Source organism: Bacteriovorax sp. Seq25_V, from assembly GCF_000447795.1.
Taxonomy (GTDB): Bacteria; Bdellovibrionota; Bacteriovoracia; order Bacteriovoracales; family Bacteriovoracaceae; genus Halobacteriovorax_A.
In genome coordinates this window covers 1-230686 of record NZ_AUNI01000015.1, presented here as the reverse complement: position 1 = coordinate 230686, position 230686 = coordinate 1, and the positions used below count along the sequence as shown (strand labels likewise).

The window sequence follows — 230686 nt, the reverse complement described above, 5'->3', positions numbered from 1 at the left end:
ATCTTGAAGTGCACCAGCAACGATCTCAGAAGCAGAAGCTGATGAGCCATTGATTAAAACAGCTATTGGTAATTCCAGTTCTTTATGACCAGATTTTTTTACATACCTAATTTCTTTATTTTTTGGATCTCTACCTTCAGTTGAAACAACAACACCATCTTTTAAAAAGATTGATGCCACGTTTACTGCTTCATCGAGAAGCCCACCTGGATTTGATCTAAGATCAAGAATGAATCCCTTTACTTTATTATCAAGTTTCTTTCTCTGTGAGATAATTGCTTCTTCGATGTATTTCCCAGAATCTTTCTGAAATTGATTTAAACGAATAATTACAAATCCATCTTTATTAAAGGACTTTACTGGGCGAGTTTTAATAATCTCTCTCTTTACATCAAAATAGCGAATTTCTTTTTCTCCATTTCTAAGAATTCCTAAGCTAATTTTCTGTCCAAGCTCACCTTTCATTTTATCAACAGATTCTTCTAAAGTAATCCCAAGAGTAGACTCATGATTGATTTCTACAATCTTGTCTCCCGCCTTAATCCCTGCTTTGTATGCTGGAGTATCTTCAATAGGAGTAACAACGATCAGAACACCATCTTTTTGAGTTACTTCGATTCCAAGTCCGCCGTACTCTCCCTTAGTATCTTCCTGCATTTTTTCAAAAACAGTTTTATCTAAGAAAGTCGAGTGTGGATCTAGAGTGTTCAGCATCCCTTTCAAAGCTCCATCAACAAGCTTTTCGGTATCAACATCACGATAGTATTGAGTCTCAATTAGGTGAAGAACCTTATTGAATAGTTCTAGTTTTTCAAAGCGAGATTTTTCACTACTTGCGTGCGAAAGAGCAGAAACAGTGATCACTGTTCCAACAAGTAGATTTCGACAGAAATTCATTATTACTCCGATTTTAAACTTGTGTCTTCTCGTTCATCACAAGTTTAATTGTATTTTGTACTTTGTTTTTGTTTCTTATTTCAAAATAAACTTTTCCGATTGCTTCCTTACGTATTGAACGTCTTGTTTTAGCAATCACTTGTGCAGATGACACCTTGTCACCCTTCTTTACCTGTGGAGACAAATCCCCGAGATAAATACTTCTTACATCATTTCCATGATCAATCATAACTACGTTTCCATAGTTTGCAAGAGCTCCTGTATAAACAATTTGTCCAGCTTTTGAAGCCTTAATATCACTCACTGTCTTAACAGCGAATGTTATTCCTTTTTTATCGTAATCCTTAGAAATAAATTCTTCGATTGGCATTAAAAAATCAGCATTGAGTTCAGCAACAGTTGTTGGCGTAGATTTCTTTACTTTTGCCTTCGCCACACTCTGTTGAATCTCGTGAATTTCTTCTTTCAACTTCTCAGCATTTTCTTTACTGGCCATATACTTTTGAACATAGTCACTTTTCTTTCTTTCAAGTTCACTAACTAGTGTATACAGCTCTCTTTCAAGATTTACTTTCTCAGTATATTTAACTTTCTGTTCAGTAAGTTTCTTTTGTGTTTCTCTTTCAACTTTTAACTGTAACTCAATTTCTTTCTTATCTTTTCTTACTCGTGCGAGAAGAATCTTTTTTTCGAGGAGAGATGACCCATCACCTTTTTCGATTGAATTTAAAAGAAGGCTTCTCATCTTAAGAGAGAGTTCATTTCTCTTTGCTTCTAGAACAAGTATATTATTCCTAATAATTTTTTCTAATTCATAGATTTCAATATCAATTTTCTGTCTTTGAGAAACAACCTTCAAATATTCAGCATTCTTAGTCGTCAAAGATGTTTCGATTTTTTGGATATTTGTTTTAAGGCCATTAACTTCTTTAATGACATTTTGATAATCCGTTCTTGTTGCAGCAAAAGCTGAACAGAAGAGAATTGATGTTAGTAATAATTTACTTTTCATTAAGCCTTTACCCACTGCGCTTTCTTTCCAAACGCAAAAGGAACAAACATTGAAATTGAACAAAATAATAATACTGAGTATAGATTTGGTTCAAACATTAAGTAAGACAAAACTAATCCAAGAATCAAATTTACAACAGTAAGAGAGAGAGTCATTTTCATCGCGACATTTGTTTTACGTTGAAAATTTTCAATAATAAAAGAAACTTTCTTTATTTCATTTCTAATACTTAGGAAACTCACCATCCAAAAAGCTAAGAGAACACTAAGAGCTATTTGAAGTGGCCATTTTTTTATAATACTGATGAGATTTTTAAAAACTACCTCATTATTGATTTTCTTTTTAACTCCTCCAAGCATGATGTTCTGGGAACCAGCTAAGCGGTTCATATACTCTCTAATCAAACTAATTGATGACTCGTTTAACTCAGGAGTCATTGAAACCTTAATAGTAATCATATTACTAAGCTCAACTAGTTCTTCTTCTGAAAGGTTTAAAGTTGTATTTAGATCTTCAAGGTACGATTTGGTTACCTCATCTCCTAGGACTTCAAACTTTGTCACACCTGGAAGTTCTTCAATTTTTCTTTTGATTGAGAAGACATTGATCTTGTGATCAACAAGAGCATTAAAGTAGTGCTGATTTTCGACACTTGGTAGTCTTTTAGAAATTTCACCTTGAAAATAAGTAAAGTTACAAAAGCCGAATAATAAAACTATTGAGAAAAAACTTAGAACTAAAGTTTTAGCAATATTCTTTCTTATAAAATTATACGTTTCGCTTATATAAAACATGCATGCCCCGAATGAATCAATCTACCTTTATCTAAATGAATAATTCTTCCACTAAATTTTTGAACTAGCTCTCTATTATGAGATGCCCATACCACAGTCATTTTTCTTTTCACGTTATAGATATTAAGAAGGTCAAAAAATCTCTTCGCATTTTCATAATCAAGAGAACTCGTTGGTTCATCAGCTAGAAACACGCTAGGTCTTGTTAATAATGCTCTTACAATCGAAATTTTCTGCTTCAAACCGCCATTTGCTTCAGATAATTTCGAATCAAGGCGATTACTTATACCCATGATTTTTGCTAATTCTTCAAGATCAGAATCAAATTCTTTTTTATTTTTATAAATAGATGGATCAAATGCAAATTGTAGGTTCTCTCTACATGTTAAGCGCTCAATCAATTTCAAGTCCTGAAAAACTTGGGCAACGAACTGATTATTAGAAGATTGAATCTTTCCAGAACTCGGTCTGATATTACCAGCAAGTACATTTAATAATGTTGTCTTACCTGCTCCAGAGGCACCTGTTAAAAAAATAATTTCGCCTGAACGAATTTGTAAATTTACATCTCTAAGAGCATCGAAATCACGATAACTAACTCTTACGTTGTCTAATCTAAAAAGTGTCTGGCTTTGGTGATGAGGCTCACTGAAGAGACTATCCGGAGTTTGGCGGTAACCTTCTGATATCATTTGCAGAATCCTTTCTAATTATTCAAATCATCCTAACTTGAATCTATGGTCCTTGGACCTTTAATTATTGTAGTACATTTTTGATTTTTTTTCAAAACTTTGTTTAAAAGACAAAAAAAGTCAGGAAATAATACACGATAAATCTCCCCCGAAATGATTTTCCTCATATTAATCCTGATAGATAGACATATACTTATATCAGTATCGAATTTTGGAGAAAAAATGGCTACAAGTAATGAAATTTACAAGTTCTTTGCTGATTATATTTATCAGCACACTGGAATCACCTACTTAGAGAAGGATTACTATCGCCTTGATTCACGATTTAAGGATCTCTTAGAGGTTTTTGAAGTGAACACTGTTGAAGAATTATATAAGATGTATAAGGCAAATATCACTCCTGATATGCACGCTGTTCTTATTAATTTTTCTACAAATAACGAGACCTATTTTTTTAGAGACAATAAACCTTTCAAGGCCCTAACCACTCTAATGCTTCCGGAATTGGCCCAAAAGTATACAATGGGACTTTTCAATATCTGGAGTTGTGCAGCGAGTACTGGTCAAGAGTCTTACTCAATTCTTATGTCTATTAATGATATGAAGGACAAGAGCTTCTTTCCTCGCGTCATGATTGAAGCCTCAGACATCTCTCAAACAGCTCTTGATAAGGCTAAAAAAGGAATATATAACGGTCTGGACGTTCAACGTGGTTTACCAATTACGACTCTAATGAAATACTTTGAACAACTTCCTGATGAGAACTGGGAAGTCAGTAAGGAATTAAGATCGAAGGTAAAATTCTTTGAATTTAATCTCCTAACAGGAAAATTCAAAGAGAACAATTACCACATTATTTTTTGTCGTAATGTTCTTATTTATCAAGACAAGGATAATAAGGAAGCAATTCTTAAGAATATCACGAAGTCTTTAAAGCCTGGAGGATTTCTTGTTCTTGGAAACGGCGAAAGCTTAATTGGACTTGATATTGATTTAAAAAGAGTTACCCACGATGGGTTAACAATATATCAGAAAGCTGAATAGAGGATAAAATGTTACAGAAAATTGGATCAGATTTTAAAAGACCTAGCCTACTCAAGTCACTTTTAACTCAGAATGAAGTTACGCTATCTTTTTACGATATCGTCTACTCTATTCAAGATGGAGAATGTTTTAAGAGGGCTGAACTAAAAGATCTGGGTCTTTCAGTTTTTCTAGCTTATACCGACCGTGCTCAAGCTGTAGCCGAATCAAATGGACAAACAGTATATCCAATTATGCTCGGCCAATTTATTAAAGAAGTTTCAAACTCAGAGAGAATCAATGTTATTGGTATCAACCATAATGGCAGCCACTTTGATAACTTTGTTTTTACTCCATTCTATGATGAATTAACTAAGCAGTACCTTATTTCTCCAAGTGATGAGAGTATTGCTCTCTTATCAATCGATAAGAAGACACATGCATATATGGGTGTTGAAGCAACATTCTTTAGTATAAATAATAAGTTTCTTCCTGATGATCAAGAACAGCGTGAAGAGCTTTTAGGTAATCTTGTTGATGATCTTAGTTTTATGATCCCACGCATGACTCAACCACAGGGTTCCGCAAATATTATTTGTCTTCTCCTCAATATAGACAATCCAGTTGAAGAGAAAGCATTCATTAGAAACTACCAAACATTGGATAGTTATATTGAAGTTTTATTTGTTACTTCTGATGTTAAATTATTAACTGGTGAGCTTGAAGAAATTAAATATAATGGCGATAGTCTTGAAGGCGTTTACACTCCACTTATTGAGCGAAGAAAAAATTTAAGAAAATAAAAATAAAAAGGAGCTCGAAGGCTCCTTTTTTTATGGAATCCTCGTCGCAATCCCCTCTTTCACAAGAAGTTCGAATGCACTATTTGAGCAAAAAACATTTGGTGTGTAGCTCATGCTTCTACTTAGCTTAGAAATAATAGAGTTTTCAACATCTGCTAATAGTTTAACGTCACCATTTTGATAACTGATCTTAACAGGATCTCTCTCAAGTAAAAGATTGGACATATTATTATCTTTTGCAATGGCCTTTGGAGACTTCACAAAGATAATCATCTTTGAAGGAATATCAGGAAGAACCCAGTCAGCACTTGATCCTTTCTCCTGAATAACAGCTTCGATTTGCTTCGCTTTATTATGGGCCTTCTTGAAAACCTTCTCATTACCACTAATATCATCTTGATTGAGAAGAACTTGCTTGAGTTCATCGGCCTTAATAGAAACCGCACCAGTTTTTAAAAGAAGTGTTTTCGCCATATCTTTAATATCTGGAACATTATCGAGACTGCCATCGATATACTTAGCATGAACAGTATTCATAAAGTAACTATCGTTGAATCCAAAGAACTTCATCGGCTCTTTAGAGATCATATCGAGAAGATCGCTATAACGGTACACATAACCTTTTTCTAAGAAATGGAAACATACTCTTTCTGCGATAGCATCATACCGTGCTCCACGAGGAGAGCGAATTACTTGCGAATACCAAGCAAATCTTGCATTTAGAAAATCTTCTACGCAGTGAAGAGCGTTGTGCTTAATTGTTAAAATATCATGATCACCTACTCTCATCGATTTAAAGTGATGAAGTAAATAATCACGGTCATAAGCTCCGTACTTTAAACCTGTATAGTGAGCATCTCTTAGAAGATAGTCCATTCTGTCACAATCAATTTCCGAATGTAGAATTTGATTTGCCATTACCGATGGATGCACTCCTTTTACTAGGTCAGAAACCTCTTGTGGATCAATACCATACTTTTCAAGGATATAAGTTAAACCACCTTCATAGTTTGTATTTTTGATTATAAAAGATCCAAGATTTTCATGATCATCTTTTAAACCTTTTCCACCACGCTTATTAGTTGTTTCACCGAATCTAATATATGCCATCTCTGTTGTATGAGAAAAACAGAATGTTCCAATATCATGAAGTAGAGCTGATACTCTAATGGCCTTATGATAAATCGCTTCTTTGGTTAGACACTTTGGATCATGTAATTCTTCGTCAGAAACAGCACGTCCACAAGACTTTAAAATATGATGAGCATTATGCATTACTCCAATAGAGTGTCCATAGCGTGAGTGTTCCGCGCCATGAAATACATAACAAGAAAAACCTAATTGCTTAATCCATCTGAGACGTTGAAAAAAAGGACTATGAATGATTTCTACTTCAAGTGGGGTGAGATTGATAAATCCGTATAACGGATCAAATACGATATTACTTTTTACAACATCCATGTTGGCCTCAAAAGAAATCCCCTCTTCCGGCTGAGGGGATTTTTTGTATTTTATTTATTGTACTTTTCTAGATTTTCTAGTTTTCTTTTTTGTTTTTTCGTTGATTGCTTGCATAATCAACTCGAATACTTTCTTTGCTTCAAATCTTAGGTCATTTTCATGAACAAAGCGGTAGAAGTTTTCAATATCTGCAGAATTTCTAAAATTCTTCGTATTCTTAATTGCTTCAGCTTGGATTAATTCAGTTGTCATATAATTTCCTCCACGGAATATTTTACTTTTTTAAAAACAATATTACAATTAATTCTCTTGATTACGCCTCTTTTGCGTCAATCATACCGTAGCTGTGAAGCTTATTATATAAAGTTTTTACTGTAATTCCTAAAACTTTAGCTGTTTTTGTCTTGTTACCACTTAAATGCTCTAAAGTTTGGCAAATGTGGTGCTTTTCAAGATCATTAAGAGTCATCTCTCTAAAGTTCATTTCTACTTTCTCAGTTTCAACAACTTCAACTACTTCAGCTTTTACGCAATCTGCCAAGTGATCTCTTTCGATGATTGAACTTGGAGAAAGAATATATGCTCTTTCCATAATTGATTGAAGCTCTCTTACGTTTCCAGGCCAGTTATAGTCTAAAAGTTGTTTAACAACACCAGGAGACATTGATTTTTGATTTTCTACATTCTTATCTTTATTTAAGAAGAAGTTAGCAAGTACTTCAATATCTTCTCTTCTCTCTTTTAAAGAAGGTACTCTTAGACCAACAGTTGCGATTACAAAGTATAGGTCTTCTCTAAATGTTCCTTCAGAAACCATATCTTTAAGGTCTTTGTTAGAAGCTGCAATAACTCTAACATCAGACTTAAGTGGAGATTGAGAACCAACTCTAAAGAAGATTCCATCTCTCATAAAGCTTACAAGTTTAGCTTGTAGTCTTACTGGTAATCTATGGATATTATTTACGAATAGTGTTCCACCATCACAAGCTTCTACCATTCCTTTAATTGTTCTTGATCCTCTTGCAAGGTCTAGTTCTTCTTTTCCAAAAATTTCTGCTTCTAGTTGCTCTTCAGTTCCCATTGAACAATCAACAGAGATAAATGCGTGATCTCTTCTTTCACTTCTACAGTGAATTCTTCTTGCGATCATTTCTTTACCAACACCTGATTCACCGTTAACTAGTACGTTTGCGTTAGTTACAGCAACTCTATCAACTCTTGAGATAAGTTCTTTCATAATAGCTGACTTACCAATAATTTCTCTTTCAGAGATTTTGTATGTATCAGCAATTTGGATTCCATTTCTTGATTTTAGAAGTTCCATTTCTTTTTCTTTAATCTTTCTTGCCAATGATTCATTTAAATACTTAGCCGAAAGGAACATCTTCATATTAAGAAGTGGTGCTTTAATTTCACTTAAAATTTCTAGTACTGTATTGATATCTTCTCTTTCAAATTTTACTTCTTCAGAATTTCTTCTTAAGTGGATTGTTCCAATGATTACACCATCAACTGATACTGGTACACAAAGTTCAGCAACAGCATTTGAACAAGAGTTCGCAAAGATTGGATCTCTACTAACGTTATTTGAAAAGTATGCTCTTCTAGACTTTACTACATGTCCACATGCACCAGTTGCTTTTTCAATTCTTTCAGAATCCTCAATCGCTTTACCGTTATGTGCTACTAGTCTTGAGCTATTATCTTCGTGAATAAGATTGATAAGAATATCGTCTGATTTAATGATCTCAGAAACATAATTTGTTAACTCACCAAAGAAAACAGACTCATTTAAAGTTGAAAGAAGTTTAGACGATAATTCTTCAATTCTTGTTGATTTTGTAGTCAGTGAGTTAGTCATTGTCATATCTCCCGTTAATTTTAATCTTGTTTCGCTGTGCGTTAATCTAAATTCATAATACACTGCGTCTGTATTTTTTACAAGACTAAAATACTCGGGTGTTTGAAAAAAATACACCATTTTGCGTATTTTCGATCACTTAGACCATCTAGGACTTATACACTTTCCAAAATTTTGCGTTAAAGCACCTAGAATTTTACCTTCGATGTCCATAATGTATAAATTTTGGACGGCCTCAGAGCGAGAGATAACCCTTTGATTTGTAAAAATAATGAACTGTCCATCTTTTGAATAGTCTGGGTCTTCATTTGACCCAAAATCTTTGGTAAGTCGTCCCAGAGCGCTTCCGTCACTGTTTACCTTGTAAAGATCGAATCTTTCATCCATCCATGAAGCAAAAACAATCTCCTTCCCATCAGGTGAGAATCTTGGGGTAGCATTGTATTTTCCAACATAGGAGATTCTTTTTACGCTATTTTCTTCGCTTGTAGGGATCATCGTATAAATCATAGGGTTTCCTGGACGACCAGAAAGAAACGTCATTAGCGATCCACTTGCATTAATTGACGGGTCAACGTCAGGAGCGAAGTTTCTTGTTAGTCTTTTTAATGATTTTGTAGCAAGTTCCATTTGATATATTTCAGCATTTCCATGAATGGATAAAGTCACATAAATAGACAGCCCATCCTCTGCGAAAACAGCGCCCGAATTTATCCCTGCTTTTTTTGAAATGATTTCACTCTTGCCTGTTGTTAGGTCAAGCATCATGAGATTATTATTTTTTGCTCTCCCCTTATTCTTTTCATCAATCAAACTATAAAGTACTTTTGTTCCGTCAGGAGAAACTGCAGGCGATATAACAAGTCCTTTATGAAAAGTAAGTTGTTTGATATTGGCCCCATCAAAGTCCATCACAAATAGTTCTTTAATTCCATTTGGCATTCTATAGTCAGATACAAAGAAGATTCGATCTGTAAAAATAGGGTCTTTTCCAACGATTGCTTTATAAGCAATCTTTGCTGCTTCGTGAGCAACTCGTCTCTGATCTAGTCTCAAATCAATATTAGAAGACGCAATCTCTGACTCTTTATCAATATTAAAAACTTTTACAGATAAAACAGGATTTTCAAGTTTAGAAATTCCAAGTTGGATTGAGTAATTCACCTTCTCCTTTCTATCACTATATGAAACCGTTCCAAATGCTTGCCTAGAGAAGCTCCCCTTCACTACTTCAAAATAGTTTTGATAGAATCGAAAATCATTTCTAATAATTTCCGCAATCTTCTGTCCCGTAGTCGTTAATGACGACAAGCTCGCATCATTTAAATAAGGTTCTTCTACGAAAACTTTTTCTTTAACAACTTGAGCATCCCCAACAGAAACAATAGTTAGTGAATTCTGTGCAAAAGAATTAAAATTAAAGCATAAAGCTAAAAGTATCAGTAATTTCATCATTACTCCTTATAGAGGGAATCCGAGCGCAATTTGTCCTGTTGATATTTGATTGGCAATGACTTCACTTGGAGCAGGAAAGTTTCCTACTTTTAAAATTGCGTTTAGCGCTCGTTGATCATAATCAGTATTGCCGCTTGATTTGATGATATTTGTTTTTATTAATTTTCCTGTTTTTGAAATAAAGACTTGAATCTGACAACTCAAATCTTTATTTGATAAAAATCCAGGCAGTGACCAATTTCTTCGAACTAAATCAGTTATTGAAAGAGCATACTTATCAAGCTCATCGCCAGAGTTTTCGCCTCCGTTCCCATATAAGGCCGAGCCTTCACTGATTCTATTTCCAAGAGACATAATCTTTTTAAGCTTGTCCCCACTTATTCCACCCGCTCCGGCCTGCTCTTCATTTTTTCTTGCGACAGGCTTCGCTTTTGATTTTGTTGTCTCACGACTACTTAAATCTTTTAACATATCTGCAAAAGAAGCTTTTTTTACTTCTTTTTTAAAAACAGTATTTTCATCACCACCTGTATTCTCTACTTTTTTCGGCTCTGGTGGCTTAATATTAATATCCCCTGGGGCCTCGTCATACTTCTTCAGTTCTTGAATCGTCATTTTAGGCATTGCAACCACATCAACTCGAATAGCCTTCCCGACAACTCGAATCTTTGACTTATCAACGTCATGACTACTAGAAAAAAATGAGTTCTTAGAAAATAAGAAAAAGAGTGCGAAAAGTAGCGCATGCACTCCAAAAGAAACTAGATGATAAGGAATTTTGCGATAATAAACCACTACTCTTTCTCTACCTCTGTTACTAATGCAATTTGATTAATCCCATTTGCTTTTAAATAAGACATCAATTTTGCAACTTTTCCATAATCAAGCTTGTAGTCAGCTCTTAAAAAAAGAGTCTGAGATTTCGTCTCTTGTAATTCTCTCTTTATAAAAGAAATGATCTCAGATTGAAGTACCTTCTCTTTTCCTAAGTAATACTCCTCTGAAGTTGTATAACTCAAAATTACCTGACTTGAATTTATACTGACGATATTTGATTCTTGAGTCTTTGGTAATACAAGCTCAATCCCGTTGAACATAAGTGGTGCCGTTATCATAAAGATAACAAGCAATACTAACATTACGTCAACTAACGGGGTTACGTTAATATCAGAGACCGGACCATTTCCATTTCCACCGCTTCCAAATGCCATAAATTACCCGTGAGTTTTCTTTGCAATTATTCTTTCTAACTCGTTTATAAATTCCTCGCCAAAATAAATCATTGATTCTGACGTTTTAGCTTTTCTACTTCCAAACTTATTGTAGAACCATACCGCAGGGATTGCGGCAACAAGACCAATCGCCGTTGCAACAAGAGCTTCTGCAATACCAGGAGCTACCGTCTCAAGAGTTGCTCCTCCCATAGATAAACTTGCAAATGAATCAATAATTCCCCAAACCGTCCCAAAAAGACCCACGAATGGTGTAATTGAACCAATACTAGCTAATGTCGTTAGAGAATCCCCTAGCTCTTCTTCAACTTTGATTTTTGTTGCATTCAAAGATCTTTCAATCCCCTGCATTCCAAAGTCAACAAAGTGAGCTCTAAGCTTCATCAGATCTCCATCATTAGCTTCTCTAAGTCTATTAAACTCTTTGAAGCCAGCGCAGAATAATCTCTTGTAAGGTGAATCGTCATAATTATCACAACGATCGTAAAGTTCTGTCATTGAACTTGCTTTTTGAAATGAATCGTAAAATTCCTCATTATTAGCAAATACTTTTTTAAATAGAAGTGATTTTCTAAGAATGATTCCCCACGATGCAATTGAAGCCATTACAAGTAGTAAAAGGTCGCCCTTCACCACAATACTTGCATTAAGCATAATTTGTAGAATATCTAAAGTTTGATGTTCATTCACAAGGTTCTCCTTCTTATAAAAGAAAAATATACATAAGTAACAATTGGTAACACAGCAAATACAACATCTCTTCTTATTGATGTTGCCGGCTCAAAATAAGCAAACTTACTTCCCCATACTGGATCTATTCCTAGAATAACAAACAGAGGGCAAAGTACAAGGAGGACATAAATTGAGGAGTTGACATAGGATTTTCCAAATTCAAAATAATAAATAAAAAACAGTACTATCAATGAATAAAATGAAATCCCTAGATTTTCGCCAAATGGAAAAACAGCAATATTGTAAAGGTATAAGAAAGAACTACAGATAACGACTTCCTTAATATTCAACTCACCTTTATTTCTTCTAAATATCTTTAGCACCATCAGATCAATAAAGAACACAAAGAATACAGATAAGTAATGCGTAATCGAAGGGCCAGCAGAAAATAAGACATTCTCTTGAACGATAGGTTTTACAAAGAATGACAATAAGGCGAAATTCATAATCGTAAAGATTAAAACTTCTGGATTGATACTTTTCTTTGCTGATGACTCAAAGGCCTCCGTAAAGTTCTTAATTCTATCCTCATAGAAATATCTCCAATAGAGAATAAATGCGATAACCTTCGACATTAAGCTTAGAGTCCAAGCATAATCAAATATCCAATTCTCAATAACTATCAAACGATGGTCTAATCTGAAATGGAAGAACGATATTATCGAAATAATGATAAGATGTACCACCCAGGCTAGAAAGTAGAAGCCAAATAATGGATAAAATGAAGATAGTCGATTATTGATTTTTGTAAGCATTATTTTTTACTTGGATCGATCCAGCTTTTTTGTAACTCTGGCGAAGGATAAATTTTTGCATAATTCTTGAAAAGAAGGTTTCCTTTCGTCAACTCATCTATCTTATTAATTAAAGTATAATAATTCTGCCAAAGCTTTTTATTATTAAGTAGTACTGTATTTACGTATTTAGTCACTTGATACTGCTGTTGAAAATTAAATCCCTTCGAATACACGATCTGATCAATTTCTTGTAAAAGATCAGAAATTTCTTTTTTCGGAACTAACTTTTGAAAAAAGTTTGTATTTCTTAATTTAGATAAAGTTGTCGCACTTATCATTGATTCGAAATGACCTTGCTTCACTCTTATAAGATCCTCATATAGAAGAGCAGATATCTGAGTTTTAGAAAGGTCCATCGTCTTAATAAACGGAACTGAAATAACAAAAAGATAACTATCCTTCCCCATCGGAAAAGCAAAGTGAGTAATATTACTACTATTGAAGAATAAAAGTTTAAACTTTACTCCATACTCTCCAACTTCTTTCAAGAATGCTTCAAAGGCTGGAATCATCCCATAATCAGGTCTATTAAAATCCCACTTTAAAATAGAAGCATTTTTCACAAGCCAGTACTGCATCATGATACTCCAGAAGTCTTCGTCATTTGGAGTATTGTACATAGACCTTAGTTTATCTTCTTTCTGCTTGTCTGCTTTTTGCTTTTCTACTTTCTTTTTTTCTACAATTTTTTCTAAACCATCTTTTTTTAAAATAGTTTTTATATTATTAAAATTTACGAAGTCATTTTGAATTGGCAACTCGTCAGCAAAACAAAATATAGTAAAGAGAGACAGTACTAACATCTTCATGGCATTGAACTCCCTTCGACGATAAGATCTTGAAGCTTAGCCCAGTAGTGCATGTCAGAAATCCCAAGATTTAACTCTTCGAAAAATTTTCTATACTTATCTTGATAGCAGTCTTTAGGTTTCTCAGATACTAAGTGCTTTGAGAAGATATATCCTTCATAGTTAGCATAGGTAACGAAGGAGAATTGTTCTTCTGTGCGAACTAGCTTTAATGGTTGACCGCATTCAAATGTAGTAATAATTCTTGATACCCGAGATGCATTCTGGTGAATTTGTCCATATGGAGTATTTAAGAACATCGTTTTAGACGATGCACTCACTGTACTGATGAGCGAAATGAATGTCATCATTGCCAGAACTTTTTTCATCTAAATCACACCTTCCATCTAAATTGGATAGTTTCCCACTCATGGCATTGTGGACAACGCCAAAAGATATCATCGGAGTTAAATCCACACTCTTTGCAATAGTGTTTTGTCAAAGTCTGATGCATATTATTTAGCATCTCTTTAACTTGAACTACAGCTTCATCATTCTTTTTAAGATCAATTAAAATTTTTATAAACTCTGATTTCAAAACTTCTGATTGGGCCTTATGGTTTTGAATCCAAGAATGAAGAACATTGTAAGCTTCCTCCACTCTATTCATTCTCTTATAAAGCCTTACTTTTGTTAAGATAACCGATTCTGAAGAAGTTAAATCAGCATCATTCAATCCTAAGAAATAATCAGTAAGAATATTGAGTCTTTGAAAGTACTTCTCTTTTACTGAATCTTCACCTTTAAACCCTTCCTCAAGTGATTCGAATGCGAATGAAGCATACATAGGCTGCTCTTTTAAAAGCTCCAAAAGATAGAACTTTGCTTCATCGATATTTCCTTCATGTAGAAGAACTCTAAGCTTTAAAATTTTTGCTGAAACACTCGGTGCAAATCTAAAAGCATCTTCTAGATCCTCTTCACACTTTGCAATCTCACCAAGTTCAAAATTCCATTTCGCCTTTTGAACAAGGATGTGAGAAATTGTTTCTGATTGATTCTCATGTCCAACTTTAGAAAGCATAATACGGTAGTTATATGCCTGATCCCAGTCTCCAGTATCTTCATAAATACGACAAAGTGCCTGAATAACTTGATACTGATCTCTATTGATTTTTAATACATCTTTATAAGTTTCGATGGCCTTATCGATAAACCCACCACGGTCAAAGTCTACAGCTAGCTCAGTTAATGCTCTAAGACGATGTGCTTCTGAAATACTTTCTCTAGCGATAAGACTTCGATGAATTGAGATCGCCTTATCAATTTCTCCATTCGATCTAAAAAGACCTCCAAGAGCAAAATAAGTATCAATAGTTTCACGATTAATATCAACAGCACTTAAGAATTCCTTAATAGCAAGGTCTCTATTCCCTGAGATTAAGTACTGAGTCGCATTTAAGAAAACTTTCGACTGAGCTTCGTAAATTGAATTACGATAGCGTTTCGATAGTTTTGCACCTGTGTCCTTCTCTATTAAATAGTGATAGACAAGTACGATTGTAAAACCAATCGCAACAACAGAAAGTAAATTATTTTGTAACCAGTTTAGATAAAATTCCATATTTATTTATACATCATTAATGGTGTATTCGAATTTTTCACCATCTCTTTCACGTAAGTTGATGCCTCTTCTAAATCCCCCACCATATCAAGGAAATTAAATTTCTTTTTCTTCTTAATATAATTTAGATTCAACTCACCTTTTAATTTAAGTTCCTTGTGAATGTTTCTAGCACATGACCAAAGGCCACTTAGCTCATCAACAAGTCCAAGATTAAATGCATCCTCACCTGAGAATACTTGCCCTTGTGCATGATCTTCAATATTTCCTTTAATTTTATCTTTTCTTGTTTTTTCGATATCTCTAATAAACTGCTTATGAACACCTGCAGTCATTGTCGTCATTAACTTATACTCTTCCTCAGTTAAAGCACGGTTAGGTTGCCCAACGTCTTTATACTTTCCAGCTTTAATTGTTTGAGGATTTAGTTTTGCAAATTCATAAAGCTTAGATAAGTCCATAAATTGCATGATTACACCGATTGATCCTGTAATAGTACCTGGAAGTGCACAAATTCTACGAGTAGCTGCACCTAGATAGTATCCACCACTTGCTGCTACCGATGAGAAACTTGCATAAATAGGTTTTCCTTCCTTACCTTCGGATTTTGTATAAGAATCATCTATTCTTCTAATTTCATCATAAACTTCTTGTGTTGGGGCAACAGCTCCACCAGGTGAGTTCACTCTCATCACAATTGCTTTTACTGTTTTGTCTTCTTCTGCTTTATGAATAAGCTCTACAAGGTCTTTAGAATCGAAGATAACACCATTAACTTCAATTACACCAATTGAGTCTGAGCCCTTAGAGGAAAGATTAAAGCCATCGCCATTTCCATCTACATTTTTGAATACTTTAACTGTGTATACTGAGAAGATAACGAGAACGACAAAAAATACTGCCACTAGACTCATTAAACCAATTACTGCTTTGCTTTTTTGCTTTTGTGCGGCCAAAACTCACTCCCTGAGTAATAAACGATAATTTATAAATATCAATAAGATACAACGACAATTTTCTCAAATTTAAAGCCATCCGTAAACTTTATGATAGATTCTACCGCATAAACTAAACTCTTTCTTTAATATTCCGATAAAATAGGAGTAGAACTTGGAGTATTTTATGAAAAAAGCCGCATTCTTGACTCTTTTAATCAGCTTAAGCGTTTGTGCAGAGACTTATGAAGCTCCTCAAATGGAAAAAGTTGAATGGAAAAAGCCTAAAGTAAAAGTATACAAAGATAACACTTGGGCCACGGAATATAATTTCAAAGAACAGAAGTCTCCAACAGATTCAGATGAATTTGATTCTAACTCACCTGAGCGTAAGCCATCATCTGGTGAAGAAGAAGCGAAACCAAAGTTTTGGGATTTTAAGTCGGTGAAGTAAAATTCTCTTCTTCCCAAAGATTTAATTTCTTATCCATTTCACTCTTTAACTGTCCACATGCCGCTAAAATATCAGCGCCTTTTGTCGTTCTAATTGTACAAGTGATTCCACCTTTCTCGAGTTGGTCTTTAAACCAATTAATACGAGTTACTGATGGACGCTTGAAACTTGATTCTGGATATTCATTAAATGGAATCAGGTTTACTTTTGAAACCTTCTTCGGAAGAAGATCAATTAGGGCCTCAATATCTTCAGCTCTATCATTATACTTCTCGATTAAAAGATATTCATAAGTAATATAGCGGTGTGCTTTGAGAGGAATTTTCTTAATTGCATCAAGAAGTCTCGTGAGATCATAAGCCTTATTAATAGGCATCAACTCACTTCTAATCTTGTTATGAGCAGCATGTAGAGAAATCGCGATATTAATCGGTGGAAAGTCATCAAGCTTTTCAATCTGAGGAACAAGTCCTGAAGTTGAAAGAGTCACCCTTCTCTGACCAAGTCCCAAACCTTTTGGTTCTAAGAATACTTTCGTCGCATTTTTAACGTGCTCAAAATTATGCAGAGGCTCACCTTGCCCCATATAAACGATATTAGAAAGTCTCTCTTCATCTGAGACGTTTTCTTTTAGCCATTTCGTTACAGCTAAGAATTGTCCTACAATTTCTCCAGCTTCAAGGTGTCTTGTTAATCCCATTGTACCTGTATGGCAAAAAGTACAACCGATGGCACAACCAACTTGAGAAGAAATACAAAGAGTCTTGCGATTATTTTTTGCGGGGATCATTACTGTTTCAACAGTTTTAGAATCTCTCATCCCGACGAGAAATTTCCTGGTTCCATCTTTTGAGTGACCATTCCATACAACTTTTGGAAGCTCAAAAGAAAACTTAGAAGTTAAAAAGCTCTTGAGATCTTTAGAAATATTTGTCCAACCATCAACATCAAAGACTAATTTTTCATAAACCCAGCTGTAGATTTGATCTGCATTAAATGGCTTATGCCCATTCTCCTTCAAGATCTCTTTAAGAGTATCGAGGGGAATCCCATAAAAAGATGGCTGGTCAAATATTGCTTTCAAATCAAGTGCTCCATAGGTAATTATACAGCCAATTAGTAGACCACAAAATCAACAAATGCAATTACTTAGGTAATAGTTATACGAAAAATCTAAGATTTTACTATTGAATTTCAGAGGCTTATCTGTCATCCTTTAAAATGTACATAAAAACAAAAGGACTTGTTTATGCTAAAAGGCTTAGTAGGAGCTCTAGCAACCGTGTGTTTATTCGCAAACCCGGTCGATGCAAAATTATTAAAACTCCATAAAATCCCATCAAAATCAAATGTTCTAAAAACTTATGTGACAGGGAACCCATCACAAGAGAAGCTGGCTTCACCATTTAATATTCTTGTTTGGAATATGTACAAAGGCAGTAACGATAGCTGGGAAAGTGATTTCAAAGCTCTAAGTACAAACGCTAATATTATCATTTCTCAAGAGATGTATCTCGATAATAAAATGTTCAACGTTTTCAAAACACATGGTGACTTCTATTACAACATGGCCACTTCTTTTTTTTACAAGGGAGAAACGAGAACTGGTGTAGCAACGATATCAGATCATCAACCGAGCTCAGTTGACTATCTTCGTTCACATTACCGCGAACCATTTATTAGAACCCCTAAAATTGTAATGATAACAACTCATCCATTAGAAAATGGAGAAGAGTTACTCGTTGCTAATATTCACGCTATTAATTTCGTGTCAGCAAAGAAACTTAAACACCAAATCAAAGAAGTTCTAGAGAGAATTAAAAATCACAGTGGCCCAGTAATTTTTGCAGGCGACTTCAATGTTTGGTCAAAGAAAAAAACAAAAATGCTAAGAGAACTAATGGCTGATGCGAAAATGACAGAAGTTAAATATAGTAAAGACGAAGATGATCGAATGAGAGTACTCGGAAAAGTTCTTGATTATATTTTCTACAAAAACCTGAATCTCGTAACATCTGAAGTTAAAGGTGAAATCGAAGGCGCCGACCACAAGCCACTCACAGCGACTTTTGAAGTTTTCACTCCTTAAAAAATGGAATAATAAAATCCAGATTTTTAACTATCTGGATTTTCTCCCATTAAAAAAACTTGGAAAAAATTCCCTTATTTCTTGGCTCAGGATTGAGATGCTTATCTCCATTATCAAAAAGAAATTGATTGAGCTTCGCTATATTAGAAACCTCTGAGTAAGCACGATTTAATAGCTCACTATCGACCAAGCAAACTCCTTCGTAGCGAAGTTTTGTACTTAAACCTAGAGAGAAGTTTTTAAGTTCTTCTTCAGTCTCAAAAGGTCCAAGACGTGTACCATCGAACATAGTTTTAAAATCAGAGTTGAGGTCAACAACTTCTTCTAATGGAACAAGACCTTTAATTGAATAGGTTACTTCAATGAAACGAGCCAATCCTTTGCGTTGATCTCGAGAGTAAATAAGTATAAGTGTTTTTTCTATATTCATCTTAAAATTACTCCAAAGTCTAGACTTACACTACCTTTTGGCATGAATGACAATTCAATCTCATGGGTTGTATTTGTAAGTTGTACATTTTCTTCATCAATAATTTTTTGAAAAACATATGTTGAAGGATACTTAATTTTAAGTTTCTTCTTATAACTCGAAGGATTGAAGATATTAATTCTCTTCACTCTTTCATACTTGAGGTCACTATGACTTACATTACGCTGATACCAAACATAACGAATTCCAGTTTCAGCATCAATTTGACAATATTCGACTTCAAGGCTTGAGAAAACCTTTGCCCAAAATTGATCTAGCTTTGTAGCGGAATTTTCTAAGGCGGTTAGCTCTGAGCTATCATAGATAAATAAACGCCCATCCCCCATTGAGATAGTTTCAATCTGCGTTAGATAACGAAGTCTTTCAATTTCGAGATCATTTTCGATGTAAAATGATTCCAAACGACGCTGTAAAGATTCATCAAGACCATTTTTATCAATGAAGATATTCATCCCATTCATAAACATCTTCAAAGCACTACTCATTTTTTTAAGATCGAGATCCTTACCAGAGAAATAAAAATACTCATGGCCAGAGTCAAGCTCATCTTCCCAGTTAAAATCAGAATACGAAGAATAAAATGTGTTTGAACTAAAATTCTCGTCACAGTATTTCGTAAAGCCAGAATCGCTGATTTGTTTTAAAGAGTTTATCACTTGATCATTATGAAAAACCTTGATCATATATGAAGGCTTGAAGCAGTAATCAAAAGAGCTCGAAAGAGTCTTGTCGTTATACAGTAATTCGATACTATCACGAGAAAGAACTTTATTTTTAAAAGAAGCAAAAATACCTTTCTTTCTTCTCGTAGGTAGGAGCATTGATGATGGGTAAACCCCATGACTGAGATAACTTATCGCCTCATCCATAATCGCAAGATCTGAGATATGATCTATAGATCTATAAATCAAGTCATTACTCTTACCAAGGAGAAAGCCATATTTTTTTACACCCTGCCAGTAGGTTGCAAGTTCTTTCTCTGCAGCTCCTAGGTAGAGATCATAAATAACTTTTTGATATTCTTTCTTTAAGTTACTTTCTAATTCTTGATCAATATTTTGTTTCGCAAAGTTTTCATCTTCTTTCTTTGCTTGAAGATAACGTGAGAATCCTTTATCAAATACTGGAGAATAGTCTTCGATAAAAGATTGAAAGCTTCCATCTTCGAAACTCCCACAATCAACTCCCCAAACGCCAGCATTGATTCCTGCGCGCGAGAAGTAAGTACCTAGCTCATGACAAAATCTTGTAAATGCCGTGAAAATTCTTGGATCAAAATAAGAATATATTTGATTAATATTCCCTTCACTATCAGCAAAGGCCTTATTCATACCATTTTGATTCTGTGAATTATTGCGGGCCAAGAGAAATGGAATTCCACCATTTGGAAGAAATGGCATCGGCGATAATGAAAGTAGAAAAATTACTTCCTTGTCATACTGCTGACAAATGTCGCTTAGTTTTTTTAAATCTGTTTCGGGCTTTTCATTCGCAAAATCGAATCTCTCACCTGTGTCCGAGTGAAAGCTCCAATTAATTGGTATAATTATTTTTGATGCTCCAGAGAGCTCTTCTATTTTAGTCTTCCAAAGTGAAGCTGAAGTCTTCCAGTAGAGAAACCATCCCTCTCCAGGAAAAACCAGATCATCATCCTTGATAACAGGTGTCGTCAACATTTCGTAATCTCCTACTCCAATGATAGCAAGAATCTTCGAACAAAGGCAATGATTTAGCTTGAATAAATGGCAACAATACTCTTTAGCTGACCCGTTCCAAATTTTGACATTTTCTCAAACTCTATCTTACTTACTGGAATATCCATATTGTCGTAAGGCGTTTGGTTATCGTCAATTTCAGGATCGTGGAAATAAATAAAATCCTCTTCTATTCCAGTGATCACAATCCAGTGGGGAGCTTTCGTTTCCGTGAGTCGATAAGCGCTAATAAGAACAAGTGGAATACCTCCACTATCAAGAATATCCTTTAAGGTTGTAAAACTATACTCATCATAATAGATTTTTACATTTGTCTGTTTTAACTCTTTTTCAAATTCTTTTTGAACAATTTCAATAATATCTTTCTTCTTCTTGTCTCTAACACCCTTAATAAAAAGTGGAGCCTTAGAATTTAAGTAAAGCTCAACTTCAAAATTTCTTCTCTTAGCCGCAAGAGCAAGACCATGGGGACCACAACCACCGTGACCAGATGTCATAAAAATAGTCGTCGCCTCTCTCCAAATTTGCATCTCTGTTGAAAGTTTAAGTTGAATATTTTTATCAAAGGCCTTCATCGCCATCATTAAAGAGGAAGGGCCACAAGTAAACTCAGTTTTTTGGTGATAGTAAGGCACCTTAATTTTAGGACGAGACTCGAACTTTCGAATCTTCTTCTCGTAACACTCTGCATCCTCGTGGTCCTCGTAATAGTTAACCTTATGGCCAAATTTTCGATATCCAAGCTCTTCGTAGAGATTAATTGCCCTTTCGTTTGTCGTTTTAACCTCGAGGCGAATATAGGTACTTCCATGCTCAAGGGCCTCATCTTCAATTTTCTTCATTAACTTAAGGCCAACCTTGAACTTTCTAAATTCAGGGGCTACGGCGATTGAGTAAAGCCTAGCTAAAGATGTTCCTCGATGAAATAGGATTAGGGCATAGCCAAGTATCCCTGAGTTATCTTTATCGTAAGCGATAATAAGCGAGCTGTTTGCTTTGTTAATAAAGTAGTTAAACTGACGTAGACTTAAGCAATCCGAAGAGAAAGACTTCTCTTCGATTTCCAAAAGTTTTGGAGCATCTTCTTTCTTGGCCAGGCGAAACTTAATATTCATACAACCCCTAAAATTCCTAATAATTTAAGTTACCTCAGATTTAGTTTTTGGTATATTGATTTCATAAAATTTTTAAGGAAATTTAAATGACAAATTTTTTCGTACTTGTAGATAAGATTGATGACTGGAAACCATATTTCCCTACTGATCAGCTTATTCTCGCCAATGATTATCTTTTTTCAAAATCTTACTCCGAAATGAAATCAACGAGGGTTTTAAACCTTTGCCAAGACACATCATATCTATCGATGGGTTATTACTGCAGCCTACTCGCAGAAGCAAGAAGCCACAAGATCATGCCAGCAGTAAAAGTAATTAATGACCTTTCAAAGAAAGGATTCTATCTGTATGACCTTGAAGAGTTTGATGAACAGATTAAGGAGATTGCTCCGAAAATTATTCAAAAAGATATTGATGTTAAATCTTTTAGTTTTAAAATATTTTTTGGAGAAGTTGAAAACAAGCTTTTAAAGTCCATAGGACGCCAAATTTTTGAGCAGTATCCATGCCCTATTCTCGAGGTTGTTGTCTCTTATAAGAATTTTTGGAAAGTAGATACTGTTCACCAAGTGGGTTTAAAAACTCTAAGTGAAAATGATCAAAACATATTCGCAAAAGCTCTTGAAAAATTTAGTACAAAAATCTGGAGGACACCAAAGAGTAGTAAAACATATCGTTATGATCTAGCTATCCTAGTTGACCCTGATGAAAATATGGCACCAAGTGATGAGCAAGCACTTAAGCTTTTTGCCAAGGCCTGCAAGGAGCAATCGGTATACTGTGAAATGATCACAAAGCGCGACCTCTCAAGACTAAGTGAATTTGACGCTCTATTTATTAGACAAACGACAAGTATCACAAATATTACATATAAATTTTCTAAGAAAGCGAAAGCCGAAGGACTTGTTGTCATCGACGATCCAGATTCAATACTAAAGTGTACGAACAAAATATTTTTAGCAAATTTATTTGAAAGAAATAATGTTCCAATTATCCCTGGACACTTTGTCTCTGACTCAAAAGAGAAAACTCTTAACATGCTAGAAGAGTCATTATCCTATCCAATGGTTTTAAAAGTTCCAGATGGTTCTTTTTCAATTGGAGTAAAAAAGGCAAAAGATAGAACTGAGCTACTTGCCCTATTAAAAGACTTCTTAAAAAAGTCTTCACTCGTGATGGTTCAAAAGTTTTTCTATACCGATTACGACTGGCGTATTGGAATTATTGGAAAGAAACCAATTTTTGCTTGTAAGTATTTTATGAGTAAAGGCCATTGGCAAATCTATAACCATAACCAAGAGAAATCCAACGATGATTTTTCTGGAAACTTTGAAACAATGAGAATTGAAGATGCTCCTCCTTATGTAGTTAAGACTGCTTTAAAGGCGGCAAACCTAATCGGAGATAGTCTTTATGGTGTTGACTTAAAAGATGATGGATCAAAGGCGTATGTAGTAGAAGTTAATGACAACCCAAATATTGACTTTAATGTAGAAGACAAGGTTTTAGGAGAAGAGCTTTATAATCTAGTCATTAAAGAATTTGTTAATCGAATTGAAAAACAAAAAAATGGGTCCATCTAGGACCCTTATTTCTTTCTCGTAAACTCACATTTGCGAGACTCTTTTGAATAAATCCCATCACGAGATCTCGCTGAGTATGTACGACTGTAGTACATCACCTGATCTACAATCTTAAGATGTCCAATTCCCTCTCCTGTTGAAACCTCATTTTTGCCCTTCATCCACTTCACTCTATCCACATTGAAGTTTAGTGATTGACCATCTTCTCCCCAAAAGAGATTAAAGATATTAACAGTTTTCTCATACTCATTCTCGTAACGTTCATCATATGGCATTCCTATCTTGTAATCGATGCCATAAAAATTAATGTCCTCACAGCTATTTTGTCGAACAATTAAAGATTCTTTTTTGATGACACCATCGCGATCACAAATTCCTTCCCACTTTCCAGTGAGATTGAGACAAGATGATGCATAAGAAAATTTTGAGATAAGTACTGTTACTACTAGGAATATATTTTTTTTCATCCTAGTAGCTTAACGAAAATTTAGTGAGGTAGCAAATACTCTAATATTACTTCACAAACTGCTTTGGTAGAAAGTTGAACTTATACTTTCCACCAATCGAACCAGTAAGATCGGAACCAATATCAATTTTACCTTGAAGCTCCTCACCAAGATTCATGAATGAGGAGGCAATACGATCATTAAAACTGTCTTCTTTGGTCCAACAATTTGACGCAAAAAACTCAGTACACTGTGATGAAAATTTATTTTCAACAGCTTCTTTCAGTGCTCCAAACTTCTCGTTTAATGATTCTTGCTCTTTACTAAGTAGTTCATTAATTCTTGCCTGTGATTGTTCTCTATCTCCCTTAACAAGATTTAGATGTCGATAAACAAGAACTGACATATCAAGAAGATTTGTACCGTTTGTCTTTGCTTTAAATGGACTATTTTCTCCAACCTTCCCCATTAACCATGCAGTTGCAGCATCTGCTTCATTAAACTTTGATTTTGTTGGATTGCCATAGATGTCAGCTAAGAGATAAGCTGAGATATTTTCATTTGTCATTCTCGATTTGTAATAACTCGGATTTTTATTTTTAATATTTTGATCTATAAACTCAGCATCTAGAATTTTTCCATGTTTTCTATACGTTGCGAGAAGTTCAGAAACCTTATCTGATTTATAGAGATTTTTATTTTGAGCGATATGATCTTCAAAAGTTAATGCGATGGCCCTCTTATTTTTATTTTCTTCAATTACTTTTTGAGCTATTTTTAAAGATGTAACATGAAACATTCTTCCAAGAATATTATCAGGATCATTTTCAAGCAGCGCTTTAATTTCTTTATTGACTGAATCACTACAGTTAAATTTCACTTCTTCGGTAGCCTCTGACGACTGCGTAACAGCAAGAACTTCTGGACTCGCTTCTAGAGGCGCGGGCTTTTCTTGACCGAGACTTGCGATAGTTCGATCTATACACTTATCATAGCTTCCAGAGAGAAAATTAAATGCACCTTTCTCACACTTTTGAGAAACTTCCGCTTGTTCAAGTTCACTCACCGTAAGTTCTGCTTTTTTCTCATTAAAAGCTAATGCATTTGCTTCTTTAAATTTCTTATTCGCTTTTCGTTTACACGTATTATATTGAATATTTGTGCTATCACCTTCTCTTCCAGAATGTGTAAAAGGTTTTTTCCCACATTCAGCTAAAAGATTTTCTTTTTTCTTGGCCTCGTATTCATCCTCAATTTTCTCTAACTTACTTTCATAGATTGCATACTTTACTTTATGAGGCTCCTCTAATTTCTTTCGCTCTTCTCTTAGCTTTGCCCTAACTTCTTCATAACAAGCATCACGCTCATAACCCATTCTATAATCTTTACGACATTGAGCTCTATACTGTTTACGATGGTCATCAAGAGTATTGTCGACAATTTTAAATTCGATATCTCTTTCCAATTTAAATGCTTCTGCAAAATCTTCATCCAGTTTGCTCACACATTTTTTTACATCTTTAACAACTTCATATCGATAAGCTTTATTACAAATAACTTCCTTATTTAAAACGTCTCTCTCTTCTTTAACTGGCAATACTTCCATTACAGGATTTTCGACGCTCACTATAAAAGGCTCCGCCTTCACGGCTTCTTCTATTTTTCTCTCTTGAGGTTTTTCATTGATTTTCTCCGGAGCTGGAGCTGCAACAGTTGCGATAGGAAGCGAGCTTCCTTCATTGGCCATTAGTTGAGAAGCTGGTGCTCTTGATTTTTTCTGAGCAGCAGACTTAGCAAGCTCTACCCTCTTTTCACTTTTTGCTATTCTTTGACATAAATTAAAATCACCAGTTCGCTTAGTGCAATCACTAATTTTCTTACGGTCCTCATCTGTTAAAACGACAGGTCCAACAATCGTAGCAGTCGTCAAAATACTTCCATCTTTTCCTGTTGTACTTTTCGCATCTAAAGCTACTGCCCTTTCAACCTTAGGAAGAACTTTTGACTGACTGTATGATCTCGCATCTAAAACAGCTAAGACCTCACGATCAACTTTTGATTTTGCCGCTTTTTCCTCTGCAAGTTTTCTTGCCTTTTTGTATCTCAAGGAACTCTCACAAATGACCGGCTCTGAGCTTAATTTACATTTTTCAATTTCTTGGTTTGTCAGGACGATATGTCTATTTGAAGATCTCTGTTTTTCTAATTCATTTATTTCAACGATATTCTGTCTGTTCATTTCGCGCAGACACGATTCCTGTAGTGTCTGAGGCTTCTTTCTACAAAAGACAATATCCTCAGGAGTTAGTTGCGATTCTCCAAATCCTTCATGAATACCGAGATTCACCGCAAAAACAGATGTATAGGATAGAAAAATTAAATACAGGAATAGCTTCATAAAATGCCTCAAATATTAAACTATATTAGTCAATTATCGACATAGAACGATTTTTCCATAAATAAAAAATAAATATCTCTATAATTTCAATCACATACACTTATGGGGTATATTTAAAATTTACCCCATTTTGTTGGCTATACAGGCATAATTGGGAGGATTTAATTATTTTTGCATTCTTTCAATACTTCTAGCGGCTCTGCTCTTTTTGTATAATCAGCATCGATAAACGCATAAGTAATCTTACCTTTTTTATTTGCCACATAAGTTCCAGGCATCGGTATCTCGTGCTTCGATGTTCCTTGATTTGAATCAAGATCAATTCCAAATTTTTTATAAACAGCATTCAGATCATCTTGAACTTTAAAAGCAATTCCAAATTTTTTAGCAATCATATTATCTTTGTCACTATAAAGCTTGAAAGGTAATCCTAACTTATTCTGTGTTTTCAAATTTTCTTTTTCTGTATCTGGTGAAAGAACAATCAACTTACAGTTTGCTTTTTCAAATTCAGCAGCTAAGTTTTTGTACTCCTTTAGTTCTATAATACAATATGGACACCAGCTCCCTCTAAAAAATTTAACTACAACTGGCCCATCCTTATAGACATCACTAATACTCTTTGGCCCGACCATGAATTTTGGTAAACTCATATTTTTAGAAACAGCCTTTTTTTCAATCCCGCTATCCTTTAGATCTCTAAGAGAGTCTTCCATAATCTTTTTTATCTCTTCAGGCCTTTTTCCTGAATTTTTACGAGCATCAAGCTTCTCCTGTAGGGGCCCGGCCCAAGAACTCGTCATGGGAATAACTAAGGCAATCAAAATCATTTTAATACTTTTCATCAACACTCCTAAAACTGTTCTATTACAGTGGGCCAATATTTTCGATAAAGGTAATTTTACTAAAGATACACCAGGCAATGACACGAAATATCTAAAACTGATCCCCATTATAAAGGATCAGTTGATAGTTAGTGTTAATTCTTTGTCAAAAGTTACATAAACTGCTCCAGTTAAATGGGGACAAAAAAATCTAAAACCAAACGATTATCCAGTGTTAAATCATAACTTTGTGCGCAGTTAGAATAATTTGGAGTTAAATATTTAATATAACGAGCAATAGTCTCAACGTTATCCCCATTTATCTGGAGCAGTTTACATTTTTCATATTGCATTTAATTCAAAGTTGGATTATTTATTCCTCGTTTTTCTCTCTCGTTTGGAAGGCCGTGGTATGAAGTGGTTGGAAGAGTTAAGTTTAGAAGTTGAACAAATCTATGAAAGGTCCAATGAGACCTTTTCGACATATCAAAAAGAACAAGGTCTTCACTGCCCAAGTGATTGTGGGAAGTGCTGTCTCTCAAAAGAAATAAGTGCCACTGTGCTTGAGATGCTTCCAACAGCGATCCGACTTTATAAAGAAGGGATTCACGAACAAATTTATGAAACCTTAGTTCAAGTTAATACTCCACAATGTATTTTCTATGCTCCGACTTCCGCTGATGGAACAAAAGGTCGCTGCCTTAACTATCACACAAGACCTTCTGTCTGTCGCTCCTTCGGGGCAGCCGCCGTTCGCGGAAAATTAGGTGATAAGAAACTTAGTATCTGTCGGGTACTTAAAGATACATACCCAGAGCTGCTCCCGGGCCTGAAGGTTGAAGAGGCTCCCGTGGTTGGGGAATATGCAAGGCAGATTGCGGGGATTAATATTAATTTAGGAACCCAGATTCTCCCGATAAACGAGGCCCTCAAACTCGCCCTAGATAAGGTCATTTTCTATTCCCAATTTAAGGATCATTCGAACTCTATTTAAGCCCATCGCGTCATGTCAGTTTGTGTAAGAAGTTATAGATTTTATCTGTAAGAAATTTTCAAAGGACAAAATCGATGTGGTACTTCAGTGAGGAAGAGAAACAAATCCAAAAAATGTGTCGTGACTTTTCAAGAAACGAATTAGCTCCAGTAGCAGAAAAGCATGACCATGAAGAAACTTTCAATATGGAAGCTTTCAAAAAAATGGGTGAAATTGGTGTCCTTGGTATCACTGCTGATCCTGAGTACGGTGGAGCTGGAATGGGTGCTCTTGCTGCAACAATCGTGATGGAAGAATTTGGAAAGTCATGTGCTTCTTCAACTCTTTCATATCTTGCACACTCTATCCTTTGTGTTAACAATATTCAAAATAATGCTTCTGACGCGCAAAAAGAATTATACCTTCCAAAACTTATTACTGGCGAGCACATCGGTTGTATGGGAATGAGTGAGCCTGAATACGGTTCGGACGCGGTAGGAATTCAAACGAAGGCCGAAGATAAAGGTGATCACTACCTATTAAATGGTACAAAAATGTGGATCACTAATGCACAGTACGCTGATATCGCTTATGTTTACACAAGAACAGGAAGCGACAGAAAAGATCTTTCGACATTCATTCTAGAAAAAGATAAAGGTCACTTCACTTTTGGTGGAGCGATTCACAAGATGGGAATGAGAGCATCTCCAACAGGTGAGTTAGTTTTTGATAATGCAAAAGTTGGCAAAGAGCACCTGGTAGGAAATCAAGGTGATTCAATTTATCACATGATGAAAAATCTTGAGATTGAAAGAATCACAATCGCAGGTATTTCTCTAGGTATTGCTCAGGCGTGTGTTGACCAATGTATTAAATACGCAAATGAAAGAAAGCAATTTGGTAAGACAATTGGAAATTATCAATTAATTCAGAAGATGATTGCAGAGATGGCAACTGAAACTGAGATGATGAGAAACTTCCTATACAATGCAGCTTACCGTTACGATCAAGGTGAGAAAGGGCCAGTTATTGCAGCTCAAGTGAAGCTTGCAATTCCAAAGATGGCAACAAAGATCGCTCTTGATGCAATTCAACTTCATGGTGGATACGGTTACTCAAGAGAATTCCCAGTTGAAAGAATGATGAGAGATAACAAACTTAATGAAATCGGAGCAGGAACTAACGAAGTAATGATTATGATTATTGCTAAGAATCTACTTGCTCAATAATTTTCCTCGGGCCATAAGCAAATTTGTTCTTATGGCCTTAAATCCCACTCTCTCATTATAATCAGAATATGGAAAAAAATATTACTGGTTATACAAAACAAGAAGATATCGCAAATACAGTAACTCACGGAATTGGACTATTTATTGGTTTTATCGCCGTCTCATACTTGATTTATAAATCAATAGCGATTGGAAGTTATCTCCACCTCTTTAGCTATACCGTTTACGGTGCTTCATTATTAGCAATTTATTTTGCAAGTACGGTTTACCATTACGTTCAATGTGATATCAAAAAACTCAAGTGGCAAAAGGTTGATCTTGTTTGTATCTATTTTTATATCGCTGGATCATACACTCCATTTATGCTTCTTAATCTTAAAGGAGAAGTTGGACTTAAAGTTTTAGCTTCGGTTTGGTGTATCGCCCTCTTTGGAAGTTTCTACAAACTCAAAGTTAAGAACCCTAATTCATTTGTTTCACTTGTCAGCTACTTTGCCATGGGTTGGTTTATTGTCACTGCATGGAATCCATTTGTTAAAAGCATTTCTAATGAAGTGTTAAACTTCATCAAAATTGGTGGCTTCTTCTACTGCCTTGGTGTTGTCTTCTACCTACTCGATCGTATGAAATACAATCATGCAATTTGGCATCTCTTTGTGATGGCCGGAAGTGCTTGTCATTTTTATGCTATTGCAATTGCGTCTTAGTTTTATATGGAAAGGCTTGAGAAGGTCACCCTAGATAAATTATCTAAGTGATGAAGAGTTGGAATTTTTGCGACAGTCTTTATTTACTTAGCAAACCAATGAGCAAAGGCCATTGCATTTGGCGTAATAAAAAGATGCATAATCGTCACAACAAAAAATAAACAAATTATTACCATCAGCGGGAAACTATCAGTGATATGTTCATCCTCAACGGCAATCGAAATGTCTTGAGTCAATTTTTTTTCTTTTTTCACATATGCCTCCTAAATAATATTATATGACATAAATCATGAAAAACCGAATAGATGAAAGAAGATAACACATTAAACGTATTTTCAAGCACTTACACACATTGTTTTTTATCCTCGATCTGTGAAAATTTTGATAACCTCTGGGAAACATATTGAAAGGACATGAAATGAACGAAATGCAGCAAGAAATTGTAGCAGGTCTACGTAAGTTTAGACTCGACAAAATTGAGCCCGTAATGGAGCACGACGATCAAAATTCGAACTTCAGGATGGAAATTTTCAACGAATTGGGAGAACTAGGCTTCACCGGAATGACAGTAAGTGATGAGTACGGAGGATCTGATCTTTCTTGCGAAGACTATACTTATGCATTAGAAGAAATCGCGAAGAGTTCTGTTCCTTATGCAGTAACCATTTCTGTTTCTTCAATGGTTCAATCGATATTAAATATTTATGGTAATCAATCACAAAAAGAAAAATACCTTCCAGAGCTAACAAGTGGACAAGCAATTGGAGCCTTTGCACTTTCAGAATCAGGTGCTGGTTCGGATGCCGCTTCTTTAAAGACAACTGCGAAAAAAGTTGATGGTGGTTATATCCTTAACGGATCAAAACTGTGGATCACTTCAGGTGGAATCGCCAAAACTTATATTGTGATGGCAAGAACGGGAGTTGAAGGAGCTAAAGGTATTTCTGCGTTCATCGTTGAAGATGGAACAGAAGGATTTAGCTTTGGAAAAAAAGAAAATAAAATGGGTTGGACAATTTCTCCGACACGCGAATTAATTTTTGAAAATTGTTTCGTACCAGAAGAAAATCTCCTTCTAGGAGAAGGACAAGGATTTACAGTTGCAATGGGCGGCCTTGAAAAAGGTAGAACAGCAATTGGAGCTATTTCTGTTGGTTGTGCACAACGAGCTCTTGATGAAGCGATCAGCTACTCATTAGAAAGACGTCAATTTAAAGACGAGATTTTTAATTTTCAGGGCCTTCAATTTATGATGGCAGATATGGCAACAGAGGTCGAAGCTTCTCGCCTACTCGTTCAAGCTGCAGCTCGCTCAGTTGACTCAGGGAAACCAGATGCAAAACTTGCATCGATGGCAAAGATGAAAGCATCTGATACAGCGATGAAAGTAACAACTGATGCCGTTCAAATCCTCGGTGGCGTTGGATATACAAAAGAATACCCTGTTGAAAGATTTATGAGAGATGCAAAAGTTCTACAAATAGTAGAAGGTACAAATCAAATTCAAAAAGTAGTAATTGCTAGAAACCTAAAGAAACAATACGAGAAATAAAATGAAAATTAACTTTCACACATTTGAAAAATCTAATGATATTCCAGCAGACCTTGTTATAGAGAAAATCACAAACTTTCAAAAATCTAAAAGATATGACTTTGTAGAGACACTTAATAACAAAGATTATATTACACAATGTACTGACGTATTTGCGAACTTTTCAAATATTAATACATTCGTTCAAATTGGAATTGGTGGAAGTTCTCTTGGACCAGAGATGTTAATTACCTCTCTTAAAAAGAGTGATGTAAAGTTTTACTTCTTCAATAATGTTGATACTGATAAAACAGTAAAAGACCTTGAAGAGATCGATGTTAAGAATGCGCTTTTCTATGTTGTTTCGAAATCAGGTGGAACAGCTGAAACACTTGCACAATTTGCAATTATCACGAACAAACTATTCGAACTGGGTTACACAGAGAAAGATCTTAAAAATCATTTTATCTTTGCAACAGACCCATCAAAGAACGAGCTTAGAAAACTAGCAAATGAATTTGAAATCACTTGTCTTGATGTTCCACCAAATGTTGGAGGAAGATTTAGTGTTCTAACTCCAGTTGGACTTCTTCCTGCAATTTTCGCAGGAATTAATATCAAAACTCTTTGTAGTCATGCGTACTCTTACGCACATGACTTACTTGCGAGTGATGAGTTTATTCAAACTGTTTCCAAAGTTATCGCTCTATACAAAGAAGGCGTAAACGAAACTGTTCTTATGCCATATAGTTCTCTACTTCGAGACTTTTCTTTTTGGTTCGTTCAACTTTGGGCAGAAAGTTTAGGAAAGAAGAGAAAAGGAGAAAGAGTTGGATTAACACCAATTCCAGGATACGGCGCTACTGATCAACACTCTCAAATGCAACTATTCATGGAGGGGCCACTTAATAAACTTATGTTTCTAGTTCATGTTGACAAGGTTAATAACCAACTAAAACTGTCAAATAAATTTACTCATCCAAAACTAAAGGCGCTAAATAAATACACATTAAAGAATTTAATGGATGCCGAGTTTTTTGGCACTTTGAAGGCTTTAAATGAACAGGGTGTAAGCCATATCCACCTAGAATTAGATAAACTTGATGAAAATAGCCTTTCTGAACTTATCATATTTTTTGAGCTCTTAACTGCGATTACTGGTCATATGCTAGAAATTGACCCTTTTGATCAGCCAGGAGTAGAAGCAGGAAAAGTGTATTCATTTGAATGGCTCGACTCTGTTAAAGGAATCTAATTACCCGGTTGAAAAAAATTGGTGAATTAGATAAAATTCAAAGAAGTTTATAAATCATTCCAAAAGGTTACGGGGATTATTATGGGTGATGATTCAACCATCGTTCTAACAGATATTAAAGCAGCTCTTTCAGCAGCAGAAAATGAAGCTTCACAAAAGCCGGCAGCACTTTTAGTTGTAGGTGGCGAGTTAAATGGAACTCTATTTGATTTAACAACACCAGCTATTAGCTGTGGTAGAAGTGCAAAAAATGATATTACTCTTGATTTCAATGGTATTTCGCGTGAACACTTCGTTCTTAAAGTTGAAGAAGATGGATACACAGTTGAAGATGCTGGTTCAAGAAATGGTACATTCTTAAACAATCAAAAGATTGAAGGTAAGAAGTCACTTAATAAAGGTGATACAATTAAAGTTGGTTCTATCGCTTTAAAGTATCTCCCAAAGGGTGATCCAGAAAGACTTACTTACGATAAACTAAACTTAGAAGCAAATACAGATAGACACACTGGATGTTTCAATAAGACTTACTTTAACAACAAGCTTGATCTTGAAGTTAAAAAGTCTAAAGTGACAGGAACTCCCCTATCACTAATCATCTTTGATCTAGACCATTTCAAAAAACTTAATGATAACTACGGGCACGATGCAGGAGACTTTGTTCTTAAAAGTATGGCCGAGCTAATCAGAAAAAATGGTGTTAGAGAAGACGATACATTTGCTCGTTACGGTGGAGAAGAGTTTGTAATCCTTCTTCCAAAAACAAACTTAAAGCAGTCTTATGAGATCGCTGAAAGACTAAGAAAACTAGTTGAGTCTCATGACTTTATATACGATACAAATAAACTTCCAGTAACAGCTTCAATTGGAGTGGCAGACTATCGCCAAGGTGTTGTAACAGGGACAGATCTTTTCAAGAGAGCTGACGAAGCAGTATATAAATCAAAAGAGGGCGGAAGAAACCAAGTTAGTTTCTATAAGGAATAATAAAACCTTCAATGGAAACAGTAGAAAACAAAAACCGCATCAATTTATTACCTGAACATCTCATAGATCAAATTAAGGCCGGTGAAGTTGTAGAACGCCCGGCCAATGTTTTAAAAGAATTACTCGAAAACTCAATTGATTCAAAACCTACTGAAATAAAGATAACAATCAAAGACAATGGTCTTGATCTAATTGCAATTGAAGATGACGGAAAAGGAATGTTCTTTGATGAGCTACCCTACGCATTCTGTCGTCACGCGACTTCCAAGATTATAAGTTTTGAAGATATCTACCGCCTAAATACTTTTGGATTTAGAGGAGAAGCACTTGCATCGATTTCAAGTGTTTCAAGAATTTCATGTCATTCCGCTCCAAAGGAAGACATTTTAAGTGGTGGTAAGATTATTATAAACGGTGCTCAAACAGTAGAGCACAGTGTTTATAGACCAAATAAGCAAGGTACTTCAATATATGTGAAAGACCTCTTCTATAATACTCCAGTTCGTCTGAAATTTATCAAAAGTAAAACGAGTGAAAAGAATGCATTAAGAAGAATTATCAACGCATTTCTAATCACCAACCCACATATTAAATTCTCTGTTGTTTTTGATGACGAAGATAGAGAAATTTATCCGGCGGTTGCAATTGAAGAACGCGGCAAGAGGATTGCTCAAATTATCTCGACGAAAACGAGAAAAGTTAGTCTGCTTGAGGAGACAAATTCGTATTTAAAAAACCAAGTTAAAATCTATGTTTCGAAAGAATCAACAAAGGGATATACAGGAAAGCATCACTATCTCTTTGTTAACGGAAGACTCTTCACTGATAAAAAACTTCAGCAGATTGTTATTCGTAATCTTGAAAAGCTATGGAACTTTGGTGAAACGGGCCATTTTGTCGTTGAACTTCACGTAGCCGAAAATGAAATTGATGTTAATGTTCATCCGAATAAAACTCTGATTAAATTTTTAAATGAAAATGAAGTATTCTCTCTGGTTTCTGCGTCCCTAAAAAATATCGTAAAGAATAACCAGGAACAATTAGCTCCTAATCAAGTGCAAGATGATCTTATCTCTGAAAATGCTTCGCCTTTTGAAACACTGATGAGTTCACCTCTTTGGGAGCGAGCATCAGCAACTGATCAAATTTCTACAAGTTGGGATACAAGTAACACTTCTCTAGAGATTGGACAAAAGAGCTTATTTTCAGGAGAAGTTGATAATAAGATTATTTCTGCGGGAAGTAATATTTTTATTCTCGATAGTATTGAAAGCGGACTTTACTTATTAAACAGCGAAGTTGCCGTTATCGATCGACTAAAGCAGATAGAAGAAAAAGAAGAAAAGGAGTTAACTCCCCTTCTTATTAGTGAGCCCTTTAATATTGCCGCGACAGATAATGAACAGGAAGCTCTTCAATCTTTAGAAAACTTTGGTATTGAGATTGATCGAATCGACTATACGACTTTAGTACTTAGAACTATTCCCTCATTTATTGAATCTTATAACTATATACAAATTGTCGAAGAAGTTTTAAATACCTTATTAAAAGGTAAAAATATCGAAGACTGCGACTTTTCAAAAGTTAATCTCGACAAAGGCCTAATGGGTGACATCTTTAAGAAGAATGGACTAATTCATTTATTAAAATGTGGAGCGGCCAAGAAATTAAGCGGTAAAGATTTAAGAACGAAATTTTATGGAAAGAAATAAAATACTTATACTCTCAGGGGCTACAGCAACAGGGAAAACGGATATTAGTATTGAACTTGCTCGCAAGTTTCCAGAAGCTCGCTTTGAAGTTATTAATTATGATAGTTTGCTCTTTTATAATGAATTAAATATAGGAACAGCAAAACCTTCAAAAGAAGAGCTCGCATCAATTCCTCACCATCTCATTAATATATCTTCTATTTCTCATGAAATAAATGCAAACGACTATGTAAAGCTTTGCACCGAAAAAGTAAATCAGCTCCACGCTCAAGGCAAAACCCCAGTCCTAACTGGCGGTTCTACTTTCTATTTAAGAAGTTTTGTTAAAGGGATGTACGAATCAGAGCCCGTAAGCGAAAGAGTGAGGAAAGAGACTGAAGAGCTGCTATCAAGAGAAGGCATCGAGTTTTTCTGGAATTTTCTTCAGGAGCATGATCCAGAGAGTATTCAAAATCTTCATATTAACGATCACTATCGCGTGACTCGTGCCTATGAGCATTTTAAAGCAACTGGAACAAAGCTTTCAGAGCAAAAAGAGATTCTCGACAAGAACGAACCTTATAATTTTGATAAAAATATTCATCCTAATATTGATTTTGAACATATCTCATTGCTAATTGATAAAGAAAAGCACTGGGAAATTATGAAGTCGAGAGCAAATAAAATGGTTAAGAGTGGATTAATTGAAGAAGTTCAAGAAATCCTTAAAACATTTAGTGGCGATGAGAAGCCACTTGCCTCTATTGGTTATAAAGAAACAATTGATTTCTTAAAGGGTCAACTGACTAATACTGGTGAACTTGCTGAACTAATTTATATAAATACGAGAAAGTTGGCCAAGGCCCAGAAGACATTTTTAAAAAAGGTCGAACCTAAAAAAGTTATCAATCCCCTATCTGAAAAAGATATGTTATATAAAATAGTAGAAGATTTTATAAAATAGGAAAAATTAATGAGCACATTAAAAAAGTTGAAAATTGTAATTATTTCTGACGGTACGGGGGAAACGGCCAAGGCAATTTCTCGCGCGGTAATGACTCAGTTTCCTGATAAAGATGTTTATTTTACTCGTTTTAAAAATGTACGTGATAAAGAACAAATAAAATCTATTTTCGATGAAGCGGCAATTCACCACGATCTTGTTATTTACACTATCGTAAGCTCTGAGCTTCGAGACTATATTTCAGAAATCTCAAGGCAGAAGCATGTTAGATCTCTAGACCTTATGGGGCCTGTTCTAACGACATTCTCAAATTATTTTGAACAAGAGCCTAAGGCAATCCCTGGACTACTTCACCAGGTTAATAATGAGTACTTCGACCGTGTAGCGGCAATGGAATTTACTCTCAATCATGACGACGGGAGAAACCTCAATACTCTCCATTTAGCAGACGTCATTCTTGTTGGAATTTCTAGAACTTCGAAAACGCCATTGTCAGTATACCTCTCTCAGCATGGGATCAAGGTTGTAAACGTTCCAATTATCCCCGGAACAGAACTACCAAAAGAGTTATTCGAAGTTGATCAGAGAAAAATCTTCGCTCTGACAATCGATCCTGAAGCCTTATCAAATATTAGAAGAAATCGTTTAACTAAACTTGGGGCCGAGCAACATACTGGTAACTATGCAGATGATTCAAAAGTTACTGCTGAAATCGAATGGGCATCTGAGATCTTTAGAAATAATAAGAGATGGCCAATTTTCAATGTGACAAATAAGGCGCTAGAGGAAACAGCATCAGACATTATGAAACTTCTCAGTATGAGAAAAAATAATATCTTTAAACAAACTCAAAGTAATTTAGAAGATGAATAAAAAAAACTCCCAACAGGGAGTTTTTTATAAGATCTTACAAAGGTCGACAACCTTAGATTCGGTAATAGTGAATTTCACACTCTTTTTGACGCCTCTTCCAAGTCTTTGAATGAAGACTTCGTGTTCACGTTCAACCGAAACTCCTTCCGAAGTAATCGTTGTAGGAAAAGGAATACCTGGTCTTTCTTTTATTGGAAGCTCTTCTTCTCTATCCTCTCCGAATAGTTCGAAATAAATCTTACCATCAATACATGCTCTACTCATTGTCAGATAACCATAAAGCGCTACTGGACGCTCCATCACATCAAGCTCTTTAAGTTCACCTTTAGTCATGACCATATTTGGTTCAACGTAATACTCTCTCCCAGGCTTCACCACTCTTAAAACAATATTCTTTTCAGCCGGAACTTCAATAGTGTTAAGAACATCTGTGTTAACCAAGGAACCGTTGATATATACTTTATCTTTTCTTCTGTTAAAATTTTTAAACTTTATTCTTGCTGTCTCACTAGAAGGAGCTCTCTCCGCTTTAACTTCAGGAGAATTTTGTGTCGGTACTTCTGTTGTCACAACGGCAGGCGATTCATTAGCTACCCCAGGCATTACAGATTCAGGCATGAATTTAAATGCAAGAGCTCCAACAATAAGAGCAACTCCAGCAACATATATCATTTTATTCGAAGAAGATTTCTTTTCTGACTTCTTCACCTTCTTGATTTTTGTACTTCTCGTCTTCTCTGAGAAATCTAACTTTTTGACACTCGTTCTCGAACGAGTACCACCCGATTTCCCACCAACTTTAGGCATTCCCCTTTTAACAGTTAATGTAGGTTCATTATGATTTTCACCTACACTTGCAGGCGATTCACTATCAAAGCCAAAATCTAACTCAGCCTCAAGAGCTTTTCTCTTTTGAGTTGCTTCACCAGCTGATGGAGTACTAGAAGAAGATGACGAAGAGTTAGCAGTTCCATTTTCACTTTCATGCTTTAGGTCATCAAGATAAGGTCTAAGTTCAATTTGACCAAACTCATATAATTTTTCTCTATCTTCTTTAATTTCTTCTTTGAATAATTCTTTTGCAAAGTATGATAGGTCTGAAGCATTAAACTCTGGATACGTCGAATAAAGAAACTTATTAAGCTCTCTAGCAAAGTCTTCCATATTTGCATAACGTTTAGTTCTATCTTTTTGAAGCGCCTTCATTAAGATGCGATCAAGCTCTTCCGGAACATTTGGATTGATTGAAGATGGCCTTGGAATTTTGCACTCTTGAATTTTCTTTAGTACTGCTAGATCATTTGAAGCCTTAAATAGCTTTCTAGAACATAGCATTTCCCAAAGTGTAATACCGACTGCAAATAAGTCATAACGTGGATCTAAATCAAGTCCATCAAGATATTCAGGAGCAAGGTAAGAAAGTTTTCCTTTAATTGTTCCTGCTTGAGTTGCTTCGGAGTTTGTTTCCGATTTCGCAATACCAAAGTCAATTACCTTGATAGCGCCATCAAAAGTTAACATGATATTATGTGGAGAAATATCACGGTGAACGATATTTGCAGGTTTCCCTGTTAGTTTATCAGTAAAAGTATGTGCATAATGAAGTCCAAGACATGCTTGGATTGCAATATAGGAAGAGATCTCAACAGGGAAAACAAAGTTTCTCTCTTTAAGTTTATCTAAGAATTGCTTTAAGTTTCGACCGTCACAATACTCCATTGCGACGAAGAGCTGTTCGTTATGAAGACCATAGTCATAAGTTTGAACAATATTTGGATGTAATAAACCGAAAGTTGTCTTAATCTCATCCATAAACATTGTCTTGAATGAATCATCTTTAGAAAACTGTGGTTGAACCATCTTAATCGCAACAATTTTATCTGCTTGTTCACCAAGAAAACGCGCACGACAAATCTTTGCCATTCCGCCGTCGACCAAATGATCAAGAATTAGGTAACGCCCGAAGCGATCAAATTTTTTATCCGAACTCATAGCTCTAAACTCCTTACTAACTCTTAACGGAGTAAATCAGTCAGAACTTAAACATTATTTCATGCCTTAAAGTTTTATTTTTTCAAAATTTGGGAAATCAATGTAAATTTCGGCATTTGCTTTAGACTTGTGACAATATAAATTAACTTTATAGAGTTGAAGCGATAGCTTTTCGAAATCTGGGTGAGTTTTTAAGGCCCTAGTGAAGTTTGGAACTGAATATTCCTCATAACCCTGGTCAAGTAGCTTATTTTTAACCATCGTATGAGAAATTCTCGAACTATCAAGATAGTAACTTAATGTAATTAACTTCTCATTACAGTTAGAAATCCTTCTCTTCTCATCATTATCAAACCAATTATAAAAGGCACTTTTCTCATCAATCTTAGTATAAACAAGATCATATAACATTGTTAATTCATGGAACCAAGAAACCCTATTAAACTTCAACGTTTCATCCCACTCTTTACTTCCCATTGCTCCACTGCGAATAGAGAAATCACCAGATTTAACCATATTCTTAGTCAGGTTCGAACAAGACGCAATAATAAGTAAAACTGAAAATGCAAGAGTGATTTTTTTCATAACTACCTTCTAAAGTTTTTTTCAATCCAATTATACATCGAATTAAAACATTCATGTCTATCTAATTCATTAAAAATCTCATGTCCGATACTTTTGAAAATTTCGTTTGTTAGATACTTCTTTTCAACTGACATGGTAAATAATGAAAGAGCTTCAATATCGAGTAAATGATTATCTTCACCTACTGCAATATAAGTTGGTTTATTAACATAATATATATTACTTTTTGATTTTTCAATTAACTCTTCGATCGCCTTAAAAGTGCTTAAACTAATTTTTCTATTAATCAGTGGATCATGCTTATGATTTCTTACAAGTTCTACATTATCACTTAGATCATCAAGATTCATAAGGTGATTAATTTTAATCTTATCAATTAATCCAATTCGACTAAAGACGCTATCTATTTTTAGTCTTACAGTCTCATTAAACTTTAAGGAAGGATTGAACAAAGCAAGGCCATCAAACTCATTATATGTAACAAAGAAGTCCAATGCGATCAATGCACCGACACCATGTCCGGCGATTATTTTTCTTTGCTCAGGAAAAACCGACTTAAGATATTCATGAATTATTTTGTTGTCATTGAAAATACTATCAACACTTGGAATTAAGCCTCGTGATCCATTGCTTAGACCATGGCCTCTCAAATCGATAATCGTCGTTGATATATTACGTTCGTAGAGATAGTCGATAAAGTCACTATAGCGCTCATGATACTCTCCAATATCATGAAAAAAAATAAGATGCTCTTTAAAATCCTCTTCTCCGCAAGTCTTCACATAGAGGCTATCCCCATCTAGAGAGACTTTAAGCTTTGTGATTTTCTCACCTTTTTTTAACATAATTAATTATCAGATTTCATATAACTATTAATTGCCCTTTCTGCTTCATCAGAAAGATCAACAAAGCGTAGTGCAAATCCTTGATCAGCTTCTAAACTTCTCACGACTAAACCAGTTGCGACGAAATTATAGGCATCGTTGTCAGGGTGAACATTAAGCTTGATCTCATCACCAATGTCAAAAGGTGAATTTGAAACTAAGATTTGCATACCGCCAACAGAAATATCACGACAAACACCTTCAAATACTTCTTTTGAGTCATGAAAAAACATTCTTGCGACAAATGGTTTTCTCAAATTTCGGCGGCGATCGATATCAGAAATTACCGGAGGAGCTTCACCAAATACTTTTTCAAAGATTGGCATATCTCCGAGGAATATCCATTCCTTCATTCCTGGAATATACATTAGAGTTTTTTCATTAACTCTATTTTCATTAAATGCTGCTTTAAGCTCTGAGAGTGTATATGGACCATATTCTGTCTCATCTGCTCCTCTATCAATACCAATTTTAATTGAAATAACTTTGTCATTAGGCCCAAGAGAATCAAAGCTAAAAGTTTTAACTTTTACATCTTCGTTATTAATAACAGGAGGAAACCCATCATTACTAATTGGTGGTAAATCATCGATCCCAGCTTCTTCATTGACTTCAAGCATGTACTGGACTTCGGAAACATCTTTTACTTTTTCCCAGTTATCAAAACCTTTTTTCCAGATATAGCTCTCTTCATTCAACATTCCAGATGAAATTAACTCAGCAAGCTTTTCTTCCGTTACAGGTCCAACTCTCTCACTGCCCTCAACATAGTACCAATTTGTCATATGTATTTAATCTCCCGATATTTCTATAACTATATAATAACCTGTTGAATTTCTATAAGAAACAGCATGTTAAAAATTACCCTATCCCGAGTACTAAAGTTTTTTGATCAGATTTCCGATTAGTCTAAGGTATGAAAAAACTAATTTTACTTGTCACCCTATTCATTATCCAATCATGCTCGAAAGAAGAGTTTCTACCGCCTATCGTAAGTAGTAATTCCAACCCGAGCTCTAGTAGTTCTGTTTCAGCATCTCAATGCTCGAAATTCACCTACGTGAGACCTCCGGTTGACCTACTCTTCTTATGGGATAATTCATCAAGTAGCATTTATTTAAATTCTCAAACCAAGGCAGCTTTAAATAATCTTATCAATACAATTAGTGATCGTTACGATTACAACGTTTTGATGGCACCATTAATTCCGGTGAATACAAGCTCTGTAAATGCCAACTCATATTTTTTCTCGAGACAGGGCACTGTTCCTGGAAATGGCATTACAACAATTAACTGGAGTCAGGCAGCTTCAGTACTTGACAGTTTTCCTACGTCTGGTTCGTCATATGAATCAGGAACAAAAAGAGCTATCGATTTAATCAGATATAATCAATCAAATGGAGTTTTTAGAAAGAATGCTTATACATTAATCATCACAATGTCTAATGAAGATGATGATGGATGTACTTCTGGTAACTACGCATGTAATGACAGTTCGAAAAGAAACTATGCCATTGCAAAAGCACACGACCTTCTTTGCATGAGAGGAAACTACAATAAGTCTAACTACGGTTCGCAATCAACTTTTAACTCAAGCTGTACTGGCGCTCCAGTACTAAACTCTTTGATGATGAGATACTTAACAGTAACAGCTCGCAGTTCTGTGTGTAGTGTATCCAGTAATTCTCAACAATCTGTAGTCTACGACAAAGTATCTGATGTTATTTACAACCAGTCTTATACTAATGGTTTTGACTTTACTCGTATTGGTGGGCAAAGCGATAAGTTTGATATTTGTTCAGGGGATTACACAAATATTTTCAGTGGTGTTAACGATGCTATTTCAGACGCTATTTTAAAACACCAGTATCGTTTCTGGCCACTTGCAGATTCTTCAAAAGAGGTTGATCTTAATTCAATTTCAATCACAAAGTCTAATGGCCAAGAATTCTACGAAATACCATCTTCTGTTACGATCACTCGTGATGTTGATGGAAGTAATGATGTTGACCAATCTGGTGATAAAGTTTCCGGATTCAGATATGTAGGCTCTGGAACATTCAACGCGAGATTTCTTCCAACTATTGGTGAATCTTTCTCAGGACAAGCAATTGAACTTTTTGGTGATGCGAAAGTTATTTATCCTGAATGTCTTCTTGTAAACTACACAACAGCGACTCAACACTTTGGTTACGTTAAACTAGCGGACAAGCCAAATGAAAGCACAATTAAAGTAACTAAGAACGGAACAAATATTCCTCAAAGTACAACGAATGGTTGGGAATTAATCAAATCAGGTTCATCTCCTACGCGTTTAACTAACTTTAATATTCGCATCGAAGGACCGGGAGATTATACACCTAAAACTCCAGGAACATATGAGACGGGTTACTTCCTAAAGCTTAACGGTTCATCAGTTTATCGAAGTGGTGACTCTGTGAAAGTTAATTATTCTTCAACGGGGAACTAATAAAAAAGGCATCCAATTGGATGCCTCTAATTTAATATGCCCAATTTTTTATTACATTATAATGTTCGCCCTCACAAAAGAATCCTAAGAACATGGCATCATCAGCACCAACATCACCAGACGTCATAATTCTTCCCCAACTATTATCTGACAAATCTTGAAGCTTCTTACATGATTGTTTCTGTGGAGAAGCATACCATTCGTCAGTATGTCCCATACAAATCATGCACTTCTCTTTCATATATGTATTCAAATCAGAATTACTACCATTTGGACAACGTAGACGATAATAGAATGAATCGTCCCCATTAACATCACCATCTGTATTAATCGTAACGCTCCCATTGAAAGTCGATGTTCTAATTTTAAATGGGCTTGCTACAATTGATGATCCCGTATCAGTAGAATCTCTCCAGCCAAATCCTAACTCACAACTTTTTATATAATCATCAATCTCTTCACCAGCTGAACAATTCCCTGTAATTTTGAAATCATCATCGCCGTTAACATCACCTCGAAGTCTCAAGCCGACATAGCCACCTGAGCTCATGTCCAGCTCTACATTTCTAAATGCCCCACCATTATCTCGATGAGAAAAAGTCATCTTACAACTTGTAGGATACTTAAATCCTTCTGAACTAAGACTCGTTCCAGAACAAGCTAAGATCGTCGACTCTCCCATTGAATTTGTTTTCATTCTCACTTTCACAGGAAAATCTTGAGTCATCTCACGATACTTTGTTGAACTGATTTTCTTCTCATAAGCGACACGAACAACTCCCATGTCGAGATGACTCGCAGACTCACTATACGTTGTACCGACAGAATTATTCATTAGTAACTTCAATGACTTTATTTTAAGATGACCGTATTTTGCTCGCGTAGGATCCGTCCCACTAAGCTTTTTTATTGTTCTTGCATTTCCATCTTGATTACTTAAAAAGAGCTCTATGTCTAAACCCTCTCCATCTTCATCAATATCTGTTTTTGAAAATGTAACAGGTGCTATTGGCACCCCTACTTCCCCATCTCCTGCAAGACTTACTCGACAATATCTTTCTTCTGACAAAATCAAATTAATTTCATTATTCATCATCATTTCATCACTCATGGAGTTTGCGAAACTTTGACCATCATTGATATTTTTCATGATCTGCATGAACCCAAGGGCAAGTCCCCCCATTAGGGCCGCAGCAATCATTACTTGAGCTAAAGTAAAGCCATGATTATCTTTTATTATTCTTTTAAAATTGCTCAATATTGTTTCCCAGCTTTTTTCTTATTATGAGCATCTATTGCATTTTGCAGCCTTAGTGCCGGAAATATTTTTATAAGTTTTTTATAATAAACATTAAATACCAGCTTATTAAAGTCACCAATCACAATATCATCACAAAGACCTGCAGTGATGGCGTCTTTAAGATCTTCATCACCTATGGCCACTTGCTTCTCTTTAAACTCATCAAGAATTACACTTAAATCAATTAAGACCTTATCCGTATCAGAAGTTGCACCTTTTGCTCTTGCTTGTTCAATTACTTTTCCAAGAAGCCTCTCTGTCTTTGGAGAGACTTTTATTTTCTTCTCTTCTTCTTTCAATTTCTCTTGGTTTAAGAATACAAGAATACTTCTAAGTCCTTCTAAGTCAGCAAACTGAGCGACCTTAGGAAGATTATCCTCATCGTTAACAATCTGAATATAGTGCTCTTGCTGAAGCAGATTAAATAATTCTTCGTACTTAATTTCTTTAACTGCAAATACATCATAGAGATAATATTTTAACTTATTAGTGTGAATCTGATATCTTCCATCTGCAAGAACATCTCCGTGAGTTTTAGTCACAAGGTAGAGACTTCCAAGAATTTTTAAAACGTCGGCCGTAACAAAGAATTTATAATCAGCAACTTTACCACCAACTCCAAAGCCAACGGAGTTAGATTCAAGTTCTTTTACTTTATCATTTGTCTTTCTTAAACGATCAGCAAGTGTATTAATAATAGTTTTAAACCATGGATTTAGACCCTGCATGGTTTTATCAAAGGCCTTAAAAGAAATTCGAATTACTTCAGTCGAAACAATTGCTTGCGCAGAACATGAGCGACGAGAGGCCTTATCATCAAAGTAGGCCATCTCCCCGATTACTTCACCTGATCTTAAAATTGCAAGATCGACGAAGCCTTTTCCTTTTGGAATAAATAATCTGATTTGACCTTTTTGAATAATATACAAACAGTCTGCGGGATCATTCTGATTGAAAATTGTGTCACCCGGTTTGTACTGAATAAGACCAGACTTTCCGCCTGATGCTTCCTTAGCTGTCGCCATTATTTCCTCTCTTCCATGAAAGAAATATGTCCCCCATCCCTGAGGGACAAGAACAATTATTTAATCTTTTCTAAGATTAATGATAACGCCTCACCGCCACCGATGCAAATAGAGGCCATTCCGTACTTACAGTTTCTCTTTTTCATTGCAGACATCAGAGTTACGATAATTCTAGTTCCAGAAGCCCCAATTGGGTGACCAAGGGAAACCCCACCACCAAAGATGTTCAGGTCCTTGTGATCAATACCCAGCTCATTCATTGCTGCCATTGGCACGGCCGCGAACGCTTCATTGATTTCAAAAACACCAATATCTGATACATTTAATCCAGTTTTTGCAAAGTTCTTTTTCATTGCTTCAATTGGAGCAGTTGTAAACCAAGTTGGATCTTGAGCATGTCCTGCATATCCAACGATTTTGAACTCGGCTTGGTCTTTATATTCTTCACCACCAAGTACAACTGCTGCTGCACCATCATTAATAGTTGAAGCATTTGCTGCAGTAATAGTTCCATCTTTTTCAAAAGCCGGTCTTAGAGTTGGAATCTTATCGAAGTTTGCCTTAAATGGTCCTTCATCTGTATCAACTGTAACTTCACCTTTACGGTCTTGAATTTTTACAGCAACGATTTCATCTTTAAAAATTCCATCATTGATTGCAGCTTGAGCACGCTTGAAAGACTCAATTGAGAATGCATCTTGAGCTTCACGAGTAAGGTCATACTTACGTGTGCACTCTTCAGCACAGTTACCCATTGGACGGTTTGAATAAACATCCCATAGTCCATCCCATTGCATAGCATCTTTCATTGCAGCTTCACCAAACTTTGCCACACCAGTTCTTGAGTTCATGATCAAGTGTGGAGCAAGTGACATATTCTCCATCCCACCAGCAACAACAAGTGAATTATCTCCGGCCTTAATAGATTGAGCCGCTGAAATAATTGCCTTAAGTCCTGAACCACAAACCTTATTAAGAGTTGTACACTGAACAGATTGATCAAGACCTGCGAAGATCGCCGCTTGTCTTGCTGGAGCTTGTCCAACACCTGCAGTAACAACGTTACCCATAAATACTTCTTCAACTTTTGACTTATCTACACCAGCTTTAGCGATCGCACCTTCGATTGCCGCTGCACCTAATTTTGGTGCTGGCACTGATGAAAGTGACCCAAGAAAACTACCACTAGCAGTTCTCGCTCCTGATAAAATATAAACGCTCATAATATCTCCTATGTCTAAAAATTCTTGGTCATTATAGTCTTCATTATACGATAATTTTAGGGGCAATGTTCCAAATAAACACGTAGCACCATTGACACAAACGTCCCTTCTTAGCTAAAGTGAGCAAAAATTAATGAGGTACATAAATGCTATCGAGAACAGACTCTCCCTTCCTACTAGACCTACCACTAGAGTGGTCGACAACAGTTAAAGAACTACTTGAAACTTCATACCAGGCGCAATTAGATAACAAAACTCGCGAGTTTGAGGTTTTTGGACGTCTTCATAAAGGTGAGCTTGTGGTTATTGCGAGTCTTATCAATACTAAGGATAAGTCCTCAATTCCGACAACATATTTTGTTTCTATCGATCTCACAGATGGTCAAGATTATACGAAGAATCTTGATTCACTAGTTGATTCTATCGGTGGATTTTTTGATACATATTTCTCAACACCAGAGTGGATGGATTACAAAGATTCTTGGGAAGAAGAGGAATTTAAAGGGCAGAAAATTTTCTACAAAATCAATCGCGAAAATGTTGGCCTAACAATAATGGCTGACCAACTTTTAAATCAATAAAACGAAGGCCAGACTAACTGGCCTTTTTTTATTATCTACGTCTTGGTGGACGAACTAGTCTTGCAACATTTGCACTACAACGAGCATCGTAAACCATTGGTGAGTTTACCGGACCAGAAAATCTTTTGAATCCATAGTCCTCAATTGTACAGTTAAACTGACAGATTAGATTTTCACGATAAAGCTGACCGTTTCTTAGTCTAATTGTATATTCGTAGTTCTTTACTTGAACAGGAACATGGTAATCATTATAGATTTCACAATTGAGGAATGGACCGTAGTTAACCATACCTTCAATTCTTAGGGCAAATACATTTGCGGTAATAAAAAGTAGAAATAAGAACTTTTTCATACGAACTCCATGTAAAAAAATATTATTACTCTAAAATGCTAGCCAAAAAATAATTGAAAGTAAAATTTAAGCCAGACTCACCCAGTAACGATTCACTTCGTCCCCTGTATCTGGGTCATGAACGACATTTTCAAGTACTCCACCGGCCTTTTCGATCATACGCACAGAAGGTGTATTCTTTGCAGAACAAGTGATTAATACCCTATCAAGTCCAAGCTGTTTGCGACAAAATTCAATGGCTCCTGCGAGGATTTCCTGGCCATAACCTTTCTTGCGATAGATTTCATTAACGGCGTAGCCGATATGCCCTCCTCGCTGAAGAAGGAAGTCATTTAGCTCATGACGAATTGATACTCTTCCTACGATTTCGCCATCAATAAAAGCGTAGAGCATAGTTGCAGGAACTCTCCCAGGAGCAATTTTATTTGGATCTCTTGCATCTGCTAGGGCCTGAAGATGCTCAGAGTGCGTCATTCCTTCCTTATATTCGAAGGTAAACCAAGTCCAATCCTCTCGATTCCAATGACTTAACCCTTTCTTAAAGGCACCCTCATCCAATGTTCCTAATTCTCTTAATATCATGGGAATATTTTCCACGAATTTTCGAACAATGTATATATTTTACATAACACAATCCTAACTTTACTTTTATTTAGCGAGATGAGAAATAAGGCCAAACAAAACTGGAGAGATATTTATGAAATCAATGATTATTGGTGCCTTAGCACTTCTATCGCTTTCAAGCTTTGGGGCAAGCTTTGAAGCACAAGGTGAGTTACAAATTAACTCTTACAACTCGACTTACGAGCTTTTAAAAGTTGTAGAAATCAATGTTATTTCTCTTGATAGAAATAAGAAAGAAGCAGTTGTTACTGTAAATGGTGAAACAAAAACAGTTAAACTTTTAGTAGTTGAAGAAGAATTTGATTATCATGATTACTCAGCAACATATGTTACGACATTTCAAAAAGATGTTGTTGTTAACGATGGTATTTGTGAAGAATATGAAGCAGTAAAATATATTGCAACAATTGAGCACGAAGAAGCTCTTTATTCAAATAAGTTCAATGTTTCAAATGTTGTAAAAGTAATTGCTCAACATGAAGCGACTTATGATACTTGTCATAGTCCAATGGAATATCAAACTATCGAATACAAATAAATTAGAATGCCTCCAATATAACTTGGGGGCATTCTTTTTGAGATTTATTTTTTTGGTTCAAACTGCTGAATAAACTCATCAATTTCCATGATGGGAGAAGTATCTTCTGAAATATGTAGTTGTAATTGCTCCTCCTCTCGAAAAACAAAACAACCATTTCTGTAATCGTTATAATAAAGTAAAAACTCGAAGTAATTATACCCCGACAGTTTTCTTTTAACTCCAAAGTATCTTCTTAAAGTATTTATCGGTGGCTTTTTTTGAAGATCAGACAAACGATAATATAATTTAAAATAATCATTCCCTTCAACAAAGACCTTCTCAAGAAATTCAAACAAAGACGAGCTAACATCGCTGACCTCATCTGCCATGATACTATAAAATTCTTTTACTTCTTCTAACTTTGTGGGTCCCAATCTTTCATAATGACCACATTTTTTAATGAGTTTAACTAACGCCTTAGAGTCTCTCTCCTTGATAATCTTTTTAAGATTTTTTATAAATTCTTCATATTCATATAACGAATAATTACTCTTATTATAAATTTCATCAAACGTAGGTAGTTTTTTAAACTTATATTTAAGAAGTTCTGATTTAGAAAAATAAACTTTTACATCTTCACTCTCTGTTGCGGATTTTTTAACCGTCAGGTAAAGGCTCAACCAATTTTCGCCTTCATCTTCTATAAATATTGCGGCTAGCCCACAAGACCTTGGATTACAATCTCCAAAATAAGGCACACGTATTAAAGTTCTTTCCTCCTGACTATATGTTTTGCCACCCCCAAAATTTATCGATTCCTCGACATAGTTCCCTTTTTCGTGCTTATAAAATTTGAGCATCGAATAATACATATCTTTGTATGGCCTAGGGTACTTTTCGGTTCTCATATAAACTTCCGCAATTAGATCCTTCTTTAATTCTTTATCCAAATAGAATTTCAAAAGCGGTGGGTTAAATGGAACAGACTTTGTTTCTCTATAGTAGTATACAATATCTCCTTCACTAACCAAGATTGTTGAACCTGCAACAGTCTTATGAACATACATATACTGACGATCGGTAATAAATTTTGCAAAAGTTGAGACGCACGAAATACATATTAACAGGATTAAAATTTTCATAAATTAATTGCGCCAAGTACAAGAACATTGAAGGAACATTTTTTTAGCTTAGCCCCAGTTAAGAAGATATACAAATCACTCTTCCTTTCTTTCAGTGTTTCGATAGATGAAATAACTAATTCAATCTTCAAAATCCGACTCATCATAATCTTCAGGGAAATCTAAATATTTATCCTGATCTTTCATTTGACTTACCCTAAAATTAAATTCTTCTTGCATGAGTTCATCTTCTATTATATCAAAACAACCTTTCCCTACCCCGTCATACAAAAGTAAGAACGTAAAATAGTTATATCCTCCCAACTTCGATTTATAAGAAAATTGCCTCAGGACAGTTGTTCCAGTAGAACGACTTTCATTCAAACTCAAAAGTGAATCGAGAGTGGAGCTATCATTTCGATTAGTTAGCATTTTTTCCAAAAATTTAAATAAACTTTCACTAACAACTTTCTTTTCATCTCTTCGACCTTGTATTTGGTCTAATTCTTTAAGAAATTTAATTTTTGAATTTGTTAAAGTACTATACTGAAAACATTTTCTCGCTAACTCAGTAAGCTTATTTGAGTCTCTAGCTTTAACTATTTTAATTAAATTATCCATATAATCATTATATTCTTTTAAGCTATACCCGATGTTCTTATAAAGATGATCAACCGAAGGGAGTTTTACGTATCCAGACTTGAGAAGCTCTGCTTTAGAAACATAGACTTTAATATCTTTATTTTCTTTCTCAGAGATTCTTACTGTTAAGTACATACTAAGCCAGTTTTCTCCCTCCTCCTCTATAAAGAATGCGCCAAGACGACACCCTTCAGGAGAGCAGCCTCCAAAATAAGGAGCTCTATTTAGGACATCATCGTTCTCAATTATTCCTCTTTCGGTCCCAAAGAAAATAGATTCTTCAATAAAATTTCCTAATGAATGTTTATAGAATTTTAGTTTTGTATAAAGTATTTCATATTTTGGTTTCTCTGAACTGAACTTGTAGATATATGATTCAGCAATAAGATCCTTCTTTAATTCTCTATCAAGATAAAATTTAAGAAGTGGTGGCTTATACGCAACCCCCTCCCCTCCTTGATAAAAGTAGACTTGATCGCTTTCCTCAACCAGAATATTAGTCCCAGCAGCAGTTTTAAAAACGTATTTGCCTTGTCTCTCGGTCCTTTCAGCAGCAAAAGTTGAAACACTCGAAATACATATTAATAGGATTAAAATTTTCATAATTTTATACTTCCAAGCAAATACTTTATTAAGGACCAGCCCTCTTTAGATACTCTCTTACTTCCTCAGATGACAAAGTCATACGATCAAAATGATATTGTAAAAAATCATCCTCAATTATATCAAAACACCCTTTGCTCTGCCCTTGAACACCAAGGCGAAAATCATAATAATTATAGTCATACAACTTTTTATCTAAAACAAAATGTCTTTTAAGGCTAGAAAATCCTTTTAAACATTTCTCATTACAATTCTCTATATATAAAAGATCTCCTAATTCACTATAGTGTTTTGATTTTGTAAGAAGAGTTTCAAGAAATATAAACAACTCAGAACTAACTTCGTCATTACTTCTGTGTAGTTTATCAAGTTCTCGCAAAACAGGTATTTTTGAATTTATATAGTAATTACTATCACTGCATCTCTTGAAAATTTCTTTAAGTTTAGATGTGTTTTTAGTTTTTACAATTTCTTTAAGCTTCTCAATATATCCATTATACTCCTCAACGGAATAATTCAGACGTCCATATAATTCATCAACTTTTCTTAACTTTTTAAACCCGTGCTTTAGTAACTCTTTTTTTTCGAAATAAACCTTTATATCCTCATTTTCTTTTTCAGATTTTTGTACTGTGATGTACATACTTAACCAGTCATCATCTTCATCTTCTAAATAAAAAGCAGACTGCGTACAAACCCCTGGAACACAACCACCAAAATATGGGACTCGATTAAACACTTTTGGACTTGTGTCATATTTTTCACCAGCACCAAAAGGTATTAGTTCATAGCTATGATTTTCATTTGACTTTGTCAGTAATTTAACCATCGCGTATTTATCATTTTTTGTGTATTGATTCACTCCATTTTGAATGACAACCTCTGCGAGAGAATTACCACTTAAACTTTTATCTTGATAAAATTTAAGCATAGGAACACTATAAGAATGAGGATCGTTACTAGAGTAAGAATAAATTAGATCATCATTTCCTATAAGAAGGCTACCATTGAGAACCGTTTTCAGAATATATCTTTCTTGCCTCTCGGTCATTTTTACAGCAAAAGTTGAAACGCACGAAATACATATTAACAGGATTAAAATTTTCATGAATTTATTGTACCAAACAAAATAAATTTTAGTGGTCAATTTTTCTTAACTTAAATGATTTTCAACTGACAAATTTTCGAGACAAAAAAGCCCCCATAAAATGGAGGCCTTTCTTATTTTATAAAATCCGATTTCTAATTAATCATCAAACTTAACTGTCGACTTAGTTTCGAATGCGATATCTTGATCATCTTCTTCATCAAGATCATCTAATTCATCAAAACTATCATCAGCATCAATATTAAGCTCTTTTAGAACATTGATAAATGTCTTCTCATCTTCAAGATCAGAAAGAATTCCTTCGATAAACTTCGCTGGATATTTAGCAACAAGTTCTTCGATAAATTGTTGAAGCTTTCCTTCTTCAAGAATTGATTGCTTTCTCTTAATTGCTTTCCAGTTTGTAATATAGTGATAACGACAGTATCCAAGAGTCGTTGCTGGGTTATCACACCCCTTCTCTCTACAATCGTCTGCATCAGAGACAAAGAAGCCTAATGTTTGAATAGCTTCGAAGATATCTTTTAAGTTGTGATCTTCAGCAAGAAGTTCAACCTCTTCAACTAGAGTATCTTTGAACTCAGCAAGAACTCTCTTCTCAGTTTTTGCACTGAAATCAAATTCTTGTTGATCATCATCATCAGTTTCATATTTTGACTTTTTTGGAGAATCATCAAAGTCTAGATCTCCACTGAATTTATCATCAGCAAAATCATCATCGTCTTCATCTTCTTCAACTTCAACAACTTCCTCAAACTCTTCCATTTCAAGCTCAGCAGCTTTCTTCTTTGGCTTCGCTGGTTCTTTCTTAGCTTTCTTTGGAGCAGCTGCTTTTTTCGGTTCAGCTTTCTTTGCAGTTTCCTTTTTTACCGGAGCTGCTTTTTCTTTTTTCGCGAGCCGCTTTTTTCGCAGGAGCCGCTTTCTTAGCTGTTGTTACTTTCTTTGTTGTTTTAGCTTCCGCTTTTTTTGCAGGAGCTGCTTTCTTTGCTGGGGCTGCTTTTTTCGCAGGAGCCGCTTTCTTTGCCGGAGCTGCTTTTTTCGCAGGAGTTGCTTTTTTAGCTACTTTCTTTTCAACTTTCTTCGTTACTTTTTTAGCTACTTTCTTCTCTGTCTTCTTTTCAACTTTCTTCGTAACTTTTTTAGAAGCTGCCTTCTTAGAAGCAGTTGCTTTTTTTGTAACTTTCTTCGTTGTTTTCGCAGCAGTTTTAGTTGCTGTTTTCTTAGTAGTTTTTGTCGCCGCTTTTTTAGCAGTTTTCTTTTTGGCCATACCAACTTTCTCCAAAATCTTTTTTAACAATTTGTACCCCAGATAAGCTAAGGGTAAGCCTAACTTACCCAAATCCTAGTCTATTTAAGTATCATTTACACGACAAGCAAGCAAGTATTAAGAGTTAAACTCCTTAAGCTCATTTGCTGCGATAACCACTCTTTGAATCTCAGAAGTCCCCTCGTAGATTTCAGTGATTTTAGCATCGCGAAAATATCTCTCAACTGGATATTCTTTCGTATAACCATTACCACCAAGTACCTGAATGGCCTTCGTCGTTACCCACATTGCTGTCTCAGCAGCAAATAGTTTTGCTTGAGCAGATTGAAGAGAATATTCAACTCCCTCATCTTTTCTTCTCGATGCTTCCCAAATAAGTAGACGCGAAGCAGCGATTTTCGTACTCATATCAGCAAGAATAAATTGAATTGCTTGAAGAGCGTGAAGTGGTTTCCCAAATTGCACTCTTTCATTTGAATAATACTTAGCATATCTAAATGCAGCTTCTGCAATCCCTAGGGCCTGAGAAGCGATCCCAATACGTCCACCATCAAGTGTTCCCATTGCGATTTTAAAACCTTTCTCATACTCACCAAGTAGGTTCTCTTTTGGTACCTTTACTTTGTCAAAAGCGATCTGAGCAGTTGAAGATCCTTTGATCCCTAACTTGTCTTCACACTTCATCACTTGGAAACCAGGAGTACTTGTATCAACGATAAAAGCCGAGATCCCTTTATAGTTTGGAGTCTTTGTTGTCTTAGCAAAAACAATTGCAATATTCGCTTCTTTACCATTTGTAATGAAGTTCTTTGTCCCACTAATTTCGTAGTAGTCACCCTTGTCTTCTGCATAAGTCGTTAATGAACCTGCATCTGTTCCTGCGTTTGGCTCACTTAAACAGAAACAACCAATATGCTCACCACTTGCAAGCTTTGGAAGGAACTTCTTCTTCTGCTCTTCATTTCCAAAAGCTAAGATTGGATAAATTCCTAAAGACGTGTGAGCAGAAATCAGAACACCTGTTGAAGCACAAGCACGTGAAATTTCCTCAACGATGATTGAGTAAGATGTGTAATCCATCCCAGCTCCACCGTATTCCTCAGGAACATAACTTCCTAGGAAACCGTTCTCACCAAGTTTTGCAACAAGGTCAGCTGGGATTTTTTCGTTCTTATCGATGCTTGCAGCTAGTGGAGCCACTTCCGTGTCTGCAAACTTCGCAACCATATCTCTGATTTCTTGATAGTCATTTAGTATCATATATTCTCCTTAAATTTTTTATTCGCCTTTAAACTCAGCAACTCTCTTCTCAACAAATGCCTTCGTCCCTTCTTTCATATCATATGAAGAGAAGATATCTCCAAAGTGCTTCGCCTCGATTGCAAGTCCCGCTGGAACATCAAGATCATTTCCTTCATTCATTACAAACTTTGAAAGCCCAACAGCAAGCGGAGAATTTTTAGAAATCTCCTCAAGTGTCGCTGTCGCCGCCGCAATTAACTCATCTTTAGTTGCAAATGTTTTTACAACAAGACCAATTTCTTTTGCCTCAGCTGCCTTCACGTTTCTACCAGTATAGATAAGCTCTTTTGCTTTATTTCTTCCAATAATTTTTGCAAGTCTTTGCGTTCCACCAAAACCTGGAATTAAACCAAGCTTCACTTCTGGTTGACCAAATACCGCGTTCTCTGTCGCATAGATAAAGTCACATGCCATGGCCATCTCACAACCACCACCAAGCGCGAAACCATTTACACAAGCAATCACTGGGTATGGAAGCGCTTCAAAAAGAAGTGTTACTTCTTGTCCAAGTTCAGCAAAGTCAAATGCCTCATCTGTTTCCATCGAGCTCATTTCAGCAATATCAGCCCCAGCAATAAAGGCCTTCTCACCTGCACCAGTTACGATCATCCCTTGAAGTTTTTCACGGTTGTCACTTAGGTCAGAAAGAAGTTCTTTAAGCTCCATAAGAACTTGCGAGTTAAGCGCATTAAATTTCGCTTCTCTATTAATTGTTAAAACACCAAACTTCGAGTTTAGTGTTTCGAAAGTAATTGTTTCAAATGTATTAGTACTCATAAACACCTTTTCCAGACTTACGTCCAAATCTCTTCGCTGTTACGTATTTCTTTAGAAGTGGGCATGGTCTATATTTAGTATCTCCCAATCCTTCGTGTAGAACTTCCATAATTGCTAGACAAGTATCAAGTCCGATGAAATCAGCAAGCTCCAGTGGACCCATTGGCTGATTACAACCCAACTTCATAGCATTATCAATACCCTTAGCATCTGCAATCCCTTCATACAGCGTGTAGAACGCTTCGTTGATCATTGGCATAAGGATTCTATTTACCGCAAAACCTGCTACATCATCTGCACGAACAACAGTTTTGCCCATCTTTTGAGCAGTTGCTTCAACAAGTTCAATTGTTTCAGTACTTGTCTCAAGTCCAGTAATTGTCTCAACCAGCTTCATCACCGGAACAGGGTTCATAAAGTGCATCCCCGCAACCTTCTCAGGTCTATTTGTATTCGCCGCAATTTCAGTGATCGAAATAGAAGATGTATTTGAAGCAAGGATCGCCTCAGGCTTTACGATCTCATCAAGATTTCTAAAAAGCTCAAATTTGATTTTCTTATTCTCAGTTGCGGCCTCAACTACAAGATCACAATCCTTAAGGTCTTTAAGATCTGTCGTCGCAGTTAGGTTTGCCAAAGTCGAGTCAACAAATCCTTGGTCCCACTTACCTTTTTCTAGCCCCTTCGCTAGTTGTTTTGCGATAAAATCATGTCCAAATTTCAGACCGTCCGCATTTATATCAAACATAATTACTTTAAATCCGTTCATCGCACCAACTTGTGCAATACCGCGCCCCATTTGACCTGCGCCAACAACGCCAATTAGCTTCACTTCAGACATGGAAACTCCTTTGAAAATTAGAACTATATAGATGATAAATCCTGAAGATAATACACAGGTGGCACCCTTTTGCCAACACAACTAAAGCTAGAATTATTCGGCATCTTGGTCTATAATCTCATAGATTTTAAGAAGTTAGACTGAATCTCTAAAAGATAAATAATGCGAGGCCTAAAAAATGGTCCCATCATCAAATTTTATCTTGCCAAATTCCGAAATTCTTCTTATAAATTGATTTCTGAAAAATAGTTAAAAGTTGAATTAATAGTTAACGTTAGGAGTTCATTGTGGCAAACCACAAGTCTGCAAAAAAAAGAGCAAAGCAATCGATTGTTAGAAACGAAAGAAACACTGCAAGAAAATCAGGTGTTAAATCAGCAATCAAGAAATTAAGAACTGCAATTACTGAAGGTAACAAGCAAACTGCTGGTGAGCTTCTTGTAAACGCACAAAGACTTCTTGCTAGATTAGCAAAAACTGGAGTTATCAAGCACAATGCAGCTGCTAGAAAAACTTCTCGTTTAGCTGACGCTGTAAATAAATTATAATCTAAAGATTGTAATTAGATCTTAAAAAGATAGAAGAGGGTTAGTACTCTCTTCTTTTTTTTATTTCTTTTTTTTAAATAGCCAGAAATTCTTTTCTTAGTTCGTCGCGAAACCACTCACTCTTTTGCTTACACATTAATTCGTATTTTCCAAACTTCACAAGATAATCCGCAATCTCATCCTTAGACCATTTCTTGGATGCTAAAGAAATCCCTTGATCGTATTTAGAAAGCTTCGCTTTTCCAGACATATAACTTGGATCGATTATTTTTACGAGATGCCCCTGAAGAAAACTAAAGAACCCTCGATAAAGGTCAAAATCATTTTCGATAATTAATAGAGAAAGATAGAACCTCTTAAGATTCTTACTATTAAAAAGATCTGCCAACTGAAAGTTATCAAGATGCTTTTGCTTAATGAGAGTTTTGACCAAATTCAAATTAAGCTCTTCCGGTCTATAAGAAGAAAGATTCATTAAAGCATTATAATACTCGTAAGCAGTTGGTTCCAAAGATGTAATCAAGTGATCCTTAATATCAAAACTTAGCTTCACATTGAAAAACTTTGCGAGGACATCAAAGTAATCGCTCATTTCCCAAAACTTTGGACCCTCGACAACAATATGTTCAAACTTCTTAACAAGTTCTTTGTCAGAAAATTTTTGATGAGTAGAGAAAATAATATTCACATCATCTGGTATTTCGACTTCCTTAAGTTTTTCACGAACCTTGGGATTTAGTTGTTCGCTTAAAAGACAAAGGTATGGGCCATCACTGCCAAAAAGTCCGATAGAGAGAAGTTCATTCTCAATCCAGTCACGATCAATATCCACCCCGAAAACCTTCTTGTAATCCTTCTCAACTTTATCAATAAAGATTCTTTCCAAGAAGCAGTCTGGAAACTCAATTAGTACCGCACCAGACTTAGGAATTGATTGTTTTATTTTATCAAGATTTTTAAATGATATTTTAGAAGGCATTGGTAATAACCTCATGAAAGTCTGTTGCCAAAGTCTTCCCACTATCAACAATCGACTTTCTAAGTTTTCCCTGGTTCTGTACTCCCCTTAGAGGAGCACCACTCGCTAAATCCCCAACAGGGTTTTCTATAGAATAGGAACCACTGATTGAGAATGTATGATGGAATACTGTACGAGGAAAATCAGAAGCATTGAAATTATAATAACCTGTGAAGAAATCAATCTCCTCACGGGTTGGGTTTTTTAATACAATAATTTCAACGTTTAACTCATAACCACCTGAAGTTGGAACCTCAAATGCATTACGCTTTCCAATAGCATCTTGTTGATCTTCAGTCATAAGCGAGCTTGTACGAATAAACTTTCCGCGCTTACTAAGTTCTTTTGGTGTAATAATCCCAAGCATTAACGCGTCTTCATTCTTAATGTCGCCAGCGGTAATCTTTAAGTTTTTGAATTTTGAAAGTGCTGAGATAATTTCACGAGTATAAACAGAGCTTACTTTTTCTAAAGTTGTTTTATTAATAAACACAGGGACCGCAATAGAGTGAACATCGGCCTTCGCTAAAGGATTCTGATTACTACGAAGTTTATACCCTGCACAACTTGTAAGAAGAAATAATAATACTAATGATTGAAAAATAGATCTCATAATCATACTATGGCCTAAAAATGAAGAATTCGTCCAATAATTAATGCTGGGTATATATGAAGTCTATTAAAGACCTACTAAATGATAATAACTTTGGAACATATACAAATTACTCAAAGAAGAGCGTTAACTCTAAAGGCGGAGATATCTTCGATTTTCTTGAATTAATCAATCGCTGGAGTGAAATTGTCGGGCCCAAACTTTGTGAGCACACAATCCCACTTAAGATGCAGCACAAGTCATTAACTGTTCTAACTTCACACCCTGTTTATGCTCAACAACTTTCTTTCATGGAAACGCCAATCATCATGAAAATTGAGCAAACATTTCCTCAGATGCAGGGACATATAAAGAAGATTTTCTTCAAGGCCGACAATGCATACTTTCAAAAACAAGTTAAGCAAGCGACACAGAAGCAAGTGGTAAAACAGGAATTCAAGCAAAAGTGGCACAAGCAATCACCTCAGTATAAGAAGCTTGAACAACAGGCACTTCAAAGTCTTGGGGATATCGAAGATCAGGAATTAAAGGAAAAACTAGTTTCGATCTACATTCAGTTAAACGATCCTGAATAAACCGGCACCATTAAGATCTTTAACAAGATTAAGCTCTCGCTTATTTTCAACAGCAATTTTTTCGATTATTGAAATTTCATCTTTTCTAAAAGAAAAATACATTCTTCCATTAGCATTTAACATTTTAAATAATTTTCTAAAAATATTTTCGAGATCAGTTTCTTCGAATATGCGGCAAGTATTTTTATTCACATCAGGGGATGGCCTAGAGTTTTTACTATTAAAATATGGTGGATTAATAGTAATCAGATCAAACTTTACTTCTCTGTTAAAGGATTGAATTTCATCGATTACAATATGAGATGTTCTACTTGGTATATATTTTTGAATATTCTTTTCTAGCGACTCTAGAAACTCTGCTTGTTTCTCAATGAAGTAGGTCTCATTAATACTTTTGTTTCTTAATATTTCAATACCAATAATTCCACAGCCACAAGCAGCATCCAAAAATGTTTCAATTTCACTCTCCCCTAGCTCTTTCAAGACTAGCTTAGAAAGTTCTAGCGAATCTTCGTTGAAGTGATAAAACTCTGGTTGGTAGAAATTATCATCAATCATTTTTCAAAGTATTTAAAATTTTTTTTATATCTTCGATATTCTCTCCCTCTCTAGCAATAGAATAGTCATTACCAGAGAAGAGAATTATAGTTGATGATTTTCCACTTAACTGAACATCAAACTGTGGTTCGTAGAATTTAGTATGAGAAGCATACTTCTTCCAAAAACCATGCGCTTCATCAGTGTCAACCATCGGTGGATTCTTTGTAATATTCAAGCTTGTTGTTGAAATTGGACCGTCATTTTCCTCAATAATTCCATCGATGATCTGAGAGCTTAGTACACGAATACATGCAAATTCAGTATCCTTAAATGGCTCACTTGGAAGAGTGCTTTTAAACTTACTCTTAGCAAAACCGAAAGTAGTCCCAAGATTTTTTAATTTTTCTAGGATTTCAAATTCATGTTCAGAAAGATTGATATGAGACTCCACCATCTCAAGAGTATTAAATAATAATGAAAGAGGTTTGTCGGCAGGAGTTTGTTTTATTTTTGCAATTTCAATATAAGTTTCAGGGTCATAAATATCTCCCCCTATTCCCCAGACAGTATCAGTTGGATAAATATAAATTTGGGCCATTTGGAATTCTCCCCTAGAAAAGTAACCAGCCTAGATTATCACTATTTTCATATCCTAATTCTAATAGCTTAATTATACCATAAATGCCATATCCATCTTTGTTCGTCAGCTTATCGTACTCATCTTTCTTAATATTGAAGGTTGGATTTTTAAACTGTGAAGACTTTTGAACAAGTGCTTTTTTGATAACTTGATTCTCAAGAGAAGTTAAGATTGATTCTCTCTCATATAGGGTAACATTATTCCAACTTGTAACGATCTTAGTTGTTAACCTGTCTCTATCCTTCTCATCTCGAGGGTAGTAGTATTTAAAAAGACCAAAATTCACTATCTCAATTTCTTTAGAAATTGGAAGTTTGAAATATGCTACAAGTAAATTTTCTTTTTGAGACTCATCAGTGAGTCTTTCAAACCAATACCCAGGATGAGACAGTGAGTACTTATAATCACTTAATGAGAAATCGACATTAGTCGAAAACAGTTCTCCTAGAAATGAATCTATTTGATCAGAAAGCTCTTTATCCTCTAAAGACTCAAAAGATTGAATGAACATAACTTTTAACTTCTCATCAACACCGGATTCCCAGACCCACTTAAATGACTTTAAGAGAAGTGTCTTTAGTTCCTCTCTTTCTTTCGGATCTATACTTTTCTCAATTTCGATGGCCATATAACGAGCAGGGATGCTCAGCATTTTTGAAATATAAAACTCTGCTCCACTAAAATTTCCAACTTGAATATTAACCATCATTGAAATAAATAAATCGGCATAAGTATTCTTCTTAAAATACTTCTTATAATCTCGATTAATAATTTCACTCTTTGTTCGTTCCTGACCCATTAGATATCTGAAATCTTCCAGATATGTAGAGTTTTCTTTGTAGACACGGGCCTTCTTTTTACTAATTTCAACAATGTTGAAATCTGGTTTTTGTAATTGAAGTAAACTAGGCACTAGTTGGGCCAGCGTAAGTCCCGTATCAGAAATTAGTTTTAGCGATGTTGAAAATTGAGAAGAACATTGTTTTGTGAAATTATCCCACTTCTCGAGATTTCCTGTTCTTCTCATCAAGATATAGAACATTTGCGTTTGAAAGTTTTCAGCTTCCGAACAATCTTTCGGTACTCCACGATACTCAATTATTTCGAGATCAATACCTTTTAATGTGTATTTAACATTGAGATCTCCCCATGAAGTGGAGACTTTTTTTTTTGATAAACGCGAACTTCTTGAGCGTTTGCTACGGGTACGAGCATATTTAAACCGCGATTTACAATGCTCTTTCCTAGAATTGATGTGTAGTAAAAATAAATTCCATAAAGAAGGATAAAAATAACAAGTACTGCGAGATACAGTAGAATCTTGTCGTTCTTTTTCTTTAACTGCTGAACTTCTTCAGTATTTTCTGCTTTCTTTTTCTTCTTCTTTTTTTTCTTCGTAGGTTTTGGCATTTCCTGAAGAACAGGCTTTGACTTAACCTTTTTAGTAATTTTTTCTTCAGTTGTTTCAACCTCAGGCGGGGTTTCGCCTTCGCTTAGAATAACTGGACTATCATCAGTGAGTTCCTCATCTTCAAGGTCCTCAACATTTTTAAGCGGCTCATTCTTTTCATCTTCAAGAACTGAATCGATATCGTTATCAGTTGCCTCAGGCGCATCAAAGTCTGGATACTCAAGATCATCCGCCTCCGGCATGATGATTTCCTCTTCCTCTGCACTTTCATTCTCAACAAGAGAAAGTTTATTCGAAGATGGCGTAAAGTCGACATCGATCTTTACTGCTTCAACTGTAATATTTTTATAATCTTCTGGGTCTGGATACTCGAGATCATCTTGATCAGGAACAAGTGTCTCCTCATCATCATCCGCCCCTACTTTTACCTGTACTGGAGCTGGATCAACTTTAACAACCGGAGGAGGTGCTGGAATATCATTGTATTCGGGCTCATCAGGAGCGAAGCCATTTATTGCAACGACAGTTGTTGCTTCACTAACAGGATTAAATGGTTGAGGAACATCGCCATAAACATATTGATCAACAAGCTCTTGCTCTTTAACCCAGAACCAAAAACCGTTTCCAGAGCATATCTCATCATCAGGAGTCAACGCTCCTTTTGCGAGAAGTTCCTGTATCTTATTTTTAGATACTGGACCTAGAATTTTATTTTGTTTGGTCCTTATTAACCAAATGCTCTGTTCAGACATAACTTATAAGAAAAATCCTAGAAGACCTTTTAAGTCTTCATCGTTAAATTTAAGCCCAGCACTGAAAATATATTGGGCCTTATTTGTAATGTCTTCAGCTTGGATTTTTCCAAAGAATACATTCCATAATTGTATTTCTGTTGATAGACGAAGATTTGCTCCGAGGTCTTCTCTATAGTCAAATACCTCTGCACTAACCATTGTTCCAATGTTATTGAAGCTATAATCGACTCCAAGACCACCAGTAGACTCTATTAAACCACCACGGAATGTCCAATCTTGAACTTTACGACCAACTTGAACATTAAATCGATACGAATCTTTTGATCTAACTTTTTTATTTTCTTCGGTAAGAACTCCACCAATAGTTGTTTTCGTGATTGTTTCTGTCTCAGGACCAAACTCTGAAGTTGAAATTCCAAGAAGATAAAATCTTTCAGGTGCTGGAAAAATTTTAAGTCCAGCTGTCGTTTCACTTCCACCAGCAGTTGAATTTACACCTGTGTAAACACTAAGCTCTGTTCTAATATTATCAACTCGAGCAACGATTTTCTTAACTCCGGCTAGAGTTTCTTTAACTTCATCAGCAATATCATCTTCAATTAAGAATTTTCCAACAGTCCCCTTACCGTTACGTACGTCACGCACAATACTTTCAAGGTCCTTCATCATATTATCAGTCTTAGCAAGAATTCCTTTAAGGTCTGCTATCGCACTTGCCGGCTCATCTTTATTCATCTGATAAGCTAATTGCTCTGAGAAAGAGTCAAAGTTTGCGATAATGCTATTCATTTTCTCTTCATTTCCAGAAACAACATTCTTTAAAGACTTAGTTACTTCTTTTGTATTCTTCATAATGTCTTGAACATCTGCGAGAATAGCTTTGATCGGAGGGGCTTCTCCTGGAGGAACAAGTGACTCTTTAATAGAGTTAACAATAACTTTTACATCTTTCATTACTTCACTTGCATCTTTTACAAGGGACTCAATTCCTCCCCCTTCAATAGATTCGATAAATGAATTTTCTGAAAGTCTCTTATCTGATGTTCCAACTGAAATTTCTAAAAATTTATCACCAAGAAAACCCACCGACTTAATCTTAAGTTCTGAATTCTCTGTGATTTTAACTTTTTCAAGTACCTCAAAATTAATGAGGGCCTTATTTCCTTGAAGTTCAATTGTTTTAATTCGACCCGCGTTTATACCGGCAACCTTAATAGGAGTTTTAGGAAAGATTCCTGAGGCATCACTAATGATCGTTCTATATGTTACGTAGGATCCGAACCCTGACTGATTTGAAGTTACCATTAAAGACATAACAACAATTGCAATCATTGATCCAATGGCCATTAGGCCTACTTTAAATTCATTCATTTATTTCCTCTCTCCTAGAGGTTTATAAACTCTTGCACTAATGGATTAGTAGAGTTTTTAAATTCCTTCGCTGGTAAGTACTCAACAATATTACCACGGTTAAGAAAAGCCACATAGTCGGAAATTTCTAGCGTTGCTTTTACATCATGTGAAATAATAATTGAGCTTAATTCTATGTCTTTGTGTATTTGTCCTGTTTCAACAATAAGGTCGTTGACCATTTTTGTCGTGATTGGATCGAGTCCAGTAGTTGGCTCATCATAGAGCATAATACGCGGACTAAGTGCAAGCGCTCTTGCAAGTCCTACCCTTTTTCTCATCCCTCCAGATAATTCACTTGGAAGCTTATCATCTGAAATTTCTTGTAACCCTACAGCTCGCAGAAGCTTATTTACTTTTGTCGCAATCTCTTCTTCCGTCATTTTCGTAAATTCTCGAAGTGGAAATGCAACATTTCCAAAACTCGTCATTGAATCAAACAGGGCTGCATATTGAAAGAGCATTCCAAAATTTTGGCGAAACTCTCGCAGCTCCATCTCATCAAGCTTAGTTAAGTCCTTACCAAGAACTTCAACACTTCCACTTGTTGGCTGATGGAGTCCCAAAATATGCTTTAAGAGTGTCGACTTCCCTGCTCCAGAAAAACCAAGAATTGTTGTGATTTTTCCCTTAGGGATATCAAAACTAAGATTATTTAAAACTGTATGTCGCCCAAATTCCTTGGTAACATTTTTTATTCTTACAGCTGGATTTTCAAAATGTAACAACTTTATATCCTTATAAAATTTGAATTAAAAAACTTGTGAGGAAATAATCAAGAACCAAGACTGAAATCATTCCCCATACAACAGCAAGGTTTGTTCCCTTACCAACTCCCTCCGCTCCTTTAGTAACAGAGAAGCCAAAGTAAGTTCCAATAACAGAAACAACAAAGCCAAAGAAGAAGGCCTTGATCACCCCTTGCATGATATCGCCGATAAACATAAAGTCAGAAACTTTTGAAAAGTACATAGCCTCATCAATAGACAGAGCTTTTGTTCCAACAATAAATGAGCCTATATTTCCAACAAACTGAAAAACGATTGTTAATAATGGAAGACTCAAAGTTCCTGCTATAATTCTTGGGACAGCAAGATACTGAATACTATTAACACCCATAACTTCTAGAGCATCAATTTGCTCAGTTACTTTCATTGTTCCAATTTGTGCGGCCATCGCTGCACCAGCTCGCCCAGCAACAATAAGACCAGCGAGAACAGGTGCAAGCTCTTTTGCAAGAGTCAGTGCTGTCACCGGACCAACAAGAGAATCAACGTTAATAAGCTTGAATCCAAAATACGTCTGATAGGCCATAACCATTCCAGTGAATGATCCGGCTAAAATAATAATGAATAAACTCTTATTACCAATGAAGTGCATTTGCTCAAAGAAAAGCTTACGACGAAATGGTGGCCTTATTGACCAATAGAAAAACTCATAAATAAAACGAAAGATTTTTCCCAAACCTTCAACATTTTTTATAACAATTGAACCTATATCTTCGACATAAGTAACGATTTTACTTTTCACAACTTCCATAAAACTATTATAAGCCTTATGGAAGATTTTGCTAGAAATTTTAACGTTTTAAATAGACCTTCGGGACACGAGGCGTTAAATGAATAAACACTTCATATGGAATTGTTTTTGACTGATCACAAATTCGCGAAAAGTTTTCGCTTGAATGATCCCAAACAACAAAACGATCACCAATATGGAAATCACCTTTTTCAAAAAAGATCTGTGCCATATCCATATTTACACGACCAACAACTTTACCAACATTACCTTCGTGTAAAATCTCTACTCCTTGATAACGAGTCGAAAAACCGTCTCCATAGCCTAGCGCGATGATTGCAATCTTTCCCTTACCTGGACATGGTGAAGCTCCATAACCAATTGGTGCTCCTTTTTCGATATCAAAAGTATTAATAATAACTGTTTCAAGGGATGAAATTAGTTTTCCCTTCCACTTACTGAGGTGACGATACTGCGGAAGTAATGACGTTGGTCCATACATCATCAGCCCTGGCCTAATATGAGTTTCCTCTAGACCATAACCTTGCTCGATTGTTCCAGAATTTGCCATTGAAGATTTTAATATACTGATGCCCGAATCTTTTAAAATATTTTTGATGTTCTTGAAATTCTCACGCTGTTCAATATTTCTTTTATTCGTTTCCATTGGTAACGATGCACTCGAGAAGTGTGATAACAAGTGATAAACTTCTTTTCTTCCATGTTGCTTAAGTTTTTTTACTACTTCCTCAGCATGAGAGTAATGAATACCAAGGCGATTCATTCCAGTATTAAACTTTAATGTCAGTGGAAAGTTCTTAAAGTCTTGATCCTCAAGGAAGTAATCCAAATCAGACTCATTTGATATCACAGGAATAATCCTATAATTCAGATAAATTTCTTTTGCTTGTTTCAAGACCAATTGAACATCAGAGAAAACATAGATCTCAAAATTTCCATCAGGAATTTCTTCTCGAAGTTTTAATGCTTCTCCTACAGACGCGCAACCAAACTCTTTAATACCTAATTCAAAGTGTGCAAATTTAACAATTGGTACCATTCCATGGCCATAGGCATCTGCTTTAACCATGAAAAGGACTTCGTTATTTGGTGCTATTTCTTTTAGACAAGAGTAATTATATGCCAATAAGGAGAGGTCTATCTCCATTTGACTTCTTATTCTCATAGATATGCTTCTCTTTTGTGAGCTTTGTCACCTTCAAGATTTCTCACTAATGCATACTCAGAAAAAGGAATTTCCGCTACGTCAATTTTCACAGCTTGAATTTCAAATAATTCAAGGCCAGCAAAATATTTTTTTAGAGACAATCTTTGACAGAATTCTTTAGCTGCAGCAAATGCTTCTTCAAAAATAAAATCATCAACAACAAGAATTACTTTTTCAAGACTTGTTGTATAGATCTCACCGTCAGAGATAATTGTAGCTAGATTTAACCTAAGATCTTTCCAAAATAATGACCAATTAAATTCAACATCTTTTCTTAATTCTTTAAAATCAAAAATATCTGAAAGATCAAAAGCTAAAAGATGTGAGTTAGAACTTCTATCTTTTAGCTTCTCTAATAATTCAAAAGTAGATTTTATATCGTTATTCTGAACACTCTTTTGCTCTAATCTTACCGACTGTGCATAGGCTCCAGAAATTGTACTTTCAACAATTTCCCAATCAAATGAGAAGAGTGTTGAATCATCGATTTCTAAAAGAAGAAGTGAATCTATTGTTTGGTTATCATTTGAAAGAGTAAGCGTGATAATCGGATTTTTTGTTAATGTCGCAGTAATATTTTGTGTGAGCTCAATTGCGTGCTCATCAATCGCAGTATTCTTTTTTCCTAGCCAAATCGCAGGAATATTTAAACGCTTTCTACCGTTAATTTCAGTTGCAACAAGACGGGCTCCCCCTTCTTGCAACTCAAGATGAGAATAACCTTTAACGTAATCTCTACCATCAAATACATTTGCAATCATCTCAGCAAAATCGAGTCTTGCTTTCATATTAGATGAGACATCTTTTAAAATAGAAAAGATTTCATCACGATAAAAAAGCTTTTCTTTCATCGACTCATTTGATTTTAAGAGAGCTTCTTGCTTAGGAGCAAAATCATGCTTAAAAGCTTGGTAATATTCAACTTCGTTAAGAAGCTTTTGAGTGCTATTAAATCTCACAAGAATATTTTTTACTTGTCCACTTAGATCACCACTCGCATTAACATAGCCTAAGTGATCAATTGAGTATGTTGGAGCAATTTTCGATACTGAAACTTCGTCATAGTAAAAAGCAAATTGAGTGGCATTCATCTCCTTACGGAAAACAATTGGCGCACCTTCATAGATACAAGAGTTGATATCGAAAATAACAAAATCAAATTTCGCTTGAATTTGAGCAATTAGAAAATCTTCAGTTGATTGAAAACAATCAGGAACAATATTCAGCTTTTTAAAAACTTTCCCAAGGTCGTTGGCCGTCTTTAAACTTGTTGAAAGAATTGCTACTTGAGGTACTAATTTGCTCTGTGTCATATTTCAGCTCCTGCACTATGGCTCACTGAACTATTTCATCATAAATTTCGCAAACCGTCTAACCTAAACTGCGCCAGTGTAATGGTGTTGGAAATCATGAGAACCTAATTAGGTTCTTTACCTTGGGAATAACGTTTACGACTGCTCCATATAGTTCGAGCTATCTCTCGAATATTCTGGAAATATCCTCAAATACTAACACCATTGCAAGGGGGCAGTTAATTGGAGACACTTGAAAGAAGATCGGTCAGGGTCACGCCGATCCCAAACCTTTCGGCCTTGTGATTGTAATCAATGAGAGACATTCCATAGCCATAATTAATTTTTGTAAAGAGCCTAACCCCTTCCGTCAGTGGATAACTATGGGAAAGTTCAACGCCCATAGAGTGTGTCCCAGGAATGACTCGAAGCCCCAATCTATTTCGCCCATAAACTCGATCAACCCTTATTTCACCGAAACCAATAAACTTTTCGGTATCAGGATTTTCGTCTTTCTTATCTGGATCCGGTAAGCGGTACCAAAGAGTGGGAGTGACGATAGTTTTTCCAAAAACAAAAGCACCTCTCACAAAGAGACGATCCCAGCTTCGGGACAATTCTTGTATTTGGCCATTAGATTGGTGCATATAGCCGAAGTCATACGCTACAATCTCTCCACCTAAGAACTTAGTAGGATTATCCATAACATTTCGAGCAAAAATTTCAGGATTATAATTTGTCTCTCTAAATTGTCTCGACCACGGTTTGTTATACACTTGCCACCAAGATTGCTGTGTATAACCAACAAAGAGATTGAAGTCTGAGTTGAATGTGTCCTTACTAATTAGAAAAAGAAAGCTTATTTGAAACTCAGCTTCGATTCGTCTGTTATAAGCGCCGCGATCTTGAAACTCACTTCTCTCAGTTAGAATCTTATATGACTCATTATTAGGAGTGTTGTTATAAGAAAATGGAATTAAAAAAGTTCCCTTGTGCGGTAAGAGAGCGTACTTCTTACTAAGTAGATCATTGTATTCATTTTTAATTTTACTTTCAAAACCGTCTGCCGCAGAAGTTAGGTGAAGAAGAGAAAAAAGAACAAGAAGAAATTTATTTTTCACGAATATTCTCTACTTATTCACAAAGGTAACAAGCTCTTCAACAGTTTTAATACCGCGGAGGTCATTTTCACTTAAATGAAGGTCTGCTGCTTGATACGTAGGGAGTCTTTTATTATAAAGATCCTGCATAAAGGCCTTACCTTTTTTCATTAAAGGTCTATCTTCCACCGACTGTAAACGTTTATAGCAAGTTTCAAAATCAGTATTAATAAATATCAGCTTCCCATCAACATTTTTAATATGCTCGAGAATCTCAGATGATTCGAGGGCACCCCCTCCAAGGACAATTAAATAATTATCTTTAAAATTTTGGTGAAGAACTTTGATCATATCAATTTCATCTTTTCTAAATTCGTCGATACCGATTTCCTCGATATAATCACCGAGATGATCATGTCCACTTCCCATGCGATTAAAAATCTCTTCATCAAGGTCAAAAACACCAAAACTATCACTCACGGAAAACTTTTCAGCAAATGTTGTTTTTCCAGCACCAGAAAATCCACAGATAAATAATTTCACAAGAACTCCAAAATAAAAAAGACCACTTTTTAGCGGCCAAGTAAAGATATCATAATGCTTTGGAGGTTCTTAATCAACACCTAGACGCTTTAAGACGAGATGACTCTGATAACGATGAGTAATTACTTTAAAAAGGTTAACATCCTTTTGCTTATTAATTTCATTCGTGTAGAAAATATTATAGTCGGAGTAGTCGACGCTATTCTTCGATGTCTCGAAATCTGAAGATGATCTCCCAGATATAGTTTGCCCTGATTCATCTAAGTTTGCGAAGAATGAATTCTCACCAATTATTTTCTCAAGAGAATCATTTTCTTTATCTTTTGATGGGCCATTCATTTTATTTAGATTTTTTGAACTGCCCGAGTATAAAAGAGAAGGTGAAGCCTGTTTCGTTTCATTTGTTGCTTCGATAATATCATTTTTAAATAACGACTTATTAGCAGCCAGAAGTCCAGGCGATGAAAACTCTTTTATAAAATCATCTCTTTCTTTGTCGGTGAACCCAGCTTTCGCTTTCTCAACATAATTTCTAGCTTTGCTATCCAATGTTTTCGAATCAAGTGCCTTATCAAGTAATTTACCAACAACTTTCTTTGTTAAACGATACTGACCGTCAGTTGCATAAGCCTGAAGCTTAGAATAATCCCCCTTAAATGCATCATCCATTGCACCTCTTGCTTTATCAAAGCCAACCTTATTGGAAACCTGAGTTCCTAGTTTACTTGATTTTGTTAAAGGCATTGTTTTAAAACCACTCGATGCCGAGAGAGTATTACATTTTACAAGTTTACTTTCTGAGGATAAGCAAAGCCCACTTGTCTTATAAGATAGATTTGAAGAGGAAGATTGAGAATTCGATTTATTTTTTGCCGTTGATCCAGTTGAAGCTTTTGAACTCGATCTTTTACCGCCATTCATTGCTGTTGACTCTACGGATGGTGAAGTTGTCGTTACTAATTTATTCTCTATCTCTTCACCTTGTGGAACAGCGATTTCACTATCAGCAACACTAAGTTCTCCTTCATCCCCTTCTTGATACTGAAGATGAAATTTAGCAGCAAGTGCACGTGTAATATCAAGTCCCTTTTTGGCGATATCAGCTTTTCCTTCTGTTCTCGCTTGTGCCTTCCCCTCTGCGGATGCTGAAATTGTTGCAGTAGCAAGAGTAATCGCTGGAGGTACTGGACTACACCCACTCATTGGGAACGAACAAATAACAACTTCGACTGCTGCAGCAGCTTGAACAAGTGTAAATATTGTTTTTAAATTTTTATGGGCACCTGCTTTTTCTTTTGCGGCCTTATAGATTAGTTCAAAAGCTTCGATTTCAGAAAGTAGTACTTGATATTGAATATCATTCTTATTCTCATGTGTTTTTTCATAAAGAACACGAAGTTTTTCTTTGGCATTTTTGAAGAGTCCATCGTACTTATCATGTCTATTCTTTTGATACAGAAACGCAAGCAAAGATACAGCTGTTCCAAACTTACAAGAATAACAAGATCCTTCAAAAGAAATACCAATACCGAGAGAACCAAGAATATCTAATTCAATGGCAGCTGTTGCTGCAACTGCAATTCCTCCACTCATTGTATTTGAATCTAAGGTTTCATTTCCAATCTTTTCAATATTATTAACTTGTTCTTTTTGATTTTGATAAGCAAGCTTATTACTCTCAAGCTCTGCTTCACATTTTGATTTCTCTTCCCCACTTAACTGCTGACATTCAGATAAAGCATAATCACCAACTACGGACTCAGTCCCAGCATTTGCAAGTTGGATATGGGTTATCAGAAATATGAACACAATAAGAGTTTTCATCTTTCTATATTATCTGATTTTTATTTACGAGAGGAACAAACAATAGCAGCTCTATAGATTTCAGTGACTTAGAAATAAAAAAGGGCCCTTTCGAGCCCTCATTTTATGTGCAGATTAGAGTTTTGGTACTTCAAACCCTGCTTCAGAAAGATCCTCCAAGGACTCCATCGCCTGAAGAAGCATTGTAAGTTTTGGCGTCACAAGATTTTTAACATCCGGCCCCGCATGAACTAGTTTATCAAGTTCTGCTTGCCATGCTGGCTCATTCCATGCGTCAACGAAATTAAAGATTTCTCTTTGTGCTTCATATCTCCTGACTTCGAAGCATCAACTTTCGCTTTTAACGAACCTGTAATTTTTAAAAGCTTAGTATATGTTGTAACAGAATCACCAAGTGACATTTTAATGGCACCAAGTTCTTGCAGTTCAAGTCTTACAACATCAAGAAGAGTTGAAGACGCTTTTGAAACTTTACCCGCAATACTTCTATTCCAACCGTAAAGCTCTCTAAGTTGTACGACAAGTTCTCTCATTGTCTTAATAGAGTGTTGAATTGAAGTAACATGGTCGTAATCTTCAAGCAGCTCGTCCATGATTGAACCGAAAGCTACGATGATACGAGAATTTTCCTGTACTCTCCAGTCGAGTACTGACGTTGTGAGTTTACCATTCTTATCTTTCTTTTTTAAAAGCTCGATCCCCTCTTTTAGCGCGGCTTCAAGTCTAAGCGTATGACCCATATCAGACTTACTGATATTCCCTTTAAAGATTTGTAATTGTCTAAATACATTTGAGTAAGCGCTTTCAAGAACAAAAGTAGCGCCGGACATACTTTGTACAAGATCGCCAACACCACCAAGAAGAGTAACTTCACTTATTTCAGGTGACCAACTTGTAATACGAGAAACTTCAACATTAGAAGCATGATCTACACTATACTTCGCAGCACTTGTCTGGCGACCTGAAGGTATTAAAATTCCTTTAGAAGGACTTGTTGATGAAATCTCGATAGAGTCAATTCCGTTACCCGTAATTGAAGTTATTGGAAGTAAGGAACTAAATGTCATCACTCCATTAGAACAGTACATTCCGCCAGTTCCCTTCTCAAGTTTACCTGAGCACCCCATATGAAATCCAATTCCTTTAATTTCGCATACCTTAGACTTGCCAGAACATAACGATACGATGTTAATCGCTTTCTCCCCAGTAACAGGGTTCTCAGATACGCTTCCAGCATAAGCTCCCGCACTTAGCAATAGAGCGAGTGCCATTTTTTTTGAATATTTATTTCTCATTTTCATTTCTACTCCATTATCCTTAGTCTAACTTTGGTACTTCAAATCCTGCTTCTGAAAGATCCTCTAAAGATTCCATCGCTTGAAGAAGCATTGTAAGTTTTGGGCGTGACAAGGTTCTTAACGTCTGGTCCAGCGTGAACTAATTTATCTAACTCTGCTTGCCATGCTGGCTCATTCCATGCATCTACAAAGTTAAAGATTTCTCTTTGTGCTCTCATATCACCCGACTTCGCGGCATCAACTTTTGCTTTAAGGGATCCAGTTATTTTTAAAAGCTTTGTGTATGAAGTAACAGAGTCTCCAAGTGACATTCTAATTGCCCCAAGCTCTTGCAGTTCAAGTCTTACAACATCGAGTAGAGTCGATGATGCTTTAGAAACTTTTCCACTTAAGCTTCTTCCCCATCCGTATGAGTCACGAAGCTCAGAAACGAGAGTTCTCATATTATCGATAGCTGTTTTTAATGTTGTTACATGATCGTACTCTGTAAGTAACTCATCTAGAATCGAACCAAAAGCAACAAGAAGTCTCGCATTTTCTTGAACTCTCCAATCAAGAATTGAATACTCATACTTTCCATCCTTAGTTCTCTTATTTAGAATATCCTGACCTTCCTTCAATGCTTTTTGAAATCTTTCAGTATGCCCAATGTGAGACTTAGCAATGTTATTCTTAAAGTTCTTTAACTCCTCTGATACAAAAAAGTAAGTCGATGAAAGTGCATCATTTAATGAAGAGGCCGTTTCCTTTAAATCACCATGAATTGTTTTCTTCAAAGTTATTTTTTTCACAAGTATCGAGGCAGAGTCTCTGCGAACTTTAATTTCCTTTATATATCCCTGAACATTGTGCGCAGCTAAAGCATAAAGACTTGAAGAAGTATTTTTCACTTGAACTACTCCAGGTGTTGAGTAATCAAAGGTAGCACTCCTCCACTCATAATCCATTCGAGTAATTGGATACTTTTGAGATTGAATAGAGAGAACTGTATTTGAATTTGCGCAATAAACTCCATCACTATCCGTTCTCATATTTCCACTAGAACAAGATAACATAACTCCACTATCAGCTAACTTACAACTTTCTGCATAATTACATCTATCAAGATCGTCTAACTTTACAATTAGATCAGCGGCATGCACAGAAGATAGAACTCCAAGTGCAACAATTCCTTTAGTTATAAGATTCATCTTTCTCTCCTTACTCAGCTAGTTCTTCTTCAAGGAACTTAATTGTTTCCCCAATTCGATTTTGCTTCACATCCGTGTGCTCTAGCACGTCCTCAAGAATAGAAAGAAGATCAGCAACTAAATACTCATGCTCGCTATTTTCAAGCTTATTAAACATATATGTTCTATTGTCACGAATAATTTCGGCCATCTTAAGAGCTCTTAAAGTCTTAATTAAACTTCTCGTATTTCTTTCATTTTCCGAAGCTCTTTCATACATTGCGATTTTCTTAAGCGGTCTTAATACATTTGTATAAAGTGGATCAACTGTTAAATCATCTCTTACAAGTGAATCATCAATCCCATCGATTAGATTAAGAACCTCAGCACCCCAAGAAGTCTCCATCGCTCTATCTCTACTATAACGTGGTCCTTTTGGAGCTTGTGCTGGAGTAAAGATTTTATAATCAAGAACTCTTGCACATGTTCCTTCAAACGTCAGTTTTAGTTCCTGAACATTTCTTCTAATTCTAAATGTGTAATCTGGATCATATCCTGGGATACCAATTCTTTGCACTTTTACACCGTCAGCATATACGTGAATAAAGCCATCATTTCTAATTCCTTCCGCTGCAATAAAAACTCTTTCGACATATGATCCGTCTAAGTTTTTTACAACCTGAGCACCTGGACAAAATTTTCCGGTATCACCTTTAATGGCCTCTGCCTGAGCTGCTAATGGTAATAATGTTGCTAATCCTACAAGTGATGTTAAAAATATTTTTTTCATATAATGATCTCCAATTAAAAGTTTCTTTAAAAATTATTCTAGGTTGATGTCGTACTTTTCGCTGATATCTTCTTTGATTGTTTTTAAATCAATAGAAAGCATATCTAGTCTTTGATCCATAACCATTAATGTCTTATCAAATAATGGGGCAGCATCTATGATTTTTTGCGCAAGCTTTTTTGCTTTCATGTACGTTTTTAAAGAGTCAGCATCCCTTGCATCATCAGATGCCTGTGTTTCAATGGCCATTCTTCTAATTGGTTGTACGTAATCTACAAATTCTTGCTCAGAAATTAATCCCTGATCTCTCATTAGGAAGTACATTTCATGAACTGAATCAAGAACATGTTTTCCCCAATCATCAAGGCTAAACTTTGATCTTTCTGCAAGTGAAACTTGAGAATAAGAATTATAGTTTTTTCTAGTCGTGAATACCTGGAAGTCTAAAATTGCAACTTTAGAGTTGGCACGAGCAACAACTTCAATCTTTTTAACTTTTCCTCTAACTACTACTGGATAGTCTGGATCAAAACCTGGAACTCCAAGAGTTGAAATTAGTTCGCCATCTGCATATACATCCGCAAATGAAAATTGTGATTGCTTACCTTCTGCGAAGATTAAAATTTCTTCTACATATTTCGGAGCCCCCAAATCAAGTTCAATTCTCTGCCCTGACTTAAGTGTTCTAATAAATTCTCTTTTTGATTTCCCTGCATATCCATCTTTTAAATCGATATCTGCGTAGGCGTTGAATACGTTTGCAAGTAGTAGCGTCGTTAAGAAAAGTTTTTTCATCGTGTTGTCTCCGTTATATTTGTAATTTTATGTAGGTTATTTTTTTACCGAACAAGCCTGATAGGCTTTTTCCATAGATTTTGTTTTCACTAATTCTTTTTTGATGCACTCAACAGATGAAGGAACCTTATCTGCTGCAAATGTAGAGAATGAGAACACTGCTAAAACTAGAAGTAATAATTTCATTGAAGCCTCCATAAGCTAAGAATAAACAAATTAATTAGAAAATAATTGTTGTTACTGGAGCAACAATCGTGCCAACAAACATGAACGCTAAACAATGACTTAAACTAGCTGACTATTAATTTAACAATAAATGATTGATCACACGTCTAAAATTTAGACAAAAAACTCAACCAGTACTTCACTCTTCATATATAATGTTGTAACAAGAAGCATAAAAATAGATATCCAATATAAGGACATTATAATGATGACTAAAAACGACAATCCAATTGCTGTCGAACCAATCTTAATCTCAAAGTTCAACGACGAGTATGATGAGCTCGATCTGACTACAGAGAATACTCCTTGGCTTGCTCCAATCATTGAAACTGTGGCAGAAGACCTAAACCAAGGAGACAAAACGATAGAAAATACTATCCAAGCGTCTATCAGACTTAAAAGGGACGCGGAGGGAGAATATGGTGAATACCTTTGGGTTGATGGAACAGTTTCTGGAACTTACCAGGCCAGCTGTATTCGTTGTCTCAAGGATATGCACGAAACTTTTGAAGCTGAATTTAAAGGTGCATTCATTAATCAGCGCTTCGAAAATGACCCAGACTACGAAGAACTCGATCAAATATATATTAATGGTGACCAAGCAGATATCTTCTACCACAACAGAGGGAAGGCAAAAGTATCTGAAATCATTAAGGAAGCGGTTTTCTTAGCAATTGACCACTACCCTGTACATGACGCAGCATGCAAGGGCCTTTGCCATACTTGTGGTGCAAACCTAAATGAAGAACATTGTGGGCACCAGAATTAAAGATTGTTAGCTAAAAAAGCTTGTTTTTGTCCGAAAACCAATGTACAAGAGTAAGCTCATAACTATAATTGTGATTTCAAGTTGAATATAACGGAGTGAAAAATGGCAGTACCTAAGAAGAAAACCAGTGTATCGAAAAAAGGAATGAGAAGAGCAGGACAACACCACAAGCTTTACGCACACAATGTTGTTGTTACTGATTCAACTACAGGTGAATTAACTAAGAAAGGATGTATCTCTCCTTCTGGTTACTGGAAAGGTAAAAAAGTTTTCGAAACTAAAGCAGAAACAGAAGAAGCTGCTGAGTAATTTCTAAAAAATTATTTTTACATATAAAAAAAGGACTTCATTTGAAGTCCTTTTTTATTTTATCTCTTCAAAACTACTCACCTTGAAGAGAAAAAAAAGAACTTCAAAAGAAGTCCTTTTCTTTATCATATGATTTTTAATTCTTATTTTTTAGACGTTGCTATCTTCTTCAAGACTTCTCTTGTTTCAGGTGATACATACTCAAGGTACTCCCCCCAAATCGCAGCAGAATCTTCAGCAGTCATTCCCTGAACCATTTGAGAATTTACATCTTCAATAATCATATTTAATTCAGAAATATCACTATTATAAATCTCTACAGTACTTTCATCCAAAGACAATTCCTCAATCTGGCCTTTACTTAATTCAGTAAAAACAAAAGTATCATTCTGTTCGTCAAGTAGAACTAATCCTGCCAAAATTCCAATTGACCCCACAATTGGAAGCTTCGTTCCTGTTACAATAACTTCAGTGCCTCCAGCGAAAACTCCCCCTAGAAAGACCCCCAACCCAGTCAACGCAAGTGAAGATCCACCAGTAAATAAAGACATTGCACCAAATGAATTTACTGTAGTTGCAAGAGTTAAAGTCAAAATCACGATACATTTTTTGATAGAATTCATATTTCCTCCATTTGTTTTTTTAATGAACCCTATCTACACAAGAAGAAGAATCATCTCAATAGTCCAGGCCAATATGTGTTGCTCCCCCTCCTGCAACATATAAGTTCTACTACTTTTAACACTGACAATTAGTTGTACAGCATTGTATTATTTTCAAAAGATAAGAAAGAAATCTAAAAAATTAATATAATTTCAATATGACTGACTTTGATCTAAGACATATTGCAATACTAAAAGATGAGCTCTTTGAAAGAAAAAAGCGTAATCATCTGTATTCACTGAGATCATTTGCAAAATCTCTCGACATTTCAGCTGATAGTTTTTCTCGTATTCTAAATAACAAACGTCCACTCACTTTAGATAGAGCTCTTTCATGGAAAGATAAGCTAAACTTAATGGATGACACCTATGTCGACTTTATAGAATCGGTTAAAAATTATCAGTATCAAAGACTAGATGAAACCCACAAAAAAGCTCGTCAACTAACAGAAAGATACGATTATCACCTTTTGCAACTTGATCAGTTCGAGTTAATATCAAATTGGTATCATATCGTGATACTTAATTTAACAGAGCTCTCAGAATTTGAAAGTTCACCTGAGTGGATTGCAAAAAAGCTAGGAATAGATGTTGATGATACCATCGACGCCATAAATCGCCTTAAAAGACTAGGACTTCTCGTTGAAGATAATGGGAAAATACTAAGAACCTTGCAAAGAATAGAAACCCCTACAGATACTCCATCCCAAGCGATAAGAAAATATCATCAAGACAATATTGAAAGAGCATTATATTCGCTAAATAATGACATCGTTGAGTTAAGAGATATCTCTTCGATTACAATGCCTCTAGACCCCGCAAATCTTGAAGAGGCTAAAAAACGCATCAAAATTTTTAGGAAAGAGATGAGTGAGTTTTTACAAACCGGCTCTGGTCAGCAAGTTTATAGTTTAAATGTTCAACTATTTCCTCAAACTCGAGATTTTCAATGAAAAAGATACTCATAATTTTACTATTCGTGAATGGCTCAATTCTCGCTGCTTCAAACGAGCTAAGAGAAGCAAAAGTAAGAAGATATTTTTTGAAGGAATCAAGAACGCTTCTTCAAGAGTTAAAAAACTCTACCTTTTTCCCCGAGCTAGAAAAAGCTTTAAATACCTTAGAAAATGGAAAACTATATTTTTCATGGGAAGATCTCTATGATAATCGCCAGTCACTAGTAGATGCAATTGGTGTCCCTGGTGAGCTTACCTTAGATATCAAACGAATTGAAAATTATATTAGAAATGATGTTAATTTATCACCATTATTTCTTCATGAACTCTTAAGAGTATCAGGGGTCAACGATGATTCGTTTCATAAGACATTTGAGCTTCTATCAATTCTTCCAGAAGTAAAGGGAAGTGAACTCTATTGTGATTTGAATATTGCAACAACAGCACGCAAAAAAATACTTAAATCCTATAGTTTCTCAGCTACAACATCTGAAGGCTTTCTCAACAATAATATTATAATTATAAATACTTCATCGAGTAGTGCTTACACCTATAAGGTGCTAGATCAATTATTGCTCGAAAATGCGAAAAGCAAATGTCTCTCAAAGGGTTATACTGACTTCGAGCAAATTCATGACATAGGTCCTCGAATTACGAGTAAAGAGTGCTCACCTTTAAAGTGCGAATACAAAACACAGATCAAGGCAAAAGTTCGATGCGTAAAAGAGAAAGTGATCAAGAAGAAAAAATCACAAGTAAAGAGTGAAACATGCGAAAAAATCAATACCTGTATTGAGACTATCAATCTGATCAAGGATAACTCAAATATAATTGAGCAAAATAAAAAACTCGGTCAGCAACTAAAGGATCTCAAATGCTAATTAATTTTTTATTTTTTTCATATATATCCTTTACGGTAATTGCCTCTGAAACGATTAAGAACGAATTAAAGCCTCAGATTGAGCCTAGCCTTATTACACTAATTGATGCACATGGAGCTCAGGTAATTAACGAAGATAAAGTAACGATTAAAATTACCATCGATAAACTAAATACAACCAAGACCCTTACTCCTTCTCAAATTAGAAAGAAGATTAGTCGCGGAGGTGATGATGTTGGTAACGGAGGCGATCATTTAAGACAGAAAGTCTATTTAAGTCTCGACAGAATTATTACGTCCCTAGAGGCGGACAATCTAGCTTCTAAAAGTACTATCGAAGAGTTAAGGAGTTTAAATAGCGAGAAAAAAATTATCATATGTGATGAAATCAATTTTTCCTCGATATATAAGTTAAACTATTATGCATCTAATAATATTATTTTCTTCACTAGAGATTACCTTGATAAGCAGCTCTCAGAGAATCACGATTTAAGACACATAATTATTCACCTTGCGCTCAAGGCAATAGGTATTAATGATAATGATTTCAACAAGAGTTTTGAACTCTACTCTCTTCTTGATAATGACGAACAAAGTAAAGCCCCTATCTGCGATTTTAACTTTCAAGATCTTTCATACCAAATCTCATATATAGAAGGCGAGGTAATTGAAGAAATTAATCATATTGAAGCAGCCCTTTCAAAATGTCAGTCACGGGATCTTCAAAACTGTAGAATAAAGTCAGTCAAAAAGAAATCTTCTATATTCCATAAAGAAAGATATTATGTGACTTATATTGGAGAGAGAATCAAAATTCTAATCAAAGAAAATCAATGTGCTAAAAATCAATTTTGTCAAAATCTATACGACATTTCACCTTTTAAACAAGTTTCTGCAGATGAATATATGAAGGCAGACCTTGCTATAAGACAGAGCTGCCAATAAGGGCATCTAAAAAGTTTCTTTTTCTTCATAAATATTCGTCATTTCAATCAGTTACTAAAGTTTTAGCGCTTCGAAGCTTGCCAAATGATAACTTTACTTAAAGAATACACCATAAAAAAAATCGAGGTGATTTATGAACTATAAGGTCAAAATTAAAGGGACAGGAATATATGCCCCTAAAAAAGTTGTGACGAATTTTGATTTAGAAAAGACGATCGAAACTTCGGACGCATGGATTTACGAAAGAACAGGAATTAAGCAAAGACATATTTGTTCAACTGAAGGTGGCGAGTTTCCAAGTGACATGGCCTACCACGCGACATTAGATGCATTAAAAGCTGCAAATCTCGAGCCTAATGATATTGATATGATTCTTTTTGCTTCGGTTACTCCAGACTATAGGCTACCAAACACAGCATGTATTCTTCAGCAAAAATTAGGGATTACAAATAAGTGTGCGGCCATTGATATTGCAGCGGCTTGCTCTGGATTTGTTTACGGACTTAATATGGCCACAGGTCTTATTAAGATGGGTGCGATTAAGAATGCTCTTATCGTAGGAAGTGAAATGCTATCTCGAGAGGTAAACTGGGAAGATAGAAACTCATGTATCCTTTTTGGTGATGGTTGCGGTGTAGCCGTCGTTGGTAGAAACGAAGATAATGACGACTCTGATATCCTCTCTCTTCACCTTGGAGCAGATGGAACAGGAAAAGAATTTTTTGACCAACCTATTGGTGGTTCAGTTGAGCCTTTAACTGCACAACATATCGAAGACAAAGTTCACTTCATGCAAATGAAGGGAAAAGAGATGTTCAAGGTTGCAACAAGAACACTAGCTGAAAATGCAACTATTGTTCTTGATCGTGCACAAATGACTCTTGACGATGTTAACTGGCTAATTCCTCACCAAGCCAACGTACGTATTATTGAAACGACAGGAAAGCTTTTAGGTATTAATCCTGAGAAAGTTATCGTGAATATTGATAAGTACGCCAATACTTCAGCTGCAACAATTCCAATAGCGATGCACGAAGCGATCACAGATGGAAGAATCAAGAGAGGACAAATCCTACTTCTTGATGCTTTTGGAGCTGGACTAACAACTGGTGCGACACTACTTCGTTACTAATAAATGGAGATAATAATGAAAAACGTTGTTCTACTTTTTCCGGGACAAGGGTCTCAGTACGTTGGAATGGGAAGTAATATCGATCAATCCCTTCTTGATAAAGCAAATGAAGTTCTAGGTTATGATCTTAAAAAGATGATGACTGATGGACCAGAGGAAGACTTAACTCTTACTCAAAATACACAACCAGCAATTCTAACTCACTCAGTGGGACTATTTAAAAAAGTTGAAGAGGTTCTTAAGGAACACAACATTCAAATTTCTGCGGTAATGGGTCACTCTGTTGGTGAGTATGCAGCTCTCGTGGCCGCAGGAGCTATCAGTTTTGAAGATGCACTCAAGGCCGTAAACAATCGCGGTAAATTCATGCAAGAAGCTGTTCCTGCGGGAATGGGAAAAATGTATGCAATCTTAAAAGTACCTGGCGAAATCGTTGAGAAAGCATGCCTTGAATCTTCAACAGAAGATAATAAAGTAATGCCAGCAAACTTCAATGATCCAGATCAAATTGTTATTTCAGGACACGCGGAAGCTTGTGATAGAGCTGTAAAATGGTTAAGTGAAAATCATACAGATCCACACCGTGCTGTTGAGCTAAAAGTCTCAGCTCCTTTCCATAGCTCTCTAATGAAACCAGCAAGAGAGAATATGACAACTTTCTTTGGTGGAATTAATTTCACTGAAACTAAAGTTCCATATATCGCAAATATCGATGCTAAAAAATACGAAGCTGGAACAAGTGGTGACGTTGTAAAAGAAAACCTTATTCAGCAAATTGATGGGGCGGTTCTTTGGACACAATCTTTTTCTTCTCTTCCTGATAATACTCTTTGTATTGAAGTTGGACCGGGCCGTGTTCTTATGGGTCTAGCTCGTAAAATAAACAGAACAAATAAAGTAATCAGCCTTGATAAAGAAGGTGCATTTGACGAACTTGTGGAGGCATTAAAATGATCGCAACTTATAATGATTTAAAAAATAAGAAAGTTTTAGTAACAGGTGCAAGCCGTGGGATTGGACTTGAAATTTCGAAAGGTCTTGCGAAGCAAGGAGCTCACGTTATCTTTAACTATAGAGAAGGAAAAGAGGATGTGGCGGCTGCTCTAACTGAAGAACTTAAAACACTAGGCGCTTCAAATGTTACAGGCCTTAAATTTGACGTTACAAATGAAGACGAGATGAAAGATGCGGTTGGTGAATTCGTAAAAGAATTTGGTCCAATTGAAGGCCTTGTAAACAACGCTGGTATCTCAAAAGACACACTACTTTTAAGACTGAAAGGGAGCGATATCGACTCAATCCTTTCGACAAACCTTAAGGGTGCAATGATGCTAACAAGCATCTGCTCAAGATATTTTTTAAAGGCCGAAAACGTAAGTATTGTTAATGTTAGTTCGATTGTCGGACTAATGGGTAACGTATCTCAGGCAGCTTACGCTGCGTCAAAAGCGGGACTTTTAGGCTTCACTAAGTCGGTTGCAAAGGAGCTAGGTAGCCGAAATATCAGGGCAAATGCAATTTGTCCGGGTTTTATTGCGACAGATATGACAGATGCTCTTGAAGATAAGGCAAAAGAAGCGTATCTTTCGTCAATTCCACTTGGAGATTTTGGGAAGTCAGAAGATATTGCAAATCTTACATGCTTCTTACTAAGCCAGGCGTCTTCGTATATAACTGGTGAAGTAATTAAAATTGATGGTGGACTTTATATATAAAATGATTAAAATCTTGGCTTTAAACATAGGAGAGACTTATGGAAGAAAAAGTAATTAAACTAGTTAGTGATGCAACGAAAATTGATATCGCAAAGATTAACCTTGAAACAAGCTTCGTTGACGATCTTAACCTTGATTCATTAGACATCGTAGAACTTATGATGAAAATGGAAGACGAATTTGGTGTTGAAATCCCAGAAGAAGACGCTGAAGGTCTAAAGTCTATCAAAGACGTTGTTACTTATCTTGAAAAGAAACAATAAGTTTTTTAAGTTCATGCTCCACGGGACACATTAACTAGTCCTCTGGAGCGTGACATTTTTTTATCTCTAATTTTTTTACATCTAACTCAATTCCCACTTCAACCTTTTTAACTACTGAATTAAATAAGCACTTACTTAACTGGAAGTCTGCGTGATAGTCTGCGGCCATTCCGAACATATTTACTTCAAGATTTTTTTCAAGTCTAACAACTTTTTGAATGCGGACATTTTTCTTCACAACCATGGCATGATTCACGAAAGAGAACATCATCAGCAGGACTAATTTTGATTTCATATAATAACCTTTAGCTTATTGATACATTAAGTATTCACTCATCGTTGCTTCAGCCATATCATCCTTTGTCTGCTTGTCATAATCATTGAACATTGGCCAGTATGGCTCGTCATTTGAAAAGCTCACGCTGACCTTACCAAAAGACTTAGCATTCATTGGAGAAGGGTAATCATTTATAGCTACATCTTTATTCGAAACTTTCATCGTCTTAAGCCATTCATCAACACTCGTAGGCTCATTAGAAATTGATGGATCAATTACCATTTTTTTCACTGAACCATCATCTTGAAGAACATGAAGAATTGGGGCTACGTGATACGACCAAGTTGCTCCGTAGCCATTTGGAATAGTAAGACGTCCCCTTGCCCAAACCTTATCAGCTTTTACTCCAGCGTCTTTAAACATCTCAGTCATTAAGTGAGCTCGAGCATAACATCCATCCTCAGTATATCCCCAAGCAATATCGTCGCGCTGTCTTGCTTTTTTAAACAACTCCTTAGCTTTTTCAAGAGTCACAACTGAAAGCTGTTGAGATTGTTTCGATGCAATTTGTTTAAAAGCATCAGGATTGTAGTAGGCTCCATTATGTGTACAGACGATGTCAGGTAGTGCTAATTCATTCACAAGAATTGAGTCAACACTCCCGTCGATAAAATCAACAAGTTCGATCATTTGAGAATTCTTATAATCTTCATCAATCTTTTCTTTTAAGTTTTTAAAAGGCTTAGCACTTAGACCGTCACAAAATCCCACTTCTCTTTCGATGAACTGACCACCACCTGATCTAATATTCTCAGCAAATTGTGCATGGCCAGCATACTTAGAAGGAACTGTATTTCTTATCGCATCTATTCTTGTGTCTGGGTAGACACCAATTGCGAGCTCTCCTGATTCAAAGAACACTTCGCTAATTTCCGGCTGACTAAAATCAATTTTTCCATTTTTTAGAGGAAGGTTTATAAAACCATCATTGCCTGTGTAAGGGCCAAAGATCATTAGCGACTCACCACACTTTGCGATATTACAGTTTGGTCCATTGAGCCTATTACAGCTTTGTTTTTTTCCATTTAAATTTACAAATAGTCCTTCTTCATTAATTTGTTTTTTTACACGCTCAATATTTCTCTTTGTAATTTTCTTTATTTTATCGAGAATAACCGGAAAGTCTTTTGACTCTTCTGGAAAGTAGAATCCAGCGACTTGTTGATTGTAGCGAACATCTGCAATCTTGCCCTTCACCCCATGGTCACTATTATCATAAAGATCCATACCATTTTGTGCATACAAAAATGTTCCATCGTCATCAATAATATGATCAATATAGTTTAGGATCATTCGCGAGTTACTATCTTTCTCATTAATTTCAAAAGATTTTGGCTCTTCATACCCTAGAGATGACGATATATAAAAAGTCTTCTCTCCTTCGACGCAGACAAGATCTTTTTGTTCTTTTCCAACTGTACAGTTTTTTAAACTTCTTCCATCTGTAAGCACAACCTGCGCTGCACATACATAAGTAGAAAGCATTGCCATCACAAAAATTTTTTTCATAATAAATCTTCTAACTTTTTAAGTTTATATTTTTTGATTACTTCAATATTGGCTATCTCAAGCTTCTTCTTTAGTTCTTCAGATAGGCCATTTCTTATGTGTAGGAAATTTTTCTTATGATTTACAAAAATAGAATGAGAGAAGTCTTCTTTTCGGTAATTATTAGTATGAATAAGATACCTCAATGCGACCCTTGGAATAATAAAACCATCTACTCGTCTAGCCAAAAAAAGGGTAGCTGACTGTGCGTAATTCACCGAATCAACTTTTCTAATCTCGTCATCATTATCAAATTCATCATAATATTTTCCGCCACGAATTCGAGCAATGATTTTTCCCTTTAAATCAGAAAGAGCCTTGGCTGAAATATCACTTCTCAGGACAATAATATTATCATTACCTAAAGTCTCAGAAAGCTTAATAAAGTCACCTGAGTTTTTAGAGGAAGGATAAAACATTCCCATATCAACATTTCCATCTTTAAGATTATCAACTAAACGAGCATATGGAAGAATAGTAAAATTAAACTTTAAACCTGATTCAGTCTCTAGCTTCTTTAGGAACTTGAAGGTTACACCGTCAAGCTCCCCCTTCCCATTAATATAGGAAAATGGGGCTACATCAAATAGCCCAACTTTCACCACATCAGTGAGTGCAAAAACATTAAATGTAAGTATCAAGATTAGAAAGTATCTCACGTCCACGTTTCGGTAATTCAGCATAAAAACATGACTGATTTCACAAGCTTAACAGATAGCGACATTTTATTGTAAGAAAGCTTTCAAAAATCTCTCAAATACCTGAAATTTCGACCTTTTGCGACTTGCCAAAACTTGCCTAAAAAGTTCAAATTATTGGCATTCATGGAGGTTTACATGAGAAGACGAGTTGTAATTACTGGAATGGGAACAATCTGTTCTCTAGGTCACAATTTAAATGATGTATGGAATGGACTAATCGAAGGAAAGTCTGGAATCTCAAAAGTTGAGAGTTATGACATTTCGACTCTTCCAATTCAAATTGCAGGAGAGGTAAAAAACTTTGAACTCTCTGAAGAAATTTTTGAAGCAAAAGAAGCAAAGAAATATGATCGCTTTATCCACTTTGGCCTGAAAGCGACGGATGAAGCAATGAAGGATTCTGGAATTGACTTAACAAAGTATGATCCATACAAAGTTGGTGCAATACTAGGAGTTGGTATGGGAGGTCTTACAATGACTGAAGATACTGCAAAAACTTTTGTTGAAAAAGGTGCAAGAAGAATCTCTCCATTCTTTATCCCAGGAATCATTCCAAACATGGCAACAGGCGTACTTAGCATTAAGTATGGTTTCATGGGTGTTAACTACACTGTAGCATCTGCATGTGCTTCTTCTTGTCACGCAATTTCGACAGCTGTTGAAGAAATCAGAAGTGGGCGTCACGATGTTATGATCACAGGAGGAGCAGAATCTACTGTTTGTAATCTTGGAATGGGTGGATTCATTAATATGAAAGCATTCTCAAAAAGAAATGATGAGCCAACAAGAGCTTCTCGTCCTTTCGATACTGGCCGTGATGGTTTTGTTATGGGCGAAGGTGCTGGTGTGATTATTCTTGAAGATCTTGAGAGCGCTAAAGCAAGAGGAGCTAAAATCTATGCAGAAATCGTAGGTCATGGAGCTTCTTCTGATGCTTACCATATCACAGCACCACATCCAGATGGATCAGGAGCATATGGTTGTATGAAAAAAGCTCTTGAAGATGCAGGTATTTCAGCAACAGATATTGGTTATGTAAATGCTCACGGAACTTCTACTCCTCTTGGAGATATTGCAGAGACGAAAGCAATTAAAAAAGTTCTAGGTGAAGATCATGCTAAATCAATTAATGTAAGTTCAACTAAATCAATGGTTGGTCACCTATTAGGTGCAGCCGGTGGGGTTGAGACAGTATTTACAGCGATGACTTTACACACAGGAATTATTCCTCCAACTATTAACCTTGAAGATCAAGATCCAGAATGTGATCTTAACTATACTCCAAACGTAGCTGTTAAAAAGCAAGTTGAATACGCACTTAATAACTCATTTGGTTTCGGTGCTACGAACTCATCACTTATTTTAAAAAGGTATACTAATGTTTGATCAAAATTCAAAAAGTCTTCAGACAATGGATGAAGAAATTTTTAACTTAACAAATAAAGAGCTTGAGAGACAAGAACTTGGTCTTGAGCTTATTGCTTCTGAAAATTATGCTTCAAAAGCAGTAATGGAGGCTCAAGGATCAATACTAACTAACAAGTATGCCGAAGGTCTTCCAAATAAAAGATACTACGGCGGATGTGAGAACGTTGACCAGATTGAGCAAATTGCAATTGATAGAGCTAAGAAGCTTTTTAACTGTGAGTATGCAAATGTTCAACCTCACTCTGGTTCGCAAGCGAATATGGGAGCATACTTCTCAATCATTAACCCAGGCGATAAAGTTATGGGAATGGACCTTGCTCAAGGTGGCCACTTAACACACGGCTCACCTGTTAACTTCTCTGGAAAACTTTTTAATATCGTTTCTTACGGACTTGATATTGAAAGAGAAGTTCTTGACTACGATATGGTAAGAGATATCGCAAAAAAAGAAATGCCTAAAGTTATCGTTGCAGGAGCAAGTGCTTATCCAAGATCAATTGATTTTAAAATCTTTAGAGAAATAGCAGATGAGATTGGTGCGTACCTCATGGTTGATATGGCCCACATTGCCGGTCTAGTCGCTGCGGGTGTTCATAACTCACCTATTCCTCATGCTCATATAGTGACTTCAACTACTCACAAAACTCTTCGTGGTCCACGTGGTGGAATTGTTTTAACTAACGATGAAGAACTTGCTAAGAAAATCAACTTCAATATCTTTCCAGGTATTCAAGGTGGTCCACTTGAGCACGTAATTGCAGCAAAGGCTGTTTCCTTCAAAGAAGCATTAAGTTCAAGTTATGTTGATTATCAAAAACAAGTTATCAAGAATGCTCAAGCACTATGTGAATCACTAATGGGACTTGGTGTTGAAATTGTTTCGGGTGGAACTGATAACCACCTTATCCTTGTTAAGTCTGATTCAGTAGGACTTACTGGAAAGCAAGCAGAGCACGCTCTTGAGGCGGCAGGAATCACTTGTAACAAGAATATGATTCCAGGAGATACGAGGTCACCATTTATTACAAGCGGTGTACGACTTGGAACTCCAGCAATTACAACAAGAGGTCTTAAAGAAGATCAAATGAAGCTAATTGCAAATTGGATTGTGATGGCACTTAAGGCCCACGATCAAGAAGCTGAGCTTTCTAATATCAGAAAAAATGTTGTAGAACTTTGTAAGCAGTTTCCTGTTTACTAAAAATATGCTGAGGTCTTTTACTAGGCCTCAGCTATTTCACTTCAAATCTATTAATCTTCAAATTAAATTTCGCCTTACTATCATCACCATCAGTTCGTAACCAAAAACCCAGAACTTTTTTATCTTTAAGCTTCGCAGTAATTTTAAACTTTCCATTTTCAAGATGGCTGACTGTTTGGAAATTTAGTTTTATGTCGCGAATATTATCAGACTTACTAAGCTCTCTTGAATTAGACACATCTAGAAAATCAATTTCTGATACTCCTGTCGTGTCACTTAGAGTTAAAACTTTTAAGATCCACTCAGGAAGAAATGCTTTAACAAATCCATTTGGGCGGTAATTTCCCTCGTAGATGACTCCTAGTTGAAAATAACTATCATTCTCGTTATTTCCAATCTCTTTTTCAATCTGCACTTCTCCTTCAACAGAGGCCTCTAAATATTTTTTAGGTTCGCCATCAATTTTTACAAAGAGTGGAGATGCTGATTCATTGACAGAAATTTCTATGACTTTATCGAGTTTAACAATATTAGGAGTTATCTTAGAATATTTAAGGTCCAAAAAATTAGATGTTGCAATAAATGGAATTATAATTAAAGAGTGTAATTTCATTTCTCAAGTAGTCTTTCAAGACGCTCTAGTCTTTCTTCTAGACTTTCAACTTTCTTCTTTAAATCCTCATTTTCTTCCTTGAGACTTGCAATCTCACGAGTATTTTTATCAACCTTTTCAGCCAATCCTTGATTCATCATCTTATACATTTCTAGATTACGATCTAATTCTTTTGTTGCTTCAATTAACGGCGATACTAATACTGCATAATCAACGCTTAAGTATCCGTCTGCATTTTCGATAACCGCTGTTGGAAATACCTTTTGAATTTCTTGTGCGATAACACCAATTGAATGTTTTCCTGGCGATAAGCTATCTTCATTCCAGTCGAACTCGACACCATTGATATTTCTAATTTTATCAAGTGCATAAGGAATATGAACAATATTGTCTTTTAATCTTCTATCAGAAGTACAATTTGTCGCACCAGCACCTCCACCAAGAGTACAGTCTGTTGAACCTTGCACTCTTAGGTTCCCTACGACGTGGAGTTTTTCTGAAGGTGATGTGGTTCCAATACCAATATACCCACCCATAAAAAACGAGTCTCCAGCGGAGGCAAGAACAACTGAATTTGATCCATCAACTTTATTGACATAAAGCTTACCATTACCTGATCCCCCCTCTGATAATGATATAATTGAATTTCCACCAGCACTCTCTAAAATCCTTAAAACTCCTGTATTTAAATTTGAAGACTGTATATCAAGTTTTGAAGATGGTACGGCTGTACCAATCCCAACATTTCCATCATTAAATATTGTCATTGCTCTTGTTCCAGAACCAGAAACATCATCAGTCGTGGCTTTTACGTAAAATCCCATACCTTCTGTAGGAGCAGCACCATCATACAAAATCCCTCCACGGTTTCCGTTACTTTTAAGAACAAGAGAAGGATGATTTCCATGGAGTGTTAATGTTCTATTATAACCTGCAGTCATATCCGGACCACCAGAAACATCTAACTTGGAGATTGGAGACGAAATTCCAAGCCCCATATCTCCCCCGGCTTTTAGGACAAGATTATTTGCTCCAGAGCTATCCTCAATTTCCAATATATTTTCAACACTAGAGCGTGTGCTTGCTGCAATTTGTAAAGCAGGTCCGGTACTATTTGGTCTAGCATCAATCTTAAGACCTGCAACTTGTCCAGTTGTTGGAAAGATATCAACTGTTGCAGTTGGCGAGGAATTTCCCACCCCAATTTTCCCAGTTGTGGTAATCGTTCCAAGATAGTCGTTTAAGATAACATTGTTAAAATTTGTTCCTAGAGCGGGAGTCGTTTCCCCAAGAACCCAAGAAAATCCGCTCGGATCCTTATCAACCCAACCAACATATTCCGCTGTGAAGTGTCCATAATACCACCTACTGGCAGGTGTCGTTGGTGTTCCAATACGGATAACGACCAAGTTTGTTCCTGATCTATTTTCAGAGGCAATCTCAACGGGAAGATCTGTTCCGTCCGCTTTACATTCATGGGAAACTAAACCACCACCGCTATAAGCATATCCACCGCAATGAATATCCATTACTCGATAGTTTACATTCCCGTAAGTGTAACCTCGAATTTTTATCGAAAACATATTTACTTCATCATGTACTATTGGCGTAACAAGCTTAACATAGCCTTCAACATTTCCACTGCCAATACTATACCAAGGTAGATTACTAATATAGTTAGTGTATCCACTTGAACGTCTTATAGGACCGTTTAGCACGAGACCATCAGCTTTTATATTTCCTGAAACTTCTAGCTTTTCAGTAGGAGTCGAGGTACCAACGCCAACATTTCCCCCGTTAAAGTAACTACTCCCACCTGTTTTTAGCTGAACTTTAACTTCGTCATCACCAGCGTCATACATATCAAATCGAGAATCATAACTGGCCGTACCACGCACAGAAACGACAGGAATTGCATCATTAGTAAGTCTTAGATCGAGATTGTTACCATTCCACTTTATTTCCGAACTCGAAGAGTCCAAATATAAGTTTCCTTTAACTTGAAGCTTTTCTGTCGCCGTCGTTGTACCAGTTCCAATAAATAAATTTCCAGCATCAGACAAATTCATTCCATAATTTAGGGTTCCACCTGTCGCCGAAGTCCAATCATCTCCACCACCAAAATACAAACTTCCATTTGCCGCTGTTATCGCTGATGGATTATTAGCACCCAAACTGTCACGATTCCCCATTAATAAATAACTTGGACCAGAAGAGCTTGTAATTCTCGCTGTCGTTGAAGATCCATCGACATGGAATTTTCCTATTGGTGCAGTCGTTCCAATTCCAACCTTTCCATCTCCCTGAACATAAAGACTAGATGTCCCTAAATTGTTACGAGCATTAAGAAGCGGTTCAGATGATCCTGCATTCGCTTCAATTAACAAACCTTGCCCACTTCCTCCACCATTCTTTATAAAGGCTGCATACTCAGAATTCACGTTTTTGACTACGTGAAGTGCATTACTTGGAGCACTTGTTCCAATCCCAACATTACCACTAGAATCTATAACGAGTCTTTGACCCGTATCCACATTCGAAGTTCCTATGACAAAATTATTTGTAGCTGCGTCATGACCTATCGTATATTGAGTTACGCCATTTTCCATAAACTTTAACTCAGAATCAAAGCTAGAAGCAGAATCAAGGATCATGCGTGAGTCATCCGCTGCTGACTTCACATGCAACGCATCCAATGGAGACGTAGTGCCTATACCAATATTTCCACTATTAGAAATTGTCATTTTTGTAGTACCAGCTGTAGTAAAATTAATCGTACCACTTGTATTTGCATCACTGTCAGCGGCTATTGTAACATCTCCAGTATTACTTGAAGACGAAGCGCTTATTCCTGTTAGGTTTGAACCATCTCCGTAGTAAGATGTTGCATTCACACTCCCATTAGAATTAATACGAAACTTTTCAGCAGAATTTATATGAAATGAAATACCGCTTACATCATTTGAACCACTATTCTCTGTATTGATGGTAGCTTTTGCACCAGATCCGTCACCTCTAACAAGCAAGATATGCCCTCTGGATGTCGAGTCATCTTCAGTGCGAGTCACCTGCATAATCCCATCATAAAGATCGAGTTTTTGCTGAGGGCTTGCTGTGCCTAAACCTAAATAGCCATTTGAAGATATTCTCATTTTTTCAGACATCGTATTATTTAACATTGTTGAAAAGCTTAAAGCTGAATCTCTCTGACCTGTATCATCTGTTTGATTCTGTTCCCAAAAGTTACTTATCTGTCCGGCGGACACAAATGAGTTATCTGTTGAGCCCTCTAATATAAATCCAAACGAAGCTCCGAAGCCAGCATTTGGCGAGATTCCATCTGATCTCTTTCTAAGTATGCCTAGACCCCAATAGTTAGAATCGTCACTCTCTCCTCTTTCAATTTGTGTATAACCTGCAACGTCTAGTTTATTGAGTGGACTTGCTGTTCCGATCCCAACATTTCCTGCTGAGTTTATTGTCATTCTATTTTGAAGAGTACCTGCAGAGTTCGCAGTATAAAAAGACATTTCTCCAGGAACAATTCCTGTACTTGGTGTCCCATCAACACGAAAGATGATGCTAGCAGCGTCTTTATAACTTGTACCGTCGTAACCACTACCAATAAATTGTCCAACTTGATCATTATCTTGAACAGTAGCTCCAGCGCGAGATTTATAACCATAGACTCCAGAGAACCAAGCATTATTTCCATGATGGTTCACATGATAACCACCACCACTTATTGAATTATCTCTACTTCCAGAAGAAACTGTTCCTTGAACTTCAAGTGCTTGAGATGGTGTTAATGTCCCGATACCAACTTTTCCTGCCTTCAAGGCCATTGTATCAACAGCTTGTTCTGTAAAAACAGATGCCTCAGTTCCTGTTGCTGTCTTCCATATTCTTAAGGCTCCTGAATTGTCTGAATTCTGAATTCTTAATCCACCTACATTTGAATCCACACTCTGTTGTATAACAACCTTACTTGTTGTCGGGCTATTCGTCCCAATCCCTACATTACCCGCATTATAATAAATATCACTTCCGCTCGTCGTCCACTGTGATCCTGTGATCGCTCCTGTCTGCGCTAGCACATAACTTTTCATCGCCGCTACTGATGCCGCTTGATCCGTTTCACTTCCCGCCGTTGAATTCAATATCGCATCTGCCTTTGCTCTCGCAGCCGTGTAATACAAATTTGTTCCCTCTCCAACATTTGATGTTGTTAAAGTCACATTCGATGAAAGCGCCTGACCATTGACTGTCGTCGTTTTATCAACCTTATTACCAATCGCTGTTGTATTACTTGCTATATTTGTTGTGTTCGTACTAATCGAACTTGCATTACTTGTTATGTTAGAAGTATTCGTTGAAATATTTGAAGCGTTTGTTGCTATATTTGAATTTGCCGTTGTGATATTTCCCGCATTCGTTGCAATATCACTTGCGTTTGTCGCGATATCTGTTGTGTTCGTTCCAACTTGAGTCAGTGTTGTGTTTAGGCCCGCATTTAAATCACTCGCCTGAATTGTTCCATCTTGAATTTCAGCAGAAGATACTGATCCCGCTCCTCCACTTGATAGATCATCCGAGATTGCCCACTTCGAACCATCCCATTTTAAAATCTTGTTCGCCGCAACTCCTGTCATATCAACATCAGAAAGATCTCCAATTGAAGAAGTTGTCTTATCAATTTGTGCCCAAGTATAATCATTTGCTTGTGGAGTTACCGTTCCAGTTCTTCCGTTAAAACTTGTTACTCCTGTTGAGTTATCAATCTTATCCCAACTTGTTCCATTCCAAACTACCCAGTCCCCTGCGGCCCACGAAGAAATTCCATCAACATCAACTGTTCCAGGGTTTGAAACAACATAATACTCACCAGCGCTTGATCCTCCTCCTGCATCTGGTCCAACTCCTGACGTCGTTGCATCCCACGAACCAAGATAAGTTAATCCTGATAGATCTGTTGGAACCCACGTCGTTCCATTCCACTGCATAACTTGACCAACACCTGCACCCATTGATGAAAGATGATTTGCACCAACTTCTCCATCTCCAATTTTTGAGGCCGTCACACTTCCATCAACCAGATTAAATGTAACTGAAACCGATGCCGCTCCTGCCGCTGTTTCTACGACAAGATTAAGTGCTGTATTTAGGGCAAGCATCACTGCACTTGGTGCTGATAAAATTAATGTAGAGCCATCGTTAGAAACGACAGATAAATTTTGAGAATTTATTTTTACTGAAGAAAGATTTGTAAAATTTAATCCACTAACTGTTAACTGATCATTGTCCAAACTAACAGTTGAAATAGAAGGTAATCCCAAGTTTGATTCTTTATGCTTTTTAACAACCTCTGGACTGAGGTTAAGTGAAATCTCTCCTTTATCTAAAGGACCAACACAAGAAGTTAAAATAAATAGTAATAACAATGCTATATAGTTCATTCTCTGAATTATATCGGAAGGTTAATAAAAATTAATTAGCCCAATTAATTACAATATTTTACATTTTTTGTTTGTAAATCGGGACAAAAAATGGCTCGAATTTATGGCTCTAATATCAGTCAATCACTACAAAAAAGTGAACACGCATCACAAAATTCAAAAATTAGTCGAAACAAACTTATCAACTAATATTTTCAAATGAAATATATGCCGCAATGCAAACAAGATCAGTATTCGATATAATATCTTTATGAAAAAGCTGTTTATAACATTTCTTATTTCACTTTCTCCCCTAGCATTCGATCTCGATTACATCAAATCGAAGGGATATGAAGTTTATCAAATTGAATCTGGTGAAAGCCTTAATGAAATAGCTCATAAACTGTATAAAAAATCTGATTATAAATTTCAAAGCCCAGAAGATTTTGAGAAGTTACTCAGGAAATGGAATCCACATTTAAGTCGTGTTTCCAATATTTCAGGACAATATATCTACGTAAGTAATCCTCATCCACCATATTTAGAATATAAGTGGGCGCCTGATCTCTACATTAATGAAGGGCTGGCCCTTGCAAATTCCGAGTATGACTATGTCGACCGCACACTGGGTAAACGATCAGAGCTTGCAGCTTCTTCAGAAAGGATGCCGGCAAACAACACATCAACTCAATCTATGGTGATGAAGAAGAAATCTAATTGGGTTAGATTTGTACATGCCACGATATCACAGGGCCAATTTATAGATGATATTGATTCGAATAAAATTAATAGCCAACAAAACTCTCCCTTTACCGTTGGAGCAGGTTTTGTGTATCTTCCAGAATCTTGGGTAGATTGGTCTCTAGCGAGTTCAGCTTACTATTCAAACTTAAAGGCAGCTGAAATTAAAGATCAATCAAATACTGTCCAAAATACAAATATCAATTTACCAGCAGAGATTGGGGCGAACTTATACCTTCAAAGAACGATTCCTGGAAGAAACTATAGCTTCTACGGTGGTATCGATTACGAAAGATTTAATTCATTAAATTTTAAAGAAATTCTAAACGGTGAAACAGCTACTCTGAATAATGAGCAACAGGCAATTCTATTTGCGACTCTTGGCACAGCGATAACTTTTGATTTTTTTAAGCCAACAACTTTTAAATTTTCTTTATCAACAGGAGTCCAGTCTCAAACAGAAATGAATGGCTTCAAGTACATGCTTTACTTCAATCAAAAGCTCACTAAGAATTTTTGGTATCATGTCCTATACAAACAACATCTTCTGGAAGAAGGTACGCGAAAAGTTAATATTGCCCGCTATGGGATCGGAATTGGAGTTGCTTTTTAAATTGAGAGAAGCGACTTCATAACATCATGACAACTATCGACATCACCTAATTTATATCTTCCTAGAATTAACTTCAGCTTTTTTGCACTTGGGCTTCCGTGAATATTATCAGAAGAAAGGGCATGATCTTCTAACCAATTCGCTCTAACAAATGTATTATAAAATGTTCGAGAGTGAATGTTCTTATCTATAAAACTCGTCATTTTCTCATCCAATACTCGTCCAGTATTAATTGCAAGCTCTTTTCCTTTTAAGTTTCCAACATCTCCAACAATTCCAGCACTACCATGAAACGTCATAGGTACAATTTCGTACTTAATATTTTCCATTTTTAACTTTCGTAACAAACCGGCAGAGAAGCCAATTTTTGGTACACGCGTCTCCCCTGTCATTCCGGCGAAATGACCTTCGGGATAAATATACACCTCTTTTGAGTTCCCAAGTTTAATCTTTGTGAGAACATCATCCACAGGATCACTTTCCCCACCGACAACAATTAGATTTGAATTCGGAACCTGATCAAATAATTTCTGCCTCCACTTCATACGTGATCTTGCTGCAAATAGAAGAGAGTTATCTCTTTGCAACTCTCCCATTAACATACCGTCGAGATCCCCCTGAACGTGATTCGGAGTAAAGATTGTCACAACATCGTCTGCTTTCTTGTTAAAAGAAGATATATCATCATACATCTTCATATTAACGCCCTCGACTCTTGCTTTTTTCTTAAAGTATCTATTAAGCGCGACCACTGCATCCTGAGGATTTTTTGATTTTTGAATATAATAAGTGAACAAAAGATTTGATGTTTCAGGAAGTAATCTCACTTCTTTTATCAACGAGTTAAATTTCTTAGAAAATCTTTTACTCATCGAATAGATCTTCTCAGCGAAGCTTAAAGTCGGTTCTCCTTCAATATAATGATAAGTTTCACGGAGAGACTTAAAATATCCCTGTAAATGATCCACTCGTAAAACATCTTTTTTGGCGCCATAGTTTTCCTTATTCATAAAATATTGCGTAAAATGGCCTTGAATACGTTCTTTATATTTTAAAAGCTCTGCTCTTTTAAAGCGATCCATACTCTTTGCAGACTCATTGAGAATATCATCAAGTTCAAGCATGCTTGAAATAATTTGATAATCGAAATTGTATGTGTAGTATCGATCTAATTTTTCTTGATATAAAATATTTCTCTTTTCCCATTCCTTTACATAATCAGCACTCTCATCACCTATTGTCTCTAGTTTTTGAATTAAATCATTTAGAGAGTAACCTTCTTCGTTTAATGTAATATATGAAGATCGCAATTCATCTTCCATAAGAACGAGCTTTTTTTCAACTTCCTCAAGCATCGTACGATTAAAGTTCATTGGAAGAATTCTTTCATCCGACTTCGTTTGAATTTTAACTACAGAGCTTTTCACCCCGAATTTTCGATCAACAAGATTTTGAACAATATGTGGTTTTTCACCTTGTTCAAAAATAACAACTTCAAATCTATCTCTATATAAAGGAAATTTTTCTTCAATATAATCTAACAACCTTCTCTCTCTAGCTTCTGGAATACTTGAAGCTTTGATATAATTAGCATCAATTGCAAAAATAATTTTTTCATCGCTATTCTCAATAGCTTGAGATACTTCCTCAATAAATTCATTACTAATATTTTCAAACGTTCCTAAAAAAACTTGCGCTTTAGTAGACTTCTCTCCAACCAGAACTTCATAGTCTTGGACAAGTTTTTGAATTGATAAATCTTGATAGATTTTTCTTGAAACTTTCCAAACCTCTGACTTTTCTTCTTGTGTTAGTTCTTTATTTTCTTTTAGAACAACTCGAATGAGATGTTCAAGAAAGCCTTCATTTGACTGACTCCATGTAAACTGAACATCCTGAGCACTACTAAAATCAGGCAATGTTAGTCCATCAATCTCTTCTTTTAATAGAGTCATATACGAGACAAAGAATTTACCAAAAAAATCTTTCTTTAATTGTGAGACATCTTGGGCAGGAAATTGATAAAGCTTTTTATTGACGATTGTATCTATCACATTTCCTTCAAGATACGCGTATGGTATATCACCATTTCGAAGCATTTCTTTTACTTTAGTCGATGAGATTCCCTTGGCCCTCACATCTAAAAAATTCACCGAGCTTGCAAGTTTATTATCTTTGAAATCAATATTTTGAAGTGTATCATCATCAAGTCTTCGAGCAACAAATCGCTTTACATAAGGTAGATCCCCAAAAAGCTCATCACTCTTTTCTAAAACGTCTGCTCCCATAACTTGATAAATATCGGCTCCAGTTTTTTCATGGAGATTTTGAACAAATTTTCGTTTTCCCTCAACCGGCTCTGCTTCAATGACCACTTCAACATCAAGTGGATAGTGCTCTAATGCCTTCTTAATGAGTTCAATTCGCTCCCCAATCGATGCGGAATAGTCTTTATTTGAAAGAGAATTAACCTGAATATGAATTTTATCTAATGATAAATCTTTAATACTCGCAAGGACCACACTCATATGTCCTTTTGTAAACGGATCAAAGGATCCTATGAAAACACCTTCTCTTGAAGGTCCACTGGCCGGAAATCTTTGACCTGGATTCTTATAAATCAGAAGCGCAGAAAGTATTAGAAATAATAATGAGGCCGCAAGCTTCTTATTCAACATTGCCCCTACCTTCGCTTAAATTCACATCCTTACTTGTCCAACGTTTCCAAAGAGGATTCTGTAAACCTGAAGTCGCATCTTCTTTTAGCTTCTTATAATCGATTAATGGATTTAAAGTATTACCTTCTTGATTGAAAACTTTCTTCGAAAGCTTAAATTTTATAAACGATCTCTCTCCGTCCTCGGTCGCAATCCCCATTCGATGGACACCGTAAGCATCAATCAGCGCAAGAACATACGGCTGTGCATAGACGACTTTTCTCATGTCTGCGAGATCATCAAACTTTTGAAGAGCTTCAGAGTATCCAATATTTTCAATATCAAAAGGATGATTGAAGAATTCTGTTGGGACATTATCTGAAACCATGACTGTGTGATCAATTGTAGTATCTTCAATATGTTCTGGAACTTGATAGCCATCAACATGCGCACCAGTTCTCTTTCCTTGAACAATATCATCTCCAACACTTTTTCCAAGACGAGCCTGAGTATTTTCTTTTACGACCTTACCTTGATGAATACTTACATAAACATGATAATCATCGTAATCAGAAAAATTCTTTCTGAAAAATTCATCTGCCAACATCGCAGCCTCTTCGAACTGCTCAAGTTCTTTCGGAAAAAGAAATTCTCCACTTGGAAGTTTTGCTAGCATCATACGAACATTTTGACCGTAGTTAGTCTCAACTTCTTTCATGACTCCATCAACTTTAAACAATGGTCGAACAGGATTCCCATCAATATCTGCAACATCAAGAAGTTTCACTTCATGAATCTTTGAAAATTTCTTCTGATCTTTAAGTGTCGCAACTGGTACAGGAAGATTAACGCGATTGAGATTTTCAATATTCCATAGTCTTTGATCAGGCCTTAGGGTGTGAAGAGTATTTCGCTGTCCCTGATTTAAACGAACCCAGTCAGATTCCTCAAGCCTCCAGCCTGGAGACAATTTTTGTGAACCTATCGTGCCAAGGCCTCGAGTATTAGTTACGTCAAAGCTAGAAATTGCATCAAAACAATTCTCTAAACCAATCGAAGCAGGATCTCTAATTAGAGTCGTCGACGAGCAAGCCGATAGCAAGTAAGATAATAGTATGATTTTTAGAAGCTTCATTTCAGACTATTCGGTAACCCGAGCAAAAAACTCAACTTATTTCTTTATTTGATTACATATTTTCAAGAGCTTAGATCAAAAAATAGTAGAAACTATAAACTGCTCCAGTTAAATGGGGACAGGATCATTGATTACTCAATAATTACTTCGCGATAAATAAAGTTATTTCTGGCAGTTCGAATATTAAGACAGCAAATATCTAATATAGCAGGGAAATTTCTAAAGTTGTCCCCATTTAACTGGAGCAGTTTAAAGAAAGCATCCCCTCCACTCAGGAGGGGCCAACAGATTAAAAGAGTTGATTTACTAGTGTTACAAAACAAACGAGCAGTACTAGCTGGATTGTTAGATTCATTCGTGCCTCTCAATTATTGTGTGTCTTTAAATGTTAGGGAGCCAATTTCGATTGGTCAATAACTGCTGCACAATGATGGGGATAGATTCTTGAAATATCCAATAGCTCCAAATACTTAGCTCAACTTTTTTATCGCAGCCAAATCTCGAAAGTATAAGTGTCTATAATATCTATGCAATATTAAACTCCATCCCCATTTTAAGGGAGCAGTTAAGACTTGTCAGAAAGGGGTAATCTAAGTAAAAAAGACGAGTTAAGGATTATTTTATGTACTGCCCGTCTTGCAACGCACAAGAAACAAAAGTTATCGACTCTCGCCACTTGAGTGATGGCCTCGCTGTTAGGCGTAGACGTGAGTGCCTTGAATGTGGAAAGAGATTTACCACATATGAAAAATTACAATTGCAGATGCCAGTTATAGTAAAGAATGATAAAAGACGAGAACCGTATAATCGTGAAAAGATCAGCAAGGGGATTTACAAGGCGTCGCAAAAACGTCCCGTTACAACCTCAGATCTTAACCGTTTAATAGATGAAATCGAAAGGGCACTTGCAGAGAATTTTCCAGGGGAAGTTTCAGCAAAGATCGTCGGTGAAGTTACAATGCAGAAACTTTACCAACTAGATCCTGTAGCCTATGTTCGTTTTGCTTCATTTTACTGGAGCTTTAAAGACATTAATGGTTTCGTCGATAGTTTACAAAAAAGTATTGAAAAAATAAGTATTAGCAAAGGAAAACATGGTGAACCCGGCCAACTTCAGCAATAAAACAGCAGCAAGAGAGTACGCATTTAAATTTATCTATCGTCTATTCCTAGATGATTTTTCAGAAGAAAAAGATGCGATTATTGCAGAAGATGCAAAGTATATTGAAGCCATCGTTGAATTCGAAGAAAGTTATATCAAAGAAGATGAAGAGCATATAGGTAATGGTCTTAATCCTTCAATTCAAAATCATGGTCAAAAACTTATAAAAGGCTTTTTAAACGAAGAAAAAGCAATTCTTGGAACGATTGAAAAGAGCCTGAACAAAAGAGGTCTTTCTTCAATTGGAACAATTGAAAAAGCAGTTTTAAGCCTTGGTGCCTATGAAATTCTTTTTGAAGATACTCCAAAAAAAGTAGTTCTTAATGAGTACATTAATCTTGTTAAGAAGTTTGGTACGAAGGAATCTTCTTCATTTGTTAACGGCGTATTAGATAAGATTCAAAAATAATGACATCTAGAGAACTCGAAGACAAAATTCTTTCATCTATTGATGACAATTGCCTGGGAGTAATTTGGTTCACAGAAGAGCCAATTACAACGGTGACTCCTGTACATCAGACATTCAATTACCTTGTTGATGGAAGAATATCAATTTTTTTAGAGCACTCGAAAGTTAGTGAAATCAAGCTTGATGTTAATAACTACTTCATTACATCAAACTTCAAAAAGCCATTTATTATCTTCAATGCAAACACAAAGAATACATTCTCAAAGAATGACTTTGAAGATTTTAAAATGATTCTTGAAAAGTTAGATAATGCAGAAAATAAAAAGCTCTTTGTCGTGTATCCGGAGTCATACAAAATTCCAGATATCATTTCAAAGAGCAAATTTGAAATTGAGTCTCTTTCTTACTAAGGAAGAGCTCCAATATAAGTAACCCAAGACTCACAGTTCTCTTCAACAGTAGCGCGATAGAATTCTCCATCACCTTCACCATCTTCGTCTGTTCCTTCCCAGTAAGTTATAACATCACTGAATCCAGCATCATATAAAGCATCGCGAATCTCTCCAATACTCCAATGTCTCCAGTCATACTTAAAAACCTTTTCATACTTCACACCATCTTCATGAGTTTGAAAATGAATGTAATACATAACTTCTTCAGTGAGAGGGTTGTACTTATCACAATCCCAGAAGTAAGTGTGGTTCTCGTGTTCAGTTTCCTCAACAAGCTCTTGGCGTGCTTCAGTACCACCAAAAATATCAAGAAAGAACATCCCATTCTTATCAAGACCCTCTCTCACCATTTTAAAATACTCAACAAGCGTATTTCTATTTTTGAAAATGAAGTATGAGAAATTAAAAGCAACAACAACTTCAGCCTTAAAATCTCTCTTTGCGAGAACATTTCCTTCGATATATTTCATGCGAGATTGTTGATCTGTATTTAATTTAGCATAGTGAGTTTTCTTACCATAAGTAATTGGTTCAGGATCAAGATCAATGGCCCAACCGAGATGATCCTTACTCTGCTTAACCCAGTCGCAAGTCATTGCAGCAGTACCACCAAAATCTTCTCTTAAAGTTAAAGGTAATCTCTTATATGTTTTCTTATACTCTTTATTAATGAAATCGATATCAGCATCATGATTTTGTACTGTTCCTTCATAGAGTTCGTACTTTAATTCCAATGGAATTTTTGCCATTTTTAGTATCCCTTGTATGATTTAACTTCTTTGATTGTAGAATTGTAACGCATATTTATTAGATTTTTAACCTTAAATCTCAAATCATTTGTTATATAAACAGATCTTGCTAATTCTATAAAATCTTGATCAAATTCCTTTGCTGACTCCTTATCACGAATATCATCTTCTATTAGCCAGAGTTTATGATTTATGTGACGTAGCTCATCTTTTAAGTCTTTTAGATCATTCAGATTCAATGCTTGAAGCTTAGTATTTAAAGCACTTAATTCATCAGCAATTAGTAGTTGCTTAGCATCATCTTTAATTTTTTCTTGTTTAATTTCTAGTATTGTAATTTTATCTACTAACTCACCAAGAGATACTGAACATTCAATCATCATAAAATTTCCTTATAGTTAATTTCTAAAATTTCATATTCCATTTCACCTTTTGGTGAGCGAACAAGAACCTCATCTCCAACAGTTTTGCCAAGCATACTCTTCGCGATTGGCGAGACCCAGCTAATTTTGCCTTCCGCAGGCTTGCTCTCATCAATTCCAACAATAGAAAAAGTTTTCTCTTCCCCCTCTTCGTTACAAACTAAGACAGTCGCACCAAATTGAACTTTCTCACTTTTGATTTCTGTTGGATTAATAACGACAGCATCATCAATTCTTGAATTTAAAAATCGAATACGACGATCTATTTCACGAAGTTTTTTCTTTCCGTATATATAATCAGCATTTTCAGAACGATCACCTAACGAAGCTGCCCATTTTACAATCTCAGTCGTCTTAGGCCTCTCTTCTTTGATGAGAAGATTTAGTTCATCGACTAAAACTTTGTAGCCAATATGAGTAATATAATTACTTTTTTTCTGATTCATAACATTTTAGGATTCCTTGAACCCCGTCTTCCACGATATCGAGAACTTGTTCAAAGCCATCTCGCCCGCTCCAGTAAGGATCGGGTACTTCTTCTAAACTCGTTCTTGTGCAAAATTCACAAAAGAGTCTAACTTTTCCGCGATATTTTTCATTCGAATCTAATTTTAAAATATTACTTAAGTTTGATTTATCCATAGCAAGAATAAGATCAAATTCTTCAAAATCATCAACAGTAAATTTACGTGAAAGACTATCAAGAGTATATCCACGGCTTGTAGCCGATTGTCTCATTCTAGCATCGGGAAGGTCTCCAGAATGCTGTCCTGATGTTCCCGCTGAATCAATAAAGAATTCATCCTGCTTTCCAAGTCTTTTAACTTCGTTTTCCATCACCCCATGAGCAGCTGGTGAGCGACAAATATTTCCAAGACAAACAAATAGAATTTTTTTCATAATTTCTCCGCCATTAGTATATACTTGTATCATTAAAAATGAAAATATGGAGACAAGTCATGGCCATTTTAAACGTGATAAAAATGGGAAATCCAATACTGAGGGAGCATGCAAAAGAGCTTACTCCTAGTGAGATATTGTCCGAGGAAACGCATCAACTACTTCAAGATCTCTATGACACAATGAAAGCTGAAGGCGGAATTGGTATCGCTGCTCCACAAGTTGGAATAAGCAAGAGTGTTGCCCTTATAAATATCGAATCTGGGCAATCGCGCTACAGTGAAGCAACAGAGTTCCCTCTCCTTAAAATATTTAATCCTAAGATTAAGATTCTCGATGAAACACTCCAGGGATTTTGGGAAGGTTGTCTTTCGGTGCCAGGACTTCGCGGTTATGTCGAGAGACCACGTCAGGTCGAAATCTCATATCTCGACGAGAACGCAGAACCACAAAGTATTATTGCAGAAGATTTCTTGGCAACTGTTTTTCAGCACGAGCTTGATCACCTCTTTGGCAAAATCTACGTTGATAGAATTAAAGATATTACTCTGCTCTCTTACGATGATGAGTTAAACCAAGTTCTGTCTAAGTAATTTTTCGATCCTTAAGAAAGTACATGCTTAGAAAAATTGTTGCAGCACCAGTCGACTCATATAGTTCGAGACTTCTATTATAAATGATCCCATCAAGAATAAGTGCAACGGCAGGAACAAAGAATGTAACTGTCGATGCCTTAACTGCGCCAAAGTGTTCAATGAGTTTGTAGAATATGATAAAGGCAAAGCACGTAGAAAATAAAGAAAGATAGATAATACTCCCCGATGCTGATAAATTCATGATCTTTGAAACCTCTGGCACTCCATCAATTGCGAGCGTTAAAACGAACAATAGGACAAGCGAAGACAATTGCTGAATAATTGTATTCCGACTTCCAAGAATATATTTATGCCCGCTCAGTAGGGTTTTATTTAAATTAATTCCAATTGCATAGAAAATTGCCATAAACATAATTGAAATAAGGCCATAAATTTCTAAGTCACTTCCAGAGAATTTAATCTTCGGAAAAAATATAATCACAATTCCAGTTATTCCAAGAACGAGACCAACAAGTTTTAGCCTAGTAACTTCTTTTGCTCCATTGAAAAACAAAATCCCTATTATCATTGTCCAGAGAGGAACGGTTCCATTGATAATAGCCGCAAGACTTGGAGAAGTATGGAGTTCTCCCCAAAAAAGAAATGCGAATGGTATACCAATCGAACACAAACCAGCGATAGCAGAATTAAGAATTTCTTTTTTTGCGAGATCGTTTTTAAAATCGATATTTAATTTTTTTATATAAATGATACTCAAAAAAAGTACGGAAAAAAGAACGCGATAAAATGCAGAAGTAAAAGAAGGAATCTCACCGATAAGATTTTTTATAGCAACAAATGAGCCTCCCCAAAAAAGTGCAAGAAGGGCAAAGTACAAGTAATTAAGCATTAATCTTCCAATATAAGTAATTAAATCTATTGAGAAACCTAGGTTTATACTCAATTATATAATGCTTTTATCCGAAGAGAGTAAAGATAAATGTGAAGTGGAGGATATTTTGAATTCAAAAACACAATTTAAATGGTTTATCCTATTCCTAGGAGTAGCCTACACCAACTACTTGGCCTACGATAATTTCTTTCGACCAGAGATACAAGGCCATTGGAGCTCAAAAAGTAGTCAGACAGTCTCTGATCGAGCTCCCGCCTCACTCGATCTCTCTACCTTACCTGCAGCGAGCCAGTTTGAAGACTACTTTCAATTCGACACTCATAGCGGGCATGTCACATACGATATGGATGTTCACTTTTGGAGCGATAAGGGCGCTGATTATTTCAAGAAAAATGGAAAAGAAGCTATCGAAGAAGGTTTAAAGAAAACTTTCGCTGAACTCGCTAAAGGAAATAAAGAGTTAACTCTACCGGCATCAGCAAAAGGACAGTTGGTTAAGCAATTTTTAAATCAGTTCGTTTATACTTTTAAAGCTGTAAAACTCATTGATGCCAACTTCGAGTTGGATTTTACTTTCACACCAAGAAATACGGAAGCAAGCTTTTCTCCTGAATTAGATTCAAACCAACTTGTAAACTTTAATACCACAGGAAGACTTTTAAACGACATCACAAACGATCCTAAAACATTACCAGAATCAGTCTTAGGGACAAATATTCCTTTTTCTGGCGAGGCTTTTCAGTATGTCGGTGGTGCAATCACTGTTTCGGCTGAGCTACTTGATACAAGCTGGAAAATAACTCAACCTATTCCAAAACCTACAAAAAATGCTGTAAAAGGATTTTTAAGGCTTAGAAAATACTATCGTGTAAATGATCCTTCAGTAATTGATTTAAATTCAGTAATTAAAAACAAGTCTATTAACGTCTCAATGACGCACTTTAAGCTCGAGGACGATTATAAGCATCAATACATCACTGTTGATAATATTTATAGTTTCAACCTTGCTGACTTAATTCCACAACCAGAAAAAATGGTTATTCACGTGGGAGAGATCGTTTCACTAGATAAGAGTCATGACAATTTAATAAAGAGAATTTTCTCAATCTTTAAAAAAGACAACGACATCAGAACTTCTGATCTTTATATCTCAGGTGAGTCAAACTTCGATATGCCATCAGAAAAGTTTAAGACACGAGTTGAGAAACTTGTTTATGATATGAAAGAAAAGAAATTCACAAGTAATTCGAAAATTGTGACGAGATCAACAAATTCGTCAAGTGACTTCAAAATTAATAACAAGATCAAGAGAGCATTTTTAGAAGCTCCTGCTGACAAAATTATTGAGTCATTTAAATTAGAAGAACTTTTTAATTCAATTAAATAACAACGGGTATCATATGAAAATAACTGCACCAATTTTAGCAATGATATTATCAACACAGGCCTTTAGTGCCACGTTCAATATCGATGATAGAATAAAGTCACAAAAAGTACTCCTCGATAATTACTCTTCGGTATTTGGGAAGCGTGACTTTGCTCACAGGAATTCATTTCTCGAGCTAGTTAAAGATCTCAAGCGATCTGATAAAAAGAAGGTCACTGCAATCGTTAAGGCATTAGACAAAACGGTGCCAGATGCTCTTTTAAGGCCACTTGTATACTGGAGGTCAATAAAAGAGAATAAGAGTAACCTCGCCTCAGTTCTCTACTATACGAAAGCATACAAGCTCTTTATTCTCAGAGATTTCATAGATAATCCTGTTATCGATGACGAAAAAAAGGTCGAAGCGCTTAGTCTTTTAAAAGAACTTACCGGTGATAATGATATTACAACAAATAGCATTTCAAAACACTTCGATGACCTTAAAAAGAGTGCCGAACAATTGGCAAATGTTGACGATGATATCCAATTTGTAAAAATGCTTCTTAATGATCCAATCGTAAAAGTAAATCTCAAGGAACAAGTTCCAGAGATTTCAGAATACTCTCTTTCGGCGCTAGGATTTCTTCCAAGTAATCAGACAGAAATTGTTTCTGAGAACAAAATTGATCTTGAAAGAATTGACTGGCTCAACCAAAGAGTTATGTTTGCAGGCGGGAAGCTTGATTTTGATGCTCCTTATATAAAGATGCCAACAAAAGAAGATCCTGAAGGACATATTATCTTTAAAGAAGATCCAATTTATATGAAGATTAGAGAGATGATCGATAGAGCTGAGCACTCGGTGTTTATTGATATTTTTCTATTCGGAGGGACTCTTGGGGCAACTCTTTCAGAGTATCTTCTTGATGAAACACTAAAGAAGCTCAAGAAAGATCCAAACTTTAAAGTAACTATTCTTCACGACTATGCGACGAACTACAACATGGTTGAAGAGATGGTTCCAATCTTCCAATATATTCAAAAAAGAATTAAGGAAGATCCAAAACTTAATAAGTCAGTAAGCTTACTACAGGCAAATATTCAAAGACACCCTCCAGGAATCCCTCTTGGTATCACAGAGCTGATTCCAAAAGATGATAATACTTTTAAGTATTTTGAAACTGGTAATACTTACTATGAATCAAAAATTGATCACTCAAAAGTAATCGTTGTCGATGGAAATTATGATGATGCAGAGGCATACTTTGGATCAAAGAACTGGACAGATCACTCAGGTGGTTACTACTATGATGACGCTATTTATGTCACAGGCCCTGCGGCAGCGCTTGTTCAAGCTTCATACTATCGCGATATCGAAGCAGCATTAACAACAGATCCAAAAGAGTTAGCTCGTATGTACTATAAAGAGCTAGAACTTGATAACAGAAAGTATCTACCACGAGCTAAAGAAATCTTAGACAGTGTTAGGATTACTAAGAAAGAGTACAAGCTGGAAAACCCTACGACGGTTAGAATTGCAGAAGCCGATGTCGATGGAACAATTAAAAATGTTAGAAATATGCTTGTCGATATGATTCAAAATGCAAAGAAGAATATCTACATGGAACAACTATTTCTTTACGATCCTTACATCATTGATGCGCTAATCAAAAAGAAGGCCCAGCATCCTGAAGTTGATATGAAAATAGTTATCGATCACAATGGTAACTTTGGAATGAATGGTTTACCTAATACCATCTTCATCAAGCAACTTGTTGACCAAGGTATTGATGTCAGAGCGAGAAAAACTTATGGTATTAAAGCAGAATTTCCTGATGGGACACATAAAGAATACCATCAGGAAAACCATCGAAAAATAACTTCTGTCGATGGTCGAATCGTTCTTGGAGGCTCCTCAAATATCAACCCAGATACTCTTCAAGGAAGCTTCAGAGAGTTTGGAGCACAGGTTTACGACATAAAAGAAGTTAAATCATTTGATAAGAGATTCTTAGCAGACTGGAAAGATGCAGAGAAGATGGAAAAACTAGATATTGAAAACTTTGAAGCAAATATTCTAGGCAAACTCTTTGATAAGCGAACTTCAGCACTGCTTAACTCAGTAGCGGCCATGTTCTTTAGGGCTAAGGCTGAACTTGAAAAACGATTTTAAAATAAGAAGGGCCAGTAAATCTGGCCCTTTTCTTTATCGCTTATGGTAAATGAAATTTAATATGGTCTTCTATAAAAGAAGAAATAAAGAAATAGCTATGGTCATAGCCTTCACGGAAGTTTACTTCAACTGGTCTACTCTTTGCTTTTGCTACCTCTACAAAGTTATTTGTAAGTAATTCTTTTTCTAAAAACTCATCTTCAAGTCCCTGATCGATAAGAATTTTTTCACTATGAATAACTCCACTAGAAAGCAACTCTGTCGCATCGTACTTCTTCCATTCTTCCTTATTTGCTCCCAAGTATCCTTCAAGAGCTTTTTGTCCCCAAGGGCAATTACTCGGATTAACAATTGGAGAAAATGCAGAAATCTTCTTAAAGATATGGCTCTCTCTTAAACCGATAACAAGCGCACCATGACCACCCATCGAGTGTCCCATGATCGAAAATGAGTTGATCCCAAAGTTACTTCTCACTAAATCGACAAGATCTTTTACGATATAGTCATACATCTGATAGTTTTTTTCATAACCTTCAGTTGTGGCATTGACGTAGAAACTAGCTCCTGACCCAAAGTCATAGCTTTCATGCTCATTCGGATTATTGAGGCCTCGAGGAGAAGTATCTGGACAGATAATCATACTATTTGTACCGGCCAGAAACTTTTGTGCTCCGGCCTTTGTGATAAAATTATCTTCAGTACAAGTCAGACCCGAAAGCCAGATAATACAATGATCGAGCTCACCTTTTTCCTTTGGTTCAAAAGTTGAGAAATTCATCTTTGTCATCGTCGACAGTGAATCATGCTCGTAATAACGAGTGTAACCTCCAAAAGTCTTGCTCTGTTTTTTTAGTACTATATTCATTACTTATCCATTGTATAATCAATTACTGTTCTAATACTCTTTCCTTCGTGCATAAGATCAAATGCCTCATTAATTTTTTCAAGTGGAAGCTTGAAAGTAACAAGATCATCAAGATTAATTTCACCACTCATATATCTATCAACATAACCAGGAAGTTCTGTTCTTCCCTTCACGCCACCAAATGCACTACCACGCCATACACGTCCAGTTACAAGTTGGAACGGACGAGTGCTAATTTCTTGGCCTGCTCCCGCAACACCAATAATAATCGACTCTCCCCAACCTTTGTGACAACACTCAAGAGCAGCTCTCATAAGATTGACGTTACCCACACATTCAAATGAATAATCAACTCCACCATCAGTCAATTCAACAATAACTTCTTGAATTGGACGATCATATTTTTTTGGATTTACGAAATCAGTCGCCCCAAACTTCTTCGCCATTTCAAATTTATCTTCATTAATATCAACAGCGATAATTCTTCCGGCCTTTGCCATTTTCGCACCTTGAATAACTGATAGACCGATACCACCAAGACCAAAAACAGCAATCGTCGCGCCTTCTTCAACCTTCGCTGTATTTAAAACTGCACCAATACCTGTTGTAACACCACAACCAAGAAGACAAATTTTATCAAGTGGAGCATCCTTACTTACTTTAGCAAGCGATACTTCTGGAAGAACTGTGTACTCAGCAAAAGTAGATGTTCCCATATAGTGATAGATTGGCTTTCCATCTTTTGAAAATCTTGAAGTCCCATCAGGCATTAAACCACGACCTTGTGTTTCTCTAACACTTGAACATAAATTTGTTTTTCCAGACTTACAAAATTTACACTCTCCGCACTCAGCTGTGTAAAGAGGAATAACATGATCGCCAACTTGAAGTGAAGTCACACCTTCACCAACTTGTTCAACAATACCACCACCCTCGTGGCCTAAGATTACAGGAAATAATCCTTCTGGATCTTCACCTGAAAGAGTGAAAGCATCTGTGTGACAAACACCAGTAGCAACGATACGTACAAGTACCTCACCTTTCTTTGGCATTTCTAAATCAACTTCTTCGATTTTCAGTGGTTGTTTTGGTCCCCAAGCGACTGCTGCACGAACTTTCATGACAAATCTCCTATGTTAAAAAATATCAAAATCACCATATTATATGAGTAGTCCGAATTCTTGACAATGAGTCAAATTGGCGACATAGTGTTTCCATATGGAAACAATTAAAAATCTTGGAAATATCGTTGCCTTCACTAATGTAGCCCGTTTCGAGAGTTTTTCTCTCGCTGCAAAGGAGATGGGTGTTTCCAAATCCCACTTAAGTAAATCAGTCGCCTCCCTAGAAAATGAGCTCGGTCAAAAACTCTTTCAGCGTTCAACAAGAATTGTAAAGCTCACTGCTGAAGGCGAAAAATTCTACGAAACATGCCACGAGGCCTTGAAGTCTGTAGCCCTAGCAAAAGAAAATATCCTAAATACTTCAGACACACCTCAAGGTCTTCTTCGAGTGACGATGGCCGGAGTTTTTGCGGAAGAGTACATTGCCCCGGTCGCGGCCAAGCTTGCTAAACTCTACCCAAACCTCACCATCGAATTATCTTTCAACGAAAAACTTGTAAATCTTGTGAAAGAAAATTTTGATCTGGGAATTCGCTTTGGGAAGCTTGAGGACTCTACGCTAATTGCGAGGAAAATTGCCTCAAGAAAAGAATATATCTGTGGCTCGAAAGAATATTTTGAAAATCATGAAATACCAAAGCATCCAAAAGAGCTAAAGCTCCATCAGTGCGTGATTGGAAATAATGACCTTTGGATGTTTAGAGAAAGGTCAGAACAATTCTCTGTGAAAGTAAAAGGTAATTATAAGAGTAATAATGGAAGGGCCCTTTTAAAAGGGGCTCTTCACGGTGCTGGACTTGCGCGCCTACCGAGTGTTTATGTTCTCGATCATCTCAAAAATGGTGAGCTTATTTCTGTGCTTGATAATTATATGCTTGAAGAAGTTCCAATCTGGGCAATCTACCCATCAAAGAAAAACCAGTCGATTAATGTTCGCGTTTTTATTGAAGAGATTATTAAAAACCTCGAGGCCAATTACTCTTTCTAGTAATTAGCCACAACATCCTGAAGTTGGTTTAGACATAAACTTTTTATACAGTTTTGGAATCTCAATCATAATAAGTGATCTTAAAAGTAAAAGAGAAAATGCAACAGCTAGAGAGATATCAAGCCACGATGCTGTTTCGATATGATTATGGTCTGCAGAAAAAGAAAAGCTCCAGTTCATCTTCGCATAAAGTATATCTGTAATATAAGAGGCAGCAAGAGCAACAACCGCTATTGCGATAATATTAATTACAACACCTTTCTTTCCAATATACTTATTAAGAACAAAGATATTAGAAATATTAGTTGCAGGCCCTACAAGTAAGAAAAGAAGCGCCATACCAGGGCTCATCCCTTTTGCAATAAGAGAGGCTGCGATCGGAGTACTTGCTGATGCACAGATATAGAGAGGTATTCCAATAGCAAGAATCACAAGTCTCCCTGTTGTTGGGTTTAGTGATTCAAAAATATTTGCAGGTAAGAGATACTCAATACAGGCACCAGCAAAGATACCAAGAAATAACCAACCGGCCATATCATCAATAAGTTCAATGAATGAAAATTTCATCGTCTTCGCAAGCTTTGATGCAAGAGAAGTTCTCTCCACAGTTTTTGAAGAACACGTTTTCTTTGGCCCACAACATGAAGTTGGTGCGGCTTCATTCGTTTCACCATATTCTTTATCATTAAAAAATAATTGTAGAATACCTGCAATGAATGCCGAAGCAAATGCAGTGACAGGTCTAATAATTGCCATCGGAAGATCCATCATTGCATAGGTTACCATGACCGAATCTACACCAGACTCTGGAGTTGAAATCAGAAATGCTGAAGTTGCCCCGTTGGTAGCACCATTTTTTTTCAGTGTAACAGCACTTGGAATTACGGCACAGCTACAAAGAGGAAGTGGCACTCCAAGAAGAGAAGCTTTAAAGACTCCCGCGAGACCTTTAGCACCGAAAGACTTTTTAATTTTCTCACTTGAGATAAAGACATGAATAAGTCCACCTACCAATAGGCCAAGCATTAGATATGGGGACATGATGAGAATATAATTTGTAAGGATTGCTATAAAGCTAGTATTTGTCGTCATTTCTAGATCATAAACCCGATTTGATAGGAAGTTAAGCTCATGTTTTCATTACGCTTGGTGCCTAATTAAATTTCATCGAAATACATATTTTTTTCACTTTTTTTACAAAATAGTGTTGACGATATCACTCAACTCCCCTATATTCTTTCTTACAGTAATCGCGGGGGCGTAGTTAAGTTGGTTATAACGTCTGCCTGTCACGCAGAAGGCCGAGGGTTCGAGTCCCTTCGCTCCCGCCATTTTTTACTGCAGATACAGATCGCAACAAGCGGTCTTTTTTTTTGCCTAAAATCCACTTTGACGAGAACACGAGGCCTAAAGGCCGAGGCTTGTCCGAAAAAATGATCTCAAAAGATCATTTTTACTCTCTTATGAAAATTTAAAAAGAATTACTTCGAAAATAATGAGTTCGGACAAGTGTCCCTTCGCTTATGCCCAGGATGGACAAGTATAGAGACATGAGCAGAAGCGCTTGTCTGCCACGCCACTTTTTAATTCGGATAAAGATCGCAACATGCGGTCTTTTTTCTCTAAATCCCAAATGTCGCCACTTGCAAATTCCAGTTTTTGAAGTCACTACAAGAAAATTGCTGCGTAATAATTACACGATCAAGTAATGACGTGCTGTTTGTGCTATTCAAAACTCTATGAAAACAACTTTAATTCTACTACTCACATTTTATGTGAGTGCTTATAGCGAGTGCCAAATCTATCTTGATGATTGTGAGTATTATTCATGTGTCGAATCAATTAAGAGCTGTGGAAAAACTGGATATCCAGTTGGTTTTGGGAAGAAATATTGTAATAAATTTGAAAAGAACCTGAATAAGTTTTCTCATTCTGGGCAGAACTGGGTCACTAACGTTAAGCACTGCCTTATCCAAGAGATGGAATTAATAAGTGAGGCGGCTACGTGTTCTGCGTACAAGACAAAGTCTGTTTCAAAGCATGTTCCTTGTTATATTAGTTCAGGCTATTGCTCTCTTTCAAAAAAAGATAAGAGACTTGTAATAAAAACTATTAAAGGCTCATTGTGGAGACCGAGCATAATTAAAGCTGGCCTTAAGGTCCTTTCAGCTTGCAAATAATTAATTCGATGTGGTTAACACTTCTTTCTGAATCAAAGCAGTGCTATCCAAAATTGAAGTTTCTTTAAAATATTCTAACTGCCAATTTTGAGTTTTGATTGCCTGTCTGGCAGTAGGCTTATCCCAACTTGGATAAACTCTAAACCCTCTTTTCCCTTTATGCTTTTTAGAACATATATAGCCCTTATCGGCCAAGACTTCTTTAGGAAAAAGAAAATGACCAGAATTACTCTCGGACTCACATAGAATTACTACATAATCAAAGTTATCAGTGAGATCGAGAGGGCATGTTTCCCCATTTTTGTCTCTCTTCCACAAAGTAACAAACTGGCCAATTTTTGTTGGAGTGATCTTTGAACGTCTTTGAATGATTTTGTTATTATTGACAGAATAAGAACAGCCCCAATATTCACTTGCCTCAACATTAAAATTAAAAGCATCTACAATATCTTCATTCACTTCTATTAAATTAATCATTACTCCCGCCACAATATAAAACTCAATGCCTATTAGACATCAAAATTTAACAAGAGTGAAAATTCACACTTAATCTTCAGACTTATCATTGGATATTGGAAGTGAAATTATAAACTTAGTCCCTGATCCTTCTGTAGATTCCACATCGATTTCACCATTGTGTAATGATATAATTTTTGACACCAATAGTAACCCATAACCTGTTCCTGTTTCACCATTAGTACCGACAGTGGATGTTGATTTACTCACATCAAAAATTTCACTCATTTGTTGCGGTGTCATCCCAACTCCTTCATCCTCAACAATAATGACAATCATATCCCCTTTACATTCCCAACGTGTAGTGATCTTACTTTCATTATTGGAAAACTTAATAGCATTAGTATAAAGATTGCAAAATACTTGCTTCATCCTTTCCTTATCAAATGTAAAGGTAATATCTTCTCCTATAACTTGATGCTTAATTAATTTTTTTAATGCAAGATGATTAACCGTCTTCCAAGAATTCTTCACTAAACTATCCACAGAATTTTCAGTCTTAATAATTTGAATTTTCCCAGATTCTATTGCACTCAGACCTAGTATGGTATCAACCATATCAATCGAATAAGTTGCGGCTTCTTCAACAAGTGTAATGTACTCTCTTGTCATATTTTCTTTTGTCTCTTCTAAAACTAATTCAGACAATGACAAAATACTCCCTAATGGGTTTCTCAAATCGTGCGCAACTACACCGACGAATCTACTTATTGTTTCATTTGCACTTTTTAGTTTTTCTTTGTAAATTTTGGCTTCTAAAAAGCGTCCTATTGTTTTAGCCATTATTTCAATAAGCTCTAATTGATGGGAAGTGAATCCCTCTAAACGAATGCTTCGATCTGTGAAGTTTATTGTTCCAAAAATTTCGTCGTTCACAAATATTGGTGTACTGATATACGACTCCAGCTTCATGTTGACGTAAACAGGATGGTTACACATTCTCTGAACTGAACCGACATGAGGAAAAGCGACAGTGTCCATTTTCTCAAAGACTTCTCGACAATAAGTATCCTGTAGAGGAAAAACCTGGTTATTCTCTAACCCTGCCAGAGGAGAAGAATAGGATAGAATTTTATATTCTTCATTCTCTATACGACTTACTATCCCAGTTTCAAGAGCAAATAACTTTTTACCAATTGCTAAGTACTCCTGAAATAAATCATCTTCGCAATGATAGTTCTTCGTGAGAACCTGGTGCAGAGACTTCAGATCTTCTACTAAATCTTTATCATACTTATTCGATGTCATGAACCTGTCCTTTCAATTCATATCGTACAAAAATTAATTTTAATTAAGACTTGGAACAAAACAAAACTTTTCAGTCAAGTATCATTTATTTTACTTAAGGCACATGAAAAATGACTACATCTTTAGATCCATATAAACGCGACTCAGTAAAATGGGGACAGCAACATCAAAAATACTGACCCCAGACAATAAATATCCAAAGAAAATAACGCTCCAACTCTAGATATTCAACGTGAAAGATTGCAAATACTCTAACTTAATTAGAGATAAATCCACATATGATTATGAATCTCATCTCGAATCACCAACAAGAAACTATATAAATTCGAAAAAGATGGAGTGGTTAATTACCTCCTCTATCAGGTTACTTCAATACATCTAACTCTAATCTATCTTACGCTGATATAGATCAAATAAAACATTGCTCCTTTATATAACTTAGTAAATCTTCACTATACTTAATATGGGACTCCTCTGTATATTTTAATTGAGTATAAATCTGAGCCAAATTTTCAATCCCAAGCTTATTAAGCTTCTTATTTAATTCGGTATCAGACCTGTAACGCTTAAGACCTTCTCTCTCTTTATCTGAATAAATCTCGTCTAATTCATTATCTGTATAATTGCTATAAGTCTCATAGTGAACAATCGAATTTAAAGGAAGTCGACTTCTCATCTCAGGACGTTCATCAGCATAACCCAAAGAAAACCCCACAATAGGAACAACATTCTTTGGAAGCTTAAGCACTTCACCTATTTTATCTGCACTCGCCAACGTTGTCCCCATATAACATAGCCCTAACCCCAAACTCTCAGCGGCCAAAGCTGCATTTTGACTAGCTAAAGTCGCATCAATTGTCGCAATCATAAAACTCATAAAATTATCAAAATTATTTGCAGCTTCTTTATGCTTAATCCATTTTCGCATACGATTAAAATCTGCGCAAAAAGTTAGAAATACAGGTGCATCCATCAGCATTGGCTGATTAAAATGCGCCTTCAACATCTTTTTCTTCTGCTCCTTAGATCTTGTGACAATTATTGAATAGGCCTGCATATTTCCAGATGTCGATGCAAAAGTAGAAGCTTCAAGAATTTTCTCAAGAACATCTTGCTCAATATCTCTATCTTGATATTTACGAATTGAACGATGGGCATAAACTTGTTCTAGAACACTATTCATCACAACCTCTCTTCTTTCCAATAAAAGTACCAAAGACTTGGTCTTCAGATTGTAGAGTTCCACTTAAATCGCATGCCTCTTTACCAGGCTCTGCCCTTAAAATAACTTCAAATTCACTTCCATTTTCTATTGCAGTAAAACTCCCTACGATCTTTCCATCAAGGATTTTTCCATCAAAGCGAGATTTGAAGATATTTGGAACCTCAAATGTTCCCAAAATTTTCCCATGAAAAATTTCTTTGACCTCAAAAATATCATCAAAGAAATTATTATTAATATTTACTTTTAAATCATAAGTTCCAACAAGAGCTGAATTACCATAGGCTGCCGAAGCCGCAAATATTGCCGCCATAATATATTTAAACATATCTATCTCCATAGATTTTTGAATGATAAAAATTAAAAATTTGAATAAATAAAGATTTAAGAGGCGCTAGGCCACCATAGAATTGAAATAGAAATGGAATAACGAACTAATCTACACATATTAAAATTAATATAATATTTAATTTTTATTGTCCATCTTAATAAAACTTACATTCTCTCTCTCAACGAAATGTCATTTATAAAAAAATATTCTCAACATAGGAAATTTTATCTGGATTTCTTTGAGCATAAATCCGAGACACTTTTCCACATTCAATCTCGAATGAAAAGACTGTTTCGAGATTCCAAAGTTTCTTGCTATTTTGTTTTGAGAACACAAGTCCAGGAAGACCATTAACATTTGTAAAATCATATTTATAAGTAAATTCATCATTTTCTAAATTTTTAAAAATAGTTGTGAGAAAACGAGATATCTTATTTATATCTATTATAATGTTTCGTGCAGCAGAGACCTTTCCGCCTCCATCAGACCAAAACTCAGAATCTGGTAGAAGTAGATTTTCAACAATATCGTTGTGACCTAATCGTAGAGCATCGAATAACTCTCTTACAATCTTTAAGGACTCTTCACTTGTTTCACTTTTTGCAAGATTTCTATTTTTAATCTTTTCCTTTGCTCTTTGTTTAATTTTTCGGCAATTACTTTCAGTGGAATTCAATAATTCACTCACTTCATGAGAGTTATACTCAAAAATTTCGCTTAATAAGTAGACGGCTCTTTCTTTTGGAGAAAGATTTTCTAAGAGAATCAGAAACGATGTATTTAACGATTCCTTAATATCTAAATCGTCTTCCCAAGTAATCAGTGAATCAGGCATAATTTCCGGCAACCACGTTCCCGTGTAAATTTCTCTTTTTCGATACGCTTTTTTAAGTGCATCGATGGCCTTATTTGTAGTGACTCGAACAAGCCAACTTTTCGGATTTAATATTTCCTCTCTTTTAGTATTAAACCACTCAATACTTACTTCCTGGACAATATCCTCTGCTTCCGTAAAGGTGCCCATCATTCGATAAGAAATGGCCATTAATAAAGCTCTGTATTTTTTAAATTCTTCCATCATAACTAAGACGAATTATAGCGATAAAATGTGACATTAAAAATAATATAATTTTATTTGTCACAAATTAAAGACCTCTATCGTCTAAAGATACAATAAGGAGGAAATATGGAATTTATTGATCAATTTGAGTCTCATTACAATTACGACTGTAACTATATGAGAAAACTAGCAAAAGATGCGCCGGAAGCCTTTAAAGCATTTGTAGACTTTCTACCAATGGGGCAAGTTGGAAAGTCGCTACCGACAGATATACTTTGGACAGCAAAAATAGCCGCAATGTTAACTGAAGACTGTGGTGCTTGTGTACAACTAAATATTACGATGGCACTTGAAGCGGGAGTCAATAAGAATCTTGTAAAAAATATTATCAAGGCACCAGAGAATTTAGAGGATAGATATAAACAAATATATCAATTCGCGAAAGCTGTAGCGGCAAATCAAGATGGTCACTTAGAATTACAAAAAGAAATAAGTAAAAATTATACCGCTGAACAAGTTGCTGAGTTATCTATTGCAATCTCTTCCACAAGAATATACCCCACAATTAAAAGAGCACTTGGAGAATTTAAAAGCTGTCAGTTATTTGATTTTAGCTTTAGCTGAATAAAATAGTCATCTGCTTGTGAGCTAAGTCTAAAAGGGAGGTCTTTGTCTCCCTCTTATATTATCAAGCCTGTATCTTTATACTTACTGAACAACTTTATAGATTTTTCCGCCATCTGTTGAAATATAAATATAATCATCAGGGGAGATTGCAATTGATCTCATTCTCTGCTTCTTATCTTCAAAATATCGAGTTTCTTTTTTGTTAGCAAGATTAAACACATTCATATGAGTTAGCTTTAAAGCTCCAGAGATTAAAGAGTTTTTAAATTCGCTATACCGACTACCTTGGTAATAGATAAGCCCACTAGGTGCAATACTAGGATCATAAAATTTTAAAGGCTGCTCAGTTCCCTTAACTTTTTTATCACCCACACTAACTGGTAGTGCATATTCTTTACCATATGAGGCTAAAGGCCATCCGTAGTTCTTACCTTTTTGAATAATATTTATTTCATCTCCTCCACGAGGACCATGCTCCATTTCATATAAAGTTTTTGAATTCATATCATAGACAAGTCCTTGAGGATTTCTATGTCCATAACTCCATATTTCAGGTAACGCATTTTTTTGATCAATAAAGGGATTATTCTTCGGAATACTTCCATCATCATTTATATGTAAAACTTTTCCAAAATGATTCTGTAAATTCTGTGCATTATCCCTCTGTCCTCTGTCTCCGATTGTGAAGTAAATCGTATTATCCCCTGAGAAGGACATACGAGATCCGAAATGATAACCTGTACTAGAATTTCCTTTCCCAACGAAGATATCTTTAAAATCTTTCAGTTGAAGCCCCTCAAGTATTCCGTAACCAATCGCAGTGGTAATATTATCTTCACTGATCGATTTAGAATACGTAATATAGACTCTTCTATTTGATGCAAATTTAGGATGAAGCTTTATATCTAAAAGACCTGCTTGTCCACGCTTATAAACTTCAGGCGCGCCTGAGATCTCTTTAATCTCTTTTGTTTTCAAATTTAAGATTTTTAATTTCCCCAATTTTTCAGTAAAAATCAGCGTCTCGTTATCAATAAAGTCCATTCCCCATACTACTCTTAGGCCACTAGCGATTTCTTCAAGCTTAACACTCCCAAAGACAGCTGAATTCATAAACATTAAAACTATTATTAATTTCTTTTTCATTTCACCCTCAAATTAACTTGCTCCAAGCATTATACTTTTTCGTAATTTAGATATAGTTTAATTCCGATAAATCCACTAATCACAGCTGGAAATAAAAAAGACAAAAATTTATATTTTGGAAAAATCAAGCTACCGAGTAAGCTTCCTAATACAAAAGAAATAATTATTTCAAGTCTTATTCTATTTAGTTTTCCTTCGTTACTATTTCTAGAAACAAAAAACTTAGCGATACCTATTCCTAAATCAGTAGTGATTCCTGTCAGATGCGTTGTTCTTATTATCGAACGAGAATAATGAGTAACCAAGGCGTTTTGACATCCACAAGAAAATGACAATAGAATCAGTAATATAAAATCTCGGATATTTATAAATGGTTCTCCAAAAACTCCCAAAACTCCAAACTCACCACCAATGGATACAGTCATATAGATGAGAAACAACACGAACATTGTCACGTAATACTTCGGACTTATATTCTTCTCTCTTTGTACCTCTGTGAATAAAGAGCTAAAAACAGCTCCTAATAAAAAGAAAATGGGAACAAGTACAAAATACAAAGATTTAAGCATTTGTCCAAGAGATAAGGCAACGGAGAAATGGGCAGCAAATCCGGTGACATGAGAAACAAATAAATGAACAGTGAGTAATCCACCAATATTAATAAAACCACCCTGCAGGGCAAGTAATAACCAGATAAATCGATTCTTTGGTATCATCAAATAATCAATCAAATCATAACTCCAAGCTACTTCAACTCATCAAATTTATCATAATCAATTTCGAAAGAGCCTTGAGATACCTCTCTCATAATATCGGCAAAATACTTATCTCTCACGATATCATCATTTCCATACATATGCTGATCATAAACAGTTGTCGAATAAGTTCCATCATGACCAGTTACAGTAAGCATAAGACCAACAAGGCTACGTGTAGAATTCTCATAATTGTAAAGAGGACTACTCTCATCAATATTATGTACAATTAACCAACTTAATTTAAAGAAAGGACTATAGTTGCGTCTCAGATCCAAATTATAGATTCGTCGCATTTTCTCACCTTCTTTTGTCACCTCATTAAAAAGCGCTGACAGATGAACTTTGGCTTCAACAATATCATTTCCTCGAGTATTACCAATTCTCAAACAAGCGGCTTTTATACCATCGTGATCTGTTATCAATAGATTTTTAGAGAATCGTATTCTTGCCTTAGGACGACTAATTTTTGCAAAAATTATCCCAGTCATTGCAGCAACACCAATAAGACCAAAGAATGATTCAAACATTACAATAATATTAGCAATAATACCTGTCGGACTTAGGGCACCATAACCAATTGTCGACATTGTTTGTACACTGAAATGGAAGGCTTCCAAAAATCCAGGAGTTCTCCCTCCGATAGATTTTGGAATTAATGTATAAACAGTACCAAAAATAATGTTGCTAAAAACATAGAGAATAAAAACAAAGAGGATAAGATTTATCCAACTCATATTCAATAGATGATAATAGGTATCTTTTCTTATATTAGTAATTTTCAAATTAGTTTTCATTTAAACCTACGGGTATGGAATATACTCTTCCTCATCTCCAACTACTTTTGGAAATTTTCCATCTTGCCATTGCTTTTTAGCTTGCTCAATTCGCTCTTTTCGACTTGAAACAAAATTCCATTCCATGTAGCGTTCAGTTAATTTCTCACCGCCAATCACCGCTAAGAATGTGTCCTCAACAGCTTCAACCATAACCTTTGCTCCTTCTCTTAATATTGCCATATGATATTGATCAACGACCTGGTTATCAATTTTTAATGACCCCTTGACCATATATACTCCTCTCTCTTGAGCGTCAGGAAGAATTAATGTTTGTCCTTTTTTCATTCGAGCTTCAAGATAGAGAGTTGATGCAAATTGTTTTACAGGAGATTTCACTCTATAGGCCTCACCAATCATCACTCTGACAGGAACTTCACTCTCAACAACAGAGGGAATCTCATCAGCACCATAATGAAGGAAGTCAGGGTCAATCTCTTCTAAATCTTCTGGCAAGGCCATCCAAAGTTGTAAACCATCAAGCTTTTGACCAGAAACACGCAACTCTTCTCTTGTGCGTTCAGAGTGCACAATTCCTTTTCCCGCCACCATCAGATTCAATTCTCCAGGTCTAATCGGTTCGCTATTTCCAAGAGAGTCACGGTGCCAAATCTCGCCATCAAATGTATATGTGACTGTTGCAAGGTTAATATGAGGATGAGGTCTGACATTAACACCTTCGCCTTTTTTAAATGTTGCAGGTCCCATATGATCAAAAAATATCCAGGGGCCAACCATCCTCTGGCCAACAATCGGAAGAATTCTTTTTACCTCAAAGCCACCAAGATCTTTAGCGCGAGGAGATATTATTTTCTTAATCAATCCATTCATTAGAGCTCCAAATGAAATTTAGTAATATATACTCAACCCAACTCCGAATTTTTCACATTTTAAAAAGCTTTTTTAATTCTTCATCTGGACTTAATTGTCCAGCACGATAGTCGAGAATTTTACGTCTTATTTTATTAACGTAATACTTTAAGTGAACAAGCACTCCAAAAACATCGTCGAGCTCCAAATTAGTAATGACAAATCCAGCCTTAAGCTTTGGAATAATCACTGCATTATTTGTAGCATTATGACGACTGTATATAACTTGAAATCCCTTCCCCTTTAAAGTTTCAATCGCAAAATCTAAGAGTGAGGAATAAAGACCTTTTCTTCTATGTTCCTTGAAGATAGCCGAATTAGTCATATAAAACGTAAAAGCATTTTCTTGAAATCCACAATGCCAACCAACAAAGTTATCACCAGGGTCAAATACTCCGAGATAGAGCTTATATGTGTCTTTTGATAGGTTTTGGCGAAGCTTACCAACACTTTCTTTTTCCTTCTCTGACATATACTCAGCAGGAAAGAGTGAGTGATCATCTTCAAAGAGAACTGAACGAAAAGGAGCCTGCATTTCAAAGAATGATGCTTCATCCATCTCGCGGATCATGTAGCCATTATCTAATCTTAAGTTCACTCTTTTTCCTCCAAGTCTCTTAAAATAGATTATGACCGTTTAGCTATTTCATGACAAGATTTAAGAGTCTATATCAAACTCATCAAAAATCGCAGTATCAACAAGTCTTTCAATAAGATCTTCAAGTGTAATTATTCCAAGAAAATTTCCTTCCTCGTCAATAACAGCTGCGATATGAGCCTTCATTGCAAGCAGGCGATCAAACATTACCTGCGCGCGAGTCTTTTCTGGAAGAATCAAAATTTTATGTGCAATATCCTTAATTTTAACATCCCTCTTTTCGATGATGGCTTGGAGGATATCTTTTCTCATCACATAACCTTTAACATCGTCACGGTTGAGACCAAAAACAATAAGCCTTGAGAAAGTATTCTGATTGATTTCATCTAACGCTTTATTGATGTGTAAATTTCGTGAAATTCCGACAACCTCATCAGCAGGTTTTAAAACATCTCGAAGTCGTAAATTAGCAAAATCAAGTATTGATTTTAGGCTTCGAAACTCTGATTCCTTTATTGTCCCAGAAGTAACTCCAAGCTCCGCCATTGCAGGTATCTCATCACGACCAATATCAAGTACCGCATCTCCTTTAATAATCTTCGAAATTTTTATTGAAATCCATACAATCGGTAGAGAAAGAATCGTCATTGGTAATAAAATATAATAACTAATAGGAAGAATTGATTTCCAATTCCTAGCACCAATTGACTTGGGAATAATCTCACTAAAAAATAAAATAATAAAAGTAAGGATAGCTGAAAAGATTGAGAGATATTCATTCCCCCACAATTTTTGGGCTTCAGCACCTGCCCCTGCAGCACCAATCGTATGAGCAATTGTATTAAATGTTAAGATTGCAGCTAATGGCTTTTCGATATCTTCCTTTAGATAAGATAGCTTCTTATATAATGATTCGTTACTTACTTTCAAAGTGGCGAGATAAGTCGGAGTTACACTTAAAATAGCGGCTTCGAGGAGTGAGCACATAAATGACACAAAAACTGATAATAGAATGTAAAATGCTAGCATAAAACATATTATATCAAAAAACTATGTACTGATAAGATCTGTATCATTGAATTGACATAAAGTTCACAATAAAGATGTAAACTACTAATATAACAGGCAAAAAACATATAACATATTGTTTTTTAGATAAATCTAAACAGATTTCTCGAATTCTCTAAACTATATTCTCTTATCTATGCGAGAATATATTTGTCACCAAATTAAATGGAGTACCCCATGAAATTTTGTTATATATTTTTACTTCTACTTTGCAGTTGCTCAGACTCAAAAATTGAAATTTCTGCCTTTAATAGTAATGGTCCTACTACCATCAACGATGTTACAGATGCAACAGATCAACCAGAAGTACAAAAACCAGAAGTTACACCGACACCATTTCAAGGAAGATTTATTACTTCTATTGGATCAGAGACATTCGGTGGAACAATAAGTTTTCAAATAGTAAAAAAGGAAGACGGGAAAGCATACTTCAAAAAGTTTTCCCTTGATCACTTTGTCAAAATCAAAAAATACTTTGTAACAGAAGAGATTCAAACAGATTCCCGAGAATTTAATATAAGTAAAGAATACGATGAAATAAAAAATTCTATCATACTTGAAAATACTGAGACTAATTACTTCCGAGCAAACTTAGACTTCAACGAAGATATTAATCTTCGCGACCTCACAAATGTTGCAATGATACTGTCAAATGACAAAACGACCATTATCGGAGGAGATAATACAACATTCTTTTTTATTGCTCAAAAAGGTGAGTCATTCCCGCAGGTTAAAGACTTTAATATATCGGGATTATGGAATAATCATAGCTTCGATGTTTCCCCAGATGGAAGTATCGAAAGACTCGGCGAAGCAACTGTGTCTGTGGAAGAATATAAGAATAAAAAATTTGCAACGTTTAAATCGATAAGTAACAGGTATGGAAAAACAGAAGGAATTATCGGCTATACAGATATGAAGTCACAGCTTTATCAATTTGGTTACAACCAAGATATTGACTTTAAACCAGACAATGACAATATATTTTTTAATAAAATTCCAAAGGCCGGATATTTTATTTTAAGTCCTGATTCAAGATATATTCTTGGTGTCGATCTCGAAAGAACAACCTTCTTTGGAGGGGAAAGAAATAAAAATTAAAGGGCAATTATTATTGCCCCTTTTTTATGCAGCCTTAGCTTTATCAATTAAAACTTTTAGTATCTCAGATAGTTCACTCAACTTTTGAGCTGACTCTAAAGTCTTATTAGCACATTGAGAACTCTCATTTGCGGCCATCGACACTTCATGGATAACATTAGTAATGTTTTCCATATTTCCGTTTGACTCTGATAAGATTCTACTAACTTCTTTGGTCGTAGCGCTTTGTTCCTCAACGGCAGTAGCTGTCGAATAAGCAATCTGGCTCAATTGATCGATAATTTCAGATACCTCTCCTATTGAAGCGACCGCCAAACTAGTCGAGGCTTGTACATTTATAATTTTATTTGAAATGTCTTCAGTTGCATGAGCCGTTTGTTTTGCGAGTTCTTTAACTTCGTTAGCAACAACTGAGAATCCTTTTCCAGCATCCCCTGCTCTAGCGGCTTCAATTGTAGCGTTGAGAGCAAGAAGATTTGTCTGTTGAGCAATCGAACTGATTACTTTTACAACATTTCCAATATCCTCTGACGCGACACCAAGTTCTTGTATTGTTTTATTTGCTGATTCTGACTTCTTCTTAGCTTCAGTTGAAAATTCAGATGCTTTATTTGATGATTTAGTGATTTCGCCAATTGAAGCAGAAAGCTCTTCCGTACTAGCTGATACATTTGAAAGGCCCAGAGTCGCTTCGCGAGTTGATTCAGATGCTAACGTTGATTGCTCTAGAGTTACAGTAGCATTTTGATTCATCTGAGTTGCTGCCGAAGCAAGACCTTGAGCAGACGCTCTCAGTTCAATTGTTGCTTCATCAAATGTATTAACAAGATTATTGTATAATTCTTTTTCTTTTGTTAAATCAGTTGCATATTTCACGACTTTATACACATTACCATTTACGTCTCGAATAGGGTTATAAGAAGCTTGGATATAGACAGCGCGTCCACCTTTTCCAACTCGTTTATATTCTCCAGCGTCAAAGTCTCCCCCTTTAAGCTTCAACCAAAATTGCTTATACTCCGTTGAGTTTGCGTATTCTGGTTCGCAAAAAATTTTATGCTGTTGTCCCTTTATCTCATCTAAAGAATAACCTAATGTTTTTAAGAAATTTTGATTCGCTTTTAAAATTTTTCCATCAAGGTCAAATTCAATAACCGCTTGAGAAATATCTATCGCTTTCAACTGTCCTTCAAAATCAGCATTGCGAATTTTAGTAGCTGTCACATCTGTTGCAAACTTAACAACTTTAACAACCTCTCCATCAGCGTCAAAAATCGGATTATAGGAAGCATTAATCCACACTTCTCTACCAGTTTTTCCAATTCGCTTATATTCTCCAGAAAACATTTCTCCGTTATTCAGTTTTCTCCAAAAATTTGCATATTCATTAGAGTCTGCATATTCTGGTTCACAGAACATACGATGATGTCTTCCTTCAATTTCACTTAACTGATATCCGAGAGTAGCTAAAAAATTGTCGTTTGCAGTTTTAATTGTTCCATCTAAATTGAACTCAATCACGGCCTGAGCTCTTGAAACTGCTTCAAGAATTCCACGATTCATTGCCTCTTGATCTTTTTGTGTAGTAATATCTTGCGCAAATTTTACGACCTTAACAACTTTTCCACTTTTATCTTTAATAGGTGTATAAGAGGCATGTAACCATACATAACATCCATTTTTAGTAATTCTTTTAAACTCACCTATTTGAGATTCCCCCTTAGCAAGTTTTCCCCAAAATTGTTTGTACTCGAAACTATTTACTAGTTCTTCAGTACAAAACATTTTATGATGTCGAGCTTCTATTTCATTGAGGTCATAACCCATAAAATTCAAAAAGTTTTCATTTGCCGTCAAGATTGTCCCATCTGGATTAAACTCAATGACGGCAAAATTCGAATCAATCGCCAAAAGCTTTCCAGAATCGTATCCATCAGCTAACTCAAAAACTTCCTTGGATTTTGTACTCATTGCGATACTCCTATATGTAAACTATATATAGAAACCTTTCGACATAAGAGATGTATTATTTAGATTAAATTAATTTAGTAAGTGAGCGAGTTCGTCTTTGCCCTAAGGGATTTAAAAGTCCGACTATACCCCTCAGGCTTAAAATATAATCTTGAAATAATAGAAAAAAATTAAGTGTTACAATTGTCCCTTACATACTTCATTATTTTCCAGAAAATGAAATTCGAATTTATCATTTTTAATAATTTCTCCAACACCACTTGGCGTTCCGGTAAAAATGAAATCACCTTTTTTAAGAGGAGAGAATGTATTTAGATAATTTATTATCGCTGCAAAAGAAAAAATCATATTAGAAGTATCACCACTTTGCCTAAGCTTTCCATTCACATAAAAATCAAATTTAATTGAATTTAAATTATGAAATTTAGAAACTTCAAAAAATTCACCAACGATTGTTGAACCAAGAAATGACTTACTTGTTGTCCATGGAAGTCCTTTATTCTTTAATTTGGCTTGTTCCTCTCGACGAGTAAGATCTAATCCACAAGCGATAGCCTCAATTGAATCCTTCCCCATTTTCTCTCCAAGAAAATGATCACGCGCGATTTTTAAAACGAGCTCAGCTTCAAAATTGAAAGTTTCATCCTCAAAAGCAATTGGAGCTGGCTCAAAACTACGAAGAGAGCTAACAGTAGCCAAAAAAACGACTGGCGACTTTGGAACTTCATTTCCTAATTCTTCAGCGTGGGCACGATAATTTCTTCCAATACAATAGATATTTTGAGTCATCTTCTCTCCAAGTTATTAAATTACGATAAGATGAATATTTTATGATGTCTACAAGATCGTCTCGGACCAAATGACCCGAGACGGCAAAAAACTACTTTTTCAAATCAAAACGATCCAAGTTCATTACTTTATTCCAAGCCGCGATAAAATCTTTAACAAAACGGTCTTGTGATCCTTCACAAGCATATACCTCCGCGATTGCTCTTAACTCTGAATTTGATCCAAAAATTAAATCAACTCTTGTTCCTGTCCACTTAAGTTTACCGTCACGCCTGTCTGTCCCTTCAAAAACTCCAGTATCCTTGGACGAAGCTTTCCAAGTTATTCCCATATCAAGAAGATTCGTAAAAAAATCATTTGTTAATTTTCCTGGCGTACTTGTGAATGCTCCATGACAAGAAACACCAAGCGCTCTCATTCCTCCAACAAGTACAGTCATTTCTGGAGCAGTTAAACTTAGAAGTTGTGCTCTATCAACAAGAAGCTCTTCTTCACTAAAAGTATATTTACCTTTTGCATAATTTCTAAATCCGTCAGCAATTGGTTCAAGAACTGCAAATGATTCGATATCGGTTTGCTCCTGATTCGCATCAACTCTTCCTGGAAAAAATGGAACCTTTGCTTTATTTCCAGTAGCACTTTCGATAGCGGCACAACCTGCAAGTACAATTAAGTCTGCCATTGATACTTTTTTAGAAAATTCTTTTTGTATTTTTTCAAGAGAATCGAGAACTTTTTTAAGAGTTGCAGGATTATTAACTGCCCAGTCTTTTTGAGGAGCAAGACGAATACGTCCACCATTAGCTCCACCTCTTTTATCAGAACCTCTAAAAGTTGAAGCTGAAGCCCAGGCTACAGAAACTAGATCTGCGACAGAGTGACCTGTTGCCATGATTAGTTTTTTTAGTTCTTCGATATCACTATCACTTAACTGTGACTTCCCTGCTTTTGGTAGCGGGTCTTGCCAAAGGTATTCTTCTTTTGGAATTTCAGTTCCTTGATAAAGAGAAATAGGGCCCATATCTCTGTGAGTTAATTTAAACCAAGCTTTTGCGAATGCTTCTTCAAGAAGTTTTGGATTCTCATAAAATTTTCTTGAGATTTTTTCATAGATCGGATCCATTCTAAGAGCGAGGTCACTTGTCGCCATCATTGGAGCATGTTTCTTTGACTTATCATGCGCATCAGGAACACTATCAGAAGCTTCACCATTTTTTGGTTTCCACTGATGAGCACCAGCAGGGCTTTTCGTTAGTTCCCACTCATACTCAAATAAATTTTCAAAATAATTATTATCCCACTTAATTGGATTTTTTGTCCAAGCACCCTCAAGTCCAGATGAAATTGTATCAACACCGACACCAGTACCCATTTTATTTTTCCAGCCTAAACCTTGAAGTTCAATTTCAGCTGCTTCAGGTTCTGGTCCAACATTCTTTGGATCACCTGCACCGTGACACTTACCAAAAGTGTGACCTCCAGCAATTAGAGCAACTGTTTCTTCATCATTCATTGCCATTCTTGCGAATGTTTCTCTAATATCTTTTGCAGAAGCGAGAGGATCTGAGTTTCCATTTGGCCCTTCAGGGTTAACGTAAATTAGACCCATCTGTACTGCAGCAAGAGGGTTTTCTAAATCTCTCTCTCCACTATATCTCTTATCTGCTAACCATTCTGATTCAACACCCCAGTAAATATCTTCTTCTGGTTCCCAAACATCTTCACGCCCGCCAGCAAAACCAACTGTTTTAAATCCCATTGATTCTAATGCACAGTTACCTGCGAGAATCATTAAATCGGCCCATGAAATTTTATTTCCGTATTTCTTTTTGATTGGCCAAAGAAGTAGTCTTGCCTTGTCGAGGTTAACGTTATCTGGCCAACTATTTAATGGAGCAAATCTTTGTGTTCCAGTTGAAGCACCACCACGACCGTCTGCAGTACGGTACGTTCCAGCACTATGCCAAGCCATTCTAATAAAAAATGGTCCATAGTGACCGTAGTCAGCTGGCCACCAATCTTGTGATGTTGTCATTACTTTTTCAATATCTTGTTTTACTTGCTTAAGATCAAGAGTATTAAACTCTTTTGCATAATCAAAATCCTCACCCATCGGATTTGATAGGTTTGAATGTTGACGAAGAATGTTTAACTTTAAACGATTTGGCCACCAATCACTATTAGTAGTTCCTCTTTTCTTTTCCATGAAATACCTCTGTATGTTATTGGGTAAAAACCCCAATAGTTTAACAGTTATCTAAACGCCAAGAAAACAAATTTTATTGCACCCTTTCCCTCAAGAACTATTGTGAAAAAACAGAGAATGTGTTTAGAATAAATACATGAAAACAAAGAACTTAAACAATAATAAGACAATTCCTATGATTGGCCTTGGAACATGGCTTTCAAAACCCAATGAAGTTTATAACATAGTAAAAGAGGCAATTAAAATTGGATATCGCCATATTGACTGTGCAACAGTTTATGGAAATGAAGATGAAATTGGTCGTGCTTTGAAAGAAGTGATGGATGAAGGAATCGTAAAGCGTGAAGATCTTTTTATCACCTCAAAACTTTGGAACAACAGTCATGCCCGTGTAGACGTTGTACCAGAGTTAGAAAGATCATTAAAAGACCTTCAACTTGATTATCTTGATCTTTATCTTATGCACTGGCCAGTTGCCATCAAGAAAGAAGTCGGCTTTCCCCAAAAAACAGAAGATTATATTTCCCTTGAAGAACTTCCAATACTTGAAACATATAAAGGAATGGAAGATGCTTATAAAAAAGGACTCACAAAATCACTTGGTGTTTCAAACTTCTCGATTAAAAAATTGGATCAGTTAATAAATGAAGCTGAAGTAAAACCAGTAATGAATCAAGTAGAACTTCATCCTTACTTAGCACAGAATAAATTAGTTAATTACTGTAATAAGAATGGGATAGCCTTAACTTGTTACTGTCCACTTGGATCAGCTGGCAGACCAGCAGAAATGCTAGCTTCAGATGAGCCTCTATTAATTGAAGATGCAACGATTGTAGAATTAGCAAAAAAATATCAGAAAACTCCAGCTCAAATTATTTTAAACTGGTCTATATTAAGAGGAACGATTGTCATACCAAAGACAGTAACACCTGCAAGGGCAAAAGAGAATTTAGAGTCGCAAGACTTTGAACTTGTATCTTCAGATCTTAAAATTATTGATCAACTTGATAGAAATTATCGTTATGTAAATGGACGCTTCTTCACTCCTGAAGGTGGTCCATATACATACGAAAACCTATGGGATGAGGCTTAACTAATCGAACAAACCGTTAGGCCTCTCTGTGTTGCATCACGACTCAAGATTCGCTCCAACCAACCTTTGATATTTTTAAAGTCGTTTAATCCTAGGTACTCGCTCGCATTATAGAATTTATCAAGGCATAGAACCCAAGGAAAAATTGCCATATCCGCAATTGAATATTCTTCACCAACTAAGAATGTTCTTCCTTCTAGCCTCTTATCAACAACACCAAGTAATCTCTTCGTTTCATTTGTATATCTTTCTACTGGATATGGATGAGTACATTTCTCACCAGCATATTTATAAAAGTGACCAAACTGACCAAACATTGGACCAACCCCTCCCATTTGAAAAAATAACCATTGGAGTGTCTCACTTCTAAGTATTGGATCTGATGATAAGAACAATCCTGTTTTCTCAGCTAAGTACAAAAGTATTGCACCTGATTCAAATACTTGGTGACCATTTGTATCTACAATTGCAGGTATTTTAGAATTAGGATTAATCGCAACAAATTCTGGAGTAAATTGATCGCCATTTAAGATGTTAATTGTATACGCTTGGTAGGTCAGTCCCATTTCCTCTAGGGCAACCGAAATTTTCTGTCCATTTGGAGTTGCTAAAGAATATAATTTAATTTCATTCATATTTAATTCTCCTCAAATAAAAGTAAAGCTCAAAATATTAATAAAAGTTAATAATAAAAATTCATCAATCAGTATTATTTTCAAAATAAAAGAAACGATAAGTTCTTAAACTACTATAACGGAGAGAATTGTGAAACTAAAGAGTCTAAAAGTAAAATTATTAATACTAGTATTTGGTGCTTTTGTTCCTATCATTTTAGGCCTCCTGTTTTACATCATTCCAAGTTATGAGAGCTTCTTTGTTGAGCAAAAGAAAGTAGAAATAAAAACAGCTATTGAAGTAGTCATTGGAATGCTTCATAAAATCGATGCGAGAGTGCAAAGTGGAGAAATCACCTACAAACAGGCACAAGCTGAAACACAACAGCTCTTCAAAACTTTGAGATATGGAGACAAGGACTATTTCTTTGCGTACCAAAATGGTATTGGAATGGCCCATGGCTTAAAAGATGAAATAGTTGGGCAGGACAGATCAAATTCTATTGATGCTAATGGGAAGAACTACATGAGTAATTTCAAAGAAATTGAAAAAGCCGAAGGGACGGGATATGTTGATTACCAATTCGAAAGAAGAAAAGGCGAAGCACCCGAAGATAAAATTTCTTATATTGCATATTTCAAACCATGGAAATGGATTATTGGAACAGGGGTTTACACAAGTGCAATCCAAGAGCAGATGTCGAATATCAAACAAAAAATTTATATAGGAATTGCAATCATTGCACTGCTTACTCTAGTTATAAGTGTCCTTTTTTCAATTCAACTTAATAAGCAGCTTACGAATATCAGTAATGGTCTTAAAGAAGAATCCGACTCAATTGACCAGGTTGCAAGGAAGTTGTCATCAATTAGTGAATCTCTTTCTTCAAGTACCACACAACAAGCATCTGCACTACAAGAGACCTCTTCATCTGTTGAAGAGACTAGTGCCATGATTGAAAGAAATTCTCAAAATGCCAGAGAATCAATTAAAATTTCTCATAAAAGTCAGCAGTCGGTAAACGAGGGAAAAGACAGTATTAATAGAATGATGACATCTATTCAAGATATCGCAAACAGTAACACTGAGATTGTTAATCAAATTGATGAAAGTAATAAGGAGCTTGAAAATATTGTTCGTGTTATTAATGAAATTGGAGAAAAAACAAAAGTAATTAACGATATCGTTTTTCAAACTAAGCTACTCTCTTTCAATGCTTCAGTAGAAGCTGCAAGAGCTGGAGAGCAAGGAAAAGGATTTGCCGTTGTTGCAGAGGAAGTAGGAAATCTTGCAACAATGAGTGGAAACTCTGCGAACGAAATATCAGAAATGTTAGAAAAAAGTATTCAACAAGTAGAAACAACGATTAAACACTCGAAGGAGAGAATTGCAAACTTAGTCGGACAAGGCGAGCAAAAAGTCAAATCAGGTCTAAAGATTGCTGATGAATGTATTTCTATTTTTGACCATATTGTATTTGATGTTAATAAGGTAACTGAAATGGTTGAAGAAATTTCAACAGCAAGTGGCGAGCAATCTAATGGAGTAAGAGAGATTAATCTTGCTGTTACCGAACTAGACTCAGTGGCACAACAAAACAGCACAATGTCTCAAGATACGGCCCATACATCTGAACAACTTAGACGCCAGGTTGTTACACTTAAAGAAATGACAGATAATTTAAATAAAACTATCGCTGGATAAAAATGATATAGGGAGGATCATTAAGTTCCCTCCCTAAATCCCTAAATAAAAATTCATACTAGCATATAAACCGGCCGACATTTATAACTTAAATAAAACATTAACAGATTCTTAACTTTATCTTACGCAAAAGAAGTCATACGATTATAAGTATGAAATATCTTTTAATACTTTTATTGAATATAGATATGATTATGGCGTGCGACTTTGAGATAGATAATTTTTCAATCTCAAGTGATTTTCAAATACCACCTAATCAGCGCATATGTGAATTTATTAAAGAACGCGTATCGAAAATCGTTACAGCTTTATCCTATACCAATAAGACTCAACAACAAAATCAAGAACTATATAGAAACAGTGAAATAGGCCTATCTATTCAGGTTCAACAAATTCGCATAGATGGAGAAGTCTCTGGTCAAATTTATATCAATAGTTTCAAAAACTAAGATTTTCCATGCCATTCAACACTATAAAGATCATGCCTACGATTCTTTAATAGCTGAACCGTACCAGTATTCCTTGACTCAACAAGTGTATCAATTCTCAAATCAGCAAATGACACCATTTCTACATTTGGAGTAGCTTCGGCGGCGATCCCATCTCTTGCAAAAGGAAAATCACATGGTGTTAAAATACAACTTTGACTGTAATGAATATCAATATTTGGTACATTAGGTAAATTACCAACAGAGCCTGACATAACAACATAGAGTTCATTTTCCACGGCACGGGCCTGAGAGCAGTACCTTACACGACAATATCCTTTTCTCTCATCTGTCAGAAATGGCACAAACAAAATTTTTATCCCTTGATCAACGAGATATCTCGATAACTCAGGAAACTCACTATCAAAACATATCAGCACCCCAATTGGACCACAGTCAGTTTGAATAGCTTTTAACTCTTTACCACCTTTTATATTCCACCAGTACTGCTCATTTGGAGTCGGGTGAATCTTCGCTTGTTCATGAATTGTCCCATCTCTTAAACAGATAAATGAAACATTATTCATCTCCCCCATCGAATTTTTCACTGGGTGTGAGCCCGCGATAATATTGATATTAAATTTCAATGCTAAAAATTTAAAAAACTCAGTAAGTTTTGGCGTATACTCAGCCATCTTTTCAATTGCAATATGATGTGGAAGTTCTTCTGGTTCCAAAGAAAGAAGCTGCAATGTAAAAAGTTCTGGAAATAGAACAAAGTCACATTTATATTCAGAGCAAACATCGACGTAGTAAGTTACCATCGCTTCAAATTCTTCTATTGATTTTACTTTTCTCTGCTTATATTGAACTGTCGCAACTCTTACAGATCCGATCTCATCAATTGAAGGCTTATAAGTTTTTTTACTGCTATTAGTTATATTCTCATCTTCAAATTCAGGATTTTTCCACATCATGTGACATGCATATCCCATCGACTCAAGGTCTCCTGGAATATAATCTTTCATGTAACCAATTACTTCAAAACCGTTACGAAGTTGAAAATTTAGTACATTATCTCTAATCTTTTTCTCTTTAACTGCCTTAATATAATTTTCTACTGAACCAACTTCCTTTATTCTTTTTTTCAAATTTGGCATTCTTCCAGCAAAAACAATTCCTTTCAATCTTAAAAATCGACAAAGCTTTTTTCTTTCATTATAAAATCTTTGTCCTATTTTAAACTTACGATACTCAGGATCAACACACACTTCATAACCATATAAGTACTCACCTTTAGAATCATGAGTAGAGCCAAAGCCACCACCTGTAATCTCTCTCCAAGAGTGCTCTTTCAAGCATTTTTCTCCCGAAATTCTAAGTGTTGCACAGTAACCGACAATTTTGCCATCTATTTCTGCGACAAAGCATCCTTGCTTGAAGTGTGTAATTTGTGATGCAACCATCGTTCCTTTATAAGCAAGACTTTCGTCTTTATAGCTTCTCGAAACCATAGCATTGATTTGATTTAGATCTGTAACATCCGCATTTCTGATAATTAGTTTTTTTTGAATTTTTTCCATGCAGTTATTATAACATCAATTAGAAAATTATAAAGTATACGCTAAATATCGTACAATAGTCCTTCTCTCGGGCATATGGCGCTACTTTCAGTATTTTTTTCCACAAATTCTTTAAATGCTTCCCTCGCGTCATCTTCCCCGTGAATAACGAAAATTCTTTGAGGTACTTTTCTTCCAGACTTTATCCAGCGAAGTAAATCGTTACGATCGCCATGAGCAGAAAGGCCCTCTATACTTTCAATTTTTGACTGTACTTCAAAAACTTTTATTTCTTGATTTTCAATTCTTACATTCATATCACCATTTAAAAGTTGCTTTCCAAGAGTTCCATTTGCTTGAAAGCCTGTGAAAACAATAACATTATTCGCATCCTGACCAAAAGCTTCAAGATGAGCAAGAATTGTTCCTCCCGACATCATCCCACTTCCCGCAACAATGATTTGCGGTCCTTGTGATTTTACGAGAAAGTTTTCTAAATCATTTGAGTGTTCGATAATTCTTATTCTTTTAAAAATATTCTCAAACTCTTCTTCTGAGATTTTTAAGAATTCAGAACTTCGTTTATAAATCTCTGTAACCTTTATACCCATCGAGCCAGATAACACAATTGGTATTTGCAGATTGGAATGAGCTGTTAGCTTTGTCAGAAGATGTAAAATCATCTGTGTACGATCAATTGCAAAAGCCGGAATGAGAACAGTTCTCTTATACTTGATCGCATCAGTAATAATATCAGCCAACTTATCTTCAGCATTTGCGTCTGCGTGATCTCGATTCCCGTAAGTTGACTCAATAATCAATGTATCTGTGTCGCAAAGATCTTGAGGGGCAATCTGCATGATAGAATGATATCGACCAAGATCTCCAGAAAATGTGACTGACTCCCCTTTTATTTTGAAGTTTACAAAAGAAGAGCCCAGTATATGAGAGGCTCTATAATATGTAATCTCAACACCTTTTATTCTTAGTGACTTTTCCCACTTTACAACTTCAACTTGCAACAGCGCACGATGAACATCATTTTGGTCATAGTAGTGCTTAGATTCTTTTTTATTCTTCATCAATTTTGCACTGTCTTCCAGGCTGACTTTCATTAGTTCAAGTGTTTCAGCCGTCGCATATATTTTATTGCGATATCCCTTGCGAATGAGATAAGGAAGATAACCGCAATGATCAAGATGAGCATGCGTGATAAAAATAGCATCAATTGATAAAATATCTAGATCAATTGGCTCATCATTTTTCTTATCAATATATTTTTCACCTTGAAACAATCCTGTATCAACTAGAAAGTTAGCACCATTAATATTTAAAAGATGCTTGCTTCCAGTTACTGTTTCAACCCCACCAAAAAATTTCAAACTGCTATTCATATGATCTTCTCACATTCTTAATTTCACTAAACACTTGCTTAATTTCCATTTCATCGAGCCCTAGTTCAAACAATGTTTTCTTCTGCTTCAGTAGACTTTTTGCTAAGACGATTTCTCTACTCATTAGCGCATGAATATGCTTCTTCTTTAAGCTTTGAAGTGATGTAATTGGGTGAAGGTGGTATTTATTTACGATTGCCTGGATGTCATCACCATAGGAGCTATTAATTCCCAATAGCTTCACACCTACACAATCTGCATACTTAACAGCATCTTTTGAAAATAATGTATTCGAAACGAGATAAAACTCATCAAATTCATTTGCCTTATTATTTTTTAAGTCGAGAAATCTTGAGTTTATATATAAAGCAGTCTTAACATCATTTTTACGATTTGGATGATTATGAAATTTACATTCGACATAAATGGTCTTATCTGGTCTTGATGCAATAATATCTACTTCATGCTTTACGCAGCAACCTTTCTTAACAACACCTACTTTAACTTTAAAGCCCTTTGCTTTAAAAACTTCTGCAACGTATTTCTCAAACAGAAAGCCACTAGGACCTAATTCAAAAATTGCTTTTTTAAGAGAATAGTTTCTTGCACACTCCTGAGAGTATCTTCTCAACAATCTAAATGAATGATTAAAAATTCTCTTAGTCGAAATCCCCTCATGAATAAGTGGACGAATCTGCTGAATTATTTTTGCGATTTCAGAAGGTATTGCACCTGCATGTTTCAAAGAACGACGAAGCTTCTGCTCATCAAACTCTTCAAATTCACCTGTAGATTTTTTTACTAATGGACTCATAACTACTCACATCTTTATTTGTTAATATCTTACTAGAAGACATGAGTAGATAACAAGTATTTATTGAGAAGCGCTTTTATGTATCCCAAGGAAATATAAAAGAAACGATAAAAGCATAAAACCGACCATTACAATATTCATTGGCCATGCAGTATTATTTGCAAACGCAGTTACAAGAATTGATCCAATTGAAGATATCAAGAACTGTAAACTTCCCATCAATGCCGAGGCAACGGCCGCTCTCTTTCTTTGGTACTCTAAGGCCTTGGCCGTAATATTTGGAAGTACAAATCCAATTGAGGCTATCGAGATAAAAAGCGCAATAAAGAAAATTACATCTGGAAGATTGAAGAATAATGTTGCACTCATTACTGAACTTGCAAGAAGACAAATACTGACAGCAGTCCCTAAAATTTTTTCAAGAGAGAAGATATTTAATAATCTTGAATTAATCTGAGAGAAAACGATAAACCCAAGCGCATTTCCACCAAAAATAAGAGGATACATTTTAGGCGTTACCTGAAAAATATTAATAAAAACAAACGGCGATCCCGATATATATGAGAACATTGCTCCCATTGTAGTACCACTTATGATTGTAGCTACTATGAATTGCTTATCAAAAAAGAGATAATAATAATTTTTAAACCCTACACTTAACGGAGATTTTTCTTTAATTGTTTCAGGGACAAATCTAAGTACTCCAGCAAACGTTAGCGCACCAAAGATTGCCAAGATAATAAAAACCAGACGCCAACTAGCATATAATAGAACTTGACTACCAATTAAAGGTGCAACAATTGGGGCAACTCCCATAACTAATATGATTAGAGAGAATACTTTTGCCGCTTCTTTAGGTTCGAACATATCGCGAACAAGTGCGCGTGTAATGACCATCCCAACACATGATCCAAGGGCCTGAATAAATCTTAATGCAACAAGTGCTTCAAGCGTAGTTGCAAAACTAATTGCGATCGATGCAATAATATAAACAATGATTCCAAAAATTAACGGCTTCTTTCTTCCTATTTTATCTGAAATTGGTCCATATAGAAGTTGACCAACAGAAAGTCCTGCAAGAAATGATGTTAACGTATATTGAACATCTGAAACTGAAACCCCAAGGTCTTTTGCTATTGCACTAAAACCCGGTAAATATAAATCTATTGTCAATGGACCAAACGCCGATAGAGCGCCAAGTGTAAGTAGTAAGTAAATGCTCATTTCCCAACCTTACTCCTGTCCCAAAGATTTTTCTACTTAATTTAAGATAACTTAATTAACCATGTAGGTTTTGATAAATCATCTTTATTGCGACAATCATCAGAAAGATAGCAAACCCCTTCTTCATCTGAGCCTGTGGTAAGCGGTGAGATATTTTTGCTCCAACTCTGGCAAAATATGAGCTTGTAAGAACGACACCAACAAGAGCTGGCAGATAGACATAACCAAGGCTGTATTCAGGAAGGTTTGGATTACCATAGCCATTTAGGATATAACTTGCACTCCCCGAAAGGGCGATTGGAATGCCAAGAGCAGCTGAGACTCCGACCGCTTTTTTCATTGGTTGTCCACGCCAAGTAAGAAAAGGAATACTAATTGTTCCACCACCGATGCCCAAAAGAGCTGATTTAAATCCTATAATAAAACCAACTACACTATAAAGGGTCATGCTTGTTGGTTTGAGTTCTCTTTCAACTTTGATGTCAGAGAACATCTTTAAAGACACGACTACGACATAGATTGAAAAGATAACTTCCAGGGTGTCTGCAGCAAGATCCTTACTAACAAAACTTCCAACAAACGCACCAATTACAATTGAAATAAATATTTTCTTTACTATACTCCAATCAACATTACTATTTTTATGATGGCCATACATAGAGTTAGCAACTGTCACGAGAATGATTGAAAGCGATGTTCCAACCGCCATGTGCATTGCATATTCTTCAGGAAAGTTTAAAATCTTGAAGCAAAAAAGAAGTGTGGGAACAATTACAAGTCCCCCACCAATTCCAAAGATACCTGACAGTGTTCCTGCAAAAATACCTAGTCCAATATAAATTAAAAAAGTCATTCTTTAAGCTAACATGAATAAATTAGAATTTGGACCTATAAATTTGATTATATTCGATGCAAATGAGTTAGCCTCTTTAACTAATTGATGAAGTTCACTGTCTTCAAGACTTAAATTAAAATTAATTAGCCCATTTGCAACATACGCAAAGAAACTATCTCCAGCTCCTGTTGTGTCTACAACATTTTCAACCTTAGCTGTCTCAATATCTTTGTACTTACCTTGAGAGTAAACTCGGCTTCCTCTCTCTGCGAGAGTTACAGTAATAATACAATCCACAGATCTTTTTAGCAGAAAGTCGTGTGAGAACACCTCATTACCCATATTGATATAAGAGGCTCTTTCACTTAGTCCCTGAAATTCACTCTCTGAAATATTCAATCCATCTTGTAAATCGAGGAAAACTTTATGCTTCGAACTCGTTAATGAGCCAGAAACGAGTGATCTAATTTCATCAAAGTATGGAGAGATAACATAATCAAATTCATCAAATTCAAAACTTACCTGAACGTTTAAAATCTCACTCTGATAATTTTCAAAACTTCTTTCACCATTTTCATCAAGAATAATTTCAATCTCTTGATTGGGATGAGGAACTCGAAAAAGGTATGAATCAATCGATGAGTCATTAAGATACTTTTCAATTGCTTCAGTATATTCATCCTCACCAATGAGTGAAATAAAAGTGTAATTTGAATTTAATTTTTGAAATGTTGCCGTGACATTAAATGCACAGCCCCCGAGAAATTTTAACCCTTGTTTTGGATACTGATCGACACACAGATCTCCAAAGACAGCAACTCTAGCCACGAAGTGACCTTATGCGATCCATGAATGGAGCAACCTTCTCATAATCCATTCTGTAATTTGTCATTAATGCTGTGCCAACCATTGCCCCATCACAAAGAGGATAAAGAGATTCGATATTGTTATAAGAAAGACCTGAACCTATTAGTACAGGGATTGATTCATCAGCTTTTTTAATTGCAATTAAATCATCAGCTGATGGTGCAACACCTGTAAGATTAGCAGAAACGATAACCCCATCACTGCCCATTTCGATTGCCTGTTTAGCACTTTGTTCTATCGCTTTATCTTCAAGCATCGTTGCATATTTCACTTGGATATCACTATATAGCTTGATTTCCTCTGCACCAATTTTCTTTTTAAAGTTCATAACTTCAAGCGGAGCAATTCTCATCTCTCCGCCATACTCTTCACGGGCCATTCGATCAACAAAGTAATCTGTTCGAATAAATTTTGTTCCAGATGCTTTTGCCATCGCCAGCGAAGCCTCAGGATCGTTAATCAAAAACTCTGTTCCAATTGTAATTTTACTCTCAAATTCTTTTCTTAACTGGTAAGAAGTTACCGACATCGATGCGATGACCTCAGGCCTGGCCAATACTGAATAAGGTCGATCGTTTTCATTTTCGAGTAATGCTGCATCAACACCACATTTAATCAACACTTCCATATCCTCACTAGCCTGTTCAAACACAGTATCCATTCCAGGGTGTTTTTCATAGCCAAGTGAAGGCGCTAAATAAATAACTGCAATAATAGGTTTGTTTTTTAAATTCATTAGAAACTCTAGTAAAAGCTATCAAGTGTAAATGGGCGAAACCAACACGCAGGCCTTGCTCCTAGAATAAAGTCTGTACTAAAACCTCTCCAGTGACAAGCAGCAAATGACTGGCTTTCATCACTAAAATTGACATCTTCAGAGACAGGACAAATTGCCCCAGCAACAAATGTATCAAGACGGCATTGCTCAGTGTTCTTATATGGATATGTATAATCAACAACTTTATTATCAACATTTTCAAAACTTAGTTCTTCATGTGGACCAAGAATTTGTATCGCCTGTAGCGAGAAAAAAGATATAAGCTGACACTCACGAGTCGTACATCCACGCTTATATAGATCAGATTTTACTTTAAAATCGATAATAACATCTTCGTATTCTTGTGGGTCCAGAACACGCTTCATACATTTTGCGGTAGCAAAGTAATCTGCCTGTCCTTCGGTTGATATTTTTCTGTTATCACCTGGAAACTCCTCAATAAAAGGTGCTCCACCAATAATGTGACCCAGCTCATGACAAAAGACATTTATCAAATGCTCTTTTTTCAATTCCATATTTGTAAGAAGAGATGATGATACGTGCAGTTTACGAGGTAGTCCGTGACTCATGGCCGCAACTTTTGTAACGGAATCATCGCTCCACTGAAATAGAATATGTTCTCCCTTCTCTTGCAACTCTTCAAAGAATGCACTCTCCACCTTCTTCCAAGTGTCACGCACTTCAAATGCCGTCATTGCCGCATATGAATTCAATGAAATGATTAGTGAGAAAATTAAGGTTTTAAACATGAAGCAAACTTACTCCATGTCTATTCAGAATAATATAATTTAAATACTTACCTGTAATATCTTTAGACTTTAGTTAAGTCTGTCGCGTATAAGCTGGGCAATTCTTGTAAAATCTACAGGCTTTGGAATAAAGTCAATCGCCCCTAGACTATAACCCTTCTCCTTGTAATCTGTATTATCATAAGCACTTGAAAGTGCGACCTCTGCATTTTCAAACTTATTAGAGATATTTTTTAAAAGAGTAAACCCATCCATTTTCGGCATATTGATATCTGAGATAATCAGCACATGCTTCCCTTCCATATCTTTGCTCTCGAGAAATTTGAGACACTCTTCTCCGTTTAGGAAGAATTCAAACTTCAGCTCATCCCCAAATAGAGAAGATAAAAAAACTTCATAGATATCCTTGATATCTGGTTCATCATCCACAAAAACAAATTGAAACGCTTCTGAAGTCATATCGAAACCCCTTCTTACCTACTCTCATTATCAAGTGTAATATCAATACAAGCAAAACTCATAATGATGAGATTTTATTGATTATTTTTTTGTAACTTACTAATTTCCTAGAAATCTGTGAACACAGAGTGACAATATTTTTAGTCGAGTCCGAATTCTGCCATAAAAATGACCAGTTTACAGAGGAAAGTAAATTCATATAATATCACCCCCTATGGCGAAGAAAAAATTAGATATTCTCTATTGGGACAAGCACTATATTGCAGTAGCAAAACCTGCAGGAATTCTCGTGCACCCTTTTAAAAGCCAAGACAAAGATCGCAGGCACCTAATGCGCTCTTTAAAAAAACAAACTGACTTATATCTCTATCCAATTCATCGTCTCGACAAACCAGTTTCGGGTGTTGTGATTTTCGGTCTCTCAAAAGAGGCCACAAGACTAATCAAAGAACAATGGAGCACTGATCTCGTTGAGAAAAAATATATCACAATGTGCAAAGGTGTTATCGATGAAGAGGGAGAATTTAACTTTCCACTTAAAGCTGAAAATGGTGCTGTTCAAGAAGCCAAAACAATCTATAAAAGGCTCAAAGAAAATGGTGAGTACTCACTTGCGGATGTTTCAATCAAGACAGGCAGAATGCATCAGATAAGACGCCACTTTTCTCGACGTATGTTCAATCTTGTTGGTGATACAAAGTACGGCAAAGCGATTTACAATAATTACTACCGCCAAAAATTCAACTTCTATCGTTTATTCCTTCACTCATACGAACTTAGCTTTCATCACCCTATTGAAGAAAAATGGGTAAAAATCAGCTGCCCCCTTCCTGAAGAGCTAACAGAGATTATTTCCTCTGAGTTTAATTAGAAAATTGACCACATCCAACGAGTAATAAAAATCCAATTCTTATAATCACCTCTTACATAATCTGCGTGCCTCGAGGCTCCTTGGCCGATAACTGAATAAGAAAGCGTATTTATGATTCTCCCATTCCACGGTACAAATGGAATGAAATTAGAGATTGTATAACTTTGATACCCAACACCACCGTTTGCCTCTGGACCATAAGCATATTGATTAGAAGATTTCTCTGCAATATTTATTGAATACTTGAACGAGACTAACGGAATCAAAGGCGCATAAAAAGCAAACTCTGAACTAACACCATTGTAGCGATGGATTTCCCTTTCAATATCAACTCCGAAACCCCAGCGATTTTTTTCTCCAAATCGATATGTATACTTAATGTTTGTATCCACAACGCTTCTTCTTTTGTTACGAAATGACTCTGTCGTATCGTTTAGTCTAATCATTGGTTTCTGGGCGCCATCTGAATACTTAAAGCCAATCTCGAATTGATGCTGGTCTTCACGATCATAAAAAGCCCATGTTAATCCAGGACCAGTAAGCCTGAGGTGGCCATCAAAAAATGCGAAGAATGGAGCGATTATAAGTGAAGGACCTGGCCATGTTGGAGCACCTTTGTATGCCAACTGATTTGCATAACCAGCAAATAGAGTTAATGAAACAGGATTAGCTAATACTGATACTACGAGTATGAATGACACAACCAGTCTTACTAAGAACATATTTCTCTCCACGTAAAGATTTTTACAATAATATATGGTAAAAACGAGGAAATGTTAAATTTTATTGGAGTTGTGCAATGAAAGTCTATTCGATTGTCTCATCTATGATCATCATTCTGATTATTCTCTTTATCTGTGTTGGAGCTTGGAGAAGACGCGAAGTAACTCAGAGCGTGACAGAAGTTGAATATTTTGAAAAAATAAATAAGTTAGTTAACGAGAAAAAATCTTTTGACGAGATCTATCATGAACTAACAGATGTACTCGAAAAATATTTTAAATCATCTGATGAAAAATATCTTCGTGCTAAATTAGAAGCAGATTTAAAAATTTTGGGAATTAAAAAATGACAGAAGAAACATCGAAAGAGCTTATTGAAAAATTAACTAATGATATCGACGAAGCAAAATGGGAACTGATTAAAGATCACCATGCTCGTGGCGCTGCTTTTTTAGTAGATGACTCCCTTGATCTTGTAGCAGTTGGAGTAGCAATGGCAAAAGATCAAGTCGAATATATCAGAGGCTGGCTAGGAGAAGGAAAAATTCTTCAACCAACCGAAGAGCTGATTGAAGCTTGGAACGAAGCTGATGTTTTCTTCAGATACCTAATTATCCAACCATATGTTCTTATCCAAATTAAACGCGAGGAGATGGAGTAATGAGATTACTTGTACTCGCTCTATTATTAAGTTCTTGCGTAAAAACATATAATATTAGTGGTGGCTCGAGCCTAGCAGATATGGACTGCCAGGAAAAAGAAAATTGTGTTTCAGGAATGCCTTTCAAATACCTTGCCCCGAGCACTGAAGAAAATATCGACATGATCGAAAAGGCATCAAAAAAGTATGAAGTTGTAATCATCACAAAGAATGAAAACTATCTACATCTAAAGAAAAACCAAATTCATCTCGAATTCTTTGCTGACCCTCAAACGAAAGAAGTACTTGTGAAAGGGCAACTCGAGCAAAAGAAGCTTCTTGGAAATGATTCACCAGAGAAACTGATTGAAAAGATCAGGTTTGATTTTTTCCAAAAAAACTTTTAATTACTAATAATTCTGCCGATATAGAGGCTTATGAAGAAAGTATTCCTCTATTTAAAGAATGATTCTGCACTCCCCATGATACAGGTTTATCTGAATGGGTACAAAGGCATTCAGGTATTTGTTCAGCATGATAGCGCTGCCTTTAAGAATGACTTGAGCTTCATTGGATTTCCGGATGCTCTCTTTATTGAAGAAGAATTTATTTCACAAGATATCAAAGAAAATCTCGACATCATTGAACAAAAGATCTGTGTCACGACAGAAGACAAAGAGATCGATGGTTATCGCTGCTTTAATAGAAAAAACTGGGAAAAAGCTTGTGAAGACTGTTTTGCAAATCTTGGCGAAAACCTTGAGGCCGAAGAATTTTCAGATGTACCTTTTCATATATTGAAGAAAGTTATCACACCTGTTTGTGATATTTATATTCAAATTAGCAAGAATGGCCTTCCACATCGAATTAAGCTTTTTCATGCAACAGAAGCTGTCGATCAAATGACCGTTGAAAAATACCTCGATAAGGGTGTTAGAAATGCCTCTGTTAAAAGTTCTGATAAGCTTCAGTTCTTAAACTCTATTTCCAATCAAATTTATACAGAGATGCTAATGAGCCCAACAGACAATATTGTTGGTAAAGCTCTTGATACAGCACTCATTCTTTTAAAAGATATTGGCTTTAACTCAACTTCTACTCAGTTAATTGAAGGTGTTGTTGATGCAATTAATGAGAAACTTTCACACACAAAAGATGGTGATCTTCTTGCGATTAAGGATTTACTTAACTCCAAGACATCTCGATACTTCAAAAAAGCACATCTTGTATCAATGTTATGTGGAAAAATAATAGAACTATCTTCATGGGGAACTCACAAGCATCAAAATCTTATGACATTTGTTGCTCTCATGGCCGACATGACCCTCGATAAAGAAGAGATGTTATTTCTTACAGATAAGAAAAGTCTTGAAGAATCATCACTTGATGAGACAGATAAGAGTAATGTCTGGACACACTCAAGAGATGCATTTCACATGATTCAAGCTTATCGCGATCGTCCTCTTGAGACCGATCTCCTTATTCTTGAACACCACGGAAATAAAAATGGAGTTGGCTTCAGCGAACAAATTTCAACAAATTTAAATAAGCTCACAATTATCTATCGTATCTGTGAAGATTTCACAATCGAGCTTCTTAAGCTCAATGAAATGAATCTTGATATAAAGATTATGGATATCTTCCAACACCTTTATATCAAGCATGATAAGAAAGTTCTCCACCTCGTGATCGATGATTTAAAAAAGTGCTTTTTTAATTAAGCACTAATAATTATTTTCTACAAACCAACAAGCAGGTCTTGAGGCCCTTTCATCATTTACACATGCGCCTATTGAGTAATCATCATTATCAAAGTCTTGATAAATTTCTTTGTCACAATTTACTCCTGCGATAAAAGTATTAAAGCGACATTGCGGATTAGGATGACTATAAATTGTTTTTGAAATTTTCTCTTCACTTGTTTTTCCTATCTCTGGAACATTCCAGTCTGTACGAAGAGAAGCAAAAACTCGTCCCACACTCATTGCGGCCATTACCATTCGATTACAATTTACCGAAAAACAAACTTGCTCAACACTTTTTTGTACACTTTCAGGAACCTGACTATCATCTTGTTCAATGATTTTTGGCATACATTTACTTGTTGCAAAGTAATCAGCCTGTCCCTCTGCCGACGACCAAGATCTACGATCAGTATTTCCTCTAAAAATCTTTGGTGCTCCCCCATAGTGATGTCCTAATTCATGACACAACATAAGCAATAGTCCATCAGGAGTTATATCAGGGTGTCTTGCGAGACCTCCACGCACAACAATCATTGGATTATCTTGATCGTCCCGAGTTGCATGAGCATTCACACGAGCATTTTTCCAATCCCTTTCAACGATCAATTTTTTGTTGTACTTCTCTTGAATAATTGGAGCCCAAACTTTTTCAAATTTATCGAGAGTTAAATGAAATTCTATTTCACTCAAACCACTTTCAAAGTTTTTTGCTAGAAAAGATTTTTGATTTAACTTTTTTTCACCGATCATCATATTTGATTCAGGAAAGCAGTTCATCGACTCAGCACTAGTACTTAGCATTAAGAAAAACATGAAGATTTTTTTCATACTACTCCTTTATTACACATCCAGAATCTCTCAAAAACTACACAAAAGCAGCATGATCCAGATCATCTTTTTGGCCGTCTATAATCAAATTTATTTATGTTTTGTGAGCATTACAGAGCATAACTTGGGGAGCAATATCTAGATGTAAAGATAACACGGAGGAAGTTATGAAATCACTGAATAAAATTGCATTTATAATACTTATGGCCCTAGGGGCGAACGCAATGCATATAGAAGCTGTACCAGCACTACATGTCTACTCTCCTAAAGGATACAATTCTAACGATAACGTCGAGGTCGTTGTTGAAGGTGTCCTTCCAAACCTTTGCTACTTCAATCCTTCTTCGGAAGTTAAAGTTGTTGGTAAAGATATCGAAATTGCCATTCAGGCAGAGCGAAGAGAAAGTGCTGTTGGCTGTGCTGAGATGGTAGTCCCATTCCTATCAAGTGCTCAAATTGGACTACTCGACAAAGGCTGGTACAGAGTTATGATCAATGGACAACAAAGATCTGACCTTTACGTTGATGAGTTCTCATCTGACGGTATGGAAGATGAAATTCTTGCCAATGTTGAAAATGCTCAAGTTATAGAAGGAAGTAGAATTCTAAAACTGCAAGGTCAAAACCCTTCAGACTGCTTCGTAGAAGAAAGAGTTGATGTCGATTCAAATAAAAAAGATGCCTACTCATTCGCAGCGAAGATGAAAAAAGTCTCTGACTTCTGTCCAATGAAAATGGTTCCATTCGAAATGGAAGTAGAAGTTCCAAATGATATCGAAAGAGAAAAGGTACTTCTTCACATCAGAAGCCTAAACGGTAAAGCAATTAATAAGCTTTTTGAAAACGAACAACTATAACGTTTGAAAGCTTATACGCAAAAGACCCCTTCTCCAGGGGTCTTTTTTTTATACTTGGTTTAAATTTTCTTTTGTTTTTATTAATAGATTTAAGTGAGAAAATAATTCTGTACTCGCTCTCTCCATTTCAGAGATTGCGTTTACTGCGGAACTAAAGTCAGATTCATTATTAATATAATCGAAAATAACTTTAGTACTTTGGTGAACATGGGCATGTGGTGAAATAATATCTGAATATCCAGCAATATTTGAAAAGTTATCTTTTCCAAGTCCTGTTTCATACCATTTTCCCAAACGGCAGTTATGATGATCAACAAAATCAAAAACTTTTTGCTCAGTTAGTAACGTCAAATACGTATTAATTTTCCAAACAATATGATCAATTTTAGCAAGGGAAACAAAAATCCTATCATTAACACTATAAACATTTTTTAAAGATTTTGAGTTAACAACAATTGCTTGCTCTAATTCATCTATAAAATTATTTAGTCTCGTTACAATTTCATCTGTTTCATTTTTTGTGACAACCATCGAGTGGCCAAGCTCTTTGGCAGAATTTAAAATCTCCGTTGCTCCATGCTTAATTTGCTCAAGACTTTGAGACGTTTGATTTGACATTTTTTGGACTTCAAGTGCCACAACAGAAAAACCCTTTCCGGCTTCACCCGCCCTTGCGGCCTCTACCGAGGCATTAAAAGAAAGTAACTTACTTTGTAATGCAATCTCTTCAATTGTTTTAACGATATCTAAAACAAAATCAGTTTTTTCGTTAACGAGATCTACAACTTTATTCGTACTAGAGATAAGTTCACTCAAATGAGCAACATTTTTTTCAATCACTCCAGAATCAGAAATAATCACTTTAAATTTTTCTTCATTTCCTAAGAACGCATCTACTGCATTTTGACTCATTCCAACTGAGTCAGCAAGAAAACCTTGAATATCGGCCATCGCTGCTTTTAAATGCTTATTTTCTTCTTCAAGTAAGAGTAGTTTTTCTTGAAGATTTTTATCCTCTTGAATCATTTCACCAGACTCAAATTTTTCAACTTCATGTGTATGCAGATCCATTATTTTTTCAACTTCAACGATTTGTTGTTTAGAGTTTTTTCTCCCCTTTAGCCATTTAAACATTTAACTTCCTTTTGATATTCTTCTTTCGTAATTAGATAACTTTTATAGTGATTTGAATAGCGATCAATTTCTTCACTTGTCAGCGGACGGCGAACAATAGCAGGAGCACCGATAATAAAACTTCCTGCCGGGTATTTCTTCCCTGGTGGAACTACACTACCCGCAGCAACCAAAGAGTTCTCTCCGATTTCAGCCCCATCAAGAACAGTAGCCCCCATACCAATTAGGCAGCCATCACCGATTGTACAGGCATGTAAAGTTACTTTGTGCCCCACACTCACATTCTTTCCAATAATTAATGGTAGTTCATCAATCACATGAAGCATCGATAGGTCCTGAATATTTGTATTCTCACCAATATGAATTTCATTCACATCTCCACGAGCTACAACTTGGAACCATAGATTTGAGTTTTTTCCCATGAAAACTTTTCCAATTACATCTGCACTGTCAGCAACAAAACAACCGTCTTCAATTTTTGGTGCGATATTCTTATACGTGTATAAAGTCATTAATTAATTCCATCCCATGACATCGTAGCCTTGTTTTGCTAGACATCTGTTGACATATCTCTGTTTCAATTCATCAGGAGAAATCGCAGCTCCCGCAGCACCTGCTGTACCACCAATTGCAGCGCCTGAAGTCACGGCTCTTTTCACATCACCAAAAATAAGTCCTGAGACTGCTCCCATTGCTGCTCCCATAAATGCTCCGGCTCCCGCCGACTTCACCATTTTCTTACCTTTTTCAGATTCAAGAAATGTATCAGCCTCGGCCATACAGTTATCAATATCCTGTTGAGATTTTTCTTTACCAACTGTTTTGAGTTTTTGATTTGGATAGAGCACGGGCTTTGATGAGCACGAAGCCAGTGTAATAAGACTTAAAATTAAAAATAATTTTTTCATGATGCCATCCTTATTGAAGATAAGGACATTATACTACAGAAACAAAAAAGCCTCCAAGAGGAGGCCTAATTATCTGAATTATTTTTTATAACCCCATGGGAGTTTAGAAACATATGCCGATAGATCCGCTATATCTTGATCAGAAAGTTTTCTTACGATAGAAAGCATCTGCTGGTTAACTCTTACACCATCTCTCATATCAGTAAGTTGTTTTGAAATATACCAGTCAAATTGTCCACCAATACCTGGCGCTTTATTCGCTGATTTCCCTTCTCCACCCTTACCGTGACAAGCAATACACTGTTTATAAAGCTTATCAGCTCTAACAAGAGCAGGTGTAACAAGTTCTACTAGTGGCTTTTCTTCAACAACGACATCATCAGAGATAACTTTTGGTGTTGTCGCTTCCGCGTGCATTTTTGCTAATTCAGCTAGTTCTTCAACATGGGCCTCATGTGCTTTCTCTGCTGCTTCCATATTAAATCTATCACTGTCTAATTTGATATCGTTATAACTTGAAAAGTTCATAACGATTGCTAAACCACTTAAAAATAGACAGAAAATCACAAGACGTGTCATCGCTTCTCCACAATATATTATGCCAAAATTTAAGTCCAAGTATAAGCTTTTGCCTTAAAATTGGCAACAAAAGAGGTAAGACTTTTGTCTCCACCTGCGTCATTATTTAGCTAGTGCTTCAGAGCTCTCATACTTATATGAGAAATACTCCCTCAGCAAAATGTCTTCATCTGCAAAATTATACGATGGGTGCGCCTTTTTAAAAGATTCCTGCTCTTTTTCTGACAGGGCGCTCCATTCACTTTTCGCCTGCTCCCTCTTTTTCTTATCTGTCGAAAAAACTGCGTGTAGAAGTTCATGTTGCAAAGTCTTCCTATAGTTCAGGTCATAATGATCAGTCCCATCCCCCAAGATCGTCCAAGGATTTACAACAATAAGATTATTTTTAGTGAACTTTTTATCTATTTTTTTATTTATACCAACACCATATGTATCAATAAGTTCTTGGTTACAATTTTTTCCATCGGCAGTTTTAAGCCAATCTCCATAGGTTTTTAAACTTTCTCGGCTAAATGACATACCACGAATTGAAAGTGGAAAAAGAGCAGCATTTAAATCCTTTTCATTAAAAAGACGATTGTGCTTAGCTAGGCAGTAATAATCAGAAGCGACATGAACAATATTTTCAATCTGTCTTAAAACAACTTTATCCTTTAATGACTCAAAAGATTTTGGGAGAGATAACTCAACATCATCGCCGTAGGCTTCCTTATGATTTACTTCAAATAATTTTAACCAACAAAAATTATACCTAATAGGCCTTTCTCTTAGTTCACTAACAACACGGGATAACGAACAATCAGCCGTCTTCAAAGGGAAGTAAAAGTTTGTGAAATCATCTAGGGCACTTCCCGATCTTTTAAAAGTGCAAATTTTTTGTTTTTCTATTTCACACACTTTCTTTATACAGCTTTCGATATCAGAGGCTTCAGCACATGCGTTTACAATAAGAGCTTTCGCTTGAGAGTTGAGAGATAAATGACCAGGTTGTTTATTTTTCTCCTCAAATCTCACTGTGAACTTTTTGCTCGAAACCTTAAATACCATGGGCTTCTTAGCGATATACAGTTCTTTCTTAGATAAATTTAAAATATAGTGTTCTCCTAAAATAAATCCACCAACATTGCCTGCAACTTCTGTGTGAGTAAGTGCTCCACTAGAACCATAAAAGTAAGTTCCTATAATGTTTTCAAGCTTTATTCCCGAACAACTCAAATTCGGCACTTCAAAAAATGGTAGGCCACTGCCAGAGAAACCCTGCTCATACATTTGCTCTCGAAGATAATATTTATCGACAATGTGGCGATGGAAAATCACAGGAACCTCACTTCCCGTATCAAGACGATAAAGAAATTTATCGCATTTAAAAGTAATTGTATCTTTTCCAACAATATTAATTTTAAATTTTTGAAGGTCCTTAGTTACTGGAAGCTTTTTAGAGAAAGTGACTTTCTTTTCTATTATATTTACTTCAAGTGGATACTTTTTTAAAAATGGCATCCCTAGAATACCAGCGCAGCAATTGATTCCGTCTAATTTTTCATTGAACTTCTGGGTATCCATCACATAAGTTTCCATATCGCCAAACTTAAAATCTTCCACTTGCAAAGAAAGCTCATAACCTTCACTTTTGGATTTTCCTGCAAAAGTATTTACGAATTTATCTAGCTCTGGTTTACGCTTAAGTTTCGTCGATAGCGCCTCGAGAGAACTTGAATCAATAAAATTTGCGTTTGATCCCGTATCGAGCAAATAGTCGAGTCCATCGATACGAACGATAACTAATGGTCCGATATTCTTAGTAATTTTTATCTCGGCCGAAAAAGATTGAAATGAGATAAAAAACGCTAGCACTGCGCAATAAAAAAGATTCACAAATACCCCTATATTAATGAAGCTAAAACTTTTTAAAAAGATTAAGTTTTGATAGTATCTCTCTAATTAAATCAATGATCAAATAAAGACTTTTTAGAGAGGATATGATGCAGTACAACTTCAGCGAAATCGAAAAGAAATGGCAGAAATTTTGGGATGAGAACGACACATTTAAAACAGATGTATACGATCACTCCAAACCAAAATTTTATGCACTAGACATGTTCCCTTTTCCATCGGGACAAGGCCTACACGTAGGACACCCAGAAGGTTACACTGCTACTGATATCATGTCTCGCTACAAGAGAATGAAAGGCTTCAACGTTCTTCATCCAATGGGTTGGGATAGTTTTGGTCTTCCAGCTGAAAACTATGCAGTTAAAACTGGTACACACCCAGAAGTAACAACGAAGAAAAATATTGGAACATTTAAGACTCAGCTTAAGTCTCTTGGAATGAGTTATGACTGGAATCGCGAGTTAGCGACTTCACATAAAGATTACTACAAATGGACTCAGTGGATTTTTGTACAACTATACAACAAAGGTCTTGCATACGAAGACGAAATTTCTGTTAACTGGTGTCCTCACCTAAAAACAGTTCTTGCAAACGAAGAAGTTGTTGACGGGAAATCTGAAGTTGGTGGTCACCCAGTAATTAGAAAACCAATGAAGCAGTGGATGTTAAAAATTACTGAGTACGCAGAAAGACTCTTAACAGACCTTGATGATCTTGATTGGCCAGAAAGTATTAAAGAACTTCAAAGAAATTGGATTGGAAAAAGTGAAGGTGCAACTGTTAACTTCGAAATCGAAGGTGGTCACGGTTCTTTAGAAGTATTTACGACAAGACCAGATACTCTCTTTGGTGCAACTTATATGGTAATCGCGCCAGAGCATGAGCTTGTTTCTAAGATTGTAACTGACGAACACAAAGCGGCAGTTAAAGAATATATCGAAGCAACAGCAAAAAAATCAGATCTTGAAAGAACAGACCTTAACAAAGACAAGTCTGGTGTTTTCTCTGGTGCCTACGCTATCAACCCAGCGAATGGACAGAAAACTCCGATTTGGATTGCGGACTATGTTCTCATTTCTTACGGCACTGGTGCTATCATGGCCGTTCCTGGACATGATGAGAGAGACTGGGAATTTGCAAAGAAATTTGAACTTCCAATTATTGAAGTTTTAAAAGGTGGAGATGTTAATGAAGCAGCATTCACTGGAGACGGAGAACACGTTAACTCCGACTTCCTGAATGGTCTTGGTAAAGCTGAAGCAATTTCTAAAATGATCGCTTGGCTTGAGGAAAAAAACCTTGGAACAAAGAAAGTAAATTATAAATTAAGAGATTGGTTATTCTCACGTCAAAGATACTGGGGAGAACCATTCCCAATTATTAAATATGAAGATGGAACAGTAAGATGTCTTGATGAAGATGAACTTCCTGTAACACTTCCTCAAGTTGAAAAGTATGAGCCATCTGGAACTGGTGAGTCTCCACTTGCAACGATTGATGAGTGGTTATACATCACAGATCCAAAAACAGGAAAGAAAGCAAAGAGAGAAACAAACACAATGCCTAACTGGGCAGGAAGCTGTTGGTATTACCTCCGTTTCATCGATCCAAGAAATGAAGAAAAAGCTTGGGATAAAGATCTTGAAAAATACTGGCTACCAGTTGACCTTTACGTTGGTGGTGTTGAGCACGCCGTTCTTCACCTACTCTATGCAAGATTCTGGCATAAAGTTTTATTTGATCTTGGATTTGTAAACTCTAAAGAACCATTCCAAAAGCTAGTTAACCAAGGAATGATTCTTGGTGAAGACGGCGAGAAAATGAGTAAATCGCGTGGAAACGTTATTAACCCTGATGATATTGTCAATGAGTTTGGTGCCGACTCTTTAAGACTTTATGAAATGTTCATGGGTCCACTTGAAAAAGTAAAACCATGGCAAACAAATGGAGTTAAGGGTGTTCACAATTTCCTAAGAAAGTCTTTCTCTTTCTATGGTGACGTAGCTAACATCTCTGGTGATAAAGAGACTGACGAGGCTGTTTTAAAAGTTCTTCACAAGACAATTAAAAAAGTAACTGAAGATATCGAGAATATGAGATTTAACACTGGTATCTCTGCGATGATGGTAATGAATAACGAGATCATCGGTAAGAAGAAAGTTTCAAAAGAAACGGCTACTACTTTTGCTAAACTCCTTGCACCATATGCTCCTCACACAGCGGAAGAGCTATGGAATATTCACGGTAATAACGAGTCAATTACTTATGCTCAGTGGCCATCATTTGATGAAGCTCTTGCAAAAGATGATCTTATCACAATGGCAGTTCAGGTTAATGGTAAGACAAGAACAACTCTTGATGTACCAGCTGACATCTCAAAAGATGACTTCCTAAAACTGGCCAAAGAAGATGAAAAAGTAGCGAAGTACCTAACTGGAAATATAGTGAAAGAAATTTACGTTCCAGGAAAGATTTGTAACATCGTCGTTAAGTAAGAATAAGGATTAAATAAATGACAAAATTTTATTGTACAACTGCAATTGATTATCCAAACGGAAGACCACATATTGGTCATGCTTATGAGAAAATTATCACTGATAGTTATAATCGTTGGTACAAACTTCTAGGCTACCAAACTCATTACCTAACAGGAACAGATGAGAATGGACAAAAGCTAATAGAATCAGCAAAAGCTGCTGGTAAAGATACTCAAAACTACGTTGATGAAAACGTAGTGTTCTTTAAAGAATTATGCGAGAAAGCAGACGTTAAATATGACGACTTCATTAGGACCACAGAAAAAAGACATCATGATGTTTGTCATGAGCTATGGAAGAAAATTGAAGACAAGGGATTAATTCACCACGGTCACTACAGTGGAAAGTACTGTCTTTCTTGCGAGTCTTTCTATACAGAGTCTCAAGCTCCAGATGGAAACTGCCCAGAGCACCACAAGCCACTTGATATCAAAGAAGAGGAAGGTTTCTTCTTCAAGCTTTCAAGCTTCCAGTCATGGATTATTGATTACCTAAAAGCTAATCCAACATTCATCACTCCAAAAACAAAGTATAACGAAATCCTTAGCCGTCTTGAAGGTGATGACTTAATGGATCTTTCAATCTCAAGACCGAATCAGGGATGGGGAGTTGAAGTACCAGGAAATAATAAGTTTGTTATGTACACTTGGTTTGATGCACTCATTAACTACTACTCTGCTCTAAATGAATCACAAAGAGAATTCTGGCCAGCAGATATGCACGTTATTGGAAAAGACATTCTATGGTTTCACTCTGTGATTTGGCCATGTATCCTAAAAGCTTGTGATCTCCCTCTTCCAAAGCAAGTTTATGTACACGGTATGGTGCTTGCTGAAGATGGAAAGAAAATGAGTAAGTCTCTTGGTAACGTTGTTGACCCAATGGATATGCTTGCAAAGTATCCATGTGATACTTTTAGATATTACCTAATTAGAAATATTTCAGCTTCAAGTGACGGGAAGTTCTCTGAGGCAGAATTAGTTTCTAAGCATAACACTGAGCTTGGAAATGATTATGGAAATCTCCTCATGAGAGTTATCAAGCTTTCAATGAAGACTCTTGGAGACGTTAATATTGATGCAACAGACGTGACTCAAGAAATCGACTGCTCTGAAACATTTAAAAAAGCAAAATCATTTATGGATGAAAGAGAGCATAACAAAGCAATCGAGACAATCTGGGAATTCATTTATTCACTCAATCAATATGTTAACGATAAAGAGCCATGGAAACATAAAGAGGATTTAAAGCAGTTTAAACACATTGTTTATAACTGTCTTTATGGAATGCAGGCCGTGACTTTTATGCTTCAAGCATTTATGCCGACAACAGCAGCGAGTGCTCTAACATTTATTGGAAGTTCACTGAATACAATTGACTCACTAGAGTTTGGGAAAGCTTCATTTAAGCTTACTGAACCAGTAGCCCTATTCCCAAAAATCGAAGCCTAAATCTATAGAAAAAGGGGTCACACTTGGCCCCTTTTTAAAGTACCAATAAAACACGACAATTTTTATGAACACTGTTTACACTGATCTAAATAAACACAATTAATAAATGTTTATAAACAATAGCTTGGATTAAATTTTCTTAACTTTACTTAAGTAAATCTCATTACGCCCGATATACACTACACTTTAGAGCAGTTACTTAGTTGGAGAACTGATGATTAAACAAGATGTACTTGAAGAAGTTTGCGCTGGACTTGAAGAGATGATGAAGAAGTTCAAGAGAAATCAAGTCGCCGGAGATAAAGAAAGATATGAGGCCACAAAGCAGGCTCATGCAGCACTTCGTAAAGTCATCTTAACAATGACAATTAAAGGAGATATACAAAGTATCTCTCCGATTCAAAATGGTTCCAAATATGGTTGGGCAGTTATCGATGCTGAGAATAGTTTAAAAAACTACTCTGCTTAATCTCTATCAAAAGTATTAGAACAAGTTAATGAAACAGGAATATGATCACTGATCGTTTCCTGCATATAGCGATAATACGAACGCTCAAATAATTGAGGTTCAAATAATTTTCTTCTAAAGTCTTCAAGCTTTTCTTCTGTATCAAATCTTTTAACAATCTCACCTTTTTTAACTGTGTACATTTCAGAGATTTTTTCTACATAGTTCGCTTCAAGATCCTGCATAATTTTGTCCGCAGCATCTGACTTCTTATACATAACAAGCTTTGTTTCCTCGTCTGTATAAGTTTCATCAGATCTAATTAAAAATTTATCATCAATAATAGATCTAATTTCATTCTCGAGAAAGTTATAAGCTTTCGCGCTATCTTTTCCGTCACACTCAACACTATATTCTTTATCAATAATGAAGTGATCAAAATTACGAGAAGTTCCACCAGATTCAGATCCATCTGATTTATAACGAGATAAAGCTAGAGACGTTGGTTCTTCAATTTTAAGTTCTAATTTCTTATTCGACGCAAATAATTTTGACCAATAAGACTCTCCACTCTCAAGATTGAAATCACCCATGATAATAATATCTTTTTCAGTGAATGATTTTCTAAGCTTTTCGCTAAAATCTACCACGTGAGTTAACTCTGCAAATCTTGCATATGTATCCGATCTTAATCCCTCAACCTCTGTATAGGTGTCGACACCAAAAGCTGCTTGGGTAAGTCTTTTTCTGAAGTCTTCATCGTTTGGAGCATTATAAATTGTGTGAACTGCTAGACCCGTAAAGTCGAAGCTCCCACTTCTAAAAGAAGCCATAAATGGTCTACGTGAAACAAGATCTGCTACATCCTTCCCATAAAAGCTTGAATCAAATTTTGGATAACAAGCGAATGAATCCTCTATACCAGCATATGCGGCTTCACAGTACTCATTAACTACCGGCTTTACATATCTTGCTCGGTAGAAAAAACCACCAAGTTCTTTAATGGTAGCATTTTCTGAACCTTCTTCATTTGGAGTTAAAAGAAGTGCCCAGCTTGGGTCAAGCTCACGAAGCTCTTTTAAGATTTTAACATATCCAGGAAGCTCGTACTGTTCCTTAATAAATTTTAACTTATTCGATAATTCAAACTTCTTTTGTTCATCACCCGCATCAATAGCATGCTGAAGGTTTGAAAGCTCTTGCTTATAGTAATCAACAAGTGATTCATTATGAGCTTTATATACACCAATAATTGAAACTAGCTCTACAGCACCAACGACATCAAATTTATTAATGATTTTTGCAATTACAGAGTAGTCTTTATATTCTGTTCTCGATGAGCCCGACTGATAAAGATTGAAAGAACCTATTTTTAAATTCTTCTTCCTTCTTGCGTCAGTATAAGAATAGTAACGAGATGTAGCCTCGCTATTATAGTGATGATATTGGCCAAGACACTCAATCTCCCCGAAATCCTTCTCTAAAGAAAAACTCTTCAACTCAAGACAAGTTGATAGTTCAGAGTCTTCAGCGTACGTAGCCGTCACTAAAGAAAGGAGAATTAGAATTTTAGAGAATTTTTTTAAAAACAAAAGCTTCTCCAAGCCAAAGGGTCAATTATTTTGTGCTCAAAGAGCATACCTTTTTCAATAGAGATAATCAAAACTTCGTCACGCATTAAGTGCCTGATTTTAGGTTAGATTTATTTGGATTTTGTCAGTTTTTTCCTTACATTTTGACCTTTCTACTTAAGAATTTGAAATTAGGCTCCGATAGGATGCGTAGCATAAAATATTTGTAAGGAGAATATATAATGAAGTGTTTTAAAACAATCGCCCTAGTTTCACTACTTATGGTGAGTCCTCTGACACAAGCATCGGTAGTAAAAGTGTTCGATGCACTACTAGATAAGGCGCAACTTGAAACTCTGTTAACTTCAAGAGGAATTTTTGATCGCGGTGTAATCGGACAGGTTGGAAAGAACGTTCGTTATTCTCTACAAGATATTTCAAGCTCTAGCAAAATTGCTTCAATGAAAGAACTTAAGAATATGGGAAAGTTAATCACTAACCCAGAAGACAAAGCGAAGTATGCAGAGCTGATGAAAGTCATGTCAAAAGACTCTAAGGAAATTACGAGAGAAGAGCTTGTAACAACGATCAATAGTCTAGTTCTTTTATCTCAGAGATATGGAGTTAGAAGCAAGTCAATTCTTGCATGTGCTCCTTGTGTAAACAAAGAGCTTGCTGAAACAGGCTTTAATTTCACTCTAAATGAACTTAAAGATCCAGCTTCTCAAAGAATCTTTAAAGAAATGAATAAGAAAGCTAAAGATCCAATGACTGCATCAAAATTTATTAACTCAGAAGTTTCTAAAGCAAAACTTGGAAGTGCTCCAAGCTTAAGTGCTACTGATGAAGAAGCGTTCATCTACTTTCTGATGATTCCGAAGCATGGAACAGAAGAGCAAAAAAGAGTTTATGATGCTATCGTAAAAGTTTCAAAAACGAAATCAGGCTCAACTGATATGTTTGATGCAGACAATGGCCACAAACTTTACAATATTTTCTCAGACAGTCTAACTCCAAGTGAGTTAAACCTATGGGAAGACTTACTTGAAGATACAGCAAAGACAATGAAAGAAGAGGATATGGGAACAATGGATGCATTCTACAGAACTCTAGAAAAGAGAGCTGAAAGTGTTTCTGACCAAGCGGAAAAAAATGATCTTCTAGCAAAGCTTGATTACATTAAAAGAGAAGGTTGTTTCTCTAGAAAATAAAAGGAGCTCCGCAAGGAGCTTTTTTTTTGTTTTAAAATTCACTTTAGAGTATCAACAGCGACGAGTGCAAAAACTGGCAGCTCACCTTTGTAACTTTTATCATTTAAGATTAAGCATATTTCTTCTACCGCTTTTCTTTGAATAGATTGAATCTTAGTCAACCCATCTAAATTGAGTGATTCTGAAAGATTGTAATAAAGGTTTGGGCCATCTCTCTTTTGTGGATCTGTCTTTATAAATTCTGCTGTTGTTTTAAAGTTTTTAATAAAAGTATCGTCAGGTAAGCGAAATGCCGACATTTTTGTTTTAAAAACTTGGTCATCTTCAAAAAGAATATCAGCCTTGGATAAATGTCTAGCCGACATAATCCCCAACTCACCAAAAAGCCTTAAAATCTCATCACGATGGACACCGCTGTGATTAGAGGCTAGCTTTAGAACGAGGTACGTAATCTGGCTATCAACAATATTAGAATCTAAAACAGTGACAGGATTATCATTACAGTTCTCAACCAGTAAATACTCTTTTTCGAAGAAGTTTCTTAAACCAGAAGGGAGCTTATTCTTTATTTCATTTAAATTTGTTGATTTAAATAAATAGAAAATAATTTTTAACAAATTATCATTATTAGGTAATCTTTTAAGATTACCTCCACGAATTCGGCGCAACGTCGTCTCAGCAATGTTCATTCTCATTGCTAAGGCATTTATTGAGATATTCTTATTTGTTGCTAAGAAATCCTCTATCAATGTAGAAAGTTCGGAAACTTCTTGCACTTATTTTTTTTCCTTAATAAACATCTGGCTCTTGGGTAATTTATCCTTTGATAAAATTACACTTTCATAAGTAGTATCAAGCTTTAAAAATCTATTCAAAAAATCCTTATTCTTTTTCGCTCTCTTTAAAAAGTCTGAATCCAGACTCAATGAGACTCTTATTTTTCCAGAACCTCCACCACTTTGCTCTCCTCCAACATACTTTTTAGAAAAGTCATTCCACTCAGAATAAGAGCTTGGATCGATACTCTCTATCTTTTCAGATAAATTCTTTTCTAGAGTAATATGAGACTTTTTACCATTACTGTTCAAGTAACCAGCAAAGTCTTTATAAAGACTCCAGTTCTCATAGAATGTGTCGTTTATTCCATGATTTTTGAGGTTTCCATAAATAATGGCCTCAGCGATAGATGCTTCCCTATCTTCAACTATTTCATTTGGTATTTTTGATAAGATTGAATTTTTACATTCATCAATTTGAGCAATTTCGTATTTTTGGGAATCTCTATTATAAAATCTAATTTGAGACTGAATCACCTCATTTTTCTGAAAATACTCTCCGTACCCCAAGTCTAGGTTTATTTTTTTTATAACAGGAGAAACATTCTGTGCGGCAAGGTCACTTCTTTCACGAATAAATCCATTATCAAAACAAACGTTCTCGATGGCCACGCTGGCTCCATTTAAGTCAATTTTAGGAGAAACAGCAAAAATTGAAAGCGAGAATATTAAGACAATGATAACCTGGAGTTTCACAGTAATTCCTTTTTAAATAAATAAGATATTTTGTACATCAAAATAGATTTCTGTTGTAGTAATTTGTAATTATTTCAGGAGCTTATTTTGTAATCTGAAAACACTTTTTAAAAAGAAAGACATACTTTTAGACACTTAGAAAGATGAAGCACAGGGTCCCTATGCTTCATCACACACAAAACTAATGACTAGTTACAAGCTGGAATTGTATAATCTTCACTAGAAAGAACTTTCTTAATAACTCTAGTTTCACGATCGTCTCCACCTCTTGTATCAATAATCACTTCTTGGATTACATAATCAAGTGGTCTCGTAACTGTATTATATGCAATTCTAATACATCCATACTCACCATCTTCTCTTCCCCATTCTGCGCAGTAACCTTTCTTAACAGTCTCTGCTGCAAATAGGTGAATAGCACCAGTTCTTAGACAACCATTATCAGCATTTCTATAATCTTGGGCACTTCTAAAATTTCTCGAATATTTAACACATTTGTTTTTTACTTTATCGATTGTTTTGAATGAACCATCTGCCTGTTGGCAAATATTTGTAACTTTAACACTTTCAAACTCAAATCCATTTTCCATTAGCATTGTTGGAACATTTGTTGTTTTGTAAGTTAAAGCCGAAGCTGCAGATGTAATTAGTGCAAAAGTAATCATAGCAATTGTTTTCATTTTTAAATCTCCTTTGAATTGTTTCGGTGAAACTTATTTATTAAACGAGATTTAATTGTTCAACACTAGATTTTAATTAGAGTCACAAACAACACCAAGTGCTAATTTGTGACGAATTGGTTTTAAGGATTTTTTCGCCACGATCTATTCGTGGCGAGATCTTTTTAGAATAATTCAACAACACCTAGGCTATCTTTCATTAACAGAACCTTAACCATCGCTAAATATTTTTGAATTCCGATTACGCTTGTATCTTTAACTGTCTCTCTCATCACTTTGTATGCAATGAATTCAAATTCTTTCATCTTAAAAATATTCTTTGTATCAACAAGTCCCCATAAAAGATCAGCATAAACTTCTGACTTTATGTTATTACTTTCATAAAGAAGATTATTAAGAAGCTTTTTATTGAGCTTTCCATCAATAAATACATTTACTCCATTTTTCTTTAAAAGATCCATATACTTCGGCGATTTGTTTAATCCTTCATACATTGAATCAAGAACGATTTTTCTAACTCCCGCTAACTCTTTAAGTAAATTTTTACCTTCAGTCCCACCTAACTTTACAGCATTCTCTCTTGTTGTTGAATGGAACGCTTTAAAAATCTGAGAAAGTGTATCTGCTGCAAGAACCTTACTTTCTCCAAGAACTTCTCTTGCTGACGCCTTTGCACTTTCTGAAATTAGTCTTGCTCTTGCATTGAAGATTTTTCTTACTACTACTGCTTCACCAATTTCCTGAATTCCTGGTAGTCTTCTTCCATTTAGGATTCCCCCCATATGTGGTCCACCTTGAATAAATAAGTATGGAAGATCTCTTTTTCTTAGAGGAGCCTTAACAAAAATATCCGTCAATTCATCAGCATTCTTCACAAGATAGCTTTCAAATTCAGCTTTTGGAAGTTTTGATAATTCATCATAGATTCTTAAAAAAGAAGTTTCATTCTTAGCCATGTTATAAGTATTTTCATACCAAGCTTGTCTGATCCAGTTAGTACCTGTTAAAAACTTTCCTTCTTTCGCTGCTTCGTACCCAGCTTTGGCTTTTGCTACTTTAGAAATTCCTGATTTTTTAGGAAGAAACTTTTTCATGTAGCTTCCCATAAACCCTCTCATCTCAGATGGATTTCCGCCAAAATACTTAGCTACTGTTTTAGCCATTTGCTTATCTACTGACTTGAAAGACATGTCAGTTACAACATTACTAGTATACTTATAAAGACCATCACTATTTTTAATTGCTAACTCTTGAACTTCTGTAAGGATTCTCTTTGTAAGTTCCTTCATCTTTCCAGCACTTAGTCTTCCAGCAGAGTGCATTCTCTGAATCTTAGAAATTTTATTTTGAAGTGCTACAACTTGCTCACCAGTTAATGATGCATTTTTAATTGCAAGTGATGCATCTTCTAAAGTCTTACCATTGAATAAGTGTCTTACCTTATCTGAGTAAGAATCAAATCCTAGAACAACACGAGCTAAGTTTACATCTGCTTCATCAACGATTGTTCTTGCAGATTTCCCAGCATGCTTGAATACATTTGAAAGATTGTCTTTTGAAGCATTGAGCACAATTGCCTTGATACTTTCTTTTGTCATCTTCGCGCCCATATTCACACCACGAGCGAATAGACCAACAAGAGGAATAATACTAACACCCTCAATAACTGCCCATGCCCAACTTCTAGAAACATTATCAGAAGCAAGTGAACCTGTGTAACCAAGATCAGACATCTCCTCAACGTGACTAACACTCTGGTTAGCTCTAAGCTTCATCCCTACTTCACTCTTAAACACGTAAGTTTGAGCACCCATCCCAGCAGTTACCAGTCCAGCTACCGCGATTCCACAAAGTCCACCAGTTAAAACGGCACATGAACCAGCAAGCATAACTCCGGCCATACCAACCAGGAAACCACCGATTGCTAGTCCTGTATTTTGCCACTCTTCATCTGACATTGAGTTGATTTTCTCTAGAATTTCCGCTGGTGCTCCATTTAACCCAATCATTTGATTTAAGTTATCTTGAACTTTCATTGTTGCATAAAAATGCTCTTTTAAACCTTCGTGATCATTCTCATCTGTATTACAGATATCTTCTAATTTTTTATAAGTTTGTTCTTTTCTTTCAACTGCAGCTCTTTGCATTACATCTCTATAAAGATGTCTCTTTAGAGTCATATCAACTGCTAGGATTTGCTCTTTTAGAGAAAGATCATCTTGAATCCCAAATTCACTTGCTCTATCAAGATACATTGCAATTCTATCCTCATGCTTTGCTTCCTTCATTAAATCTCTAAAGAATGCAATTCTGTCTACTTCTTGAGAATCAAGTGATTCATCGATTGCATCTTCATTTTCAGATTTAATTTCACCATTCATGATATCGCTTATCGCATTTTTAACATCTGATCCATCAAGGATTGTCTTGAACGAGATATCTTGTAGGTAGTTATAAACTTTTTTCTCATCTAACTTTGCTGTAAATAGTTGAGAGCTATTGCTGTCAACATCTTCAATTGTTTTTGCCCAAAGCTCTTTGCTGTCATCAGAATTTAAGTATGAAGTGAAAAAGTCTGGTCTTAGCTTCTTATCTAAAAGTAATGTAGCTGCTGCTTTATCAAGACGTGCGATTTGCCCTGAAACGTTATTTCTGTGACAAGTATAGTCTCTCGTCATTCTTGATCCACGAGCTGTTTTTGCATATGTTGGCTTCTTCCCATTTAGTAGTGCTACTAAGTCTCTTCTTGCTAGAAGATAGCTTAACCTTGCTCTTGCAATTGGATTAAGTACGTTCATTTGGTCTACTAGATAATCGTACTCATTAATATTTGCTTCCGGGATCAGACCGTGAGCATCTCTTAACTCATTCCAAAGAAAATGTAGTAGTCTGTAGTCTTTTTCCAGTCCCAGTTCATTTAATTTTGAAATTGGAAGAACTTTTCCATCAACATTAAACTTTGATAGATAATCATCCAGGTGCTTATAAAGATCTTGATTCTTATTTTGTCCACAAAATGGGTGATACGAAATCTGACAAGCTTTAATAAAGCTTCTAACATATGGAGACTTTGCATCTTTCTCATTCACAAGACTTTTCACTACAGAGTGAATCTTATTTAGTCCCCAGTTTCTATATGCGCTTGGGCTGTATAGAGATGGAATATTAAGTTTCATTTTATGCGATTTTAATTCTGCTTTAACATCTGTAGGAATAATATCAACGATATTTGTAGCACCTAACTCTTGCATCTTATGTGAGATGTAAGGTGAAGCATTAAGAGTGAATGGTCTTAATTGTACTTTTTTATCTCCAGCTTGTACTTCAATAAACTTATATGGACTCTCCTCAGAGATAACTTCATTAAGAAGAAGAACATCTTTATACTGCTTAGTAACTGACTTTGATTTTCTTGTTGCTTGTGACTGATATGAGTATTCCCAAGTTGCGATACCTTTTTTCATTTCCATAAACTTTGAGTAAACAGTGATATCATCAAAGCTTGGCTTCAAATATGGAGTATAATTTGTATTCGATTTTTCTGCCTTGTTTGCATTTGTATAGTTATTAAACTCTACAGTTCCATACATCGCATCTTTTAATGGGTTAATTTTCGAGTCTTCAATATAGTAATTCATTACAAGGTCATTACTACCATTGTAAATTAATCCGTGATTTTCTAAAACAGAATCTAGGTAACCTTCACTAATATCTTCACGTACTTCAAGGTTCAACTCGCTTGGCCAAACACCATTTGCCTTATTAACTGAACATGATTTCGGCATTTGAATTGGTGAATTATGGTTTCCAGCGATAACATCATAAGTTTTAATTTGAGATGCCATCATTTGGATCGTCATAAGTCTTAATGCATAAAGATAGTTCTTTGCCATTGGATATTGAACGATAGTTTGAATATCTCTTCTCGCCATAGCATGTTGATCAAATGAAACTTCAAGGTAATCACCATTATCATTAACATTAAAAAAGTATGGATCTGTTGAAGGATTCTTACCTAGTTTTAAGTAGTCGAAGTCATCAGTATATTCTTCAAATAAACCAGAAGGAATTTTCACAAAGAAATTAGCTGCAAAATAACCAGAAAGAGAAGAATGTGGCCTTAAAACAACGAAAACATCTCTCATTGCAACAACAACACTATCCATATAAGCAAGTACAACATCACGTTTTTCTTGCTCATCAGCACTTGAGATTAGGAAATCCTCAACCATTCTCTTATATTTATTCGCTCTTTCAACAACTACTTGAATCATTGATCTAAATTTTGCGATATCTAATTCTTCATTATCTTCAATCTTAACTTCTGAAATTTCTTTAACTAATCTTTCTACAAAACTTGGTTCGCTCTTGCACTTTTTTGGAGTAGATTGAAACTGCTCTTCTACTGTATTGGAAGTTGCAGTACATGAGTTTTGCTTAAATGTTTCTAAATAACTATAGTAAGATGGTGCTTCTGTAGTTAAGGCTTCATCTACACTAGACTCTTCCTCTTCACTTTCAACACAACTTGGGTTTCCTCTTACTGCATTTTTAAATTCAACAAGGCGCCCAATAACCTCTTCCGCGTCCATTGTATTGATTGAACTTAAATCTCTAATTGGTGCAGCAAATGCCATCTGAAATGAACAGATGAAAATAAAAATTGCTGTGCAGATTTTGCTAATATTCATACTTCCCCCAAGTACAGATATATAAGCAAGAGCTGGGCCAACTCACTTCATCAAATCAAACAGTTAAGCTACTGATATCATGATGACACATCAACTAAATAGGTGAAAATTTTAGACACTGTCAAATCCTTAGACACTCATAAAAGATTTACCTATTGGCCTAGTCACAGACGTTAAGGTTATTATTAGCTAATGAGAACAATTATTTTTGCACTAATTTCTTTATCTATTTTTGCCAATCCGGGCCCTGAGAAACTAAAATTTTACCAAGGGGTTTTCCTTGATTTAGCTAAAACAGATTCTAAAAAAATTCCTGATCCAATTAGTGATAATCCAATCAATACGGAACTACTTGTTGCTAAAAACTCTAAGAATAAAACTATCGGCTATATCAGAGAAATAACGACAACCACAGGCTGTAATAGTGAATGTCTTCCCGTAATTTTTACGCTCTTTTATAATCAAGATAAGGTACTAGTTAAGTTGAAGTCTATTCCTGGCTTAACAAAAAAATATCATGCAAGATTTACGGATAAAGATTATCAAAAACTCGATATGATCCTTGCTTTGAACCCTGAAATTTTTAAAAAGGTTGGTCACCCTACTGAAATGGTCGACGCGATTTCTGGTGCGACTAAAAAAGAATTTGAGAATGATGTCGTAAAGAACGCTGCTTATACAAGCTTACGAGTAAACCTGTATAACCAGCAAACAATTGAAGAATTAAAAAAATTATTCTGACCAACAAGACCCAAAAATAAGAATTTTGTAAGCGCTATGATCTACAAGAGCCGTCTCTTTACAGCCAGCAAATCCACCTTCATGCTCAATTTTGTAAATTGATAGATCATTCTTCTTGATCAGATCAACTAAATCAGCTTTTAAAGAATTTAGTAATTCTCTAGCTCCATTTTTCTTCGAAATATTCGCGAAACTAGTTTCAATTGTACTAGCCGCATCAGCAATAGAAACTTCTCTTACATCAAGGTACTTGTGTGGAGCATTATAGCCTGTATATTCATTTAAAATTGCAGAGTAAATTGAATCCTCTGTAGAAGCTCCAAGAGATCCCATGTAAAGCGTGTAATCTGAGTATCCAAACTCTGAAAGAGCTCTTGCTTCAGCATAAGTTTTAGAAACTTGTTGTCTTGCAACATCAAGGTCGAGACCCGAAGCAAGAATAGATAAAGAAAGTAGTCCAGCTACTAACCCAGCGATAAATAATTTCATGAAAGCCCCCCTATATTAAAATTGAGCCATACATATAAAGATTTATCTAATTGGTCTAGAAGAATGTATTTATCTAACAAAAACCTAAAAAAAAAGGCCTCAAAAAGAGGCCTTTATTGTAATTTTTACTGATTTCTTAAGTCTTTTCTTAGAATTTTACCAACATTTGACTTCGGAAGCTCTGCTCTAAACTCATAGAGCTTTGGAACCTTATATCCTGTTAGGTTTTCCTTACAGAATGCCTTCAGTTCTTCTTCTGTTAGTGACTCGTCATTTTTAACAACGAAGATCTTCACAATCTCACCACTCTTTGGATCAGGAACACCAACAGCTGCACATTCAAAAACTTTTGGATGTTGAACAATAACATCTTCAATTTCATTTGGATAAACGTTGAATCCAGAGACAAGAATCATATCTTTCTTTCTATCAACGATCTTGAAAAAACCTTGCTCATTCATTAGCCCAATATCACCAGACTTAAAAAATCCATCCTTAGTCATAACCTTTACAGTCTCCTCAGGACGGTTCCAGTAACCTCTCATAACCTGAGGTCCTTTAATACAGATTTCACCAATCTCTCCAACTCCAAGAGTGTTTTCTTCATCATCTTTAATACATACTTCTGTTGAAGAAACAGGCAGGCCAATACTTCCATTGTAATCTTTTAGATCCATTGGATTAATACAAGCAGCTGGAGAAGTTTCAGTAAGACCATAAGCTTCAATTAGTGGAGTTCCAGTTACTTTCTTCCACTTTTCTGCAACAGCTCTTTGCACGGCCATTCCTCCACCAAGAGTTAACTTCAGTGAAGAAAAGTCAATTGTAGAAAATTCAGGATTATTCAATAACCCATTAAAAAGCGTGTTAACACCTGTGAAAGCTGTGAACTTGTGTTTCTTTAATTCTTTAACAAATCCAGGAATATCTCTTGGGTTTGTGATGAGAATATTTTTTCCACCAAGTGTAGAGAAAGTAAAACAATTCGCAGTCAATGAGAAGATATGATAAAGCGGAAGTGGAGTAATAATAATCTCCTGCCCCTCTTTCGTAATTGGAGAAATCCAAGCCTTAGCTTGCTTAAGATTTGCAACAATATTTCTATGAGTAAGATCAGCTCCCTTAGACACACCAGTTGTTCCACCAGTATATTGAAGAAATGCAGTCTCATCATTTTTAATCTCAGCTCTAGTAAATTTTGATTCATCCCCTTCATCAAGAGCTTTTAAGAATGGTATTGATCCCTTAATCGTCCACTTCGGAACCATTTTCTTCACATGCTTAATCACAAAGTTAACAAGTAAAGATTTTGGAAATTTTAACATATCCCCAATTTGAGTTACGAGTACATGCTCGACATCTGTTTTACTTAAAACTTCAGCTAGAACATTTGCTGAGTTTTCAAAGATAATAATTGCTTTAGAACCCGAGTCTTTTAACTGGTGCTCAAGTTCTCTTGCCGTATAAAGTGGGTTAACGTTAACACAAACCATACCTGCTCTTAAAATCCCAAACATCGCAACTGGATACTGAAGAATATTTGGCATCATGATTGCGACCCTATCACCTCTTTTTAATCCAAGATTATTTTGAAGATATGAAGCAAACTTACGTGAGAGGTAGTCCATATCACTATAAGTAAGAGATTTTCCCATGCAGTGAAAAGCGTCACTTGCTGAGAATTTTTCAAAACTTTCCTCTAATATCTCAGGGATTGAATTGTATGCGTCCGCATTAATTTCTTCTGGCACTCCTGCCTGATAATGTGCTAACCAAGGTCTTTCCATAGCCTTCCTCACTAATTTTGAATTAATTTTTCTAATAAACAATATCTATGATATTAGAGTTTCTAAGCAGTTACAAGACTGTGTTATCTACCACACTGCAAAATCCAATAAAAATAACTTTTATTTCTTGTGTTTCCTATACCTAGGGGATATAACCTGCTTCGTTTTTAGGATAAAAACATTCACACACACACGAAAGGCCCTTTGAATGAAGGGCCTAAATTTTTTTAGAGGACTACTATTGTCAACTAATCTAACCCCAGAAGATTTCTATACTGATCCAGATGGCAATCTTGTCTTCACAGAAGCATATCATCGCAAAAGAGGGTTCTGCTGCAAATCAGGGTGCCGCCACTGTCCATTTGGTTTTGGTAAAGTCGTTGATGAAGACACCCCAACAGAAGTCTCTATTAATAGAGACGACCTTAAACTTAGTGACTTAACCGCAGATGAAATTTTGTGGAAATATTCTGAGTTTATTGAGGACTAAGTCTTACTCTTAAGACAAAAGTCGTATTGGCGCTTTCGCTATCGTAGTAGAGACTTCCACCCATCTTCTCAATTGATTCCTTAGATATACTTAAACCGAGACCAGTTCCCTTCCCTATTTCTTTCGTTGTGAAAAAAGGGGCGAAGATTTTATCAAGAGTCGCCTCATCAATCCCCTTTCCCGAATCTGTAATTCTAATTTCTAAGAATTGGTCCAGTGACTTAAAGTCGATACTAATCCACTTCTCATCGTTGTCGTTGATTGCATCGAGGGCATTGTTTAACAAATTCATCAAAACTTGTGCAAATTCAACTTCGCTGACAGTTATATACTGCTCAGGAATATCCGCAACTTTAAACTCAATATCCAAACTTCTTAGTTTTTCATGAAAGTAATCAAATGAATCAATGAGGGCATCTTTTAACTTAAGACTCGCAATCTCTTCATGACTTCCATCACGAGATATTTTTTTCATATTTTTGATAATTTTTGAGATACGATTAACACCATTATTAATTCTTTCAAAATTTACATCACCTTGAAAATTTAAATCGTTCTCATGCTCTCTTTTAATTTTCTTTTCTACCGCATAGATTCCAGACTTGATAATAGTCAGAGGATTATTAATCTCATGGGCGATACCTGCGGCCATTTCTCCTAGGGAAGCTAGTCTTGCCGCATTTAATGCTTTCGCTTCCTGAAGCTTTTTCTCTTTATTAGCTTGATCAAGTAATTTTTTGTTTTCAATGTTTAAATCAACAAGTTTTCGTGAAATATTTTCGATCTGATTTTGGATAATAGATATCTCATCTTCGTTTTCACGCTTATTCTTAAATCCTTCGACTGTTTCAGTCGTGGCAATATCAAGCTTCTTAAAATATTGAGAAATAGAAACGAGGTCATGAGTTATTAATTTTTCATATAAAAGTAGTAATAAAAAAGACACGACAAAAGTTTTCGCAGCTTGCGTGAGAAATACGATTAATGCACGATGTACGATCTCTTCAAGAATGTGATTACGAGTAAAACGAAGAAAGAAGGTTCCACCATAAACCTTCTCTCCATCGACATCAAAGTAAAGAGGATACTTATTTAAGAAGCTCGAATCAAAGAGCTCTCTTTCTTTTTCTTCTTTTTTCAGATGAACAAGATTAATATTATTCTCGTCGACAAGTTGAATCTCGGTAATTCCTTCGAGCTGAAAGAGGTCATTGAGCTGTACCTTTATAAGATTAATATTTAAGTCCCACAGAGATCCTTTTAAAGAACCAAGTGTTGTGATCTCGATATTTTTAATTCTCTCATCCATTTTTCCTACACCAAGACGGTAATCAAGAAAGAGAGAACTTAAAGTGAATATAGTAGACATCACTGAACTGATCACAATCGTATAGATCAAAATTTTGTGCTTCAATGATTGTTTATTTAAATATTTCATAGGTTTATGTCTTTTCGTCATGCAAACTTTTTTTCTTTAGTTGAATAATTGAGTTAACTAACTCTGCCAATCAAAAAATGTGCACAATTTTTATACTGTCTACTTTTTAAACAATTTCCACAGCATAAGCACCTGATTTTCCATTATCAAAGATGGCACCCCTCTTGCTTATATATTAGTGAGTTTAAATATATCGGGGGAAATATGAAACTATTAACTTTTACACTACTTCTAACAAATCTTTCTGTTTTCGCAGCACCTGTAATGAAAGTAGAGTGCAAGACAGCGAGAGAAAATTTTATCGTTAAAATCAAAGATAATAATCTTACTATTGATGGAAGATATCCGGCACAAACAATGGCACAAAGAACACGTGACCTTGGGAAGGGTGTTGAAAAAATCTTTTACTTATCTGGTGAAAAACATACGATCCATATCGGTGACAAAAATAAATTCAGTGAACTCAATGACTTCATCGCTATCAAATCGAGAAAAGGTCATGAAGTAACATTTCCTTTAAATTGCCAAAACCTATAATTACCTTGACCAACGAAAGAGCTTAGCACGATCAACGTCTTCCTCTTTCGGTGGTATTTTAAACCCTTCGCATCCATTGATTGTGATTCTTGATTCTCGTTTAACTGAGACGTAAGAATTTAGGGTGACGAAGTTACTTTTTCTTTCTTTAAATTTATGGTTATACAGGGCGAGATCCACATCGTAATCCCCCACCAGGGTCTCGCCCGCATTTAAAATATTTCCAGCATAATTAAATTCGGTAACAGGAGCCTGGACAATAACATTATCCGTTACTCCATTATAAAGAACTTCATTCTTGTCACTTGATTTAGAAATGTTAGCCTCGGTAATTAAGCGGTCATGATTAAAAGCAGGACATTCAAAATTTTCAAATCTTTTAGAAACAGCCGCAGCAGAGTAAAAAAGAGAAAATACTCCCCCCTTAATTTGGTGACGACGAAACTTATTTTCTGCCTGAGTCCCTGGAACAACCAGTGGAATATACATATAACCAACAGTTGTATTTACTGAGTAAGCGCGACGCCTTACTCTCACAAGCCAGGAGTTCACACCAAAATCTGTAATTAAACGATCAAGGCTTTCTCTATCAAATTGTGGAAACTGAATTGAATTTGTAACGCCTTTTGATACCAACTGCTTTCTCAAGGGTCCGACTTTCCATTTATCAATTTTAGTCTCAGTAAGTTTTGCAGAACTCATATCTATATAGTAACTACTATCTTTAAACTTTACCTCTGCCTCTTTCGTACAAGAGATGAGACCAAACGAAAATAATAAGATCAGAGTCTTTTTCATCATTACCCTTCAATTAAGAAACAATGATATAAGATGATTTTTGCACGTTCTTAATTTTTAAATTTTTACATTCTTTTACTATCATACTCTCATAGCTATTCATTTTCGTGTCATCAGCTGTAATTTGCCCACTCAATACAATAACTGACAAGGCACGTTCACCATTAGCACTAACAACTCTCTCTTCTAAAGCTTCCCCATTAACCAACTCTACTTTAAAGTCGCGATGCTCAGTAAGAACGACAGATGACTTTGAAAAGTTTCCACTCATATGATCAAAAGCCTGCAGAGTATTTTTTTCTGCTTCAAAATTAATAACATCAAGAGCCTTATCAATATGAAGTTCTCTTGGTTTGCCATTATCAAGACGATTCCAGTCCCATACTCGATAAGTCACCCCAGAGCTCTGTTGAATTTCACACATCAATACATCTTTTCCAATTGCGTGAATTGAGCCAGAACGTACAAAGAAAAAATCACCGGCCTTAACAGGATAAAAATTTAATAATTCATTAACCTGACCAGACTTTCTAATTTCTTCTTCTAGCTGTTTTTTATCAACACCATCTTTAAGACCAAGATAGATCCCCTCTCCCTCTGGAGCATCAAGAATCAACCAGCACTCACTCTTTCCACTATCACCTTCATGCTTCTTTGCATACTCATCACCAGGATGAACTTGAATAGATAAGTTGTCAGAGGTATCAATAAACTTCACGAGGTATGGTAACTCCTCAGATGAAAAGATTTCATTTAGCTTGTTTCCATCAAGGGTTTCGCTGATCCCATCTTTGTGTCGAGACACTTCCCAAGTCTCTCCTAGAGGCTCCGCTGATGTAATATTGCCTAATAATTCGGGCTTCTTGAGGTCTATTAATCTAGTTCCGCCCCAAATCTTATGAGTCAGATATGGTCGTAGTGGATATAATTTCAAATACTTCTCCTAAATATCGTCTTTCTAGTAATTCTTATTTTAGAAACTTACAGACCAAAGTACAAGCCCATATGCTAAACACCTAAAATAACAACTTCTCGAAATAAACTGAGCAAAGTCATTTAAGATAGGTCTATGAAACAGATCGCTGATATACCGGTTATTACCCTATCTAACGTCGTGTTTTATCCCTCGACGTCTCTACCTCTCTACTTTGTAGATAAGGACTTTGAGTTAATGATAGAAAAATCTCTTAAGGAGCAAACTCCTATTGCTGTCTCATTGAGTAGAGAAGAAGAATCAAGTGACGGTCGCCCTATCCCATCTCAAATTTGCTCTATTGGTATGCCTATCGTTCTCGATAGACTTGAAGATGGAAGCCTCAAGGTTTTACTGAGAGGAATTGGTAAGGCACGTCTTATCGAATCTAAGTGCAACATTCCCTATCAAGTCTATTCTGCAGAAATTGAATTCGTGAACGATGCTCAGACACTGCTATTTGACCAAATAAAGTTCAAGTACTTTAAGTCCCTACTCTACAACTGGCTAGAAGAAGCAATCAAGGACCCAGGAGAAAAAGAGCAGTTTATTCTTTCGCTCAACGGTCCAGATACTATTATCGATTATGTCTGCACCTTTCTTATTAAAGATATTGCAACCAAGCAGCTACTACTCGAAATGAAAGACAAGAATGAAGTATTAAATCTTCTCAGCTTAATTTTTGAAAAAGAAAATCCATTTCATGAAAATCAATTAGTCACAGATGCTATCCGCGACTTCAATTCAATGAATAACTTCGATAACGATCGAGTTGCAAATTAGACGATAGGAATTATCCAATTTGTAATAGTCATCGCAACTCCTGAAACTACAGGAATCATTAGGTTGTCGTCAATTTTCGTTGAAAGAAGTTCAGCAAAACAACCTGCAGTTGAAGCAATTAAAGCAAATGCGAATAAATTAATATTTACAGGAAAGAAAAGTAATCCATAAACCATTACAACGATAAAACATGTAATGAAACCTGCAACGCTTCCTTCAAGAGATTTATTTCCATAGATTTTTTGAGTTCCAAACTTAATTCCAAATGCAGATGAAATTGGATCGGAAAAAACTAGAAATAAAGTAGAGATAATAGCTATTGGCTCTTCAAAAAATGTAAGAGAAAGACCAACCCCAAGGGCATAAAATGGAAGACCACTGATTGAGTTCTTCTCACTCTCCCTCATAAAAAGTCCCATATATGTCACAACCAGTTTATTAACTGATTCAACTTTCAAACGAAGCAGTTCAAAAGCAATACTAGCAAGCCCAAAAATCAGAAGAATCTGGCCAACGCTCTTCGCTGGGACGTCTAAAGAAAAATAAATTGCTAGACCAGTCAAACCTGTCACGATGTGCCATGCCTTTCTTAGCAGATGCAAATCACTTCTTTTCAACAAAACTTCTTTAATTTCCATATCTTCTTCCATTACTGTAGTAAAACTATAATCTTTTCTTCTTTTTAGCGTGATTCGTCATTGCGCTTGGCAAAAAACCAAGGAAAAAGGTTTTCGAGGCCTTTCAAATAAGTCTATAATATGGATGACTTATATCATTAAGGAGTAATGCTTGTGACGGATAATACAAGTTCATATATAAAAGAGGCCAGTGACCTACTTGGCACTCAAAATGGATCACAGAAAATTTGGGCCATCGGTGGTGGAAAAGGTGGGGTTGGAAAGAGTTTAGTAACTTCCAACTTGGCAATTTGCCTTTCTCTACTTGGAATGAAAGTTGTTATCATTGACATGGATCTTGGAGGGGCGAACCTTCACACATGTCTTGGTGTACCAATTCCAGAAAAGACGCTTTCAGACTACTTTGCAAAATCTCATACAAAGCTTGATGAACTTCTAACTCCTACACTACTTCCAAATCTTAAACTAATTAGTGGTGCTCAGGATGAACTTGGGATTGCAAACCTAAGACAAGTACATAAGAGTAAACTTATCTCACATTTAAGAGAGCTTGACGCCGACTATATTCTTCTCGACTTAGGTGCAGGAACGACAAGTAACACACTAGACTTCTTCCTATCTGCAGATCAGGGGATTCTTGTTACACTTCCAGAACCAACTTCAATTGAGAATACATATCGTTTTATCAAGTCTGTATTTCACAGAAAACTTGCTCTAATGGAAGACTTCCTTGAGATTTCTCCAATTGTAGATAAAGTTCTAAATAGTAAGATGTCTGAGAAAAATACACCATCTGAAATTATCGAGAAGGCAATGAAGATTGATCCAGTAATGGGACAACGCCTTAAGAATGAAATCGAGGCATACTCTCCAAAACTGATTATTAATCAGTGTAGAACTCAAGCTGATATTGATATCGGTTTCTCAATGAAGATCATCTCGAAGAAATACTTTGGACTAAACCTTGATTACGTTGGCTTCCTTGAGTACGACGCGACAGTTTGGCAAAGTGTGAAGAAGAAAAGACCGCTGATTTTAGAGTTTCCAGGTTCTTCACTCGTTAAGAACTTTGAAAGCATAATTCATCGAGTGCTTAATCTATCGAAGAAAAACGTCTAGGGAAATAATAGAATGAATGAACAAATTAAAAATTACTATGAAGTACTCGAAGTAAGCGTGAATGCAAATGGTGAAGAAATTTACCAAGCATACACTAGAGCGAAGAATGCCTACTCTGGTGACAGTTTAGCACTTTACTCTCTTCTCTCTCAGGATGAGGCTACTAAGATTCTCGAACTAATTGAAGAAGCTTATAATATTCTATCTGACCCAGAAAAAAGAAAGCAGTACAACAATGTGAGAGGCATCAATGCCGATTCATCGAGTCACTCTTTGGGAGTGAGTGCTGATCAAGTTGAAGAATTCAAGCAAAATAAAAGTTCTGGTGAAATTAATAAGATCGTTGCAAAGAAACGCTATGGACTTGATTACAAAGAAGATGCTGAATTCGAAAAAGAAATTGAACAATGTGAAGAGTTCACCGGAGAATTTCTTAAGCGAGTTAGAGAGTACAAGAACGTTGATCTAGTTCGTCTCGCAGAGATGACAAAGATTTCTAAAACCTACCTTCAATATATTGAAGAAGAAGATGTAGCAAAAATGCCAGCAACTGTTTACATCCGTGGTTTTGTTTACCAATATGCAAAATGCTTAAAACTTAACCCAGAGCTTGTAGCAAATTCATTTCTTAATCGCGTAAAAAAACTGAAGGAAAATCTTTAAGTCATGTCTTCTAATGAGAAAGATACGGTGATTGAAATATCAATCACCGAAGATGACATTAAAAACTACAAAAGACTTGATCAATTCCTATCAGAAAAAATCACCGATACTAGTCGCTCTTTTTTAAAAGACCTTTTCGAAAAAGGACAGATTACAGCGACCACAAAAATAGAATTAAAGAAAATGCCAAAGGTTGCGACAACGGTCTCAGTCACGATACCACCGCCAAGACCCGCTGACGCTGAACCACAAAACATTCCACTTGAAATTATTTTCGAAGATGAACATCTTGTCTTTGTGAATAAACCCGCGGGAATGGTTACCCATCCAGCACCAGGTAATTATGACGGAACTCTCGTAAATGCCATTCTCTATCACTGTAAAGATATAAAAGGTGTTGGAGATCAAAAAAGACCAGGAATTGTTCATCGCCTAGACAAAGGAACAAGTGGGATCATGGTCGTTGCAAAAACCCAGAAATGTCACGAAGGCCTTGTAAAACTTTTTTCAACTCACGATATCGACCGCTACTATGAGGCGATTGTGATGGGAAATACTCTCCCTATTGGAGGAAAACTCGAATCTACAATTGGTAGACATCCTACGAATAGATTAAAGATGGCAGCAAATGTTCGTGGAGGAAAAGAAGCAATTACTCATTATAAAGTTCTCGATTACTTCAACAATCTTTCTCATGTCGAACTAAAACTTGAAACAGGACGAACTCATCAAATTAGAGTTCATCTCTCTTCCCTACTTAATAGAGCAATTCTGTGTGATCCTATTTACGGAAATCCAAAACAGCATATACAAAGAGTCTCTCCAGAAATCAGCAATATTATCTGTGAGTATGAATATCCATTCCTGCATGCAAAAATACTAGGCCTTGTTCATCCAATTACAGGTGAAAAATTATTCTTTGAAGTTGAGCCGCCTCAAATTTTTAAAGACGTGCTAAAACTAGCAAGAGAGCAAAGAGATGAAGATCATTCAAAAAGAAATTGATTCGTATATCTTCGAGGTTTACTCAGACAGACCACAAATAAGCTTCAAGGCCGTAAATCAAGTTCATGGTAATATTATTTTTGACTGCCATGAAGAGCTACTTGATGCAGATGGAGTTGTCTGCACATGTGGTCAGTGTACATTGGCGATAAAGACTGCAGACTGCCTACCGATTGCAATAATTGGCAAAAAAGGACATGCCCTTATCCATGCAGGTTGGCGCGGACTTGAAAATAAAATTATAAAGAATGATCTCATACGAAAGATACTACCTACTCAATTCTTTATCGGTCCACATATTGGGGTGGACGCCTATCAAGTTTCTGACGATTTTTTAAATTACTTTGAAAAAGATAAGTTCATTACCAAAGATGGAAGGTACCACTTCTCCTTGGAAAAAGAAGCGACAGAACAAATCTTGGACAAGTATCCAAATGCAGTGGTCCAATACAGTAATGCGTGCACTTTTTCAGATCACAGGTATAATAGTTATCGAAGAAATAAAACTGATTTAAGAAACTGGAATATTCTAAGGAAAGGATAAAATTATGAAAAAAACTTTTTTCGAAAAAGCGACATTAAACCAGAAGATGCTTTTCTTCGTCCTGGGTGCTCTCATGACGATTTTTTCAATCTACTTAACTTCACACTACTTTAGCGCAAAGTATCCAACAGGGTTTGAAGCGGGATCAATTTGTAACATCAACTCATTTTTTAACTGTGATGCTACAACACTATCTCCATTTGGAAATATTGCAGGGATTCCTATCTCAATCTTTGGTGCACTTATGGGTGCCTTTGTAATGCTTACATTCCTATATAATAATGATGAAGTTGAAAGTGCTCTTTTAACAGTTCTAGGAGTTAATGCTTTTGGATGTGTGGTACTTTTCCTTTATTCACTAATTGGACTTGGTCACCTTTGTCCATTTTGTACTCTTTATTACCTGGCCTCATTTGGCGCTCTTTTTATGTTGATCAAAGTTGGTGAGATTCGAGGGTTAAATTTTAAGTTCATCAGCATTTACGCAATCGTAACTCTTGCGGTGGCAGGAATTACTTACTCATCTGTGCAAAGCTGGGAATCAAAGAAGATTCAAATGAGTCAAAGTCTTGTTAAGATGTTCTATGGTCTTCCTAATCTTGGAACCCCTGGAACACCATCTCCATTCAGATTAGCTAGTGCGACAGAAAAATTTGAAGATGCTCCAATTCAATTTTCAATTTTCTCGGACTTTCAGTGTCCTGCGTGTAAAGCTCTAACAACAGTTGTTGAAAAAATCGCTGAAAAATACAAGGGCAAAATTAATATTCAATATTTCTTCTACCCACTAGATCACAATTGTAATCCAAATATGGAGAGACCTCTTCACACTTATGCATGTCAGGCGGCTTACATGGCTTCTTGTGCAGATCCAGCAAAATTTGGTCCAATTCACGATGACATCTTTGCAGATCAAGAAAAGCTATCGACAACGTGGATTAATAATTATGCCAACAAATTGGGTGTAACTGAGTGTATGACAAAACCAGAGACAAAAGAAAGTGTTGTGAAAATGATTAATCAAGCAGATACATTCTCTGTAAGATCAACACCTACTACTCTTCTAAATGGTGTTAAGATTGAAGGTGTAAGACCATTAAGCGATTACTACGCGATTATGGATGAGATCTTAAAAAGAGCAAAAAAATAATATATGAGTGATAAGAAATCGAAAGATATTCCTAAATTTCCAGTGGGTCTCATTGAGACCCACTGTCATCTCGACTATTTAAAAGATTTATCAACAGAAGAAATTGTTAGCAAGTCCAATGAATATCACGTCGAAAAAATAATTACGATCGCTGTTTCTCCAGATAATCTTGATACTGTTATTGAGCTAACAAGAGAGCACGACTGTGTTTATGGAACGCAAGGAATCCACCCACATGATGCTAAATTTTTCTCAAAGGAAGTTCTGCAAAAAGTAGAATCAAATCTGAATGAGCCGAAGATAGTTGCCGTAGGTGAAATTGGTCTTGATTATCACTACAATAAGTCACCGAAAGAGATTCAAATTGAGGCATTTGAATCTTTCTTGCAATTAGCCTCCGATAAGGATCTTCCTGTTGTTATTCACACACGTGATGCCGATGAAGATACCAAGAATACTCTGTTAAAATTCTCAGCCAAACTCAAGAGAAAAGGAGTTATTCATAGTTTCACTTCATCTATTGAATTAGCACAATTTTGTCTCGACCAAGGCTTTCACCTTGGCTTCAACGGCATAATTACTTTTAAAAATGCTGAGAATGTTAGAGACGTATTAAGAATTACTCCTCTTGAACGTATTTTAATTGAAACAGATGCGCCATTTCTCACACCTATTCCATATCGTGGAAAAGAGAATGCTCCCTTTTATCTTCCTTTTATCGCGAAAGCTATTGCTGAGATTAAAGACGTTCCGGTAGAAGAAATTTTAAGAATAACTAAAGAGAATGCAAATCAAGTATTTGGGTTTCAAAAATAAGTTCTGATAAATTAGATGCACATTGAGCAGCAGGCTTTGGCGGTAATTCTTCGCACTTATTTTGTATTAGTTGATAGCGATCACAATTTCTAAATAGATCTGTAAACTTCATATCTGTTTCTTTTGCAATCCAACAGATAGAATCAAAAACTAAAGAGTAATAAACTGGGAATTCATTTTCTCCACAGAGACCATTTGACCCACTAACAAGAGCTAGAACTTGGTATTCGCCATCTACGTTAACAAGGGCTGGTCCACCACTATCAATATAACACGAGTCTTTACCATCATCTCTAATATCGACTTCATGATTATTAAAGTTTTTAATCATGATATCGACTTTTCTCTTTAGGCCATATTCAGGTGTGACATTTGTGAAAACAGGCTTATCTTCACCATCATATCCATATCCAACAACTGTCGTAGTCTGACCTTTCTTCAAATAGTTTTTTACAACACTTAGATTTTCTAGAATTTTCAGAGGCTCAACATCTGTAATAGGTTCTTTTAAAAAAACGAGTCCCACATCATTGGCATTATAATCACCAAAGTTGACGAATCCACGACGCTCATTCCACTTAAGGCTTGGGTGAAAGATAACTCTTTCAACTTCATGTTGACCACGTAAAAATGCGCGAAGAGCTGGACGCTTCTCTCCATCTCCGACGTAAACTCTTATTGATTCAGCAGCAAAACCACCAAGACAATGAGCCGCTGTAAGAACGACGTCTTCAGCAATTAAAACACCTGAGCAGTGAAAATCACCATTTCGAACAAGAGCAACCACGGCCTTAAACTCATCTTTTTCAACGAGTTCTCCACCAACAATAGAAGATGTGTTAATTTCTACATGAGTGTTCGACTCTTGTGGCCCACAAGAATTAATCGAAAGTAAAAGAAATAGTAGAATTGATATTTTTTTCAAATTGCTCTCTATCTAAATGATTAGAAAGAGCAATCTATAGCATGCCTAGACCTTCGGCTCAATAGCTTCACTATTTTTTTCAGTCTTCTTAAAAGACTCATATAGTTCACTAAGTCTTTGAAATTTCTTATTCTTTTTGAACTCACTCATTACCGAGTCGATATTTTCCATGATTTCAAAATGAACATCAGAAGCCTCATCAATCGCTCGATGCCCCTCACTCCTTAAAATATTATCCACAGTCGTTCGTTTTGAATCACGCGCAATATTCGGACCGTCATTAAAGAAGTAGTCATCATCACTGATAAAATTCAAATTCTTCCCTACGTTCTGGGGAATAATATCATTTCCAAAGCCAACACTATCAAGAGTCACAAGAAGGTTCACCTTCCTAAAACCTCCCTTCAGCGTATTGAGGTTATTTGCGATATTAACTGCAGCATCCCCACCAAGAGAATGTCCAATAAGTATTATTGGCTGATCCTTTGTTCTTCGAAGAATCTCTTCCATCACCTTATCTTCGTCCTTCCAAGAAAAATGTTCCGCGCCAGTAATCGCTGAAGCAAGCTCTGGAAGCCCCTGATCATCACTTGAGAAGGTTCCAAGTTCGAGACCTGAGATGAGAAAAATACCAGGTTTATTAATTGGTACATCGGACTTCTCTTTAACAGGTGCCGCCTTTTCGGCCTTGGCCGCAACAGGAGTTTCAGCTCCTCCGCCCAAGCTAATACTAGGAATTGGAAGAGGGCTCACAATCGCCTTGGCCAGTGAAACTCCCGCATCTTTTAGAAGATGCTTCGATGCTCTTCCTATTTCTTTTCCATCTTCTTTTATTGAGTTTTTGAGATCTTTGGCCTTCTTAGAAATGTCGACCTTCTCTGCCTCGACTGGTGCTTTCGCATCTTTTGCAAGCTCCGCTCCTGAAGTCGCTGATGGCCTAGCCACCCTCTTTTGCAGGTAGTCATCTTTAGTCTTATAATGTTTAACAGTTGAAGCCGTTTCCATCTCTTAATTATACGATTGAAATTTATTTTTTTGCAGGTGGTAAAAGACAACCCTTTGGGTAGGCAAACTAGCTCAATTATGGCATATTATGGCTAATTTCAGTTTAATAATCACCTAATGGAGTCAAGTATGTCTCAGAAAATCAGAGTCGGAATCAACGGACTTGGAAGAATTGGTAGAACAGTTCTAAGAGAAATTTTTAGTCGTAACATCAGTGAATTAGAAGTAGTAGCAGTTAACTCTCCAGGAGAGCCAGAAGGTTATGTTCACCTACTTAAATATGATTCAGTTTTTGGAAGATTTGATAAGAAAGTTAGTATCGACGATGGAGATACTCTTGATATTGATGGACACAAAATTACTTTCCACAAGTATCGTGACCCTGCAGAGATTCCATGGTCAAAAGATGAAGTTGATTTAGTAATTGATTCGACAGGTATCTTCAAAGATAAAAAATCTCTTTCAAAGCACCTTAGAGGAACGGTTAAAAAAGTTATCCTTTGTTGCCCAGGTAAAGATGTTGATGAAACAATCGTCATGGGAATCAACTCTGACCTCTACAATCCAGAAGAGCATAATATTGTTTCAAATGCTTCATGTACAACTAACTGTCTTGCTCCTGTAGCAAAAATTCTTAATGACAAGTTTGGAATTGAGTCAGGTTTCATGACAACGGTTCACTCATATACAGGCGATCAGAGAATCCTAGATGCTTCTCACAAAGATTACAGAAGAGCGAGAGCAGCAGCGGTATCAATGATCCCAACAACTACTGGTGCAGCGAAAGCTGTTGGTCTTGTTATTCCTGAACTAAAAGGAAAGCTTGATGGATTCGCAGTAAGAGTACCAACTCCAAACGTTTCTCTTGTTGATCTTAATGTAACAGTTAAAACTCCAACTACGATTGAAGAAGTTAATCAGGCAATGCTTGAAGCAAGTAATGGTGCCCTGAAGGGAATCCTTGCATACGAAGAAGAAGAGCTTGTCTCAGTTGATTATATGGGAATGAGAGAATCTTCATGCGTAGATGCTAAGCTTACAAACGTAATCGGTGGAACAAATGTAAAAGTAGTTGCATGGTATGACAACGAAGCAGGATTCTCAAATAGAGTAATCGACCTCGCAATTCTTATGGGAGCGAAATAATAATGGCACTTAAATTCATTGATCAGGCAGATCTAACAGATAAAAAAGTAATCGCAAGATTTGACTTCAACGTTCCGCTTGATAAGAATGATCCGTCGATCATCACTGATACGACGAGAATTGATGAAGCTCTTGAGACAATCAAGTACATCTTTAACAATGGAGCTTCAAAACTAGTTCTTATGTCTCACCTTGGTAGACCTGATGGAAAACCGGTAGCGAAATACTCACTTGAGCCAGTTGCAAAGTATCTTGCAGAAAAATTAGATACTGACGTTGTTTTATCAGAGTCAGCTCTTGATAGATCAATTAAAACGCTACTAAATCTTGGTGAAACTAAAATTCTTCTTCTTCAAAACGTAAGGTTTCACGAAGAAGAAGAAAAGAATGATAGAGAATTTGCAAAAAAACTTGCTGAGTATGGAGATATCTATGTGAACGACGCCTTTGGTGCAGCTCACAGAAAGCACGCTTCAACTTATGAGATCAATGCATTCTTTAAAAATAGAGCATACGGTGGACTTCTTCTTAAGAGAGAGATCAGTGCCCTATCTAAAATCGTTGAATCACCAAAAACTCCATTTGTTGCAATCGTTGGTGGAGCAAAAGTAAGCGATAAAATCAAAATCATCGAAAGACTTCTCTCTAACGTAACTCACCTTCTTATTGGTGGTGCAATGGCGTATCCATTCTTAAAAGCAAGTGGGTACGATATCGGTACTTCACTTTGCAATGACGAAGATATTGCTCTAGCAAAGAAAATCCTTAGAGAGAAATCAGGGCATAAAATAGTTCTTCCAGTTGATCACCTATGTTCAAAAGAATTTGGTGGAGAACCTCAAGTTGTTGAGAACAGAAATATTCCTGAAGGACTTATGGGGCTTGATATCGGACCAAAAACTCTTGATATCTACAAAGAAAAATTATCAGGGGCGAAGACTGTTTTATGGAATGGCCCGATGGGACTATTTGAAAATGAAACATATAGTAAAGGAACATTTGGAATCGCGAAGATTCTAAGTGACGCTCCTTCTGATTGCTTCACACTTGTTGGTGGCGGTGATTCTGTAAGTGCAGTAAACAAGGCCGGTCTTGCAAGCAAGATGGGACATGTTTCTACTGGTGGTGGAGCAAGCTTAGAATATATCGAAAAAGGTAACCTTCCGGGTATCGCAGCCCTTAGATTTGGATTGGAATAAACATGAGAAAAACACTAGTCGTTGGAAATTGGAAAATGAATCAGTCACTTGGTGACATCGAAGCTTTCTTTACTACTGTAAAAGCATCAAACTTCACTGATGAAGCGTGGATTGCTCCTCAAGCACTACACCTTTCAAAATTGATTGAATTAGCTCCAAAGAATTTCAAGACTGGTGCTCAAAATTGTTCATATGAAAACTCAGGAGCATTTACGGGAGAAGTATCTCCTACTTCATTAAAAGAGCTAGGCTGCGAATTCGTTATCCTAGGTCACAGTGAAAGAAGAGCAATCTTTAAAGAAACTCACGAGGAACTTAATTTAAAAGTTAAAAAGGCCCTCGTAAATAATCTCAAAGTAATCTTCTGTATTGGTGAAACTCTTGAAGAGAGAGAATCAGGAAAAATTGAAGCTGTTCTTGGGGAACAATTAAAAAAAGGTCTTCAAGGTGTTTCATCTTCTGATGTCATTGTTGCTTATGAGCCAGTTTGGGCAATTGGAACTGGAGTAACAGCTACTCCAGCGCAAGCACAAGAAACTCATGAGTTCGTAAGAAAATTCCTAAAAGAAGAAACAGAACTTAATGCAGAAGAAACACTTATCCTTTATGGTGGAAGTGTTAAACCAGATAATGCCAAAGAATTATTCTCTTGTGCTGATATCGACGGTGGACTTGTTGGTGGAGCATCTCTAAAAGCTGAGAGTTTCATGGGATTATATGGAAAATAACGAAGGCATTACTGTTGAAGCTATTGGCTTTGATCTAGTACCAAGTGAAATGGGACATATTAATCGTCTCATCAACGATCTTTTCCAACTATGTCCGATTGATTCACTCATCAATCTTAAATTTTCTAAAGAAGATGAAGGATTTACTGGTTTAATCGAAGTGCAAAGCTCAATTAAGAGTTTTGCTGCCGATGGAACTGGATCTGACATTCAATCACTTTATCGAATGCTTGATCAACAAATTCAAGATCAGCTTATGGTCTGGAAAAAAGATCGTTTTAAATAAATTTCCCCCTAACTAAATTGCAATAAACTTCGTAAAATAGCTTAAATCTATTTATGGAGTTTATGTGCAAAACCTTCCTCAGGAACTAAAAGATCTTGTCAAAATAATCGGTGCTTCACTTGGTGAAGAAATTAGAAATGTCTACGGTAACAAAATCTACACCCTCGTTGAAAAGCTTCGAGTCGAATTCAAGAATAATCTAGCCTCAACATCAAAAGAAAAAAGTGTACATCTCCAAGAAAGCTTAAAAAAGATTTATAAACTAAGTGACGCTGAGGCGATTAATCTTTGCCATGCTTATGGTGTCTATCTCGAACTAGTAAACCGTGCTGAAAATGCTTACCGTCACCATCGCCTAGCAAGCGACAAACGTAAAAAAGAGCTACAGAGCTCTCCCTATGCAATCATCTATGTTTTTACTGCTCACCCAACGGAAGCACGCTCAGAAAAGCTGATGAAGTTATTTAATTCGACAGAAGCACTACTTATCGCCTTTTTAGAAGGGATTGAAGATACGTTTATTTCAGAACTTAAATTTCATCTTAATCTTATTCTTCGCTCGTCAATGGCGTCGACGAAGAAACCGACGGTATTTGATGAGGCCTCACATATTTACAATATCGTTTTAGATAAGAAAATTCTGGATCTGCAAGTTAAAATGCAACAACGAGGAATTACAGTACATTTTAGAAGTTGGGTTGGTGGAGATAAAGATGGTCACCCTTTTGTTAATCACCAGACGATGAGAGACTCTCTACAGCTTTCAAGGGACATTCTACTTCGCTATGTTTCTTCTCACTATAATAAACATCTCAAGCTTTTAAAACAGACTGATCTTCCGCTCAAGGCGCTTGAAAAAGAATCACAAAAACTTGTGAAGCTCTTTGCAAGTGTTAAAGAGATCAAGAAGCTTGACGGAAGAAGGATAGCTCTTTTAAAAGATAGTTTTTCTAAGTATTGCAAACTCTTTGAAAAAGAAATTAAAAACCAATCACCATATCTGGAAAAAATTAAAAGTATTGTTTGGCTCTACCCGACTCTTGTCCTACCTCTGGAAGTTCGTGAGGACTCTTCTCTTGTTCATGAGGCACTCAAAGATAAAAATTTTGAAATCTATAAAATGCTCAAGTACCTACAAGAGATTTCAATTGGCGAGAGAAGTAAGTGGTATGTGCGTGGCTTTATTCTTAGTATGTGCGAAGAGGCCTCTGATTATCAAGCAGGGCTAGACCTCGTTAAGAAAGCGCTGAAGGAACTTTATATTCCTGTAGTTCCCCTGTTTGAAACACAGAAAGCTCTTTCGAATGCCCACAACATTCTAAATGAAGTTTTTAAGAAAAACCCGACACTACTAAAACATCATCAAAACAAGTGGCACTCTCGCTTTGAAGTTATGCTTGGCTATTCAGACTCTTCAAAAGAAAGTGGAGTATTTTCTGGGAAATGGCTTATTGCGAAGGCAATTAATGCCATTGATGAAAATTTGCTGGCAAAGAAGTTAACGCCAGTTTTCTTTCACGGTTCAGGGGGAAGTATTGCTCGTGGAGGAGGATCACTAAAAGAACAGATTCGTTGGTGGCCTAAAAGTGCGCTAAATATATATAAAGTTACTATTCAAGGTGAGATGGTTGCTCGTACTTTTGGGGATTCCCTAATTCTTCAAAGTCAGGTCGCAAAAATAACTACTGAACTTAATGAAATTAAAAATCAGAAAATGGATGCAAAGTTTATTTCAACGATGGATGAAATGGCAAAGCTATCAACAGCAGTTTATAAGAACCTTTTTGATAATGATAAGTTTGTTCACGCTATTAAGGCTGCGACTCCCTATCTCTACCTTGATCACTTAAAAATTGGATCAAGACCATCAAAGAGACAGAAGACAACTTCAACTGAATTAAAACTTCGAGCGATTCCATGGATCCTTTGCTGGACACAAACGAGAGGCTTACTCCCAAATTGGTTTGGGGTTGGAACAGCTTGGAGAGATATCGATGTGAGCTCAAAGAAAGTCATCAAAGACTCTTATCAAAGCTCAGATTATCTAAGATCATTTATCAACACTCTTGGTTTTAGTTTAGCAAAGATTGAAATAGAGGTTTTCAAGGCCTATCTTAATGAGTTCATGGATAGATCGCACGCCGATGAAGTTTATCAGATCGTCGAAAATGAACTAATGCTTGCTAAAAAGTTTTTCATTGAAGTTTCTGGACAAAGAGACCTACTCTTCTTTAGACCTTGGCTTGGCGAGAGTATTCAGCTTCGCTCTCGTATGATTCATCCAATCAACCTATTACAAATAAGGGCCTTGAAAAATAAAGATTATCAGTTATTAAGAGAAACTGTGACTGCGATTGCGTGTGGAATGATGACGACAGGATAAAAGGAAAAGCACATGAAATTATCATGTGCTCGTATATTTTCTTAGATTAGAAACACTTTGACTGGCAAACCTGATATGCCCAACCTGCATCATCGCGACACTTGTCATATTCTTTTGAACTTTCATACTTACATAGAAGTCTTTGAGGGTTCCATGAGGCCATGTCATTACAACCTACTCTTCTATCAAGGTCATTTTCATAACAAGTAATTCCAAGTGATTCAGTTTCGTGGTAACACTCATTTAAACAACTATCAATTCTCTCGTAAGCATAACGATAGTAGCCGCCTTCAATTCTTCTATTATATGTTTTAACGCTATCTGAAACTTCATTTAAAATTTCTTCACGACGATCAGACTCTTCATACTTTGCAATAACATCTTCTTTAAACTCTTCAAGCATCCTCACGGTTTCACGGCGAGGATCATTTTCACGACGCTTTGGATTGTCTTCATGGTACATGAAGGCCTTATCTCTTTGTTCATCTGTCATTTTCTCAAGTGCTGAGAGGTCAACCTTTCCTCCGCCACTATGAGCACTTCTAATACGGCTCCCTACGTGTTGAATGGCCTCACCTAAGTTTGAAGGTTGAAATCCATCAGCAAAGAGTCCTTCTGCATAGCTATTAGTACAGATCAACATGGCGATTAAAATTGATTTTTTCATAACTTCTCCTAATATTTAATTCTATTTAAGCAATTCCAATTCATTTTCAATTTATTTCCAAGAATTTTAAAATTATCTGTAAGTTGTAAACACTGAGCTCTATTTAATTGAGCTCGGACTCTCATTTTTGAGTAACAGTACCAAAGCATATCATCAGCATTTTCAACATCTGTATTTCGACTTGCCGCGATCAGACAGGAATTAACATCTAACTGAGCTTGATTGGATGTTAAACAACTCCAATCACTTTTACTTTTAGTGGCCAAACATGAACTAAGAGTACTCATGACTGGTTTTAGTTTTTGGCTTTTTAGATCTTTACAAGAATTTATATAGTTCGAGTATAGACCTGTGACATCAGCTATGATTCCTCTTTCCTCTAGATCCTTCATTTCAGATGAATGGGATTTATAAATTTTACAAATTTGAGCGGCTCTTACGTAATCAATTTCATCTCGCATGACAGAGCTTACAATATCCTCAAAAAAATCATCATATTCATACTTAGTAACTAGTCGATGAGTACGAAGAAAATTGATCATTTCAAGCTGTATTGAAGAAAGACCTTTTGATATTTTTAATTTTTCTTTGACTATACCTTTTAGACTATCCTGTAGCTCGAGGTCGTATCGAATCAAATGCTTCAAGTACATATTTTTTTGATTTCTAACGATAAAGTCGATATATTTTTTTCTATTTTCCTGACTTAGAATATTTCTCCAAGCAACCTCTGCTTTAGAAGCATCAAAAGTAAGTGCATTTTCCTTCCAGTCAACAGAGTTACTTAGCTTAGGAGTTGAGACCCTTAAGCTTGTTCCTTTAAATGCTTTTTTAAATTCTTTGACATCAAATCCATGTGACATTTTTTTATCTTTACTAGATTTTCGAATTGCTGTTCTAACCTGTGGACCAGCATATCTGCCAAGTGGTCCAGTGCTTTCAAACCCCAACACTATGTCAGCCTTAGAGAATATAGAATTCATGATCTCCTCGTTACTTTCTCCATAATTAAGATATCTCGTTGCAGCAACTCTTTCTGCGAGATCAAGAGGAAATCCATCATTAATTAAAACATTTAGATATTCATGAATGTTTCTGTGATCTTTTTTCTTTGATGCCATTGTGTTGCAGCCCATAAGCATCACTGTTTTAGATTCAGTCAAAACACTTGAACAATAACCGTCTTTCTTGGCCTGTAGTAGCTCCGCCATCGATAAGGTAATTGAGCTTCCCTCTCCAAAAAATACTCCCCCGAAGTGTCCAGAAAATACTGTAATGTCACATTTTTTGACACTTCTACATGCTTGCTCAAACCAGCGTGGGTCCTTTGATTCTATTGGAACAAATTCCGTCAGTGTCGCCCCAAGAGGTTTAAGCTCCTGAAATAAGGCATCTCTCTCATCTGTAGAATTGAAAGCAAAACTACATATATGGAGATTTGCTCTCGTCATCAAGCTGATAAGCAAGAGGAATAGAAGTGGTATTTTTTTGTACATGCATTTTACAATGCATCTTGTGTGCCAACTTAAACTAAGAAATCGTAGTGAATGAACTCACAAACCTTTTGATATCCAATTTTTTGATAAATTGAATTCGAGATAGGATTTGAAAGATCGGTATGCAAGTAGCAAATATCAAATCCGTCATTTAGTAGGGCTTGAGAAAGACTCGCAACAACAGCACTGGCAAATCCTCTCCCTCTTGCTTCTGGAGGAGTGTAGACAAGAGAAATTCCCGCGCCTCGAATTCCTTCGCGAATTCGCGCGGCCATAGCGACAGGAATATTTTCTTCACTTATCCATAGAAAGACTTTTCCGTATTTGAGGTTTCGAGTCATCATTTTTTCTGCATGGGGAGCGGCTTCATCATCAAAACAATCTAGTAGAAATCCTCGAAGAAGTTCCGTGCATACTTCAAGATCTTCCATTGTCGCCTCTCTTACACTTCCCTTTACATTTTTTGGGAAAGTAACTTGCGATAATTCATAAAGTCCCTGATCAAGATTCATCTTTACTTTATGACCATAGAAACTTACAAAATCTTTTACTGTCTGTTTAAAGCCAACAACACCTTGAAGTTTTATTTCATCACTACGTAGCTTCTTTATCAGGACAGGAAGAAATTCTTTTTTTATTTGAGTAACGGAAAAAGGTCGTTCTTCACCTGTGCGGATCGCGCAGCCAACAACTTCATCTTGGTGGATAATTGAATAAAATAATTCACCACCGTTATCTTCATATTCACTTTTAGATAAAGATATAGAGAGACCTAGAACCAAATTATTAATGGACTCATTTTGCTCAAGAAAAGACTGACTCATTTTTAAAAAACTATTCGCGTCCTTGTGACGAACTACCTTTGCCATAATCTTTGTAACACTCTTCTAAAGTGGTTTTAAAATGTGAATTATTCATTTTATGAATCAACTCCTCCGTATCGACTGGGAGATCATATGTTGAAACAAAATAGTCATAAAGTTCTTTTCGATACTCTTTTGGAAAGTTTGCTGTCTTAAGATTGATATCTTTTCCTTTTACAAAAACAGCATCTGGCACAAATATGTCAGAGAAATCTTGATTTTGGAATACCGGCTTAAATTCAATCCCATTTTCAAAACCAAGTCTTGCTCCAATTTTTTCTAAAGCCTTGGCCGGGAAGCACTCCATTGCAGGGTACTTGAGTCCGTGATTTATCATAATATCTTGAATCTTTTGATTTAAATTAAAGATTGTATCTCCGGCCGTATAACCAAAGAGCTCGTGGGTTGCAATTTTAGAATTGAATGAAGGAAATTTCGACTTAAACCACGGCATTATTTTTCGCTCGAGAAGATACTTAATACTTCCACTTCCATTTTCAACCGAAACATCAAAATCAGCGTGAGATAGTTCGTGAAAAGCAGTTGAAGCAAAAACAAAGAAGCGATACTTTTCATTAGCTTTCATATCATCAATACCAACAATACGATCACCAACAAAGTAACTATCTTTTAAAACTATAGTATTTGTAAAATCATTGTAAGTAGCCTCCGCGCCAGTTCTTTCCATCTGCCAACGCTGAAAAGCCGTTGGCTTCTTTATACTTATCTTTGGAGCAATTTCCTTGAGATGACTCGCATCCATTAAAAGCAACTTCTCAAGACTTCTAGAGAAAGAATTTACTTGATTTACATTCCCCGCAAGGGCACTCATACAAAACATCATTGGAATTATTTTTTTCATCCTTTAATGTTCTAATGAAGTACCCTCCTCGTCTAGTAAGAGTCATTATTTGTAAGATTAAGCCGCATTCACTTTCTTTACGTAAGCATCCAAGTGCTCCAAACAATTTCTCCAAAACTCTTTATGATGTTTCACTGAAATCGCCGTCGGCAAATTTGCATGGGTCAACAAGAGCGTAGTCCCGTGTCGCTCATTTTCAACAAAATCCAAAGTTACCAGCGTGTCTTTAACCTCTCCATCATTCCAAACCATATCAATGTGGCGATTTGGATAAATCGATGTGTACTCTCCATAATAGTGTGAGATGTCTCCAATATCAGAAACCATTTCAAAGTGATATTTTCCACCTGGGCTAAAATCAGCATTAATATTAGTTCTCATCGAGTCATCCTTGATCATCCAGGACTGCATTTTCGCGAAATTGGAAAAGTCCTCAAATAACTCATTTGGTCGCACGTTGAATCTTTTCTTTGTGTGGTATTCCATAAATACCTCCCTTAATATTGATTCTAATAGGTAAACATAAAGACTTTATGAATTGAGTGTGGCCATCCATTCAAAGAAATGAGCTAATCTACTGTTTTTACATATATTTCAATGAATAATAATTTCGGCTCATCGCAACACTCGAGGTTATTGTAATCGAGTACTGATTTTGTTATAACTATTGATATTTATTTTATTTGTCTAACTTTTAAAGGATTATATATGGTTACAAGTTTAATGGTTTTCCACGCAGTTATTTCTGTATTATTAATTGTTCTAGTTCTTCTTCAATTTGGAAAAGGTGCTGAAGCAGGTCTAATGGGTGGAGCATCTGATGCTGTATTCTCTGGTTCACAACAAGGAAATATTCTTTCAAAAATTACTGTTGTTTTAACTATTATCTTTATTGGTAACTGTTTAATCCTAGCAAAAATGCAATCAGGTAAAGAGTCTAAGTCTCTTCTTGATAGTGAGGCGCCAATCGCTGCTCCACTAAATTCTGATGCCGCAGCTCCTGCACCAACGGCAGCTCCTGCAGCGCCAGCAACAGAAACTCCAGCACAAGCTCAGTAAATAACAAAGGCCTCAATAGAGGCCTTTTTTTGAATTACATTTTGTTTAAGTCCGCTTTAATCGCTTTCTCTTTTCTTTCACTATAACGATCAACTAAAAATTCTGCATTATCACGAGTAAGAAATGTAAAACGCATTAGTTCCTCCATCACATCAACAACACGATCTCTAAAGCCTGAATCCTTCATAGTTCCATCATCATTAAATTCTTGATAGGCCTTGGCCACAGATGATTGATTAGGAATTGTGATCATTCTCATCCATCTCCCCAGGATTCTCATATTATTAACAGCATTAAAACTTTGTGATCCACCACAGACTTGCATAACGGCGAGAGTTCGTCCCTGTGTAGGTCGAACAGCTCCGAGAGTAAGTGGAATCCAGTCAATTTGAGATTTAAGAAGTCCTGAAATATTTCCGTGAAGTTCAGGAGATGACCATACTTGCCCTTCTGACCACAGACTCAACTCTCGGAGTTCTTTCACCTTTGGGTGATCTACCGAACGATCATAATCATACATCGGCAGGCCTTCTGGATTAAAAAATTTAACCTCCGCACCCATGAACTCTAAAATTCTTCCTGCCTCTTCTGCGAGCAAGCGAGAATAGGAGCGGTCTCTCAAAGAGCCATACAACATTAAGATTCTAGGTTTATGCTGTGAGACCTTCACTCCCTCTGGAACTAAATTAAAATTCTCTTTAACTAAATAATCCACTAGTATCTCCATTTATTAGAAATTTTCACAAGACTTAACATGACGGGAACCTCAATTAAGACACCGACAGCTGAGATTCATGACTCATTTTTTTTCATCCATTAGTTTTTCTATATTAGTAATCATTTCTTTAATTTCATCACGAACACGACGGTAGACAGGCAAAATCTGTTCTTCTTCACTAAGCCCTTGAGTCAATCTTGGGGGATCATCAAAACCAACATGAATAATCTTTCCACCTGGAAAATAAGGACAATTCTCATGAGCATCAGAACATACGGTAAAGACAAAATCCATCTTCACGTCATTTAATTCATCGGTAGTATTTGATTCGTGGCCGCTTATATCAATTCCCACCTCTTGCATTACTTTGACAGCATTTGGATTCAGGCCATGCTTTTTTGTTCCTGCGGAGTAAAAATTAAAAACATCACCTTTGAGATACTTCCCCCAGCCTTCGGCCATTTGAGAGCGACAAGAGTTTCCAGTACATAGAAATAGAACGTTTTTCTTCATTTATTTTTCCTTTTTAGTCACAAAACAATCAAGTATCGGACAATCACTCAAGGGCTGATTCTCATCCACACAGCAATTGGCCAAACTCTCCAATGATTTTTTCATTTTTTTAAGATCAGTAATTTTTTGATTTATTACAGATATTTTTTCCTGAGTTTTAGATAGAACATCACTGCACTTAGCTTGATTTTTTATTTTCAAATCCAAAAGTTCTTTAGCTTCATTCAACGTAAACCCAAGTTCCTGAGATCTTTTTATAAAACGTATTCTCGTAACATAGTCGTTTGAATATTGCCTAAAGCTTCCAATCTTCTTCGGCTGCTTTAAAATTCCTTTTCTCTCATAGAAGCGAATTGTTTCAACATTAACCTCTGCCGCTTCTGCTAATTTACCAATTGTTAAGATTTCATCCATTCTCATGTTCTACACCCCGTACCATAGTACGGAGTCAATATATCAGAATATATACTAGGAAAAAATAGAATAATGAGGTCTAGAATCGTATTTGCAATGCAGCTTTGTATTCTAACTGATCTTTAAATCCTCTTTTATTTTCAATTTCTAACTTTAAAACATTGCTGTTTTCAAATTCGTAGGAGCTAGAAAACCTAAGACTAGGGAGGATATTCTCTTGATAATAGATATTTTTATTTTCCAATAAGAGAATAAGATTATTAACTCTTAGGCGTAGTCCTAATTTTACAAAAGGATCAAGTCTTGAAGTATCTTTTCCAATTAGTCCTTCGGCACCGAAAAATGAAAAGAAGATTGAGTCACCACGAAATACACTGACTCCCAAAGCTCCACCAAGGTTTAGATAATTCTCATCTAATAAGAAATCCCTGCGCATGAAGTCCATCTTAAAATTCCAGGAATATGTTTGGGCCTCAAGGAGAAACGGAGCAAGAGAGTTTATCTCTACCAAGTTTATCTCTGTGAGCTTAAATGATTTATCATTAAATTTTGACTTAATACCAAGATAGTCAATATATGAGAATCCATCATGCCCACGAGGGCCATCAGTTAGACCCTGATAACCTAATTTATACTCTAGCAATCCGTAAGTTCGATTATCAATTTGCGCTACCCCAAGAGATAGACTATTTGGATCATGGAAAAGAATCGGGTCCTCTTCCTTATTAATATCATATGAGAAAGTATTTGAGCTGACTCTTAAAGCCGCTCTTCTTTTTAAAATCTCATTCATTCTCTTTTGCTTTTCAGTATCAAGATTTGAATTACTTTTATAACTTTCAAACTTATAAAAATCGATGAGTGCATCGAGAACCTTTACAGAGTTTTCTTCGTTAATAGTTGTAACATCTGATTTCAGTAAGACGTAACGACCTCGCTCATCTTCACTCATTTCACGTAGTCTCTTTCTTAACACCTTATTAATTGCTGGGTAGAAAAGGTCTTCTTCTTTTCGAATTGAATTCTTGGCCCACTTAATTGTTTCGATAGGATGAGCAAAGAGATAGCTTCGTCCATCAAAGAAATTAAAATCTTCATTAACTATTTGTAGCGTTTTTAAAAGTTGGCTCGAGCAATTCTCGTCAAAGAAGTAATAACTAAAACCAGTATTCTGGGATAGCTCCCACAAAGCCTTTACAAAAAACTCGACTTGCTCCTTAGATAAATCGAGTTTGTACTGCCACAGATCCCTATCTTCGGCATTTTGATAAAGTCCGACATTCATATAAAATGGTTTCACTTCATAGTTACCAACATAACCGCCAGTGATTCCCTTAACTGCGTAAGTAAAGGAGTTGTCATCATTATTTGTGAGGGCCATGAAGCCAACGCTATAATCATTTAAAGCACTACTTCTGCCAAGCCCACCTCTTGAGAGCCTCAGAAAAGAATGCCCAAACATTGAAGCTGGGTTTGAAACATAACTAGAAGCATAGACGAGATAAATATCTTTTACAGCAAGCTCTTTTGCCCAATCTTTAAACTCTCGACATTCTACATTTTTAAACTCGGGATGATATTTTTTTATGAATTCGTAACGGGCCGGAAAAGCACATGCAAATTTCTTTCCTTCTCGACCAACCTTGAGATCATTTCTTATTGCTTTTAGTGAAAGCTGCCATTCTTTTTCTAGACTTTCTTTTTTAGAAAGATAAAACCAGTCACTATGGTAAGCCTTAAACTTTCCATTTTCAAAGAACAAAAGACGCTGCCACGTCTTAGAATTATGACCACTATCCTGCGCATAAATATACGCAGGAATTATGATCGTAATTAGAAATATTTTAAGAAAGTGAACAAGATTGAACAAGAGTTGGGTCAGTTAGAATAACTTTATAAGTTTCCATTAGCACTTCTTCATTAGATGCTTTGTCCTTGAAAACATCTTGGTACTTGTCTTGAAGTTTTTTAGAGAAGTATGGAAGATCTTTATTTTTGCAACCGATTGTTTGACCAAACGCTTGTAGGAACTCTCCATTACCTTTTGCAACTTCTGTTTTAAGTTCAATGTAGTTTTGAGTTACAAAGTATAAGCTCTTCTCTTCCGTTTTAACGATTGAGTGTTTCGTACAGTTTGACGTACCAAAAGTCATACCCAGTGTTACTGCTGGAAATAAAAAACCGTTTGTCGTTGCTCTTAAAGAAGATGACACTAAAGAGTTCTTTTTGAAAACATACCAACCTGGACCACACCCACTTGATCCATCTCCTGCGAATACACTTGCACCAAAAACAAGTGCAAAAACTACTGCTAATTTTTTCATCTTACTTCCTCCTTGAAGTTAATCTCACTCAACAATAATTATAGTCTAAAAAAGCGGAAGTATGAAATAGGCAGAATCAATACTAGAGAATTTCACTCGGTATAAGGATGTAATTTCAGGAATTTAAATACTATATAAAAAACTAAAAGTTGAAATTTATAAGCATATACTATATAAGCAAACAAAATTTATCTAAGAGATCATCTATCATGTATATGCTTCAAATTTTTATCATTCTATTTTCACTTTTATCTTGTTCAAGCCCTCAGAAAAGAGAATATGAAGAGAAAACCGTCTTTAAATATAAAACGAAAATCCCATTGCTTACTGATCAAGAAAGTAAAGATTGTCTCAGAAGGCGAGAAGACCTTACCCCAGAAAGTAAGTATGCATCAATCTATAAAGAAACGATTAAAAAATTTCCACAAGAGAAAAGAAAAGAGTGGGCCTATTGTCAATATTTTGATAACGCTAGCACTCCTAAATTTGATCGGGCAATGAAAAGCAATCTCTATTATGAATCAATGATTAATTTATATTTGTTAACAAAGGTAGATATTTCTCTACTAAATACTCAGTCATATTTTGACTTTGATAAAAATAAAATTATAACATTTCAATTTGACAAAGATTTACCTACTCTACCAGATCTTTTTTCTATAAATGAGTTAATTTTTTTTGAAGATAACTTCATCGGCTATTTCCAAAAAATAAAAAGCAAGGATCCTATCATTTTTAGTCACTTATATTTGACACATTTACAGTATTATCTATTTGTAGCAAATGAATTTAAAAATAAAGTTTTGCACTGTGACAACATTTCTATGGAATATCCAGTAAATAGACTTTTAGAATCTGCATTAATTGTAAAATTGTACCTCCTTAGGCTTGAGAAATTCTATCCTCAAAAATACTTAACATTAACTGCTCAAGCTGGTTTCTCCGATTACATTGATTCAATACAAAAAGAAACTGCCCAATTTATTTCCTTTTTCAACAATTCAAAATTTACTTGTACAATAGAAAGAAAAAAATTTGATGTCCTCTACAAGGAATATATAAATGCCGAAAAATTTGCGTATTAGGAATTTTCGTATCTCGGTTTGAACTAATTAATGAATCAGAGAAAATTATTTTGCTATGCTAAATCGAATAAAAAGGTCATTGGTTAAATTAACACATCTTTCATGAAAGATGATATTCCGTTTTAACGAATAGCTAAAATTTAGTTTTATATTTTAGCTATTCGTTAGAAAGGTTCTCTGCATATCTTTTGTTAAACAGGGACATAAACCATTGAAATCAATGAACTTCCCCCTGAAGACAAACTGCTTTTGTTAAAGAACTCGTCACGTTCGGTAAATTTTCAGGAGTTATTTAACATTTTATGATATTCTAAAAATATGTTTACTGTTTACAAGTTTAATAAATATTTGAAATTGAATACAAATACTCTATAAAGTGAGTTGTCATGCTTAAAAAAATTAAAGTGGGTTTAGTAAGCTTTAGAAAATCTTTTAAACGGGAAGACATCCCTCTCTACACAACTATTGTGTTTATCGTGGCTACATTTGGACTCACATTACCAAAAGTATTTTACAGTACTTTAAGTCTAATCAGTAAGCCTTTTTTCGTCCTTGTTTTATTAGAACTGATTTTTAATCTAATCAGAATGTTTAGTACTCATTATATTCATAAGCTTTCAGTTGCTAAAAAACCATTTAGAGATTTTTGCTTCTATTTTTTACTTGCAGATGTTGTTATGACTGTTGCTTCGTACTACTCGTTTAAATATCTAGACACAAATGAGATCTCTTATAGCTATCTTCATTATCTCCCAACATCTACAACTGACATTGCACTAAAGATTTGCTTTTTTCTTATTTTTGGATTCTTCTTAAAAAGATTAATAAAGGATTAACATATATATGCTACTGTTGAGTGTTCGAAAACATAATATTAATGCTTAATAAATTGATTTAGCCCCTGTTTTATAGACACTCTATAGTGTTAGATAATTTATTTTGTTCTTTGACCTACCGTTATTTCTCGTGAAAAAAATTTCATGGCAATAGATGACTTATTTAAACTAACGACTGAATTCATAATAGTAACAAAAAAAGCAAATTAATCTTTATAATATTATCTTCAAGACAGGGCTCATAAGAAAGATCGGATTCGCTCGATGGGTCGATTAATCATCATTTTTCTAACACCTTACTGAGCAGTCACAGCATATCGTACAAACTTTATACACATCAATAGTTTTTTCACGAAGCCTAATTTAAAATCGTAGCTATGTTAAATTTGCTAAATGAAGAACTTACTTTTACTATTTATACTCGCTGTTATTGTCTCATCCTGTGGGCAAAAAAGTCCCATAAGTGATAATGAATATAAAATGACCTCTTCATATATTGTGGGTGGAGACTCAAAGGAAAACCATCCACTCTCAACAACTGTCACATTAAATAATGGTCATTGTTCAGGTGTAAAAGTAGGGAAAAACAAGATATTAACCGCTGCACACTGTCTGTATTCTGAAGGTACAAATGTCTACTTAAACTACTTCCCAGGATACAAAAATATAATCACAAATCACCTAGGAAACAGTAAAGAATACCCTGTTAAAAACACTTTTATTCACAAAACTTACACGGACGAAGTTCAAAGAATTGAAGAAGGCAAATCGACTAACGAAGAAGCTTCAATAAGTTCTTATGACATCGCCCTAATAGAGTTTTATGAAGAAATTAAAGATGTTAACACTGCTGTACTGAACCTTACTGACACTAATTTTTCAAACTCTCTTGTCATTACCGGTGGAGGTAAGGAACTTAATAAGGATGGCCGCTTCGTTGACGCCCAAAAAATTAAAAGTGCTTTTGTTGACCAAATTCAAATAGAGGACATAGACGAGGTATTTTTAGAGGAGTATAAATCAGAAAAGATAGATACCTACTACTTACTAACTCTTGGCTCTATGTCAAATAGTAATAAAGCTAGTCTTGCTCCGGGAGACTCAGGTGGAGGTATTTTTTTTGGTAATAAACTGATTGGAATAAATTCCTTTTCGGCGCACCTTGTTCCAGTAAAAACATACTTTCATGCGCACACGAGACTAGCAGATCTTCAAGTCTGGCTTGAAGATCTTTTGTAAAAATTAGGGTTCAGACTTACCTGGATTTGTTATATCATCGCCCATTGCGCTTGGTATTTTTCCAGATAATCCAAATGGGTTATCATTCTTACTTTCTGTGCAGATTCCTTTCTCGCAAGAAATTTCTTCTTTTATAACAGCCAAACTTTTTCCGCTTAAATTAATTCTATAACCATTTAGCTCAGTATCTCTCCCTGGTCTAACCAATCTACAATCAGCTTTAATACATGCTAAAACCTCTAGTGAAATTGGTCCACTTTGTCCATCTTCATAGTTAGGATTGATTGGATACGTCCCACCATTATTCTGGTCATCATATTCTTTCTTCTTTTTATCGGCATTTCTTTGTGCCTCAGCTGCCTTTTCGGTTGCTTCCTCTGCGGCTCTTCTTGCTACTTCTGCTGCTTCTTTCGCTTTCTTTGCCTCTTTCTCAACTTGTTGCCTTTCTCTTTCCAATTTATCCAAACTATCTTGCGCTTCCTTTTTAACCGTACCAAAAGAAACTATTCCTCTTCTTCTACGAATCAAATATTGGTTTACTAATGTATTCGGAATGCCAGTTTTAGAATCTACAACTAGGGGTAGCCTCTCCCCTAAAGGTTCAGCAAGAACGATTATTTTTACAATATAGCTCATCACTTATTCCTTATTTTTTACATTTTATTTAACAAAAAAATATATGCATGTGTTGAATAAGAGTCCAGGGAATTTATTTATATTGATTTAACAAAAAGAAAAGGGGCGAAAGCCCCTCTATAGTTGATCTCTATATTTAAAAGTTAATTATTATTTAACACTTTTAAACATGTGCTCGTTAAAACGGAATATCATCAGCAGTAAAAGATGCATCAGAAGTGATGTCATAACTTTGATCCATCATATCGTTGCTTGATGATTGTTGTTGGTAGTTACCAGCAGAAGTTGCTTGACCTGCACCTGTAGTTGCTCCACCTAGGAACTGTACAGTTCTTGCATTAATTTCTGTCGTATATCTCTTGTTACCATCTTTATCGTCCCAAGATCTTGTTTGAAGAGAACCTTCGATATAAGCTTGACGACCTTTTGCAAGATATTGTCCACAAAGCTCAGCTAGTTTTCCCCAAACTACAACTCTGTGCCATTCTGTTCTTTCTTGTTTTTGTCCACTCTTGTCACTCCATGATTCACTTGTTGCAAGTGTGAAGTTACAAACTGCCATACTTGATGGAGTGTACTTTAATTCTGGATCTTGTCCTAAACGTCCAACTAAAATAACCTTGTTAACACTCATAATTCCTCCGTTCTTCGCGTATGAGAAGTACAACTTTAGATTCTTCTCAAAACCGCAAGGTTGTTATTATTTGCTTGTTTGAGAGCTAACATAGTATGAAATTAGCCCTTTTTGAAGCAATTTCTACCTGTGCAAGAATGAGTAAGGATACTAGTGCGTCAAGTGTTTGAATTAAGAGAGGTGAAAATAAGATGAATTCAAAAATATACAGAGGGCGTGCAAATTATGCTTCGCCACCCTGCATATCCTGTTGTGTGTGTATTTTCTCAAGCTTTGCATTTGGGTCAATTCCCCTTTGAACCCAAAATTCATGAACTTTAGTACGTGCGACTTTGACATCTTTCTTATACCAAGAAGCATCAAAGCCACAATGAGGACACGGAACCTCTTTTCTAAAATTCACACGCAAAGAGGCTTCAAAACACGCCCATACCAAGAAGAATGAAAAGATTCCCTTCAATTCCCAGATAAAGTAAGTGCATGCAGTGATTGCCACTGTAATGAGAAAAATCTGTAAATAATTTTTTGCTGAAAGATGAGGATTTGTAATTACCGCTCTTTGAGTTCCACATAGTGGGCAGAAAAACTCTAAGTGAGCATTCTTATACTTGTATCCTCTTGAATCGATATAATGATTTTTATTCACGTTCAAATCACTCCTTATCCCCTATTATAGCTTGTCTCGACGATTCTCTCCTAGCGGGCAATTAGTTCTTCACGCACTCTCCCATTTTCAAAAGGCACCCAGATCGCCCCTCGACGATCCGGGTAGAGAACTTTTTTGAAAAGCAAAATGCTTTTTTTAGATATGTCATACATGACAGCTTTGACCGGTGAACCAACGTGCTACGAAATCCATTGACCCAGTCCCATCCCTGGCAGTTATTACACTTCAAGAGCCAGGCCAAGCCGACCAATGCGCAAAGCATTAAAAAGACACTTTGTTTGACGGCAAGATGGCCCTAAGTTACGATAGTGGTGCAATAAAAACACTGAGGAAAACAATCAAACATGAATGAAATAAGGGAAAAAAATTCCTTAGCTAATAACGACAAAGGACAGTTGAGTATCTTTCTATCCGTCCTCCTCATTGTTATCTTTACGCTGATCGCATTCATCGTGAACATTGGTCTCTTTGTTAAGGCCAAGATCAATCTTCAAAACTCTATCGACTCTGCTGCTTGGTCAGGTGCTGCCGTACAAGCGCGACAACTTTCAAATATTGGCTACCTTAATTGGGAAATGAGAAATGTCTTCAAAGAGTGGATGTTTAAATATTATGTTATGGGCCAGATCTCAAATCCAAAAACTCACCTTGCAAACGCAGGAGACTGGACTGGTTCGGGAGTTGACTTTCGCCTCAGAAGATTCGATGAAACTGGAACTTCAACGGGGGACCGTTTCAATCTTCCTTCAACTTGTATTCACTTTGGTTCAACTCACAATATCTGTGCCGTTTATCAAGTTCCAGGCCTTCCAAGGTTTAAAGTTGCTGCTCTGGCAAACGTCAGTGAATACTTTGAAGCAGCCGTTGATACTTTCGCACAAACCAAAGCAAAGAACTGTTCGGATCGTTCAAACTATAACTTCGCAGCAGCCATGAGTTACGCTTTCTCAACCGGAACTCAAGCGATGTCTGACGTTCCAATTGTAGCGGGAAATAAAATTGGAGCTTGGATAAAAGCAACAGAGCTTGCTCTGCGCATGAGAAATCTTGAAATGATTACTAATCGTCCCCCTGTAGACGAAATCTGCCAAGATGGATGTGCCAATAGCCTAAATCGTCTCGTCAGTGATGATGAGTCTTTTGGATTTCCAATTAATGAAAGGCCAGCCAAAGCCTTTCAAGCAGCATTCAAAAGTCTTGGTGGTGGTAAGTATAAAAATCAAGACGGCTTCGCGGGTAGTTTAAGAATTACTGAGCTTCGCCCTAATGCCTACACGCCAATGGCCGGTTCTCTTTCAGAATTCTTAATCCCAAAAGACACGGGTTTTGAATATCCAGATGGTGAAGGACCAACGAATAAATATTACGTCGACCTTATTCCAATGCTTGCTAATTATGCAACTTTCTTCACGACGTTTGCTTCTCTTTCTGGAAGTCTAGATGAGTATGGTATTCCAGATGCTGGAGACGTAACGACAGAGGCCTCATGCTTTTCTTCTAAAACGGCGATGCCGGTTCCTGGCTATATTATTGGCTTCATGAAGAACCCACAAGTTCTCACATACTACGCAATTAAAGGCGAGGCGAAATTTATTGGTCTGCTGAACCCTTTTATCCGTGACGGTGGAATCAATCTTAAGGCCTATGCGGCTGCAAAGCCTTATGGGGGAAGAATTGGTCCGGCACTATTCAAAGGAAAAGGAACTGAGCCTTCGCAGTGGAAGCAGCTACAGCCTCGCAGACCATCTCCAAGTGGAATTGGGATCAGTTCGAACTACCTCTTTGGATTTAACCCAGGTGGAATTAGTGCAGATGTAAAAGGTCGTCCAATTCCAGAGTCGTCTGAATTTTATATTGGTGTCAACGAAGCAGATAAGGCAAACGAAGTAATTGGCGGAACACCTGACGGTTCAGGGGCTAAACTTAAATTTGCTGTACCAAATCTTGTCTACACTCTTCCGGCCGTAAATACAGGAACGCAAATACCGACAACCGCCTTCTACAGTAGCCCAACAGTCCCTACAACCGAATCGGCTGGGCTCTATGATAAAGAACAATATAGAGCATTTAAACAAAATCTTGTCGGAACAGAGTCTTCTGCAACAATGTCTGCACAAGAAATTGAAGACTCGCTTAACAACGTCCATGCGCCAACTCCATATGATATTGCAAACTACCTAGTCCCTACTTTTGAAGAGAATGGAGAAACAGAATCAAAGCCTACTCTTAAGAAGATCGATGGTGACTTCTATGCTCTCTACGCCCCTCTTTTTGGGCCAAAACTTCTGTATAATAGTAAGGAAACTGTTTCGTCCATTATGAGAGACTATGTCGACAGCCTTGATGCCTCAGTTACCGCTTACACAGACGCTCTCAAGATCGCTGCTGACGCCATTAGAAGTGCTCCAACAACAGCAGGCTCAGGTTATGCTGACGCCGCAAATTCAATCTATGAAGCAGGAGGAATGAAGCCAATTCCTGTAGCGAATCCAGCAGAATGCGACAATATCAGTATTGCAGCGAAGTTTGACTTCTTTTTCCGCGGAAATAGTGCTGCAGGGCCAACAACTTGTAATATCCTTCCACTCTCTGAAGCGATTGGTGAATACCTTTTTGAAATCAGTAGCAATGCTACGACTAAAGACTTTCACATCTTCAAATTTACAAAGAAAGGCGACCTCACAAACTCACAAATTTCAACAGCTTATGTACCTGGGGAGAACCAGGGGGCCTCGCCTGACGGAACTTTTCAAAACCCACTAAACCCAAATTACGTCCCACTAAATATGAGACGTAATCACTACTCAACGAAGTTTGTCGCAATGAGCACTCTAGTTGATCAAAATAGTGGCTACAATGGTAGTGGTTCAGATAAGATTTATCACGAGCACCCAACAACGCCGGCAAGCCCATTTTCAGGCTCACCACCAGATGATTATTCTAATCTAGGAATTAAGAATATGCTCGAAGGGAACCAATTGAACGAATTTGGCCCTGATTTAAAATTCTGATTAAAAACGCTTGAAAATATTTAAATATTTTATATATACTGACGAAGTATTATCATAATTATTTTCTTAACAAGGACAATCACCATGGCGAAGAAAAAAGCGGCTAAAAAAGCCACTACTAAAACAACGAAGAAAGTAGCTAAAAAAGCTCCAGCAAAGAAAGCAGCAAAAAAAGTAACTAAGAAAGTTGCAAAGAAAGCTACAGCTAAAAAAGCTCCAGCAAAGAAAGCAGCTAAGAAAGTTGCAAAGAAAGCTACTGTAAAAAAAGCAGCAAAAAAAGTAACTAAGAAAGTTGCAAAGAAAGCTACAGCTAAAAAAGCTCCAGCAAAGAAAGTAACTAAGAAAGTTGCGAAGAAAGCTACAGCTAAAAAAGCTCCAGCAAAGAAAGCAGCTAAGAAAGTTGCGAAGAAAGCTACTGTAAAAAAAGCAACGGCTAAAAAAGCTACTCCAGCGAAGAAAGCTACAGCTAAAAAAGCTGCTCCAGCCAAAAAAGCAACAGCTAAGAAAGCTGCCCCTGCGAAAAAAGCAACAGCTAAAAAAGCTGCTCCAGTAAAAAAAGAAACAGCGAAGAAAGCTGCTCCGGCAAAAAAAGAAACTGCTGAAGAAAAAAAATTAAGCAGAGAACAAGCAATTGCTGAATACAAGAAAAAGAACAAGGTAAAGCTTGATCCAGCTCTTCAAGCGAGTCTTCAGTCTTATGAACAAGAAATTAAGCAAGAAATTGCTGCTGAAATCATAACTGAAGAAATCGATGACGAACTAGAAGGAACTGAGGCATCTTCTGAATACAGAGATCCAGGTCCATCTTTAGAGGAAGAATATAATCCAAATGATGAAGACTCAGAAGAAGATGATGATTCTGATTATGGATGGGGATATAACGATGGTTTCGATAAACCTGAAGATGAGGAAGAAGAAGATGATCTTCTTGATGAAGATGAACTTTATGCTAAAGGTTTAGCTGGCGATGACGATGACGATTACTAAGTCTAAAGATTAAATACGATGATGGCGGCCTTCGGCCGCTTTCTTTTTTTAGGGAAACCAATGAAGCATAAGCTTGAACTATTTTATTACGACGCTTGTCCTTACTGTCAGCTTGTGTTGAGAGTAATTGATAACTTAAATATTAAAGTTGATTATAAAAACATCCTTAAGGATGAAGATAATCTTGATCGACTTGTGAATGACACTGGAAGAAGAACTGTTCCATGTCTCTACATTGATAACAAACCAATGTTTGAATCAGCGGATATTGCTCGTTGGCTTGAACAAAACCAAAATAATTTAGAAAAAAACTAGGAAGAATAATGGAAGTAAGAGATCCGGTCCATGGCTCAATTCACATTTTAAAAGAAGAAGAACCAATCTTAAAAGCTGAGTTTTTTCAACGTCTAAGAAATATTAAACAACTTGGATTCTCAGAATATGTTTTTCCTGGTGCGACACATACAAGATTCATTCACTCGATAGGTGTTATGAATATTGGAAATATGGCCTTTGATAAATTATTCAGAGGAAAGATAATTACGAAAGATCATTTAAGGGTTAAGCAAACATTCAAGCTTGCTTGTCTTCTTCATGATATCGGTCACGCACCACTAAGTCACTCAACTGAATCAGTAATGCCTCAATTAAGTGAACTTAAAATTCCAGAGATGTTTCTATCTGCAAAAGATAAATCAAGAGACAGACAAGCAAGCCACGAAGACTATACAATCAAGGCGATTGCCGATAGTTCTTTTGCTGAAAGCTTTAAAGAAGTTGAGAAATCTTTTGGTGTTGAAAGACGCTATATTGCAGACCTCATCACTGGCCACACACAAACTCCAGAATACTTCACACTTGATAAGGTGAACTACTTTCCTCTTCTTCACCAACTTGTTTCGAGTGAACTTGATTGCGATAGAATGGACTATCTTTTAAGAGATAGCTACTTCTGTGGTGTTAGTTATGGAAGCTATGATCTTGACTGGTTACTTGATAATCTTGAACCTGCAATCACAGATGGAGTTGCTACTCTAGGAATTTCAGAAAGAGCAGTCATTACTTTTGATGATTTCCTCCTAAGCCGTTATCACATGTTCGTTATGGTTTACTTCCACTATCGTGCTGTATGCCTTGAACAATTGTTAATTAGATATTTTAAAGACGCTCCAGACGAGTATCGAATTCCAGCTGATATCGAAAAGTATATTGAACATGACGACTACCACTTAATGAAGGTACTTCGTCACTCCAACAATAAGTATGCTCAGGCCGTTGTTAAAAACCAAACACCAGAAAAGATTTTTGAATCATTTAATGCTGGTCAACTTGGAACACTTGAAGAGGTTCAAAAATACCTTGAAAATATTAACGTCGAGTATATTAGATGTTCTTCAAAAGGAAGACTTTCAAAATACTATACTGCAGATAAAGGTTCTTCTAAATCTGAATACACAATGAAAGTAGTTAGAACTCAAAAGATGAGTAATTCGCTAAAGTATTTAGATATTAACGAAGCGACTGACCTCTTTCAAAAGTTTGCAGGTTCTCATGCTATTAATCGCCTCCACTGCGACTACAGCGAACTTTCTGAGCAAAACATTGCAGACATTAGAAAAATTATTGAGGGAGCCTAGTGCTCCTTTTTTTTTAGCCTATTACTCTCAAAACACGTATAATAATCCTATTGTATGAATAAAATATCCCTATACGTTTTACTTATTCTTATCTATCTAGGTATATCTAAAAGTTTTTCTCCATCAGAGAAAAAAACTCATTACCTAGCTAATGAAAAATATTTCTCTTCACTTTTTAGAGGAGCGCCGATTTCTGTCGTTTTAAAAGAATATTTTTCTGCAGGTTTTTTAATTAAAACTTATTATCACCGTTATGTAATCATTCACGCTTTTAAATCACCTGAAGAGGTCGTTATTCGAACAAGCAAAGAATTTTGGGAACAAAATTTACGCAACAAAGGAATGTCTCTATTTCGTCGAAGCGAACGTGACTTTAGAACATCATCAGTCCCAATGCCTCCAGGTTCACTTTTTATTGGTGATCCAGCTTATGGTACTTGGGATATTACCAACTATGGTGCGAAGGTATGGAAGTTTCACCGTACTTATAAGAACTTCCCTACATTATTTGGATGGGGAGACTTTAGACCAACACTAGATTTCTATCAGCGTATGAAGATTTTTCAAAGTGACTCAAAGCCTTACTATGGACCCGAGAGTGAATTTGGAACTGACGGAAGTATCACAGATCTTGAAAGCCAAGGATTCCTTGAAGCAGATAATATGCGCGAAACTTTTATCGACACCGCTAAAAGTTATTTTAAAATTCCTAAGTGGGAGCAAAAAGTAAATGAATGAATTATATGATAAACTAATTTTAAGGATTGTTTTTACTTTCCTAGTGTGTGCCATCATCTACATTTATAAATATGCACACGCTCTACTCTATCCTTCGATTAGACACCAAATTACAAAGAAGTTTTTCCCTTCGAAAAACTCATCAGACACAATTCATCTTTTCTCTAGGATTATTGGTATTGGGATTATTTACTCAAATTTCTACCTTAACCTCTCTGATGGAATCTACCTTGCACTATTTAAAATGTTAATTGAGTCTACAATTGTTATTATTCTATATCTTGGAAGTATCTATATTATTGAATCAATTGTTCTCTACAATTTTGAGTATTCTGACGAGGTTCTAAGAAGAAAGAATTACGCTTATGCAATTATTTGCTTTTCGCATTCAATTGGACTCGCATTCATTTTAAATGCAGTCGTTAAGGTATCTCACTCGTCGATTATCATGACATTTTTCCTCTGGCTTTTCGCCATGGTACTCGTCGGCTTTTCGACTAAGGCCTACGCCATTATCTCTAAGCTCTCTTTCAATCGTTTACTTGTTCAAAAGAATTTAGCGATCGCACTTTCATATACAGGATTTCTTTGGGGACAATGTCTAATCATCTCATCGGCACTAAACCATGAAATTACTGACATTAAGTGGTACTCAATTCAAGTAATTTTAAAACTACTTCTTTCACTAATTATTGTTCCAATATTTAGAAAAGGTCTCATCTTTATCTTTAGGATTCAGGATGACCTACCAGCGAAGTCAGATGATAGAGATCACAACATTAACAATGAAGTTGAACTAGGGTATGGAATTTACGAAGGTGCTATTCTCTTTACTTCATGCTTCTTAACAACTGTTGTTACTGGGAATATCCAGTACGGAAATTTTTACCCAATTTTCTAATCACCTGTCCTCAAGCTCACTTCCACCTCAATTCTTCCGACAAGCACGTTGGAAGAATTACTCGGAGGCCAAGAATGGACTTAAAATTTTATCAAATGCTTGAATTTATCAATAATAGACTGACTAATATTGAAAGAAATATTACTAAAATTGATGAGAAGCTAGATTACTCACTAGCACTTCAAAGAAATCATCTTATTAGAGTTAAAAACGGTCAATTCATCGATGATAATATGATTCTAATGGGTCTTCCATATAATGATCTGACACCAGAGCGTGCTCATGAAATCTATGAGAATGCAGATATGGATTATATTATTCTCGATGTATCTCGTGCTGAATATCTTCAACCACTCAAGCTTGAAGGTGCTGTACATATTCCTTTCGAAGAACTCGATCACCGCTACGCTGAAATTCAGAATAAAACGACACCAATCATGGTAATTTCTGAAACAGGACTTCGTTCCATTCGAGCATGTGAATTACTTGTTAAGAAAGGTTATTTCAATGTGAACAATATTTCAGGTGGCTATCAATTTTGGCCAGCAAGTCAGTCAGGCTCAAAGATGGCTGCGGCTTAATATCTTAATTTAAATTAGAAGTTAAATATCGACATGCTATTTAGCATGTCGTTTTTTTTTGAAACCTATCAAAAATCTAGAAATCTAGGGATAAGTTTAACTGAACTTTAGAGCGAAGAGAATTATCCTCACGAGGCAAAAGTTTAGAATGCATATTTTCAAGTGTTGAATTAATTCTATCCATCTCAAGATCACCTAGAAATTTTGAGTAGTCTGCTTCTACTTTTTCTAGGCCTTCCATTAGAGTAAATTTGAATTTCTCACCAAAATCTGTCAGAAAAACTTTTTGTTCTCTCTTATCAAATTCACTTGATTGTCTCGTGATATAACCACGCTTCTGTAGCTCATTGAGATGACTTGTCATTGTTTGCTTCTTAAGCCCACAAGCACTCCCAATTTCCTTGATACTTGGCCCATTATTTTCACAAACAAATAACAGGATCTCAAGAAAGCTTGGTCTCAGATCTGTAAAACCCTTCTCTTGAAGAATAGAAAGTAGCTGATTACTATATAATCGATAAATTTTCTTTAAAAGGCCACCAATGCTTGAAATTCGCTTCATTCCATCTCCTAATTAGTATGGCTTTAATACTATAGCGAGGGTTTTTACGATTAGTCAAACTTTAGTACTAAATCTCTAAAACCTTTGAAATCTCTTCAGGGAGAGGCTCATGGCCAGAATCATCTGTATCTGCAGGGATAACAAACCTTGTTCCATCGGCATAATCAAAATTTAAACCCATCGTCCAAAGGTCATTTTTAAGTTGCTCAAAAACCACTTCTCTCTTCAATTCTCTAGAGAAAGCCTGAGACTGAAAAGTCAGAATTGATACAAGTGTCATAATTTTAAACAGTTTTTTCATCAAATTAAGCCCTTTTATTGGATATTTACCAATATAAGAGCAAGTTTAATGCCACCATTTATCCATTTTTAGATATTTCGTTTGATAGTGTTAATGAGAGCGGAAGGCCGTACTGGCTTAGCAACAAAGTCATTCATTCCCGAAAGCAAGCATGCCTTCTTGTCTTCTTCAAATGCGTTGGCCGTCAGGGCAATGATAGCAATATCGGTATTAAACTTTCTAATCTCTTTAGTCGCATTTGGTCCATCAAGCTCAGGCATCTGAAAGTCCATCAACACTAAGTCATAGTTACGCTCTTTAACGGCAATTACCGCATCGCGACCATTTTGGACAACATCGTAACTAGCACCCGCTTTTTCTAAAACTTTTGCAATAACTTTTTGATTAATATGATTATCTTCAACGATTAGAATTTTTACATTAGAAAGACTTGAAGCAATACTTGTTTTAAACTGCTCCTCCTCAAAAAAATCAAAGCTTTCACAATGAACTTTTACTTTAAACCTTGTTCCCACATCAATTTCACTCTCCACTGAAATCTCTGCATCCATAAGATCAAGAAGCTCTTTTACAATTGAAAGTCCAAGTCCAATTCCACCAAATCTTCTATTGTCGTTATTTTCCAGTTGTGTGAAAGGTTGAAAGATCTTTTCCAAATACTGAGCGTCAATACCAACCCCTGTATCATTAATTTCATAAATCAAACAACCATCATCATAAGAGGAAATAACTTCAATCTTTCCTTCTTGAGTGAATTTACATGCATTCACGATAAGATTAGAAAGAACTTGTCTTAATCGATGCTCATCTATCTTCACCGATATAGGGAGCTCTTTTTCAATAAAGTTTGCTCTAATTCTTTTATCTTTAGTGAATGCAGCCAGAATACTTTTGATATCTGTATTGAAAGTATCAATTCGAGATATTTTCTTATTCAAACTAATACTTCCAAGCTCTATCTTAGAGAAGTCAAGAATATCATTCAAAAGAATTTGAAGCTGCTCGCTTGAGGATAGAATATATTTAACAAAGGATTCTTGCTCATGATCAAGCTTTGTCCCAACAAGAATCTCTCCCATTCCAATAATTCCATTTAATGGAGTACGAATTTCATGACTCATATTTGCGAGAAAACGAGTTTTGACTTGTCCTGATTCAAGAGCTTTCTGATTAGCAAGTTCAAGCTCTCTTTCCCTTTCTTTTGTCTGGGATATATCTGTCGCAATTCCGAGAAAACCAATAATATTGTTACGTTTGTTTTTTATGGGTGTGACTGAGAGAATAACAGGAAATCGGTAGCCATCTTTTCGAATATAAGTCCACTCATTCTCATCTTTATCCTCTTGATAAACTTTTCTTACAAAAGTCATAAAGCCAGGTTCCGCATTCTCATCAAGCTCTGCATTGAGCTCTTTTGTTCTCTTCACGACTTCAGAGACATCGTGAATGATCGCAGGAGTTTGCTTCCCAACCATTTCTTCTTTACTGTACCCAAGAAGATTCTCAGCTCCTTTAGAAAAGTGAGTAATGACACCATTAAGATCAGTTGCAATAATACTGACACGTGCACTCGTAAGAATAGCATTCTCAAAATCAACGTTAACATGAGGATTTGCTTTTTCTCTCGTAAGAAAGAGATAAATACAAAGTAAAAAGTTTATTAAAAACAAGGAGACATAAACAATCTCAGAATCTCCACCTACGAAATAATAAAATATAGCTGATGCCATTAAAGACATATACACGAAAAGAATCGACAAATTTTTCATACTACTAATTATCGTTCTTTTTGTTCAAAAGCTGTATATCTTTTCCCAAATCAATCATTGGGATATCTTAACATTTAAAACATATTTCGAGAGTTTGAAATTGAAGTCGCAACACCGCAACAAATACCAAATGTTAGAAGCGATGACCCTCCATATGACATTAGAGGAAGAGGGAGTCCAACAACAGGAAGCAAACCCATAACCATACCCATGTTGATAAATGTGTGCCAAAAGAAAATGGACATCAAACCTATAATAACAACGGAGTCAAAAATCTTAGGCACATTCATTGAAAGCCAAATGAAACGATAAAAGAGAAAGAGATATAATCCAATAAGAAGAATTGAACCAAAAAAACCATGTTCTTCATTGTAGATAGAGAAAACAAAGTCCGTATGATTTTCAGGAAGATAGTTCAAAGAAGCTTGAGAAGATTTTCGAAAACCTTTTCCTAGAAACTTTCCAGACCCAATTGCTATCTTAGATTGAATTGCATTATAACCAGTACCCTTTGCATCTGCAGTTGGGTTAATAAAAGTCTTAATTCTATTTCTTTGATATTCTTTAAGACCAAATTGGTACATCGCCGCACCAGAAATTAGACCAACTAAAGCAATGATTCCCAAACTCTTCCATTTTAATTTTCTAAAAAAAGCCATGATAAAAAATATAAGTAACAGGAGTAATCCCGTACCAAGATCTGGCTCTAGAACAGTAAGAACAGTTGGAACAAGTGTTAATAATAGTGGTGCAATCAATTCTTTGATTCCCATTTCCTGATCCGGCGAGTTTTTTGAAAACCAACGAGCAAGTATAAATACCAGAGAGAGCTTCATTAACTCTGAAGGCTGAACTCTAATAGGACCCAGAAGAAGCCAACGTCTCGCCCCCATTCCCTGATGTCCAAGAAAAAGAACAAGAACGAGAAGAAAAACATTGAATAAATAAATGGCCCAAGAGAATCGTTGAAAATTCTTAGCTTGAATAAAACTAATCGCAAAACCTACGACGAGAGAAAGAAAGAACCAACCAAGTTGTACTTTATATAGATTTGCATGATGGTCGTTTAGAGACGCATGAGTTGCAGAATATAAATTAATGATCCCAAATAGAAAAATCACTATAGCGATTCCAAAAAATGAGAAATCATATCTTTTAAAAAAATCCTTTATCGTACTAGCGTCCATTTAAATTCCTAATTATTCATCATCAGACGGAGCAGGAGTATTCTCTTCTGCAGCTGCTTCAGCTTCTTTTTTTAATTTTTCTTCTTTTTCTTTTCTAAGCATTTCCAGATAAGCCGCCTTATCTTCTTTTGCATATCTTTCGTAATCTTCTGGATAATACTTCTTCATATAAGTTTCCATCACATCACGCACAATTGGTGCTCCAGCACTCGATCCATGGCAACCATGTTCGACAATAGCAGCGACAGCAATTTTTGGATTATCAAATGGGGCAAAAGCAACGAATAACCCATGGTGACGATTACGATATGGCATCTCTTCACACTTAGAGAAAAGCTCCTTAGAGGTCATACTAATAACCTGCGCCGTGCCAGTTTTCCCGGCCATGCGAATCCCACGTCCACGATACCACCAGGCCGTACCTTTTCTTTCATTAACTACTTCGTAAAGACCTTTCTTAACAGCATCAAGAGTTTCCTGACTAACTTCAGCCTTACTCACAACTTCTGGCTCAAAAGATTTAACAACTTCTCCTGAGTTCGTAAAAATCTCTTTAATAATTTGTGGGCGATACACAGTCCCATTATTTGCAATAGCTGCGTAACTGAGTGCGAGCTGTAATGGTGTCACAAGGTTGAAACCCTGTCCGATAGCATGGATCAGGTTCTCACCCAACTGCCATTCAACTCCAAATCTTTTTTTCTTCCATTCTTTAGTTGGTATCCACCCTGAAGTTTCGCGAGGAAGTGTAATCTCAGTTTTGGCTCCAAGTCCAAACATCTTTGCATAGTGAGCAAGGTCGTCGGCATCAAATTGTGCGGCAAGTTTATAAAAATAAACGTCTACAGAAGAGCGAAGTGATTTATATACATCGGTCTTACCGTGTCCATTCTTTTTCCAGTCGTGGAAAGTTCTACGCCCTAATTTAAAAGTTGGGCCACACATTAACTCCTCATCAGGTTTTATAAGTTTTTTTTCGAGTGCCGTAATAGCAGTAAAGGTCTTATAAGTTGATCCCGGAGGATAATGCTCTTGAATTGTTCTATCTCTTAGAGGGTTATTCTCATCATTAACAAGACTTGCCCAATACGCCGAAGTTAATCCACGTGAAAATTGTGTCGGGTCATAACTTGGTCTTGAAACCATAGAAAGTACTTCACCAGTATTTACATCAATAGCGACAACACTTCCAACCTTCCCCTCAAGTGCATTAAAAGCAGTCAACTGAAGGTCACGATCAATAGTTAAACGAATATTCTCCCCGGGGGTTGCAGGTTTATTTTCGATTCCAGCAAAGAGATTATTTGAACTAATAACTCTCTTCATTCTTCCTCTGGCATCAACCTCCATAAACTGATAACCATCATCTCCACGGAGATAGTGGTCAAACTCTTCTTCGACTCCTGCCTGACCAATAAAGTCTCCAAGTTTATAATCATAGTTATCACGCTTAATATATTTTGGTAGTTGGCTCTGAGATATTTCTGAAATGTATCCTAGGAGATGACTTCCGACGTTTGCATCGCGATATTCACGAGAAATAAAGGTTTCGACTTGGACACCTGGCATCTTCTCATTCTCAGTTTCAATAATAGCAACTTCTTGTTTTGAAAGATTCTTTTTAATACGAACTGGACGATACTTGGCCTGTCCTCTAAATTTAGCAAGTGTATCTTCAATATCCTTTACATCCATATCAAGGATCTTAGAAAGTTTTTCAAGTGTCTGCTTTTTATTAACAAGATACTGAGGAATAATGATTGCATCAAAACGCGGAATATTATGAACTAATAATTGATTATTTCTACTGAAAATCATTCCGCGTGGAGCCGTAATAACTTCTTTACGAAGACGATTATTCAATGAGTACTGATAAAGCATGTCCCCTTGGTAGATTTGAAGATACCAAAGTCTAATTAAAATAATTCCAAAACACAGAGTAATTAGTGTTAGTAGAATATCTGCTCGTCCCTTATGGGACTTTACAACTTCTTCTTCTCCAAACATTAACTACGATCTCCCATCAGACCTTCATCTCTTACTCCCCAAACCTTGTCGAGAACAGAAAAGAAAAATGGTGCTACAAGCGAGATAACGATACTTTCAGGAATAAATCGCCAAAATTTTTCGACGATATAATCAAAGCTCCCAAGCTTCAAATAAAGGAGCGAAGAAAGAATCACAAACCAAATAAATTGGAACATCTGAGTAACAAGAATTGTTACGATACTACTTGTAAAATGCAGAATGTCTCTTAAGTAAGATATGATGATACAAATTAGAACACCTGCAATAGTTCCCATCTCCCAGCCTTCAATAGTAAAAATTGAATGAAAGTACTGAACTGCAACAATCATCAAAGCAAGGTAGGGATTTTCAAGCTTAAAACCTAAAAAAAGAACAATCAAAACGTTAAAGGGAATCATGTATTTACTGATGCCAAATAACGGTAGAAATGCACTCGACATCACTTCGAGTACTATAAGTATTAAAATTGTTATAAAAAGTCTTGGCACAATTTCGCGCGATCTAATTCTCATCATTTCTCATCATCTCCGTCAGCCTCATCAAGGGCCTGCCACTCATTCATCTTTTTCTGATTTGCATCGGAAACTAGTACTGCAACTTCTTCAAGCTTTGAAAAATCTACCGTTGGTGAAACAACAATATTTTGAGTGATACCATAACTTTCGCGTTCAACACGTGAAACGATTCCAACTTTTAAACCTTTTGGATAAATATTTCCAAGACCTGAAGTCAGAACAAGATCATTTAATCTAACAGGATCAGTACGAGTAACATATTTCATCATACATTTCCCACCTGCAAAGCCTTCAAGGATTCCATTACTACGAGTTCTATTAACAATAACGTCTACTCTATTACTTGGGTCGAGGATCGTTAGAATATCTGCAAAATGTTCCGTTAAGCGATATATATAACCAACTACCCCATTTGCCGTAATAACAGTCGACTGCAGACGAATTCCATGTGACGAACCTTTATTAATACGAATCACGCGAAAGTCACTTGATGAGTCCCACGCTACAATCTGAGCAAGAATTTTCTTATATTGAACCTCTTCACCGAACTCGAGAAGATCTTTAAGTCTCTTGTTTTCATCTTTAATCTGCTCAAGGTTGAATACTTCCTTTTCAAGCTCTGCAACCTTTGATGTAAGCCCCACATTAATTTTTGACGCGTTTACATTAAATAAATAATGATCAAAAAACGAAACAATTTTGTTATGCGTAAAAGTTACACCTCTTTGGAGCGGTGCTAACGTATCCATCATTATATTTTCAAAAATCGTCGTTTCTTTAACGTTAACATCCCTTTTTGACACACCCCACAGGGCTAAAGAGAGGACTAAAACATTCACAACTGACTTTAGTTTTGATCCTTCATTGACCGATAAATTCATATTTCCCCTAAAATTTTTTTTACAAGCATTAAAAGAGTACATTCATTATAAGCAACTGCCAATATTCTTTACGATATGAGCTATTTAGATAATAATAATCCCCACAAACCTTTTCATGGAGAAAGAAATGTCATCTAGTTTTCAAAAAAAATCATCACAGATTTTCCTGACTCTTTTTATCGGGATTATCGTAATTTCATTCGTGATGAGTGGACCATTCTTTGGTACCGGAACACCAGACACAATTGGAACAGTAGGTTCACATGATATCAAAGTAAGAGAATTCAATGCCGAGATTCAAAGACAGTCACAATTCTACGCGCAGATTTTCAAGGGTGGACAACCACTAACTTCTAATGAACTTGAACAATACAAAGTATACGATAGCGCGGTTAGAAACCTTGTTTCATCTAAGCTAAGACTAATCCTTGCTGAAGAAGCAGGAATGGCAGTTGGAAGTGAAGCAATTAAAGAAGATATTAAAAAAGCTCCTTACTTCCTAACTAATGGACAGTTTGATCTTTCAAAATACAAGACTCTTCTTGCGTATAACCAACTAACGCCTGAGGATTTCGAAGCAGATACACTAAATAGACTAAGAGATCAGAAGCTTCAAGCACTAGCGACAGATATTTCTTTCTCTTCAGATCTTTTAACTACACTTAACACTCTTTATAAAGATAAGAGATTAACTGATATCATTACAATCAATGCTGATGATATTAAGAAAACTCTTGAGATCTCTAAAAAAGAAATTTCAGATTACTTAGCTCAAGATGTTAATAAGAAAAGAGTTGAAGCTGCTTTTAACTCAAGAAAAGAAAGTCTTAGTCAAAAAGAACAAATTCAAGCAAGACACATTCTTATTACAGTTAAAGATGGAAAAGAAAAAGATGCTCTAGCAAAAGCAGAAAATATCAAGAAAGACCTTACTGTTAAAAACTTCATGGCAATGGCAAAGAAATTTACTGACGAGCCAAGCGGGAAAACAACTGGTGGAAACCTTAACTGGGTATCACGTGGCCAAATGGTTCCAGAGTTTGAAAAAGCTCTTTTTGCAATGAAAGCAGGACAAATTTCAGGTCCAGTAAAAACAGAATTTGGTTATCACCTTATTCTTGCAGAGGCAAAGAAAGAAGCAAAAGAAGCTAACTTAATAGATTTTGAAACAAAAATTGCTAAGGAATTCATTCAAAAAGAAAAGGATGTAAAAGACCTTGTAACAAAAGCTACTGAAGAAGTTACTACTAGACTAAATTCAGGAAAAGATTTAAAAGAACTTAAAAAGAAATATAGCCTAAGCTTAAAAGAAGGGATCACAGTTAATAAACTTGAAGGCTTCGGAGCTGATCAAGCATTTAAACAAGAATTTGTGAACGAGTTATTTAGCAAAGAAAAAGGTGTTTTTACTGTTAATGAAGGAACGAAAGTAGTCATCGTCGCTTCTGGGCCAAGTAAAGATACTTCAAAAGACTATGATCTTTCACAACTAAAAAATATGATCTCTTCTCAAACGATGAAAGTAATGATCGAAAAGCTTGGTGAGAGTTATACATTTAAGCAAAATAAATTTGCGAGATTACCAAACCAATAAGAGGATAGGATATGGCCGATAAGAATTCTAAATTTGCACTAAACGCACCTGGAAAGTTCTATGTTGATGATCAGTGTATCGCATGTGATGCCTGTGTTATGGAAGCTGAAAGGTTCTTTGCAATGAATGATGAAGACGGCCATGCGTATGTAAAACTTCAGCCACAAAATGCAAGTGAACTCGAAGAGTGTATCTCTGCTCTTGAAGCTTGCCCGGTTGAAGCTATTGGACAAGATGGCGAATAATTCATGTGAAGCTAGGAAGCTTTAAAGCTTCCTAGCAATATTTCTATTCTAAACATTGATCAAATTCTTGAGCTCTCTTTTCATATTTTAAACAAAAATCTTCGTTACCATGCTTATCTTTAATCGCTGCACCATTCCACTTTGCAGTAATTACCTTTCTCTTTGTTATATCAAATCTTCTATTAGAACAGGCTTTTAGTGCGGCTTCCTGACACTGCTCCATAGATGAAGCACTAACAGTTTTGTCACATTCTTTATCTCCTGAGCACTTTAAATAACTCATTGCCTGATTTGTCTTTCCATTTCTATGCTGTCCTCCACAGGCTGTTCTATTGTAATGAAGTACACATTCACCAAAAGCAAAAAAACTAACTACTGAAACAATAAAGAATTTATACATAGTGATACTCCTACTTGGAAATTTCTACCCCAATTCAACTGAGTATATAATCATACGAAAATTTTGAATTTTAGCTTATTTTTTATAAACTATGAAAGATGCACAATTATGAACAGAAACATAGATTTCAACACAACCATATTTTCAATCAGTTAGAAATTTTATGCCTCCTACAAATGGCAAAGGGCCAGAAAACTGACCCTTATGCTTGGAGAGATATTTTAAGACTAACTATCGGTTATTAACCTTTCATTCTAAAGATTTCTTGTAACATTTGATCAGCTGTTCCAATCGTCTTCGCATTTGCTTGGAAATTTCTTTGTGCTGTCATTAAGCTTACGAACTCATTTGCAATATCAACGTTTGAAAGTTCGATTGATTTCGAAAGAACTTCACCACGTCCTGCATCACCTGGTTGCCCCATTGCTGGTTGTCCTGAGTTTCTTGATTCTTTAAATAAGTTCTTCCCTACTTTGAAAAGACCTTCGTTGTTTTCAAATTTTGCAACAGCAATTTGAGCGATATCTCTTGCTTCACCATTGTCATATACTGCAGTAAGAATCCCTTTATCATTGAATGAAAGAGATGCAAGTGTCGCAGCAGATGAACCATCTTGCGTATGTCTTGCAAGTGCTGATCCAGAACCATACTGAGTTGATGCTTCAGTTCCGTCACCACCTTCTGAAATTGACTCACCAAAGTTGAATGCAATTTTTTGATCGGCAGCAGCACCTTTATTAAAATTAAATGAATTAGATATTTCTACTTCTTGTTGTAATTGGCCTTTATCGTTGAAGATTAGGTTACCTTCAGCTTGAGTTACCATTACACCAGGTGTTCCACCATTTACATCTGCACCATCTGACATAACTCTATATGTCCAGTTGTTATCAGCTGTCTTATTAAAGAAAGTTGTTACAAGTCTTGCTGTACCAACATTGTCATAAACAGTCATTGAATTAGAAAAGTTTGATGTCTCTTCTGGCTTTAATGGGTCAAATTGTTTTACTTCAGCACGTGAATCTAAGTTCATTGATACTTTAACTTTTTGTGTCGCTTGTGCTGCAATTGTTGTATTACCAAGTCTGATTGGACCTTCTTTTGTTGTTACTTTTCCTTCAGCATCAGCTTTGAAACCAACAACTTTATATCCATCAGCATTAACAAGATTTCCTTCTTTATCAAAGTGCATAGAACCATCTCTTGTGAATCCTGGTCCAAATGGCGCTTCAACTTTAAAGAAACCGTCACCGTTAATTGCTAAGTCTGTAATTGATTCAGTTCTCGAAACATCACCTTGTGACATTAGAGGTTTAATGTGTGAAAGCTTAACCCCAGCACCGAACTGGTCACCACCATCGATACCTTTTAGAGATACAGCTAATACGTCTTGAAATTCAGCTCTTGAAGCTTTGAAACCGTTAGTTCCAGAGTTAGAAATGTTATCCGAGATAACTCCCATTCCCTGTCCAACTGCGTTTAAACCAGATACACCAATGTTAAAAGATCTTAAAATACCCATTTATCGTCCCTCCTAGACTTTAAATTACGCCGATAGAATAAATGGATTTTTTATTGAAAACTGTGTTTGCAACTACGGGCTAAACACGAGGCTTCCGGAAAGGACCAGCCAATTTCACCATTAAACTACGACAGTAGAATCAATTTTTGTAAATACGTTGTCTTGTATACTTCCTTTATCAATGGCCGTTACAACTTTGTTCCCCGGCACATCTACAATATAAGCAGCTTTGTCAGTAATCACTAAAGAGTCTCTACCACCCTTAGATCTCAACTTCTCCATCGCTTCTTTAATTTTAAAATACTCGCTACTATCCATTGAAAGATTTCTTTCTTGTAATCTCTTAGCAGCATGAATTGAAAGATTGATTCCATGTTCCGACTGAACATCGCTGATCTGATCTTTTAGAAGATTCTTAAATTCATCTTTCTCAACTCCACCAAGACGCTCTCTAAGGTCAACCTTCTTATTACCAGGCACCTTATTTACGTTAGGGATTAAAAAATTTGAAACCTTATTTTGTGTCATCTTCTACTTTCATTCTCACTACTCAATTGTAGTGATTCATTAATAATATTATCACTTTTATTTTTCATCATTTCAATACTAGTCACTTTTTACCGCACCACAACATTAATCACTATTTACAGCTTTTTTTGATTTAAAGTAAAACTGAATTTTCACATACGTTAACTTATTCGCGAACAAAAAAACTCCCAAGTACAAAACAGCTAAAACATCACTAAAGTACACTTTAAAGGAAACAAAAGATACTTTAGCAAAAATAAAAACATCACATTTCTTTAGAGAAAACATAAAACGAAGAAATAATCGAGAAAAAACAGTAGATATTTTTAAAAAAATTTACAAATAATTTTTTAACTAAGTAGAAAGTCTTTTAGACACAAAGAAGTGCTCTATCACTATCAAGATTTTTTTCTTAGTGATCTAATAAGAAAAGAATTAACTTTCTCCACATTCAAGAATGTGAGGAACTGATCTCTCTATACGTGTAAATTTTTACTGATTAAAAGAATTGTCAGAACTATTTTGTTGGTAAGCTTGCGCCGCTTGTCTTGCAGGAACACTTTCAACGGCCTGGTTTGAAGGCATCTTAAAGCTATCAACATCGCGAAGAAATATTTCTTTTCCATTCGCTAAAGTAAGGATGGTTTCACCTTTGTCAAAGTTAACACCAGTTACTAATCCAGTAGAACTTGTTTTTGCTTTGAATTTATTCATTTGATCGTCATACGCAACGACTTCAATTCTATAATTGTCTTTAGTAGCTCTGACACCGTCTAGTTGCTTTCCATTCCATCTCAGAGTGTTTTGCCCACGAGATAAACTTTCAGCTCCTACTTTTCCAATAAGTTGTTTCTTAGAGTCGTAAATATTCACTGTTACGTTGGTAGCTGCTTGATCGAGAAAGAATGGAATATCCACATTTCTATCCTGTCCATTATAATGAATAGATGAGCCTCTCGTAACAATTTCTTTTCCAAGAAAACTTGCACCATAGAATTTTGTCTCTTGAGGTGCATTCGCTCCAAACTTATCAAACTTGGCATTCATATTTGTTAATTGTTCTAATTGTGAGAACTGTGCAAGATCAGCAGAGAATTGCTTTTGATCCATTGGCTTGAGCGGATCTTGATTTTGTAATTGGTGTGCTAATAACTTTAGAAAACCGTCTTTCCCCATTTTGTTATGAGTTTCTTTGTCGACGAATTTCTTTTCCTCTTCAACCCCTGCGATCTCATTCAGAGCCTCACCTACACCATTTGTATTTACTTTTTTTGCGCCAGGCGCTTGCGCTGGAGCTTTTGAAATTCTCGCAAATGGATTTGTTTGTTGTTGAGGTCTACCGATTCCTGGCATTAAGCACCTAATCTTTCTTTATATTGATCCCAGAGCTCTTGTCTTCTTTGCTTACCCTGGTCGTGAGAGCCATGTCCCCCACTACTATAGTCTCTCGCAAATCCTTGACCATTTCCAGAGTTATTTTGACCGGCAGAATTATTCCCACTTGAGTGATTTTCTGCACTATTCATTGAAATTTTAATATCTGAGACCTTTACTCCATTAGTGTGTAAGGTCTTTAAAAGATTAGTCTCTTGTTGATTAAAGAAGTTATTTCCCTCATTTGTCGAAGTAACAATCTTCAAGTCAACTAGTTCACCGTTACCCGACTTCTGCGCATTAACTTTAAATTGACCAAGGTCTTTATGAGTAACAACAAGCTCTAGCTCTCTACCATTTTGAACTTTTGATGTTTCAATATATTTTGTAATCTCACTGATTATTTGATCTTTATTTTGAACACTACTTAGATCGATAACCTGAGTATCTGTTCCTTTTGAAACAATACTCACACTTCCCTCGACCTTTGCGCTTGGCTTTAAAATATCATTAGTCTGTGTTTCAAAAACATTAAGATTGTCTTCTTTTGAAGTCATTTTTTCTGGTTGTAATGAATCAGACTTAGCCTCAAATTTATTAAAGTCTGTCATCGACTTCTTTTTGATAATTCCGTCATTTCCAAGTACAGATTGTTCTTTTTGGAACATATTGAACGCATGTTTCTGTGATACAACATGAGGTTTATTCGCTCCATGCTGTGTTAAAAACTCTTGCGATGAATGTAGAGACATTGCTTGATTTTGTACTGGTTTTACATCGGCTCCAAATTTCTTTGGTGTCGCCAATTGCATCAAACGATGATCAAACTTCTCTTCTCCAGTGACTTTGGATTCTCCCTTAGACATTACGACTTCAGGGTTTTCTTTTGCAACTTGTTCAAGAGCCTGGTTTGACTGCGCTGATTTCATCACCAGCGGTCCATCTGTCTTCTGCCCTAATGCCTGAACTTCAGTAGTTAAACCTTCCTGGTTAATTCCACCTAGAATAGTCTGTATCACTTTTGGGTCAACAGTAGTTAAGTCAGCATCAACAACTTGCTCTTCAGTTATCGCTCCACTCTCAAGCATCGCCTTAAGCTTTGCGATTTTTTCAGAAGGAGCTTCTGAAGAATTTAAAACACCCATTAGGTCATCCTGACCACTTTTAGCAATTCTAGCTTCGGTGCTATCTTTAGCGTCTGCCTTGAACTTTCCAGTTAATACAGACATTAAATCTTCTTGCTTACCTACTTCCTGCCCAGGTAAAATATTTGATTCTGCCTCAGAGCCCTTTAATAAGGCTTCAAATTCACCTGGCGCCCCAGCCTCTGCTGGATTCACACCCTTTCCCTCAAGTCCATTCTGACCAGGAAGAGAAACTGAATTTAATCCTTTTAACATATCAAACATTAGTATTTCCTATGGCATCGAAATTGATGCGATACGTTATTATTTCAAACTTTAGATTTTTTTTCTAGGGATGGAAGATGTTGCCGAGATTATAAAAACATCTATAAATTCAATATGTTAAAAATAAAAAAGGGCCTAGATGGCCCTTTCCATGAACAATTTAAATTAGTTGTTACCCATTTGAGCAACACAATCCTTCTGATAGTAAGCATTTGATGATGTCATTACACATGAACGAACAACATCAGCAGAAACTCTACCCTTCCCTGCGAAAGTCACACATTCAACTGCATATGCATCATTTTTAATATCTGTACAAGCAGAAACTTGATCAGCAAAAGCGTTATTTTTTCCGGCTTCCGAAACGCACTCTTTTGCATAATAAGCATCACCAAGCTTAGTACAACCTTTAATTGTATCTGCTGTCACCTGAAACTTTTTTGCAGAAGAAGCACATTCACTTGCATAAGAAGCATTGGAAATTTTTCTACATGCCATAACAGATTGAGCTAAATCAAAATATGGAGGAGCAGGATTTAGTTGATCTTCAAGATCTCTAACTCTTGCTTCAAGATCTAAGATTTGCTGATTTTTTGAATCAATAATATAAGACATACTTGAAATTTGAGCGTTTGCTCCTTCTAGTTGATCTTGTGTATCTTTTAGTCTCATTCTTAATTTTTTTATCTGTTGGTTACGATCACTGTTATCATCTGAAAATTTACATTGTTGAAGCTCAGATTTTAAAGAAGAAACTTCAAAAGAAAGTGATGAGTTTGACATCTGTAGATCTTGTATATCTCTTCTCATCATAACGTTTTCTCTTCTCACATCTTTAAGAGTTCTCTCACATTTCAGATCTCTGTCTTTGTCACCAAAACCAATAATGATACTTCCCCTATCTGCCATGGCCGATGAAGCAGCGGTAACGATGACCATTCCAAGAATAAATTTTTTCATGTTCTCTCCAGTTTTTGTGTTTCTCTTTGTGTTGGTACATTAATTCTGGAATCAATAATGTGCAGCACAATATCTAGCGGGAAAATATTTACTTTTTGTAACAATTACAAACTGGTCCAGTTAAATGGGGATGAAATTTGTACTCTCATCTATTATTCAAATTTGTTAAGTGTTTAACTTTCTGGCGGCAACCAACAAATTTAACTAACTCTATGCAATCATTGAAGAATTGAGATTCTTATCCCCATTTATGTGGAGCAGTTCTAAGAAGATAAAATTACTCTTCACATTAAAAGACTATGGTGATAGAAAAAGTAACTAAACAAGGACTAAAAAATGTCACTATACAATTTTATCAATATTCTAATCCCTAATATCTAGTTCTCGAATCTAATCACCATTTTTTATTAGATAACAAACCTCTACAAAATGTGGAGAAGGGATAATTATATGAAAAATTTAAATGCAGGAGCTCATGCGTCTCCAAATATACAGACAGATAGCGATATTTATGAACTTGAAAATAGAGCGTGTGACCCTGATCATAAAATTGAGTCTTTCCTTGAAACAAAGTTTGGCTGGGAGACTGGTAACGTTCTTGATATAGGCTGTGGAACAGGTTTTCATTTGCCATTCTTTGCAAAGAAAGCAAACCACGTGTTTGGCGTAGAGCCACATGATGACTCTCGTATAAAAGGAATGAAACGCTTAGTTGATGAGAATTTGAAAAATGTTTCTATTTTAAAGGGAACAGCAGAAGCTATAAGTTTGGAAGATGATTTAATTGACTTTGCGTATGCTCGTTTTGCTTATTTTTGGGGAGCCGGCTGTGAAAAGGGAATCGAAGAAGTATTTCGTGTTCTTAAACAAGGTGGATCATTTGCTATGATCGATAATAATCTTGAGCGAGGAACTTTTGGCAATTGGGTGAAGCGAAGCTTTAATTTCTCTAATTCAAAACAAAGTGAAACTGATGAATTTTGGAAGAACCAAGGATTTGAACTCAAAGTTATAGATTCAGCATGGGAGTTCACTAACCGAGAGGACTTAGAATCTGTTTTAAAGATTGAATTTCCTGCAAAAATTTATGACGAAATCATCAAAGAACACAAGGGATTAGTAATAGATTATACTTTTAACTTATATTTTAAATCTAAGGTATAACTTTTAGGCTCCAGAATCTGGGGCCTTTTTAATTTAGGATTTTATAGACAATACAGGATTGAATTTCTGGCGGAAGAATATAGATTTCAAGCTGCTTCATCGTTTAAAAAATCAGTTTAAATCACAAACCTATCTATGGCTCCGGCATAGCACTAAAAGTCGACATGCATAAAACACGTCGACTTTATAATAGGATCGTAAGTTAAAATCTTTAGAGAGTTGCCAGTTCAGTAAATAATTGTACATAATCAACTACTTGAGCAGTTGAATCAAATGTCGAACCATGCGTACGTCTCTCAGAGTCATATGAAAAAAGAATACTTTCAAACCCTGTTCTTACATCTTCAGCATAAACAGTTTTAGAAACACCGTCAACCTTCAAAGAAGCTGCTCTTACACCATAATAATAGTTATCATCCAATGAAATTATTTTTTTATCATTCAAATTTTCTGTGGCAAGTTCTAGCTTATATTCGACACTATTTCCAAAGAATGTAACTGCATCTTTTTCTTTATCAAAATTAATTTTTGCATTTGTAGCTAGACCAAGACCTGAACCATAATTAAGTGTATTAAACTTTAATACTTTTTTACTACAATTAAAGAAAACTACATCAGTAATATCTTCATCTCTATCAACATTGATCAAGTCTAAAACGTTTCCTTTATTGATTAATCTTTTTATTTCATTTTTTAAAGAGCGACATTCAGAAACATTTCCTGCATCATTACAAGCGATACTTGCTTCATTTTGTAATAGATCTAACTCTACTGCTATCCTCTTATCATTTTCAAGACAAGCTTTATCAATAGCTGGCGTTCCTGATGCTAGTGTCGAAATCGTACTTAATAGTAAAAATCCAGTAATCGTTTTTTTCATGTAATCTCCTTTATTGTTGAAGTTATTTTCAATTTATTCATTTCTTGTTTAATAAACTCAATATAGCAAGGAACGAAAATGAAACAACAAGGAAGATGAACAGATGAATGTTTTACATGAAAAGTATAGAAATTTAACAAAGAGCAATGGGCAACCTCGCCCACACCACTGTTGTAAAACTGAACGATAAATATTGTAATGATGATAAGAAAGACAACTACAATAGAGGCAACCTAAAAGATATATGACTCAGAGACCAATCAAAGTGATACAAAAAAAGTTAATCGTTCATACTCTATCAATAACAGCATCTATAACTTCGACTCCCAGGTGAAATAAGCGTAGCTATATAGGAATAAGCATAACAACCTGCAACTGTAGTCGTATAATTCGCTGATACTGTTGCATATATTTCGCCATTGCTCGATTGATAACTAGTTGAACCGGCCATCCATTCAGTACCAGATGCATCAGCAAAAGTATTCAATCCAACAAGTGCACTTCCATCATTGTGATCATTACATGCTTGTTGCCACTGTCTGACTGAACACAATTGAGCACGTCCCCAATCTCCATCAATTAATCCATCACAAGTTGCAGCAGCTACAGAATAAGAAACTGTAGCACGTCGACTTGCTTCAATACAAAACGAATTTGGCTTTCCAGCTGTCCCTACCATTATAAATCCTGACGGACAAGTTGTAGGTGCTCCCCCTCCAGAAGGCCAAGTTGATTTACAATCGGCTCCTATACATAACTGTGTTGCTTTTATATTACCGTTAACTTCAAGTTTCTCAGATGGAGTACTAGTTCCGATACCAACGTTTCCTGTAGTATAGTAAATATTGGATACTAAAGTTGTCCACTGTGAAGAAGTGATGCTTCCTGTTTGTGCTGTCACATAACTCTTCATTGCCGCCACCGACGCCGCCTGATCTGTTTCACTTCCTGCTGTTGAATCCACAACCGCTGCTGTTCTCGCTCTCGCTGTCGTATGATAAAAACTTGTTGTCCCTTCCGCTACATCATCTGTGTCTAAAACAACATTTGAAGATAACGCCTGACCATTCACTGTCGTTGATTTATCTACTTTTAAATTGTCTGCCGTATTAACAAAACTTTTCATCGCTGCCACCGAGGCCGCTTGATCTGTTTCACTTCCCGCCGTTGAATTTAAAATCGCATCGGCCTTAGCTCTTGCTGACGTGTAATATAAATTTGTCCCTTCCGCCACATCTGTTGTCACAAGCGTAACGTTTGAAGAAAGTGCTTTTCCATTTACTGTTGTTGTCCCTGAAACTTTTGAGTTAAATGCATTCCAATCCGTGGACGATAAATATCCACTTGTAGTCGTTGTCGCTTGCGTGATTGAGATATTCGGAGTCGCTCCACCACTACTTGCTAAAGGTGCTCCCGCCGTCACACTTGTCACACTTCCACTCGCTGCATTTACCCACGAAAGATTCCCACTTCCATCAGTAGTTAAAACCTGTGAAGCTACTCCATCATTCGCAGGAAAAATCAAAGAATAAGTTGCGGTCAGTGAGTTTGGTGATTTAAGTTCAACGTAATTTGTATTATCACTTTTAAGTTTTAATTTATTATTTCCTAAGTCAAAATCAGCACTCATAGAAACCGAACCATCCGACTTAAAATCACCTGTTCCCGCACCTGAAGTTTGTGCTGTCACATAACTCTTCATTGCTGCCACCGACGCCGCCTGATCTGTTTCACTTCCTGCTGTTGAATTTACAACCGCTGCCGTTCTCGCTCTCGCTGTCGTATGATAAAAACTTGTTGTGCCTTCCGCTACATCATCTGTGTCTAAAACAACATTTGAAGATAACGCCTGACCATTCACTGTCGTTGATTTATCTACTTTTAAATTGTCTGCTGTATTAACAAAACTTTTCATCGCTGCCACCGAGGCCGCTTGATCTGTTTCACTTCCCGCCGTTGAATTTAAAATCGCATCGGCCTTCGCTCTTGCTGACGTGTAATATAAATTTGTACCTTCTGCCACATCTGTTGTCACAAGTGTAACGTTTGAAGAAAGTGCTTTTCCATTTACAGTTGTTGCGATACTAACTTTTGAAGATAGGGCCGTAGTATTAGAACCTACTGCTACAGCAAGAGCTGTGAGACCTGAAATCTTTGATTGAGCAATACCAGCAGAAGCACTTATATCAGCATCAACAATCGTATCATCACTGATTTCTGTTGTTGTAACAGAACCTGTACCACCAGCAGACAGATCATCTGAAACAATCCATTTTGAACCATCCCACTTTAAAATCTTTCCAATTGCAATACCAGTTGTATCCACGTCTTCAATATCACTCAGTACTGAACCTGAAAAAATTTCTGACTTAGTAATTATTCCGGAAGACCCATTAACACTTGTCACACCAACAGTATTATTAATTTGATCAAAA

230 protein-coding genes, 1 tRNA gene and 1 pseudogene (1 of these 232 cut by a window edge) are annotated in these 230686 nt (G+C 36.0%); 84 read left to right on the top strand and 148 right to left on the bottom strand.

The genetic code is table 11. The features are described 5' to 3' along the window. The 4 genes in view from M900_RS08865 to M900_RS08850 are tightly spaced (at most 13 nt apart) and all read right to left on the bottom strand, a layout consistent with a single transcriptional unit that may run on beyond the window. On the bottom strand, positions 1–897 hold the 5' portion of the coding sequence (locus M900_RS08865; protein ID WP_021274476.1) for a S41 family peptidase. Its footprint begins 450 nt before the window's first position; 897 of the gene's 1347 nt are visible here — the first part of the coding sequence; the start codon lies at positions 895–897; its stop codon lies beyond the left edge, outside the window. A 13-nt stretch (positions 898–910) separates the two neighbouring features. After that, a complete protein-coding gene (locus tag M900_RS08860; protein ID WP_021274759.1) occupies positions 911–1909 on the bottom strand; it encodes a murein hydrolase activator EnvC in 999 nt (332 codons plus the stop codon). Next, a complete protein-coding gene (locus M900_RS08855) occupies positions 1909–2703 on the bottom strand; it encodes a hypothetical protein (protein WP_021274694.1) in 795 nt (264 codons plus the stop codon). Before M900_RS08855 ends, M900_RS08860 begins: the two co-directional genes overlap by 1 nt. Then, positions 2691–3395, bottom strand: coding sequence for an ABC transporter ATP-binding protein (locus tag M900_RS08850; RefSeq protein ID WP_021274401.1), 705 nt, complete (start codon positions 3393–3395; stop codon positions 2691–2693). The genes M900_RS08855 and M900_RS08850 overlap by 13 nt, the downstream gene beginning before the upstream one ends. 222 nt (positions 3396–3617) lie before the next feature. Here M900_RS08850 and M900_RS08845 point away from each other — a divergent pair, with 222 nt between their 5' ends. Together M900_RS08845 and M900_RS08840 are read left to right on the top strand one after the other, a co-directional pair. Further along, entirely contained in the window at positions 3618–4439 is an 822-nt protein-coding gene (locus tag M900_RS08845; protein WP_021274502.1) for a protein-glutamate O-methyltransferase CheR, read from the top strand. Between the two features lie 8 nt (positions 4440–4447). Then, a complete protein-coding gene (locus M900_RS08840; RefSeq protein WP_021274724.1) occupies positions 4448–5221 on the top strand; it encodes a hypothetical protein in 774 nt (257 codons plus the stop codon). A gap of 30 nt (positions 5222–5251) precedes the next feature. On the opposite strand, the gene M900_RS08835 is transcribed toward M900_RS08840, so the two are convergent. The 12 genes from M900_RS08835 to sppA form a co-directional block, all read right to left on the bottom strand. After that, complete coding sequence (locus tag M900_RS08835; RefSeq protein WP_021274461.1) at positions 5252–6682, bottom strand: HD domain-containing protein; 1431 nt, start codon at positions 6680–6682, stop codon at positions 5252–5254. A 54-nt stretch (positions 6683–6736) separates the two neighbouring features. Then, positions 6737–6934 carry a hypothetical protein gene (locus M900_RS08830; RefSeq protein ID WP_021274601.1) on the bottom strand — a complete coding sequence of 66 codons (198 nt, stop codon included), beginning with the start codon at positions 6932–6934 and terminating at the stop codon, positions 6737–6739. Between the two features lie 61 nt (positions 6935–6995). Beyond that, on the bottom strand, positions 6996–8543 hold the full coding sequence (locus M900_RS17165; protein WP_021274523.1) for a sigma-54-dependent Fis family transcriptional regulator: 1548 nt from the start codon (positions 8541–8543) through the stop codon (positions 6996–6998). 135 nt (positions 8544–8678) lie between these two features. Then, positions 8679–9995 (bottom strand): PD40 domain-containing protein, encoded by a 1317-nt coding sequence (locus M900_RS08820; protein ID WP_021274412.1) that lies wholly within the window; start codon positions 9993–9995, stop codon positions 8679–8681. A 9-nt stretch (positions 9996–10004) separates the two neighbouring features. Beyond that, positions 10005–10793 carry a cell envelope integrity protein TolA gene (locus tag M900_RS08815; protein ID WP_034732130.1) on the bottom strand — a complete coding sequence of 263 codons (789 nt, stop codon included), beginning with the start codon at positions 10791–10793 and terminating at the stop codon, positions 10005–10007. Next, on the bottom strand, positions 10793–11209 hold the full coding sequence (locus tag M900_RS08810; RefSeq protein ID WP_021274439.1) for a biopolymer transporter ExbD: 417 nt from the start codon (positions 11207–11209) through the stop codon (positions 10793–10795). The genes M900_RS08815 and M900_RS08810 overlap by 1 nt, the downstream gene beginning before the upstream one ends. Positions 11210–11212: 3 nt before the next feature. After that, positions 11213–11920, bottom strand: coding sequence for a protein TolQ (tolQ, locus tag M900_RS08805; protein WP_021274537.1), 708 nt, complete (start codon positions 11918–11920; stop codon positions 11213–11215). Then, positions 11917–12717, bottom strand: coding sequence for a hypothetical protein (locus tag M900_RS08800; protein ID WP_021274375.1), 801 nt, complete (start codon positions 12715–12717; stop codon positions 11917–11919). Before M900_RS08800 ends, tolQ begins: the two co-directional genes overlap by 4 nt. Continuing rightward, positions 12717–13568, bottom strand: coding sequence for a hypothetical protein (locus tag M900_RS08795; RefSeq protein ID WP_021274641.1), 852 nt, complete (start codon positions 13566–13568; stop codon positions 12717–12719). The genes M900_RS08800 and M900_RS08795 overlap by 1 nt, the downstream gene beginning before the upstream one ends. Next, positions 13565–13936 (bottom strand): SH3 domain-containing protein, encoded by a 372-nt coding sequence (locus M900_RS08790; protein WP_021274588.1) that lies wholly within the window; start codon positions 13934–13936, stop codon positions 13565–13567. Before M900_RS08790 ends, M900_RS08795 begins: the two co-directional genes overlap by 4 nt. Before the next feature lie 5 nt (positions 13937–13941). Then, complete coding sequence (locus tag M900_RS08785; protein ID WP_021274489.1) at positions 13942–15171, bottom strand: hypothetical protein; 1230 nt, start codon at positions 15169–15171, stop codon at positions 13942–13944. Between the two features lie 2 nt (positions 15172–15173). After that, positions 15174–16127 (bottom strand): signal peptide peptidase SppA, encoded by a 954-nt coding sequence (sppA, locus tag M900_RS08780; RefSeq protein WP_021274398.1) that lies wholly within the window; start codon positions 16125–16127, stop codon positions 15174–15176. A gap of 166 nt (positions 16128–16293) precedes the next feature. Here sppA and M900_RS08775 point away from each other — a divergent pair, with 166 nt between their 5' ends. Next, complete coding sequence (locus tag M900_RS08775; RefSeq protein WP_021274636.1) at positions 16294–16560, top strand: hypothetical protein; 267 nt, start codon at positions 16294–16296, stop codon at positions 16558–16560. On the opposite strand, the gene rlmN is transcribed toward M900_RS08775, so the two are convergent. Next, positions 16544–17644: a 23S rRNA (adenine(2503)-C(2))-methyltransferase RlmN gene (gene rlmN / locus M900_RS08770; RefSeq protein WP_021274744.1), complete on the bottom strand. Its 1101-nt coding sequence runs from the start codon at positions 17642–17644 to the stop codon at positions 16544–16546. The two genes, M900_RS08775 and rlmN, sit on opposite strands and share 17 nt — an antisense overlap. Positions 17645–17809: 165 nt before the next feature. On the opposite strand from rlmN, the gene M900_RS08765 reads away from it, so the two are divergent. Next, positions 17810–18649, top strand: a complete 840-nt coding sequence (locus M900_RS08765) for an endonuclease/exonuclease/phosphatase family protein (protein WP_021274697.1) — start codon at positions 17810–17812, stop codon at positions 18647–18649. 49 nt (positions 18650–18698) lie between these two features. On the opposite strand, the gene M900_RS08760 is transcribed toward M900_RS08765, so the two are convergent. Genes M900_RS08760 through M900_RS08750 form a run of 3 tightly spaced genes read right to left on the bottom strand, consistent with a single transcriptional unit; the run spans position 18699 to position 21969 of the window. Further along, a complete protein-coding gene (locus M900_RS08760) occupies positions 18699–19079 on the bottom strand; it encodes a hypothetical protein (protein WP_021274351.1) in 381 nt (126 codons plus the stop codon). Beyond that, positions 19076–20815, bottom strand: a complete 1740-nt coding sequence (locus M900_RS08755; RefSeq protein WP_021274726.1) for a hypothetical protein — start codon at positions 20813–20815, stop codon at positions 19076–19078. Before M900_RS08755 ends, M900_RS08760 begins: the two co-directional genes overlap by 4 nt. Before the next feature lie 53 nt (positions 20816–20868). Beyond that, positions 20869–21969, bottom strand: a complete 1101-nt coding sequence (locus tag M900_RS08750; RefSeq protein ID WP_021274538.1) for a GNAT family N-acetyltransferase/peptidase C39 family protein — start codon at positions 21967–21969, stop codon at positions 20869–20871. Positions 21970–22055: 86 nt separating this feature from the next. Between M900_RS08750 and M900_RS08745 the strand changes: the two genes are divergently transcribed. Continuing rightward, positions 22056–23552 (top strand): RimK family protein, encoded by a 1497-nt coding sequence (locus tag M900_RS08745; RefSeq protein ID WP_021274604.1) that lies wholly within the window; start codon positions 22056–22058, stop codon positions 23550–23552. Between the two features lie 5 nt (positions 23553–23557). On the opposite strand, the gene M900_RS08740 is transcribed toward M900_RS08745, so the two are convergent. The 3 genes from M900_RS08740 to M900_RS08730 all read right to left on the bottom strand — a co-directional run bounded on the left by M900_RS08740 (position 23558) and on the right by M900_RS08730 (position 27241). Then, positions 23558–24019, bottom strand: coding sequence for a hypothetical protein (locus M900_RS08740; RefSeq protein ID WP_034732125.1), 462 nt, complete (start codon positions 24017–24019; stop codon positions 23558–23560). A gap of 46 nt (positions 24020–24065) precedes the next feature. Then, positions 24066–26396: a hypothetical protein gene (locus M900_RS08735; RefSeq protein WP_021274469.1), complete on the bottom strand. Its 2331-nt coding sequence runs from the start codon at positions 26394–26396 to the stop codon at positions 24066–24068. Positions 26397–26557: 161 nt separating this feature from the next. Then, positions 26558–27241 carry a peroxiredoxin-like family protein gene (locus M900_RS08730; protein WP_021274314.1) on the bottom strand — a complete coding sequence of 228 codons (684 nt, stop codon included), beginning with the start codon at positions 27239–27241 and terminating at the stop codon, positions 26558–26560. Between the two features lie 391 nt (positions 27242–27632). Between M900_RS08730 and M900_RS08720 the strand changes: the two genes are divergently transcribed. The 3 genes from M900_RS08720 to M900_RS08710 all read left to right on the top strand — a co-directional run bounded on the left by M900_RS08720 (position 27633) and on the right by M900_RS08710 (position 30129). Then, the gene (locus tag M900_RS08720) at positions 27633–28214 is read left to right on the top strand and encodes a YkgJ family cysteine cluster protein (protein WP_021274790.1); all 582 of its coding nucleotides are present in this window, start codon (positions 27633–27635) and stop codon (positions 28212–28214) included. 74 nt (positions 28215–28288) lie between these two features. Next, positions 28289–29422 (top strand): acyl-CoA dehydrogenase family protein, encoded by a 1134-nt coding sequence (locus M900_RS08715; RefSeq protein ID WP_021274639.1) that lies wholly within the window; start codon positions 28289–28291, stop codon positions 29420–29422. A 68-nt stretch (positions 29423–29490) separates the two neighbouring features. Beyond that, the gene (locus tag M900_RS08710) at positions 29491–30129 is read left to right on the top strand and encodes a hemolysin III family protein (protein WP_021274727.1); all 639 of its coding nucleotides are present in this window, start codon (positions 29491–29493) and stop codon (positions 30127–30129) included. Between the two features lie 83 nt (positions 30130–30212). Here the strand turns inward: M900_RS08710 and M900_RS17715 are convergent, their stop codons facing one another. After that, the gene (locus M900_RS17715) at positions 30213–30383 is read right to left on the bottom strand and encodes a hypothetical protein (protein ID WP_021274362.1); all 171 of its coding nucleotides are present in this window, start codon (positions 30381–30383) and stop codon (positions 30213–30215) included. Positions 30384–30547: 164 nt separating this feature from the next. On the opposite strand from M900_RS17715, the gene M900_RS08705 reads away from it, so the two are divergent. From M900_RS08705 to M900_RS08680, 6 genes are all read left to right on the top strand, one after another. After that, positions 30548–31681, top strand: coding sequence for an acyl-CoA dehydrogenase family protein (locus M900_RS08705; RefSeq protein ID WP_021274530.1), 1134 nt, complete (start codon positions 30548–30550; stop codon positions 31679–31681). Position 31682: 1 nt separating this feature from the next. After that, on the top strand, positions 31683–32915 hold the full coding sequence (locus tag M900_RS08700) for a hypothetical protein (RefSeq protein WP_021274633.1): 1233 nt from the start codon (positions 31683–31685) through the stop codon (positions 32913–32915). Positions 32916–32996: 81 nt separating this feature from the next. Then, positions 32997–33902, top strand: a complete 906-nt coding sequence (locus M900_RS08695) for a GGDEF domain-containing protein (RefSeq protein WP_021274405.1) — start codon at positions 32997–32999, stop codon at positions 33900–33902. Positions 33903–33913: 11 nt separating this feature from the next. Next, the gene (gene mutL, locus M900_RS08690; RefSeq protein ID WP_021274518.1) at positions 33914–35614 is read left to right on the top strand and encodes a DNA mismatch repair endonuclease MutL; all 1701 of its coding nucleotides are present in this window, start codon (positions 33914–33916) and stop codon (positions 35612–35614) included. Continuing rightward, positions 35601–36557 carry a tRNA (adenosine(37)-N6)-dimethylallyltransferase MiaA gene (gene miaA, locus M900_RS08685; RefSeq protein WP_021274374.1) on the top strand — a complete coding sequence of 319 codons (957 nt, stop codon included), beginning with the start codon at positions 35601–35603 and terminating at the stop codon, positions 36555–36557. The genes mutL and miaA overlap by 14 nt, the downstream gene beginning before the upstream one ends. Positions 36558–36566: 9 nt before the next feature. Then, a complete protein-coding gene (locus tag M900_RS08680) occupies positions 36567–37430 on the top strand; it encodes a pyruvate, water dikinase regulatory protein (RefSeq protein ID WP_021274737.1) in 864 nt (287 codons plus the stop codon). Between the two features lie 24 nt (positions 37431–37454). On the opposite strand, the gene M900_RS17160 is transcribed toward M900_RS08680, so the two are convergent. The 4 genes from M900_RS17160 to M900_RS08660 all read right to left on the bottom strand — a co-directional run bounded on the left by M900_RS17160 (position 37455) and on the right by M900_RS08660 (position 41676). Further along, positions 37455–39422 (bottom strand): serine/threonine-protein kinase, encoded by a 1968-nt coding sequence (locus tag M900_RS17160; RefSeq protein ID WP_021274644.1) that lies wholly within the window; start codon positions 39420–39422, stop codon positions 37455–37457. 66 nt (positions 39423–39488) lie between these two features. Then, positions 39489–40007, bottom strand: a complete 519-nt coding sequence (locus M900_RS08670) for a hypothetical protein (protein WP_021274528.1) — start codon at positions 40005–40007, stop codon at positions 39489–39491. Positions 40008–40009: 2 nt separating this feature from the next. Next, positions 40010–40852, bottom strand: coding sequence for a serine aminopeptidase domain-containing protein (locus tag M900_RS08665; RefSeq protein WP_021274413.1), 843 nt, complete (start codon positions 40850–40852; stop codon positions 40010–40012). Positions 40853–40854: 2 nt separating this feature from the next. Then, on the bottom strand, positions 40855–41676 hold the full coding sequence (locus tag M900_RS08660) for a GYF domain-containing protein (RefSeq protein WP_021274661.1): 822 nt from the start codon (positions 41674–41676) through the stop codon (positions 40855–40857). Between the two features lie 131 nt (positions 41677–41807). Here M900_RS08660 and M900_RS08655 point away from each other — a divergent pair, with 131 nt between their 5' ends. Then, a complete protein-coding gene (locus tag M900_RS08655) occupies positions 41808–43361 on the top strand; it encodes a hypothetical protein (RefSeq protein WP_157680602.1) in 1554 nt (517 codons plus the stop codon). Positions 43362–43392: 31 nt separating this feature from the next. Here the strand turns inward: M900_RS08655 and M900_RS08650 are convergent, their stop codons facing one another. Genes M900_RS08650 through M900_RS08640 form a run of 3 tightly spaced genes read right to left on the bottom strand, consistent with a single transcriptional unit; the run spans position 43393 to position 46909 of the window. Then, positions 43393–44619 (bottom strand): hypothetical protein, encoded by a 1227-nt coding sequence (locus M900_RS08650; RefSeq protein ID WP_021274364.1) that lies wholly within the window; start codon positions 44617–44619, stop codon positions 43393–43395. Continuing rightward, positions 44616–45686 carry a Crp/Fnr family transcriptional regulator gene (locus M900_RS08645; RefSeq protein ID WP_021274422.1) on the bottom strand — a complete coding sequence of 357 codons (1071 nt, stop codon included), beginning with the start codon at positions 45684–45686 and terminating at the stop codon, positions 44616–44618. Before M900_RS08645 ends, M900_RS08650 begins: the two co-directional genes overlap by 4 nt. A gap of 56 nt (positions 45687–45742) precedes the next feature. Continuing rightward, entirely contained in the window at positions 45743–46909 is a 1167-nt protein-coding gene (locus M900_RS08640) for a thiolase family protein (RefSeq protein WP_021274497.1), read from the bottom strand. A 146-nt stretch (positions 46910–47055) separates the two neighbouring features. Between M900_RS08640 and M900_RS08635 the strand changes: the two genes are divergently transcribed. Next, a complete protein-coding gene (locus M900_RS08635; protein WP_021274333.1) occupies positions 47056–47490 on the top strand; it encodes a hypothetical protein in 435 nt (144 codons plus the stop codon). Between the two features lie 31 nt (positions 47491–47521). On the opposite strand, the gene M900_RS08630 is transcribed toward M900_RS08635, so the two are convergent. Beyond that, positions 47522–47842 carry a hypothetical protein gene (locus M900_RS08630; RefSeq protein ID WP_021274420.1) on the bottom strand — a complete coding sequence of 107 codons (321 nt, stop codon included), beginning with the start codon at positions 47840–47842 and terminating at the stop codon, positions 47522–47524. 66 nt (positions 47843–47908) lie between these two features. After that, positions 47909–48424 (bottom strand): GNAT family N-acetyltransferase, encoded by a 516-nt coding sequence (locus M900_RS08625; RefSeq protein WP_021274655.1) that lies wholly within the window; start codon positions 48422–48424, stop codon positions 47909–47911. 115 nt (positions 48425–48539) lie between these two features. Between M900_RS08625 and M900_RS08620 the strand changes: the two genes are divergently transcribed. Beyond that, positions 48540–49004, top strand: coding sequence for a hypothetical protein (locus M900_RS08620; protein ID WP_021274741.1), 465 nt, complete (start codon positions 48540–48542; stop codon positions 49002–49004). A 44-nt stretch (positions 49005–49048) separates the two neighbouring features. Here M900_RS08620 and M900_RS08615 read toward each other — a convergent pair whose 3' ends face one another. The 8 genes from M900_RS08615 to M900_RS08585 all read right to left on the bottom strand — a co-directional run bounded on the left by M900_RS08615 (position 49049) and on the right by M900_RS08585 (position 56647). Beyond that, on the bottom strand, positions 49049–50128 hold the full coding sequence (locus M900_RS08615; RefSeq protein WP_034732117.1) for a hypothetical protein: 1080 nt from the start codon (positions 50126–50128) through the stop codon (positions 49049–49051). A gap of 120 nt (positions 50129–50248) precedes the next feature. After that, a complete protein-coding gene (locus M900_RS08610; RefSeq protein ID WP_021274501.1) occupies positions 50249–51352 on the bottom strand; it encodes a hypothetical protein in 1104 nt (367 codons plus the stop codon). Between the two features lie 28 nt (positions 51353–51380). Then, the gene (locus M900_RS08605) at positions 51381–52460 is read right to left on the bottom strand and encodes a hypothetical protein (protein WP_157680600.1); all 1080 of its coding nucleotides are present in this window, start codon (positions 52458–52460) and stop codon (positions 51381–51383) included. A 138-nt stretch (positions 52461–52598) separates the two neighbouring features. Further along, entirely contained in the window at positions 52599–53225 is a 627-nt protein-coding gene (locus M900_RS17710; RefSeq protein ID WP_021274775.1) for a hypothetical protein, read from the bottom strand. Positions 53226–53301: 76 nt separating this feature from the next. After that, positions 53302–53757 (bottom strand): hypothetical protein, encoded by a 456-nt coding sequence (locus M900_RS17705; RefSeq protein WP_198295986.1) that lies wholly within the window; start codon positions 53755–53757, stop codon positions 53302–53304. Between the two features lie 87 nt (positions 53758–53844). Further along, on the bottom strand, positions 53845–54987 hold the full coding sequence (locus tag M900_RS08595; RefSeq protein WP_021274553.1) for an acyl-CoA dehydrogenase: 1143 nt from the start codon (positions 54985–54987) through the stop codon (positions 53845–53847). An 18-nt stretch (positions 54988–55005) separates the two neighbouring features. Beyond that, positions 55006–55806, bottom strand: coding sequence for an enoyl-CoA hydratase/isomerase family protein (locus M900_RS08590; protein WP_021274470.1), 801 nt, complete (start codon positions 55804–55806; stop codon positions 55006–55008). Further along, positions 55796–56647 (bottom strand): 3-hydroxybutyryl-CoA dehydrogenase, encoded by an 852-nt coding sequence (locus M900_RS08585; protein WP_021274352.1) that lies wholly within the window; start codon positions 56645–56647, stop codon positions 55796–55798. Before M900_RS08585 ends, M900_RS08590 begins: the two co-directional genes overlap by 11 nt. A gap of 287 nt (positions 56648–56934) precedes the next feature. Here M900_RS08585 and rpsT point away from each other — a divergent pair, with 287 nt between their 5' ends. After that, positions 56935–57195 carry a 30S ribosomal protein S20 gene (gene rpsT / locus M900_RS08580; RefSeq protein ID WP_021274773.1) on the top strand — a complete coding sequence of 87 codons (261 nt, stop codon included), beginning with the start codon at positions 56935–56937 and terminating at the stop codon, positions 57193–57195. Between the two features lie 73 nt (positions 57196–57268). On the opposite strand, the gene M900_RS08575 is transcribed toward rpsT, so the two are convergent. Next, positions 57269–58189, bottom strand: a complete 921-nt coding sequence (locus tag M900_RS08575) for a hypothetical protein (RefSeq protein WP_198295984.1) — start codon at positions 58187–58189, stop codon at positions 57269–57271. Then, positions 58164–58826: a hypothetical protein gene (locus M900_RS08570; protein WP_157680598.1), complete on the bottom strand. Its 663-nt coding sequence runs from the start codon at positions 58824–58826 to the stop codon at positions 58164–58166. The genes M900_RS08575 and M900_RS08570 overlap by 26 nt, the downstream gene beginning before the upstream one ends. Positions 58827–58882: 56 nt before the next feature. Between M900_RS08570 and M900_RS08565 the strand changes: the two genes are divergently transcribed. Beyond that, complete coding sequence (locus M900_RS08565) at positions 58883–59401, top strand: DUF721 domain-containing protein (RefSeq protein ID WP_021274451.1); 519 nt, start codon at positions 58883–58885, stop codon at positions 59399–59401. Here M900_RS08565 and M900_RS08560 read toward each other — a convergent pair. The 17 genes from M900_RS08560 to M900_RS17700 form a co-directional block, all read right to left on the bottom strand. Beyond that, a complete protein-coding gene (locus M900_RS08560) occupies positions 59384–59959 on the bottom strand; it encodes a methyltransferase (protein ID WP_021274310.1) in 576 nt (191 codons plus the stop codon). The two genes, M900_RS08565 and M900_RS08560, sit on opposite strands and share 18 nt — an antisense overlap. Beyond that, positions 59952–60539, bottom strand: coding sequence for an L-threonylcarbamoyladenylate synthase (locus tag M900_RS08555; protein ID WP_021274757.1), 588 nt, complete (start codon positions 60537–60539; stop codon positions 59952–59954). The genes M900_RS08560 and M900_RS08555 overlap by 8 nt, the downstream gene beginning before the upstream one ends. A gap of 13 nt (positions 60540–60552) precedes the next feature. Beyond that, positions 60553–61608 carry a hypothetical protein gene (locus M900_RS08550; RefSeq protein ID WP_198295983.1) on the bottom strand — a complete coding sequence of 352 codons (1056 nt, stop codon included), beginning with the start codon at positions 61606–61608 and terminating at the stop codon, positions 60553–60555. Positions 61609–61700: 92 nt separating this feature from the next. After that, on the bottom strand, positions 61701–62744 hold the full coding sequence (locus M900_RS08545) for a hypothetical protein (protein ID WP_021274493.1): 1044 nt from the start codon (positions 62742–62744) through the stop codon (positions 61701–61703). Positions 62745–62747: 3 nt separating this feature from the next. Further along, positions 62748–64118 carry an MlaD family protein gene (locus M900_RS08540; protein WP_021274648.1) on the bottom strand — a complete coding sequence of 457 codons (1371 nt, stop codon included), beginning with the start codon at positions 64116–64118 and terminating at the stop codon, positions 62748–62750. A 14-nt stretch (positions 64119–64132) separates the two neighbouring features. Beyond that, a complete protein-coding gene (locus tag M900_RS08535; protein WP_021274321.1) occupies positions 64133–64885 on the bottom strand; it encodes an ABC transporter ATP-binding protein in 753 nt (250 codons plus the stop codon). A gap of 10 nt (positions 64886–64895) precedes the next feature. Then, positions 64896–65696 carry an ABC transporter permease gene (locus tag M900_RS08530; RefSeq protein ID WP_021274382.1) on the bottom strand — a complete coding sequence of 267 codons (801 nt, stop codon included), beginning with the start codon at positions 65694–65696 and terminating at the stop codon, positions 64896–64898. 40 nt (positions 65697–65736) lie between these two features. Next, positions 65737–66861, bottom strand: coding sequence for an alanine racemase (gene alr / locus M900_RS08525; protein ID WP_021274516.1), 1125 nt, complete (start codon positions 66859–66861; stop codon positions 65737–65739). Next, positions 66858–68216 carry a hypothetical protein gene (locus M900_RS08520; protein ID WP_021274619.1) on the bottom strand — a complete coding sequence of 453 codons (1359 nt, stop codon included), beginning with the start codon at positions 68214–68216 and terminating at the stop codon, positions 66858–66860. The genes alr and M900_RS08520 overlap by 4 nt, the downstream gene beginning before the upstream one ends. A gap of 218 nt (positions 68217–68434) precedes the next feature. Next, positions 68435–69316, bottom strand: coding sequence for a phospholipase A (locus M900_RS08515; protein ID WP_021274730.1), 882 nt, complete (start codon positions 69314–69316; stop codon positions 68435–68437). Positions 69317–69325: 9 nt separating this feature from the next. Beyond that, a complete protein-coding gene (locus M900_RS08510) occupies positions 69326–69838 on the bottom strand; it encodes a shikimate kinase (protein ID WP_021274335.1) in 513 nt (170 codons plus the stop codon). Between the two features lie 69 nt (positions 69839–69907). Further along, positions 69908–71662 carry a hypothetical protein gene (locus M900_RS08505; protein WP_021274511.1) on the bottom strand — a complete coding sequence of 585 codons (1755 nt, stop codon included), beginning with the start codon at positions 71660–71662 and terminating at the stop codon, positions 69908–69910. A gap of 230 nt (positions 71663–71892) precedes the next feature. Continuing rightward, positions 71893–72963, bottom strand: a complete 1071-nt coding sequence (locus M900_RS08500; protein WP_021274573.1) for a hypothetical protein — start codon at positions 72961–72963, stop codon at positions 71893–71895. Between the two features lie 35 nt (positions 72964–72998). Beyond that, the gene (locus M900_RS08495; RefSeq protein WP_021274505.1) at positions 72999–74150 is read right to left on the bottom strand and encodes a hypothetical protein; all 1152 of its coding nucleotides are present in this window, start codon (positions 74148–74150) and stop codon (positions 72999–73001) included. A gap of 10 nt (positions 74151–74160) precedes the next feature. Further along, positions 74161–74919 carry a hypothetical protein gene (locus tag M900_RS08490; protein ID WP_021274392.1) on the bottom strand — a complete coding sequence of 253 codons (759 nt, stop codon included), beginning with the start codon at positions 74917–74919 and terminating at the stop codon, positions 74161–74163. Positions 74920–74952: 33 nt separating this feature from the next. Beyond that, positions 74953–75714: a hypothetical protein gene (locus M900_RS08485; protein ID WP_021274610.1), complete on the bottom strand. Its 762-nt coding sequence runs from the start codon at positions 75712–75714 to the stop codon at positions 74953–74955. A 36-nt stretch (positions 75715–75750) separates the two neighbouring features. Beyond that, positions 75751–75900, bottom strand: a complete 150-nt coding sequence (locus tag M900_RS17700) for a hypothetical protein (protein WP_021274460.1) — start codon at positions 75898–75900, stop codon at positions 75751–75753. 244 nt (positions 75901–76144) lie between these two features. Between M900_RS17700 and M900_RS08480 the strand changes: the two genes are divergently transcribed. Together M900_RS08480 and rpmF are read left to right on the top strand one after the other, a co-directional pair. After that, on the top strand, positions 76145–76708 hold the full coding sequence (locus M900_RS08480; RefSeq protein WP_021274342.1) for a DUF177 domain-containing protein: 564 nt from the start codon (positions 76145–76147) through the stop codon (positions 76706–76708). 102 nt (positions 76709–76810) lie between these two features. Then, on the top strand, positions 76811–77017 hold the full coding sequence (gene rpmF, locus M900_RS08475) for a 50S ribosomal protein L32 (protein ID WP_021274714.1): 207 nt from the start codon (positions 76811–76813) through the stop codon (positions 77015–77017). Positions 77018–77160: 143 nt separating this feature from the next. Here the strand turns inward: rpmF and M900_RS08470 are convergent, their stop codons facing one another. Further along, positions 77161–77640, bottom strand: a complete 480-nt coding sequence (locus M900_RS08470; protein ID WP_021274598.1) for a hypothetical protein — start codon at positions 77638–77640, stop codon at positions 77161–77163. Positions 77641–77837: 197 nt separating this feature from the next. On the opposite strand from M900_RS08470, the gene M900_RS08465 reads away from it, so the two are divergent. The 7 genes from M900_RS08465 (at position 77838) to acpP (ending at position 83570) form a co-directional block, all read left to right on the top strand. Beyond that, entirely contained in the window at positions 77838–78632 is a 795-nt protein-coding gene (locus tag M900_RS08465) for a TIGR02147 family protein (protein WP_021274603.1), read from the top strand. Continuing rightward, a complete protein-coding gene (locus tag M900_RS08460; protein WP_021274531.1) occupies positions 78629–79516 on the top strand; it encodes a hypothetical protein in 888 nt (295 codons plus the stop codon). The genes M900_RS08465 and M900_RS08460 overlap by 4 nt, the downstream gene beginning before the upstream one ends. After that, complete coding sequence (locus M900_RS08455) at positions 79510–80460, top strand: hypothetical protein (protein WP_021274399.1); 951 nt, start codon at positions 79510–79512, stop codon at positions 80458–80460. Before M900_RS08460 ends, M900_RS08455 begins: the two co-directional genes overlap by 7 nt. 133 nt (positions 80461–80593) lie before the next feature. Beyond that, a complete protein-coding gene (locus M900_RS08450; RefSeq protein ID WP_021274605.1) occupies positions 80594–81592 on the top strand; it encodes a beta-ketoacyl-ACP synthase III in 999 nt (332 codons plus the stop codon). A 15-nt stretch (positions 81593–81607) separates the two neighbouring features. After that, complete coding sequence (gene fabD, locus M900_RS08445) at positions 81608–82546, top strand: ACP S-malonyltransferase (RefSeq protein WP_021274789.1); 939 nt, start codon at positions 81608–81610, stop codon at positions 82544–82546. Further along, on the top strand, positions 82543–83307 hold the full coding sequence (gene fabG / locus M900_RS08440) for a 3-oxoacyl-ACP reductase FabG (protein ID WP_021274547.1): 765 nt from the start codon (positions 82543–82545) through the stop codon (positions 83305–83307). The genes fabD and fabG overlap by 4 nt, the downstream gene beginning before the upstream one ends. 38 nt (positions 83308–83345) lie before the next feature. Continuing rightward, positions 83346–83570 carry an acyl carrier protein gene (gene acpP / locus M900_RS08435; protein WP_021274699.1) on the top strand — a complete coding sequence of 75 codons (225 nt, stop codon included), beginning with the start codon at positions 83346–83348 and terminating at the stop codon, positions 83568–83570. Between the two features lie 34 nt (positions 83571–83604). Here acpP and M900_RS08430 read toward each other — a convergent pair whose 3' ends face one another. The 3 genes from M900_RS08430 to M900_RS08420 are packed head-to-tail and all read right to left on the bottom strand — an operon-like array spanning position 83605 to position 86114. Next, positions 83605–83865, bottom strand: a complete 261-nt coding sequence (locus M900_RS08430; RefSeq protein ID WP_034732105.1) for a hypothetical protein — start codon at positions 83863–83865, stop codon at positions 83605–83607. A 15-nt stretch (positions 83866–83880) separates the two neighbouring features. Next, positions 83881–85416, bottom strand: a complete 1536-nt coding sequence (locus M900_RS08425; protein WP_021274435.1) for a protein-glutamine glutaminase family protein — start codon at positions 85414–85416, stop codon at positions 83881–83883. After that, positions 85413–86114 (bottom strand): ABC transporter substrate-binding protein, encoded by a 702-nt coding sequence (locus M900_RS08420; RefSeq protein WP_157680594.1) that lies wholly within the window; start codon positions 86112–86114, stop codon positions 85413–85415. The genes M900_RS08425 and M900_RS08420 overlap by 4 nt, the downstream gene beginning before the upstream one ends. 177 nt (positions 86115–86291) lie before the next feature. Between M900_RS08420 and fabF the strand changes: the two genes are divergently transcribed. Together fabF and glyA are read left to right on the top strand one after the other, a co-directional pair. Then, entirely contained in the window at positions 86292–87542 is a 1251-nt protein-coding gene (gene fabF, locus M900_RS08415; protein WP_021274680.1) for a beta-ketoacyl-ACP synthase II, read from the top strand. Further along, complete coding sequence (gene glyA, locus M900_RS08410) at positions 87535–88785, top strand: serine hydroxymethyltransferase (RefSeq protein WP_021274666.1); 1251 nt, start codon at positions 87535–87537, stop codon at positions 88783–88785. Before fabF ends, glyA begins: the two co-directional genes overlap by 8 nt. A 31-nt stretch (positions 88786–88816) precedes the next feature. Here the strand turns inward: glyA and M900_RS08405 are convergent, their stop codons facing one another. After that, positions 88817–89398, bottom strand: coding sequence for a hypothetical protein (locus M900_RS08405; RefSeq protein WP_034732098.1), 582 nt, complete (start codon positions 89396–89398; stop codon positions 88817–88819). Next, entirely contained in the window at positions 89395–94854 is a 5460-nt protein-coding gene (locus M900_RS08400; protein ID WP_021274562.1) for a tail fiber domain-containing protein, read from the bottom strand. Before M900_RS08400 ends, M900_RS08405 begins: the two co-directional genes overlap by 4 nt. A 250-nt stretch (positions 94855–95104) precedes the next feature. Between M900_RS08400 and M900_RS08395 the strand changes: the two genes are divergently transcribed. Next, the gene (locus tag M900_RS08395; protein ID WP_021274539.1) at positions 95105–96187 is read left to right on the top strand and encodes a hypothetical protein; all 1083 of its coding nucleotides are present in this window, start codon (positions 95105–95107) and stop codon (positions 96185–96187) included. Here M900_RS08395 and M900_RS17155 read toward each other — a convergent pair. Both M900_RS17155 and M900_RS08385 read right to left on the bottom strand, forming a co-directional pair. Further along, entirely contained in the window at positions 96184–98862 is a 2679-nt protein-coding gene (locus tag M900_RS17155) for a hypothetical protein (RefSeq protein WP_157680592.1), read from the bottom strand. The genes M900_RS08395 and M900_RS17155 overlap by 4 nt on opposite strands. Beyond that, the gene (locus M900_RS08385; protein WP_021274708.1) at positions 98855–99979 is read right to left on the bottom strand and encodes a hypothetical protein; all 1125 of its coding nucleotides are present in this window, start codon (positions 99977–99979) and stop codon (positions 98855–98857) included. Before M900_RS08385 ends, M900_RS17155 begins: the two co-directional genes overlap by 8 nt. 622 nt (positions 99980–100601) lie before the next feature. Between M900_RS08385 and nrdR the strand changes: the two genes are divergently transcribed. Genes nrdR through M900_RS08370 form a run of 3 tightly spaced genes read left to right on the top strand, consistent with a single transcriptional unit; the run spans position 100602 to position 101960 of the window. Further along, on the top strand, positions 100602–101102 hold the full coding sequence (gene nrdR / locus M900_RS08380; RefSeq protein WP_021274709.1) for a transcriptional regulator NrdR: 501 nt from the start codon (positions 100602–100604) through the stop codon (positions 101100–101102). Next, complete coding sequence (nusB, locus tag M900_RS17150; protein WP_021274552.1) at positions 101077–101550, top strand: transcription antitermination factor NusB; 474 nt, start codon at positions 101077–101079, stop codon at positions 101548–101550. The genes nrdR and nusB overlap by 26 nt, the downstream gene beginning before the upstream one ends. Next, a complete protein-coding gene (locus tag M900_RS08370; RefSeq protein WP_034732095.1) occupies positions 101550–101960 on the top strand; it encodes a hypothetical protein in 411 nt (136 codons plus the stop codon). The genes nusB and M900_RS08370 overlap by 1 nt, the downstream gene beginning before the upstream one ends. Here the strand turns inward: M900_RS08370 and M900_RS08365 are convergent. Genes M900_RS08365 through M900_RS08350 form a run of 4 tightly spaced genes read right to left on the bottom strand, consistent with a single transcriptional unit; the run spans position 101957 to position 104073 of the window. Beyond that, positions 101957–102751: a hypothetical protein gene (locus M900_RS08365; RefSeq protein ID WP_021274464.1), complete on the bottom strand. Its 795-nt coding sequence runs from the start codon at positions 102749–102751 to the stop codon at positions 101957–101959. The genes M900_RS08370 and M900_RS08365 overlap by 4 nt on opposite strands. Before the next feature lie 2 nt (positions 102752–102753). Further along, the gene (locus M900_RS08360; RefSeq protein WP_021274721.1) at positions 102754–103134 is read right to left on the bottom strand and encodes a DUF6165 family protein; all 381 of its coding nucleotides are present in this window, start codon (positions 103132–103134) and stop codon (positions 102754–102756) included. Continuing rightward, positions 103131–103619, bottom strand: coding sequence for a transcription elongation factor GreB (greB, locus tag M900_RS08355; RefSeq protein WP_021274389.1), 489 nt, complete (start codon positions 103617–103619; stop codon positions 103131–103133). Before greB ends, M900_RS08360 begins: the two co-directional genes overlap by 4 nt. After that, entirely contained in the window at positions 103600–104073 is a 474-nt protein-coding gene (locus M900_RS08350; RefSeq protein ID WP_021274707.1) for a low molecular weight protein-tyrosine-phosphatase, read from the bottom strand. Before M900_RS08350 ends, greB begins: the two co-directional genes overlap by 20 nt. A gap of 59 nt (positions 104074–104132) precedes the next feature. Here M900_RS08350 and def point away from each other — a divergent pair, with 59 nt between their 5' ends. Beyond that, the gene (gene def / locus M900_RS08345) at positions 104133–104666 is read left to right on the top strand and encodes a peptide deformylase (RefSeq protein WP_021274424.1); all 534 of its coding nucleotides are present in this window, start codon (positions 104133–104135) and stop codon (positions 104664–104666) included. Here the strand turns inward: def and M900_RS08340 are convergent. Continuing rightward, positions 104659–105558, bottom strand: coding sequence for a DMT family transporter (locus M900_RS08340; protein ID WP_021274510.1), 900 nt, complete (start codon positions 105556–105558; stop codon positions 104659–104661). The genes def and M900_RS08340 overlap by 8 nt on opposite strands. Positions 105559–105667: 109 nt before the next feature. Between M900_RS08340 and M900_RS08335 the strand changes: the two genes are divergently transcribed. Together M900_RS08335 and M900_RS08330 are read left to right on the top strand one after the other, a co-directional pair. Further along, positions 105668–106948, top strand: a complete 1281-nt coding sequence (locus tag M900_RS08335) for a hypothetical protein (RefSeq protein ID WP_021274308.1) — start codon at positions 105668–105670, stop codon at positions 106946–106948. A gap of 13 nt (positions 106949–106961) precedes the next feature. Further along, on the top strand, positions 106962–109100 hold the full coding sequence (locus M900_RS08330; protein WP_021274701.1) for a phosphatidylserine/phosphatidylglycerophosphate/cardiolipin synthase family protein: 2139 nt from the start codon (positions 106962–106964) through the stop codon (positions 109098–109100). Positions 109101–109140: 40 nt separating this feature from the next. On the opposite strand, the gene fghA is transcribed toward M900_RS08330, so the two are convergent. Both fghA and M900_RS08320 read right to left on the bottom strand, forming a co-directional pair. Further along, a complete protein-coding gene (gene fghA, locus M900_RS08325; protein ID WP_021274647.1) occupies positions 109141–109965 on the bottom strand; it encodes an S-formylglutathione hydrolase in 825 nt (274 codons plus the stop codon). After that, positions 109965–111086 (bottom strand): S-(hydroxymethyl)glutathione dehydrogenase/class III alcohol dehydrogenase, encoded by a 1122-nt coding sequence (locus tag M900_RS08320; protein ID WP_021274437.1) that lies wholly within the window; start codon positions 111084–111086, stop codon positions 109965–109967. The genes fghA and M900_RS08320 overlap by 1 nt, the downstream gene beginning before the upstream one ends. Before the next feature lie 97 nt (positions 111087–111183). Between M900_RS08320 and M900_RS08315 the strand changes: the two genes are divergently transcribed. After that, positions 111184–112077: a LysR family transcriptional regulator gene (locus M900_RS08315; RefSeq protein ID WP_021274360.1), complete on the top strand. Its 894-nt coding sequence runs from the start codon at positions 111184–111186 to the stop codon at positions 112075–112077. Between the two features lie 3 nt (positions 112078–112080). Here M900_RS08315 and M900_RS08310 read toward each other — a convergent pair whose 3' ends face one another. Further along, positions 112081–113169 carry an SO_0444 family Cu/Zn efflux transporter gene (locus M900_RS08310; RefSeq protein ID WP_021274676.1) on the bottom strand — a complete coding sequence of 363 codons (1089 nt, stop codon included), beginning with the start codon at positions 113167–113169 and terminating at the stop codon, positions 112081–112083. Positions 113170–113331: 162 nt separating this feature from the next. Between M900_RS08310 and M900_RS08305 the strand changes: the two genes are divergently transcribed. Beyond that, positions 113332–113408: transfer RNA gene (locus M900_RS08305), tRNA-Asp, on the top strand. A gap of 408 nt (positions 113409–113816) precedes the next feature. Continuing rightward, positions 113817–114257, top strand: coding sequence for a hypothetical protein (locus M900_RS08300; protein ID WP_021274599.1), 441 nt, complete (start codon positions 113817–113819; stop codon positions 114255–114257). Here the strand turns inward: M900_RS08300 and M900_RS08295 are convergent, their stop codons facing one another. The 5 genes from M900_RS08295 to M900_RS08275 form a co-directional block, all read right to left on the bottom strand. Next, complete coding sequence (locus M900_RS08295; protein ID WP_021274558.1) at positions 114258–114734, bottom strand: MepB family protein; 477 nt, start codon at positions 114732–114734, stop codon at positions 114258–114260. Between the two features lie 69 nt (positions 114735–114803). Next, on the bottom strand, positions 114804–116021 hold the full coding sequence (locus M900_RS08290) for a GAF domain-containing sensor histidine kinase (RefSeq protein WP_021274535.1): 1218 nt from the start codon (positions 116019–116021) through the stop codon (positions 114804–114806). Between the two features lie 409 nt (positions 116022–116430). Then, positions 116431–117204: a nitroreductase family protein gene (locus tag M900_RS08285; RefSeq protein ID WP_021274313.1), complete on the bottom strand. Its 774-nt coding sequence runs from the start codon at positions 117202–117204 to the stop codon at positions 116431–116433. Further along, positions 117197–117571 carry a hypothetical protein gene (locus M900_RS08280; RefSeq protein WP_021274388.1) on the bottom strand — a complete coding sequence of 125 codons (375 nt, stop codon included), beginning with the start codon at positions 117569–117571 and terminating at the stop codon, positions 117197–117199. The genes M900_RS08285 and M900_RS08280 overlap by 8 nt, the downstream gene beginning before the upstream one ends. A gap of 196 nt (positions 117572–117767) precedes the next feature. Next, the gene (locus M900_RS08275) at positions 117768–118652 is read right to left on the bottom strand and encodes a sigma-70 family RNA polymerase sigma factor (RefSeq protein WP_157680590.1); all 885 of its coding nucleotides are present in this window, start codon (positions 118650–118652) and stop codon (positions 117768–117770) included. 108 nt (positions 118653–118760) lie between these two features. Between M900_RS08275 and M900_RS08270 the strand changes: the two genes are divergently transcribed. Next, the gene (locus M900_RS08270) at positions 118761–119258 is read left to right on the top strand and encodes a hypothetical protein (RefSeq protein ID WP_021274613.1); all 498 of its coding nucleotides are present in this window, start codon (positions 118761–118763) and stop codon (positions 119256–119258) included. 84 nt (positions 119259–119342) lie between these two features. Here the strand turns inward: M900_RS08270 and M900_RS08265 are convergent, their stop codons facing one another. The 6 genes from M900_RS08265 to M900_RS08240 are packed head-to-tail and all read right to left on the bottom strand — an operon-like array spanning position 119343 to position 124495. After that, positions 119343–120407 carry a PQQ-dependent sugar dehydrogenase gene (locus M900_RS08265; RefSeq protein ID WP_021274443.1) on the bottom strand — a complete coding sequence of 355 codons (1065 nt, stop codon included), beginning with the start codon at positions 120405–120407 and terminating at the stop codon, positions 119343–119345. A gap of 29 nt (positions 120408–120436) precedes the next feature. Next, complete coding sequence (locus tag M900_RS08260; RefSeq protein WP_021274346.1) at positions 120437–121138, bottom strand: YoaK family protein; 702 nt, start codon at positions 121136–121138, stop codon at positions 120437–120439. Positions 121139–121152: 14 nt separating this feature from the next. Continuing rightward, complete coding sequence (locus M900_RS08255) at positions 121153–121959, bottom strand: ion channel (RefSeq protein ID WP_021274638.1); 807 nt, start codon at positions 121957–121959, stop codon at positions 121153–121155. A 6-nt stretch (positions 121960–121965) separates the two neighbouring features. Continuing rightward, positions 121966–122829, bottom strand: a complete 864-nt coding sequence (locus M900_RS08250; RefSeq protein ID WP_021274320.1) for a pirin family protein — start codon at positions 122827–122829, stop codon at positions 121966–121968. A 52-nt stretch (positions 122830–122881) separates the two neighbouring features. After that, the gene (locus tag M900_RS17145; protein ID WP_021274594.1) at positions 122882–123466 is read right to left on the bottom strand and encodes a GNAT family N-acetyltransferase; all 585 of its coding nucleotides are present in this window, start codon (positions 123464–123466) and stop codon (positions 122882–122884) included. A gap of 60 nt (positions 123467–123526) precedes the next feature. After that, positions 123527–124495 (bottom strand): CNNM domain-containing protein, encoded by a 969-nt coding sequence (locus M900_RS08240; protein ID WP_084703543.1) that lies wholly within the window; start codon positions 124493–124495, stop codon positions 123527–123529. 216 nt (positions 124496–124711) lie between these two features. Between M900_RS08240 and M900_RS08235 the strand changes: the two genes are divergently transcribed. Next, positions 124712–125635 carry a hypothetical protein gene (locus M900_RS08235; protein WP_021274341.1) on the top strand — a complete coding sequence of 308 codons (924 nt, stop codon included), beginning with the start codon at positions 124712–124714 and terminating at the stop codon, positions 125633–125635. Between the two features lie 24 nt (positions 125636–125659). Here M900_RS08235 and M900_RS08230 read toward each other — a convergent pair whose 3' ends face one another. The 3 genes from M900_RS08230 to katG all read right to left on the bottom strand — a co-directional run bounded on the left by M900_RS08230 (position 125660) and on the right by katG (position 130601). Beyond that, positions 125660–127606, bottom strand: coding sequence for a PAS domain-containing methyl-accepting chemotaxis protein (locus M900_RS08230; RefSeq protein WP_021274673.1), 1947 nt, complete (start codon positions 127604–127606; stop codon positions 125660–125662). A gap of 177 nt (positions 127607–127783) precedes the next feature. Beyond that, positions 127784–128395, bottom strand: coding sequence for a fumarylacetoacetate hydrolase family protein (locus M900_RS08225; RefSeq protein WP_021274563.1), 612 nt, complete (start codon positions 128393–128395; stop codon positions 127784–127786). A gap of 91 nt (positions 128396–128486) precedes the next feature. Continuing rightward, positions 128487–130601, bottom strand: a complete 2115-nt coding sequence (katG, locus tag M900_RS08220) for a catalase/peroxidase HPI (RefSeq protein WP_021274440.1) — start codon at positions 130599–130601, stop codon at positions 128487–128489. A 136-nt stretch (positions 130602–130737) separates the two neighbouring features. On the opposite strand from katG, the gene M900_RS08215 reads away from it, so the two are divergent. After that, complete coding sequence (locus tag M900_RS08215) at positions 130738–131694, top strand: aldo/keto reductase (RefSeq protein WP_021274571.1); 957 nt, start codon at positions 130738–130740, stop codon at positions 131692–131694. Here M900_RS08215 and M900_RS08210 read toward each other — a convergent pair. Beyond that, positions 131691–132329, bottom strand: coding sequence for a glutathione binding-like protein (locus M900_RS08210; RefSeq protein WP_021274764.1), 639 nt, complete (start codon positions 132327–132329; stop codon positions 131691–131693). The genes M900_RS08215 and M900_RS08210 overlap by 4 nt on opposite strands. Before the next feature lie 130 nt (positions 132330–132459). Between M900_RS08210 and M900_RS08205 the strand changes: the two genes are divergently transcribed. Further along, entirely contained in the window at positions 132460–134013 is a 1554-nt protein-coding gene (locus M900_RS08205; protein ID WP_021274442.1) for a methyl-accepting chemotaxis protein, read from the top strand. Between the two features lie 194 nt (positions 134014–134207). After that, positions 134208–134462 (top strand): hypothetical protein, encoded by a 255-nt coding sequence (locus tag M900_RS08200; protein WP_198295979.1) that lies wholly within the window; start codon positions 134208–134210, stop codon positions 134460–134462. Here M900_RS08200 and M900_RS08195 read toward each other — a convergent pair. From M900_RS08195 to M900_RS08155, 9 genes are all read right to left on the bottom strand, one after another. Next, on the bottom strand, positions 134459–136024 hold the full coding sequence (locus M900_RS08195) for a bifunctional GNAT family N-acetyltransferase/carbon-nitrogen hydrolase family protein (protein ID WP_021274312.1): 1566 nt from the start codon (positions 136022–136024) through the stop codon (positions 134459–134461). The genes M900_RS08200 and M900_RS08195 overlap by 4 nt on opposite strands. Before the next feature lie 41 nt (positions 136025–136065). After that, positions 136066–137397 (bottom strand): MBL fold metallo-hydrolase, encoded by a 1332-nt coding sequence (locus tag M900_RS08190; protein WP_021274403.1) that lies wholly within the window; start codon positions 137395–137397, stop codon positions 136066–136068. Then, a complete protein-coding gene (locus M900_RS08185; RefSeq protein WP_021274359.1) occupies positions 137390–138211 on the bottom strand; it encodes a restriction endonuclease in 822 nt (273 codons plus the stop codon). Before M900_RS08185 ends, M900_RS08190 begins: the two co-directional genes overlap by 8 nt. Before the next feature lie 60 nt (positions 138212–138271). Then, entirely contained in the window at positions 138272–139435 is a 1164-nt protein-coding gene (locus M900_RS08180) for a multidrug effflux MFS transporter (RefSeq protein WP_021274421.1), read from the bottom strand. Positions 139436–139490: 55 nt separating this feature from the next. Then, complete coding sequence (locus M900_RS08175) at positions 139491–140288, bottom strand: sulfite exporter TauE/SafE family protein (protein WP_021274788.1); 798 nt, start codon at positions 140286–140288, stop codon at positions 139491–139493. A gap of 3 nt (positions 140289–140291) precedes the next feature. Next, positions 140292–141098 (bottom strand): carbohydrate kinase family protein, encoded by an 807-nt coding sequence (locus M900_RS08170; protein ID WP_021274391.1) that lies wholly within the window; start codon positions 141096–141098, stop codon positions 140292–140294. Next, positions 141091–141873 (bottom strand): BtpA/SgcQ family protein, encoded by a 783-nt coding sequence (locus M900_RS08165; RefSeq protein WP_021274529.1) that lies wholly within the window; start codon positions 141871–141873, stop codon positions 141091–141093. Before M900_RS08165 ends, M900_RS08170 begins: the two co-directional genes overlap by 8 nt. An 8-nt stretch (positions 141874–141881) precedes the next feature. Next, complete coding sequence (locus M900_RS08160) at positions 141882–142664, bottom strand: hypothetical protein (protein ID WP_021274675.1); 783 nt, start codon at positions 142662–142664, stop codon at positions 141882–141884. Positions 142665–142733: 69 nt separating this feature from the next. Then, positions 142734–143123 (bottom strand): response regulator, encoded by a 390-nt coding sequence (locus M900_RS08155; protein ID WP_021274587.1) that lies wholly within the window; start codon positions 143121–143123, stop codon positions 142734–142736. A gap of 214 nt (positions 143124–143337) precedes the next feature. On the opposite strand from M900_RS08155, the gene M900_RS08150 reads away from it, so the two are divergent. After that, positions 143338–143994, top strand: a complete 657-nt coding sequence (locus tag M900_RS08150) for an RluA family pseudouridine synthase (RefSeq protein WP_021274504.1) — start codon at positions 143338–143340, stop codon at positions 143992–143994. On the opposite strand, the gene M900_RS08145 is transcribed toward M900_RS08150, so the two are convergent. Then, positions 143991–144716 (bottom strand): hypothetical protein, encoded by a 726-nt coding sequence (locus M900_RS08145; protein WP_021274411.1) that lies wholly within the window; start codon positions 144714–144716, stop codon positions 143991–143993. The two genes, M900_RS08150 and M900_RS08145, sit on opposite strands and share 4 nt — an antisense overlap. Positions 144717–144793: 77 nt before the next feature. On the opposite strand from M900_RS08145, the gene M900_RS08140 reads away from it, so the two are divergent. The 4 genes from M900_RS08140 to M900_RS08125 are packed head-to-tail and all read left to right on the top strand — an operon-like array spanning position 144794 to position 147077. Further along, positions 144794–145066, top strand: coding sequence for a hypothetical protein (locus tag M900_RS08140; protein WP_021274623.1), 273 nt, complete (start codon positions 144794–144796; stop codon positions 145064–145066). Then, the gene (locus M900_RS08135) at positions 145063–145377 is read left to right on the top strand and encodes a DUF2288 domain-containing protein (protein WP_021274534.1); all 315 of its coding nucleotides are present in this window, start codon (positions 145063–145065) and stop codon (positions 145375–145377) included. The genes M900_RS08140 and M900_RS08135 overlap by 4 nt, the downstream gene beginning before the upstream one ends. Next, entirely contained in the window at positions 145377–145763 is a 387-nt protein-coding gene (locus M900_RS08130) for a hypothetical protein (RefSeq protein WP_021274679.1), read from the top strand. Before M900_RS08135 ends, M900_RS08130 begins: the two co-directional genes overlap by 1 nt. Positions 145764–145793: 30 nt before the next feature. Next, entirely contained in the window at positions 145794–147077 is a 1284-nt protein-coding gene (locus M900_RS08125) for a hypothetical protein (RefSeq protein ID WP_021274754.1), read from the top strand. Positions 147078–147080: 3 nt separating this feature from the next. On the opposite strand, the gene M900_RS08120 is transcribed toward M900_RS08125, so the two are convergent. After that, positions 147081–147929: a hypothetical protein gene (locus tag M900_RS08120; RefSeq protein ID WP_021274602.1), complete on the bottom strand. Its 849-nt coding sequence runs from the start codon at positions 147927–147929 to the stop codon at positions 147081–147083. A 167-nt stretch (positions 147930–148096) separates the two neighbouring features. Between M900_RS08120 and M900_RS08115 the strand changes: the two genes are divergently transcribed. Next, entirely contained in the window at positions 148097–148786 is a 690-nt protein-coding gene (locus M900_RS08115; RefSeq protein ID WP_021274458.1) for a hypothetical protein, read from the top strand. A 48-nt stretch (positions 148787–148834) separates the two neighbouring features. On the opposite strand, the gene M900_RS08110 is transcribed toward M900_RS08115, so the two are convergent. From M900_RS08110 to M900_RS08090, 5 genes are all read right to left on the bottom strand, one after another. Beyond that, entirely contained in the window at positions 148835–149920 is a 1086-nt protein-coding gene (locus tag M900_RS08110) for a methyl-accepting chemotaxis protein (protein WP_021274735.1), read from the bottom strand. Next, the gene (locus M900_RS08105) at positions 149905–150432 is read right to left on the bottom strand and encodes a gamma carbonic anhydrase family protein (protein ID WP_021274575.1); all 528 of its coding nucleotides are present in this window, start codon (positions 150430–150432) and stop codon (positions 149905–149907) included. The genes M900_RS08110 and M900_RS08105 overlap by 16 nt, the downstream gene beginning before the upstream one ends. A 3-nt stretch (positions 150433–150435) precedes the next feature. Further along, entirely contained in the window at positions 150436–150828 is a 393-nt protein-coding gene (locus M900_RS08100) for a putative lipoprotein (RefSeq protein ID WP_021274433.1), read from the bottom strand. Between the two features lie 78 nt (positions 150829–150906). Beyond that, the gene (locus M900_RS08095; protein ID WP_021274331.1) at positions 150907–151407 is read right to left on the bottom strand and encodes a c-type cytochrome; all 501 of its coding nucleotides are present in this window, start codon (positions 151405–151407) and stop codon (positions 150907–150909) included. Positions 151408–151509: 102 nt separating this feature from the next. Beyond that, on the bottom strand, positions 151510–153282 hold the full coding sequence (locus tag M900_RS08090) for a retropepsin-like aspartic protease (protein ID WP_021274704.1): 1773 nt from the start codon (positions 153280–153282) through the stop codon (positions 151510–151512). A gap of 107 nt (positions 153283–153389) precedes the next feature. Here M900_RS08090 and leuS point away from each other — a divergent pair, with 107 nt between their 5' ends. The 3 genes from leuS (at position 153390) to M900_RS08075 (ending at position 157757) form a co-directional block, all read left to right on the top strand. Further along, the gene (leuS, locus tag M900_RS08085; RefSeq protein ID WP_034732278.1) at positions 153390–155795 is read left to right on the top strand and encodes a leucine--tRNA ligase; all 2406 of its coding nucleotides are present in this window, start codon (positions 153390–153392) and stop codon (positions 155793–155795) included. Between the two features lie 17 nt (positions 155796–155812). Further along, positions 155813–157288 (top strand): methionine--tRNA ligase, encoded by a 1476-nt coding sequence (gene metG / locus M900_RS08080; protein ID WP_021274482.1) that lies wholly within the window; start codon positions 155813–155815, stop codon positions 157286–157288. Positions 157289–157502: 214 nt separating this feature from the next. Continuing rightward, positions 157503–157757, top strand: a complete 255-nt coding sequence (locus M900_RS08075) for a hypothetical protein (RefSeq protein ID WP_021274777.1) — start codon at positions 157503–157505, stop codon at positions 157755–157757. Here M900_RS08075 and M900_RS08070 read toward each other — a convergent pair. Next, on the bottom strand, positions 157754–159328 hold the full coding sequence (locus M900_RS08070; RefSeq protein ID WP_021274521.1) for a hypothetical protein: 1575 nt from the start codon (positions 159326–159328) through the stop codon (positions 157754–157756). The two genes, M900_RS08075 and M900_RS08070, sit on opposite strands and share 4 nt — an antisense overlap. 221 nt (positions 159329–159549) lie before the next feature. On the opposite strand from M900_RS08070, the gene M900_RS08065 reads away from it, so the two are divergent. Then, positions 159550–160518: a hypothetical protein gene (locus tag M900_RS08065; protein ID WP_021274657.1), complete on the top strand. Its 969-nt coding sequence runs from the start codon at positions 159550–159552 to the stop codon at positions 160516–160518. Between the two features lie 38 nt (positions 160519–160556). Here M900_RS08065 and M900_RS08060 read toward each other — a convergent pair whose 3' ends face one another. The 4 genes from M900_RS08060 to M900_RS08045 all read right to left on the bottom strand — a co-directional run bounded on the left by M900_RS08060 (position 160557) and on the right by M900_RS08045 (position 167421). Beyond that, positions 160557–161294: a hypothetical protein gene (locus M900_RS08060; RefSeq protein ID WP_021274519.1), complete on the bottom strand. Its 738-nt coding sequence runs from the start codon at positions 161292–161294 to the stop codon at positions 160557–160559. Next, positions 161295–162050 carry a hypothetical protein gene (locus M900_RS08055; RefSeq protein WP_021274467.1) on the bottom strand — a complete coding sequence of 252 codons (756 nt, stop codon included), beginning with the start codon at positions 162048–162050 and terminating at the stop codon, positions 161295–161297. Positions 162051–162238: 188 nt separating this feature from the next. Further along, complete coding sequence (locus tag M900_RS08050; protein ID WP_021274736.1) at positions 162239–162730, bottom strand: hypothetical protein; 492 nt, start codon at positions 162728–162730, stop codon at positions 162239–162241. A gap of 164 nt (positions 162731–162894) precedes the next feature. Next, positions 162895–167421, bottom strand: coding sequence for a hypothetical protein (locus M900_RS08045; RefSeq protein WP_034732054.1), 4527 nt, complete (start codon positions 167419–167421; stop codon positions 162895–162897). Positions 167422–167613: 192 nt separating this feature from the next. On the opposite strand from M900_RS08045, the gene M900_RS08040 reads away from it, so the two are divergent. After that, positions 167614–168162: a hypothetical protein gene (locus M900_RS08040; protein WP_021274683.1), complete on the top strand. Its 549-nt coding sequence runs from the start codon at positions 167614–167616 to the stop codon at positions 168160–168162. Here M900_RS08040 and M900_RS08035 read toward each other — a convergent pair. Beyond that, positions 168154–168651: a hypothetical protein gene (locus tag M900_RS08035; RefSeq protein ID WP_021274318.1), complete on the bottom strand. Its 498-nt coding sequence runs from the start codon at positions 168649–168651 to the stop codon at positions 168154–168156. The two genes, M900_RS08040 and M900_RS08035, sit on opposite strands and share 9 nt — an antisense overlap. 125 nt (positions 168652–168776) lie before the next feature. Next, positions 168777–170438 carry a long-chain-fatty-acid--CoA ligase gene (locus M900_RS08030; protein WP_021274689.1) on the bottom strand — a complete coding sequence of 554 codons (1662 nt, stop codon included), beginning with the start codon at positions 170436–170438 and terminating at the stop codon, positions 168777–168779. A gap of 208 nt (positions 170439–170646) precedes the next feature. Between M900_RS08030 and M900_RS18045 the strand changes: the two are divergent. Further along, positions 170647–170814 (top strand): annotated as a pseudogene (locus tag M900_RS18045) (DUF5522 domain-containing protein); the annotation flags it as partial. Positions 170815–170914: 100 nt separating this feature from the next. Here the strand turns inward: M900_RS18045 and M900_RS08020 are convergent. Next, positions 170915–172366, bottom strand: a complete 1452-nt coding sequence (locus tag M900_RS08020; protein WP_034732046.1) for an ATP-binding protein — start codon at positions 172364–172366, stop codon at positions 170915–170917. A 204-nt stretch (positions 172367–172570) separates the two neighbouring features. Between M900_RS08020 and M900_RS08015 the strand changes: the two genes are divergently transcribed. Continuing rightward, a complete protein-coding gene (locus M900_RS08015; protein ID WP_021274749.1) occupies positions 172571–172903 on the top strand; it encodes a hypothetical protein in 333 nt (110 codons plus the stop codon). On the opposite strand, the gene M900_RS08010 is transcribed toward M900_RS08015, so the two are convergent. Continuing rightward, positions 172904–173701, bottom strand: coding sequence for a hypothetical protein (locus M900_RS08010; RefSeq protein WP_021274667.1), 798 nt, complete (start codon positions 173699–173701; stop codon positions 172904–172906). A 13-nt stretch (positions 173702–173714) separates the two neighbouring features. Next, positions 173715–174635, bottom strand: a complete 921-nt coding sequence (locus tag M900_RS17140; protein ID WP_052600795.1) for a type I phosphomannose isomerase catalytic subunit — start codon at positions 174633–174635, stop codon at positions 173715–173717. 135 nt (positions 174636–174770) lie between these two features. Here M900_RS17140 and M900_RS08000 point away from each other — a divergent pair, with 135 nt between their 5' ends. Continuing rightward, positions 174771–175457 carry an LON peptidase substrate-binding domain-containing protein gene (locus tag M900_RS08000; protein WP_084703540.1) on the top strand — a complete coding sequence of 229 codons (687 nt, stop codon included), beginning with the start codon at positions 174771–174773 and terminating at the stop codon, positions 175455–175457. Here M900_RS08000 and M900_RS07995 read toward each other — a convergent pair. Then, on the bottom strand, positions 175454–176095 hold the full coding sequence (locus M900_RS07995) for a diacylglycerol/polyprenol kinase family protein (protein WP_021274454.1): 642 nt from the start codon (positions 176093–176095) through the stop codon (positions 175454–175456). The two genes, M900_RS08000 and M900_RS07995, sit on opposite strands and share 4 nt — an antisense overlap. A gap of 153 nt (positions 176096–176248) precedes the next feature. Here M900_RS07995 and M900_RS07990 point away from each other — a divergent pair, with 153 nt between their 5' ends. Genes M900_RS07990 through M900_RS07965 form a run of 6 tightly spaced genes read left to right on the top strand, consistent with a single transcriptional unit; the run spans position 176249 to position 181392 of the window. Beyond that, complete coding sequence (locus M900_RS07990) at positions 176249–177214, top strand: P-loop NTPase (RefSeq protein WP_021274430.1); 966 nt, start codon at positions 176249–176251, stop codon at positions 177212–177214. A 12-nt stretch (positions 177215–177226) separates the two neighbouring features. Further along, positions 177227–177877, top strand: a complete 651-nt coding sequence (locus tag M900_RS07985; protein WP_021274494.1) for a helix-turn-helix transcriptional regulator — start codon at positions 177227–177229, stop codon at positions 177875–177877. Positions 177878–177880: 3 nt separating this feature from the next. Beyond that, a complete protein-coding gene (locus tag M900_RS07980) occupies positions 177881–178882 on the top strand; it encodes an RluA family pseudouridine synthase (RefSeq protein WP_021274561.1) in 1002 nt (333 codons plus the stop codon). After that, positions 178857–179426: a polyphenol oxidase family protein gene (locus tag M900_RS07975; protein ID WP_021274710.1), complete on the top strand. Its 570-nt coding sequence runs from the start codon at positions 178857–178859 to the stop codon at positions 179424–179426. Before M900_RS07980 ends, M900_RS07975 begins: the two co-directional genes overlap by 26 nt. A gap of 4 nt (positions 179427–179430) precedes the next feature. Then, positions 179431–180576 carry a thioredoxin domain-containing protein gene (locus tag M900_RS07970; RefSeq protein ID WP_021274783.1) on the top strand — a complete coding sequence of 382 codons (1146 nt, stop codon included), beginning with the start codon at positions 179431–179433 and terminating at the stop codon, positions 180574–180576. A gap of 3 nt (positions 180577–180579) precedes the next feature. Beyond that, entirely contained in the window at positions 180580–181392 is an 813-nt protein-coding gene (locus M900_RS07965) for a TatD family hydrolase (RefSeq protein ID WP_021274517.1), read from the top strand. Here M900_RS07965 and M900_RS07960 read toward each other — a convergent pair. Then, on the bottom strand, positions 181352–182317 hold the full coding sequence (locus M900_RS07960) for a trypsin-like serine protease (RefSeq protein ID WP_021274455.1): 966 nt from the start codon (positions 182315–182317) through the stop codon (positions 181352–181354). The two genes, M900_RS07965 and M900_RS07960, sit on opposite strands and share 41 nt — an antisense overlap. Before the next feature lie 45 nt (positions 182318–182362). Next, complete coding sequence (locus M900_RS07955; protein ID WP_021274696.1) at positions 182363–183322, bottom strand: lipase family protein; 960 nt, start codon at positions 183320–183322, stop codon at positions 182363–182365. 129 nt (positions 183323–183451) lie between these two features. Here M900_RS07955 and gap point away from each other — a divergent pair, with 129 nt between their 5' ends. From gap to M900_RS07930, 5 genes are all read left to right on the top strand, one after another. Then, positions 183452–184468 carry a type I glyceraldehyde-3-phosphate dehydrogenase gene (gene gap / locus M900_RS07950; protein ID WP_021274328.1) on the top strand — a complete coding sequence of 339 codons (1017 nt, stop codon included), beginning with the start codon at positions 183452–183454 and terminating at the stop codon, positions 184466–184468. A gap of 2 nt (positions 184469–184470) precedes the next feature. After that, positions 184471–185667 carry a phosphoglycerate kinase gene (gene pgk, locus M900_RS17925; protein ID WP_021274747.1) on the top strand — a complete coding sequence of 399 codons (1197 nt, stop codon included), beginning with the start codon at positions 184471–184473 and terminating at the stop codon, positions 185665–185667. A gap of 2 nt (positions 185668–185669) precedes the next feature. Continuing rightward, on the top strand, positions 185670–186395 hold the full coding sequence (gene tpiA, locus M900_RS17920) for a triose-phosphate isomerase (protein ID WP_021274725.1): 726 nt from the start codon (positions 185670–185672) through the stop codon (positions 186393–186395). Further along, positions 186385–186681: a hypothetical protein gene (locus M900_RS07935; protein ID WP_021274743.1), complete on the top strand. Its 297-nt coding sequence runs from the start codon at positions 186385–186387 to the stop codon at positions 186679–186681. Before tpiA ends, M900_RS07935 begins: the two co-directional genes overlap by 11 nt. Positions 186682–186745: 64 nt before the next feature. Then, positions 186746–189064 (top strand): phosphoenolpyruvate carboxylase, encoded by a 2319-nt coding sequence (locus M900_RS07930; protein WP_021274478.1) that lies wholly within the window; start codon positions 186746–186748, stop codon positions 189062–189064. A gap of 46 nt (positions 189065–189110) precedes the next feature. Here the strand turns inward: M900_RS07930 and M900_RS07925 are convergent, their stop codons facing one another. Genes M900_RS07925 through M900_RS07905 form a run of 5 tightly spaced genes read right to left on the bottom strand, consistent with a single transcriptional unit; the run spans position 189111 to position 193438 of the window. After that, positions 189111–189731, bottom strand: a complete 621-nt coding sequence (locus M900_RS07925) for a hypothetical protein (RefSeq protein ID WP_021274486.1) — start codon at positions 189729–189731, stop codon at positions 189111–189113. Positions 189732–189739: 8 nt separating this feature from the next. After that, positions 189740–191227, bottom strand: coding sequence for a hypothetical protein (locus tag M900_RS07920; protein ID WP_034732031.1), 1488 nt, complete (start codon positions 191225–191227; stop codon positions 189740–189742). A 29-nt stretch (positions 191228–191256) separates the two neighbouring features. Continuing rightward, complete coding sequence (locus tag M900_RS17135) at positions 191257–192096, bottom strand: GNAT family N-acetyltransferase (protein WP_021274656.1); 840 nt, start codon at positions 192094–192096, stop codon at positions 191257–191259. After that, positions 192062–192952: a hypothetical protein gene (locus M900_RS07910; RefSeq protein ID WP_034732029.1), complete on the bottom strand. Its 891-nt coding sequence runs from the start codon at positions 192950–192952 to the stop codon at positions 192062–192064. Before M900_RS07910 ends, M900_RS17135 begins: the two co-directional genes overlap by 35 nt. A gap of 57 nt (positions 192953–193009) precedes the next feature. Beyond that, positions 193010–193438, bottom strand: a complete 429-nt coding sequence (locus tag M900_RS07905) for an SRPBCC domain-containing protein (protein ID WP_021274317.1) — start codon at positions 193436–193438, stop codon at positions 193010–193012. 222 nt (positions 193439–193660) lie between these two features. On the opposite strand from M900_RS07905, the gene secG reads away from it, so the two are divergent. Beyond that, on the top strand, positions 193661–194011 hold the full coding sequence (gene secG / locus M900_RS17130; protein ID WP_021274450.1) for a preprotein translocase subunit SecG: 351 nt from the start codon (positions 193661–193663) through the stop codon (positions 194009–194011). A 34-nt stretch (positions 194012–194045) separates the two neighbouring features. Here secG and arsH read toward each other — a convergent pair whose 3' ends face one another. The 5 genes from arsH to M900_RS17125 form a co-directional block, all read right to left on the bottom strand. Beyond that, a complete protein-coding gene (gene arsH, locus M900_RS07895) occupies positions 194046–194738 on the bottom strand; it encodes an arsenical resistance protein ArsH (protein WP_198295977.1) in 693 nt (230 codons plus the stop codon). Positions 194739–194810: 72 nt separating this feature from the next. Next, the gene (locus tag M900_RS07890) at positions 194811–195242 is read right to left on the bottom strand and encodes an arsenate reductase ArsC (protein ID WP_021274457.1); all 432 of its coding nucleotides are present in this window, start codon (positions 195240–195242) and stop codon (positions 194811–194813) included. Next, positions 195243–195656: a MerR family DNA-binding protein gene (locus tag M900_RS07885; RefSeq protein WP_034732267.1), complete on the bottom strand. Its 414-nt coding sequence runs from the start codon at positions 195654–195656 to the stop codon at positions 195243–195245. A 79-nt stretch (positions 195657–195735) separates the two neighbouring features. Beyond that, entirely contained in the window at positions 195736–197526 is a 1791-nt protein-coding gene (locus M900_RS07880) for a DUF4105 domain-containing protein (RefSeq protein ID WP_034732026.1), read from the bottom strand. After that, positions 197501–197980 carry a DUF3015 family protein gene (locus M900_RS17125; protein ID WP_021274429.1) on the bottom strand — a complete coding sequence of 160 codons (480 nt, stop codon included), beginning with the start codon at positions 197978–197980 and terminating at the stop codon, positions 197501–197503. Before M900_RS17125 ends, M900_RS07880 begins: the two co-directional genes overlap by 26 nt. A gap of 215 nt (positions 197981–198195) precedes the next feature. Between M900_RS17125 and M900_RS07870 the strand changes: the two genes are divergently transcribed. From M900_RS07870 to M900_RS07860, 3 genes are all read left to right on the top strand, one after another. After that, a complete protein-coding gene (locus tag M900_RS07870; protein ID WP_198295976.1) occupies positions 198196–199065 on the top strand; it encodes a hypothetical protein in 870 nt (289 codons plus the stop codon). 587 nt (positions 199066–199652) lie between these two features. Beyond that, the gene (locus M900_RS17805) at positions 199653–199901 is read left to right on the top strand and encodes a hypothetical protein (RefSeq protein ID WP_021274687.1); all 249 of its coding nucleotides are present in this window, start codon (positions 199653–199655) and stop codon (positions 199899–199901) included. Between the two features lie 393 nt (positions 199902–200294). Continuing rightward, positions 200295–201140 carry a trypsin-like serine protease gene (locus tag M900_RS07860; RefSeq protein ID WP_021274566.1) on the top strand — a complete coding sequence of 282 codons (846 nt, stop codon included), beginning with the start codon at positions 200295–200297 and terminating at the stop codon, positions 201138–201140. Positions 201141–201143: 3 nt separating this feature from the next. On the opposite strand, the gene M900_RS07855 is transcribed toward M900_RS07860, so the two are convergent. The 3 genes from M900_RS07855 to M900_RS07845 form a co-directional block, all read right to left on the bottom strand. Then, positions 201144–201776 carry a hypothetical protein gene (locus M900_RS07855; RefSeq protein ID WP_021274452.1) on the bottom strand — a complete coding sequence of 211 codons (633 nt, stop codon included), beginning with the start codon at positions 201774–201776 and terminating at the stop codon, positions 201144–201146. A 178-nt stretch (positions 201777–201954) separates the two neighbouring features. After that, entirely contained in the window at positions 201955–202410 is a 456-nt protein-coding gene (locus M900_RS07850; protein WP_021274334.1) for a single-stranded DNA-binding protein, read from the bottom strand. Between the two features lie 223 nt (positions 202411–202633). Next, a complete protein-coding gene (locus tag M900_RS07845; protein WP_021274446.1) occupies positions 202634–203056 on the bottom strand; it encodes a hypothetical protein in 423 nt (140 codons plus the stop codon). Between the two features lie 365 nt (positions 203057–203421). On the opposite strand from M900_RS07845, the gene M900_RS07840 reads away from it, so the two are divergent. From M900_RS07840 to M900_RS07810, 7 genes are all read left to right on the top strand, one after another. Next, on the top strand, positions 203422–206088 hold the full coding sequence (locus M900_RS07840; RefSeq protein WP_021274381.1) for a Tad domain-containing protein: 2667 nt from the start codon (positions 203422–203424) through the stop codon (positions 206086–206088). An 84-nt stretch (positions 206089–206172) separates the two neighbouring features. Next, a complete protein-coding gene (locus tag M900_RS17570) occupies positions 206173–207075 on the top strand; it encodes a hypothetical protein (protein WP_021274767.1) in 903 nt (300 codons plus the stop codon). 60 nt (positions 207076–207135) lie between these two features. Then, entirely contained in the window at positions 207136–207390 is a 255-nt protein-coding gene (locus tag M900_RS07830; RefSeq protein WP_034732261.1) for a glutathione S-transferase N-terminal domain-containing protein, read from the top strand. Positions 207391–207398: 8 nt separating this feature from the next. After that, positions 207399–208712, top strand: a complete 1314-nt coding sequence (locus tag M900_RS07825; protein ID WP_021274402.1) for an HD domain-containing protein — start codon at positions 207399–207401, stop codon at positions 208710–208712. Between the two features lie 54 nt (positions 208713–208766). Then, positions 208767–209450: a hypothetical protein gene (locus M900_RS07820; protein ID WP_021274615.1), complete on the top strand. Its 684-nt coding sequence runs from the start codon at positions 208767–208769 to the stop codon at positions 209448–209450. Further along, complete coding sequence (locus tag M900_RS07815) at positions 209443–210351, top strand: hypothetical protein (protein ID WP_021274353.1); 909 nt, start codon at positions 209443–209445, stop codon at positions 210349–210351. The genes M900_RS07820 and M900_RS07815 overlap by 8 nt, the downstream gene beginning before the upstream one ends. A gap of 74 nt (positions 210352–210425) precedes the next feature. After that, positions 210426–210932 (top strand): rhodanese-like domain-containing protein, encoded by a 507-nt coding sequence (locus M900_RS07810; protein ID WP_021274453.1) that lies wholly within the window; start codon positions 210426–210428, stop codon positions 210930–210932. A gap of 76 nt (positions 210933–211008) precedes the next feature. Here the strand turns inward: M900_RS07810 and M900_RS07805 are convergent, their stop codons facing one another. The 7 genes from M900_RS07805 to mreC all read right to left on the bottom strand — a co-directional run bounded on the left by M900_RS07805 (position 211009) and on the right by mreC (position 218175). Continuing rightward, positions 211009–211494, bottom strand: coding sequence for a MarR family winged helix-turn-helix transcriptional regulator (locus M900_RS07805; protein WP_021274584.1), 486 nt, complete (start codon positions 211492–211494; stop codon positions 211009–211011). 67 nt (positions 211495–211561) lie between these two features. Then, a complete protein-coding gene (locus M900_RS07800; RefSeq protein ID WP_021274682.1) occupies positions 211562–211795 on the bottom strand; it encodes a hypothetical protein in 234 nt (77 codons plus the stop codon). 68 nt (positions 211796–211863) lie between these two features. Beyond that, the gene (locus M900_RS07795; RefSeq protein ID WP_198295974.1) at positions 211864–213525 is read right to left on the bottom strand and encodes a response regulator; all 1662 of its coding nucleotides are present in this window, start codon (positions 213523–213525) and stop codon (positions 211864–211866) included. Between the two features lie 113 nt (positions 213526–213638). Beyond that, complete coding sequence (rodA, locus tag M900_RS07790; RefSeq protein ID WP_021274487.1) at positions 213639–214751, bottom strand: rod shape-determining protein RodA; 1113 nt, start codon at positions 214749–214751, stop codon at positions 213639–213641. Positions 214752–214763: 12 nt separating this feature from the next. Next, positions 214764–216758: a penicillin-binding protein 2 gene (mrdA, locus tag M900_RS07785; RefSeq protein WP_021274390.1), complete on the bottom strand. Its 1995-nt coding sequence runs from the start codon at positions 216756–216758 to the stop codon at positions 214764–214766. Next, positions 216758–217294 (bottom strand): hypothetical protein, encoded by a 537-nt coding sequence (locus tag M900_RS07780; protein ID WP_021274763.1) that lies wholly within the window; start codon positions 217292–217294, stop codon positions 216758–216760. Before M900_RS07780 ends, mrdA begins: the two co-directional genes overlap by 1 nt. Further along, the gene (gene mreC, locus M900_RS07775) at positions 217291–218175 is read right to left on the bottom strand and encodes a rod shape-determining protein MreC (RefSeq protein WP_034732018.1); all 885 of its coding nucleotides are present in this window, start codon (positions 218173–218175) and stop codon (positions 217291–217293) included. Before mreC ends, M900_RS07780 begins: the two co-directional genes overlap by 4 nt. 127 nt (positions 218176–218302) lie before the next feature. Between mreC and M900_RS07770 the strand changes: the two genes are divergently transcribed. Both M900_RS07770 and M900_RS07765 read left to right on the top strand, forming a co-directional pair. Further along, positions 218303–219769: a SurA N-terminal domain-containing protein gene (locus M900_RS07770; RefSeq protein WP_021274492.1), complete on the top strand. Its 1467-nt coding sequence runs from the start codon at positions 218303–218305 to the stop codon at positions 219767–219769. Positions 219770–219780: 11 nt separating this feature from the next. Next, positions 219781–220014: a ferredoxin gene (locus M900_RS07765; protein WP_021274410.1), complete on the top strand. Its 234-nt coding sequence runs from the start codon at positions 219781–219783 to the stop codon at positions 220012–220014. A 43-nt stretch (positions 220015–220057) separates the two neighbouring features. On the opposite strand, the gene M900_RS07760 is transcribed toward M900_RS07765, so the two are convergent. The 6 genes from M900_RS07760 to M900_RS07735 form a co-directional block, all read right to left on the bottom strand. Further along, positions 220058–220414: a hypothetical protein gene (locus M900_RS07760; protein ID WP_021274745.1), complete on the bottom strand. Its 357-nt coding sequence runs from the start codon at positions 220412–220414 to the stop codon at positions 220058–220060. 241 nt (positions 220415–220655) lie between these two features. Then, positions 220656–221936 carry a flagellar hook protein FlgE gene (locus M900_RS07755; RefSeq protein ID WP_021274659.1) on the bottom strand — a complete coding sequence of 427 codons (1281 nt, stop codon included), beginning with the start codon at positions 221934–221936 and terminating at the stop codon, positions 220656–220658. A 120-nt stretch (positions 221937–222056) separates the two neighbouring features. Next, positions 222057–222464: a TIGR02530 family flagellar biosynthesis protein gene (locus M900_RS17120; RefSeq protein WP_021274441.1), complete on the bottom strand. Its 408-nt coding sequence runs from the start codon at positions 222462–222464 to the stop codon at positions 222057–222059. A gap of 492 nt (positions 222465–222956) precedes the next feature. Beyond that, complete coding sequence (locus tag M900_RS07745) at positions 222957–223817, bottom strand: flagellar hook assembly protein FlgD (protein ID WP_021274574.1); 861 nt, start codon at positions 223815–223817, stop codon at positions 222957–222959. After that, positions 223817–225247 (bottom strand): hypothetical protein, encoded by a 1431-nt coding sequence (locus M900_RS07740; protein ID WP_021274475.1) that lies wholly within the window; start codon positions 225245–225247, stop codon positions 223817–223819. The genes M900_RS07745 and M900_RS07740 overlap by 1 nt, the downstream gene beginning before the upstream one ends. A 165-nt stretch (positions 225248–225412) precedes the next feature. Next, complete coding sequence (locus M900_RS07735) at positions 225413–226207, bottom strand: hypothetical protein (RefSeq protein WP_021274358.1); 795 nt, start codon at positions 226205–226207, stop codon at positions 225413–225415. Positions 226208–226657: 450 nt separating this feature from the next. Here M900_RS07735 and M900_RS07730 point away from each other — a divergent pair, with 450 nt between their 5' ends. Continuing rightward, positions 226658–227371: a class I SAM-dependent methyltransferase gene (locus tag M900_RS07730; RefSeq protein ID WP_021274373.1), complete on the top strand. Its 714-nt coding sequence runs from the start codon at positions 226658–226660 to the stop codon at positions 227369–227371. 211 nt (positions 227372–227582) lie between these two features. Here M900_RS07730 and M900_RS07725 read toward each other — a convergent pair whose 3' ends face one another. Both M900_RS07725 and M900_RS07720 read right to left on the bottom strand, forming a co-directional pair. Further along, positions 227583–228251, bottom strand: a complete 669-nt coding sequence (locus M900_RS07725) for a hypothetical protein (RefSeq protein ID WP_021274361.1) — start codon at positions 228249–228251, stop codon at positions 227583–227585. Between the two features lie 298 nt (positions 228252–228549). Then, positions 228550–230686 (bottom strand): hypothetical protein (locus M900_RS07720; protein ID WP_021274546.1); only part of this gene is annotated, 2137 nt, incomplete at its 5' end.

Bases quoted from the DNA above. Each gene is read 5' to 3' on its own strand.
- acpP (WP_021274699.1), top strand. From the start codon at position 83,346: ATGGAAGAAAAAGTAATTAAACTAGTTAGTGATGCAACGAAAATTGAT.
- M900_RS07755 (WP_021274659.1), bottom strand. From the start codon at position 221,936: ATGGGTATTTTAAGATCTTTTAACATTGGTGTATCTGGTTTAAACGCA.
- M900_RS17120 (WP_021274441.1), bottom strand. From the start codon at position 222,464: ATGACACAAAATAAGGTTTCAAATTTTTTAATCCCTAACGTAAATAAG.
- M900_RS08765 (WP_021274697.1), top strand. From the start codon at position 17,810: ATGCTAAAAGGCTTAGTAGGAGCTCTAGCAACCGTGTGTTTATTCGCA.
- M900_RS08560 (WP_021274310.1), bottom strand. From the start codon at position 59,959: ATGATTGATGATAATTTCTACCAACCAGAGTTTTATCACTTCAACGAA.
- M900_RS17570 (WP_021274767.1), top strand. From the start codon at position 206,173: ATGGCGAAGAAAAAAGCGGCTAAAAAAGCCACTACTAAAACAACGAAG.
- M900_RS08175 (WP_021274788.1), bottom strand. From the start codon at position 140,288: ATGACTTTTTTAATTTATATTGGACTAGGTATTTTTGCAGGAACACTG.
- M900_RS08225 (WP_021274563.1), bottom strand. From the start codon at position 128,395: ATGACTCAAAATATCTATTGTATTGGAAGAAATTATCGTGCCCACGCT.
- M900_RS08425 (WP_021274435.1), bottom strand. From the start codon at position 85,416: ATGAAAAAAATTTTTGTGATGGCAATGCTTTCTACTTATGTATGTGCA.
- def (WP_021274424.1), top strand. From the start codon at position 104,133: ATGGCCATTTTAAACGTGATAAAAATGGGAAATCCAATACTGAGGGAG.
- M900_RS07745 (WP_021274574.1), bottom strand. From the start codon at position 223,817: ATGCCAGGAATCGGTAGACCTCAACAACAAACAAATCCATTTGCGAGA.
- M900_RS07965 (WP_021274517.1), top strand. From the start codon at position 180,580: ATGAGTGATAAGAAATCGAAAGATATTCCTAAATTTCCAGTGGGTCTC.
- M900_RS08360 (WP_021274721.1), bottom strand. From the start codon at position 103,134: ATGATGATTGAATGTTCAGTATCTCTTGGTGAGTTAGTAGATAAAATT.
- M900_RS08700 (WP_021274633.1), top strand. From the start codon at position 31,683: ATGAAAATTAACTTTCACACATTTGAAAAATCTAATGATATTCCAGCA.
- M900_RS08760 (WP_021274351.1), bottom strand. From the start codon at position 19,079: ATGAATATAGAAAAAACACTTATACTTATTTACTCTCGAGATCAACGC.
- M900_RS08405 (WP_034732098.1), bottom strand. From the start codon at position 89,398: ATGAAATTACACTCTTTAATTATAATTCCATTTATTGCAACATCTAAT.
- M900_RS08110 (WP_021274735.1), bottom strand. From the start codon at position 149,920: ATGTTTAAATGGCTAAAGGGGAGAAAAAACTCTAAACAACAAATCGTT.
- M900_RS08615 (WP_034732117.1), bottom strand. From the start codon at position 50,128: ATGAAAATTTTAATCCTGTTAATATGTATTTCGTGCGTCTCAACTTTT.
- M900_RS08160 (WP_021274675.1), bottom strand. From the start codon at position 142,664: ATGTTTAAAACCTTAATTTTCTCACTAATCATTTCATTGAATTCATAT.
- M900_RS08680 (WP_021274737.1), top strand. From the start codon at position 36,567: ATGAGCACATTAAAAAAGTTGAAAATTGTAATTATTTCTGACGGTACG.
- M900_RS08785 (WP_021274489.1), bottom strand. From the start codon at position 15,171: ATGGAATTTTATCTAAACTGGTTACAAAATAATTTACTTTCTGTTGTT.
- M900_RS08385 (WP_021274708.1), bottom strand. From the start codon at position 99,979: ATGAAGCTTCTAAAAATCATACTATTATCTTACTTGCTATCGGCTTGC.
- M900_RS08125 (WP_021274754.1), top strand. From the start codon at position 145,794: ATGAAGAAAGTATTCCTCTATTTAAAGAATGATTCTGCACTCCCCATG.
- M900_RS08635 (WP_021274333.1), top strand. From the start codon at position 47,056: ATGCTATCGAGAACAGACTCTCCCTTCCTACTAGACCTACCACTAGAG.
- M900_RS08035 (WP_021274318.1), bottom strand. From the start codon at position 168,651: ATGAAATTATTTATCGCTGGGTTAGTAGCTGGACTACTTTCTTTATCT.
- M900_RS07975 (WP_021274710.1), top strand. From the start codon at position 178,857: ATGAAGATCATTCAAAAAGAAATTGATTCGTATATCTTCGAGGTTTAC.
- M900_RS08065 (WP_021274657.1), top strand. From the start codon at position 159,550: ATGAAGTGTTTTAAAACAATCGCCCTAGTTTCACTACTTATGGTGAGT.
- M900_RS07740 (WP_021274475.1), bottom strand. From the start codon at position 225,247: ATGTTTGATATGTTAAAAGGATTAAATTCAGTTTCTCTTCCTGGTCAG.
- M900_RS07955 (WP_021274696.1), bottom strand. From the start codon at position 183,322: ATGGAAACGGCTTCAACTGTTAAACATTATAAGACTAAAGATGACTAC.
- M900_RS07730 (WP_021274373.1), top strand. From the start codon at position 226,658: ATGAAAAATTTAAATGCAGGAGCTCATGCGTCTCCAAATATACAGACA.
- M900_RS17805 (WP_021274687.1), top strand. From the start codon at position 199,653: ATGTTTAGTACTCATTATATTCATAAGCTTTCAGTTGCTAAAAAACCA.
- M900_RS08565 (WP_021274451.1), top strand. From the start codon at position 58,883: ATGAAGTCTATTAAAGACCTACTAAATGATAATAACTTTGGAACATAT.
- M900_RS08795 (WP_021274641.1), bottom strand. From the start codon at position 13,568: ATGAAGATGTTAGTACTGTCTCTCTTTACTATATTTTGTTTTGCTGAC.
- M900_RS08100 (WP_021274433.1), bottom strand. From the start codon at position 150,828: ATGAAAAAATTATTTTTAATTTTAAGTCTTATTACACTGGCTTCGTGC.
- M900_RS08200 (WP_198295979.1), top strand. From the start codon at position 134,208: ATGGCGTGCGACTTTGAGATAGATAATTTTTCAATCTCAAGTGATTTT.
- M900_RS08845 (WP_021274502.1), top strand. From the start codon at position 3,618: ATGGCTACAAGTAATGAAATTTACAAGTTCTTTGCTGATTATATTTAT.
- M900_RS08180 (WP_021274421.1), bottom strand. From the start codon at position 139,435: ATGAGCATTTACTTACTACTTACACTTGGCGCTCTATCGGCGTTTGGT.
- M900_RS07780 (WP_021274763.1), bottom strand. From the start codon at position 217,294: ATGATGAGAATTAGATCGCGCGAAATTGTGCCAAGACTTTTTATAACA.
- M900_RS07760 (WP_021274745.1), bottom strand. From the start codon at position 220,414: ATGTATAAATTCTTTATTGTTTCAGTAGTTAGTTTTTTTGCTTTTGGT.
- M900_RS08280 (WP_021274388.1), bottom strand. From the start codon at position 117,571: ATGTTTAAATATATTATGGCGGCAATATTTGCGGCTTCGGCAGCCTAT.
- M900_RS08735 (WP_021274469.1), bottom strand. From the start codon at position 26,396: ATGAAGCTATTCCTGTATTTAATTTTTCTATCCTATACATCTGTTTTT.
- M900_RS07735 (WP_021274358.1), bottom strand. From the start codon at position 226,207: ATGAAAAAATTTATTCTTGGAATGGTCATCGTTACCGCTGCTTCATCG.
- M900_RS08850 (WP_021274401.1), bottom strand. From the start codon at position 3,395: ATGATATCAGAAGGTTACCGCCAAACTCCGGATAGTCTCTTCAGTGAG.
- M900_RS07920 (WP_034732031.1), bottom strand. From the start codon at position 191,227: ATGTACAAAAAAATACCACTTCTATTCCTCTTGCTTATCAGCTTGATG.
- M900_RS17700 (WP_021274460.1), bottom strand. From the start codon at position 75,900: ATGAAATTATTACTTCTAGTTTTAGCAGTGTTCTCATTCTCTACATTT.
- M900_RS08830 (WP_021274601.1), bottom strand. From the start codon at position 6,934: ATGACAACTGAATTAATCCAAGCTGAAGCAATTAAGAATACGAAGAAT.
- M900_RS08530 (WP_021274382.1), bottom strand. From the start codon at position 65,696: ATGGAAGTTGTGAAAAGTAAAATCGTTACTTATGTCGAAGATATAGGT.
- M900_RS07890 (WP_021274457.1), bottom strand. From the start codon at position 195,242: ATGAAGAAAAACGTTCTATTTCTATGTACTGGAAACTCTTGTCGCTCT.
- M900_RS08595 (WP_021274553.1), bottom strand. From the start codon at position 54,987: ATGATACTAAATGACTATCAAGAAATCAGAGATATGGTTGCGAAGTTT.
- mrdA (WP_021274390.1), bottom strand. From the start codon at position 216,758: ATGTTTGGAGAAGAAGAAGTTGTAAAGTCCCATAAGGGACGAGCAGAT.
- M900_RS07935 (WP_021274743.1), top strand. From the start codon at position 186,385: ATGGAAAATAACGAAGGCATTACTGTTGAAGCTATTGGCTTTGATCTA.
- M900_RS08105 (WP_021274575.1), bottom strand. From the start codon at position 150,432: ATGACTTTATACACGTATAAGAATATCGCACCAAAAATTGAAGACGGT.
- M900_RS07770 (WP_021274492.1), top strand. From the start codon at position 218,303: ATGTCATCTAGTTTTCAAAAAAAATCATCACAGATTTTCCTGACTCTT.
- M900_RS08730 (WP_021274314.1), bottom strand. From the start codon at position 27,241: ATGAAAAGTATTAAAATGATTTTGATTGCCTTAGTTATTCCCATGACG.
- M900_RS08430 (WP_034732105.1), bottom strand. From the start codon at position 83,865: ATGAAATCAAAATTAGTCCTGCTGATGATGTTCTCTTTCGTGAATCAT.
- M900_RS08350 (WP_021274707.1), bottom strand. From the start codon at position 104,073: ATGAAAAAAATTCTATTTGTTTGTCTTGGAAATATTTGTCGCTCACCA.
- M900_RS08775 (WP_021274636.1), top strand. From the start codon at position 16,294: ATGAAAAAAGCCGCATTCTTGACTCTTTTAATCAGCTTAAGCGTTTGT.
- M900_RS08190 (WP_021274403.1), bottom strand. From the start codon at position 137,397: ATGAATAGCAGTTTGAAATTTTTTGGTGGGGTTGAAACAGTAACTGGA.
- rodA (WP_021274487.1), bottom strand. From the start codon at position 214,751: ATGGACGCTAGTACGATAAAGGATTTTTTTAAAAGATATGATTTCTCA.
- M900_RS08545 (WP_021274493.1), bottom strand. From the start codon at position 62,744: ATGTCTGAACAGAGCATTTGGTTAATAAGGACCAAACAAAATAAAATT.
- fabG (WP_021274547.1), top strand. From the start codon at position 82,543: ATGATCGCAACTTATAATGATTTAAAAAATAAGAAAGTTTTAGTAACA.
- M900_RS08710 (WP_021274727.1), top strand. From the start codon at position 29,491: ATGGAAAAAAATATTACTGGTTATACAAAACAAGAAGATATCGCAAAT.
- fghA (WP_021274647.1), bottom strand. From the start codon at position 109,965: ATGAATATAGTACTAAAAAAACAGAGCAAGACTTTTGGAGGTTACACT.
- M900_RS17135 (WP_021274656.1), bottom strand. From the start codon at position 192,096: ATGGCAAAGGTAGTTCGTCACAAGGACGCGAATAGTTTTTTAAAAATG.
- miaA (WP_021274374.1), top strand. From the start codon at position 35,601: ATGGAAAGAAATAAAATACTTATACTCTCAGGGGCTACAGCAACAGGG.
- M900_RS17710 (WP_021274775.1), bottom strand. From the start codon at position 53,225: ATGGAAGAGTTTGAGGAAGTTGTTGAAGTTGAAGAAGATGAAGACGAT.
- M900_RS08240 (WP_084703543.1), bottom strand. From the start codon at position 124,495: ATGCTAGCATTTTACATTCTATTATCAGTTTTTGTGTCATTTATGTGC.
- M900_RS07765 (WP_021274410.1), top strand. From the start codon at position 219,781: ATGGCCGATAAGAATTCTAAATTTGCACTAAACGCACCTGGAAAGTTC.
- M900_RS08505 (WP_021274511.1), bottom strand. From the start codon at position 71,662: ATGAAAACTCTTATTGTGTTCATATTTCTGATAACCCATATCCAACTT.
- M900_RS08270 (WP_021274613.1), top strand. From the start codon at position 118,761: ATGGAATTTATTGATCAATTTGAGTCTCATTACAATTACGACTGTAAC.
- tpiA (WP_021274725.1), top strand. From the start codon at position 185,670: ATGAGAAAAACACTAGTCGTTGGAAATTGGAAAATGAATCAGTCACTT.
- M900_RS08750 (WP_021274538.1), bottom strand. From the start codon at position 21,969: ATGAATATTAAGTTTCGCCTGGCCAAGAAAGAAGATGCTCCAAAACTT.
- M900_RS08120 (WP_021274602.1), bottom strand. From the start codon at position 147,929: ATGAAAAAAATCTTCATGTTTTTCTTAATGCTAAGTACTAGTGCTGAG.
- M900_RS08150 (WP_021274504.1), top strand. From the start codon at position 143,338: ATGGCGAAGAAAAAATTAGATATTCTCTATTGGGACAAGCACTATATT.
- M900_RS08470 (WP_021274598.1), bottom strand. From the start codon at position 77,640: ATGAATTCTATCAAAAAATGTATCGTGATTTTGACTTTAACTCTTGCA.
- M900_RS08195 (WP_021274312.1), bottom strand. From the start codon at position 136,024: ATGGAAAAAATTCAAAAAAAACTAATTATCAGAAATGCGGATGTTACA.
- M900_RS08255 (WP_021274638.1), bottom strand. From the start codon at position 121,959: ATGAAAACTAATTTGAAAATTACTAATATAAGAAAAGATACCTATTAT.
- M900_RS08655 (WP_157680602.1), top strand. From the start codon at position 41,808: ATGAAAAAACTAATTTTACTTGTCACCCTATTCATTATCCAATCATGC.
- katG (WP_021274440.1), bottom strand. From the start codon at position 130,601: ATGGAAAAGAAAAGAGGAACTACTAATAGTGATTGGTGGCCAAATCGT.
- M900_RS08115 (WP_021274458.1), top strand. From the start codon at position 148,097: ATGAAATCACTGAATAAAATTGCATTTATAATACTTATGGCCCTAGGG.
- M900_RS08015 (WP_021274749.1), top strand. From the start codon at position 172,571: ATGAAACTATTAACTTTTACACTACTTCTAACAAATCTTTCTGTTTTC.
- M900_RS08500 (WP_021274573.1), bottom strand. From the start codon at position 72,963: ATGAAAATGAGAAATAAATATTCAAAAAAAATGGCACTCGCTCTATTG.
- M900_RS08855 (WP_021274694.1), bottom strand. From the start codon at position 2,703: ATGTTTTATATAAGCGAAACGTATAATTTTATAAGAAAGAATATTGCT.
- M900_RS08230 (WP_021274673.1), bottom strand. From the start codon at position 127,606: ATGAGTACAAAATCCAAGGAAGTTTTTGAGTTAGCTGATGGATACGAT.
- M900_RS07860 (WP_021274566.1), top strand. From the start codon at position 200,295: ATGAAGAACTTACTTTTACTATTTATACTCGCTGTTATTGTCTCATCC.
- M900_RS08295 (WP_021274558.1), bottom strand. From the start codon at position 114,734: ATGATTAATTTAATAGAAGTGAATGAAGATATTGTAGATGCTTTTAAT.
- rpmF (WP_021274714.1), top strand. From the start codon at position 76,811: ATGGCAGTACCTAAGAAGAAAACCAGTGTATCGAAAAAAGGAATGAGA.
- greB (WP_021274389.1), bottom strand. From the start codon at position 103,619: ATGAATCAGAAAAAAAGTAATTATATTACTCATATTGGCTACAAAGTT.
- glyA (WP_021274666.1), top strand. From the start codon at position 87,535: ATGTTTGATCAAAATTCAAAAAGTCTTCAGACAATGGATGAAGAAATT.
- M900_RS08605 (WP_157680600.1), bottom strand. From the start codon at position 52,460: ATGAAAATTTTAATCCTGTTAATATGTATTTCGTGCGTTTCAACTTTT.
- M900_RS07905 (WP_021274317.1), bottom strand. From the start codon at position 193,438: ATGGAATACCACACAAAGAAAAGATTCAACGTGCGACCAAATGAGTTA.
- M900_RS08465 (WP_021274603.1), top strand. From the start codon at position 77,838: ATGACTGACTTTGATCTAAGACATATTGCAATACTAAAAGATGAGCTC.
- M900_RS08075 (WP_021274777.1), top strand. From the start codon at position 157,503: ATGATTAAACAAGATGTACTTGAAGAAGTTTGCGCTGGACTTGAAGAG.
- M900_RS08570 (WP_157680598.1), bottom strand. From the start codon at position 58,826: ATGAGATCTATTTTTCAATCATTAGTATTATTATTTCTTCTTACAAGT.
- M900_RS08395 (WP_021274539.1), top strand. From the start codon at position 95,105: ATGAAAAAGCTGTTTATAACATTTCTTATTTCACTTTCTCCCCTAGCA.
- M900_RS08030 (WP_021274689.1), bottom strand. From the start codon at position 170,438: ATGGAAAGACCTTGGTTAGCACATTATCAGGCAGGAGTGCCAGAAGAA.
- arsH (WP_198295977.1), bottom strand. From the start codon at position 194,738: ATGGAGATACTAGTGGATTATTTAGTTAAAGAGAATTTTAATTTAGTT.
- M900_RS08550 (WP_198295983.1), bottom strand. From the start codon at position 61,608: ATGAGAAGAACAGGAAATCTCGAGAAGTGGGATAATTTCACAAAACAA.
- M900_RS08130 (WP_021274679.1), top strand. From the start codon at position 145,377: ATGAGATTACTTGTACTCGCTCTATTATTAAGTTCTTGCGTAAAAACA.
- fabF (WP_021274680.1), top strand. From the start codon at position 86,292: ATGAGAAGACGAGTTGTAATTACTGGAATGGGAACAATCTGTTCTCTA.
- M900_RS08310 (WP_021274676.1), bottom strand. From the start codon at position 113,169: ATGACGACAAATACTAGCTTTATAGCAATCCTTACAAATTATATTCTC.
- M900_RS08705 (WP_021274530.1), top strand. From the start codon at position 30,548: ATGAACGAAATGCAGCAAGAAATTGTAGCAGGTCTACGTAAGTTTAGA.
- M900_RS08045 (WP_034732054.1), bottom strand. From the start codon at position 167,421: ATGAATATTAGCAAAATCTGCACAGCAATTTTTATTTTCATCTGTTCA.
- pgk (WP_021274747.1), top strand. From the start codon at position 184,471: ATGGCACTTAAATTCATTGATCAGGCAGATCTAACAGATAAAAAAGTA.
- M900_RS08745 (WP_021274604.1), top strand. From the start codon at position 22,056: ATGACAAATTTTTTCGTACTTGTAGATAAGATTGATGACTGGAAACCA.
- M900_RS17125 (WP_021274429.1), bottom strand. From the start codon at position 197,980: ATGAAAAAATTAGCAGTAGTTTTTGCACTTGTTTTTGGTGCAAGTGTA.
- M900_RS07980 (WP_021274561.1), top strand. From the start codon at position 177,881: ATGTCTTCTAATGAGAAAGATACGGTGATTGAAATATCAATCACCGAA.
- M900_RS08695 (WP_021274405.1), top strand. From the start codon at position 32,997: ATGGGTGATGATTCAACCATCGTTCTAACAGATATTAAAGCAGCTCTT.
- leuS (WP_034732278.1), top strand. From the start codon at position 153,390: ATGCAGTACAACTTCAGCGAAATCGAAAAGAAATGGCAGAAATTTTGG.
- M900_RS08495 (WP_021274505.1), bottom strand. From the start codon at position 74,150: ATGAATCTTATAACTAAAGGAATTGTTGCACTTGGAGTTCTATCTTCT.
- M900_RS17165 (WP_021274523.1), bottom strand. From the start codon at position 8,543: ATGACTAACTCACTGACTACAAAATCAACAAGAATTGAAGAATTATCG.
- M900_RS08315 (WP_021274360.1), top strand. From the start codon at position 111,184: ATGGAAACAATTAAAAATCTTGGAAATATCGTTGCCTTCACTAATGTA.
- M900_RS08640 (WP_021274497.1), bottom strand. From the start codon at position 46,909: ATGAGCGTTTATATTTTATCAGGAGCGAGAACTGCTAGTGGTAGTTTT.
- M900_RS08810 (WP_021274439.1), bottom strand. From the start codon at position 11,209: ATGGCATTTGGAAGCGGTGGAAATGGAAATGGTCCGGTCTCTGATATT.
- gap (WP_021274328.1), top strand. From the start codon at position 183,452: ATGTCTCAGAAAATCAGAGTCGGAATCAACGGACTTGGAAGAATTGGT.
- M900_RS07830 (WP_034732261.1), top strand. From the start codon at position 207,136: ATGAAGCATAAGCTTGAACTATTTTATTACGACGCTTGTCCTTACTGT.
- M900_RS08520 (WP_021274619.1), bottom strand. From the start codon at position 68,216: ATGACACAGAGCAAATTAGTACCTCAAGTAGCAATTCTTTCAACAAGT.
- M900_RS08135 (WP_021274534.1), top strand. From the start codon at position 145,063: ATGACAGAAGAAACATCGAAAGAGCTTATTGAAAAATTAACTAATGAT.
- M900_RS08265 (WP_021274443.1), bottom strand. From the start codon at position 120,407: ATGAAAAAGAAATTAATAATAGTTTTAATGTTTATGAATTCAGCTGTC.
- M900_RS08330 (WP_021274701.1), top strand. From the start codon at position 106,962: ATGAAAATAACTGCACCAATTTTAGCAATGATATTATCAACACAGGCC.
- M900_RS08840 (WP_021274724.1), top strand. From the start codon at position 4,448: ATGTTACAGAAAATTGGATCAGATTTTAAAAGACCTAGCCTACTCAAG.
- M900_RS08555 (WP_021274757.1), bottom strand. From the start codon at position 60,539: ATGGCCCAAATTTATATTTATCCAACTGATACTGTCTGGGGAATAGGG.
- M900_RS07815 (WP_021274353.1), top strand. From the start codon at position 209,443: ATGAATGAATTATATGATAAACTAATTTTAAGGATTGTTTTTACTTTC.
- M900_RS07850 (WP_021274334.1), bottom strand. From the start codon at position 202,410: ATGAGTGTTAACAAGGTTATTTTAGTTGGACGTTTAGGACAAGATCCA.
- metG (WP_021274482.1), top strand. From the start codon at position 155,813: ATGACAAAATTTTATTGTACAACTGCAATTGATTATCCAAACGGAAGA.
- M900_RS08210 (WP_021274764.1), bottom strand. From the start codon at position 132,329: ATGAATGAAATTAAATTATATTCTTTAGCAACTCCAAATGGACAGAAA.
- M900_RS08620 (WP_021274741.1), top strand. From the start codon at position 48,540: ATGAAATCAATGATTATTGGTGCCTTAGCACTTCTATCGCTTTCAAGC.
- M900_RS08610 (WP_021274501.1), bottom strand. From the start codon at position 51,352: ATGAAAATTTTAATCCTATTAATATGTATTTCGAGTGTTTCAACTTTT.
- M900_RS08630 (WP_021274420.1), bottom strand. From the start codon at position 47,842: ATGAAAAAGTTCTTATTTCTACTTTTTATTACCGCAAATGTATTTGCC.
- M900_RS08670 (WP_021274528.1), bottom strand. From the start codon at position 40,007: ATGAAAAAAATCACTCTTGCATTTTCAGTTTTACTTATTATTGCGTCT.
- M900_RS08000 (WP_084703540.1), top strand. From the start codon at position 174,771: ATGAAACAGATCGCTGATATACCGGTTATTACCCTATCTAACGTCGTG.
- M900_RS08095 (WP_021274331.1), bottom strand. From the start codon at position 151,407: ATGACACGTCTTGTGATTTTCTGTCTATTTTTAAGTGGTTTAGCAATC.
- M900_RS08450 (WP_021274605.1), top strand. From the start codon at position 80,594: ATGAACTATAAGGTCAAAATTAAAGGGACAGGAATATATGCCCCTAAA.
- M900_RS08740 (WP_034732125.1), bottom strand. From the start codon at position 24,019: ATGAAAAAAAATATATTCCTAGTAGTAACAGTACTTATCTCAAAATTT.
- M900_RS08455 (WP_021274399.1), top strand. From the start codon at position 79,510: ATGCTAATTAATTTTTTATTTTTTTCATATATATCCTTTACGGTAATT.
- M900_RS08235 (WP_021274341.1), top strand. From the start codon at position 124,712: ATGAAATTTTGTTATATATTTTTACTTCTACTTTGCAGTTGCTCAGAC.
- fabD (WP_021274789.1), top strand. From the start codon at position 81,608: ATGAAAAACGTTGTTCTACTTTTTCCGGGACAAGGGTCTCAGTACGTT.
- M900_RS08585 (WP_021274352.1), bottom strand. From the start codon at position 56,647: ATGTCTGAAGTGAAGCTAATTGGCGTTGTTGGCGCAGGTCAAATGGGG.
- M900_RS08575 (WP_198295984.1), bottom strand. From the start codon at position 58,189: ATGAGGTTATTACCAATGCCTTCTAAAATATCATTTAAAAATCTTGAT.
- M900_RS08185 (WP_021274359.1), bottom strand. From the start codon at position 138,211: ATGAGTCCATTAGTAAAAAAATCTACAGGTGAATTTGAAGAGTTTGAT.
- alr (WP_021274516.1), bottom strand. From the start codon at position 66,861: ATGAGAATAAGAAGTCAAATGGAGATAGACCTCTCCTTATTGGCATAT.
- M900_RS08665 (WP_021274413.1), bottom strand. From the start codon at position 40,852: ATGTTAAAAAAAGGTGAGAAAATCACAAAGCTTAAAGTCTCTCTAGAT.
- M900_RS07795 (WP_198295974.1), bottom strand. From the start codon at position 213,525: ATGGCATCAGCTATATTTTATTATTTCGTAGGTGGAGATTCTGAGATT.
- M900_RS08540 (WP_021274648.1), bottom strand. From the start codon at position 64,118: ATGAATGAATTTAAAGTAGGCCTAATGGCCATTGGATCAATGATTGCA.
- M900_RS08020 (WP_034732046.1), bottom strand. From the start codon at position 172,366: ATGAAATATTTAAATAAACAATCATTGAAGCACAAAATTTTGATCTAT.
- M900_RS07725 (WP_021274361.1), bottom strand. From the start codon at position 228,251: ATGAAAAAAACGATTACTGGATTTTTACTATTAAGTACGATTTCGACA.
- M900_RS08040 (WP_021274683.1), top strand. From the start codon at position 167,614: ATGAGAACAATTATTTTTGCACTAATTTCTTTATCTATTTTTGCCAAT.
- M900_RS08720 (WP_021274790.1), top strand. From the start codon at position 27,633: ATGAAGTGGTTGGAAGAGTTAAGTTTAGAAGTTGAACAAATCTATGAA.
- M900_RS08145 (WP_021274411.1), bottom strand. From the start codon at position 144,716: ATGTTCTTAGTAAGACTGGTTGTGTCATTCATACTCGTAGTATCAGTA.
- M900_RS08320 (WP_021274437.1), bottom strand. From the start codon at position 111,086: ATGAAAGTTCGTGCAGCAGTCGCTTGGGGACCAAAACAACCACTGAAA.
- M900_RS08715 (WP_021274639.1), top strand. From the start codon at position 28,289: ATGTGGTACTTCAGTGAGGAAGAGAAACAAATCCAAAAAATGTGTCGT.
- M900_RS08590 (WP_021274470.1), bottom strand. From the start codon at position 55,806: ATGAGTACTAATACATTTGAAACAATTACTTTCGAAACACTAAACTCG.
- M900_RS07925 (WP_021274486.1), bottom strand. From the start codon at position 189,731: ATGAAAAAATCAATTTTAATCGCCATGTTGATCTGTACTAATAGCTAT.
- M900_RS08165 (WP_021274529.1), bottom strand. From the start codon at position 141,873: ATGAATTTAAAAAACAAACCTATTATTGCAGTTATTTATTTAGCGCCT.
- M900_RS07805 (WP_021274584.1), bottom strand. From the start codon at position 211,494: ATGAAGCGAATTTCAAGCATTGGTGGCCTTTTAAAGAAAATTTATCGA.
- secG (WP_021274450.1), top strand. From the start codon at position 193,661: ATGGTTACAAGTTTAATGGTTTTCCACGCAGTTATTTCTGTATTATTA.
- M900_RS07825 (WP_021274402.1), top strand. From the start codon at position 207,399: ATGGAAGTAAGAGATCCGGTCCATGGCTCAATTCACATTTTAAAAGAA.
- M900_RS08140 (WP_021274623.1), top strand. From the start codon at position 144,794: ATGAAAGTCTATTCGATTGTCTCATCTATGATCATCATTCTGATTATT.
- M900_RS08625 (WP_021274655.1), bottom strand. From the start codon at position 48,424: ATGATATTAAGAGAATTAGGAACATTGGATGAGGGTGCCTTTAAGAAA.
- M900_RS08860 (WP_021274759.1), bottom strand. From the start codon at position 1,909: ATGAAAAGTAAATTATTACTAACATCAATTCTCTTCTGTTCAGCTTTT.
- M900_RS07810 (WP_021274453.1), top strand. From the start codon at position 210,426: ATGGACTTAAAATTTTATCAAATGCTTGAATTTATCAATAATAGACTG.
- M900_RS08835 (WP_021274461.1), bottom strand. From the start codon at position 6,682: ATGGATGTTGTAAAAAGTAATATCGTATTTGATCCGTTATACGGATTT.
- M900_RS07870 (WP_198295976.1), top strand. From the start codon at position 198,196: ATGCTTCAAATTTTTATCATTCTATTTTCACTTTTATCTTGTTCAAGC.
- M900_RS08275 (WP_157680590.1), bottom strand. From the start codon at position 118,652: ATGGAAGAATTTAAAAAATACAGAGCTTTATTAATGGCCATTTCTTAT.
- M900_RS08290 (WP_021274535.1), bottom strand. From the start codon at position 116,021: ATGACATCGAATAAGTATGATAAAGATTTAGTAGAAGATCTGAAGTCT.
- M900_RS07855 (WP_021274452.1), bottom strand. From the start codon at position 201,776: ATGAGCTATATTGTAAAAATAATCGTTCTTGCTGAACCTTTAGGGGAG.
- M900_RS08215 (WP_021274571.1), top strand. From the start codon at position 130,738: ATGAAAACAAAGAACTTAAACAATAATAAGACAATTCCTATGATTGGC.
- M900_RS07820 (WP_021274615.1), top strand. From the start codon at position 208,767: ATGAATAAAATATCCCTATACGTTTTACTTATTCTTATCTATCTAGGT.
- M900_RS08480 (WP_021274342.1), top strand. From the start codon at position 76,145: ATGATGACTAAAAACGACAATCCAATTGCTGTCGAACCAATCTTAATC.
- M900_RS08365 (WP_021274464.1), bottom strand. From the start codon at position 102,751: ATGGCAAAAATTCCATTGGAATTAAAGTACGAACTCTATGAAGGAACA.
- M900_RS08645 (WP_021274422.1), bottom strand. From the start codon at position 45,686: ATGGCGACAGCTAAGGAAGCATCAGGCGGAAAGTCTGGTCTTATTCAG.
- mutL (WP_021274518.1), top strand. From the start codon at position 33,914: ATGGAAACAGTAGAAAACAAAAACCGCATCAATTTATTACCTGAACAT.
- M900_RS08370 (WP_034732095.1), top strand. From the start codon at position 101,550: ATGACATCTAGAGAACTCGAAGACAAAATTCTTTCATCTATTGATGAC.
- M900_RS08250 (WP_021274320.1), bottom strand. From the start codon at position 122,829: ATGAATGGATTGATTAAGAAAATAATATCTCCTCGCGCTAAAGATCTT.
- M900_RS07985 (WP_021274494.1), top strand. From the start codon at position 177,227: ATGAATGAACAAATTAAAAATTACTATGAAGTACTCGAAGTAAGCGTG.
- M900_RS08790 (WP_021274588.1), bottom strand. From the start codon at position 13,936: ATGAAAAAAGTTCTGGCAATGATGACATTCATTTCGCTCATCAGTACA.
- M900_RS08400 (WP_021274562.1), bottom strand. From the start codon at position 94,854: ATGAACTATATAGCATTGTTATTACTATTTATTTTAACTTCTTGTGTT.
- nrdR (WP_021274709.1), top strand. From the start codon at position 100,602: ATGTACTGCCCGTCTTGCAACGCACAAGAAACAAAAGTTATCGACTCT.
- M900_RS08010 (WP_021274667.1), bottom strand. From the start codon at position 173,701: ATGAAAAAGACTCTGATCTTATTATTTTCGTTTGGTCTCATCTCTTGT.
- M900_RS08755 (WP_021274726.1), bottom strand. From the start codon at position 20,815: ATGTTGACGACACCTGTTATCAAGGATGATGATCTGGTTTTTCCTGGA.
- M900_RS08660 (WP_021274661.1), bottom strand. From the start codon at position 41,676: ATGACAAATTGGTACTATGTTGAGGGCAGTGAGAGAGTTGGACCTGTA.
- M900_RS07970 (WP_021274783.1), top strand. From the start codon at position 179,431: ATGAAAAAAACTTTTTTCGAAAAAGCGACATTAAACCAGAAGATGCTT.
- M900_RS08285 (WP_021274313.1), bottom strand. From the start codon at position 117,204: ATGAATAGTGTTCTAGAACAAGTTTATGCCCATCGTTCAATTCGTAAA.
- M900_RS07840 (WP_021274381.1), top strand. From the start codon at position 203,422: ATGAATGAAATAAGGGAAAAAAATTCCTTAGCTAATAACGACAAAGGA.
- M900_RS08460 (WP_021274531.1), top strand. From the start codon at position 78,629: ATGAAAAAGATACTCATAATTTTACTATTCGTGAATGGCTCAATTCTC.
- M900_RS08800 (WP_021274375.1), bottom strand. From the start codon at position 12,717: ATGCTTACAAAAATCAATAATCGACTATCTTCATTTTATCCATTATTT.
- M900_RS07800 (WP_021274682.1), bottom strand. From the start codon at position 211,795: ATGAAAAAACTGTTTAAAATTATGACACTTGTATCAATTCTGACTTTT.
- M900_RS08050 (WP_021274736.1), bottom strand. From the start codon at position 162,730: ATGAAAACAATTGCTATGATTACTTTTGCACTAATTACATCTGCAGCT.
- M900_RS08820 (WP_021274412.1), bottom strand. From the start codon at position 9,995: ATGAAATTACTGATACTTTTAGCTTTATGCTTTAATTTTAATTCTTTT.
- M900_RS08490 (WP_021274392.1), bottom strand. From the start codon at position 74,919: ATGAAAAAAATATTTTTAACATCACTTGTAGGATTAGCAACATTATTA.
- M900_RS17160 (WP_021274644.1), bottom strand. From the start codon at position 39,422: ATGAGTTCGGATAAAAAATTTGATCGCTTCGGGCGTTACCTAATTCTT.
- M900_RS08300 (WP_021274599.1), top strand. From the start codon at position 113,817: ATGAAAACAACTTTAATTCTACTACTCACATTTTATGTGAGTGCTTAT.
- mreC (WP_034732018.1), bottom strand. From the start codon at position 218,175: ATGAATTTATCGGTCAATGAAGGATCAAAACTAAAGTCAGTTGTGAAT.
- M900_RS08340 (WP_021274510.1), bottom strand. From the start codon at position 105,558: ATGCTTAATTACTTGTACTTTGCCCTTCTTGCACTTTTTTGGGGAGGC.
- M900_RS07885 (WP_034732267.1), bottom strand. From the start codon at position 195,656: ATGGATGAAATCTTAACAATTGGTAAATTAGCAGAAGCGGCAGAGGTT.
- M900_RS07910 (WP_034732029.1), bottom strand. From the start codon at position 192,952: ATGAAAAAAATAATTCCAATGATGTTTTGTATGAGTGCCCTTGCGGGG.
- M900_RS07995 (WP_021274454.1), bottom strand. From the start codon at position 176,095: ATGGAAATTAAAGAAGTTTTGTTGAAAAGAAGTGATTTGCATCTGCTA.
- M900_RS08485 (WP_021274610.1), bottom strand. From the start codon at position 75,714: ATGAAAAAACTTTTCTTAACGACGCTACTACTTGCAAACGTATTCAAC.
- M900_RS08155 (WP_021274587.1), bottom strand. From the start codon at position 143,123: ATGACTTCAGAAGCGTTTCAATTTGTTTTTGTGGATGATGAACCAGAT.